The 230686-nt window shown below is 53.3% G+C and carries 208 protein-coding genes, 5 tRNA genes, 1 other RNA gene, 4 pseudogenes and 1 other annotated feature (1 of these 219 running past the window's edge); of the genes and pseudogenes, 171 read left to right on the top strand and 47 right to left on the bottom strand.

Annotation, left to right across the window (positions count from 1 at the left end):
- Positions 1-92 precede the first annotated feature (92 nt).
- The 4 genes from NYE69_RS24960 to NYE69_RS24945 all read right to left on the bottom strand — a co-directional run bounded on the left by NYE69_RS24960 (position 93) and on the right by NYE69_RS24945 (position 3867).
- A complete protein-coding gene (locus NYE69_RS24960; RefSeq protein WP_340928367.1) occupies positions 93-1442 on the bottom strand; it encodes a sodium-dependent transporter in 1350 nt (449 codons plus the stop codon).
- A 158-nt stretch (positions 1443-1600) separates the two neighbouring features.
- On the bottom strand, positions 1601-2608 hold the full coding sequence (locus NYE69_RS24955) for an ABC-2 transporter permease (RefSeq protein WP_340928365.1): 1008 nt from the start codon (positions 2606-2608) through the stop codon (positions 1601-1603).
- Positions 2598-3482: an ABC transporter ATP-binding protein gene (locus tag NYE69_RS24950; protein ID WP_340928363.1), complete on the bottom strand. Its 885-nt coding sequence runs from the start codon at positions 3480-3482 to the stop codon at positions 2598-2600. The genes NYE69_RS24955 and NYE69_RS24950 overlap by 11 nt, the downstream gene beginning before the upstream one ends.
- A complete protein-coding gene (locus NYE69_RS24945) occupies positions 3448-3867 on the bottom strand; it encodes a GntR family transcriptional regulator (RefSeq protein WP_340928361.1) in 420 nt (139 codons plus the stop codon). Before NYE69_RS24945 ends, NYE69_RS24950 begins: the two co-directional genes overlap by 35 nt.
- A gap of 400 nt (positions 3868-4267) precedes the next feature.
- Here NYE69_RS24945 and NYE69_RS24940 point away from each other — a divergent pair, with 400 nt between their 5' ends.
- Both NYE69_RS24940 and NYE69_RS24935 read left to right on the top strand, forming a co-directional pair.
- Positions 4268-5173 (top strand): macrolide family glycosyltransferase, encoded by a 906-nt coding sequence (locus NYE69_RS24940; RefSeq protein ID WP_340928360.1) that lies wholly within the window; start codon positions 4268-4270, stop codon positions 5171-5173.
- 5 nt (positions 5174-5178) lie between these two features.
- Positions 5179-5339: pseudogene (locus tag NYE69_RS24935) on the top strand (sugar phosphate nucleotidyltransferase); the annotation flags it as partial.
- Positions 5340-5622: 283 nt separating this feature from the next.
- Here the strand turns inward: NYE69_RS24935 and NYE69_RS24930 are convergent.
- Positions 5623-5696, bottom strand: a tRNA-Pro gene (locus NYE69_RS24930).
- A 376-nt stretch (positions 5697-6072) separates the two neighbouring features.
- On the opposite strand from NYE69_RS24930, the gene NYE69_RS24925 reads away from it, so the two are divergent.
- The 4 genes from NYE69_RS24925 (at position 6073) to leuS (ending at position 14525) form a co-directional block, all read left to right on the top strand.
- Positions 6073-7386, top strand: a complete 1314-nt coding sequence (locus NYE69_RS24925) for an ABC transporter substrate-binding protein (protein WP_340928359.1) — start codon at positions 6073-6075, stop codon at positions 7384-7386.
- Between the two features lie 111 nt (positions 7387-7497).
- Positions 7498-9183 carry a glycoside hydrolase family 13 protein gene (locus tag NYE69_RS24920; RefSeq protein WP_340928358.1) on the top strand — a complete coding sequence of 562 codons (1686 nt, stop codon included), beginning with the start codon at positions 7498-7500 and terminating at the stop codon, positions 9181-9183.
- On the top strand, positions 9183-11450 hold the full coding sequence (locus NYE69_RS24915; protein ID WP_340930518.1) for a glycoside hydrolase family 3 C-terminal domain-containing protein: 2268 nt from the start codon (positions 9183-9185) through the stop codon (positions 11448-11450). Before NYE69_RS24920 ends, NYE69_RS24915 begins: the two co-directional genes overlap by 1 nt.
- Positions 11451-11561: 111 nt before the next feature.
- Positions 11562-11820 (top strand) — a binding site (T-box leader).
- 263 nt (positions 11821-12083) lie between these two features.
- The gene (leuS, locus tag NYE69_RS24910; protein WP_340928356.1) at positions 12084-14525 is read left to right on the top strand and encodes a leucine--tRNA ligase; all 2442 of its coding nucleotides are present in this window, start codon (positions 12084-12086) and stop codon (positions 14523-14525) included.
- A 66-nt stretch (positions 14526-14591) separates the two neighbouring features.
- On the opposite strand, the gene comER is transcribed toward leuS, so the two are convergent.
- On the bottom strand, positions 14592-15539 hold the full coding sequence (gene comER, locus NYE69_RS24905) for a late competence protein ComER (protein WP_445744789.1): 948 nt from the start codon (positions 15537-15539) through the stop codon (positions 14592-14594).
- Between the two features lie 221 nt (positions 15540-15760).
- Between comER and NYE69_RS24900 the strand changes: the two genes are divergently transcribed.
- From NYE69_RS24900 to holA, 6 genes are all read left to right on the top strand, one after another.
- Positions 15761-16477: a ComEA family DNA-binding protein gene (locus tag NYE69_RS24900; protein WP_340928354.1), complete on the top strand. Its 717-nt coding sequence runs from the start codon at positions 15761-15763 to the stop codon at positions 16475-16477.
- 19 nt (positions 16478-16496) lie between these two features.
- On the top strand, positions 16497-17015 hold the full coding sequence (locus NYE69_RS24895; protein WP_036621217.1) for a deoxycytidylate deaminase: 519 nt from the start codon (positions 16497-16499) through the stop codon (positions 17013-17015).
- A 1150-nt stretch (positions 17016-18165) separates the two neighbouring features.
- Positions 18166-21327, top strand: a complete 3162-nt coding sequence (locus tag NYE69_RS24890) for a ComEC/Rec2 family competence protein (protein ID WP_340928353.1) — start codon at positions 18166-18168, stop codon at positions 21325-21327.
- 200 nt (positions 21328-21527) lie between these two features.
- A complete protein-coding gene (locus NYE69_RS24885; RefSeq protein WP_036621220.1) occupies positions 21528-22076 on the top strand; it encodes an RNA polymerase sigma factor in 549 nt (182 codons plus the stop codon).
- Positions 22073-23449, top strand: a complete 1377-nt coding sequence (locus NYE69_RS24880) for an anti-sigma factor family protein (protein ID WP_340928349.1) — start codon at positions 22073-22075, stop codon at positions 23447-23449. Before NYE69_RS24885 ends, NYE69_RS24880 begins: the two co-directional genes overlap by 4 nt.
- Positions 23450-23763: 314 nt before the next feature.
- Complete coding sequence (holA, locus tag NYE69_RS24875; RefSeq protein WP_340928347.1) at positions 23764-24783, top strand: DNA polymerase III subunit delta; 1020 nt, start codon at positions 23764-23766, stop codon at positions 24781-24783.
- Positions 24784-24908: 125 nt separating this feature from the next.
- On the opposite strand, the gene rpsT is transcribed toward holA, so the two are convergent.
- Complete coding sequence (gene rpsT / locus NYE69_RS24870) at positions 24909-25184, bottom strand: 30S ribosomal protein S20 (RefSeq protein WP_340928344.1); 276 nt, start codon at positions 25182-25184, stop codon at positions 24909-24911.
- Between the two features lie 207 nt (positions 25185-25391).
- On the opposite strand from rpsT, the gene gpr reads away from it, so the two are divergent.
- From gpr to NYE69_RS24850, 4 genes are all read left to right on the top strand, one after another.
- Positions 25392-26408 (top strand): GPR endopeptidase, encoded by a 1017-nt coding sequence (gene gpr, locus NYE69_RS24865; RefSeq protein ID WP_340928342.1) that lies wholly within the window; start codon positions 25392-25394, stop codon positions 26406-26408.
- Between the two features lie 181 nt (positions 26409-26589).
- Positions 26590-27912 (top strand): stage II sporulation protein P, encoded by a 1323-nt coding sequence (locus NYE69_RS24860; RefSeq protein WP_340928341.1) that lies wholly within the window; start codon positions 26590-26592, stop codon positions 27910-27912.
- A gap of 26 nt (positions 27913-27938) precedes the next feature.
- Complete coding sequence (locus tag NYE69_RS24855) at positions 27939-28484, top strand: hypothetical protein (RefSeq protein ID WP_340928339.1); 546 nt, start codon at positions 27939-27941, stop codon at positions 28482-28484.
- A gap of 121 nt (positions 28485-28605) precedes the next feature.
- Positions 28606-29688 (top strand): LacI family DNA-binding transcriptional regulator, encoded by a 1083-nt coding sequence (locus NYE69_RS24850; RefSeq protein WP_340928337.1) that lies wholly within the window; start codon positions 28606-28608, stop codon positions 29686-29688.
- Between the two features lie 70 nt (positions 29689-29758).
- On the opposite strand, the gene NYE69_RS24845 is transcribed toward NYE69_RS24850, so the two are convergent.
- From NYE69_RS24845 to NYE69_RS24830, 4 genes and pseudogenes are all read right to left on the bottom strand, one after another.
- Complete coding sequence (locus NYE69_RS24845) at positions 29759-30940, bottom strand: glycoside hydrolase family 130 protein (protein ID WP_340928336.1); 1182 nt, start codon at positions 30938-30940, stop codon at positions 29759-29761.
- 34 nt (positions 30941-30974) lie between these two features.
- On the bottom strand, positions 30975-32165 hold the full coding sequence (locus tag NYE69_RS24840) for an AGE family epimerase/isomerase (RefSeq protein ID WP_340928335.1): 1191 nt from the start codon (positions 32163-32165) through the stop codon (positions 30975-30977).
- Between the two features lie 22 nt (positions 32166-32187).
- Positions 32188-32406, bottom strand: coding sequence for a glycoside hydrolase family 113 (locus tag NYE69_RS24835; RefSeq protein ID WP_340928333.1), 219 nt, complete (start codon positions 32404-32406; stop codon positions 32188-32190).
- Between the two features lie 203 nt (positions 32407-32609).
- Positions 32610-33224 (bottom strand): annotated as a pseudogene (locus NYE69_RS24830) (substrate-binding domain-containing protein); the annotation flags it as partial.
- A 2-nt stretch (positions 33225-33226) separates the two neighbouring features.
- On the opposite strand from NYE69_RS24830, the pseudogene NYE69_RS24825 reads away from it, so the two are divergent.
- The 9 genes and pseudogenes from NYE69_RS24825 to dnaJ all read left to right on the top strand — a co-directional run.
- Positions 33227-33588, top strand: a pseudogene (locus tag NYE69_RS24825) (ABC transporter permease subunit); the annotation flags it as partial.
- A 37-nt stretch (positions 33589-33625) separates the two neighbouring features.
- Entirely contained in the window at positions 33626-34294 is a 669-nt protein-coding gene (locus tag NYE69_RS24820; protein WP_445744788.1) for a glycoside hydrolase family 130 protein, read from the top strand.
- A gap of 161 nt (positions 34295-34455) precedes the next feature.
- The gene (gene lepA / locus NYE69_RS24810; RefSeq protein ID WP_036621246.1) at positions 34456-36273 is read left to right on the top strand and encodes a translation elongation factor 4; all 1818 of its coding nucleotides are present in this window, start codon (positions 34456-34458) and stop codon (positions 36271-36273) included.
- A 589-nt stretch (positions 36274-36862) separates the two neighbouring features.
- Positions 36863-38077 carry a radical SAM family heme chaperone HemW gene (hemW, locus tag NYE69_RS24805; protein WP_328272176.1) on the top strand — a complete coding sequence of 405 codons (1215 nt, stop codon included), beginning with the start codon at positions 36863-36865 and terminating at the stop codon, positions 38075-38077.
- Between the two features lie 185 nt (positions 38078-38262).
- Positions 38263-38730, top strand: a complete 468-nt coding sequence (locus NYE69_RS24800) for an N-acetyltransferase (protein WP_036621250.1) — start codon at positions 38263-38265, stop codon at positions 38728-38730.
- Between the two features lie 100 nt (positions 38731-38830).
- The gene (hrcA, locus tag NYE69_RS24795) at positions 38831-39862 is read left to right on the top strand and encodes a heat-inducible transcriptional repressor HrcA (protein ID WP_036621253.1); all 1032 of its coding nucleotides are present in this window, start codon (positions 38831-38833) and stop codon (positions 39860-39862) included.
- A 106-nt stretch (positions 39863-39968) separates the two neighbouring features.
- A complete protein-coding gene (grpE, locus tag NYE69_RS24790) occupies positions 39969-40556 on the top strand; it encodes a nucleotide exchange factor GrpE (protein ID WP_328272175.1) in 588 nt (195 codons plus the stop codon).
- A gap of 56 nt (positions 40557-40612) precedes the next feature.
- Entirely contained in the window at positions 40613-42463 is a 1851-nt protein-coding gene (gene dnaK, locus NYE69_RS24785) for a molecular chaperone DnaK (RefSeq protein WP_036621256.1), read from the top strand.
- Positions 42464-42619: 156 nt separating this feature from the next.
- Positions 42620-43738, top strand: coding sequence for a molecular chaperone DnaJ (dnaJ, locus tag NYE69_RS24780; RefSeq protein WP_340928329.1), 1119 nt, complete (start codon positions 42620-42622; stop codon positions 43736-43738).
- An 88-nt stretch (positions 43739-43826) separates the two neighbouring features.
- Here the strand turns inward: dnaJ and NYE69_RS24775 are convergent, their stop codons facing one another.
- Positions 43827-44111 carry a YxcD family protein gene (locus tag NYE69_RS24775; protein WP_036621261.1) on the bottom strand — a complete coding sequence of 95 codons (285 nt, stop codon included), beginning with the start codon at positions 44109-44111 and terminating at the stop codon, positions 43827-43829.
- 2 nt (positions 44112-44113) lie between these two features.
- Positions 44114-44551, bottom strand: a complete 438-nt coding sequence (locus NYE69_RS24770) for a hypothetical protein (RefSeq protein ID WP_036621264.1) — start codon at positions 44549-44551, stop codon at positions 44114-44116.
- 216 nt (positions 44552-44767) lie between these two features.
- On the opposite strand from NYE69_RS24770, the gene NYE69_RS24765 reads away from it, so the two are divergent.
- The 7 genes from NYE69_RS24765 to NYE69_RS24735 all read left to right on the top strand — a co-directional run bounded on the left by NYE69_RS24765 (position 44768) and on the right by NYE69_RS24735 (position 50476).
- On the top strand, positions 44768-45136 hold the full coding sequence (locus tag NYE69_RS24765; RefSeq protein ID WP_036621267.1) for a hypothetical protein: 369 nt from the start codon (positions 44768-44770) through the stop codon (positions 45134-45136).
- 56 nt (positions 45137-45192) lie between these two features.
- A complete protein-coding gene (locus NYE69_RS24760) occupies positions 45193-45369 on the top strand; it encodes a YfhD family protein (RefSeq protein ID WP_328270543.1) in 177 nt (58 codons plus the stop codon).
- Positions 45370-45494: 125 nt separating this feature from the next.
- Positions 45495-46463 (top strand): 50S ribosomal protein L11 methyltransferase, encoded by a 969-nt coding sequence (prmA, locus tag NYE69_RS24755; protein ID WP_328270544.1) that lies wholly within the window; start codon positions 45495-45497, stop codon positions 46461-46463.
- Positions 46464-46468: 5 nt separating this feature from the next.
- The gene (locus tag NYE69_RS24750) at positions 46469-47152 is read left to right on the top strand and encodes a site-2 protease family protein (protein ID WP_328270545.1); all 684 of its coding nucleotides are present in this window, start codon (positions 46469-46471) and stop codon (positions 47150-47152) included.
- A 177-nt stretch (positions 47153-47329) separates the two neighbouring features.
- Positions 47330-48094 carry a 16S rRNA (uracil(1498)-N(3))-methyltransferase gene (locus tag NYE69_RS24745; RefSeq protein WP_328270546.1) on the top strand — a complete coding sequence of 255 codons (765 nt, stop codon included), beginning with the start codon at positions 47330-47332 and terminating at the stop codon, positions 48092-48094.
- Between the two features lie 3 nt (positions 48095-48097).
- Positions 48098-49441 (top strand): tRNA (N(6)-L-threonylcarbamoyladenosine(37)-C(2))-methylthiotransferase MtaB, encoded by a 1344-nt coding sequence (mtaB, locus tag NYE69_RS24740; protein WP_340928328.1) that lies wholly within the window; start codon positions 48098-48100, stop codon positions 49439-49441.
- A gap of 603 nt (positions 49442-50044) precedes the next feature.
- On the top strand, positions 50045-50476 hold the full coding sequence (locus NYE69_RS24735; protein ID WP_328270547.1) for an NUDIX hydrolase: 432 nt from the start codon (positions 50045-50047) through the stop codon (positions 50474-50476).
- 45 nt (positions 50477-50521) lie between these two features.
- Here NYE69_RS24735 and NYE69_RS24730 read toward each other — a convergent pair whose 3' ends face one another.
- A complete protein-coding gene (locus tag NYE69_RS24730) occupies positions 50522-51535 on the bottom strand; it encodes a Na/Pi cotransporter family protein (RefSeq protein WP_340928326.1) in 1014 nt (337 codons plus the stop codon).
- A 151-nt stretch (positions 51536-51686) separates the two neighbouring features.
- On the opposite strand from NYE69_RS24730, the gene NYE69_RS24725 reads away from it, so the two are divergent.
- The 31 genes from NYE69_RS24725 to rnpB all read left to right on the top strand — a co-directional run bounded on the left by NYE69_RS24725 (position 51687) and on the right by rnpB (position 87808).
- Positions 51687-53057 (top strand): class I SAM-dependent rRNA methyltransferase, encoded by a 1371-nt coding sequence (locus NYE69_RS24725; RefSeq protein ID WP_328273139.1) that lies wholly within the window; start codon positions 51687-51689, stop codon positions 53055-53057.
- A gap of 469 nt (positions 53058-53526) precedes the next feature.
- Positions 53527-57129 (top strand): helicase-exonuclease AddAB subunit AddB, encoded by a 3603-nt coding sequence (gene addB, locus NYE69_RS24720; RefSeq protein ID WP_340928323.1) that lies wholly within the window; start codon positions 53527-53529, stop codon positions 57127-57129.
- Positions 57126-61121, top strand: coding sequence for a helicase-exonuclease AddAB subunit AddA (gene addA, locus NYE69_RS24715; protein ID WP_340928321.1), 3996 nt, complete (start codon positions 57126-57128; stop codon positions 61119-61121). The genes addB and addA overlap by 4 nt, the downstream gene beginning before the upstream one ends.
- Positions 61122-61705: 584 nt before the next feature.
- Complete coding sequence (locus tag NYE69_RS24710; protein ID WP_340928319.1) at positions 61706-62293, top strand: RNA polymerase sigma factor; 588 nt, start codon at positions 61706-61708, stop codon at positions 62291-62293.
- Complete coding sequence (locus tag NYE69_RS24705; protein WP_340928318.1) at positions 62268-63329, top strand: hypothetical protein; 1062 nt, start codon at positions 62268-62270, stop codon at positions 63327-63329. Before NYE69_RS24710 ends, NYE69_RS24705 begins: the two co-directional genes overlap by 26 nt.
- Before the next feature lie 198 nt (positions 63330-63527).
- Positions 63528-64601 (top strand): hypothetical protein, encoded by a 1074-nt coding sequence (locus NYE69_RS24700; RefSeq protein ID WP_340928317.1) that lies wholly within the window; start codon positions 63528-63530, stop codon positions 64599-64601.
- A 46-nt stretch (positions 64602-64647) separates the two neighbouring features.
- On the top strand, positions 64648-65718 hold the full coding sequence (locus tag NYE69_RS24695; RefSeq protein ID WP_340928315.1) for a hypothetical protein: 1071 nt from the start codon (positions 64648-64650) through the stop codon (positions 65716-65718).
- 792 nt (positions 65719-66510) lie between these two features.
- Positions 66511-66660, top strand: coding sequence for a hypothetical protein (locus tag NYE69_RS24690; RefSeq protein WP_340928313.1), 150 nt, complete (start codon positions 66511-66513; stop codon positions 66658-66660).
- A complete protein-coding gene (locus tag NYE69_RS24685) occupies positions 66654-66908 on the top strand; it encodes a hypothetical protein (RefSeq protein WP_340928312.1) in 255 nt (84 codons plus the stop codon). Before NYE69_RS24690 ends, NYE69_RS24685 begins: the two co-directional genes overlap by 7 nt.
- Positions 66909-67184: 276 nt before the next feature.
- Positions 67185-67550, top strand: coding sequence for a histidine triad nucleotide-binding protein (locus NYE69_RS24680; protein ID WP_340928311.1), 366 nt, complete (start codon positions 67185-67187; stop codon positions 67548-67550).
- A gap of 103 nt (positions 67551-67653) precedes the next feature.
- A complete protein-coding gene (gene rpsU, locus NYE69_RS24675; RefSeq protein ID WP_005547957.1) occupies positions 67654-67827 on the top strand; it encodes a 30S ribosomal protein S21 in 174 nt (57 codons plus the stop codon).
- Positions 67828-67842: 15 nt separating this feature from the next.
- Entirely contained in the window at positions 67843-68286 is a 444-nt protein-coding gene (locus NYE69_RS24670; protein ID WP_340928309.1) for a GatB/YqeY domain-containing protein, read from the top strand.
- A 196-nt stretch (positions 68287-68482) separates the two neighbouring features.
- Entirely contained in the window at positions 68483-68770 is a 288-nt protein-coding gene (yqfC, locus tag NYE69_RS24665; protein WP_340928308.1) for a sporulation protein YqfC, read from the top strand.
- A 3-nt stretch (positions 68771-68773) separates the two neighbouring features.
- Positions 68774-69955 (top strand): sporulation protein YqfD, encoded by a 1182-nt coding sequence (gene yqfD / locus NYE69_RS24660; protein ID WP_340928307.1) that lies wholly within the window; start codon positions 68774-68776, stop codon positions 69953-69955.
- Positions 69956-69961: 6 nt separating this feature from the next.
- On the top strand, positions 69962-70933 hold the full coding sequence (locus NYE69_RS24655) for a PhoH family protein (protein ID WP_340928305.1): 972 nt from the start codon (positions 69962-69964) through the stop codon (positions 70931-70933).
- Positions 70934-70950: 17 nt separating this feature from the next.
- Positions 70951-73251 (top strand): HD family phosphohydrolase, encoded by a 2301-nt coding sequence (locus NYE69_RS24650; RefSeq protein WP_340928304.1) that lies wholly within the window; start codon positions 70951-70953, stop codon positions 73249-73251.
- Positions 73223-73720 carry an rRNA maturation RNase YbeY gene (gene ybeY, locus NYE69_RS24645; RefSeq protein ID WP_340928303.1) on the top strand — a complete coding sequence of 166 codons (498 nt, stop codon included), beginning with the start codon at positions 73223-73225 and terminating at the stop codon, positions 73718-73720. Before NYE69_RS24650 ends, ybeY begins: the two co-directional genes overlap by 29 nt.
- On the top strand, positions 73720-74100 hold the full coding sequence (locus NYE69_RS24640) for a diacylglycerol kinase family protein (RefSeq protein ID WP_340928301.1): 381 nt from the start codon (positions 73720-73722) through the stop codon (positions 74098-74100). The genes ybeY and NYE69_RS24640 overlap by 1 nt, the downstream gene beginning before the upstream one ends.
- Before the next feature lie 540 nt (positions 74101-74640).
- Positions 74641-75054, top strand: coding sequence for a cytidine deaminase (locus NYE69_RS24635; RefSeq protein WP_036621317.1), 414 nt, complete (start codon positions 74641-74643; stop codon positions 75052-75054).
- Between the two features lie 47 nt (positions 75055-75101).
- Positions 75102-76004, top strand: a complete 903-nt coding sequence (gene era / locus NYE69_RS24630; RefSeq protein ID WP_340928300.1) for a GTPase Era — start codon at positions 75102-75104, stop codon at positions 76002-76004.
- Positions 76005-76125: 121 nt separating this feature from the next.
- Positions 76126-76260 carry a YqzL family protein gene (locus tag NYE69_RS24625; RefSeq protein ID WP_128634493.1) on the top strand — a complete coding sequence of 45 codons (135 nt, stop codon included), beginning with the start codon at positions 76126-76128 and terminating at the stop codon, positions 76258-76260.
- 51 nt (positions 76261-76311) lie between these two features.
- Positions 76312-77061 carry a DNA repair protein RecO gene (recO, locus tag NYE69_RS24620; protein ID WP_340928298.1) on the top strand — a complete coding sequence of 250 codons (750 nt, stop codon included), beginning with the start codon at positions 76312-76314 and terminating at the stop codon, positions 77059-77061.
- A gap of 656 nt (positions 77062-77717) precedes the next feature.
- Positions 77718-78605, top strand: a complete 888-nt coding sequence (glyQ, locus tag NYE69_RS24615) for a glycine--tRNA ligase subunit alpha (RefSeq protein ID WP_036621322.1) — start codon at positions 77718-77720, stop codon at positions 78603-78605.
- A complete protein-coding gene (gene glyS / locus NYE69_RS24610; protein WP_316560773.1) occupies positions 78598-80673 on the top strand; it encodes a glycine--tRNA ligase subunit beta in 2076 nt (691 codons plus the stop codon). Before glyQ ends, glyS begins: the two co-directional genes overlap by 8 nt.
- 330 nt (positions 80674-81003) lie before the next feature.
- A complete protein-coding gene (locus NYE69_RS24605) occupies positions 81004-81453 on the top strand; it encodes a YaiI/YqxD family protein (protein ID WP_036627858.1) in 450 nt (149 codons plus the stop codon).
- Between the two features lie 98 nt (positions 81454-81551).
- On the top strand, positions 81552-83372 hold the full coding sequence (dnaG, locus tag NYE69_RS24600; protein ID WP_316560774.1) for a DNA primase: 1821 nt from the start codon (positions 81552-81554) through the stop codon (positions 83370-83372).
- 45 nt (positions 83373-83417) lie between these two features.
- On the top strand, positions 83418-84539 hold the full coding sequence (gene rpoD, locus NYE69_RS24595; protein ID WP_316560775.1) for an RNA polymerase sigma factor RpoD: 1122 nt from the start codon (positions 83418-83420) through the stop codon (positions 84537-84539).
- A gap of 79 nt (positions 84540-84618) precedes the next feature.
- Positions 84619-85443 (top strand): hypothetical protein, encoded by an 825-nt coding sequence (locus NYE69_RS24590; protein ID WP_278738250.1) that lies wholly within the window; start codon positions 84619-84621, stop codon positions 85441-85443.
- Positions 85440-86210 carry a tRNA (adenine(22)-N(1))-methyltransferase gene (locus NYE69_RS24585; RefSeq protein WP_316560776.1) on the top strand — a complete coding sequence of 257 codons (771 nt, stop codon included), beginning with the start codon at positions 85440-85442 and terminating at the stop codon, positions 86208-86210. Before NYE69_RS24590 ends, NYE69_RS24585 begins: the two co-directional genes overlap by 4 nt.
- Positions 86186-87301: a Nif3-like dinuclear metal center hexameric protein gene (locus tag NYE69_RS24580; RefSeq protein ID WP_213511078.1), complete on the top strand. Its 1116-nt coding sequence runs from the start codon at positions 86186-86188 to the stop codon at positions 87299-87301. The genes NYE69_RS24585 and NYE69_RS24580 overlap by 25 nt, the downstream gene beginning before the upstream one ends.
- Positions 87302-87402: 101 nt before the next feature.
- Positions 87403-87808, top strand: an RNA gene (gene rnpB, locus NYE69_RS24575) — RNase P RNA component class A.
- Between the two features lie 114 nt (positions 87809-87922).
- Here the strand turns inward: rnpB and NYE69_RS24570 are convergent.
- Positions 87923-89851: a S8 family peptidase gene (locus NYE69_RS24570; protein WP_340928295.1), complete on the bottom strand. Its 1929-nt coding sequence runs from the start codon at positions 89849-89851 to the stop codon at positions 87923-87925.
- A gap of 155 nt (positions 89852-90006) precedes the next feature.
- On the opposite strand from NYE69_RS24570, the gene NYE69_RS24565 reads away from it, so the two are divergent.
- The 6 genes from NYE69_RS24565 to thiI all read left to right on the top strand — a co-directional run bounded on the left by NYE69_RS24565 (position 90007) and on the right by thiI (position 94753).
- Entirely contained in the window at positions 90007-90513 is a 507-nt protein-coding gene (locus NYE69_RS24565; protein ID WP_213511075.1) for a YpuI family protein, read from the top strand.
- Between the two features lie 150 nt (positions 90514-90663).
- The gene (locus NYE69_RS24560; RefSeq protein ID WP_227872902.1) at positions 90664-90870 is read left to right on the top strand and encodes a DUF1540 domain-containing protein; all 207 of its coding nucleotides are present in this window, start codon (positions 90664-90666) and stop codon (positions 90868-90870) included.
- A 36-nt stretch (positions 90871-90906) separates the two neighbouring features.
- Positions 90907-91329, top strand: a complete 423-nt coding sequence (locus tag NYE69_RS24555) for a hypothetical protein (protein ID WP_328270865.1) — start codon at positions 90907-90909, stop codon at positions 91327-91329.
- 170 nt (positions 91330-91499) lie between these two features.
- The gene (locus NYE69_RS24550) at positions 91500-92234 is read left to right on the top strand and encodes a lytic transglycosylase domain-containing protein (protein WP_328270866.1); all 735 of its coding nucleotides are present in this window, start codon (positions 91500-91502) and stop codon (positions 92232-92234) included.
- A 126-nt stretch (positions 92235-92360) separates the two neighbouring features.
- Positions 92361-93500, top strand: coding sequence for a cysteine desulfurase family protein (locus tag NYE69_RS24545; protein WP_340928291.1), 1140 nt, complete (start codon positions 92361-92363; stop codon positions 93498-93500).
- A gap of 17 nt (positions 93501-93517) precedes the next feature.
- Entirely contained in the window at positions 93518-94753 is a 1236-nt protein-coding gene (gene thiI / locus NYE69_RS24540; protein WP_340930513.1) for a tRNA uracil 4-sulfurtransferase ThiI, read from the top strand.
- Positions 94754-94852: 99 nt separating this feature from the next.
- Here thiI and NYE69_RS24535 read toward each other — a convergent pair whose 3' ends face one another.
- Entirely contained in the window at positions 94853-95557 is a 705-nt protein-coding gene (locus tag NYE69_RS24535) for a TerC family protein (RefSeq protein WP_340928289.1), read from the bottom strand.
- A gap of 130 nt (positions 95558-95687) precedes the next feature.
- Between NYE69_RS24535 and NYE69_RS24530 the strand changes: the two genes are divergently transcribed.
- From NYE69_RS24530 to NYE69_RS24505, 6 genes are all read left to right on the top strand, one after another.
- Entirely contained in the window at positions 95688-96350 is a 663-nt protein-coding gene (locus NYE69_RS24530) for a TerC family protein (protein ID WP_316560779.1), read from the top strand.
- Positions 96351-96527: 177 nt separating this feature from the next.
- Positions 96528-97028, top strand: coding sequence for a hypothetical protein (locus tag NYE69_RS24525; protein WP_340928286.1), 501 nt, complete (start codon positions 96528-96530; stop codon positions 97026-97028).
- Positions 97029-97351: 323 nt separating this feature from the next.
- Positions 97352-99193 carry a translational GTPase TypA gene (typA, locus tag NYE69_RS24520; RefSeq protein ID WP_328270870.1) on the top strand — a complete coding sequence of 614 codons (1842 nt, stop codon included), beginning with the start codon at positions 97352-97354 and terminating at the stop codon, positions 99191-99193.
- Positions 99194-99241: 48 nt separating this feature from the next.
- The gene (locus tag NYE69_RS24515) at positions 99242-99550 is read left to right on the top strand and encodes a YlaH-like family protein (protein WP_036621358.1); all 309 of its coding nucleotides are present in this window, start codon (positions 99242-99244) and stop codon (positions 99548-99550) included.
- 89 nt (positions 99551-99639) lie between these two features.
- Positions 99640-100731: an LCP family protein gene (locus NYE69_RS24510; RefSeq protein WP_316560780.1), complete on the top strand. Its 1092-nt coding sequence runs from the start codon at positions 99640-99642 to the stop codon at positions 100729-100731.
- Positions 100732-100832: 101 nt separating this feature from the next.
- Positions 100833-101285: a pyridoxamine 5'-phosphate oxidase family protein gene (locus tag NYE69_RS24505; protein ID WP_124333053.1), complete on the top strand. Its 453-nt coding sequence runs from the start codon at positions 100833-100835 to the stop codon at positions 101283-101285.
- Positions 101286-101326: 41 nt separating this feature from the next.
- On the opposite strand, the gene NYE69_RS24500 is transcribed toward NYE69_RS24505, so the two are convergent.
- On the bottom strand, positions 101327-101914 hold the full coding sequence (locus tag NYE69_RS24500; RefSeq protein WP_340928282.1) for a YhcN/YlaJ family sporulation lipoprotein: 588 nt from the start codon (positions 101912-101914) through the stop codon (positions 101327-101329).
- Positions 101915-102041: 127 nt separating this feature from the next.
- Between NYE69_RS24500 and NYE69_RS24495 the strand changes: the two genes are divergently transcribed.
- A complete protein-coding gene (locus NYE69_RS24495; RefSeq protein WP_328270873.1) occupies positions 102042-103373 on the top strand; it encodes a PhoH family protein in 1332 nt (443 codons plus the stop codon).
- Between the two features lie 298 nt (positions 103374-103671).
- Complete coding sequence (locus NYE69_RS24490; RefSeq protein ID WP_328270874.1) at positions 103672-104943, top strand: sugar ABC transporter substrate-binding protein; 1272 nt, start codon at positions 103672-103674, stop codon at positions 104941-104943.
- A gap of 1 nt (position 104944) precedes the next feature.
- Here the strand turns inward: NYE69_RS24490 and NYE69_RS24485 are convergent, their stop codons facing one another.
- On the bottom strand, positions 104945-106021 hold the full coding sequence (locus NYE69_RS24485) for a coiled-coil domain-containing protein (RefSeq protein WP_328270875.1): 1077 nt from the start codon (positions 106019-106021) through the stop codon (positions 104945-104947).
- 128 nt (positions 106022-106149) lie between these two features.
- Entirely contained in the window at positions 106150-106386 is a 237-nt protein-coding gene (locus tag NYE69_RS24480) for a DUF2626 family protein (protein WP_124333028.1), read from the bottom strand.
- A gap of 346 nt (positions 106387-106732) precedes the next feature.
- Here NYE69_RS24480 and NYE69_RS24475 point away from each other — a divergent pair, with 346 nt between their 5' ends.
- The 42 genes from NYE69_RS24475 to NYE69_RS24270 all read left to right on the top strand — a co-directional run bounded on the left by NYE69_RS24475 (position 106733) and on the right by NYE69_RS24270 (position 155940).
- Complete coding sequence (locus NYE69_RS24475; RefSeq protein ID WP_124333027.1) at positions 106733-107383, top strand: RsfA family transcriptional regulator; 651 nt, start codon at positions 106733-106735, stop codon at positions 107381-107383.
- 508 nt (positions 107384-107891) lie between these two features.
- Positions 107892-108878: a ketopantoate reductase family protein gene (locus NYE69_RS24470; protein ID WP_340928278.1), complete on the top strand. Its 987-nt coding sequence runs from the start codon at positions 107892-107894 to the stop codon at positions 108876-108878.
- 52 nt (positions 108879-108930) lie between these two features.
- Positions 108931-109317, top strand: coding sequence for a DUF3397 domain-containing protein (locus NYE69_RS24465; RefSeq protein WP_412761692.1), 387 nt, complete (start codon positions 108931-108933; stop codon positions 109315-109317).
- Between the two features lie 232 nt (positions 109318-109549).
- Positions 109550-111250, top strand: a complete 1701-nt coding sequence (locus NYE69_RS24460; protein ID WP_340928276.1) for a peptide ABC transporter substrate-binding protein — start codon at positions 109550-109552, stop codon at positions 111248-111250.
- Between the two features lie 207 nt (positions 111251-111457).
- Entirely contained in the window at positions 111458-112390 is a 933-nt protein-coding gene (locus tag NYE69_RS24455) for an ABC transporter permease (protein WP_340928274.1), read from the top strand.
- A 3-nt stretch (positions 112391-112393) separates the two neighbouring features.
- Positions 112394-113356 (top strand): ABC transporter permease, encoded by a 963-nt coding sequence (locus tag NYE69_RS24450; protein WP_340928272.1) that lies wholly within the window; start codon positions 112394-112396, stop codon positions 113354-113356.
- An 11-nt stretch (positions 113357-113367) separates the two neighbouring features.
- Positions 113368-114363 carry an ABC transporter ATP-binding protein gene (locus NYE69_RS24445; protein ID WP_328270884.1) on the top strand — a complete coding sequence of 332 codons (996 nt, stop codon included), beginning with the start codon at positions 113368-113370 and terminating at the stop codon, positions 114361-114363.
- The gene (locus NYE69_RS24440; protein WP_340928270.1) at positions 114360-115304 is read left to right on the top strand and encodes an ABC transporter ATP-binding protein; all 945 of its coding nucleotides are present in this window, start codon (positions 114360-114362) and stop codon (positions 115302-115304) included. The genes NYE69_RS24445 and NYE69_RS24440 overlap by 4 nt, the downstream gene beginning before the upstream one ends.
- Positions 115305-115481: 177 nt before the next feature.
- Positions 115482-117119: a bacillithiol biosynthesis cysteine-adding enzyme BshC gene (bshC, locus tag NYE69_RS24435; RefSeq protein WP_340928268.1), complete on the top strand. Its 1638-nt coding sequence runs from the start codon at positions 115482-115484 to the stop codon at positions 117117-117119.
- Between the two features lie 14 nt (positions 117120-117133).
- Positions 117134-118402, top strand: coding sequence for an adenosylhomocysteinase (locus tag NYE69_RS24430; protein WP_340928266.1), 1269 nt, complete (start codon positions 117134-117136; stop codon positions 118400-118402).
- Between the two features lie 553 nt (positions 118403-118955).
- Complete coding sequence (mraZ, locus tag NYE69_RS24425) at positions 118956-119393, top strand: division/cell wall cluster transcriptional repressor MraZ (protein ID WP_036621384.1); 438 nt, start codon at positions 118956-118958, stop codon at positions 119391-119393.
- A 253-nt stretch (positions 119394-119646) separates the two neighbouring features.
- A complete protein-coding gene (gene rsmH, locus NYE69_RS24420; protein WP_124333019.1) occupies positions 119647-120621 on the top strand; it encodes a 16S rRNA (cytosine(1402)-N(4))-methyltransferase RsmH in 975 nt (324 codons plus the stop codon).
- A complete protein-coding gene (locus NYE69_RS24415; RefSeq protein ID WP_230877050.1) occupies positions 120622-121056 on the top strand; it encodes a hypothetical protein in 435 nt (144 codons plus the stop codon).
- A gap of 84 nt (positions 121057-121140) precedes the next feature.
- Entirely contained in the window at positions 121141-123441 is a 2301-nt protein-coding gene (locus NYE69_RS24410) for a penicillin-binding transpeptidase domain-containing protein (protein WP_340928262.1), read from the top strand.
- Positions 123350-125734 (top strand): penicillin-binding transpeptidase domain-containing protein, encoded by a 2385-nt coding sequence (locus NYE69_RS24405; protein WP_340928261.1) that lies wholly within the window; start codon positions 123350-123352, stop codon positions 125732-125734. Before NYE69_RS24410 ends, NYE69_RS24405 begins: the two co-directional genes overlap by 92 nt.
- Before the next feature lie 80 nt (positions 125735-125814).
- Entirely contained in the window at positions 125815-127767 is a 1953-nt protein-coding gene (locus NYE69_RS24400; protein WP_240751883.1) for a stage V sporulation protein D, read from the top strand.
- A gap of 79 nt (positions 127768-127846) precedes the next feature.
- Positions 127847-129337 (top strand): UDP-N-acetylmuramoyl-L-alanyl-D-glutamate--2,6-diaminopimelate ligase, encoded by a 1491-nt coding sequence (locus NYE69_RS24395; protein WP_340928259.1) that lies wholly within the window; start codon positions 127847-127849, stop codon positions 129335-129337.
- Positions 129337-130734 (top strand): UDP-N-acetylmuramoyl-tripeptide--D-alanyl-D-alanine ligase, encoded by a 1398-nt coding sequence (locus tag NYE69_RS24390; RefSeq protein WP_411831158.1) that lies wholly within the window; start codon positions 129337-129339, stop codon positions 130732-130734. The genes NYE69_RS24395 and NYE69_RS24390 overlap by 1 nt, the downstream gene beginning before the upstream one ends.
- A gap of 27 nt (positions 130735-130761) precedes the next feature.
- The gene (gene mraY / locus NYE69_RS24385) at positions 130762-131727 is read left to right on the top strand and encodes a phospho-N-acetylmuramoyl-pentapeptide-transferase (protein WP_213510292.1); all 966 of its coding nucleotides are present in this window, start codon (positions 130762-130764) and stop codon (positions 131725-131727) included.
- Positions 131728-131729: 2 nt separating this feature from the next.
- On the top strand, positions 131730-133154 hold the full coding sequence (gene murD, locus NYE69_RS24380; RefSeq protein WP_340928257.1) for a UDP-N-acetylmuramoyl-L-alanine--D-glutamate ligase: 1425 nt from the start codon (positions 131730-131732) through the stop codon (positions 133152-133154).
- A 49-nt stretch (positions 133155-133203) separates the two neighbouring features.
- Positions 133204-134301 (top strand): stage V sporulation protein E, encoded by a 1098-nt coding sequence (gene spoVE / locus NYE69_RS24375; protein WP_036621400.1) that lies wholly within the window; start codon positions 133204-133206, stop codon positions 134299-134301.
- 4 nt (positions 134302-134305) lie between these two features.
- Entirely contained in the window at positions 134306-135427 is a 1122-nt protein-coding gene (murG, locus tag NYE69_RS24370; RefSeq protein WP_340928254.1) for an undecaprenyldiphospho-muramoylpentapeptide beta-N-acetylglucosaminyltransferase, read from the top strand.
- 232 nt (positions 135428-135659) lie between these two features.
- The gene (murB, locus tag NYE69_RS24365; RefSeq protein WP_340928253.1) at positions 135660-136565 is read left to right on the top strand and encodes a UDP-N-acetylmuramate dehydrogenase; all 906 of its coding nucleotides are present in this window, start codon (positions 135660-135662) and stop codon (positions 136563-136565) included.
- A 16-nt stretch (positions 136566-136581) separates the two neighbouring features.
- The gene (gene murA, locus NYE69_RS24360; protein WP_036621405.1) at positions 136582-137862 is read left to right on the top strand and encodes a UDP-N-acetylglucosamine 1-carboxyvinyltransferase; all 1281 of its coding nucleotides are present in this window, start codon (positions 136582-136584) and stop codon (positions 137860-137862) included.
- Positions 137863-137953: 91 nt separating this feature from the next.
- Positions 137954-138724 carry a cell division protein FtsQ/DivIB gene (locus NYE69_RS24355; RefSeq protein ID WP_340928251.1) on the top strand — a complete coding sequence of 257 codons (771 nt, stop codon included), beginning with the start codon at positions 137954-137956 and terminating at the stop codon, positions 138722-138724.
- Positions 138725-138934: 210 nt separating this feature from the next.
- The gene (ftsA, locus tag NYE69_RS24350; protein WP_328273125.1) at positions 138935-140188 is read left to right on the top strand and encodes a cell division protein FtsA; all 1254 of its coding nucleotides are present in this window, start codon (positions 138935-138937) and stop codon (positions 140186-140188) included.
- A 57-nt stretch (positions 140189-140245) separates the two neighbouring features.
- Positions 140246-141364: a cell division protein FtsZ gene (ftsZ, locus tag NYE69_RS24345; RefSeq protein WP_340928247.1), complete on the top strand. Its 1119-nt coding sequence runs from the start codon at positions 140246-140248 to the stop codon at positions 141362-141364.
- A gap of 658 nt (positions 141365-142022) precedes the next feature.
- Positions 142023-143030: a sigma-E processing peptidase SpoIIGA gene (spoIIGA, locus tag NYE69_RS24340; protein WP_340928246.1), complete on the top strand. Its 1008-nt coding sequence runs from the start codon at positions 142023-142025 to the stop codon at positions 143028-143030.
- A gap of 30 nt (positions 143031-143060) precedes the next feature.
- On the top strand, positions 143061-143783 hold the full coding sequence (gene sigE, locus NYE69_RS24335; RefSeq protein ID WP_036621412.1) for an RNA polymerase sporulation sigma factor SigE: 723 nt from the start codon (positions 143061-143063) through the stop codon (positions 143781-143783).
- Between the two features lie 91 nt (positions 143784-143874).
- On the top strand, positions 143875-144657 hold the full coding sequence (gene sigG, locus NYE69_RS24330; RefSeq protein ID WP_036621413.1) for an RNA polymerase sporulation sigma factor SigG: 783 nt from the start codon (positions 143875-143877) through the stop codon (positions 144655-144657).
- Positions 144658-144827: 170 nt separating this feature from the next.
- Positions 144828-145019: a hypothetical protein gene (locus NYE69_RS24325; protein ID WP_340928243.1), complete on the top strand. Its 192-nt coding sequence runs from the start codon at positions 144828-144830 to the stop codon at positions 145017-145019.
- Between the two features lie 102 nt (positions 145020-145121).
- The gene (locus tag NYE69_RS24320) at positions 145122-147071 is read left to right on the top strand and encodes an FAD-dependent oxidoreductase (RefSeq protein ID WP_340928242.1); all 1950 of its coding nucleotides are present in this window, start codon (positions 145122-145124) and stop codon (positions 147069-147071) included.
- A gap of 153 nt (positions 147072-147224) precedes the next feature.
- A complete protein-coding gene (locus NYE69_RS24315; RefSeq protein ID WP_124333010.1) occupies positions 147225-147560 on the top strand; it encodes a YlmC/YmxH family sporulation protein in 336 nt (111 codons plus the stop codon).
- A gap of 87 nt (positions 147561-147647) precedes the next feature.
- Positions 147648-148499 (top strand): peptidoglycan editing factor PgeF, encoded by an 852-nt coding sequence (pgeF, locus tag NYE69_RS24310; RefSeq protein ID WP_340928241.1) that lies wholly within the window; start codon positions 147648-147650, stop codon positions 148497-148499.
- 8 nt (positions 148500-148507) lie between these two features.
- Entirely contained in the window at positions 148508-149206 is a 699-nt protein-coding gene (locus tag NYE69_RS24305) for a YggS family pyridoxal phosphate-dependent enzyme (protein ID WP_340928239.1), read from the top strand.
- Positions 149206-149652, top strand: coding sequence for a cell division protein SepF (locus NYE69_RS24300; RefSeq protein ID WP_036621418.1), 447 nt, complete (start codon positions 149206-149208; stop codon positions 149650-149652). Before NYE69_RS24305 ends, NYE69_RS24300 begins: the two co-directional genes overlap by 1 nt.
- Before the next feature lie 7 nt (positions 149653-149659).
- On the top strand, positions 149660-149929 hold the full coding sequence (locus NYE69_RS24295) for a YggT family protein (protein WP_036621420.1): 270 nt from the start codon (positions 149660-149662) through the stop codon (positions 149927-149929).
- 7 nt (positions 149930-149936) lie between these two features.
- Entirely contained in the window at positions 149937-150719 is a 783-nt protein-coding gene (locus NYE69_RS24290) for a YlmH family RNA-binding protein (RefSeq protein WP_340928237.1), read from the top strand.
- Between the two features lie 165 nt (positions 150720-150884).
- On the top strand, positions 150885-151391 hold the full coding sequence (locus NYE69_RS24285) for a DivIVA domain-containing protein (protein ID WP_036621423.1): 507 nt from the start codon (positions 150885-150887) through the stop codon (positions 151389-151391).
- A gap of 607 nt (positions 151392-151998) precedes the next feature.
- Positions 151999-152325: a hypothetical protein gene (locus tag NYE69_RS24280; protein WP_340928234.1), complete on the top strand. Its 327-nt coding sequence runs from the start codon at positions 151999-152001 to the stop codon at positions 152323-152325.
- A 17-nt stretch (positions 152326-152342) separates the two neighbouring features.
- Entirely contained in the window at positions 152343-155438 is a 3096-nt protein-coding gene (ileS, locus tag NYE69_RS24275) for an isoleucine--tRNA ligase (RefSeq protein WP_340928233.1), read from the top strand.
- Positions 155439-155589: 151 nt separating this feature from the next.
- Positions 155590-155940: a DUF5665 domain-containing protein gene (locus tag NYE69_RS24270; protein WP_213510294.1), complete on the top strand. Its 351-nt coding sequence runs from the start codon at positions 155590-155592 to the stop codon at positions 155938-155940.
- On the opposite strand, the gene NYE69_RS24265 is transcribed toward NYE69_RS24270, so the two are convergent.
- A complete protein-coding gene (locus tag NYE69_RS24265) occupies positions 155927-156664 on the bottom strand; it encodes a TraR/DksA C4-type zinc finger protein (RefSeq protein WP_328272702.1) in 738 nt (245 codons plus the stop codon). The two genes, NYE69_RS24270 and NYE69_RS24265, sit on opposite strands and share 14 nt — an antisense overlap.
- Before the next feature lie 234 nt (positions 156665-156898).
- Here NYE69_RS24265 and lspA point away from each other — a divergent pair, with 234 nt between their 5' ends.
- The 10 genes from lspA to pyrE all read left to right on the top strand — a co-directional run bounded on the left by lspA (position 156899) and on the right by pyrE (position 169640).
- Positions 156899-157396 (top strand): signal peptidase II, encoded by a 498-nt coding sequence (gene lspA, locus NYE69_RS24260; protein WP_340928229.1) that lies wholly within the window; start codon positions 156899-156901, stop codon positions 157394-157396.
- Positions 157393-158340 carry an RluA family pseudouridine synthase gene (locus NYE69_RS24255; RefSeq protein WP_340928227.1) on the top strand — a complete coding sequence of 316 codons (948 nt, stop codon included), beginning with the start codon at positions 157393-157395 and terminating at the stop codon, positions 158338-158340. Before lspA ends, NYE69_RS24255 begins: the two co-directional genes overlap by 4 nt.
- A 146-nt stretch (positions 158341-158486) precedes the next feature.
- Positions 158487-159740, top strand: a complete 1254-nt coding sequence (locus tag NYE69_RS24250; RefSeq protein ID WP_340928226.1) for an LL-diaminopimelate aminotransferase — start codon at positions 158487-158489, stop codon at positions 159738-159740.
- Positions 159741-160698: 958 nt separating this feature from the next.
- A complete protein-coding gene (pyrR, locus tag NYE69_RS24245) occupies positions 160699-161244 on the top strand; it encodes a bifunctional pyr operon transcriptional regulator/uracil phosphoribosyltransferase PyrR (RefSeq protein ID WP_036621436.1) in 546 nt (181 codons plus the stop codon).
- A gap of 1 nt (position 161245) precedes the next feature.
- Positions 161246-162157 carry an aspartate carbamoyltransferase catalytic subunit gene (locus NYE69_RS24240; protein WP_328272364.1) on the top strand — a complete coding sequence of 304 codons (912 nt, stop codon included), beginning with the start codon at positions 161246-161248 and terminating at the stop codon, positions 162155-162157.
- 78 nt (positions 162158-162235) lie between these two features.
- Positions 162236-163528, top strand: coding sequence for a dihydroorotase (locus NYE69_RS24235; RefSeq protein ID WP_328272365.1), 1293 nt, complete (start codon positions 162236-162238; stop codon positions 163526-163528).
- A 101-nt stretch (positions 163529-163629) separates the two neighbouring features.
- On the top strand, positions 163630-164766 hold the full coding sequence (gene carA, locus NYE69_RS24230) for a glutamine-hydrolyzing carbamoyl-phosphate synthase small subunit (RefSeq protein WP_036621443.1): 1137 nt from the start codon (positions 163630-163632) through the stop codon (positions 164764-164766).
- 3 nt (positions 164767-164769) lie between these two features.
- A complete protein-coding gene (carB, locus tag NYE69_RS24225) occupies positions 164770-167982 on the top strand; it encodes a carbamoyl-phosphate synthase large subunit (protein ID WP_340928223.1) in 3213 nt (1070 codons plus the stop codon).
- A gap of 285 nt (positions 167983-168267) precedes the next feature.
- On the top strand, positions 168268-168996 hold the full coding sequence (gene pyrF, locus NYE69_RS24220) for an orotidine-5'-phosphate decarboxylase (RefSeq protein ID WP_340928221.1): 729 nt from the start codon (positions 168268-168270) through the stop codon (positions 168994-168996).
- 2 nt (positions 168997-168998) lie between these two features.
- Positions 168999-169640, top strand: a complete 642-nt coding sequence (gene pyrE / locus NYE69_RS24215; protein ID WP_340928219.1) for an orotate phosphoribosyltransferase — start codon at positions 168999-169001, stop codon at positions 169638-169640.
- Between the two features lie 111 nt (positions 169641-169751).
- Here the strand turns inward: pyrE and NYE69_RS24210 are convergent, their stop codons facing one another.
- Positions 169752-171350, bottom strand: coding sequence for an S-layer homology domain-containing protein (locus NYE69_RS24210; RefSeq protein WP_340928217.1), 1599 nt, complete (start codon positions 171348-171350; stop codon positions 169752-169754).
- 241 nt (positions 171351-171591) lie between these two features.
- On the opposite strand from NYE69_RS24210, the gene NYE69_RS24205 reads away from it, so the two are divergent.
- The 9 genes from NYE69_RS24205 to NYE69_RS24165 all read left to right on the top strand — a co-directional run bounded on the left by NYE69_RS24205 (position 171592) and on the right by NYE69_RS24165 (position 180887).
- Positions 171592-172440, top strand: a complete 849-nt coding sequence (locus NYE69_RS24205; protein ID WP_340928213.1) for an ABC transporter ATP-binding protein — start codon at positions 171592-171594, stop codon at positions 172438-172440.
- Positions 172403-173491, top strand: coding sequence for an efflux RND transporter periplasmic adaptor subunit (locus NYE69_RS24200; protein WP_340928212.1), 1089 nt, complete (start codon positions 172403-172405; stop codon positions 173489-173491). The genes NYE69_RS24205 and NYE69_RS24200 overlap by 38 nt, the downstream gene beginning before the upstream one ends.
- A complete protein-coding gene (locus NYE69_RS24195; protein ID WP_340928210.1) occupies positions 173491-176388 on the top strand; it encodes an ABC transporter permease in 2898 nt (965 codons plus the stop codon). Before NYE69_RS24200 ends, NYE69_RS24195 begins: the two co-directional genes overlap by 1 nt.
- 3 nt (positions 176389-176391) lie before the next feature.
- The gene (locus tag NYE69_RS24190; RefSeq protein ID WP_340928208.1) at positions 176392-177282 is read left to right on the top strand and encodes an ABC transporter ATP-binding protein; all 891 of its coding nucleotides are present in this window, start codon (positions 176392-176394) and stop codon (positions 177280-177282) included.
- Positions 177279-178793: an ABC transporter substrate-binding protein gene (locus tag NYE69_RS24185; RefSeq protein WP_340928206.1), complete on the top strand. Its 1515-nt coding sequence runs from the start codon at positions 177279-177281 to the stop codon at positions 178791-178793. The genes NYE69_RS24190 and NYE69_RS24185 overlap by 4 nt, the downstream gene beginning before the upstream one ends.
- Positions 178794-178930: 137 nt before the next feature.
- Positions 178931-179095, top strand: coding sequence for a hypothetical protein (locus tag NYE69_RS24180; protein WP_170180026.1), 165 nt, complete (start codon positions 178931-178933; stop codon positions 179093-179095).
- Between the two features lie 96 nt (positions 179096-179191).
- Positions 179192-180628, top strand: a complete 1437-nt coding sequence (locus NYE69_RS24175; RefSeq protein WP_340928204.1) for an ABC transporter substrate-binding protein — start codon at positions 179192-179194, stop codon at positions 180626-180628.
- A gap of 99 nt (positions 180629-180727) precedes the next feature.
- Positions 180728-180801 (top strand) — tRNA-Met (locus NYE69_RS24170).
- A 12-nt stretch (positions 180802-180813) separates the two neighbouring features.
- Positions 180814-180887 (top strand) — tRNA-Ile (locus NYE69_RS24165).
- Between the two features lie 48 nt (positions 180888-180935).
- Here NYE69_RS24165 and NYE69_RS24160 read toward each other — a convergent pair.
- Positions 180936-181319: a DUF1259 domain-containing protein gene (locus NYE69_RS24160; protein ID WP_328270185.1), complete on the bottom strand. Its 384-nt coding sequence runs from the start codon at positions 181317-181319 to the stop codon at positions 180936-180938.
- A gap of 196 nt (positions 181320-181515) precedes the next feature.
- Here NYE69_RS24160 and NYE69_RS24155 point away from each other — a divergent pair, with 196 nt between their 5' ends.
- On the top strand, positions 181516-181971 hold the full coding sequence (locus NYE69_RS24155) for a GNAT family N-acetyltransferase (protein WP_270618716.1): 456 nt from the start codon (positions 181516-181518) through the stop codon (positions 181969-181971).
- A 120-nt stretch (positions 181972-182091) separates the two neighbouring features.
- Here NYE69_RS24155 and NYE69_RS24150 read toward each other — a convergent pair whose 3' ends face one another.
- On the bottom strand, positions 182092-182250 hold the full coding sequence (locus tag NYE69_RS24150; protein ID WP_036621459.1) for an aspartyl-phosphate phosphatase Spo0E family protein: 159 nt from the start codon (positions 182248-182250) through the stop codon (positions 182092-182094).
- 241 nt (positions 182251-182491) lie between these two features.
- A complete protein-coding gene (locus NYE69_RS24145; protein WP_036621460.1) occupies positions 182492-182686 on the bottom strand; it encodes a hypothetical protein in 195 nt (64 codons plus the stop codon).
- A gap of 178 nt (positions 182687-182864) precedes the next feature.
- On the opposite strand from NYE69_RS24145, the gene NYE69_RS24140 reads away from it, so the two are divergent.
- From NYE69_RS24140 to NYE69_RS24120, 5 genes are all read left to right on the top strand, one after another.
- Positions 182865-182950, top strand: a tRNA-Leu gene (locus tag NYE69_RS24140).
- A gap of 309 nt (positions 182951-183259) precedes the next feature.
- Positions 183260-185539, top strand: coding sequence for an Ig-like domain-containing protein (locus tag NYE69_RS24135; protein WP_340928203.1), 2280 nt, complete (start codon positions 183260-183262; stop codon positions 185537-185539).
- Between the two features lie 178 nt (positions 185540-185717).
- Complete coding sequence (locus NYE69_RS24130; RefSeq protein ID WP_340928202.1) at positions 185718-186677, top strand: ComEC/Rec2 family competence protein; 960 nt, start codon at positions 185718-185720, stop codon at positions 186675-186677.
- A 6-nt stretch (positions 186678-186683) separates the two neighbouring features.
- On the top strand, positions 186684-186896 hold the full coding sequence (locus tag NYE69_RS24125) for a DUF3006 domain-containing protein (RefSeq protein ID WP_036621462.1): 213 nt from the start codon (positions 186684-186686) through the stop codon (positions 186894-186896).
- 29 nt (positions 186897-186925) lie between these two features.
- Entirely contained in the window at positions 186926-187444 is a 519-nt protein-coding gene (locus NYE69_RS24120) for a DinB family protein (RefSeq protein ID WP_340928201.1), read from the top strand.
- Between the two features lie 76 nt (positions 187445-187520).
- On the opposite strand, the gene manA is transcribed toward NYE69_RS24120, so the two are convergent.
- Positions 187521-188465: a mannose-6-phosphate isomerase, class I gene (manA, locus tag NYE69_RS24115; protein ID WP_340928199.1), complete on the bottom strand. Its 945-nt coding sequence runs from the start codon at positions 188463-188465 to the stop codon at positions 187521-187523.
- Between the two features lie 115 nt (positions 188466-188580).
- On the opposite strand from manA, the gene NYE69_RS24110 reads away from it, so the two are divergent.
- Positions 188581-189615, top strand: coding sequence for a substrate-binding domain-containing protein (locus tag NYE69_RS24110; protein WP_316561262.1), 1035 nt, complete (start codon positions 188581-188583; stop codon positions 189613-189615).
- Positions 189616-189678: 63 nt separating this feature from the next.
- Here NYE69_RS24110 and NYE69_RS24105 read toward each other — a convergent pair whose 3' ends face one another.
- Positions 189679-190296, bottom strand: coding sequence for a superoxide dismutase (locus NYE69_RS24105; protein ID WP_036621469.1), 618 nt, complete (start codon positions 190294-190296; stop codon positions 189679-189681).
- A gap of 190 nt (positions 190297-190486) precedes the next feature.
- On the opposite strand from NYE69_RS24105, the gene NYE69_RS24100 reads away from it, so the two are divergent.
- On the top strand, positions 190487-190738 hold the full coding sequence (locus NYE69_RS24100) for a DUF1450 domain-containing protein (RefSeq protein ID WP_036621471.1): 252 nt from the start codon (positions 190487-190489) through the stop codon (positions 190736-190738).
- Positions 190728-190922: a hypothetical protein gene (locus NYE69_RS24095; RefSeq protein WP_340928196.1), complete on the top strand. Its 195-nt coding sequence runs from the start codon at positions 190728-190730 to the stop codon at positions 190920-190922. The genes NYE69_RS24100 and NYE69_RS24095 overlap by 11 nt, the downstream gene beginning before the upstream one ends.
- A gap of 2 nt (positions 190923-190924) precedes the next feature.
- Here the strand turns inward: NYE69_RS24095 and NYE69_RS24090 are convergent, their stop codons facing one another.
- The 10 genes from NYE69_RS24090 to NYE69_RS24045 form a co-directional block, all read right to left on the bottom strand.
- Positions 190925-191575 (bottom strand): helix-turn-helix transcriptional regulator, encoded by a 651-nt coding sequence (locus NYE69_RS24090; protein ID WP_316561263.1) that lies wholly within the window; start codon positions 191573-191575, stop codon positions 190925-190927.
- A 26-nt stretch (positions 191576-191601) separates the two neighbouring features.
- The gene (trhO, locus tag NYE69_RS24085; RefSeq protein WP_316561264.1) at positions 191602-192495 is read right to left on the bottom strand and encodes an oxygen-dependent tRNA uridine(34) hydroxylase TrhO; all 894 of its coding nucleotides are present in this window, start codon (positions 192493-192495) and stop codon (positions 191602-191604) included.
- Positions 192496-192749: 254 nt separating this feature from the next.
- Entirely contained in the window at positions 192750-192917 is a 168-nt protein-coding gene (locus NYE69_RS24080; protein ID WP_316561265.1) for a hypothetical protein, read from the bottom strand.
- A gap of 37 nt (positions 192918-192954) precedes the next feature.
- Positions 192955-193719, bottom strand: coding sequence for a polysaccharide deacetylase family protein (locus NYE69_RS24075; RefSeq protein ID WP_316561267.1), 765 nt, complete (start codon positions 193717-193719; stop codon positions 192955-192957).
- A gap of 307 nt (positions 193720-194026) precedes the next feature.
- Complete coding sequence (locus NYE69_RS24070) at positions 194027-194323, bottom strand: hypothetical protein (RefSeq protein ID WP_036621479.1); 297 nt, start codon at positions 194321-194323, stop codon at positions 194027-194029.
- 484 nt (positions 194324-194807) lie between these two features.
- Positions 194808-195839, bottom strand: a complete 1032-nt coding sequence (locus NYE69_RS24065) for a hypothetical protein (RefSeq protein ID WP_036621480.1) — start codon at positions 195837-195839, stop codon at positions 194808-194810.
- Entirely contained in the window at positions 195836-197695 is a 1860-nt protein-coding gene (locus NYE69_RS24060) for an AAA family ATPase (RefSeq protein WP_036621481.1), read from the bottom strand. The genes NYE69_RS24065 and NYE69_RS24060 overlap by 4 nt, the downstream gene beginning before the upstream one ends.
- A 39-nt stretch (positions 197696-197734) precedes the next feature.
- Complete coding sequence (locus tag NYE69_RS24055) at positions 197735-199723, bottom strand: DUF3732 domain-containing protein (RefSeq protein ID WP_036621483.1); 1989 nt, start codon at positions 199721-199723, stop codon at positions 197735-197737.
- Between the two features lie 2 nt (positions 199724-199725).
- Positions 199726-200208 (bottom strand): three component ABC system middle component, encoded by a 483-nt coding sequence (locus NYE69_RS24050; RefSeq protein ID WP_036621485.1) that lies wholly within the window; start codon positions 200206-200208, stop codon positions 199726-199728.
- A 2-nt stretch (positions 200209-200210) separates the two neighbouring features.
- A complete protein-coding gene (locus NYE69_RS24045) occupies positions 200211-201320 on the bottom strand; it encodes an ABC-three component system protein (protein ID WP_036621488.1) in 1110 nt (369 codons plus the stop codon).
- Between the two features lie 311 nt (positions 201321-201631).
- Between NYE69_RS24045 and radC the strand changes: the two genes are divergently transcribed.
- The 4 genes from radC to NYE69_RS24025 all read left to right on the top strand — a co-directional run bounded on the left by radC (position 201632) and on the right by NYE69_RS24025 (position 203967).
- Positions 201632-202240, top strand: a complete 609-nt coding sequence (radC, locus tag NYE69_RS24040) for a RadC family protein (protein WP_036621491.1) — start codon at positions 201632-201634, stop codon at positions 202238-202240.
- 160 nt (positions 202241-202400) lie between these two features.
- Positions 202401-202760, top strand: a complete 360-nt coding sequence (locus tag NYE69_RS24035; RefSeq protein ID WP_051985372.1) for a helix-turn-helix domain-containing protein — start codon at positions 202401-202403, stop codon at positions 202758-202760.
- A 208-nt stretch (positions 202761-202968) separates the two neighbouring features.
- Positions 202969-203106 (top strand): hypothetical protein, encoded by a 138-nt coding sequence (locus NYE69_RS24030; RefSeq protein WP_164815252.1) that lies wholly within the window; start codon positions 202969-202971, stop codon positions 203104-203106.
- Positions 203107-203145: 39 nt separating this feature from the next.
- A complete protein-coding gene (locus NYE69_RS24025) occupies positions 203146-203967 on the top strand; it encodes a copper amine oxidase N-terminal domain-containing protein (protein WP_051985373.1) in 822 nt (273 codons plus the stop codon).
- A 43-nt stretch (positions 203968-204010) separates the two neighbouring features.
- Here NYE69_RS24025 and NYE69_RS24020 read toward each other — a convergent pair whose 3' ends face one another.
- The 3 genes from NYE69_RS24020 to NYE69_RS24010 all read right to left on the bottom strand — a co-directional run bounded on the left by NYE69_RS24020 (position 204011) and on the right by NYE69_RS24010 (position 205708).
- On the bottom strand, positions 204011-204676 hold the full coding sequence (locus NYE69_RS24020) for a hypothetical protein (RefSeq protein ID WP_036621493.1): 666 nt from the start codon (positions 204674-204676) through the stop codon (positions 204011-204013).
- Between the two features lie 198 nt (positions 204677-204874).
- The gene (locus NYE69_RS24015; RefSeq protein WP_036621494.1) at positions 204875-205141 is read right to left on the bottom strand and encodes a hypothetical protein; all 267 of its coding nucleotides are present in this window, start codon (positions 205139-205141) and stop codon (positions 204875-204877) included.
- Between the two features lie 162 nt (positions 205142-205303).
- Positions 205304-205708: a hypothetical protein gene (locus NYE69_RS24010; RefSeq protein WP_127463441.1), complete on the bottom strand. Its 405-nt coding sequence runs from the start codon at positions 205706-205708 to the stop codon at positions 205304-205306.
- A 248-nt stretch (positions 205709-205956) separates the two neighbouring features.
- Here NYE69_RS24010 and NYE69_RS24005 point away from each other — a divergent pair.
- The 3 genes and pseudogenes from NYE69_RS24005 to NYE69_RS23990 all read left to right on the top strand — a co-directional run.
- Positions 205957-206037: pseudogene (locus NYE69_RS24005) on the top strand (Arm DNA-binding domain-containing protein); the annotation flags it as partial.
- 15 nt (positions 206038-206052) lie between these two features.
- Positions 206053-206205: a hypothetical protein gene (locus NYE69_RS24000; protein WP_240534118.1), complete on the top strand. Its 153-nt coding sequence runs from the start codon at positions 206053-206055 to the stop codon at positions 206203-206205.
- Positions 206206-206302: 97 nt separating this feature from the next.
- Positions 206303-207067 (top strand): tyrosine-type recombinase/integrase, encoded by a 765-nt coding sequence (locus NYE69_RS23990; protein WP_240534223.1) that lies wholly within the window; start codon positions 206303-206305, stop codon positions 207065-207067.
- Between the two features lie 147 nt (positions 207068-207214).
- Here the strand turns inward: NYE69_RS23990 and NYE69_RS23985 are convergent.
- Positions 207215-207287, bottom strand: a tRNA-Val gene (locus NYE69_RS23985).
- 143 nt (positions 207288-207430) lie between these two features.
- Here NYE69_RS23985 and NYE69_RS23980 point away from each other — a divergent pair.
- From NYE69_RS23980 to NYE69_RS23970, 3 genes are all read left to right on the top strand, one after another.
- Positions 207431-207664 (top strand): hypothetical protein, encoded by a 234-nt coding sequence (locus NYE69_RS23980; protein ID WP_328270182.1) that lies wholly within the window; start codon positions 207431-207433, stop codon positions 207662-207664.
- Between the two features lie 108 nt (positions 207665-207772).
- Positions 207773-208225 carry a GNAT family N-acetyltransferase gene (locus NYE69_RS23975; RefSeq protein ID WP_328270181.1) on the top strand — a complete coding sequence of 151 codons (453 nt, stop codon included), beginning with the start codon at positions 207773-207775 and terminating at the stop codon, positions 208223-208225.
- Positions 208226-208283: 58 nt separating this feature from the next.
- Positions 208284-208523 (top strand): DUF3892 domain-containing protein, encoded by a 240-nt coding sequence (locus NYE69_RS23970; RefSeq protein ID WP_340928183.1) that lies wholly within the window; start codon positions 208284-208286, stop codon positions 208521-208523.
- A 72-nt stretch (positions 208524-208595) separates the two neighbouring features.
- Here the strand turns inward: NYE69_RS23970 and NYE69_RS23965 are convergent, their stop codons facing one another.
- Positions 208596-209333 (bottom strand): MBL fold metallo-hydrolase, encoded by a 738-nt coding sequence (locus tag NYE69_RS23965; protein ID WP_326043712.1) that lies wholly within the window; start codon positions 209331-209333, stop codon positions 208596-208598.
- A gap of 208 nt (positions 209334-209541) precedes the next feature.
- Between NYE69_RS23965 and NYE69_RS23960 the strand changes: the two genes are divergently transcribed.
- On the top strand, positions 209542-210096 hold the full coding sequence (locus NYE69_RS23960) for a copper amine oxidase (RefSeq protein WP_326043820.1): 555 nt from the start codon (positions 209542-209544) through the stop codon (positions 210094-210096).
- A gap of 122 nt (positions 210097-210218) precedes the next feature.
- The gene (locus NYE69_RS23955) at positions 210219-210542 is read left to right on the top strand and encodes a DUF1292 domain-containing protein (RefSeq protein ID WP_340928182.1); all 324 of its coding nucleotides are present in this window, start codon (positions 210219-210221) and stop codon (positions 210540-210542) included.
- 72 nt (positions 210543-210614) lie between these two features.
- Here NYE69_RS23955 and NYE69_RS23950 read toward each other — a convergent pair whose 3' ends face one another.
- On the bottom strand, positions 210615-212090 hold the full coding sequence (locus NYE69_RS23950) for an aminotransferase class I/II-fold pyridoxal phosphate-dependent enzyme (RefSeq protein WP_340928180.1): 1476 nt from the start codon (positions 212088-212090) through the stop codon (positions 210615-210617).
- A gap of 187 nt (positions 212091-212277) precedes the next feature.
- Here NYE69_RS23950 and NYE69_RS23945 point away from each other — a divergent pair, with 187 nt between their 5' ends.
- Complete coding sequence (locus tag NYE69_RS23945; protein ID WP_340928179.1) at positions 212278-213540, top strand: MFS transporter; 1263 nt, start codon at positions 212278-212280, stop codon at positions 213538-213540.
- Between the two features lie 42 nt (positions 213541-213582).
- On the opposite strand, the gene NYE69_RS23940 is transcribed toward NYE69_RS23945, so the two are convergent.
- A complete protein-coding gene (locus NYE69_RS23940) occupies positions 213583-214206 on the bottom strand; it encodes a DUF1054 domain-containing protein (protein WP_328273202.1) in 624 nt (207 codons plus the stop codon).
- Between the two features lie 346 nt (positions 214207-214552).
- Between NYE69_RS23940 and NYE69_RS23935 the strand changes: the two genes are divergently transcribed.
- The 6 genes from NYE69_RS23935 (at position 214553) to ptsP (ending at position 221252) form a co-directional block, all read left to right on the top strand.
- A complete protein-coding gene (locus NYE69_RS23935) occupies positions 214553-215149 on the top strand; it encodes a hypothetical protein (RefSeq protein ID WP_036621512.1) in 597 nt (198 codons plus the stop codon).
- A gap of 155 nt (positions 215150-215304) precedes the next feature.
- Entirely contained in the window at positions 215305-216714 is a 1410-nt protein-coding gene (gene gndA, locus NYE69_RS23930; protein WP_340928178.1) for an NADP-dependent phosphogluconate dehydrogenase, read from the top strand.
- A 158-nt stretch (positions 216715-216872) separates the two neighbouring features.
- Positions 216873-217385 (top strand): shikimate kinase, encoded by a 513-nt coding sequence (locus NYE69_RS23925; RefSeq protein ID WP_340928177.1) that lies wholly within the window; start codon positions 216873-216875, stop codon positions 217383-217385.
- 28 nt (positions 217386-217413) lie between these two features.
- Positions 217414-218706 (top strand): 3-phosphoshikimate 1-carboxyvinyltransferase, encoded by a 1293-nt coding sequence (gene aroA / locus NYE69_RS23920; RefSeq protein WP_340928176.1) that lies wholly within the window; start codon positions 217414-217416, stop codon positions 218704-218706.
- A 199-nt stretch (positions 218707-218905) separates the two neighbouring features.
- Positions 218906-219334 carry a CoA-binding protein gene (locus NYE69_RS23915; RefSeq protein WP_340928175.1) on the top strand — a complete coding sequence of 143 codons (429 nt, stop codon included), beginning with the start codon at positions 218906-218908 and terminating at the stop codon, positions 219332-219334.
- 175 nt (positions 219335-219509) lie between these two features.
- Positions 219510-221252 (top strand): phosphoenolpyruvate--protein phosphotransferase, encoded by a 1743-nt coding sequence (ptsP, locus tag NYE69_RS23910; RefSeq protein WP_340928173.1) that lies wholly within the window; start codon positions 219510-219512, stop codon positions 221250-221252.
- 180 nt (positions 221253-221432) lie between these two features.
- Here the strand turns inward: ptsP and NYE69_RS23905 are convergent, their stop codons facing one another.
- Positions 221433-221975: a type 1 glutamine amidotransferase domain-containing protein gene (locus NYE69_RS23905; RefSeq protein ID WP_340930507.1), complete on the bottom strand. Its 543-nt coding sequence runs from the start codon at positions 221973-221975 to the stop codon at positions 221433-221435.
- A gap of 223 nt (positions 221976-222198) precedes the next feature.
- On the opposite strand from NYE69_RS23905, the gene NYE69_RS23900 reads away from it, so the two are divergent.
- From NYE69_RS23900 to NYE69_RS23885, 4 genes are all read left to right on the top strand, one after another.
- Positions 222199-222633, top strand: a complete 435-nt coding sequence (locus NYE69_RS23900; protein WP_328269852.1) for a hypothetical protein — start codon at positions 222199-222201, stop codon at positions 222631-222633.
- 116 nt (positions 222634-222749) lie between these two features.
- Complete coding sequence (gene ytxJ / locus NYE69_RS23895) at positions 222750-223094, top strand: bacillithiol system redox-active protein YtxJ (protein ID WP_328269853.1); 345 nt, start codon at positions 222750-222752, stop codon at positions 223092-223094.
- 107 nt (positions 223095-223201) lie between these two features.
- Positions 223202-224206, top strand: coding sequence for a catabolite control protein A (gene ccpA, locus NYE69_RS23890; RefSeq protein ID WP_036621529.1), 1005 nt, complete (start codon positions 223202-223204; stop codon positions 224204-224206).
- A 128-nt stretch (positions 224207-224334) separates the two neighbouring features.
- Positions 224335-225039 (top strand): 5'-methylthioadenosine/adenosylhomocysteine nucleosidase, encoded by a 705-nt coding sequence (locus tag NYE69_RS23885; protein WP_340928172.1) that lies wholly within the window; start codon positions 224335-224337, stop codon positions 225037-225039.
- Here NYE69_RS23885 and NYE69_RS23880 read toward each other — a convergent pair.
- Both NYE69_RS23880 and NYE69_RS23875 read right to left on the bottom strand, forming a co-directional pair.
- The gene (locus tag NYE69_RS23880) at positions 225034-226212 is read right to left on the bottom strand and encodes an acetoin utilization protein AcuC (RefSeq protein WP_340928171.1); all 1179 of its coding nucleotides are present in this window, start codon (positions 226210-226212) and stop codon (positions 225034-225036) included. The genes NYE69_RS23885 and NYE69_RS23880 overlap by 6 nt on opposite strands.
- A 30-nt stretch (positions 226213-226242) precedes the next feature.
- Positions 226243-226875: a GNAT family N-acetyltransferase gene (locus NYE69_RS23875; protein WP_340928170.1), complete on the bottom strand. Its 633-nt coding sequence runs from the start codon at positions 226873-226875 to the stop codon at positions 226243-226245.
- Positions 226876-227186: 311 nt separating this feature from the next.
- Between NYE69_RS23875 and acsA the strand changes: the two genes are divergently transcribed.
- Positions 227187-228911 carry an acetate--CoA ligase gene (acsA, locus tag NYE69_RS23870; protein WP_340928169.1) on the top strand — a complete coding sequence of 575 codons (1725 nt, stop codon included), beginning with the start codon at positions 227187-227189 and terminating at the stop codon, positions 228909-228911.
- Positions 228912-228998: 87 nt separating this feature from the next.
- Here acsA and NYE69_RS23865 read toward each other — a convergent pair whose 3' ends face one another.
- Positions 228999-230686, bottom strand: partial view of a penicillin-binding protein 1A gene (locus NYE69_RS23865; RefSeq protein ID WP_340928168.1) — the 3' portion only. The gene runs 1417 nt beyond the window's last position; 1688 of the gene's 3105 nt are visible here — the last part of the coding sequence; the start codon falls outside the window, past its right edge; it ends in the stop codon at positions 228999-229001.

The following is a 230686-nucleotide window of genomic DNA, read 5'->3' as shown; positions in this document are numbered from 1 at the left end:
AGGCAGGTGCTCTCGTTCTGCTAGAGTAAAAAACGCAAAAAGGCAATCTTCCAGGTCATTAAACAACGGCCTGAAGATTGCCTTTTTCAATGCTAAAATTTAATAATTCCGGTTGTATGCAGCAGGACCAGGAACACGAGAACCGGAGCGATATACCGGACCATGAACAGCCATACCCGGAACCAGCCTGTTTTGAGCCCGGCGGCTTCCGCAGCATTTTTCCAGAAATATCCTACAAAGACTGTAGTAATGAGGCCGCCGATCGGCAGCAGAATATTCGATGTGATGAAATCGAGCCAGTCAAAGAACGTTTTACCGCCCATATCCGTGAATGCCGGTATGATTCCAAAGGACAGGACCGAAGGAAGTCCGACCAGCAGCACCAAAATGCTGATGATTACTACCGACTTCACGCGTCCCCAGCCCCAACGGTCCATGACGTAGGATACGGGTACTTCAAGCAGTGAAACCGAGGAAGTTAATGCGGCTATCGCCAGCAGCACGAAGAACAGCCCGCCAAAAAATGCGCCCAGCGGCATCGCCGAGAAGGCGGCAGGAAGCGCGATGAAGACGAGGGACGGACCCGCATCGGGCTGAATGCCGAAAGAAGCTGTCGTCGGGAAAATAATGAGCCCCGCAATGAACGCATAGATCAAGTCTCCGGCTCCGATCGCGAGAGTGGCTGCACCGAGAGACTGACGCTTGTCCACATAAGCTCCATAAGTGAGCAGGATCCCCATCCCGAGCGACAGAGAGAAGAAGGCATGTCCCAGCGCTACCAATGCCGCTTCCGGGCTTAATTTCGAGAAATCGGGATGAAGAAAAAAGGATACGCCGGCTCCGGCTCCAGGCAAAGTTACGGCACGGATCATCAATACGATCAGGAGGATGATCAAGCCGGGAATCAGCACCTTGTTGAATTTTTCGATGCCGCCGGATATCCCTTTACCAACAACCAACCCGGTGATCAGGATAGCCACGATCTGCCAAACGATCGGCATGTAGCCTTGGGAAAACGAGCTGAATTGTCCACTGTAGTCGGAATTGCTGTATAGCGCTCCGCTGAAGGACTGCACGGCATAGTTGAGCGTCCAGCCGGCAACGATGACGTAAAATGTCAGAATAAGAAAAGGCGCGATCACCTGCAGCAAACCGAGCTGACCAAAGATTTTGGGCCCGCCGGCTTTCACGAAGGACGTAGACGCACTGCCTCTGCCCGCCCGTCCGATAGCCAGTTCGGCCAGAAGCAGAGGCAAGCCGATCAAGATCAAACAGACGATAAACAGCAGAAAGAATGCGGCTCCTCCGTTTTCGCCCGTAATATACGGAAATTTCCACATATTGCCCAGACCCACGGAACTTCCGATGGCGGCCAATATGAAACCAGTTGAGGAAAAACGATCGTTTCTTCCCTGCACTGGGTTATTTTTTGCTAGACTCAAAGTGGTTCCCCCCAATTTATTTGTACAAATATCTTTTTATTATATTTCAAGTTATATAGGAAAGGGATATGAAATTTTTCCTAATGCAGGGATACTTTTTTTGTCGTTCTGCAGGAATTGGAGTGTTCGAGAGGCTTATTGCCGCCTGATGTGATGGCTCAGCCCCTCCAATGCATCCTCTTCAGCCCTGAAGTGACCAACAGGCTTAATGCGCATCCTATCGCGAAGCCTACCGCATAGGTAAACCGATCATCGAAGATATAGATGGTTTCCCACGCGGCATTGCCTGCCACTAAGGAAACCAGCACCACGATAATCGCCTGGACAGCCCGCTCAAACCAGCGGAATATCAGAAATTTCCCGTTGTGTTCCGGCTTGTTGTACTGATAACATACCGCACCGATCAGAAAAAACAGGGCAGTCGGAAGTGCCATCGCCACGATGTTTCCCCATGTGATCCATTCGTAATCAATGAAGATATAAAACGGTATGAATCTTAACTTTACCAGTGTATTATAAGTGACTCCACCGTAAAGAAAATTATCGTTCCATAGATGTCGTATGCTGTCATCAAGTACGGTGTACACGGCGGCCGGCACCATCCACAGGAGAGCGGATATGGCCGCTTGGGACCAGACCGCGCCTGTCACCGTTCCTATCAGCACCACAAAAGAATAAACGGCGGCAATCAAAACAATGGAATACAGCCATTGCTCAAGGTGGTAACCCAGGTTAAACAATTCCGCCGTTGGAGAAGCCAGTATCACCATCGCATCAATCAAAGTATTCAGGGTGAATGTGCCCGCGATTAGTGCAATTCCGAACAGCCATTTGGCGGTAAAGATTTGCCGCCGCGAATACGGCAGGGAGAACAAAAACTCCTGCCCTCCGTTGCGGCGCTCCATCCCGAACTGCACGAGCGCTAGCACGATTACCGCCGCCAGCATCCATGCTCTGCCTTTCGACTCCAACGCGCCGTATTGATAGTACTGGACAACATCCCGTGAGTTCAGCAGTTCTACCCAACGCTCGGCGTGCAGGCCGTAATTTAAAATCCACTCGTTGAGCCGGCCAAAGCCGAGAAAAAAGAAGTGAACCGCCGGTACTAGCCATACAAACAGTTTGGTCTGCGTATATTCCCGGCTCCATAATGTTTTAAGCCCCATGCGGCAGTCCTCCCATCTTCCATTCAAACAAATCCTCCAGCTTGAGCGGCAACGGCTCCAACAGCAGCGGGTCCATCTTTTCCAGCTCACCGTACATCCCGGCTTCCGGGTCTCTGCTAATCAGCAGCGTGTACACCCGTCCTACCAAGCCAAGCACCTTAATGCCGGGGGAGGCCAACCATTCCTCCGGGGGATCGCCCCGGAACACAACCTGCACCTTCACAACCTCCGCGGCCGACTCATCGGCGCCGCCGTGAACCTCGATCATTCCCTCGTGCAGCAGCAGAATCACATCGCTGATCCGTTCCAGTTCGTCCAGCATATGGGAGGAAATGATCATGGAGGTTCCGTCGGCCGCCGCTTCCATAAGCAGGGTCAGCACTTGCTTTTTGGCGATTGGATCGATGCCGTTGGTCGGCTCGTCCAACAGGACGAACCCGGCGCGGGTAGCAAGTCCAAGTGCCGTACCCAGCAGCATTTTCATTCCTTTGGAGAAATTTCTCACGTTTTTGCCGAGCGGCAGGTTGAACCGTTTCATCGTCTCCATAAAAAATGTTTTGTCAAAGCGGGGATAAATCATTGCGTATAAATCGGCACAGCCGTATCCCGTATATCCGTAAAGCGCCTCCAGCGTATCCGGTATAAACACAACTTCCCGCTTCATCTCCGTATACTTGGCAAGCGGCTTCCCATCATAAAGGATTTCCCCTCCGTCCGGCGTTAAAATGCCTGCGACGGTTTTCAGCAGCGTCGTTTTCCCGCTGCCATTGCGGCCGATCAGCCCTGCGACCTGTCCCGGAGCAATGGCGAAATCGACTTGGCGCAGCACTGGTTTAAGGTCAATTGTCTTGTGCAGATTGCGCACCATCAGCATGTTTTTCCCTCCCGTATCGTTTCATTTCTTCATCGATCCAGCGCTTGAGCCGGTTCTCGTCAATACCCAGATGGTGGGCTTCAACCACCAGCAGGCGCAGCTGTTCCTGCAGCTGCGACAGCCGCTCAGCCATCATTCCGGGCGCGTCCGCCGCTTTTGCTACATAGGTCCCCTTGCCGCGGATCGACACGATCACCCCTTGGCGCTCCAGCTCTTGATAGGCTTTGGCGACCGTATTATGGTTGACGAGCAGCGTGGCCGACAGCTCCCTGACCGACGGGATTTTATCCCCTTCGGCCAGCGCGCCCTTGGCGATCAGTTCCTTCACCTGGCTTACGATTTGTTCGAATATAGGCATGGAACTCCGTTCATGAATTTGAATCATGCGGCATTCGTTGGCCTCCTTCCCTGGGCCGCTATCGAAGACGCATTCCGTCCCGCCATGCGCTTCGGCCTCCCGGCGGCTTAGCCCTTAGTGGTCAGCATATCCTGCTATGGTGTACTATATATACTAGTACACATTGTACGGATGGTATAGCTGGGAGTCAAGATGGAAATGATCGATTGATTCAAGAAGTGTATCCATTCCCGAAAGCGGATCTGAATGAAAAAGCGACAAAAAACCAGCGGCGAATACTGCCGCTGGTTTTTCGTGGTCGTAGGGATTTTCCATTAATCCAAACCATCATTTGTACTAAATTCAGTTCGATTTGAATCAAGCTGCCATAAAATATCAAGCATTGGTTCCGCTGCTCTAAAGTTAAACGCTTTTGAAATTGGATTACATGATCTATTCGACAGCTTTTCCGTTTGGTGAGGTGATCGCCGGGATTTTACGGATCCCGTCCGTTTCGACCTTTCCGGTATTTACCGGTTTGAAGGAAATACTTGATGACAGTCATGAGCCGGATGAGGAGCAAATCGCCCCGATTCAAGAAGTGCTGGATACCTATAAAGCGGTCTCTCGTGCCATAGAAGAAACCTACTCCGTCAAGATGCCGGATCGTATGATGCATCTCATGTTTAATCGAGGGGATTTGAATCTGGTCTATACCTCAAAATATTTCATATCGAAATCCGACCTTGAATTTTTCGACGATAGCTTTCAATTTTTCGGCCCTCCCGTATATGATCGAAAAGAAAATTTAGATTTCCCTTTTGATCGATTGGAAGGGAAGAAAGTGATCTATATATCACTAGGAACCGTATTCGGGAATTATAACCCCGCACTTTATGACCTGTTTTTCAAAAGTTTTGCCGGTTGGGATGCAGTTGTTGTCATGGCCGCGTACAAGGTGGATTTATCGCCATTTTCCATCCCTGATAACTTTATTGTCAGAAATTATGTCCCGCAGACTGAAATCTTAAAGTATGCGGATGCAGCCATTACCCATGCCGGCATGAACACCATCAGCGATTTGATGTATCACCAGGTACCGTTTGTAGCGATTCCCATGGGCGCGGATCAGCACGGCATGGCAAAACGGGCGGAGGAATTGGGTGCTGCGATTTCTCTTGATAGCCAAACTCTTAATCCCGAGGTGTTAACACATTCCATCGAAAAGGTTCTGGGGGATCCCGGCTACCTTGAAAATATGAGGAAAATCAGTCATTCGTTTAAAGAAGCCGGCGGGTATAAAAAAGCGGTTGATGAAATTTTCAAATTAAAAAAGAAAAATGGATTGGAATGATTTAGATGAAAGGTATTATACTTGCGGGCGGATCGGGAACTCGTCTATATCCATTAACCAAAGCGGTGTCAAAACAAATACTTCCGGTTTATGACAAACCTATGATTATTACCCTTTATCCACCCTCATGATGGCGGGGATCAGGGAGATGTTAATCATTTCCACAAGAATCATTAAGGGAAGCCGGCAATTTTATTGAAGCTATTCAAAAAAGGCAAGGATTGTATGTAGCCTGCATTGAAGAGATTGCCTTCCGCAATGGATATATATCCAAAGAAGAGCTGATGGAAATGGCCAAACCCTTAACCAAAATCGACTATGGCAAATATCTGCTTCAGATTGCAGAATGACCGTACAAAAGGCACCAATTCGGCACCATTTGGATAGTCATTTATGGCTACCCCAAAAGTCAAAAATAAAAGACCCTTGTTATACAAGGGTCTTTTCGATCGAGACGACAGGATTTGAACCTGCGACCTCTTGCTCCCGAAGCAAGCGCTCTACCAAGCTGAGCCACGTCTCGTTAGCGGAGTGATCACAATATGTAATTTTACTCGTCTTATTATGATTTGTAAAGAGAGTTTTAAAAAAATTTTTCAAGATCGGTTTGCGAGAAAAAAAGCACTCGGCGGAGTAATTTACCCAGGCGGTTCTATCCCCGACATACCGGCACTTTTTTCAATGTCTTAACGCCATATTTTTGCTATCCCCAATGCGCCGCAAATATGTTAACGTTACTATATTTTCTCGGGTTATTTGCCCAATCATTGTTCTCAAATCTGGATTTATCACAACTATTTTTATGTGAAAACGTTTGACATAAAAACGATTACATTTATAATAAAGATTGAGCTCACACATTTCATTTATTCCAAAAAACGAAGACTGGGGGAAACAAAATGAAGAAATGGATGTCGCTTTCCATCGCTTTGGTGCTCATTATGACAGCGCTGTCGGCATGCGGAGGCGGGGGCAAGAGCAGCAATGATGGCGCTAAGGAGAATGAGGCTTCAGGCAAGACGGTTGAAATTTCCGTTTTGGTCGGCAAGGAAGAAATCGCCAAGCCGTTTGAATCGATGGTAAGCGATTACAACAGTTCGCAGGACAAAGTGAAAGTATCGATTATTCCTCTGTCGGGGGCGAACGGTTATGAAAGAATGACCACGCTGTATGCGTCGAACAACGCTCCTACCGTGATGAGCATCGGTCAGGAGTTGGAGCTGATGCAAGGCAAGCTGCTTGATCTGTCCGATCAGGAGTGGGTCAAGAACGCTTCGCCGGGCACGCTGGATTACGCTACATACGACGGCAAGGTTTTGGGGATGCCCATGTCCGTAGAGGCTTTCGGTTTTATTTACAATAAAGCTGTTTTGGATAAAGTGGCTGGCGGCAGCTTCGATCCGTCGAGCGTGCGAACCATCAACGACTTGAAAGCGCTCTTTGAAAAAATCGAGGCCGCCGGCGTTACGCCGATCACCGTAACTCCGCTCGATTGGTCGCTGGGGGCTCATTTTTCCAACATTCTGTTTACCGACCAATCGCCGGACCGCGAAACACGCCACAAATTCCTTGCGGACATGAAGAGCGGGAACGTCGATCTTGCCAACAACGCGGTGTTCAACGGCTGGATGGATACTCTCGATTTGATGAAACAGTACAACAAGGCCAAGGACGCCCCGCTGTCCGCGCAATATGACGAAGCGCCTTTGCAGTTGGCCGACGGGGAAGCGGCGATGTGGTTCATGGGCAACTGGGCCTATCCGCAGCTTAAAGAAGCGGACCCGGATGGCGAATACGGCTTCCTGCCGGTCCCTGTAAGCAACAACGCCGATGATTACGGCAACAGCCAAATTTCGGCCAGCGTCTCGTTGTATTGGAGTATCGACAAAGAACAGTCCACTCCGGAAGAACAGGCTGCCGCCAAAGATTTCTTGAACTGGATGGTCAGCAGCGAGCAAGGCCAGGATTACTATGTCAATCAATTCAGCGCCATCCCTGCGTTCAACAACTTTAAGATCATGCCGGAAGACAGCTTGTCGCAGTCGCTATTGTTTTACATGGACAAGCAGCAAACGCTGGAATGGATGAACCTGTACTTCCCGCCGGACGGGTATCCGACCATGGGAGCGACGCTGCAGAAATATTTGACCGGCAATATCGATCGTGCGGGCGTTGCCAAGGAGTATGAGGAGTACTGGAAAAAGGCTAAATAAGGTAACGTTTTCATAATTTTTTCTGATTAGAAAAAGAATCCGAGGGATAAGCCGGTTGGCTTATCCCCCGCTTGTTATAAAGAGAGCCGGAAATAAAGTGGGAGGACTACCATGAACGATCGGAAAGAACAGAAACAACAGTGGTGGAAGGAGAGCATCGCCTACCAGATTTACCCGCGCAGCTTCCAAGACTCGAACGGCGACGGGATCGGAGATTTGCGGGGCATTATCGAACGTCTCGATTATTTGCACTATCTTGGCATCGATTTGCTGTGGCTTTCCCCGGTATACGATTCGCCAAACGACGATAACGGATACGATATCCGCGATTATCACGGCATTTTGGACGAATACGGAACGATGGAAGATATGGACGAGTTGATTGCGGAGGCCGGAAAGCGGGGCATTCGGCTGGTAATGGACCTGGTCGCCAACCATACGTCGGACGAGCATGCCTGGTTTATCGAATCGCGTTCCGCAAAGGACAGCCCTAAGCGGGATTGGTACATTTGGCGGCCGGGCAAGGACGGCAAGGAGCCGACCAACTGGGAATGCGGATTCGGCGGTTCAGCCTGGGAGTACGATGAGCAAAGCGGCGAGTATTTCCTGCACTGCTTCTCTCCCAAGCAGCCGGATTTGAATTGGGAGAACCCCGAAGTGAGACGGGAACTCTACGCGATGATCGACTGGTGGATGGATAAAGGGATTGCCGGATTCCGCGTCGACGCGATTACATACATTAAGAAAAACCCCCAATTTCCCCAGCTTGAAGCCGAACCCGGACGGGATTTTGCGCCCATTGAAAAAGTCAGCTTAAATCAGGAAGGCATCCTCGATTTTCTGCGCGAGATGAAGCGGGAAGCGCTGGAGCCGAGAGGGGCGATCACGGTCGCCGAAGCTCCGGGGGTGCCGCTCGAACAAATCGGCGACTTTGTGGATGAGACGGACGGCGTGTTTACGATGCTGTTCCAATTTAATCATGTGGATTTGGACATCAAGCCCGGCGGCAAAGCGGAGTTCGTCGAGTGGGACATGAAAAAATTCAAGGACGCCCTGTCGTTATGGCAGCAGGAATCCAACCGCCATGGCTGGATGGGGTTGTTCCTGGAGAACCATGACCATGTCCGCTCGGTATCCAAATTCGGCAATGACGGGCCCTATCGTGACTTATCCGCCAAAATGCTTGCGGCGTTTTATTTTTTGATGCGGGGAACGCCTTTCATTTATCAGGGGCAGGAGATCGGCATGACCAACTGTCCTTTTGACTCCATTCATGAATACCGCGACATCGGCAGCCTCAACCTGTTCCGGGATGAGACGGCCAGAGGGCGGCCGGCGGAGGAGATTTTGGGCTACCTTGGCAAACGGAGCCGCGATCACGGGCGAACCCCGATGCAGTGGAACGGTGAGCGGGAGGCCGGCTTTACCTCCGGAACGCCTTGGATCAAAGTGAACCCCAATTATAGAGAGATCAATGTCGCGGAGAATATGAAAAAAGAGGATTCGGTGCTGCAGTTTTACCGTCGTCTCATCGCGCTGCGGCGGGAGCACCGGAGTTTGGTTTACGGATACTATGACGACCTTTGCAAGGAATTGAGGGAGGTCGGGGCCTATCAGCGCACCTATAACGGCGAACGCTGGGTCGTATTGTGCAATTTTACCGGGCGGTCCGTCTCTCTGCAGCAGCTTACGGAAATCCCGTTGGACGGCGAACTAGTCCTGTCCAATTACGAGGGCCGGGATCAAAACACGTTAAGACCGTATGAGGCGCTGGTTTTCAGATGGCGGAGAAAATGATGGAGCAGTCGATAGAACGGGTTCTCACGCAATTGACGTTGGAGGAAAAAGCAAGTCTTTGCTCGGGCCGGGATTTTTGGCGCTTGAAGGAAATAAGCCGGTTGGGGATTCCCTCGATCCGCATGGCGGACGGGCCCCATGGCCTGCGCAAGGAAGCGGAAAATGCGGATTATTTGGCCGCTGGGCAGAGTTTGCCGGCCACCTGTTTTCCCTCCGCCGCCGGGCTGGCCTGCACCTGGAACCGGACCTTGATCCGGCAAATGGGGGAAGCGCTCGGCAAGGAATGCCAGGCCGAAGGCGTGTCGGTATTGCTCGGTCCGGGCGCAAACATCAAGCGCAGTCCGCTCTGCGGCAGAAACTTCGAGTATTTCTCGGAGGACCCTTATTTGTCCTCGGAAATGGCGGCCAGCCATATTGAAGGGGTACAAAGTCAGGGAGTCGGAACCTCGCTCAAGCATTTTGCACTGAATAACCAGGAGTACCGTAAGATGACGGTGGACGCCGTTGCCGATGAACGGACGCTGCGGGAGATTTATCTGGCCAGCTTTGAAGGTGCGGTGAAAAAAGGCCGCCCGTGGACGGTGATGACCGCTTACAACCGGGTAAACGGAGAATACTGCGCCGAGAACAAGCGGCTTTTGACCGATATTTTGCGGCAGGAATGGGGATATGAAGGCGCTGTGATCTCCGACTGGGGCGCGGTAAACGAGCGGGTGGACGGCCTGCTGGCCGGGCTCGATCTGGAAATGCCGTTTAATCTCGGAGAAGGCGACGCCAAAATCGTTCAAGCCGTGCGTAACGGGGAGCTTCCTGAAGAGCAACTGGACAGAGCGGTCAAAGTACTGCTGGAGCTGGCCTTTAAGGGCCATGCGGCAAGACGGGAGCAAGCCTCGTTTGATGCCGCCGGGCACCATGATCTGGCCAGAAAAGTAGCCGCCGAAAGCATGGTGCTGCTCAGAAACGAGCAGGGCATCCTGCCGCTCTCCAAGGAAGCGAGCATCGCCGTCATCGGCGGCTTCGCGCGGCGGCCGAGATTTCAGGGCGGCGGCAGTTCGCATATTGTGCCGACCAGACTGGATATCGCTTATGAGGAAATCGGACGTAAAGTCAAAGATCCGGCGCAGATCACCTATGCGCAAGGATACCGTCCGGACGATGATGAGGTTGATGCCGCTTTGCTGGCGGAAGCCGCGGAAGCCGCCGCCAAGGCGGAGGTCGCCGTTATTTTTGCCGGCTTGCCGGATCGCTACGAAACGGAAGGATATGACCGCAGCCATCTGCGTTTGCCGGGCAATCACCTTCGCCTGATCGAAGAGGTGGCCAAGGTCCAGAGCAATCTGGTCGTGGTGCTGAGCAACGGTTCGCCGGTGGAGATGCCCTGGATCGGCCAAACCCGGGCCGTGCTGGAGGCTTATTTGGGCGGACAGGCGGCCGGAGGGGCGGTGGCCGATCTGCTGTTCGGCGACGCCAATCCAAGCGGCAAGCTGGCCGAAACCTTTCCGGCGGCGCTCGAGCATAACCCGTCCCATCTGTTTTTTCCGGGCGGTCAGGACCGCGCCGAATATAAGGAAGGGGTGTTCGTCGGCTATCGCTACTATGACGCCAAAGCGCTTGAACCGCTGTTTCCGTTTGGACACGGCCTGAGCTACACCCGGTTCGAATACTCCGGTTTAACGCTCAGCAGCTCCAGAATCCGGGAGCATGAGACGTTGACGGTCAGCGTGCGGATCAAAAACGCCGGAGAGGTGGCGGGCAAGGAAATCGTGCAGCTGTACGTAAGCGACCGGGAGGCGTCCGTGGCCCGTCCGCCGAAGGAGCTTAAGGGCTTTGAAAAGCTCGAGCTTCAGCCCGGCGAAGAGAAAACGGTAATTTTTGAGCTGAATAAAAGAGCGTTTGCTTATTACGATGTGGAGCTGGGCGGCTGGCATGTGGAAAGCGGCTTTTTCGATATTTTGATCGGGCGTTCGTCCCGGGATATCGCCGCGGCCGAAGCGGTTTATGTAGAGAGCGCCGTCAAGCTGAGGCCCTCGTTTACGCGCAACTCGACGTTGGGCGATCTGTTGACCAAAGCCGCTCCCGACCCGCTGACGCTGGCGCTGATCGAGCAATTCAAGCTGAATAGCGGGATATTTCCGGAGGACAAACCGGCTGATATCGCCGCGGCCGATCTTCATTTTCTGCCGCTGCGCGCGCTTGTCTCGCTAAGCAAGGGAGGCCTTCGGGAAGAGGACATGGAAGTTCTGCTGACCCGGGTAAACAGGAGTTGATTCGGCGCCAAAAGCCTTCGTTCCTGGGCCCGGGTTTAGCCGAAGACTGCCGTTGACTTTGGGGAGCCGGATTGGATATAATAGTCTATAATCAATTTTAAAGCTGGATATTGCAAAGCAGTGATGAGGAATCAGTATTTTCGGACAGACCATGCAGAGAGCCGGCGGAAGGTGCAAGCCGGTTGGCCGCGGAATGAACTCGCCTCGGAGTGCGGTGCAATTGCGGTAGCGGCGGATACGCTGACGGCTTTATTGCCGGCCGCATGAACATCGCCGTCTCGCCCGCGTTAAGGGTGCAAAGTGAGCGAAGGACAAAGCATGTCCGACGCTAACTAGGGTGGTACCACGGGAATTTCCTCCCGTCCCTAGCGATGATACGCTACGGGGCGGGAGGTTTTTTAATTTTAAAAAGGTAGTTCAAAAAGTCATCTTTTGATCACGAAGTAGAACAATGGAGCTTAATCGGCATCGAATCTTGAATTCAGCCGGGCCTTCCGTTGCTCACGTAGGCTCACCTACGCTCCGCTACTCAGTCCCTAGCTTCATTCAACCTTCTCGGTGCTGAAAACCTGACTTTTTGAACCCTCACTAAAATGTTAATTCAAAATGGTTGTTCAAGGAGGATTTTCGATTATGGCGGACAATAATGCGCCTCATGCCGTTTACCGGGCTCAGAACATCGAACCGAAATGGCAGGCTTACTGGGATGAGCATCATACGTTCAAAACACGGGAAGAGGCGGGCAAACCGAAGTTTTACGCGCTCGACATGTTCCCTTATCCTTCGGGAGCGGGCCTTCATGTAGGCCACCCGGAAGGTTATACGGCGACGGATATCGTCTCCCGTTATAAACGGATGCGCGGCTACAATGTGCTGCATCCGATGGGGTGGGACGCTTTCGGCCTGCCGGCCGAGCAGCACGCGCTCGATACGGGCGAGCATCCCCGCGATATTACGGTCAAGAACATCAACAATTTCCGGCGCCAAATCAAATCTTTGGGCTTCTCCTACGATTGGGACCGCGAAATCAGCACGACCGATCCGGAATATTACAAATGGACCCAGTGGATTTTTATCCAGCTTTATAAGAAAGGTCTCGCTTATGTGGCCGAGGTGCCGGTAAACTGGTGCCCTGCGCTGGGAACGGTGCTGGCCAACGAAGAGGTGATCGACGGCAAAAGCGAACGCGGCGGCCATCCGGTCATTCGCAAGCCGATGCGCCAATGGGTGCTGAAAATCACCGAGTATGCGGAACGGCTGCTGGAAGATCTGGAAGAGCTCGACTGGTCGGAAAGCATCAAGGATATGCAGCGTAACTGGATCGGCAAATCCGAAGGGGCCGAAGTCGTTTTTGCGATCGACGGCCATGACGCGGCGCTGACCGTGTTTACGACGCGTCCGGACACCTTGTTCGGGGCCAGCTACGCGGTGCTTGCACCGGAGCATGAATTGGTCAAAACGATCACGACGGACGCCCAGCGCGAAGCCGTCGAGGCCTATCAAGATCAAGCCGCGCGCAAAAGCGACCTGGAGCGGACCGATCTGGCGAAGGAAAAAACCGGCGTATTTACCGGCGCTTACGCGATCAATCCGGTGAACGGCGCCAAGCTGCCGATCTGGATCGCCGATTACGTGCTCGCCGGCTACGGCACCGGGGCCATCATGGCCGTGCCGGGGCATGACGAGCGGGACTACGAGTTCGCCAAGCGTTTTGAGCTGCCGATCCTCGAAGTGGTCGAAGGCGGCGATCTGGCGAAGGAAGCGTACGCGGGCGACGGTCCGCACGTCAATTCCGGTTTCCTGAACGGGCTTAACAACGCGGAAGCGATCAAGAAAATGATCTCCTGGCTGGAGGAAAACGGCAAAGGGCGCGGCAAGGTGACGTACCGCCTGCGCGACTGGCTGTTCAGCCGCCAGCGTTATTGGGGCGAGCCGATCCCGATCCTCCATCTCGAAGACGGCACGATGAAGCCGGTGCCGGAGGATCAGCTGCCGCTGGTATTGCCGGACGTCGACGCCATCAAGCCGTCGGGCACCGGGGAATCGCCGCTCGCGAACGTTACGGAATGGGTCAATACGACCGATCCGGAGACCGGCCTGCCGGCGCGGCGCGAGACGAACACGATGCCGCAGTGGGCGGGCAGCTGCTGGTATTATCTGCGGTACATCGATCCGCATAACGACAAGGAGCTGTGCTCCAAAGAGAAGCAGCAGGAGTGGCTGCCGGTCGATCTGTATATCGGCGGCGCCGAGCACGCGGTGCTTCACCTGCTGTACGCCCGCTTCTGGCACAAGGTGCTTTACGATCTCGGCGTGGTGACCACGAAGGAGCCGTTCCATAAGCTTGTGAACCAAGGGATGATCCTGGGCACCAACAACGAGAAAATGAGCAAATCCCGCGGCAACGTCATCAATCCGGACGAAATCGTGGGTGAATACGGCGCGGATACGCTGCGCGTGTACGAAATGTTCATGGGTCCGCTGGAAGCGACCAAGCCGTGGAACATGAACGGCGTGGAAGGCATTCACCGCTTCCTGTCGCGGGTCTGGCGCCTCTTCGTCGCCGAGGACGGCAGCCTGAACCCGAAAATCACCGCGGACGGCGGCAGCGATGACTTCAAACGGACCTGGCACAAAACGATCAAAAAGGTAACCGAGGATTTGGAAAACCTGCGCTTTAATACGGCGATCAGCCAACTGATGATCTTCGTCAACGACGCTTATAAAACGGATGCCGTTCCGAAGGCTGCGGCTGAAAACTTCGTGCAGCTATTGTCCCCCTTGGCGCCGCATTTGGCCGAAGAACTGTGGGAGCGCCTCGGGCATGCCGAAACGATCACGTACGAGCCGTGGCCGGCCTATGACGAGGCTTGGACGGTCGAAGCGGAAGTGGAAATCGTCGTGCAGGTGAACGGCAAAATCGTGGACCGCACGAAAATTTCCAAAGAGCTGGATCAGGCGGCCATGCAGGAACACAGCTTAAGCCTGCCGAACGTGCAGCAGGCTGTAGCTGGCAAGACGATCCGCAAGGTGATCGCCGTTCCGGGCAAATTGGTCAACATTGTCGTCGGCTAAAAGCCTGCCGGCTGCTGCTGCTTTGGCGGCAGTCTATTGCGGCAGTCTATTTGCGGGTCACCGGCATTAAGGCAGGGTAGCGGCTCCCGAACCGTTCGGCGGTTCCGCCTTGGACAGGGCGCCGCCGTCCGCCTGATGGGAGGAAGGGGAGGAATCTCCTTCCTCTTCTGCCGCCGTTTCCCCGCCGGGTTCAGGAGGATTAAACAGCGCATGCAGTTTGCCGAGATCTTCATCGTACTTGCGGTGCGTCGCTTCGATCAACTGCACGAACAGGCCGCGAAGGCCGGCTTCCAGCACGGTCAATCCCTCGGCGGTAACGCCGCCGGGGACGGCGACGCGCTCGATAAGCTCCTCCGCGGTTAGTCCGCCTTCGGTCAACAGCTTGCCCGTTCCGAGCAGCATTTCGGAGCCGAGCGTGATCGCGTCGGCCTGCGTCAGTCCGGTTAGCTCTCCGGCGGCTTCCGCCCACAGCTTCAGCATGTAGGCGACGAATGCGGGGCCGCAGCTGGCGATGTCGGAAGCGATGCGGGTCTCAGTTTCTTTTAGCGTAAACGGCGTGCTGACCGAGGACATCAGCTGCTCCAACAGGAGCCGGTCCTCGGGCCGGATCCGCTTTCCGTACATGCAGAGCGAAGCTCCGCTGTGTACGGAGTGGGTAATGCTGGGAATAATTTTGGCGATTTTGGCCGGGAGGGCCTGCTCCAGAGTTTCGATTTGCACCGGGCTCGTAATTGATACGACGATCTGTTTTTCGTCGAGCACATCCCGGATTTCCGCGATAACCTCAGGGTAATCCAGGGGTTTGATGCACAGGAAGATAATTTTGCTGTCCCGTGCGGCTTCCGCGTTGCTTCCGTATATTTTTAGTCCGGGATAACGTTGGGCCAGCCGTTTCGTTTTGAGGGGAGAACGGTTGCTGGCACAGATGTGATGCGGGAGCAGCGCACCGGAACGCGAAAAAGCTTCAATCAGCAAGCTTCCCATGGATCCGGTTCCGATGAAGGCGACTTTCATCCGGGTTCCCCTTTCCGTGCGTGACGCACTTTTCGTTGCCATCATGGATCATAGCTTCACAGCGAACTCGATTTTCACGTTAGAAACGTGCGGCCCTTTGCCTGCGGTTATTTACCGGGCAGACCGAACGTTTCTACTTCACCTGTTTAAATATGTATGCATCTTGATTGGATCTTCATGACCTTACCGGGCAGATTCTTTTAAGATTGGAGTGGCAGGGTATGAGAAAAGAGTATGTGCTGACGTCGGTCGTTTCCGCAGTTATTGGCGCCGGCCTGATGCTGCTTGCGGTTGGCGGAAGCAAACCGGCCGGAATTGAAGGCTGGGTTCCGCTCAACGCCGAGGTGGCTTCGGCGCTGCAGGCGGAGCAAGCGCCTGCCGGAGGCGGAGGCGCTGCGGTCGGGGCGGGCGCAAGTGCCGCTGCCCATACCGGGGACGCCGGCAAGGGGGATCAGCGCCGAGCGGCGCAAGGCATGGACACTGCCGGCGGCCGTGCAGCGGCAGGCGGTGCGGCCGGGACGGCCGCGGGTGGAGCGGCGGCAGGCGGATCGGCGGGAGGCGGAGGCGGTGCTGCGGTGCCGGGTTCAGCAGCGGCCCCGCCAGCGGGCGCGGCCTTAGGCGAGCCGGCGGTTGGCAGCCCGGCTGCCGGTAACCCCGCGGCAGGCGAGCCGCCTGCCGGAAACGCCGCCGCTTCTGCGGCCGGCAGTCCGGCTTCGTCCGCTGCGCCGCCGCAGCAGGCGGACACCAGCCTGATCAGCATCAATCAGGCGGGGCTTACCGAGCTGCAGGACATTCCCGGCATCGGCGAGAAAAAAGCGCAGGCGATCATCGACTACCGAACCGCGCACGGCCCTTTCGTTTCCCTAAGCGATTTGACGAAGGTGAAAGGGATCGGAAACAAAATGCTGGAAAAAATGAAGCCATATATCAGACTGTAGGAACAGGAGAGCCAAAGGGATGAATCCGGATCAACGCAAAGACTGGGATACGTATTTCATGGATATCGCCTATATGGTGTCAACGCGGTCGCGCTGCAGCCGCCGGCATGTCGGAGCCGTTCTCGTCCAGGGCAAAAAGCTGCTTGGAACGGCCTACAACGGAGCTCCTTCGGGCGTTCCCGACTGCTCGGAAGCCGGCTGCATGATCGCGGAGGAATACGAGGTCGTCATCGAAAACGGAGAAGAAAAAATGGTGAAGAAGCAGCGCTGCGTGCGCACGATCCACGCCGAGCAAAACCTGCTGCTGTTCACCGACCGCATCGACCGGGAAGGCTCCAGCGTCTACGTTACGGACGAACCTTGCTGGACTTGCGCCAACATGCTGGCCAACAGCGGCATTACGGAAATCGTGTTTCATCGGCCTTACCCCAAAGATTCGGGCAAGGTGACGGCGATGATGAAGCAGAAAGGCATCCGGTTCCGCCGTTTGGAATCGTACCAGCCGCCGCCGGAAACGGTTGTCCGCGTTGAGGAATAACCGGCCATCGGCGGCAAACTTGATCGAACATACGATGATTTGTAACGGATGTATGCGGAGATTATGAGTTTATATGAGTTTATATGAGATTATATGAGATTAATATGAGATTTATATGAAATTAGATTTATTATGAGATTATATGGATCATGCTGCGATTTATATGGATTACGCAATGATCTTTAGGATGCAGGAAGCACCTCATCCGCCCAAAGGCGGGTGGGGTGCTTTTTTGAGTTTTATGGAGTTTTGTTCGGTCAGGTGCTGCGTGAAACATAGTTATGGCAACGCCAATCGCGTCTATTTTCGCAGTATTCTTGTCTTGCCCGCGCTGGACCCTTTAAAAGGATGACGGGGTTAAGGGCTCAAGTGTAAAAGTGCATTTGATGTACCATACATGACTGGAATTGACCGATTGAAATGCAAAAATGCATCTATTTTGGGGCTATCCGATAAAAAGGGTCTTTTGACCACTAGCGTTGCATTTACATCTGGCAAGATACATTTTCTGGGCACACCAATATTCTAACGGTTGCCACAAGCGCTATTTGTTCCAATACCGTTGATTTCAAATTGTAACGGTTGCCATGGAGCTTATTTCGCTGAAAACCGGTAATTTTTGCTTGGATTCAGGCAAATAACGACGTTCGCAACCGTTAGAATTTCGAAAAGGTCTTTTTTTGGCAAATAACCGCTGCTGCAACCGTTAGATTTCCGGCGGGCGGAAAGTATCGATTCGAAAGCCAACGCTTGTAAAGAAACCTTGAGCAAAAGTTAATGCAACGCTCAGTGTCTTTTGACTGGAAATGAACTGCAATTTTGCATCTGACGGGGCCGGAAACGGGGTTTTTGAGTCAAAACGAACTGCACTTATGCATCTCGCGGAATCGGTACCTACTGGAATCGCCACCTACTGGATTTGGTACTACTGGTTGGCTCCTACTGAAAACGGCATCTACGTAGATTCGGCATCGCCCTGGATTTGTGCAGCCTCGGATTGGCCTGGCTTCTCGGCCCGCTTTTTCCCTGTAATACGGGCGGACGTTGGCCTGCGCGCAGGCCGCGGGTTTCTTGTTGGAGGAAGCATTCTTAAACGGTGGCGGACGTGTGTCTGATATGGCAGCGATCCCGAAAGGAAGGAGGACTTGTAATGTTCCGTAGACCTTTGACCGCTATCGCCTGCTGCTGGATCGCCGGCAGCGGTTTAACTATTTTGCTCGGCGGCAGCCGGTTTTGGCTGATGTGGGCGGGAATTACGCTGGTTTGCCCGGCGTTATTGGCGATCGGGCGTTGGCCCTTGCGGAGGCTTGCGGTATTGTGGCTGGTATTTTCTCTTGGGGCCGTCTATTGGCAGTACAACGAAGCCAGAAATATCAGCCGGATTGAACATGCTTTATCTGGCGGGGGGGAGACGGTTGATGGTCTAACCGCTGAGCAGTCCAGCGAACGGGGCGCATCAGATGGTCTCACTGCTGAGCAGTCCAGCGAACGGGGCGCATCAGATGGTCTCACTGCTGAGCAGTCCAGCGAACGGGACGCATCAGCCGGCCTAACCGGTGAGCAGTCCAGCGGACGGGGCGCATCAGCCGGCCTAACCGCTGAGCAGTCCAGCGAACGGGGCGCATCAGCCGGCCTAACCGGTGAGCAGTCCAGCGGACGGGGCGCATCAGCCGGCCTAACCGCTGAGCAGTCCAGCGCACGGGGTGCATCAGTCGGCCTAACCGCTGCGCGGTTCCCCGTTCAGGACCATCTGGACGGGCTTGCCGTACGGATGGAGGGGACGATCGTGTCGCCGGTGGAGGTCGATGGCGACCGGGCCGGCTTTACGCTGCGATTGAGCCGGATCGGCCGTTCCGATGGCGCCTTGAAGGGGCCGCTGGAGGGAGGGGATATCCCCGGCGGCGAGAAGGTCGCGGTACAGCTGCGTTTGGCGGCGGAGGAGGAGCTAAGTACAGCCGCCTCCTGGCGGCGGGGGCAGCATGTCGCGTTGACGGGCAGCCTGAAACGGCCGGAGCCGGCCCGCAACTTTGAAGGCTTCGACTACCGCCGCTATTTGCATAACCAGCGCATTCATTGGCTGGTCAAGGCGACCGGGGCGTCCGCGTTGAACGTACTGCCCGGCAAATGGAGCGCCGCCGCATTGCTCGGGGAGGTCGATGCTTTACGCGCTTATTTGGGCGCGCAGATCGAGCGGCTGTTTCCGGGATGGCAGGCCGGCTACATGAAAGGCCTGCTGATCGGGCTTCAGGACGAGCTTGATCCGGAGAAATACGCGGAGTTTACCCAGCTTGGCCTGACGCATATTTTGGCGATTTCGGGCAGCCATGTGGCGATCAATGTGGCGATCGTTTTTTGGCTGCTGCGTTTATGCCGGGTCAGCCGGGAGACCGCGCTGATCGTCATGTTGTTTTTTGTCCCGGCATATGTGCTGATTACCGGTTTTTCGCCGTCCGTGATCCGCTCCGGGATCATGACGACGCTGGGCATCTATTTGCTGAGGCGGGGAAAGCTCAAGGACAGCATTAATGTGCTGTCAGCCGCGGCGCTTATGATGCTGCTTTGGAACCCCTATTTTTTGCTGAACGTCAGCTTCCAGCTTTCGTTTGCGGTCACGGCCGGGCTGATCGTTTTCGTCCCGCTGATCTCGCCTTATTTCGCCTGGCTTCCGCCCAAAATCCGGGGGACCGTAGCCATTACGCTGGCGGCCGAAATCGTCTCGTTTCCTTTAACAATCTTCTATTTTAACCAGTTTTCCCTGCTCTCGCTGGCGGCAAATTTGCTGATAGTCCCCGTCATCGGTGCGTTGGCGCTGCCTATGGGGATGGCGGCGCTTCTGCTCAGCTTTTTCGCGTACCGGCTTGGCGTCTGGGCGGCGGTTCCGGTAAGGCTGCTGAATACGGCTACGTTTTGGGCCACAGGCTGGCTTGGTGAACGAAGCGGCTTTATGACCTACTGGAAATCCCCCTCGTTACTGTGGATCGCCGGATATTACGGGGCCGTGTTTTTGCTGCTTTATTGGAGCTCGCGGCGGGAAAAGCGGCATTTAACGGCGGCCGGCGTCTTGGACGATGAGACGGTGCCGCTTTCGCCCGCTCCGGCTGAAATAGCGGCCTCGGATAGGACGGGGCGCTATTTGGCGGCATTTGCCGGAGTTCACCGGCAGTTGGGCGGACAATCGCCGCGGGAGTTCCCATTGTTCCGATCGTCCCGGGCACCCCAAACATCCCAAACGCCCCTGCCATTCCGGCAGTTCCTGGACTCCTTCATGTCCATTGCCTTAAGGATATGGCCGCGTGACGCCAACCGGCGCAGGGAAATTCTGCGTATTGCAATAGCGGCCGGCCTCGCGCTGCTGATCGTGTCCGGGTACCGGACGGCATATGCCAAAGGCGTCGGGCACATCGAATTTATCGATGTGGGACAGGGGGATTGTGCGCTCATTACGGCTCCGTCCGGCGCTCATATTCTCGTGGACGGCGGCGGCACCGTTTCGTTCCGTAAAGCATCCGATAGCTGGCGGGACAGGAAGGAGCCGTTTGAAGTCGGAGCGAAAACGGTTGTTCCGCTGCTAAAAAAACGGGGGATCCACCGCCTGGACGCCGTGATTTTAACCCATGGCGATCAGGACCACATCGGCGGCCTGCAAGCCGTGCTTGAGCAATTCCCGGTGGCGGCGCTGGTGATCAACGGAAGTCTGGCCGAATCCGCCACCATGAAGAAGCTGATGGAGACTGCACTAGATCGGAACATACCGGTCTATTCGGCGGCCCGCGGCATGACTTTGAAGCCGGATGCCGAGACGAAACTTGACGTTCTATATCCCCAAGCGGCAGCCGCCGGTACTGAAGCGGAAGCGATTCCGTTCGAAGAGAAGCAAAATCACCGTTCGATCGTGTTCCTGCTCCAAATGAGCGGGGCCCGGTTTTTGTTCACCGGGGATATGGATGAAGCGGCGGAGCGGGAAGTGCTGGAAATGGCCGCGGCAAAAAAGGAAACGGTCGGGTCGGAAAAGGAAATGTCCGGGGCAGACAAGCAGGTGGCCGGGGGAGAAAACGGACATCCCGTCGACGTCATGAAGGTGGCTCATCACGGCAGCAAAACGTCGACCTCGGCCGAGTGGCTGGCGTACTGGCGGCCGGAGGCCGTCCTGATCTCCGTCGGCGCGTCCAACACTTACGGGCATCCGCATCCGGTGGTCATGGAGCGGCTTGAAGCGCAGGGGGCCGGCATTTTCCGCACCGATCGGATGGGCGGAGTGCAGTTGAAGGTGCGGGGCGGCCGGATTCTTATCCGCTATAAGCTTGCGCAATAACCATTTTGTGGGATTCCGTCAGGACGCGTGAAAGCAGGATGACGGGTCCTGTTTTTTTTGGTATTCTTAGGTGAGGTTAATGGGATATTCGGGGTTCACGGACTTTTTTTCCAAATAAATATTTATCTAAAATAGTAACAACATTGCAACATTTTGTCGGACGCCAGCGTCTGGATAGTTGCAAGGAAGGGGGAGCCTTTGTGGTGGAGCAAGGTCTCATCAGAGCCGCACAAGAGGGCGATCGCGACGCTCTAATCACCCTATTGCGAGAGATTGAACAGCATGTGTACCGGACAGCCTATTATATATTAAATAACGAGCAGGATGCGCACGACGCCGCTCAGGAGGCGCTTATCCGGATTTATACCAAAATCGGTTCATATGAGGAGAAGGCTCAATTTAAAACTTGGGTGCAGCGAATCGTGACGAACATCTGCATTGACAAATTTCGAAGGAACAAACCGACGGTTTCGATCGAAGAGCACGAAATGGTGTTTCAGGGCAACGACAGCGTCGAGCGGGAGGTGATGTCCGGCTATATGGCCGAGGATATCCGCAGCGCGATCGAGCAGCTTCCGGAGCATCACAGGTCGGTGGTTGTGCTTAGATATTTGCAGGACTTTTCCTATAACGAAATTGCCGATAGTTTGAACCTGCCCCTGAACACCGTTAAATCCTATCTGTTTAGGGCCAGGCAGCAGCTGCAGCACTTGCTTCGAGATTATCAGAAAGGTGGTGTAACAGGATGAATTGCCAGGAGGCGGTGGAATGGATGAATCGTTATCTCGACCGGGATTTGAACGAAGAGGAATCCTCTCTTCTGTTTGAGCATATTCGCCATTGCCGGGATTGCGCCGAGCAGTTCGAATGGCTGAACAAGCTGTCCGCGCAGCTTGAGAACTTGCCGAAGGTCGTCCCGAATTACAGTCTGGTCGATGCGATCCTTCCGCAATTGGATGCGATCGATCAGGCCCGCCGGGAAGGCAGCGTATCCGAAGCGGACGCTCTGCCGGTCATGACCGAAAGCTCCCCGGCGCCAAGCCGAAGCGGCAAGCAGGAACGCGAGCAAGGCCCAGCCTCGCGCCGCGCCCGCATTTATCGGTACGGATCGCTGGGCGTGGCGGCGGCATTGATCTTAGGCGTGTTTATTTATCAGTATGAGCCGCAAACGGTTCCCAACGCCGAAATCGCCTTGAAGAGCGCAAGCGATGGATCGCCAAGCGCGGACGATGCGGGGGCGGCGGACGAACCGGAGGATATCGCCCGGCTGTTCGTAAGCAAGGAAGGGGCGGATGCGGGCTCGGCCGGCGGGGCAAGCGAGCCGGAGCAGGCGGCTCAGGCCGAAGAAGACTTAAAGTCCCCGGCAAATAGCGGTGAAACCGGGAGTCATCCCGGGAAAGGGGCGGCGGACGCTCTGGATAAAGCCGAACCTGCCAAGGGGAAGGAAACTCCGGCGGAAGAGGCGTCGTCCGCTTCGACCGGCGCCCCGGCAAACAATGGCGGAGACGGGACGGCTCCGAGCGAGGCGCAGGACATCGGGGCTTTAAACCATGGCGGTGCTCCGGCTGCCGGCGGAGCGCAGGCCGGCCAGCGGGGCGCCTCCGGCGATTCAAACGCTGGCGCCGGAACGACCCTGGAACCGGGAATTGTGCAGCAGGGAATCGTCCATGAAGCGGATCCGAATCAGTCGATGATGGGGATAGCCGCCGCGCCGAAAGCCCCGACTGCCTGGACTTCTCCGGACGGAGCCTATGAGGCCGAATTGAAGGAAGGACATCTGTATATATACAAAAAAGAGTCCGAACAGAAAAAAACGCTTGTTTCCGATCATGCGCTCAGCGGGGAATGGGTTCAGGGCGAATGGTCGGAAGACAGCACAACGTTTACCTATGAGACCGCAAAAGACGGAACCGTGACGACCCGTTCGGTCAAGGCGGCATCCGGGGCGGACGCTGCCGCGGACAGTACTCCCGCGAAAGGAGGTTCCGCGAACGGAGCTCCCGCGAACAGCACTCCCGCAAAAGGAGGTTCCGCGAACGGTGCTCCCGTGAACAGCATTCCTGCGAACGGAGCTTCCACAAACGGCACCGCCGGGAACGGTGCTGCCGCGGATCAGCCGTAAAATCCCTTAAGCCCAGCAGAGAAAGACTTGCTAAATTGGGCGGGGCAAGCGCTTTAAGGCAGTCACCTTTTTAGGAGATATGGAATAGGTTATAAATATAGAGACAAAGGATTGGAACCCTGATCGTCGTATGACCGCAGGCGGGAAAGTTTCTAGAGCTTTTCTGCCCGCGTTTATATAGATGTTCTGGGACAGAGGGACCTTTCGCCGCGAGGCAGAGGTCTCTCTGTTGCTTTTGGCGCCGGATTTGGACTAATGGCCGGTTTCGAAGTATCATAGGGGATAGGCAATGCGTTTGGGAAGGAGAGGCCGAATTGGACGCCAAAACAGCGGTAAAAGAGATCAAACAGGGGCGGATCTCCCCGTTATATTTATGCTACGGCACGGAGAAGTATCAAATTCAGGAGTTTGTCGGGCTGCTCCAGGACAAGCTGGTCGACCGGAATCAAAAGGACTTCGCCATGGCGGTGTTCGATCTGGCGGAGACGCCGATTGAAGCGGTGGTGGAGGAGGCCGAGACGCTGCCTTTTCTCGTCGAGCGCAAGCTGATCGTCGTCCGCGATGCCGGATTGTTTACGTCCGGTAAAGAGGGCGGCAAAATCGAGCATAAAGCGGAGGCGCTGCAGACGTATATCGGCAATCCGGCGGAGCACAGCGTCATCGTGTTTGTCGTTTACGCCGAGAAGCTGGACGAACGCAAAAAAATCGTGAAGGCGATGAAGGCTTCCGGGACGGCCTTGTCGTTTATGCCGCTCGGTGGGGGCGAGCTGGTGCAGTGGGTGGTGCACGAGGTGGAGAAGCGCGGCTGCCGGATCGGCAAGGAAGCCGCGGAGGCGCTGATCGCGGCCGGCGGCGTGCACATGGCCGCGCTGGCGGCGGAGGCGGACAAGCTGTGCCTGTACGCCGGAGCCGGGGGCACGATCGACACGGCCGCCGTCGAGCAGCTTGTGGCCCGCAGCACGGAGCAGAACGTGTTCGCGATGGTCGAGCATATCGCCGCGCTGCGGCTGGAGAAGGCGCTCGGCATTTTCTACGAGCTGCTCAAGCAGCGCGAGGAACCGATCAAGATCGCGGCGCTGATCGCCCGCCAGTTCCGGATTATGATGCAGGTGAAGGAGCTGGGCCGGCAAAGCTACTCGCAGCAGCAAATCGCCTCGCAGCTTGGCCTGCACCCCTATGTCGTGAAGCTGGCCGGCGAGCAGGCGCGGAAGTTCGAAGCCGGGCGGCTGCGGGATATTTTATCCGAGCTCGCCGAACTGGATTACCGGATGAAAAGCGGCGGCGTCGACAAGGTGCTCGGTTTGGAGCTGTTTTTGCTTAAATTGGGGGCTTGACCTGCACGTACGCGCTGTTTCCGGCCGCCCGGACCGGGGCTCCCGGAATCAACCAAAAAGACCTGAACGAAAATCGTTCAGGTCTTTTTGGGCTTAGTTGTTTGATGCTCTTATAATTAACGCGCTTACGCTTGTTGGGACGCAAGGGCGTTCAATTTTTTGGCCAAGCGGGATTTCTTGCGGGCTGCTGCGTTTTTGTGGATCAAGCCTTTCGTTACGGCTTTGTCCAATTTTTTGGTAGCAGCGGCGAAAGCAGCTTTGGCTGCTTCAACTTCGTTAGCCGCCAGAGCGCTGTCGGCGGCTTTAACGGCCGTACGCAGGGCGGATTTTTGCGAAGCGTTAAGAGCGCGGCGCTTTTCGCTAGTTTTTACACGTTTGATTGCGGATTTAATGTTAGGCATTGCATTCACCTCCTGTAAAGCATATATCATCCCAGATGATTCACAACTTAAAACATTTTATCACGCAGCACCGCAAAAAGCAATAAAATCATGCTTCTCCCCATGGACAGACGGGCAATAGTTGGGCGGGGAACGATGAACGGATGAATAATCACTTTGCCTCTCCCGCACAATAAAGGCAACTAGAGGAAATGGAGGTCTTATGGGATGAATCTGGATTTACGGAAATATTCCGTGCGAACCGATTTGGCCGTTGAAGCGAAGGAGATGGCGGAGACGGCTCACGGCGGGCCGGTGCAGGGCTTAAACGAGGAGGTAACCGAGCAGGACGGCATTAAAATCACCCGGCTCGACGTCACCGATGACGCCGCTTCGCGGCAAATCGGCAAGGTCAAGGGCCATTACATTACGATCGAGGTTCCGGGACTCCGCAATCAGGACACCGAACTGCAGGAGAAGGTTGCCGCCGCTTTTGCCAAAGAATTCACCGCATTTTTAAATAAAATCGGAGTCGGCAGCCATGCCAAAACGCTGGTCGTCGGTCTCGGGAACTGGAATGTGACGCCCGACGCCTTGGGCCCTTTGGTCGTGGAGAACGTGCTGGTGACCCGCCATTACTTTGAGCTTGCGCCGGATCAGGTGGCTCCGGGGTACCGCCAGGTCAGCGCCGTAGCCCCCGGGGTGCTGGGGGTTACCGGCATCGAATCGAGCGAAGTGGTACAGGGCATCGTGGACCGGACCCGGCCCGATCTGATCATCGCGATCGACGCGCTGGCCTCCCGTTCGCTCGAGCGGGTGAATACGACGATTCAAATCGCCGATATCGGCATTCACCCCGGTTCCGGCATCGGCAATAAAAGAAGGGGGCTGACGCAGGAGATCCTGGGCATCCCGTGCATCGCGATCGGCGTGCCGACGGTCTGTTACGCTTCGACGATCGTGAACAACGTATTTGATTTGATGAAGTCGCATTTCAATCAGGAAGCCGGCGAAGGCAAGCAGGCGCAAACGAAGCAGATCATGGGCTTGCTTACCGAGCTCAGCGAAAACGAAAGATTGGGGCTCGTCAAAGAGGTGCTGGACCCGCTCGGCCATGACTTGATCGTTACACCGAAGGAGATCGACGAATTTATCGAGGATGTCGCGAACGTGATCGCAAGCGGGCTGAACATCTCCCTGCATGAAGCCGTTACGCCGGAAAACGTCGCGTCCTATACCCATTAATTCCGGGCAGCCGGCCCGAAACGCAAATATTGAACACGGTTTTCGTCAACCGCTGAAAAAGATCCGCTAGCCAAATCTAGCGGATTTCTTTTTTTTGGGAGAATTTGAGGTTCTACCCTAGCAGCTAGGTTCATAGATTTGGGATATGAAGATTGAAAGCGGCTGGAGGAGGACATGCGAAATGAAATTCAGAGCTTTGAACATTGCGAAATTAAGACGGAACCTGCTGTACGTATTGGCGATGGGTAGGACCTTTTTGCTGCTGACGGTCATGTCGGTCGTATTTTTTATCCTGCTGGGCGTGTTCGGGATTGCCGAGAAACAGCTTAACACCTCGCCGGTTTCTTCGATGAAGGGGCTGGCGGCTTCCCTGTCCAGCGGTTTCTTTATGGAGATGGTCGGGATGGAGCTTCCGCATGCGGCTCCAACCAACGAAACGCCCGCGATTTCGGGAAAACACATGACGAATTTCGTGTTCCAACTGTTGACCGACGTCAACCCGTCCGATCCGAAAAGCCTGGTTGCCCGTGAGGTGCCGGGGCTTGGCGCGGACAGTCCGATTTTGCTGCGAACCGGCTCGGGCAACGGGCTGGCGCAGGCGCCCGAAGATTACCGGCCCGGAAACGGGGCCCACGGGAGCGCCCCGGATCATCCGGAGCCGGACGAGGATGGCCAGGATGGGACGAACCCGGGCGGGGAGGGCGAGGGCGGCACGCCGGAGAATGGCGGCGCCTCGGACGCTCAGAAACCGGAGCAGGGCGCGGACGCGGAGGAGCCATCGCTCAAACCCGGCAACAAAAACATCGTTATGATCTACCATTCTCATCCGCAAGAATCGTATAATCCGGTCCTGGGGACGAATGTCGACAACCCCAGCTCGGCGGAAAAGATGAAAAACGTCAGCCTGGTCGGCGACGCGCTGGCCAAGGAGCTCGAGAAGAAAGGCATTGCCACGCTGCATTCGTACGAAAATTATGCGGACAAAGTTAGCAATTACAACTACAACTATTCATATAAATATTCGCGGGAGACCGTAAAAACGGCAATGGCCGAAAACGGGCAGCTGAAGTACTTTATCGACATTCACCGCGACTCGCAGCGCCACGACAAAACGACGACAACGATCGGCGGACAGTCCTACGCGCAGGTGTATTTTATCATCGGGCACGGCAACGAGAATTGGCGTTTGAACGAAGCCTTCGCCAGCTCCATCCACGAGCGCATGGAGAAGTCGTATCCCGGCATCTCGCGCGGCATTTGGGGCAAAACGTCGTCGCAGGGCAACGGGGAATACAACCAATCCTTATCGCCGAACAGCGTGCTGATCGAAATCGGCGGGATCGACAACACTCAGGAGGAGCTGGATCGGACCGCCAAAGTGCTCGCCGGCATCCTTGCCGATTTGTACTGGGAAAGCCAGGAGGCGGAAAAAGCCGGATCCTTGACGAAAGGCGGCGGGAAGCAAGAGACGGGCGAAGCGGCGCAGACAAGCAAGAAATCGTAGACCGGATTCGGGAGGACGGGGAGATCATGGCCAAAACGACGCGAAAAATATTGCTGTACGGCATTCTGCTTGCGGCGGGCGTGACGCTGGGGATGCAGCTGGCGGATAGCGGGACCGCAACCGTTTATGGGCCGGGGTATTCCGGCGGCGAAGCCGGCGCAACCGGACAATTTCCGCAGGGTTACGGGAGCGCTGGGAGCGGATACGCTTCTTCGGCTTGGCCCGCGAATTCCGCCCAGGGCGGGTCCGGCTGGCAAGGGGGGAACTCCGCTCCCGGCCCGGGTTACGGCTACGGAGGGTATAACTACTATTACAACGGTGTAAACGGCGGGTATGAAACGGGAGGCAACAGCGGCGGTCCGCTCCCCTCGCAGGGCTTCTCTTCGGGGAACGGGGCCCAGACCGGTCCATCCGGGGGGAATTCCGCCGTGCAGACGCCCGCCGACCTGCTGCTGCCGCCCCAGCCCCCGCCGCCTGTGGACCGCTTCGCCGACAAAGCGGCGCATTTGCTGCAGCAGGCATCGCAAAAGAGCATCCATTGGGTCGCCTCTTTATTCGATCAAACGAAATGATGAGTCCCGCTCTCCGGGGAAACTTACGGATTTACGGTTTATAACAGGTGCCGGCTTTGTTATACTATTGTTAGATTGTTATTTGAACCGTTAGTAAGACTATTCGGAGGTAGGAACCCGCTTGAAAAAAGTTACGATGCAGCAAATCGCCGATCATTTGGGTGTCTCAAAGTTCGTCGTTTCCAAGGCGTTATCCGGTAAAGGCGGAGTCAGCGAGTCCACCAAGGAGCGGGTCATTCAGGCCGCTTCCCGGCTCGGCTATTTTAATCAAAAGAATGGATACGTTAAAAACATCGTTCCCGCCGGGGCGCCGCTCTCCCCATCCGCCGGCAAGCAGTCGGTGCTGGTGCTGATGCCCAATATCCGGTTTCAAAACAAGGAGTCGCTTTATTGGGGAAGATTGCTGGAGGGGATATCCCGCGAGCTTGAGCAGCAAGGACTCGGGATGATTATCGTTTCGGAGCCGCGGGGGGAGAACTTCATGAGCATCCTGAACCCGGAGGGCATTCTCGGCATGGTGGGCGTCGGCCAGATCGCGACCTCGCTGCTGCTTGAGGTACACCGGAGCGGACTGCCGATGGTGCTGGTCGATCATGAAGATCCGCTGATTCCGAGCGATACGGTTTTTGCCAACAACCTGGACGGCATGGCGAGGCTAACCAATCATTTGATCGGTTTGGGACATCGCCAGTTGCATTTTGTGGGGAGCTCCGCATTTTCGCGAAGCTTCCGCGATCGCTGGCTCGGCTTTCGCAGCGCTTTGGAGGAGAACGGTTTGACCCCGCAGGCGGCTGACGATCCGATGCTGAAGCTGGAAGGCGTGGAGACCGGGGCGTTCCATGGCGATGTGGCCGCCTGGCTTCAGCGCCGGAAAAAAACGCGTTCCCTGCCGACGGCGCTGGTGTGCGCGAACGACGCGATCGCCGTGAACGTGTGCTCGGCCCTGGACGAGCTGGGGTTATCGGTCCCCGGGGATATCGCCGTGACCGGGTTCGACAACATCGATGACGCGGCGCGCCATGCACCGTCGATTACGACGGTGAACGTCCCGAAGGAGGAACTGGGCCAGCGCGCGGTGAAGAAGCTGTTGGACAGGCTGGCCAATCCGGGCGGGCCGCAGGAGAAAATCATGATTTCGGTAGAGATGGTCTACCGGAATTCCACCTCCGAACCGACAGGAGAGGCCGGAACCGCGCGGAATTGACCGCCAACCGCAGAAAAAGCGCGAGCCGCAAAGGGATTGCCTTTGCAGTTCGCGCTTTTTATTTACCTATTTATTGTTCGGCCAAAAACCGTTCGTTGCGCTCGACCAGGCCCAGTCTTTGTTGAACGCAAGCGTAGGAGCGAAGCGGGTCCTCCGGCGTGTTCATCGCATAGTCGAGCAGCCGGTCAACGGTTGAGGCGGCGACATGGATACGCGTGTCGGAGGAAGCGTAGTAAATGAACACATCTCCGTTATCGCGGGCGATCACGCCGTTGCAGAACACGACGTTCGACACGTCGCCGACCCGCTCTTCGCCTTCCGGGGCGATCAGATGGCCGCCGGGACGATGCGTTACGCGCTGCGGCTCCTTAAGGTCCGACAGGAAGGCGTACAGCACGTACCGCAGTCCCGCCGCCGTCCCCCGCACGCCGTGGGCGATGTGCAGCCAGCCTTTGTCCGTTTTGATCGGGGCCGGACCCTGGCCGTTTTTGACCTCTTTAATCGTATGGTATTTCCGGTCGTCAACGATGATCTCCTCCTCGATCACCGCGTTTTCGATCGAATCCGACAGCCCCCAGCCGATGCCGCCGCCGGACCCAGCGTCGATAAAGCCGTCCTGCGGCCGGGTGTAGAACGCGTATTTGCCGTTCACGAATTCCGGGTGCAGCACGACGTTGCGCTGCTGCGGGGATTTCGTCTTCAGATCGGCCAGGCGCTCCCAGGCGACTAGATCCTTGGTGCGGGCGATGCCGCATTGGGCCACGGCGCTCGACAGGTCGCCGCGCGGAGCGTCCGAATCTTTCCGTTCCGTGCAGAACAGGCCGTAAATCCAGCCGTCTTCGTGGCGCACGAGCCGCATGTCGTACACGTTTACGTCCGGATCTTCGGTTTCCGGCATCACGATCGGGTGATCCCAAAAGCGGAAGCCGTCCACGCCGTTATCGCTTTCCGCCACAGCGAAGAACGATTTGCGGTCTACGCCTTCGACCCGGGCGACGAGATAAAATTTGCCGTTTAGCTCGATCGCCCCCGGGTTGAATACGCCGTTTACGCCAAGACGTTCCATGAAATACGGATTTGTCTCCGGATTGAAATCGTATTTCCAGATCAGCGGCGCGTGTTCCGCCGTCAAAACCGGATAACGGTAGCGGTCGTAGATTCCGTTGCCATAAGGGAGCTTTTCGTTGCGGCGGTTGATTAATTGCCCGTAACGCTCCATCAATTGCTGCTTTCTTTCCTCAAACAGATTCATTCTTTTTTCCTCCGTATCATTGAAATTAAAAGTTCTATCCCTGCAAACGTCCCAGCATTTCCAGACAAGCCCGGCTGTTATGGTACGGGCATTTCCACGGGCTGACCTTCGGCTCTCCCGGCAGGGGGGCGCCGCTCTGATCCACGCCCCAGAACCATTCGCCATGTTCCCGGTCGATCAGGTACGTTTGGATGAACTTCCAGGAATTTGCCGCGGCGGTCCGGTATCGCTCATCGCCGGTCAACTGATAGGCGTTATAGAAGCCGACCATCGCTTCCGCCTGGGGCCACCAATCCTTGTTCGTATCGGTCAGTCCGCTTGGGCCGGCCTCGTTCCAAAGGCCCCCGTCTTTGTCCACGCCTTCGTTGTAAACCGCTTCCGCCATCGCCGCAGCCGTTTCTTTTACACGCTGCAGCAGGGCGGGATCGCCGAGCGCCTCGGCGGCTTCGACGAGCAGCCAGCTGCCTTCGATGTCATGCCCGTAGGAGATATGGCGGCTCTTGACCTGCCATTCCTCATCAAAAAACAGCCAAAAATGAGCCTTTTGCGGGTCGATGATATGATCCAGCGTCACCTCGATCAGCTCGGACAGGCTGTGCCGCAGCTCGGGGGATTTCCATACCCGGTACAGGTTGGTGTACGCCTCCAGCACGTGCAGATGGGTGTTCATCGATTTCTTTTCGTTCAGGTCCTTGTTGCTGAGGCTGAAGTCGCCGGTTTGCTTCCAGTCGCGGGACAAAGCCTCGATATATCCTTTATGCACAGGGTCATAGCTGTGCTTCTCAAGCAGGCGGTAGATATCCGCCGCCAAATCCAGCGCCTCCCGGTTCGAAGTGGCGAGGGCATATTCGGCCAAGGCGTAAATGACGAACGCTTGACCGTAAACCTGCTTTTTATCCTGGGCCGGACGCCCCTCGCAATCGACCATCCAGTACAAGCCGCCATGCTCGCGGTCCAGGAAATGCTCCAGCAGATAATCGTAGGCGCGCTGCGCCGTCTCCAGATATTCTTCGGAAGGGAAGAGACGGTGGGCGGAAGCAAAGGTCCACAAAATCCGGGCATTCAGCACCAGTCCTTTGTCGGCTTGGCGCTCGGGTTTCAATTCTTGATCGATAAAGCCGATGAACCCGCCGCGCTCGGTATCGACCGTATGGTTGATCCAAAACGGCAAAATGTTGTCCTGCAGCTCTTGCCGCAGTTGTTGTAACCAATCGAGTTTGTCCATGGGGAATGTGCCTCCTTATCGCTTATGGTAAAAATAGTTTGGCGGCGTATGCTTCGGCGACGACAGCTTCGGCGCGTTTGCCGTAAATGCAGTAGCCGTCATCGGCAGCGGCTTGCTCGCGGCCGTAAAGCTGCGCCGGCCAATCCCGCAGCATGAAGCCGCGCACCCAGTCGCGTTCTCCGCATTTTTCATAAATCCCCAGGTCATTCCGGCCACATAAGGCGCTAACGAATTCATGCAAGAGCTCACCTCGCCAGTTTAAATTTCTGAATTCTGTTATCATTTGTTATATTAATTTTGATAACAAATTATGATTATGACATTACTATATATCTAAAGATCAGGAGAATTCAACACTTTAATTTTGTGGTTTGTTAGCCTGAACAAACTATCAAACGCAAAAAAACCGCCGATAGCGGCGGTTTTTGATGTTCGTCAGAAGAGCTATTTATTGATTGTTTTTACAGAATCCCGGTAAATGATTTTGCCGTGCACCAGCACGCGGCCGATATGCCGGCTAGGGTTGGCCACTTTATCCATGATCGTTTTGACGGCCGTGCGGGCCATTTGCTCGATGTCTACTTCGACCGTCGTCAACTGCGGGGTGGAGAGCGTAGCGTACAGATCGTTGTCGAAACCGACCACGGAGCAGTCGTCCGGCACGCGGTAACCCATGGCATTCAAGCGCTCGCATAGAATGTAAGCGACCTGGTCGCAGTTGCAGACGAAGGCTGTGGGCATTTTTTCCGGAAACACGATATCGATGTATCTGCCATGCTCGTCGCGGTCGTTCAGCAGCAGCCGGTCTTCAAAAACCATGCCGTGCTCGAGCAGCGATTTGTAATAACCGAGATAACGGTCCTGGATGCTGCTGGTGGAATAAATGTTGCCCACGTAAGCGATATCGCGGTGACCGCATTGAATCAAATAGTTGGTGATTTCATAGGCTCCGTAAAAATTGTCCGTGACGATCGAATCGATTGCGGCGTGTTCGTCGTAAAAATCGAGAAGCAGCTTGGGCAAATCCATGTTTTGCACCGTTTCGATATACTTCTTGCTCTATTTTCATGCAGTTTCTCGACTCGATTTCCGAATCGCTGGATGAATCGGCCATGCTGGACGGGGCGTCGTATTTCACGATTTTTGGAAAATCATTTTACCTTTGCTTGCACCGGCCATCGTTACGGTGATTATCGTTTAAGGCGTCAACATTTACAACGATTTTTATACGCCGTTCCTGTATATGCCCAGCGAGGATCTGCAGGTGATATCGACCGCGCTGTTCAAGTTCAAAGGACCTTACGGCTCGCAGTGGGAAGTCATCTGCGCGGGAATCATGATCACGATCGTGCCGATCCTGATCGCCTTTATCTCCCTGCAAAAATTCATCTACAACGGCTTTGCGCAAGGCTCGGTCAAATAAATTAACCTAAATCAAGTGGAATGAAAGGAGCAATCTTATGAGTACAGTAAAAATTATCGGAGAAACCTTGCCGAACATCCCGTGGCAGGAGAAACCGGCTGATGCGGCCGGGCCGGTGTGGAGACATAGCGGGAATCCGGTTATCGATAGAAATCCGGCCAAAGGCATCGCCCGTATTTTCAACAGCGCCGTAGTCCCGTACGAAGGCCGCTTCGTCGGCGTCTTCCGTGCCGAAACGATCAATGGCCGCCCGCATCTGCACCTGGGTTGGAGCGAGGACGGCTACGGCTGGAAGATCGACGAGGAGCGCATTCCTTTCACGGATGAGGACGGCAAGCCGTTTCAGCCGCGATATGCCTATGATCCGCGGCTGGTGAAGGTGGGAGATACCTATTATATCATCTGGTGTACGGATTTTTACGGCGCGTCGATCGGTGTGGCCAAAACGCGGGATTTCCAATCGTTCGTGCGCCTGGAAAATCCATTCCTGCCGTTTAACCGCAACGGCGAATTGGACCCGCTGCACGAGACACAGGAAGCGTTCTTCAACAAACTGGGATATATCGACATTCAGAATCTGGCCGACCGTATCTCGGCGAAGGTCATCTTCGTGACGGGCTTGGCCGATTCGATTTGTCCGCCTTACACGCAGTTTGCGGCCTATAACAAGATCGTTTCCGCGAATGGAGTTGGTCGTTTATCATGAATACGGCCATGAATATTTGCCTTATTTGGGCGACCGCGTCCTGCAGGAGATGCTGAAGCTGTAGATAATAACGAGAATGCGCGCCCGTACCGATTGATGCCAGCCCCTGCAACTGATATAATAAATTGATTGGACTTCAACGATTTGTGGTGGGGGTAAGGATGACTGATATCAGAGCAAGACAACAAAAAATTCGCAATTTCTGCATCATTGCACATATAGACCATGGCAAATCGACGCTGGCCGACCGGATTTTGGAATATACCGGGGCGCTGTCTTCCAGGGAAATGCAGGAGCAGGTGCTCGACCAGATGGATCTGGAGCGTGAACGCGGGATTACGATCAAGCTGCAGGCGGTGCGCTTGGCTTACCGTGCGGATGACGGCGAGGAATATTTGCTGAACCTGATCGACACGCCGGGACACGTCGACTTCACGTACGAGGTTTCCCGCAGCCTGGCGGCCTGCGAAGGGGCATTGCTCGTCGTGGACGCCGCCCAGGGGATCGAAGCCCAGACGCTGGCCAACGTTTATCTGGCGCTGGACAACAACCTGGAGATTTTGCCTGTCATCAATAAAATCGATCTGCCCAGCGCCGATCCGGACCGGGTGAAGCAGGAGGTCGAGGACGTCATCGGGCTCGACGCCAGCGAGGCCGTGCTGGCTTCGGCCAAAGCGGGGATCGGGATCAAGGAGATCCTGGAACAGGTCGTGCAGAAGGTGCCGGCGCCGTCGGGCGATCCGGACCGTCCGCTTAAAGCGCTCATTTTCGATTCGCATTACGATCCGTACAAAGGCGTTATCGTATATGTACGCGTCATTGACGGCCATATCAAAGCCGGCTCGAAAATCAAAATGATGGCCACGGACAAAACGTTCGAGGTCATCGAGGTCGGCGCGTTCAAGCCGCGGATGACGATCGTGGACGAGCTGAACGTCGGCGACGTCGGCTTTATTGTGGCCGGCATCAAGACGGTCGGCGACACCCGGGTCGGCGATACGGTGACGGACGCGAAGAATCCGACGCCCGAACCGCTGCCGGGTTACCGCAAAATCAACCCGATGGTCTTCTGCGGTCTGTATCCGATCGAAACGTCGGATTACAACGATCTGCGCGAAGCCCTGGAGAAGCTGCAGCTCAACGACGCTTCGCTCAGCTTCGAGCCGGAAACGTCCAGCGCGCTAGGCTTCGGATTCCGCTGCGGATTCCTCGGCCTGCTGCACATGGACGTCATCCAGGAGCGGATCGAGCGGGAGTTCAACATCCCGCTGATTACGACCGCGCCAAGCGTTATTTACAAAGTGACGCTGACGAACGGCGAGACGATTTCGATCGACAATCCGTCCAATTATCCGGAAGTCGGCAAAATCGACCACGTGGAGGAGCCTTTCGTCAAGGCGGCGATCATCGTGCCGAACGATTACGTCGGAACGGTGATGGAGCTGTGCCAAAACAAGCGCGGCGAATTCGTGAACATGGAGTATTTGGATACGACGCGCGTGACGATTACTTACCAGATCCCGCTGTCGGAGATCGTTTACGACTTCTTCGACCAGTTGAAATCGGGCACGAAAGGATACGCTTCGTTCGACTACGAGCTGTCGGGATACCGCCAGTCCAATTTGGTAAAGATGGACATTCTGCTGAACGGCGAGCAGGTGGACGCGTTGTCCTTCATCGTGCACCGCGACCGCGCTTACCATCGCGGCCGGATCATTTGCGAGAAGCTGCGCGAGCTGATTCCGCGGCAAATGTTCGAGGTGCCGATCCAGGCTTCGATCGGGACGAAGATCGTCGCACGCGAAACGGTCAAGGCGATGCGCAAAAATGTCCTCGCCAAATGCTACGGCGGCGATATTTCGCGGAAGCGCAAGCTGCTGGAAAAGCAAAAGGAAGGCAAAAAGCGGATGAAGCAGGTCGGCAGCGTCGAGGTGCCGCAGGAAGCGTTTATGGCGGTGCTGAAGATCGACGACAATTAAGCGGGAAGCGATTGAAAGTCGTGAAAGTTGTGAAAGTTGTGAATGCCCCGGAAACCGGCGGCAAGCGGATGAGCTTGCGAGCGTCGAGGCGGCGTAGCAAGTTAAAAGCGATGGATTATGGTGGGAGGAAAGCCGCGGGGCTTTCCTCTTTCAAATAAGCGCTGCGGGCGCAGGCGTGGGAATGGCCGCCCCGGGCGGGAAATTAGCGGTAAGTTATGGCTCGATCAAGAAAAATCGGTGCTTGACAAAACGGCTGCCGGAACGATCCCATAACGATCCGAAATAAAGACACTTTATGTCCTTATTTTTCGCCGCTAAAGTTGCTCAGGCAGCTCAGCCAGCCTGGTTTTACAGGTTTACTTTATTTTTATCAAACGAACGGATATCGCCGGCCGGAATTACGCGCATTTTTGCCCTTATTTCTTGAGGGCTGAAGTAACGGACAGCGGCGAATCGATTTCCGGTTTTAAATGTTTCTACTATTATATAATATGAAATAAATAAAAGTTTAGGAGGCATGACCATGGACCAACAGACGAAGCGGCAGGGACCGGGAATGCCGAACCTTGAGCAGACGGCGGGCGGCGTTATGTCAAGCGGCCAGCCGGCGGCGGAAAGCGCCGCGTCTAACAGCGAAAAAAAGCGGGCACCCCAGGCCGTTTATATACACATTCCGTTTTGCACCAATAAATGCTTTTATTGCGACTTTAACTCCTACGTGCTGAAGGATCAGCCGGTGATGGACTATCTGAAGGCGCTGGACCGCGAGATGGAGCTGACCGTAAGCCAAACGCCGCCCGGCGAGATCCGGACGATTTTTGTCGGGGGCGGGACGCCGACCGTGCTGAATCCGCAGGAGATGGAGTTTTTCCTGGCATCGGTGCGGAAGCATTTCCCGCGCTGGGCGAGCGGTATCGAGTTTACGATGGAGGCCAATCCCGGAACGACCGACCGTGAAAAACTGGCCGTGATGAAAGCGGGCGGGGTCAACCGGGTCAGCTTCGGCGTGCAGGCGTTCCAGAACGAGCTGCTGAGCGGGATCGGCCGGATTCACAACACCGACGACGTGTACCGGAGCTTGGAGAACGCCCGCGCCGCCGGTCTTGACAATCTGTCGATCGACCTGATGTTCGGTCTGCCGAACCAGACGGTGGAAATGCTGGACTACAGCGTCTCCCGCGCGCTTGAGCTAGGGCTGTCCCACTACTCGATCTACAGCCTTAAAGTGGAAGAGAACACGCTGTTCCATACCCTGTACCAGAGAAACCAGCTACCGCTGCCAAGCGAAGAAGATGAGCTAAAAATGTATCTGCTGCTGATGGAGCGGATGGCGCAGGCGGGGTACGAGCAGTACGAGATCAGCAACTTCGCCAAGCCGGGCTACGAAAGCCGCCACAACATCACTTATTGGCGCAACGAAGACTATTACGGTTTGGGCGCGGGCGCGCACGGATATGTAGCAAGACAGCGGCACGTCAACATTAAAGGCGTGAACCCGTATGTGGAAGCGGCCGGCCAAGGCCTGCCCCGGCTGGAACAGTTCGCTGTGTCCCGCGAGGAGGCGATGGAGGATTTCGTGATGGTCGGGCTGCGCATGCTGGACGGTATCCGCAAGGAGGACTTCCGGGCCCAGTTTGGCGCGGCTAGCGAAATGGATCGGATTTTTGCCCGGCCGCTGCAAAAAATGTTGTCGGCCGGACTCCTGGAGCAGCACGAGGATCAAGGCGGCTACCGCCTCAGCCGCCAAGGCGTGTTGTTCGGCAATGAAGTGTTTGCCGAGTTTATCGGCGTATTAACGGTATAACCGAATTTATTCAATCGCAGAATGAACAAAACAGGCAGCCGCCCGGCTTGATATCAAGCGAGGCGGCTGCCTGTTTTAGGCTGGTGCGCAACCTTTAGGATCGGCGAGAAATGGCTTGAAGTTTTATACCTAATCATGTATATTTATTCATATTACATGACTTGGGAGATCGAGGGGGATAAGCAATGCAAGCCGTTGCCGTATGCAGACAGGCGAAACTTGAGGACGTCGAACCTCTTTTTACGATGATTGATGAATATGCCAAGAGAGGGATCATGCTGCCGCGTTCCCGCGCAGTGCTCGAACGTCAGATCAACGATTTCGTCGTCGCGGAAGTGGATGGGCGGGTCGTGGGGTGCGGCTCGCTGTGTAAGCTCGGCGAGGAGCTTGTGGAAATCCGTTCTCTCGGCATCGCCGAAGGGTACAAAGGGCGAGGCCTCGGCTCCATGCTGGTGGAGAAGCTGGTGGAGCAAGCGCGGAAGCTGGCGATCCCGAAAGTGATGGCTTTGACCTATGAGGTTTCATTTTTTGTGAAAAACGGTTTTACGGTGGTAGATAAAGAAATTTTCCCGGAAAAAGTATGGACGGACTGTGTCAACTGCGCAAAGCAGCACTGCTGCGACGAAATAGCCGTGCTTAAGATACTGGACTGACTTGACAATCGTCAGGTCGGTTTGGTATTTTTGTATTAGCGATTAGCACTCTAAGCTAACGAGTGCTAACGGACGATAAATTGGATCAGGAGGGATTGCCATGTTAACGGAACGCCAAAGAATGATATTGACTGCGATTGTGGATGACTATATTCGATCGGCGGAGCCGGTGGGGTCCCGGAGTATTTCCAAACGTGGGGATGTCGGGTACAGCCCGGCGACGATCCGCAACGAGATGGCGGATTTGGAGGAGCTCGGTTTCTTGGAGCAGCCGCATACGTCGGCGGGACGAATACCTTCCATTAAAGGCTACCGTTACTACGTGGATCACCTGACTCCGCTTAATCTGATTACGCCGGAAGAGCTTAAAACCCTCAAGGCTTTTTTTGCCGAGAAGCTGAATGCGGCGGAACAGGTCATTCAGCATGCCGGCACGATTTTATCCCATATGACCAATTACACTTCCATCCTGCTGGGGCCGGAAGTTTTTCATACGTCTTTGCGCCATTTCGGGTTGCTGTCGCTGAACGAGAACACGGCGGTGGCGATCTTGGTCACGAATACGGGACAAGTGGAGAACAAAACCGTGTCCATTCCGGCCGGCGTATCGGTATCGGAGATGGAAAGAGTGGTCAACCTGCTTAACGTTAAGCTTGCGGGGCTGCCGATCTACAAACTGAAAACCGCCCTTTATAACGAAATCGGTCAGGAAATGCAGCGGCATATCGAGCATTTTGAAGAGCTGATGAAGGTGCTTGATCAAGTGCTGGACAGCGGTTCGGACGGGCAGCGCCTGTTCCTGAGCGGGGCTACCAACATGCTGACGCAGCCGGAATTCCGCGATGTGGACAAAGTCAAGAGCATCCTGGATCTGCTGGAGGAGACACCGACGTTGACGAAAATGATGTCTTCGGCATCCCTCGGCTCGGGCATTCAAGTGAGGATCGGCACGGAAAACGACCACGAAGCTTTCGCCAACTGCAGCCTGATCACCGCAACGTATCAAATTGAAGGGGAAACGGTCGGGACGATCGGTATTCTTGGGCCAACCCGGATGGAATACGGCCGGGTGATGCGAATTTTGGACATTTTATCGAAGGATTTGAGCAAATTTTTGTCCCGGCTGCATTAACATGCATGAACTTTGACCCTGACTGCATGTTAAGGAGGTGAACATCTTGAAGGAATCACAGCCAATTCAAGACAACATCAATCACAATGTAGAGGAAGAACAAGAGATGAACGATAACGTTAAAGATGAGCAAAACCTGGAAACGGAAGAGAACAGGCAGGACGAAGCGCTTCAGCAGGAGCCGCAGGAACAGGTGAACGAAGACGAAGCGGCGGGCTCCGCAGCGGAAGGCGGCGCCGCTTTGAGCGGCGAACTGGCAAAATTGCAGGCGGAGAACGAGGAATACCAGCAGCGGCTGCTTCGCGCCCAAGCCGATTTCGATAATTTCCGGCGCCGGACGTTGAAGGAAAAGGAAGAACTGGGAAAATACGCTTCCGCCAAGCTGATTACCGAGCTGCTGCCCGTGATCGATAACTTCGAAAGAGCGATCAGCTCCGCGGGCGAAAGCGCGGATACCAGTTCGTATGCGAAAGGCGTGGAAATGATTTTCCGCCAGCTCGAGGGCGTGCTGAAAGCGGAGGGACTCACTGCGATGGAAGCCGAGGGTACACCGTTTAATCCCGAATTCCATCAGGCGATCATGCAGGTGGAATCCGAGGAATACGAGGAAGGCACCGTCGTCGAGGTCGTGCAAAAGGGATATTTGTTGAAAGACAAAGTGCTGCGCCCGGCGATGGTCAAAGTCAGCGGCTGAACCACATGCTGATACACATAGAAAAACATGCACCTATTTAAGGAGGACATAAGCAAATGAGCAAAGTTATCGGTATTGACCTTGGAACGACCAACTCTTGCGTTGCGGTCATGGAAGGCGGTGAAGCCGTCGTCATTCCGAACCCGGAAGGCGGACGTACGACTCCTTCCGTCGTCGGTTTCAAGAAGGACGGCGAACGGATCGTCGGGGAAACGGCAAAACGCCAGGCGATTACAAACCCGGACCGCACGATCATCTCCATCAAAAGACATATGGGGACGAACCATAAAGAAGCCATCGACGGCAAAGAATTTACGCCGCAGGAGATTTCGGCGATCATTTTGCAGAAGCTGAAATCAGACGCCGAAGCTTATTTGGGCCAACCTGTAACCCAGGCGGTTATCACGGTTCCGGCTTATTTTAACGACAGCCAGCGTCAAGCGACGAAGGATGCCGGGAAAATCGCCGGCCTGGAAGTGCTGCGGATCGTCAACGAACCGACGGCGGCGGCGCTTGCCTACGGCCTGGAGAAAGCCGAGGATCAAACGATCCTGGTTTACGACTTGGGCGGCGGTACGTTCGACGTATCGATTCTGGAGCTGGGCGACGGCTTCTTCGAAGTTAAAGCCACCAGCGGGGACAACCACCTCGGCGGCGACGACTTCGACCAAAAGATCATCGATTATCTGGTGGAAGAGTTCAAAAAGGATCAAGGCATTGACCTCAGCAAGGACAAGGCGGCCGTTCAACGTCTGAAAGACGCCGCCGAAAAAGCGAAAAAAGAATTGTCCGGCGTATTGACGACAACGATTTCCCTGCCGTTCATTACGGTCGTTGACGGCGTGCCGCAGCACTTGGAAGTGAACCTGACCCGCGCCAAATTCGAAGAATTGACGGCGGACCTCGTAGAGCGTACGCTTGGACCGACCCGCCGCGCGCTCAGCGATGCCGGCCTGACTTCGGCCGATATCGATAAAATCGTTCTGGTCGGCGGCTCTACGCGGATTCCGGCCGTTCAGGAAGCGATCAAGAAGCTGACCGGCAAAGAGCCGCACAAAGGCGTCAACCCGGACGAAGTCGTTGCCCTGGGCGCAGCCGTGCAAGCGGGCGTGTTGACCGGCGACGTCAAGGACGTCGTATTGCTCGACGTAACTCCGCTTTCGCTAGGGATCGAAACGGCGGGCGGCGTGTTTACGAAAATGATCGAACGCAACACGACGATCCCGACGAGCAAATCGCAAGTTTTCTCCACTTACGCGGACAATCAGCCTAGCGTGGAAATCCACGTGCTGCAAGGGGAACGCGAGATGGCCGCAGGCAACAAAACGCTCGGCCGCTTTATCCTCGGCGATATTCCGCTCGCGCCTCGCGGCGTGCCGCAAATCGAAGTTACCTTCGATATCGACGCCAACGGGATCGTTAACGTATCGGCGACGGACAAAGGCACCGGCAAGAGCCAAAAAATCACGATCACATCTTCAAGCGGCCTCAGCGACGAAGAAATCGACCGCATGATGAAGGACGCCGAGCTTCACGCCGAAGAAGACAAAAAACGCAAGGAACTGGTCGAAGCGAAGAACAACGCCGATCAGCTCATTTACAGCGTCGACAAAACGCTGAAGGAACTGGGCGATAAAGTGGACGCCGCCGAAACGGAAAAAGCGAACGCGGCGAAAGATGAGCTCAAGAAAGCGGTCGAAAGCGACAATCTGGAGCAAATCAAATCCGCTTCGGAAAAACTGACCGAGATCGTGCAGCAGCTCTCCGTCAAGCTTTACGAGCAGGCTCAGCAAGCCGCCGGGGCAGCCGGCGCCGAAGGTGGGGCAGAAGGCGCTGCGGCCGGCGGTTCAACCCGCGACAATGTCGTGGATGCCGACTATGAAGTTGTTGACGATGACAAGAAGTAAAGCTTAAGGCATCACGGACCGGCAAAGCATTGAATACACTTTGGTAAACTGGGAAGGTCAAAGCGCGGGCGGCTTCCGCACTTTGACTTTCCTTTTGCCGGATTAAGGGAACGGTATAACGCGGCTGGTCCCAAGAGTCAAGACGGGGGTGGAAGGATGGCAGAAAAACGCGATTATTATGAAGTGCTGGGCGTCGGGAAAAACGCCGGCGATGAAGAGATCAAAAAAGCTTATCGCAAGCTGGCCCGCCAATATCACCCGGACGTAAACAAAGCGGCGGATGCGGAAGCGAAGTTTAAAGAAGTGAAGGAAGCCTACGACGTGCTCAGCGATCCGGGCAAACGCTCCCGCTACGATCAATACGGACATGTGGATCCGAATCAGGGCATGGGCGGCGGATTTTCCGGCGCGGATTTTGGCGGATTTGGCGATATTTTCGACATGTTCTTCGGCGGCGGCGGCAGACGCGACCCGAACGCTCCGCAGCGCGGGAACGATTTGCAATATACGATGACGATCGAGTTCGAGGAAGCGGCATTCGGGAAAGAGACCGATATTACGATTCCGCGTACCGAAAACTGCGATACGTGCTCCGGCACCGGCGCAAAACCGGGTACGAAACCGACGGTTTGCTCCGTCTGCCACGGAACCGGACAGCAGGAGGTCGTGCAGAACACGCCTTTCGGCCGCATGGTCAACCGGCGTACCTGTTCCGCCTGCGGCGGCCGGGGCCAGATCATCAAGGAGAAATGCCCGACCTGCTCCGGCAGCGGCAAGGTCAAGAAGCAGCGTAAAATCCACGTGCGGATTCCGGCGGGGGTTGACGACGGCGCTCAGCTGCGGATGACGGGCGAAGGGGAAGGGGGCTTGCGCGGCGGCCCTCCAGGCGACTTGTATATCGTCATCCGCGTGAAGGATCATGAGTATTTCGAGCGGGAAGGCGACGACGTTTATTTGGAAGTGCCGATTACGTTTATGCAGGCGGCGCTGGGCGACGAGATCGAAATCCCGACGCTGACGGAAAAGGTCAAGCTGAAGATTCCGGCCGGTACGCAGACAGGCACTTATTTCCGCCTCAAAGGCAAAGGCATTCCGCGCCTGCGCGGCGTCGGCCAGGGCGACCAGCACGTCAAAGTGGTCTTGGTGACGCCTCGGAAGCTAAGCGAAGAGCAGAAAGAACTGCTGCGTCAATTCGCTTCGCTGGAAGGCGAACATACGCATGAAAATGAGCAATCGTTTTTTGACCGCATGAAACGGGCGTTCCGCGGCGAATGATCGAAGCGGGGCCAAGGCATTACGGCAAGCAAACCAAAACAAGGCCGTCCCAAGAGAATCCGTTCTCTTTGGGGCGGCCTTGTCGCATTTAAGCGTCCTGCCGAATAATCGCGATGATTTCTTCGTGCAGTTCGAGCGTAATATCTTCCCGAAACGTACGCATGCCGTATTCCCGGTAGACGTATTGGATGATCGATTCCATGATATTGGATTCAACCAGGTAACGGCTGCGGCCGTTAACCCACACTTCCGCGGTATAGCCGGTGTCCTCGTCCCAGCTTAGTTCCACCTGCACGTCGGTGGGGCGGACTCCCGTCCTGTCCGCGGTATGGAGACAAATTGCGTTGATGATTTCATCCATGCCGAGAACCATGATTAGTATCTTCCTCCACGCCGGTAATCCTCTTGGCGCGGTTGGCGCTTGAAACGCCGGTATAAGGCGACGGCGGCGGCAACGATCACGTAAATAGCGAGCAGGTTGACGGCAAGTCCAAGCAGGTTGCCGAAGAAGCCCATATTGCCGAACAGCCCCCCGAACAACAGTCCTGCCAGTCCGCCGACCATCAGACCGCGCATAAAGCCGCCGCCGCCAGAAAAGCCTCGCCCCGTCGTGGAACCTACTGTTCCGCCGGTTTTGTTGGTGGCCGCTCCATCGGTCCGCTGGTAATCGCCGGTAGCCGGCTTATTGGGCGACGGGTTGTAAGTTCTTGGACCGGACTTGAAGCCGCCTCGCTTGGCATCGGCCAGATCGGGGGAAACGAAGGCAAATATCAACGTAAATGCCATCATGATCATCATCATTTTTTTCATCATACTAAGCGGACAACCTCCTATAGAGATAAGTATATTCTGTTCTTTAGCAAGTAATACGGACGAGAGCCGCTAGCGTTTCAAATTTAAAATATTAATTCAGCAGCGGCCTACTCCGGGCAATCTTGCATAAAGCCATCGGCAAATTTGCATCCTACTTAGCATGAACTGCAGCGGTGCAGCTTCATTCTCAAGCTGAAACGAAAGGCAGGGATTCGTATGGGTGAAAAAAATATTTTGGCGTATTTCAAAAGTCCGGAGCAGGCGGAAGGCGCAGCGCGCAAGCTGAGCGCTTTACGGGTCGTCGACATGTCGATCGACCGCTTCAGCCGCTACCCGGGAGAGGGTTATGATCCCGGAAATCCGGTGACCGGGAGCATTTCCAGCTTGGCGGCCATCACGCAGGACGCCGCGATCACAAACCGTTCCGCAGGGATATTGTCGGCGGCGGATCCGGCCGCCAGCGGGCTTAGCCACGGCGGCCAGGGCGGGCCGACCGGGCACGATATCGTGCTGACCGCCGTGGTCGACGAGTCGGTGCATCATCAGGCGCTCCGCATCGTGGAGGAAGCGGGCGGACTGATTTAACGTATTATCGCAAACGCTAGCAGTTTGAAATATTTACGGAAGGGAGATGTGAAGGGATGAGTCAAAGCGAGCAGGATCGCCGGACGAAACGGACGACGGCCAAATCGCGGATGGCGATCGGGCATAACGAGGACGTGGAGTTTTCCGAAGAGCTGGCCGATCAGGAAGATTGGGAGGCGCTGGAGCGCAGTGAACGGGCCGATGCGCGCCAGCAAGGTCAATACCGGCTGTAGACCCGAAGCGGTATGGAACAGGGCGGAGGAACCCGTAAAACGGTTCGCTCCGCCCTCTTTTGTCTCCATCTGCATTCTATAGTACAATAAACCTTATGCATATGAGTCAAGGAGGAAAACTTGCGATGATTTGGAAAGAAATAACTATACATACAACGGAAGAAGCCGTGGAAATGATTTCGAATTTCCTGCATGAAGCCGGCGCCGGCGGCGTAACCATCGAAGAGCACGCCGACAACGATAAGCCGCGCGATACCTCGCTGGGCCAGTGGTTTGAAATTCCGCCCAACGACATTCCCGAAGGCGAAGCCAAAATCAGCGGGTATTTTCCGGAGGGATTGGATATCGAGGCGATCATCTCCGAGGTGAAGGAACGGATCGAAGAGCTAAGGGGATATGATATCGACCCGGGCTTGGCCGAAATTTCGGTCAGGGATGTGAGCGAAGACGACTGGGCCAACAACTGGAAGCAGTATTTCAAGCCGCTTAAGGTATCCGATAGACTAACGATCAAGCCGACCTGGGAGGAGTACGCGCCCCAGTCGCCGGAGGAGAAGATCATCGAGCTTGACCCCGGCATGGCTTTTGGCACGGGAACGCATCCGACGACCTCTTTATGTTTGCGCACATTGGAGGGAGTCATCCGCGAAGGGGACGAAGTGATCGATGTCGGAACCGGTTCTGGCATTTTGGCGATCGGCGCTTGCCGGCTGGGCGCTGCTAGGGTGCTGGCGCTTGATCTCGATCCGGTGGCAGTGTCCAGCGCAAGCGAAAATACGAAACTGAACGGGCTGGAGGACAAGATCCAGGTCGTGGAAAGCGATTTGCTGTCGGTGCTGAAAGACGGCGGAAGCGGCAAACTGCAAGTGTCGCTGCCGGTCCGGGTCGTCGTGGCCAATATTTTGGCGGAAATCATTTTGCTTTTTATCGACGATGTGTTCCAGGCCCTGCAGCCGGGAGGCTATTATATCGCTTCGGGAATCTATAAAAATAAAGAACAAGCCGTAGAGGAAGCGCTGCATGTCGCGGGGTTTGAGATCGAGCAAACGGCCCGGGAAGAGGATTGGGTTGCTTTCGTGGCGAGAAAGAGGTAGCTTGCATGGATTTTTTGAACCAAATATTGCGCGTCCCTTTGGACCAACTTCCTTTTTATTTGATCACGCTGGTGATTGCCTTTACGATACATGAGTTTTCGCACGCTTATTTCGCTAATAAATTCGGTGATCCGACGGCTAAGCTGCTTGGCCGAGTAACGCTGAATCCGGCGGTGCATTTCGATTTATTCGGGATCATCCTGCTGTTGATCGCCGGTTTTGGCTGGGCCAGACCGGTTCCGGTCAACCGGGACAATTTCAGTAGGCCCCGCTTGATGGGCGTGGTCGTTTCGGCGGCCGGACCGCTCAGCAATTTGCTGCTCGGCGTGGTGGGGACCGTGGTGTATGTGATGCTGGGGCATTTTGGCGTTCTGGAATCGATTACGAACGAGCGGCTTTTGCAAGCGGTTTTGATTTTTTTCTATCTGTTCAACGTTACGAACTTTTTCTTATTTTTGTTCAACCTGATTCCGCTGCCGCCGCTGGACGGGTACCGCATTCTGGAAGATATCGTGCCGCGCCGCGTGCTTGGCAAATTGCAGCAGTTTGAGCAATGGTCGATCTTTATCTTTTTGATCATTCTGTTTATTCCCGCTTTGCGGCAGCACACGATCGACCCCCTTTATCAGGCGGCTTATTCGATGTATCTTCAGTTAGCCCATTTTTTCCTGCTGTTGTTTGGGGCTTGAGGCGGGAAGAAAGACTGGAACAAATATATTAAAAGTTGTATGATGTAATTTGGTGATTTTTAGTGGTAGTTCAAAAAGTCCAGCTTTTTAAGCTATAAGGAAGAATAGACGACCAAGCAATAGCTTCCTTAACCTCCATTTTTTGAACGTGTACTTTTTGTGTGAGGATGGATGAGTATGCAGCGTTATTTTGTGGAGCCGTCGCAGTTTGGCGAACGGGAAGTGGCGATTGCCGGGGAGGATGCCCGCCATATCGGCAGGGTGATGCGTTCCAAACCGGGCGACAAGCTGATCGTAAGCGATGGCGTATCCCGTGAAGTCCTCGCGGAAATAACGACGATTGAGCCGCAGCAGGTGACTGCGGCAATTATAGAGACGCTGGCGGCATCCGGAGAGCCGTGGCTGCAAGTGACGGTGGCCCAGAGCCTGCCGAAAGGCGACAAAATGGAAACCGTGATCCAGAAGTGCACGGAGATCGGGGCTTCCGCTTTTCTTCCTTTTTTGTCCGAGCGCACGGTCGTGCAGTACGATCAGAAGAAGGAAGAGAAGCGCCTCGGCCGCTGGCGGAAAATTGCCAAGGAAGCGGCCGAGCAGGCGCACCGCAGCAAAATTCCGGCGGTGGAGATGCCGGTGAAATGGGACGGGCTGTTGTCCGTTTTGTCTGCCTACGATCTGGTGTGCTTATGTTATGAAAGGGAGCACGGCCAGCAGCTGCGCGACGTATTGAAGCCTTTTGTCCAGGGCCTGACGCCCGGACAGACTTGCAAGATCGCCGTTGTGGTTGGACCCGAAGGCGGTTTTGCCGAAGAAGAAGTGCGGGAAGCCGAAGCCATGGGTGCGGCGGCCGTTGGATTGGGCCGCCGCATTTTGCGGACCGAGACGGCCGCTATGGCCGCCCTGACCTGCATCATGTATGAATCCGGAGAAATGGGGGGAAGTTGAACGATGCCATCTGTCGCATTTTACACTTTGGGCTGTAAAGTCAACTTTTACGATACGGAGGCCATTTGGCAGCTGTTTAAAAACGAGGGCTACGAACAGGTCGATTTCGAACAACAGGCCGCCGACGTTTATTTGATTAATACGTGTACCGTGACGAACACGGGGGATAAAAAGAGCCGGCAGATCATCCGGCGCGCCGTGCGCCGCAATCCCGACGCCATCGTGGCCGTGACGGGCTGTTACGCCCAAACGTCCCCGGCGGAAATTTTGGACATTCCCGGCGTCGATCTCGTCATCGGCACGCAGGACCGGGACAAAATCATCCCTTACGTGAAGCAAATCCAGGAGCAGCGCAAGCCGATCAACGCCGTGCGTAACATTATGAAAACTCGCGAATTCGAAGAGCTGGACGTTCCGAATTTTGCCGACCATACCCGCGCTTTCCTGAAGATCCAGGAGGGCTGCAACAATTTCTGCACCTTCTGCATCATCCCTTGGTCGCGCGGTCTGTCGCGCAGCCGCGATCCGCAAAGCGTGCTTCAGCAGGCGCGCCAGTTGGTCGCCGCGGGCTACAAAGAAATCGTACTGACCGGCATCCATACGGGCGGATATGGCGACGATCTCGAAAACTACCGCCTGTCGGACCTGCTGTGGGATTTGGATAAAGTGGAAGGTCTGGGGCGGATTCGCATCAGCTCGATCGAGGCGAGCCAAATCGACGAACGCATGCTGGAAGTTTTGAGGGGTTCTTCCAAAATGTGCCGTCATTTCCATATTCCGCTGCAAGCCGGCAGCAATGAAGTGCTTAAACGCATGAGAAGAAAGTATACAATTGAGGAATACGAGCATAAAATCAGAATGATCCGTGAATTTATGCCTGAGGTTGCTATCACGACGGACGTCATCGTTGGCTTCCCAGGCGAAACCGATGAGTTGTTCCGCGAAGGTTTTGAAGCGATCAAACGGATCGGCTTTTCGGAAATCCACGTGTTCCCGTATTCCAAACGGACCGGGACGCCGGCCGCGCGGATGGAGGACCAGGTGGATGAAGAGATCAAACATGCCCGCGTGCATGAGTTGATCGATTTGTCGGAACAGATGCAGCTTGCCTATGCCGAGAAATTCGTCGGCCAGGTGCTGGACGTCATTCCGGAAAGAGACGAGAAAGGAACGGCCGGAGACGGTTTCGCGACCGGCTTCAGCGACAACTATTTGCAGATCCGTTTCCCGGGCGCCCCGGACTTGACCGGCAAAATGTGCCGCGTCAAGCTCACCAAGGCCGACGTCAATACGAACGAAGGCCAGTTGGTTCGCGTCCTGGACGAATCCGCGCAAGCCTTGGCTTAAATAGGTTCTTGCCCGCCCGGGCGTTAAGCAAGGATTTCAACCCTCCAGGGTTGAAATCCTTGTTGTCGCATTAGGGCAAAAGCAAGGTAGCGAGCATTGCTTACCTAAGGTAACCCCGGAGCGCCACAAGTAAGACGCTCCCCCCAAAGGGGGGAGCGCTTCTAACGGTTGCCACAACCGCTATTTGTCCCAAAAACGTTGATTTCAAATTCTAACGGTTGCCATGGCGCTTATTTTACTTAAACCCGGCTAATTTTGCTTAGATTAAGGCAAATAACACCGCTCACAACCATTAGAAGTTAGAAAAGGTCTTTTTTCGTAAAATAGCACCTGCTACAACCGTTAGATTTCCGGTGGGCCCAATTTCGATTCGCAAATCTGAGCATTTACGGGAAATCTGAAAAGTATCAGGGTTATAGAACACTAGTGGTTCTACGCACGAAGTAGAGCGAATCCCGCAGGGAGAGCGAGCAGGAGCGTCTCAGCCAATCGCACGTTAGTCCAATTTGCGGGTATCCAAAGGGCAGCAGGCCCTTGGGGCCCTCCCTTACGGTAAGGGAGGGTTTGGGAGGGATGAGGCCCATAAAAGGAGGTACAGCCAGAATGGCATTCAAAGAAATCTCTGCAGGAGGGGTTGTCTATCGCAAGGATGGCGGCCGGATGCAAATTCAGTTAATTACAGATCGGTACGGCAAAATATCGTTCGCCAAAGGAAAAAGAGAGCCCGGCGAGACCGTCGAGCAAACGGCGCTTCGCGAAATTTTGGAGGAGACGGGCATCGTCGGCCGGATTATAAAGCTGATTGATATCATTGCTTATACTTATATGCATCCCAAGTATGGTAATGTGGATAAGGAAGTCCACTATTATCTGGTGGAATGCGAAGGCGGCAAGCTGCGCCCGCAGTTGGAGGAAATCCGCAGCGTGGCCTGGTACGATCCGCATGAAGCGTGGAAGCTTCAGCTGAAATCGGGATACGATAATAACGATTTTATTTTGGAAAAAGCGCTGAGAATGCTTGGTTTGCAGCCTTAGCTTCAAGCCAGCCCAACAAGGAATCCAACCGGCGCAGCGCTGGTTTTAAATCGGCCTTGCGGGCGGCGTGCCCGGCGCGGAGTCCGAACCGGAATGATCCAGCCGGGACCAAACCGGCAAATAGCAAAACGGCAGCGCAAGCAAGGAGCTAACCACGTTAAAAATCGTTTGCGTATGCGCGATTTGCGCGGAAAGATCCGAGGACAGCCAGTTTACGGCAGCTTCAAGCCACGGTGTCAGCGGAAGAAACAGCGCGGCGCCCAGCACATTGAGTATAACATGCGACCAGGCGACGAATTGCCCGGGACGCGTTCCCCCGATGGCGGCGATCAGCGCGGTGACACAGGTCCCGACATTGGAGCCGATGACCATGGCGGTCCCGAGCTCAACCGGAAGAGCGCCGCTTCCGACCAGCCCCATCGTCATGGCGACGACCGCCGCGCTGCTGTGAATGATCGCCGTCAGCACCGCCCCGGCGACAGCTCCCCATAGGAGGCTGCCGGTGGCGTGCGCCAGCAGCCAGTCGATGGCGCCGCGCGCTTCCAGCGCCGGGCCGATCGACTGCATCATGCGGATCGCGATCATCACCAGGCTGAACCCGGCTGCGGCCAAGGCGCCGAACTGCAAGGGGAGAAGCAAAGGGAACTTCCGTTTTACATAGGCGGGCAGCATTTCATCCCCGAGGACGGTCCCGGCCCACACCAGCAAAGAAACGAGCAGCATCGGTACGCCAAGCCTGGCGATATTTAAAGCGATCAACTCCGTGGTGATGCAGGTCCCAATGTTGCCGCCAAGGATAATGCCGAGCGTCCGGGCATAAGAGAGCAGACCGGCATTCACGAGACCGATCGTCATGACGGTAATCGCCGTACTGCTCTGCAAAATGGCGGTGATAAATGTGCTGGACAGCATTCCTGTCCAGGGCGTACGCGTCGTCGTGTGCAGAAACCGCATTAGCTTCGGGCCGGCCCAGGCGTGCAGAGCCGCTTCCATGACTTTCATGCCGAACAGGAACAGGGCCAGTCCAAATGTGACCGGAAAAATAATCTCTTGAAACATGCTGCCAAGGCCCCCTTTTTAAGCGAGAGTTCAAAAAGTCAGGTTTTCGGCACCGAGAAGGAAGCTAACTTTTTGAACAACCTCATTAAGTGTACAAGTTACATATATGACATGGGGACAACAGAACAGAACAACTTTAGGAGTGAAACAAGTGGCCAAAGTCATTTTAGAGCGAAGCCGCAAAAAACGGCTGGAAAAAGGGCATCCGTGGATTTACCGCAATGAAATTGCATCCGTCGAGGGCGATCCGGCTCCGGGAAGCCTGGTGGACATCGTCGATCATCGGCACAGATACTTGGCGACAGGATATTACAACCCGGCTTCGCAAATTACGGTCCGGGCGGTTTCATATCAGCCGCTGGCCGAAATGGACAAGGACTTCTTCGTCAAACGGATTACGGACTGCCTGCGCCATCGCGAGCGGTTCGTGAACGAACAATCGTACCGGCTTGTCTACGGCGAAGCCGATTTTTTGCCGGGCCTGATCGTGGACAAGTTCGGCGATGTCCTTGTCGTTCAGCTGCTGACCTTGGGGATGGACCGCTGCCGGGAAAATATCGTAGCGGCGCTGGCGGAAGTGCTCCGGCCGGTCGGCATATATGAGCGGAGCGACGTGTCCGTACGCGAGATGGAGGGCCTGGAGCAGGTAAAAGGGCCGGTTTACGGCAATCCGCCGCGCCATGTGATCGTAACGGAAAACGGGCTGAAGATCGAGGTCGATATCGAGCAGGGGCAAAAGACGGGATATTTTTTCGACCAGCGCGAAAACCGGGCCTCGATCAAGCCTTTGATGACGGGCTGGGGCGCACGCAGCGGGATTGCGCTGCAGGAGCTCCCGGCGGAGGAGGGCAGCGTCCGGCTTGCTCCCGTCAACCGCAACGGCAAAGAGGTCACCTTCCCTTATTGGGATGGTGCGTCGGTGCTGGAATGCTTTTCGCATACGGGCAGCTTCACGCTCCATGCCTGCAAATACGGCGCCAAAAAAGTAACCTGCCTCGATATTTCCGAGCACGCGATCGCAAGCGCGAAGCGGAACGTGGAGCTCAACGGGTTTGCAGACCGCGTGGAATTTGTCGTCGCCGACGCGTTTGACTATCTCCGCAGCCAAGTGAAGGGAGTGGAGGAGCGCGCCCGCAGGGCTGCGCCGGGCGGCAAGGTGGATACCTCCGTGCCTCTTCCTGCCGGAGGCGGCCGGACCTGGGACGTGGTCATTCTCGATCCGCCGGCGTTCGCCAAAACGAAAAGTGCGGTCAAAGGCGCATGCCGCGGCTACAAGGACATCAATCTGCACGGGATGAAGCTGGTTAACGAAGGCGGATATTTGGTGACCGCCAGCTGCTCCTACCATATGCGCCCCGACTTGTTCCTGGAGACGATTCTGGAAGCCGCGGAGGATGCGGGAAAAGTGCTGCGGCTGATCGAATGGCGGGCGGCCGGAAAAGACCATCCGCAGATCCTCGGCGTGGATGAGGGGCACTATTTAAAATTTGCGATCTTTGAGGTGCGCAGCAAAACGTTTTGATTCAGCATCGTGAAACCGGAAGTTTACACGCCATTTCTCCAAACTTGGGGGAATGGCGTTTTGCTTAAATATTATAGAATTTATAACTCAACTTTCGCAGAACCAAAATCGGCTTAACCGTTGATGCTGTACAGATAGCTAGTCTCGCTCCAGGCCACGGTCTGTTGCCAGCTTGTCTGCCAAGCCCTAATGATTAGGTTGAACCAAAATTCGAAAGTTTTATTTAAAAACTCAGTCCTAAGATCGTTTAAATCGATTTTTCTTTGCAAAGGCGAGAGTCACCACACAAAATTTTAAATTATGGAAAAGTCTAAAGACTTTCTCAACAGTCTGACATTTTGCAACTGTTTCATTCAATCATGGAAAATTCGTACAATCATTAGTTCAACTGATCTGGTGCGAAGGTTTGATCGCATCTATGCTATACTGTTGGTTGAACGAATCGTCCGTGGTAGTAGGAGGGGATCCCATGTCTTTACAGTTCATCATCGGCCGTTCCGGAAGCGGCAAAAGCAGCCTGATTCTTGAGCGGGTCATCGCCCGGCTGCGGGAAAATCCCGCGGGTCCGCCGCTGATTATTCTCGCTCCGGAGCAGGGAACGTTCCAGATCGAGCAGAGCATCGTAACCGCGCCGGGTCTCAAGGGAACCGTACGCACCCAAGTGCTCGGTTTCCGCCGTTTGGCGCTGCGCGTTATGCAGGAGACGGGCGGGGCGGCGCTGGTGCCGATCAACGACGAGGGCAAAAAAATGCTGCTGTACAAAATCCTGCGCCGGCGCCGCGACGAGCTGAAGCTGTTCGGCCGCGGCGGAGACCAGCTTGGACTGATCGACCGGATTGCCGCGCTTTATACGGAAATGAAAAAATTCAATGTGGATTTTTCCCATTTGCCGGAACACCATCAATTTTTGCAATCCGCCGCCGGAGAATCCCGGCTGCTGGTGGATAAAATGCATGACCTCGGCTTGTTGTTCGCCGAATTCGACGCCGAGCTGGCCAAGCTCTATATCGATAACGAAGATCATGTGGTCAAGCTGGCGGAAGGGGCGGCGGAATCGGCGTATTTGCGCGGGGCGGAAATCTGGATCGACGGATTTCATACGTTTACCCCTCAGGAATACACGGCGATCGGCGCCCTGCTTAAGGCCGCGTCGAACGTCACCGTGGCGCTGACGCTTGACCGGCCTTACGACGACGGCGTGCTGCCGCATGAATTAAACCTGTTTTATGGGCCGGCGGTCGCCTACACCAAGCTGCTCCGCATAGCCGAAGAAGCCGGCGTTAAAACGGGGCGGACGGAGATTGTGGACCAGCGGCCAATCCCGCGATTCCGCGAAAGCGAAACGCTGTCTTATCTGGAATCGGCATATGAGCGCCGCAGTCCGTGGCCCGGCACGACAGCGCCACAGGATCTCGGGCGGGCGCTGGCCCTTCGCCGGGCCGGCAACCGCCGCGCCGAAGTGGAGGGAGCGGCCCGCGAGATGGTGCGGCTGGCGCGCGAGGAAGGCGTCCGGTGGCGGGATATGGCTCTTTTGGTACGGAATTTGGATGATTACGATCATCTGATCGCGCCGATTATGGAGGAGTACGGCATCCCTTATTTTATGGACCGGAAAAAGAGCATGCTTCACCATCCCTTGATCGAATTTATCCGCGCGGCGCTGGATGTCGTGATCGGTTACTGGAAATATGAAGATGTGTTCCGCTGCGTCAAAAGCGGTTTTTTGCTGCCGCCGGGCGGCAGTTTGACGCGCGCGCACATGGACATGCTGGAAAATTACGTGCTCGCCAGCGGAATCCAGGGCTACCGGTGGTATGACGGGCGGCCTTGGAAAGCCGCGCCAAGTCTGTCGCTGGAACAAGGCGAAGATAAGGGGCGGACGTCGGCCCAAGGGGAAGCGTGGCTTCAGATGCTGGAGCAATGCCGGGCGGCCGTAGCGAAGCCGCTTGCGGCGTTTGAGAAGCGGATTAAAAAAGCGAAGACGGCGGCGGAGATGTGCGCGGCCGTCTACCAGCTGCTTGAGGACACGGAAGCGGCGCGGCATTTGGATCTGCTGGCGCACATGCTGCTGCAAGAAGGCCGGCCCCAGCGGGCCATGGAGCATCGGCAGCTTTGGGGGGCGGTATTGGATTTGCTGGATCAGATCGTTGAAATGATGGGCGGCGAAGCGCTGGAGATGGAGCTGTTCGCCGGGGTTTTGGAAACCGGGCTTAAGGATCTCAAGCTGTCGCTGGTGCCTCCTTCCCTGGATCAGGTGCTGGTCGGCAGCACGGACCGGACGCGTTCGGGGGCGGTTAAGCATTTATTCCTGATCGGCGTTAATGAAGGGATTATGCCGGCGGCATTGCAGGAAGAAGGCGTGTTCAGCGACCAGGAGCGCCTCAGGCTGGCGGAAATCGGTCTTGAACTCGCGCCCGGGGTGGCCCGTAAGCTGCTTGATGAGCGTTTTTTGATCTATGGCGCTTTGACTTTGCCCAGCCGGTCGCTGTGGATCAGTTATGCGGCGGCGGACGAAGATGGAGGGGCGTTGCTGCCCTCCGAAGTAATCCGCCATGTACGGCGGATTTTCCCGGATTTGCGGGAACAGTTCATTGGCCAGGCGCCGCCAGCCGTTGCCGAACCCGGGAGCGGGGCCGGCCAGGATGAAGCACAGCTGCAGTACGTGTCGCGGCCCGGGCCGGCGTTGTCCGCGCTGATCGGGCAGCTGCGCCTGTGGAAAGCGGGGGAAGCCGTATCGCCGGTGTGGTGGAGCGTACTGGAGTGGTACAGAGGCAAGCCGGAGTGGGAAGAAAGAACCGCCCGTTTGCTCGGCTCGCTCGATTACCGCAACCGGGTGCGTGGACTGACTCCGGCGACCAGCCGCAAGTTGTACGGCAAACGGCTGCGGACAAGCGTGTCGCGGATGGAGAAATTTTCGGCCTGTCCTTTCGCGCATTTCGCTTCCCACGGGCTAAAGCTGAAGGAACGCCAGCTGTACCGCCTGAAAGCGCCGGATATCGGCCAGTTGTTCCACGCCGCACTGAGCGCGATGGCTGTCACGTTCAAGGCGCAGAACCGGAGCTGGGGCTCCCTGACGCCGGAGGAGTGCCTGCGCGAAGCGGATGCGGCCGTGGATCAGCTGGCGCCGAAGCTGCAGGGCGAGATTTTGCTCAGCTCGAAGCGTTATGGCTACATATCCCGCAAGCTGAAAACGATCGTGGGCCGGGCGTCGCTGATCCTGGGCGAGCAGGCGCGGCGGGGCAGCTTTGAGCCGGTGGGGCTGGAGCTCGATTTCGGCCCGGGCCGGCCGCTGCCTCCGCTGACGTTTGAGCTGCCGAACGGCTGCGTCATGGAAATCGTCGGCCGCATCGACCGGGTCGATATGGCCGAGGGGGATGGAGGCCTGCTGCTGCGGGTCATCGACTACAAATCGAGCCAAACCGACCTAAGGCTGCACGAGGTGTATTACGGTTTGTCGCTGCAAATGCTGACGTACCTTGACGTGCTGTTGTCGTCGGCGGAGGCGTGGCTGGGGCGTCCGGCCATCCCGGCGGGCACCTTATACTTCCATGTGCATAATCCCCTGCTGCAGAGCAGCAACGGCATGAGCCCGGAACAGGCCCATCAGGAACTGCTCAAGCGCTTCAAGATGAAGGGGCTGCTGCTGGCGGATCGCGACGTCATCGCGAAAATGGACGGACAATTGGAAAAGGGGTACTCCGATATTTTGCCGGTGGCGGTAAAGGCGGACGGCGGATTTTACAGCAGCGCCTCGGTGGCTGCGCCGGAGCAGTGGCAAACGCTGCTGCGCTCGGTGCGGCAAACGATCACCGAGATCGGCACGCGCATCACCGACGGGGACGTGCGGATCGCCCCGTACCGGATCGGGATGGAGACGGCGTGCACGCATTGCGTGTACAAGCCGGTTTGCCGGTTTGAGGAGTCGTTGGAGGGCAGCTCTTATCAAATGTTGAGCAAACCCGGGAAGCAGGAGATATGGGCGCTTCTGGAACAGGGGCGGCGGATGGAGACAGGACGCGAAGGCGGGCAAAAAAGCGCCCGCGAAAGCGGAAAGGAGGCTACGCCATCATGATGAAGGTCCCGGCAAAACCGGAAGGAAGCATCTGGAGCGACGACCAATGGCGGGCGATCACCCTGACCGGCGGCGACATGCTGGTCGCGGCGGCGGCGGGCTCGGGCAAAACGGCGGTGCTTGTGGAGCGGATTATACGCAAGCTGACGGACCCGGAGCGGCCGCTTAGCGTCGACCGGCTGCTGGTCGCAACGTTCACCAAAGCGGCCGCCGCGGAAATGCGGCAGCGGATCACGGAGGCGCTGGAAAAAGAGCTGGCCAAAGATCCGGCGAACGCCGAAATCGGCAGACAGCTGGCCATGCTGGGCCGTGCTTCGATCACGACGCTGCACTCCTTCTGCATGGAGGTAATCCAGCGCTATTATACGCTGATTCCGCTCGATCCGGGCTTTCGGATCGCGTCGGAAAGCGAAACCGCCCTGCTGCGGCAGGAGGTGCTGGAGCAGCTGTTCGAGGAAAAATACGGCTCCGCCGAACCGGGCAGCCCTTTCCTCACGCTCGTCGATCTGTTTGGCGGAGAGCGGAGCGACGACGCGGTGTTCGCCCTGGTGCTGCGGCTGTACGAATTCTCCCGCAGCCATCCTTGGCCGGAGGGCTGGCTGCGCCAGGCTTCGGCCGCATTCTCGGCCCCCGATGCTGCGGCCCTTGAAAATACCCCATGGGTCGCCAGCATCCTGGCGGATACGGCGCTTACGCTGGGAGGCGCCAAAGGGCTCCTGTCCCAGGCCAAAGCGCTGGCGCTGGCCCCCGGCGGACCCGAGCCGTACGCGGCGACGCTGGAGGAGGAGCTCTCTCTTGTGGAACGTCTGCAGGAGGCTGTGGCCGCCGGAAAATGGGCTTCGCTTTATGAGGTTTTTCAGACGGTCCAATTCGGCAAGCTGAAGCCCTGCAAAAAGGATCAAACCGATCCGGACCTGCAGGAGCGGGTCAAAGCGCTGCGCGAGGAAGCGAAAAAAACGATCGCGGATCTGCGCACCCAGCTGTACGGCCGTACGGCCGAGGAGTTCCTGCGGGAGCTGCGCGAAATGGCGCCGCTGCTGGGCGCGTTATCCGACCTGGTCGGCGAATTCGGCGAACGTTACCGGAGGGAAAAGGTGGCCAAGGGGTGGCTTGATTTTTCCGACCTTGAGCATTATTGCCTGCAAATTTTGCGCCATCCGGACTCCGCGCCGGACGAAATGCGCCCCTCCGAGGCCGCGCTCGAATACAGGCAGCAGTTCGATGAGGTGCTGCTGGACGAATACCAGGACACCAATACCGTGCAGGAAGCGATCGTCCGGCTCATTTCGCGGGAGGCCCCCGGCAACCGGTTTATGGTCGGCGACGTCAAGCAGAGCATTTACCGCTTCCGTCTGGCGGAACCGGGGTTGTTCCTGGAGAAATACCGGAGCTACGGCGACGATTTTGCCGGAGCGGGCCTGCGCATCGATTTGGCCCGCAACTTCCGCAGCCGGCGGGAAGTGGTGGACGCGGTCAACCTGCTGTTCCGGCAAATCATGAACGAAAGCGTGGCCGAGATCGCCTACGATTTGCGCGCCGAGCTGGTGTACGGGGACGGCTTCCCGGACGGCGAGGGGGACGATTACCGTCCCGAGCTGCTGCTGATCGACCGGGACAACGGGGCGCCAGGCGAGGCCGCCGATGCCGGGGAATCGGGCGGCGGCGCCGAAGCTTCGGCGGCGGACGGCGCGGTCGACGGCGCCGAGGACGAAGCCGCCGTGCAGGAAACGGTGCGCCTTGAGGCGCGCGCGATCGCGGCGCGCATCCGCGGCATGCTGGATGGCGGCGGCGCGCCGCTGCGCATTTACGATAAGCAGCTGAAGGCCATGCGGCCGGTCCGCTACGGCGATATGGCGATTTTGCTGCGTTCGACATTATCCTGGGCGCCGGCGATGATCGAAGAGCTGCGGCTGGAAGGCATCCCGGCGTACGGGGAGCTGAGCCAGGGTTATTTTCAGGCCTCGGAAGTGGAAACGATGCTTTCCTTGCTGCAGGTAGTGGACAATCCGCTGCAGGATATCCCGCTTGCGGCCGTGCTGCGTTCGCCTTTGTTCGGATTGTCGGAGGAAGAGCTGGCGGAAATCCGGCTGGCTGCTCCGGGCGGAAGGTTTTACGAAGCCGTTCTGGCCCGCGCCGGTACAGGGGAATCCGGGGAAACGGAAGCCGCGGACGGCGGGGACGGGGGCGCGTCTCCGGATCAAGCGGACAAGGAGGAATTGACGGATAAGCTGAACGGCTTCTTGCGGCGGTTAAACGACTGGCGGAACATCGCCAGGGAAGGGGATCTCAGCAGCCTTATCCGCGTGATTTACCGCGAGACCGGATACTTGGACTGGGCCTACGGGCTGCCGGGAGGAGCGCAGCGGCAAAGCAATTTGCTGGCCCTGCTGGACCGGGCCCGGCAGTACGAGACATCTGCGCAGGCTCCGGGTTTGTTCCGCTTTTTGCGTTATGTCGAAAGGCTGCGCGAAAACGGCGGCGATCTCGGCGCGGCGGCGGCCTCCGGGGAGCAGGGCGACGCGGTGCGCATCATGACGATTCACAAAAGCAAAGGGCTGGAGTTTCCGGTCGTGTTTGTGGCCGGATTGTCCAAAATGTTCAACCGCCAGGATTTGAACGCGCCGTTTCTAATGCACAAGGAGATGGGCTTCGGTCCGAAATTCGTGGACGCGGAAACCCGCGTCAGCTACCCGACTTTGCCCAATCTGGCCATCCGCCGGCGCGCGCAGATGGAGCTGCTGGCGGAGGAGATGCGCGTGCTGTACGTCGCTTTAACCCGTCCGAAGGACAAGCTGGTGCTCGTCTCCGCAGTAAAAAATTTACGCAAAGCCGTTGAAGTATGGGGGGCGGCGCTGGAAGCGGCGGACGAACAATTGCCGGACTATATGCTGGCTCGGGGCCGCTGCTATCTCGACTGGATCGGGCCGGCGATCGTCCGCCACCGGAGCGCTGCGGAGCTGCGGCGGTTTGCCGGGTTGCCCGAGCAGGCGTCCGCTGCATTGCCGGACGGCGCTTCCGATTGGCATATCGCATTCGTCTCTTCGCGGGAGGTGGCCCAAACCGGCAGCGCCGAGGCGGCGGCGGCAATGGCGGCGGGGCCGGAAGGGACTTTGCCGGATACGGCGGCGCTGAAGGCGCTGCTGTCCGGCGGACCGGCGGCGGTACAGCCCGCCTCTCCCGCCGACGCCAAGCTGCGCCGGGAAGTCGCTGCCCGGCTGGATTGGGCGTACCCTTACGCCGCGGCCAGCCGGATTTCCGCCAAAACGTCGGTGACGGAAATGAAATCCCTGTTGACGCGGCCGGAGGAAACCGCGCGCGACCTCTTCGCCGAGGCGGCGCTGCGGCAAGAGCGGGAGACGCCGGAGAACGAGGTGGAGTTCCGGCTTCATTTGCGCCGCCCGCGTTTCATGGAACAGCGCAAGGCCACGCCGGCCGAGCGGGGGACGGCCTACCACATGCTGATGCAGCATTTGCCGTTTGCGGACGGCCCCGGAGAAGCGCTCGTCCGGTCCACATTGGAACGGCTCGTGGAGCGGAAGATTATGACGGCCGAACTGGCGGCGGAAATCGATCCGGCCAAAATCGCGGGGCTGCTCCACAGCCCGCTTGGCGAGCTGCTCAAGCGGGCCGATTGGGTGAAACGCGAGATGCCCTTCAGCTATGGCTTGCCCGCTGCCCGGGCGTCTTCTAAGCTTGGAGGGCTGGAAGCCGCAGGGACGGAGGCCGATACGCCGGCGGAGCTGCAGCTGGAAGGAGAAACCGTGCTGATCCAGGGGATCGTCGATTGCCTGTTTTCGGTAGACGGCAAGGTGATTTTGCTGGATTATAAAAGCGACCGGGTCCTCGATCACCGCGGCGGCGTCGAAGCATTGGCGGCATCGTACCGCTTTCAGCTGGAGCTGTACGCTGAGGCGGTGGAAGAGATTACGGGCCGGCCAGTGGATGAGAAGTGGCTGTTTTTCTTCGACAGCGGCGATGCCGTCAAACTGTAACATAAAGCGGGCGAAAAAGGAGCAAGGGCATTGAAAATTCGCATTTTGATCGCAGACGACAACTCTTTTATTGAATTTGGAGAGGGGTTATGTTTACTCATATCTTGGAAAAACGTTTTGGGGAAAAGCACCGTTCGGGTTGCTGCAGCAGCATTATTACTTACTTACTCAGCTATTCGGTGCAGCACGCTCGGTTTCTGCCGCAGGCAAAGATGTAAAAGTACACTTGTGCAGCTAAAGCTTCATAATTTAGAACGTATTCATATCTTATCGTAAGACAGGAAAACACATCTGTATGGGGATATAAGCACCCTTCTATACTTAAACCTCTCGTTATTTGAGTTATGAAAAGGTTTATCTGGAAGAGTGCTATTTCCTTTATAGGCTGTGTTTTTCTTCTTTTATCTTTGTGATTCAATGTAGGGAATCACATCGAGAAATAATAGTGTTTTATACCCGTAAATATTCTTTTTCTTTTTCATCATTTCAAGGTCGATGATGTTACCAAGTATTATTTTTGATGTTGCTGTCACAAAATGAGCTGCTTAGGTGTATTAAGAGTGTAGGCAGGAGGGGGATGAATTTTGGATAAAGACTACAGAGAGTATGAAGCAAACTCAGGAGAAATTGAGATGCTGGTTGAAAGGACTAAACTTGGTGATAAGGAAGCCTTCGCTTCAATTATAAGAAACTATGAAAAACCGATGTATATCTATTGTTACCATATGCTCAAAAACAAGGAAGAAGCCGAGGATGCTAGGCAAGAAATCTTTATTAGAGTGTATGAACAGATACATAAGTATCGTCCAAATATGAGTTTTTCGGCATGGCTGTACAAAATTGCTTACAATTACAGTCTGAATCAAATCCGGGGCAAAAAAAGGTGGTTTCGTTTTATAGATCGTTATAAATATGATCAGCCTGAGACCTCGACTCAGCAAATAGACAGTCAAACTACACTGAAGGATTTTCTAAATTTACTGACGATCGAAGAGAGACATATATTAGTTCTCCGGGCGATTCATCAATATCACTTTGACGAGATTAGTGAAATGTTGAATATGAAACCAGCAACTGTGCGCAAAAAGTATGAACGCCTTCGCAAAAAACTACAGACGAAGGAAGTTAATGAAGGAGGAAGAGTGAATGCGTCAATCACCAAATCCATCTAAAACTCTAAGTATTCAACAGGTGGAGCAAATGATTCGGGATACGGAGACGCCAGAGCACAGCGTGAGTCAAAAGATTGTAGAAAAACTTGAATCAAAAAGCGTGCCACCACAAAAGCCAGTCTTCACAAGAAGAGTGGGAGTCATCGCAGCGGCATTGGTTGTTTTTTGTGTGTTTCTAACTCCTGTCATGGCTCAAACTATAGAGCGGCTATCATTGCTTGAATATATCAATCCTTTTGTCAAAGAAATGAAAATAAATCCAAATGAGAAGGTAGGTACACTTTATGCGCGAGATTTGGATGGGAATAAGTATTTTCATACGGGGAGGATTCGCTTTGATGACATTGAGGACCAAGAGTTTAAAAGCCAGTTGCAAAGGGTTTGGAATGAGATTTTTCCCCAGGGAGAAGGAATTAATGATGTGATTATGTACGAATATAAGAAGGACACATTTCACATAGAGGCGCGAAATGAAAACAGATCCATCGAATTTGACCAAGGTCACTGGTATTATGCGCAACAAACGATTGAAGAGAAGCAGGTTCCAGATGCTGCAAAAGATGCAGCGGACCAAGCTTTTAATAAAGTTGGGGATTTTAAACAAAGTAAACGGTCAGTAAGTCAAATGATTTTAAGGCCCAATCAAAACCCGGTGTATAAGTTCGTGTACAACACAAACAAGGGTTCTGTCCTCATTGATGTACAAAAAAATACGAATCAGATCGCAAGGATTGTAGCTTTTCCGTTGTCGGATCAACTTAATAAATTGAATGATAAAAATAAATATCATGATTTAGTCGAGAAAACAAAAGCAATTGAGCTGGACAAGATCCGTGAGGAAACAGTGAAACAAGCTAAAGCATGGATGAATTTGGACTTGGCTGATTATAACGTATCCAAACTTGAATCACGGTTTGATACATTAACTTTCACAAAAGCGGGTTCTCCAGACGTGACTGCGCTATTCACCTCTAAAGGAACGATCTATTCAATTAAAATTGAGCTGAAGCAGCTATCTGAAAAAGGAACGGACTAACCAAGGAATGCAGAGATCAGGCTGAATTAAAATGGCTTAAGCTGTATTGCCTAGCAAGTTGAACGTGCTGCTGCTCGGTCTAAGGCAGAGAGAGGGGGTGATGACTACTGTTTTTCTATAGATTCATTTCAACGTGACTGAAGCATTCCATTAAAAAGCTGTGGGTAAGCAAAATAAAAAATAAAGGAGTTTATTAATATGAACAAAAAAATAATTTTTCCTATCGTCGGAGTAGCCTTATTATCAGGAAGTCTGCTTGGATATGATACACCGATTCAAGCTAATACGTATAACAACGTGGATGTGAACATTGAGCAAGATGCTAAATCTGAGCAAACGCTTATGCAAAAGGCTCAGGCTAAACTTAAAGAATTGACAGGAAATACGTATACGTTAATTCAAGGAACGGCTACGAAAGATTCTATCCATTTTAAAAGAGAGAACTTCAAGGACGATATTATTGCTTATAAAGCTGATGGAAAGCTCGAAACAATCAGTATTAAAATCAATTATGAAGATTTAAACGGTGGGAAATATCAAACCAAACTGAAGGAAACGTGGGCAGCTTTGTTCCCAGGGGAAGAACCGAAATATGTGAATATCTCAGAGTCAATCTATTATGAGGGTACAATCTCATCGAATGCTATGCAAAATAAGCAAATTTATATGCAAGAGAATGGCGAGGTTTATGGCGTAAATTATGCTACTGACAATGCCTCAGCAAGCGTGCAGAAGAAGGCTGCTCAGGTATTATCCAAGCTTACCGATGGAAAGGTCAAGCAGGGTGCCAAGTTGGATCGTATGTTTGTCCGTGATGGCAAACCAAATGTGTATCAATATAAGTATAAATCAGAAGCTATGGAAGTCAGCTTTGCAATTGAAGAACAAACGCTGGAACTGCTCCAAGCAGATGTATATCATACCGATGGTAAAGGTGTAGACAATTATGAAGCATTTCAGGAACGAGAAAAAGAAAAGAGTGCAAAGATTAAGAATTTGACATTGGACACTTTAATGAAGAACGCAATGAAAGACGCAAAAATGATGTTGAATCTGGATTTGAAAGGATATAAGGGAGCAAGAGGTACAAATGCATGGGACGAGAATCATATGACGTTCACCAAAGAAGGGGCTCCTTCAGTTACTGCTAGATTTGACAAAGACGGATCGTTTAACAGCTTTATTATTGATAAGTATAATCAGGAAATCGATTTTTACGGAATGACCATCGTAGGTCCCCCAAATGAAGAACTCAAATTGTTAATTGACTGATATTTCATTATAACCATGAGGTAGCAAAAGAAAGGAGTTCATTGATATGAACAAAAAGAAAATTTTCCCTATGGTCGGGGTAGCCTTATTATCAGGAAGTTTGCTGGGATGCCAAACACCTGTTCAGGCCGCACCTAACACGGCAAATATCAATGCTTCACAGGATGTTAAGCTTGATCAGAAGCTTATGCAGCAGGCTCAGGATAAACTTAAAGAGCTAACAGGGAATACGTATACGTTAATTCAGGGAACGGCCATGAAAGATATTGTGAGTTTTAAAAGAGAGAACTTCAAGGACGATATTATTACTTATAAAAAGAATGGAAAGCTCGAAAATATCGGTATTAACATCAATTATGAAGATCTAAACGGTGGGAAATATCAAACCAAACTGAAGGAAACGTGGGAAGCTTTGTTCCCGGGGGAAGAACCGAAATATGTGAGTATCTCAGAGTCAATCTACAGTGTGGGTACAATCTCATCGAATGCCAAGCAAAATAAACAAGTTTATGTGGAAGAGAATGGCGAGGTACATGGCGTAAATTATGCACCTGACGCTGCCCCGGCAAGCGTGCAGAAAAAGGCTGCTCAGGTATTATCCAAGCTTACCAATGGAAAGGTCAAGCAGGGGGCTAAGTTGGATCGTGTGTTTGTCCTTGATGGCAAACCAAATGTGTATCACTATAAGTATAAATCAAAAACAATGGATGTGAGCTTTGCAATTGAGGATCAAACGCTGGAACTGCTCCAAGCAGGCGTACATCAAAGTAATGGTAAAAGCATAGATAACTACGAAGACTTCCAGAAGAAAGAAAAAGCGAAAGATGCAAAGATCAAGAAGCTGACGTTGGATACATTAATGAAAAATGCAATGAGAGATGCAAAAACGATGCTAAATCTGGATTTGAAAGGATATAAGGGAGCAAGAGGGACAAATGCATGGGACAAGGACCAAATGACGTTCACCAAAAAAGGGGCTCCCACAGTCATTGCCACAGTGGATGCAGACGGATCGTTTAACGACTTTATAGTAGAGAAGTATGGTCAGCATCTCAGTTTCGGCGGAAACACGATCGTAGGGCCTGCAAATGAGGAACCCAAATTATTAATCAACTAATTCTAAAAATTTAGTTCAGACTGAAGCTAGTAGGGGCTCAAGATAGAGCCCGAGTAAAATAGTAATAAATAGAGATGATTAAGACACATCCACAGGAAGCCTCTCCGTAATCCGGAGGGGCTTTGGTTACTCATCAGCATACCACCAATCGACTCCATTTATGGTAGAAATGAAGAGTAGTTTACACTCTTCAAACAGAGGCGAAAACGAGCTGTTTTTATGTAAAATTTCAGCCGAAATTTTTACCAAAAAGGTTACGGTTTATTCGTTTACTGCCAACCCTTTCGATGGTATACCCTCAATAATCGTTATTGTGGACGATGGATCTGATGAAGCATACCAGTCGATTTTCGAGGAACTCCATGAGAACGGTTGTGTCCTACTACGCCATGCTGCAGAGGATGTATACCGTCTTGCTGTGGAGGCTAGACGCCATCCTGATGCACTGGTTCTTGGCGTAAGGAACTCCAGCGAGGGAGGAATCCCACCGAAGTCCTTGCTGGGCAACCGGATGACCTCCTTCATTTTTGCAATGTTATATCGAAGAAAATGGAGAATGGCGGCTCCGCCGCGAGGATGAGATGATCCAACCTTTAAACTGGGACTGGTTCAGACACCGCAAAGTTTCTATAACCCGGATCTGTTCCAGTTCAATCTGTATGCAGAGCAAGAAATCCCGAATGAACAGGACTTCTTCTCCCGCGAGGTGAATATTCTGCGCAATGCGTCCAATGCGATTGCGTATACGGGCAGTAACACCGTGATCTCCCGGCAAGGGATGGTGGATATGGAGTGGGAGATCCTGGTGCTCTTCTTGAAATCCAGCGTGGATATCGACCAGACCTGTTCTGGGCCTTGATTTTTCAAATTGCGGCGATTGCAGCCTCGATTGTGGCCTATGTGGTGCTTCAAGAAAAAGTGGAATCTTTGGAAAAGTGCTGATTGCACTGAATGTGGTGGTTGTACTGTGCTATGCCGGCATCCTGGCCCTGTATCTGTTCTCCATGCCGCTGGATGAAGCGATCCGACTGGCCGGTTTTAAGCGTTATGCCTCAAGTATCGTTGTGTTATTTGCTGGTGGATTGGTGCTTTGCGCCGCTGTTGACATGGAGCGCACGTTTCATTACCGGATTGGTGAGGTTCCTGACTATCAGGCTTTCAAGACGGTGCAGACGAATAGGAAGAAATAATGATACAAGACAGTTTGTGTAAGTAAAGGGAAATTCATTTTTTAGGTGATAAAGATCACAGATACAGTAACACCCCGCTGTTATACTACAGTTAAGCCGACATCACTTTGCAAGCACCCCGCCGGACGTATTGGTGAGGAGAGATTCCTGTTTTTCCGTCCAATACGTCCGTGCGACCAGCGACTCTTATAGGAGTAGCAGGGTGCTTCTTTTTTTTGCCTTTTTTCGGTATGATGGATCTATCGTGAAATGACAACCGAAATTAGGAGGATCAAAATGGACAACTGTTTGTTCTGTAAAATCGTAGAAGGATCGATTCCGTCCAGCAAAGTTTACGAAGATGAGCGGTTTCTCGTTTTCCGCGATATTCAGCCGGCCGCGCCCGTGCACGTGCTGATCATTCCGAAGAAGCATATCGGTTCGATGAACGAGGTCGCTCCGGAGGATTTTGTTCTGATCGGCGAAATGCACCGGATCGCCCAGGGCGTCGCCAAACAGCTTGGCGTCGCCGAAAGCGGCTACCGTTTGATCAACAATTGCGGCCCGGACAGCGGACAGGCGGTGCAGCATATCCATTACCATCTGCTTGGCGGTGCGAAGCTGGGGGCTTTGGCACAATCTTCCGACTCGCATGCGCTGTAAAGGGCATTTAGAAGGTTGACACTCTATTTCACTTTCCCCTATAATGAAGTTTGATGAACCGTGTTATGCTCTTGGACGGTCTGGTCGGAGGGAGGGAAAACTGGTGTCTGAAACTAAAGTTCGCAAAAACGAGACAATTGATGCTGCACTTCGTCGCTTTAAACGTTCCATCGCGAAAGATGGAGTATTGGCTGAGGTGAAGAAACGTAAGCATTATGAAAAGCCAAGCGTAAAGCGCAAGAAAAAGTCCGAGGCTGCTCGTAAGAGAAAGTTTTAGGAGGATTTAGCTGCTATGAATCTTAGCGAGCGATTGAACGAAGATATGAAGCAAGCGATGAAGAATCAAGACAAGTTCAAGCTCTCCACCATACGAATGGTTCGCGCTACGATGAAAAATCTTGAAATAGATTTGAAAAGAACTTTGAACGATAATGAAGTGCTTGATATCCTTAGTCGTGAAATCAAACAGCGCAAAGATGCCCTCCAAGAATTTGAAAAAGCGGGTCGCGACGATCTTGCCGCACAAGTGAAAGCGGAAGCGAAGATCCTTGCTGAGTACCTTCCCGAACAGCTAACCGAAGAAGAAATTAAAGTCATTGTACAGCAGACCATCCAGGAAACCGGTGCTTCTTCGAAAGCCGATATCGGGAAAGTGATGAGCGCGCTCATGCCGAAGGTCAAAGGCCGGGCAGAAGGCAAGCTCGTAAACCAGGCGGTTCAACAGCTTTTGCAATAACTCACAGACGAACACCTTCTACGTTATAGACGATGTAGAGGGTGTTTTTTCATTATGTTGGCCGGTGCTGAAAAAGCCGGGCTGTTTGAACACGCATTTAATCCCGTTCTCCTGGAGAGGGCGGGATTTTTTCCATTTTCATAAATCCGCGAACCCCCGCATAATTTGTACAGTAGGGGAAGGAGGATTGCCTCATATGAGCCAGTTTGTCCGCAAAATCCGCAAATGGACGGTCGATGCGCTCGACCTGCCCAGCGACCTTGTATACGATTTGCCGAGGCTCACCTTGATCGGAGGTCAGCAGCTGTACATAGAGAATCACCGGGGCGTCGTCCACTTTTCTCCCGAGGAGCTGCATTTGGCGCTAAGCCAAGGCACTCTGGAGGTAGAGGGCAAGGAGCTGGTCATCAAAGCGATCATGCCCGAGGAAGTGGTTATTGAGGGCCGAATATTCGGCATTAAATATCGAGGAATGGAGGAGTAAAACGTGAGATCACCGGCCATCACCAAGCTGCGCGGCGTCGTCACCATCCTGGTCCGCGGGGAGAAGATCGAACAGCTCGTCAACGAGCTGGCCGGACAAGGCATCGAGGTCTGGGACGTAATGCCTTTGCCGGGAGGACAAATGGAAATGAAAGTGGGGCTTTCCGATTTTTTTCGCTTGCGTCCCTTTTTAAAACGGACAGGCTGCCGGATGTCGGTCAAAGGACGGTCAGGGCTGCCTTTTATTTTGACGCGGGTCCGGAAAAGAAAAGCGTTTATCGCCGGCTTTGCCTTTTTTATCGCGTCGATCTTTTGTTTATCCTCGCTGGTATGGGACATCAACGTCCAGGGCAACGAAAAAATCGCCACCGAGGACGTGCTGGCCGCCGCCAAGCAGGAAGGGCTTTATCCGTTTCAGTGGATTTTTCGCCTGCCCAAACAGGACAAGCTGTCGGCGGAGTTGACGCGCAAGCTTCCGGGGACTTCCTGGGTCGGCGTCTCCCGGACAGGCACGCGGATCACGATTCAGGTGGTGGAGGCGACCAAGCCGAAGGAACAAACGCTGCTCAGCCCGCGCCATCTCGTCAGCAAAAGCGATGCGGTCGTTTCCCATATATACGCGGAAAAAGGCCAGCCGGAAGTGGGTAAAAACGACCGGGTCAAAAAAGGTCAGGTGCTCGTATCCGGTTTCCAAGGCGGGAAGGCCGTCGTCTCCAAAGGTGTGGTGCGCGGCATCGTATGGCATGAATACAAGATCGAGGTTCCGCTTTTGCATAAACAGAAAGTGTACACCGGGGAACGAAAGCAGCGGGGGTTCCTGTATTTCGGAAATACGGCGATCCAACTCACCGGTTACGGCAAAATTCCGTTCAAGCAGTCGGAGACATTAACCGAGCTTGATCCGCTCACCTGGAGGAAGTTCAAACTGCCGATCGGCTGGATGACCGAAAAGGTGCTGGAAACGACGGAAATGGAATGGAAACGGACTGCGGAGCAGGCCAAGCAGGAGGGAATCGAGCGGGCGAAACGGGATATTTTGGCCAAATACGGCGTGGACAGCGTCATTATGAATCAAAAAATTTTGCATGAGAACACAGACAATGGTAAAGTTTATATGAAAGTGCATTTTGAAGTAGAGCAAAACATTGCGGAAGAACTTCCGATAGTACAAGATCAAGGAGAATGAGGCTATTTGTCTGAACAACTGGTGAGCATCAAGTTACCGCTTCAGAGCGCGGGGGAAGGCCTTGCTTTATTTGGACCCCAGGACGCGTTCCTGAAATTAATCGAAGAGCATTTGCGCGCAGGCGTCGTTTTGCGCGAATCGGAAATTGCGATCCGCGGCGAACAGCATGAGGCGGAGAAAGTGGAGCAGTTGTTTGAGGTGTTGCTTGAACTGATTCGCAACGGGTACGTGTTGACCGAAAGGGACGTCCTCTATGCGATCGAACTCGCCAAGGATTTCCGGGCGGATCAACTGCTTGATCTATATAAAGGCGAAATTGCGGTCACCTACCGGGGCAAGCCGATCCGCGTCAAAACGATCGGACAGAAGCATTACGTCACGACGATCAAGAAGCGGGATATCGTGTTTGGGGTCGGTCCGGCCGGTACGGGGAAGACGTATCTTGCGGTTGTGCTGGCGATCGCGGCGCTGAAGGAAGGAACGGTCAAACGGATCATTTTAACCCGGCCCGCGGTGGAGGCCGGAGAGAGCCTCGGCTTTTTGCCGGGCGATCTGCAGGAGAAGGTGGACCCCTACCTGCGGCCGCTTTACGATGCGCTCTATGACGTAATGGGGCCGGAGCAAACGGCCAAAGCGCTGGAGCGGGGCTTGATCGAGATCGCGCCGCTGGCGTATATGCGCGGCCGGACATTGGACGATTCGTTTATCATTTTGGACGAGGCCCAAAATACGACGCCTGAGCAAATGAAGATGTTCCTGACCCGCCTTGGCTTCGGCTCCAAGATGGTCATTACCGGAGACGTTACGCAGATCGACTTGCCCAAAGGCAAGAAGTCGGGGCTGGTGGAAGCCAGAGCGGTTTTAAGCGGCATCGAGGAGATCGGTTTCGTTTATTTTGCCGAATCGGACGTTGTCCGCCATTCGCTGGTACAGAAAATCATTGTTGCATATGACCGTGCTGCTGAAAATCAAGGGTAAGCAGGAGGGCTGTCTTTATGACGAATAACGATCAGCAAAATAAAGGCGCGTTTCAATCCACCTTTGCGGGATGGAAACATAGCACAACGGTGCGTTATTTGTTGTACGCGGTGCTTGTTGTTATGCTGTATGCCGGCATGGCGCCCAAACTGCTGCCCGAAACCTATGACATCGCCGTGGGGCTGCCCAGCGACAAAGAAATTCTGGCGCCGATGGACATCCCGGACACCAAAGCGACGCTGAAGGCCCAGGAGGACGCGGCCGAGAAGGTCGGGCAAGTTTATACGATCCTGCCGCTTCGCAATGAAGCGCTGGTCGGCCAGCTGCTGGACCGGATTTTCCGGCTGAATCAGGACGATCAGGTGTCCGCAGACGACAAAATCCAAATTTACCGCGAAGAGCTGCCGCAGCGCGTTAAGGACTACGTTCAAACTTTTATTATGAACAACCGCAACAACAGCGCTTATTCGGCGACCTTGTTTGAGGAAGTCACCCAGCGGATCGATGAACAGCAATATCATATTTCCGAGGAAACATTCATCAAAATTCCGCGGTTGACCGCCGAAGACATTAACGAAATGAAACCGGTGGCGGCCGACATCGTGGCCCGGTTGACGGCTGATCCGATCGTGGACGCTCAGACGGCCCGGACCAAGGTGGCGGAAATGGTCAGCACGAGTTCCCTGAGCAAGCGGACCTCCCGGGAAGTTGTGCAGGAACTGGCGCGCCTGTCGATTACGGCCAACAAGTTTTACGATGAGGAAGCGACGAAGGCGGCCAAGGTCGAAGCGCGCGAAAATACGCCTACCGTATATATTAAGCAAGGGGATGTCCTCGTTAAAAAGGGTGAGAAAATCACCGAGGAAATGTACACCCTGCTGGAGAAAAACGGGCTGCTGAAGGACGAGGTCGACTATTCGCCGCAGTTCGGTTTGACTTTGCTGTCCCTGCTGATGGCGACGGGGCTGATTATGTATATCCGCCATTCGGAAGGAACCGGCCGGTTTAAATACAACAACGCCCAATTCGTCATGCTGCTGATGATTATTTTGATTACGATCGTTTCGATGCATGTCATCAACCTATTGCAAGACGAGCAGCATTCGTACATCGGCTATCTGGCGCCGATCGCCACGGGGGCGATGCTGATCACGCTGCTGCTGGAAGTGCCGCTGGCTTATATTTGCTCCATCCTGTTCAGCGTGTTGGCGAGCATCATTTTGAATGTGCATCAAGGGGAGATTTTTGACTTCAAGTTCGGGTTTTTCGCCCTGGTCATCTCCTTTGCTTCGATCTTCGCCATTCACCGGGCCAGCCAGCGGTCGACGCTGCTCAAAGCGGGAATTATGATTTGCCTGTTCGGTTCGTTTGCCGTCTTTTCGCTGACCCTGCTTGACAACAACGACTGGACGCAAACCAGCACGCTGTACGATTTGGGTTTTGCCGTGGCGGGGGGCCTGTTAACGACGATCCTGGTCATCGGCTTGATGCCGTTTTTCGAGGTGACGTTCGGCATTTTGTCCGCGCTGAAGCTGGTGGAGCTGTCCAACCCGAACCACCCGCTGCTGCGTAAGCTGCTGACGGAAACGCCGGGAACGTACCATCACAGCGTCATGGTCGGCAATTTGTCGGAGGCGGCCGCGGAGGCGATCGGAGCCAACGGGCTGCTCTGCCGGGTCGGGTCGTATTACCATGATATCGGCAAGACGAAGCGGCCGAGTTATTTTATCGAGAACCAGAACAATATGGAGAATCCGCATGATTTCATCGATCCGAAACTGAGCAAATCGATCATTATCGCCCATGCCCGGGACGGCGCGGAAATGCAGAAGGAATATAAAATCCCCAAGCCGATTCGCGATATCGCCGAGCAGCATCACGGAACGACCTTTTTGCATTATTTTTACCACAAGGCGTTGCGCCTGGCTGAAGAGCAAGGGGTAGAGCCCGACTTCACCGAAGAGGATTTCCGCTATCCGGGCCCCAAAGCCCAGTCCAAGGAGGCGGCCGTCGTCGGCATCGCCGACAGCGTGGAGGCGGCGGTGCGCTCGCTGCGCAAGCCGACGGTGGAACAGGTTGAATCGATGATCGAGAAAATCATCAAAAGCCGGCTGGACGATCACCAGTTCAACGAATGCGATTTGACGCTGCGCGAGCTGGATATCATCGCCCAGACGCTGAAGGAAACCGTCATGGGAATCTTCCACTCCCGGATCGAATATCCGGAGGAGATTAAGAAAAGCCAGGAAAACAAACAGAATGAAGAGAAGGACAGGGGGCAGGGCGTAAATGGGCCTACAACTGGCTTGGAGCAATGAGCAAGATAAAATGGAGATCAGCCAGGACCTGATCGATTTGCTGGATCGGGCGCTGCAGATCGCCGGGGAAGCCGAGGGCATTACCGAAGGGGAAGTCGCTTTGACGTTCGTGGACGATGCCGCCATTCACGAGTTGAACCGGGATTACCGCGGGATCGACCGCCCGACCGACGTCCTGTCGTTTGCGATGAACGAGTCGCTGGACGAGGAGCTTGAAATCGTTTATGAGCTTGAAGAAAACGAAGAACTGGACGATTTGGCCGATATGCTGGGCGACATCATTATTTCCGTCGAAAAGGCCAAGGCGCAAAGCGAAGAGTACGGGCATTCTATCGAACGCGAAATTGGCTTTTTGTTCGTCCACGGTTTTTTGCATTTGCTCGGCTACGATCATCAGGACGCAGCGAGCGAAGCGGAAATGATGGGCAAGCAGGAAGCGGCGTTGGCCAAGGTAGGGCTGATGCGCTGATGAAGCCCAGAGCCGGGTGGGGCGCTTCGTTCCGGTATGCGTTCGCCGGGATTGCGGCTTCGCTGAAGACGCAGCGGAACTTGCGGTTTCACTGTTTTGCCGCCGTTCTCGTGATCGCGGCTTCCTTGTATTTTCGGCTTCCGCCCCGCGATATCGCCGTCCTGCTGCTGACGATCGCTTTGGTGATATCGCTCGAGCTAATGAACACGGCCGTTGAGGCGGCGGTCGATCTCATCACCCCGGAGCGGCATCCTCTCGCCAAACTGGCCAAGGATGCCGCTGCCGGGGCAGTGTTGGCTGCGGCGGTTTTTGCCGTCGTGATCGGGGTATTGATCTTCTACCGGCCGGTTATAGCCTGGTTTCACGCTTGGTTCGGCTGAAACCTAGAAATCGGCGCATGACACCCGGCAACTAGAGCCAGAACCGGACGGCAACTGGAACGACGAACCCTCCGCCCTTCAAAATAGCGGAACTTTGTGTTCTTATTATCCGGAGTGGCAGCATATTAATCCCCATTAGCGACATTTTTTGTCCTTATTTACCTATAAATAGTCCCAAACGTGGGTATTTCCTTACGATTTGAGCAAATAGCGACTTGAATTTCCTCTATTTCTCTCAAATGGACGGATACCGCTGAAATAACGCCCTTTTTTGCCCTTAAGTTTTTCGCTGGAGTTTTTCGGGCAGCCTGGTTTTTGCCGGTTTTCTCGGTGAAATACCAAATAGCGCCGCCGACTTATCGGCGGACTCCTGCTTTAATATTCAGCGGCATCCCGCTTGCCTGGGGCCCTTCGGTCCAAGTACCATCGCACTGGAAGGATGAACAGGTTAGCCTGAAGATGTGCGCCTGATCGCTTGGTCAAACGCCGTTTTTGGTGTTGGGCCTTGTTATCTTGTTCATTTAAGGAGATGATATGGTTATGGATTACGAAAAACTGCTTCAAGAAGCTATAGAGGCCCGTAAAGCGGCTTATATCCCATATTCGGGATTTGGCGTGGGCGCAGCGCTGCTCGATGAGCGCGGACATGTGCATCGCGGCTGCAACATCGAAAACGCCGCCTACAACCCGACGAACTGCGCCGAGCGCACGGCCGTGTTTCGCGCCATTGCCGACGGACACCGTCCTGGCAGCTTTCAGGCGATCGCCGTCGTCGCGGACACGGACGACCCCGTCGCTCCCTGCGGCGTTTGCCGCCAGGTGATGCTTGAACTGTGCGGTCCGGACATGCCGGTCATTCTCGGCAACCTGCGGGGCGATGTCCGCCATACGACGGTTCGCGAACTGCTTCCGTACGCCTTTGCTCCTTCGCATTTGGAGGAGTCCGGGAAGTAACCCGCCAAGTCACTGCCAAGTCACTACACGAAAGGAACAACAGGCTTATGTCAAAAGCGAAATTCAAATCCGGCTTCGTAGCGATCGTCGGGCGGCCGAACGTCGGCAAATCGACGCTGATGAACCACATTATCGGCCAAAAAATCGCCATCATGTCCGACAAACCGCAAACGACACGGAACAAAATCCACGGGGTGTACACCTCGGAATCGATGCAGATCGTTTTTTTGGATACCCCCGGCATCCATAAACGCCAGTCGAAGCTTGGCGACTATATGAACACGACGGCGCTGAACACGCTGGGAGAGGTGGAAGCGGTGCTGTTGCTCGTCGACGTCGCGGAAGGTTTGGGCGGCGGGGACCGCTTTATCATCGAACGGTTGAAGGGTGTTGGAACGCCGGTCATTCTCGTGCTGAACAAAATCGACCGCGTCGAGCCGGAGCAGCTGCTGCCGATCATGGAGGAATACCGCAAGCTGTACGAGTTTGCGGAAATCGTGCCGATCTCGGCCAAGCTCGGCAACAACGTAAACACGCTGATCGAGCAAATCGGCAAATATTTGCCGGAGGGACCGCAATATTATCCGGAGGATCAGGTGACCGACCATCCGGAGCAGTTTGTGTGCGCCGAGTTGATCCGCGAGAAAATTTTGCATCTCACGCGCGAGGAAGTTCCGCATTCGATCGCGGTGACGATCGAAGACATGCGCGTGCAAGAGAACGGGGTCGTCTATATTTCGGCTGTCATTTTCGTCGAGCGCGATTCGCAAAAAGGGATCATCATCGGCAAGCGGGGAGCCTTGCTTAAGGAAGTCGGCAAGCTGGCCCGCCAGGATATCGAAAATTTGCTGGGCTCGAAGATTTTTCTGGAGCTGTGGGTGAAGGTCAAAAAAGACTGGCGCAATCAGGAGCGGATTCTGCGGGATCTCGGCTTCCACCAGGACCCTTAAGCCTGTGCTTAAGTCCGGCGTATTCTATACTGGGAGTTATTGCAACGCATAGTTCCGGTCCTTCGGCACATCCTATTCTTTGAAGATGCAGGCGTCATTTCCGAAGAAAGGATGAATACGAATGCGAGATTTTTCGTGGAAGTATTTTGCGATGACAGGAGATGTCGATGCTTACTTGCTGTATAAAGAAGCCTGCGGCAGTTCCGACGAGGAGGCCGCGGCCGAAGAGCTGGTCTTGGAAGAAGAGGCCGAGTGACCGGAGTGAAGAATCGGGGAGAAGCAGCCAGGACGGTTTGGGGGAAATATCATGCTTTACAGGGTGGAAGGAATCGTCATCCGCAGCATGGATTATGGTGAAGGCAATAAAATCATTACTTTATGCACGGAAAGCCACGGTAAAGTAGGGGTTCTGGCGCGCGGAGCCAAAAAGGTGAAAAGCCGGCATGCGGCGCTGACCCAGCCCTTTACGTACGGTGAATATGTGTTCTTTCGTCAAAACGGCGGGCTCGGAACGCTGAATTCAGGTGAGATCATCGAATCTCACTTTTCTTTGCGTGAGGACCTTTTTTTGGCGGCCTATGCTTCTTATGTCTGCGAGCTGCTGGACCGGACCTTGCAGGACGAGGAGGTCGGGAGCTTTTGGTTCACGCAATTAAAAGCTTGTCTCGACGCGCTTGCGTCCGGGAAGGACCCGCAAATCGTCGCCCATTTGTTCGAAATGAAAATGCTGCAGGCCGCAGGCTACGGTCCTTCTTTCGCCAGCTGCATTGCCTGCGGGAGAACCGATGAGTCGCTGTATGTCAGCCCCCGCTTGGGCGGAAAGCTGTGCAGCGGATGCCGGCACCAAGACCCGGCGGCGATGAAAGTGACGCCCGGTACTTACAAGCTATTGTCGCTGTTCGTAAAAATGGATTTGCGCAGGCTCGGCAACGCAAACGTTAAGGATGAAACGAAGCAGGAACTGAAAACGGTAATGCGGGCCTTTATGGACATGCAGCTTGGCCTTAAGCTGAAATCGCGCAATTTCCTCGATCAGCTGGATAAATACGAGATTTGACGAACGGCCTTAAATCATATATTATAAATAAGAATTTCTCCTTTTGGAGCCATGCGTTGAACGGGAAAAGTAGCGAGATGGGAATCTGCTTTGGTTTTGGCAAAAAATCAGCTTTTCAGCACCGAGAAGGTTGGATGAAGCTGGGACTGAGTAGCGGAGCGTACGTTTTGGGTACGTGAGCAACGGAAGGCCTTGCTGAATTCAAGATTCGATGCCGAGTAAGCCTCATGAATAACTTCGTGATCAAAAGTTGTTTTTTTGCCTACCTTGAAGCGAGCTGGGGATGGTGGGAGCCTGGCCGGATGGTCTCGCGAAACGGCGCCCCGGGAGCATGAAATGATCGTGAAAAGAGGATTTGCCTACCGGGTTCGTGCTTTGGCGCAAGTCGCACGTATGAACGATAAACGGTTGCAAATCAAGTAGGGTGGAACCGCGGGAACTTTCAGCTCTCGTCCCTACGTCTGTCAGCAGGCGTAGGAGGCGGGGGCTTTTTGGCTTGCTTCGTTACGATCGGCTGATACGGGAGCGGCTGAGCCTTGTTTTACGGGCGGCGCTTCTCCAAGTTCCAAAGCCCAGGACGACGAGCTTTTCGGCGCCGGCCGAGTCCGCTCCGCTCTGTTTTGGGCATCCTCTATAGTGCAAAGGAGATGTGGTAGATGAATTTTCAGCAAATGATTTTAACGCTGCAGCAGTTTTGGGCGGAACAAAATTGCATCGTCGTACAACCGTACGACGTGGAGAAGGGGGCCGGTACGCTCAACCCGATGACCTTTTTGCGGGCGATCGGTCCGGAGCCGTGGAACGTAGCTTATGTGGAGCCCTCCCGGCGTCCGGCCGACGGACGTTACGGGGAGAACCCGAACCGGCTGTATCAGCATCACCAGTTTCAGGTCATCCTTAAGCCGTCTCCGGACAACATCCAGGAAATTTACCTCGAAAGCTTGAAACGGCTCGGCATTAATCCGCTGGAGCATGACATCCGTTTTGTCGAGGACAACTGGGAACATCCGGGTCTCGGCGCGTGGGGCCTCGGTTGGGAAGTGTGGCTGGACGGGATGGAAATCACCCAGTTCACCTACTTCCAGCAGGTCGGCGGGATTGAAGCGAATCCGGTCGCGGTGGAAATCACCTACGGGATGGAACGGCTGGCCTCCTATATTCAGGACAAGGAAAACGTGTTCGAGCTGGAGTGGGTGGACGGTACGACTTACGGCGACGTTTTCCATCAAGCGGAATATGAGCATTCCAAATATACATTTGAAATTTCCGACGTCAAAATGCTGTTTACGCTGTTCAATATGTACGAGCAGGAAGCGGAGAAGGCGATGGAGCAGCATCTGGTGTTCCCGGCGTACGATTACGTGCTGAAATGCTCGCATACGTTTAACCTGCTCGACGCCAGAGGCGCGATCAGCGTAACGGAACGGACCGGTTATATCACCCGGGTGCGGAACTTGTCGCGGCAAGTCGCCGCAACGTATTTGGAGGAGCGCGAGAAGCTCGGCTTCCCGATGCTTCAGAAAGGGGGAGCTGCACGTGGCTAAAGATCTGCTGTTTGAAATCGGTTTAGAGGAAATGCCGGCCCGCTTTATCCGCGGAGCGATGGAGCAGTTGAAGGAACGGACGGAAAAATGGCTGGAGGAGTCGGTCATTGCCCACGGCGCCGTTGAAGCTTACGCCACGCCGCGCCGCTTGGCCGTACTGGTAAGAGATGTAGCCGAAAAGCAGGAGGATGTGCACGAGGAAGTCAAGGGGCCGTCGCGCAAAATCGCGCTGGATGAAAACGGCGGGTGGAGCAAAGCGGCGCTCGGATTCGCCCGCAGCCAAGGGGCCGATCCGGAGCAGTTCATGTTCCGCGAGGTTGCCGGCACGGAGTATGTCTATGTCAGCAAAAGCCGCACAGGCGTGGAGACAGCGGGGATTTTGGCCGAAGGTTTGCTGGGCATTTTGCAGGCGATGAATTTTCCGAAAAACATGCGCTGGGGCAGCTACGACTTTAAATTCGTACGCCCGATCCGCTGGATAGTGGCCTTGTTCGGCAAGGATGTGATCGACCTGGAAATCGTCGGCGTCAAATCGGGCAACGTTACGCGCGGCCATCGTTTTCTCGGTACCGAAGCCATCATCAATGAGCCGGCGGCGTATGTGGACACGCTGCGCGCCCAGTTCGTGATCGCCGACGTGAATGAACGTCAAAACATGATCCAAAGCCAAATCGACGCCTTGGCCAAGGAAAAAGGCTGGCATATCGCGGTGAAGGACGATCTGCTGGAAGAAGTGTTGTTCCTGGTCGAAACGCCGACTGTGCTGTTTGGCACGTTCGAGGAATCGTTCCTGAACATTCCGCAGGAAGTGCTCATCACGTCGATGCGCGAGCATCAGCGTTATTTCCCGGTATTGGATGGCCAGGGGCGCCTGCTGCCTTATTTCGTTACCGTCCGCAACGGGAACGACGCTTCCCTGGACGTCATCGCCCGCGGGAACGAAAAGGTGCTGCGGGCCCGGTTGTCCGACGCGAAGTTCTTTTACGAGGAAGACCAAAAGCTGGCGATTAAGGACGCGTTGTCCAAGCTGGAAAGCATTGTGTTCCATGACGAGCTCGGCACGATCGGCGACAAAGTCCGCCGCATTCGCCGCAATACGGAGAAGCTGTCCGCCCTGCTCGGCGCCGACAGCGGCACGGCCGAAGCGGCCGCGCGCACCGCGGAAATTTGCAAATTCGACCTCGTAACGCAAATGGTTTACGAGTTTCCCGAGCTGCAAGGCGTGATGGGCGAGGATTACGCCCGCAAAGCCGGGGAGCCGGAAGCGGTCGCCCGGGGAATTTTCGAGCACTATCAGCCCCGTTTCGCGGGTGATGCGGCGCCTGCGTCCACCGTTGGTTCCATCGTCAGCATCGCCGACAAAATCGACACGATTACCGGCTGCTTCTCGATCGGGATCATTCCGACGGGCTCCCAGGATCCATACGCATTGCGCCGTCAAGCGGCCGGCATCGTGCAGATCGTTTTGGAGCACAAGCTGCCGATTTTGCTGACGGATATTTTCAAAATCGCCTTGGAAACCCACCGGCAATTCCAGGGGCTGAAACGCGGGGAAGAGGAAATCCTGAAAGATCTGCTGGAGTTCTTCGGGCTTCGCGTCAAAAAAACGCTGTCCGACAACCTGCGTTACGATGTCGTGGATGCCGTTATCGCCGCAGGATATGATGATGTTGTATCCGTCGTTGCCCGGGGGAACGCGCTGATGGATGCCGTAACGACCCAAGCGGACTTTAAGCTGACGGTCGAATCGTTCGGGCGGGTCAGCAACCTGGCCGCCAAAGCGACCGGCGAGAAAGTCCGTTCCGATCTGCTCGCAGAACCGGCGGAACAAGCGCTGTACGAGGCATGGCGCGCGATCACGGACAATTACCGCGAGGCGCTTGCCCAGCGGAATGCCGCTGAGGCGCTTGACGTAATCAGTGGTTTGAAGGACGCTATCACCGTTTTCTTTGATGCCGTCATGGTCATGGCCGAAGACGAAGCGATCCGCACGAACCGTTTGGCGCTGCTCGCCGCCATCGACGAGGATCTCAAGGCATTCGCCGATTTCGGCAAATTGGTTTGGTAGAACGGAACTTAAAGTAGCGGCGAGAGCAACGGACAACTCCTAGTTTTCCGCATCAGCTCAGGTTTTCAAATCGTACGATCGCCCGCCGGAAATCTAACGGTTGCAGCAGGCGCTATTTTCCGCAAATAGACCTTTTCTGAATTCTAACGGTTGTGCCCCGGTTTGCCTGAATCCAAGCGAAATTAGCCGGGGTAAAGTGAAATAAGCGCAACGGCAACCGTTAGAATTCGAAATCAACGTTTTTGGAACAAACAACGCTTGCGGCAACCGTTAGAATAGTTTCGCGGGTAGCATTCAAGGTACATTCCCGGGAAGGCGAGGCGAGTGATTATGCGCGTTGTCGTGGACGGGGACTCCTGCCCGGTAAAGGCGGAGATCGCCGAAACGGCCGGCCGCTACGGCGTTCAGGTGGTGATGGTTTCTTCCTATGACCATACGCTGCAGCCGGCGGACGGAGTTGCCGTCATTCAGGTGGACCGGAGCAGTCAGAGCGCCGATTTGTATATCGCGAACCATGTCGTAAAGGGAGACATCGTCGTCACCCAGGATTACGGTCTTGCCGCGCTGGTACTGGCCAAATCCTGCTCCAGCTTGTCGCCGCGCGGCGAAATCTTTCATCCGGGGAACATCGACCGTTTGCTGGAGCGGCGGCATGCTCACGCCAAAGCAAGGCGCGGAGGGCAGCGCCACAAAGGGCCGAAGCCATTTACGAACGAGGATCGCAAACATTTTGCCGAAGTGCTGTCAAAACTTTTGGAACATATGCAGGAGAATGTATAGTTTTAGCGAATTACTATTTACGTGTCATAGAGAAGCTTCAAAATGTCCGAAATTTTGACGTGTTGAAATTCTCTTTGCGAAAGATGAAGGTGATTTGAATGAGCACCGGACGCGGCATTCCGGAAGAAGTCATCGAGGCCGTCTTGCGGCAACACGATATCGTCGACACGGTCAGCAAGCACGTTCATCTGACAAAACAGGGCAAGTACATGAAGGGGCTTTGTCCGTTTCATTCGGAGAAAACCCCGTCTTTTACGGTAACCCCCGAACGTCAAATCTTCCACTGTTACGGCTGCGGCAAGGGCGGAAACGCCATCAAGTTCAGGATGGAAATCGAAGGATTAACTTTTCCCGAAGCCGTCCGGATCATGGCGGAAGAGGCGCATATTCCTTTTGAAGACAAAGGAAGAAGCTTTGGGGATTCGCCGCAAAACCGGGAATTGGAACAGCTCTTGCAAGCCCATGAATGGACCTCCAAGTTCTATCACTATTTGCTGAAGAATACGGAATACGGCAAACCGGCCATGGAGTATTTGAAATCGCGCGGTTTTACCGATAAAGCGATCGATACGTTCCAAATCGGTTACGCCCCGGCCAGATGGGATACGCTGGTTCAGTTTTTGGACAAGCGTTCTTTCGATCTAGGCGCGATGGAAAAAGGCGGACTGTTGTCCTCGAAACAGGATGGGAGCGGGTTTGTCGACCGGTTTCGCGATCGGGTCATTTTTCCTTTGCACAACCGGAGCGGTAAAGTCATAGCCTTTGCCGGCAGGGTACTTGGCGAAGGGCAGCCGAAATATTTGAATTCCCCGGAAAGCAAGCTGTTCAGCAAAAGCCGGACGCTTTACAATTTGCATCAGGCGAAGAACGAAATCCGGAAATCGCGGCAAATTGTGTTGTTTGAAGGTTATGGCGACGTGATCAGCGCTTGGGAAGCGGGGGTTCATAACGGAGTGGCCACGATGGGAACCGCGTTGACGGAAAGCCACGCGTCGATCATGAGAAGTCTGGCGGACGAGGTCCTGGTGTGCTACGACGGGGATCAGGCCGGACAAGCCGCCGCGCTCAAGAGTATTCCGATTTTGGAGAACGCCGGTTTTCAGGTCAGAATCGCGCTGCTCAGCGAGGGGCTCGATCCCGACGAGTTTATCCGTAAATACGGGGCGGACCGCTTCAAACATCAAGTGTTGGACGGCGCCGTCTCATCCGTCAAATTTAGGCTTATATATCTGAAAAAAAACCATATACTGCTAGAAGAAGACGGAAAGGTCGCTTACATCAAAGAAGCGATGCCCATTATCGCGGGGCTGGCTTCGCCAAGCGAACGCGAGATATATTTGAAGGAATTGTCCGCCGATTTGCAGGTGTCCTTCGACAGTTTGAAGCAGGAATGCAACGAACTTAGAACAGCCATGCAAAAAAAGGCAAACGCCGGGGATAATAAGCCCGAAAGGTGGAATAATGGTAGGCATAAAAAAGGGCAGGCTTCCATGCCGGCTCTGCTGCCCGCTTATCAGGTGGCGGAACGGAGATTGCTTTCTTTTATGCTGCAGGACGAAGAAGTGGCCCGTTATGTGGGCGATCGTCTTGGCACCAATTTTAACATCGAAGATCATGTGGCGATTGCCGCTTATCTATACGCCTATTATGCGCAGGGAAAAACCCCGGATGCAAGCCGGTTTATCTCCTCGCTTCAGGATGAACGGCTTGAGCGGACGGTCATCTCGATCGCCATGACGGATACGCCGGAGGAATGGACGGCGCAAGAGCTGGACGATTGCATTCGGGAGATCCGCAAAGTACCGCTTCTCGCGCAAATCAAGCAGAAGAAGGAAGAAATGGTGTCCGCGGAACGAGCCGGGGATTTTATGCGTGCGGCGCAAATTGCAAGTGAGATTATTGCCCTAGAGAGACAGTAAGACGATGGACTTTCGGTGACGTTTCTAGGGAGGAGGGAGCCAGATATGACGAATGACCAGCATACTGAACTAGAAACTGAATTGACGCTGGACCAGGTAAAGGATCAGCTGATTGAGCAAGGCAAGAAAAGATCTTCATTATCATATAAAGAAATTATGGAGAAGCTCTCGCCCTTCGACCAGGATCCGGAACAAATGGACGAATTTTATGAACAATTGGCGGATTTGGGCATCGACGTCACGGGTGACGGCGATGAAGAGCATCGGCGCGGGGAAGAGGATGCCGCGCATGATGACGATTTTAACTTTGACGATGATTTGAGCCTGCCGCCGGGCATCAAAATCAATGACCCTGTCCGCATGTACCTGAAGGAAATCGGCCGGGTTCCCCTGCTTTCCGCAGATGATGAAATGGAATTGGCCAAACGGATCGAAAACGGGGATGAGGAAGCCAAACGCCGCCTGGCCGAAGCGAATCTCCGCCTCGTGGTGAGCATCGCCAAGCGCTATGTAGGGCGCGGAATGCTGTTCCTCGATCTCATTCAGGAAGGCAATATGGGCCTCATTAAAGCGGTCGAGAAATTCGACCACAAAAAAGGCTTTAAATTCAGCACGTACGCAACGTGGTGGATTCGCCAGGCGATTACGCGGGCGATAGCCGACCAGGCCAGAACGATCCGGATTCCGGTTCACATGGTGGAGACGATCAACAAGCTGATCCGCGTCTCCCGCCAGCTGCTGCAGGAGCTGGGACGCGAACCCGCGCCGGAAGAAATCGCCGCCGAGATGGATCTAAGCGTCGAGAAAGTTCGTGAAATCATGAAAATCGCCCAGGAACCGGTATCGCTGGAAACACCGATCGGGGAAGAGGACGATTCCCATCTGGGAGATTTTATCGAAGACCATGAAGCTTTGGCCCCGGCGGACGCCGCCGCTTACGAACTCCTGAAGGAACAATTGGAGGACGTCTTGGATACGCTCACGGAACGGGAGGAGAACGTGCTTCGGCTTCGCTTCGGACTGGACGACGGACGGACGAGAACGCTGGAGGAAGTCGGCAAGGTGTTCGGCGTAACGCGGGAGAGAATCCGGCAAATTGAAGCAAAGGCGCTCCGCAAGCTGCGCCATCCGAGCCGCAGCAAGCGGTTGAAGGATTTTCTCGAATAAGCGTCGCGGGTAGGCGTGTTAGCTCTGACCTTCTGCAGCCAAAGCAGCAAGGTCATTTTTGTTAAAAGAGGTGCTGCCTTTGAATCAGGACAAAAAAGCAATCATCCTGAACGAAATCGAGCACTGGAGAAGGAGCCGGCTGCTTCCCGAACAGTACTGCGATTTCCTGCAAAATTTGTACAGCGACGAGCCGGAAGGGGATTCCCGAAGCTTCTTCTCCTTGGGACAAATTCAGCAAGGAAGCTGGAAACTTTGGTCCCTTTCATTTGGCATAATTTCCTTCTTTTTCTTTATTGTTTTTTATTTTAGCGCTTTTCCTTGGGGTTTGCAAATCGCGGCTGCGCTGCTGCTTTGCTTCGGTTGTTATTCCCTGGCGGCGTACCAGCGGCGCAACCGGCCGTTGTTCGCATTGTGCGCGGCGGGCCTGGGCAGTTTGCTGTTGCTGGGTTTCGGGGGCTGGACGATCCGCCTTCAAGGCTGGGAAGCGGACAGCGGAGCCGCGCTGCTGATCGCCGTTTGCGGGATCGTGTGGATTGCCGCGGGTTACAGCCTGCGGTTGGGGATTTTGACATACTGCGGGTTCGTTTGCGGCATTTTGCTGTACGCTATCCTGTTCGAAAGGCTGCATCCCGAAACGTCCTGGGCGCTGCTGCAGCTGTTATGGCTGCCGGTTGCCGCCCTTCTGTTTTGGTTAAGCTGGTTGAGTCACCATCGGCTCAAGCAGTCGGCCCGCGTGTTTTTCGCCGTCTCCCTTACGCTGTGGTTTATGCCGGAGGCGGATGTATTTCTGCTACGGCATGCGGCCTATGAGGGGATGGCGGCGCTGGCGCTGCTGAAAATTGCCGCGGCGTTCCTAATCTTGTTCGTATTACGTAAAAAATGGGTGGTGTGGATCGCTTCATGAGATTGTCCGCAAGATTGCAGCTAATATCCGATCTGCTGCCAAAGGGCTGCCGTTTTGCCGATATCGGGTCGGATCACGCCTTGCTGCCGGTATCGGCGGTGCAGAGCGGGCGGGCCGCATTTGCCGTGGCCGGCGAGGTCAACGACGGGCCGCTGGAGGCGGCCAGACGCCATGTCGCCGAGGCCGGGGAGACGCAGCGGATTTCCGTCCGCAAAGGAGACGGGCTGGCCGTCATCGCTCCCGGCGAAGTGGACGCGATTACGATCGCGGGTATGGGCGGAGCCTTGATCGTTTCGATTTTGAGCGGCGGCAAACCCAAGCTTGCAGGGGTTAAGCGGCTGGTGCTGCAGCCGAATGTAGGCGAAGAGCTCGTGCGCCGCTGGCTTGCCGAAAATGATTGGTACCTGGCCGAAGAGGCTATTTTGGAGGAAGACGGCAAAATATACGAAGTGATGATGGCGGAGTCGGCTGCCGATGCTGCGGTGCGGAATGCCCAGCTGTACGCAGAGCGCGAATTGACCGATCATGAGGGGCGGGGAATCGCCCTTTCGAAGGATTTGCTTTATTTGATGGGACCGCGGCTGACGCTTAAACCGGACGATGTTTTTTTAAAGAAATGGGAATCGGAAATCCGCAAGCTGGAAAAGATCCGCCGTTCGGTGGCCTCATCCGCCTTGGAAGCGTCCCGGGAAAAGGAAGAGGAACTGGGGCGGCTTACGGAACAACTCCAGGAGGTGCTGGCATGTTTGCAAAAGGTCAAACGGTAATTCAATACATGGAGCAGCTTGCTCCGAAACATGTGGCGATGGAAGGCGATAAAATCGGGCTGCAGCTCGGCAGCCTGCAAAAGGAGATCAAAAACGTACTGATCGCTTTGGACGTCAACGAGGCGGTGGCGGATGAAGCCATCGCCGCAGGCGCCGATTTGATCGTCGCCCACCATGCGATTATATACCGCCCGCTCGCCAATCTGCAGAGCGATACGCCGATGGGCAAAGTGTACGAGAAGCTGATCAAAAACGATATCGCGGTGTACATCGCCCATACGAACCTGGATGTGACCGACGGCGGGATGAACGACTGGATGGCCGAAGCTTTGGGCATCGAAAGCGCCGCGCCGCTGGAGGACCTGCATACCGACAACCTGTATAAGCTGGTCGTGTTCGTCCCCAAGGACCATCACGAAAAGGTGCTGGACGCAATGCTGGGCGCCGGAGCGGGCGCTATCGGCAACTACAGCCACTGCAGCTTCAACATCGAGGGATACGGCACGTTCAAGCCCGGCGAAGGCACCGACCCCTATATCGGGGCGCAGGGCAAGCTGGAGAAGGTGGAGGAAATCCGCATCGAAACCGTCGTTCCGCAGAGCCTGCGCAGCAAAGTGATTCAGGCGATGCTGAAGCAGCATCCTTACGAGGAGGTCGCCTACGACCTGTATCCGATGGAGCTCAAAGGACGGACGCTGGGGCTTGGCCGCGTCGGCAAGCTGCGGGAACCGGTCACGCTGGAAGACTTCGTGCAGCGGGTTAAAGAGCGGCTGGACGTGCCGATGGTGCGCGTTGTCGGCGATCTGAAGCGGCCGGTCCGCAAAGCCGCCGTGCTGGGCGGATCGGGGGGCCGTTATTGGAAGCAGGCGCAGTTCCGCGGCGCCGATGTGCTCGTCACCGGTGACGTTGATTACCACACGGCCCAGGACGCCTTGATGGCCGGGATCGCCATCGTCGATCCGGGGCACAACGCCGAAAAAATCATGAAGCGGAAAGTGGCAAAGTGGCTGACGGAGAAGCTTAATGAAGGCAAATATGACACCAAGGTGCATGTTTCCGCCATCGATACGGAACCGTTCGTATTTATGTAGAACCATGAAGAATCATGAGGAACCATGAAACGCCAGTTTTTCCGCTGATTCACACTTGTCAGCGGCCGTCAATGTCTGTATACTATGTAATGTTGCCTATGAAAGTTTGACAGACAATCGCCGGCGGCTTTAAGGCCGCGGGAGGAAAGTCCGGGCTCCACAGGGCAGGGTGCTGGATAACGTCCAGTCAGCGCGAGCTGAAGGATAGTGCCACAGAAATGGACCGCCGATGGCCGCCGCAAGGCGTGCACAGGCAAGGATGGAACCGAGGTGTAAGAGACCCCGAGGAACGCTGGCGACTTCGTTCCTGGTAAACCCCACCTGGAGCAAGACCTAATGGGACGCGGCTTCTTAGGAAGCAGCCTTTGCCCGAGGCGCGTCCGGGTTGGTTGCTGGAGCCGTTCAGTAATGGACGGCCTAGATAGATGATTGTCGCTCAAGGGCGGGAGGGTAGTTCCCGTTAATACCGCAAAGAGTACAGAACCCGGCTTACGGCAAACTTTCAACACTGCAAGGCACAAGCATACTTATATCTATGGTCAAAGCCTCCGCAGCGCGTGAATGCACATACGCGCTGCGGAGGCTTTTGGTTTGGACGGGCCTTACTTAATTTATATAGCTTTACTTGTTCTGATCGATTACGCGGTCCATTTTGCGCTGGATCGATTGCGGCCAGAACTGCAGCGGAGCGTTGCCGCCTCCGGCGGCCTGCAGCGCGGCGTACACGTCGATCTGTCCGTATCCGTAATATTTGTCCCGCCCGGCATCGCCGAGATCGATCACGTTTTTACGGATAATGTCCATGACCTCCGTATTTTTCAGGTCGGGATTGATCGAGCGGATCAAAGCCGCCAGGGCCGCCACATGCGGGCTGGCCATCGAGGTGCCGGATAAAGCGGCGTATTGATTGTCCGGATAGGTGCTGGCAATGCTTTCGCCGGGGGCCATGACGTCAATATAGTCCCCGTAATTGGAGAAGGAAGCCTTCTTCAGGTTAAAGTCCGTGGCGGAAACGGACAATACCTCCGGATAAGCGGCCGGGTAGCCCGGACGTTCCGTATTGTCGTTGCCCGTGGCGGCGATCAGCACAACGTCATGATTATAAGCGTATTTGATCGCCTCATGCAGAAACTGGGCATCCGCGTAGTTGCCGAGGCTCATATTGATGACCTTGGCCCCATGGTCCGTCGCCCAAATGATCCCCTGGGCCACCGAATAGGTCGTCCCGGAGCCGGATTTGTCGAGCGCTTTGACCGGCAGGATTTTGCCGCCCCACATCATCCCGGCGATCCCTTCGCCGTTATTGACGTTGGCGGAAATGATGCCGGCGACATGGGTGCCGTGGCCGACATCGTCCGTCGGTGCCTTGTCGGGATTAATCACGTTGTAGCCCTTCAGCAGCCGTCCTTGCAGGTCGGGATGCTTCAGGTCCACGCCGGTGTCCACGATGCCCACGATCACGTCGTTGCTGCCTTTGGACAGCTTCCAGCCCCGGTTCGTCTCCGTGACCGGCAAGTTCCATTGGTATTCCGAGAACAGCAGGTCGTTCGGAATTACCGGCGTATCCTCCTGCATCCCGGTACTCGCATCATTGTTGAATAAACCGCCGTCCCAAAATCCGCCGCCGAACTCATTGGTAAGATACAAATAATGCGGCTCGATATATTTGGGCCTCCACTTTTTCTGGAAGTAGCGCTTCAACTGCTTCATGTCCATCGTTTCCGAGCGGAAAATATACGTATGGTTGAGCTTCCGCGTCATCGAGCCGCTGATGTCTTTTTCGATCCGCCGCATTTCCTGCGGTGCCGGCTTCTTGTCGAAGGTAACTACGATTTCGTTCTCATAATAATGGCTTGCCTTTTCGTTGTCATGGCCGGTTTTGACGGTGATGTCGCGAAGCGTGTCGGCGTGCACGGATTCGACTTTGAATTTACCTTCCTTCGGGTAGGGAATCAGCCGCAAATTTTTGTGCTGATGTTCTTCAACACGGCTCAAAATGCCGGCGTCCATGATCGCGATAACGCCCTTTTTTCCGGTTTTGGCCGGCTCCGCCGACACAAAGTATTTGGGCTGTTTTGCCGGAAACACGGGAGATTCGTAGGACTTCGCTTTGTTCAGCGCCTTGCGGGCGTAACTTACGTACGTATCGAGCTGTTCTTTCACCGCCGGGTCCGGCCGGAAATCCGCGCGGCGAAACTGCTTTTCCTGCCGGTTTTCCGCATCGTACCAAAAAATCGCCTGAAACTGCTTGTGATCTTTTTGCAGCTCCCGGGCCGAATTCGGCAGCTTGCCGGATGGAGCCTGGGCAAAATCGGAAGCTAGGGTGCGAAGATGCCCTTTGGCGTCCAGGCGGTAAAGGCGTTCCGTGGCGGTGACATCGCGCCGCAGCATGTTTTGCTTCAACTGCTGTTCCTCCGCCGGTTTCGGTACGGAGAGTTTGGCTATTTGATTTCTTGGCCTTGCGTCGTTGTCCGTTCTCGGAAACAGGGAAATCGCCGCAATGGCGGCGGCTCCCGTCAAGCCGATCGCGGCCCATCTGCGCCAGTTCATCGTTGTTCCTCCTTCACATTCGTAATGCCGATGGGTATATCGTGAGGTGAACTGCCCGTTTTTATTCTTGAGGGATACCTTAAATGGTCAAATTGTGTTACGATAAGGGCGTTAATGACTATACCGATCATTACAGGTGAAGGAGAATTGTTTGCATGCCACAAGCCAATAACATCAGGCAACTTTGTGAAACTGCAAGGGAACAGCTTAAGAGCGCGGCCGGCCGGATCGAAGCGTTTTTGAACCATTATTCGCTGCCGCAGCTTACGGAAGGCCAAAACGAAGAGCTAGGTTTATTTTACAAGGGGTTGCTGTCGGACCTGCGGCATTTGCTCGTTTATTGCGAAGATTGCTATGAGAAGCTGGGGATCGTGCTTCGCCGCGGCACCTTTGATGAGGAAGCGGCCGAAAAAGCGCTGTATCATGTATATCACGACTGCGTAAATAACTTCTTCTATCCCAAAAACGAAAGTTACTCCGAGGACGGAAGATATGCATATACCGGGCAAGACGCCATCCGTTTCCGCAAGAAGCCGTCCCGTCCGGCGCGCGACGTCGTGCTCGACATTACCCGGGCGTTCGAGGAACTGCGCGATGATCTGACCTATTATGAAAGCGATTATTTGATTCAGCTTCGCTTGAACCGCGCTCATTCCAAATAACCGAATTCACCGATTTGAACACGGGATGCCGATTTCGGCATCTTTTTTCTTTTTTTGCCCCGATTTGTCAGCCTCTGGTCTGTATAGCGATCCGCCGCTGCGGGGAAAATGTTAACCGAGGTGATCAATATGCCAAACGGGGACAAACCCATGGTCAAATGCAGCGTCTCCAACTGCACGTATTGGGGAGAAAAAAACGTGTGCAACGCCGATGTGATTATGATCGATATTGACCAGCACGCGGGTAGACATTACAAAGCGGAATTTGCCGGCGAAACGTTCGATACGGAACATCGGGATACGGCAGCGTCGTCCTCGGCCACCTGCTGCCATACGTTTAAACCGAAATCGTCTTAACCGCAAAAATCAACCTACTAGCGGAGGTGCTTATTGATGACTGATTCCATGAAAGAAGAAGACAAAACGGATCTGCCGTCAACCGAAAAGCAAAGCCGGATCGATTATCCGCGTAAAGACCACCGCGAGGAATATGCCGCCGAAGTAACGCCGGCGGGAACATTCAGCGGAAACGCGGTTCGCGAACGCCGGGAAGATACGGATGGAGAAGCCGGCGATGCGAACCGGGCTGAGCGCGCCGATACAGATGCGAACACGGCCGGACGAACGGTTGGCTACGTCGGTGTTGGTTTGGGGATCGCCTCGCTTTTCCTGTGGTCGATTATTTTGGGTCCGCTCGCTGCCGTGATGGGTTTTTACGCATACAGCCAAGGCAATAAAACATCCGGAGCATGGGCGATCGGGCTGGGGATCGTGTCGACGCTTAGTTATTTTGTCCTCATGCCGTTTACTCGATAATTTTCGCCGTTTTCCTCTTGTTTCTTGCCGATAACGGCTGGCTGACGTCGCATTTCCGGACGTTGGCCTTTTTCATTTTTCGCTTTTTTCGCAAAAAGTGGTGGTTATTGGCGGCGTTTGCGTGTAAAATAAAGGCATCGAACTTGTACACGGAAAGAGGAGTATCACGCATGCAAATTGACCCGCGCACTTTGGGACAGCTCATTCAACTGCAGACGATGAACGGCCTGGATCTGCAGGGAACTTCGGTGGAACGGACGGCCGCCCATACCGATGGTTCGTTGTTCGATATTCTGCTGCAGGAAATAATGTTGGCGGAGCAGGGGGAAACGGGCGCTTCAGATTCGTCTTTACCGGGATACCTCCCGGGAAGCGGTTTGGATCTATCGGAGGGGCTGGCCATGCTATCGCCGTCCATGGCGAATATGGATTATGCGGACGCGGTTTCCGCGGAACCCCCGGAAGCTTCGGCGCTGCCGGTCAAAGCCGGAGATAATATCGAAGCGCTGATCGCCCGGGCCAGCCAAACTTACGGCGTTCCGGAAAGCCTGATCAAGGCGGTAATCGATACGGAATCTTCTTTTAATCCGACGGCGGTTTCGTCCGCGGGGGCCAAGGGGCTGATGCAGCTGATGGACGGAACGGCCCGGGGGCTTGGAGTCAGCGACCCGTTTGATCCGGCGCAAAACATCGACGGCGGCACCCGGTATTTGTCCTATCAGCTAAGCCGCTTCGGCGGTGAGTTGAAGACGGCGCTGGCGGCCTATAATGCCGGCCCGGGGCGTTTGCAAAGGCTGGGTATCGGCAACGACGAGCAGTTGATGGAGAAGCTGCATTTGCTCCCGCAGGAAACGCAAAACTATATCCGCAAAATTTTGACGGCGCAAGCCAAATACGAAGTCTGATGCCAAGTTTACAAGGCTGATCAGTTGAACTTATTAAAATTTAGAGATCGCAAAGAAAAACGCTCCGAATCCTTTTTGAATTTCGGCGTTTTTTCTTTTGGTCTTTTTTGGAATGAAGGTGAAACGATGATTTATTTCGACCACGCGGCGACAACGCCTCCATACAAGGAAGTAACCGAAACGGTGGCCGAGGTCATGGCCCGCCATTACGGGAACCCGTCTTCCCTGCACCGGCTCGGCGAGGAAAGCGATAGGCTGCTGAACAAGGCCCGTGAGGTGTGCGCGGCGGCGCTGTCGGTAAACCCTAAGGAGATTGTCTTTACGGGCGGGGCCACGGAAAGCAACAATACGGCGATTAAAGGGGCGGCCCTGCAGTATACTAACCGGGGAAAACATCTGATCACGACGGAAACCGAGCATCCGTCGGTCTACGAATGCTGCAAGCAGCTTGAGTCCTGGGGCTGGGAGGTTACCTATCTGCCGGTCGATGCGGACGGTCTGGTCGCCCCGGAACAGGTGGAGGCGGCGCTTCGTCAAGACACCGTGCTCGTTTCGGTCATGCATGTCAATAATGAAACCGGGACGCTTCAGCCGGTGGCGGAAATCGGCGCGATGCTGAAGGATAAGGCGCCGCGGGTGTTGTTCCATGTGGACGGGGTGCAGGGATTCGGAAAGCTTCCGCTTGCGGTCAAAGGCTCCGGGATTGATTTATACAGCTTGTCCGCGCATAAACTAAGAGGGCCCAAAGGGGTCGGCCTGCTGTACGTCCGCGAAGGGCTGAAGCTGTCCCCGCTGCTGGCCGGCGGCGGCCAGGAAGGCGGTCTGCGCTCCGGTACGGAAAACATTCCTTATATCGTCGCTTTCGCCAAGGCGCTGCGTCTTGCGAGCGAAGGGCAGCCTGGCCGGGCCGCCAAACTCGGGGCGCTGAAGGATCGCCTGCTCCGGGGACTGATAGCGCAGCCCGAGCTTTTGATCAATACGCCGGGGGCTTCCGCGCCGCATATCGTTCATTTTTCGTACCCGGGAACGAAAGCGGAAGCGCTGCTCCATATGCTGGAGGAGGAAGGGTTTTTCGTATCGACCCGCTCGGCTTGTTCTTCCAGGCGAAGCGAACCGAGCCGTGTGCTGCTGGCCATGGGAAGAAGCCCGGAGGCGGCATCGTCCGGCATTCGCATCAGCCTGGGGGAAGAACACCACGAACAGGATATTGACGCTTTGCTCGCCGCGCTGAAAAAATCGGTTCAGCGTCTGCAAAGCTTACGATAGGAGAGAACACGTTTATGTTGTTGTACGATATGCTGCTGCTCCGTTTCGGAGAAATTACGGTCAAAGGGCGGAACCGTCCCCGCTTTGAACATGTGGCGCTCAAGCACGTAAAGGCGCTTCTTCGCAATTACCCGCGAACGGAAATCCGCAGGGAGTTCGGGCGGATTTACATCGTACTGAACGGCGAGCCCGCTCAGGCGATCATCGAGTCGCTGAAAAATGTGTTCGGCTTGACTTCGATCAGCCCGGTGAAGGTGGCCGCCTCGCGGCTGGAGGACATTGTGGCCGCGGCCGTATCTTTTGTGGAGGAGGCGTCCGTCAAAGAGGGAACGACGTTTAAAGTGCATGCCCGGCGCGTGTGGAAGGCGTTCCCCCATTCCTCCCAGGAGATGAACCACCTGGTCAGCAAGCCGATCCTGAATGCGTGTCCGCAATTGAAAGTGGACGTGCACAAGCCGGAGCTCGAACTGCGCGTGGAAATTCGCGAGCAGGGAACCTATTTGTACTCCGAGGTCATTCCCGGTCCCGGAGGGTTCCCGCGGGGCACGAACGGCAAAGCGATGCTGCTGCTGTCCGGCGGAATCGACAGTCCGGTAGCCGGCTGGTCCGCGATGCGGCGGGGGCTTGAAATCGAATGCGTGCATTTCCACAGCTACCCGTTCACGAGCAAAAAGGCGGAGCAAAAGGTGATCGATCTGGCTGCCGTGTTGTCCAAATATGCCGGGGAAATCAAACTGCATCTCGTACCGTTTACGGACATTCAGACGTCTTTGGCGCAAACGGGGCAGGACAATCTGATCATCACCCTGATGCGGAGGGCGATGCTGCGCATCGCTACCCAGCTAGCCGAACGCAGCGGCGCTTTGGCGCTGGTGACGGGGGACAGCCTAGGCCAGGTGGCGAGCCAAACGTTGTCCAGCATGAACGCGATTGGGCGGGCCACTGACCTGCCGCTGCTCCGTCCGCTGGTCATGAGCGACAAACTGGACATTATCGCCTTGGCGCAGCAGATCGGAACGTACGACTTGTCGATTTTGCCTTACGAAGACTGCTGCACCTTGTTTGTGCCCAAATCGCCTTCAACCAATCCGAATTTGCGGATATTGGAAAATATCGAGCGCTCGCTGACGGATTTGCCGCAGCAGATCGATCGGGCGGTCGAGGAGACGGAGACGATCCTGATCCGGCCGGGACGCGAAATCAAACGTAAATCGTCTGCAGAAGAGGAAGTCGTGCAGAGCAAGTGGTTTTGAACATAGGTACGGCCGCAATGCAAAAGCGCGAGCACAGAGGTGCGATCCCTCGATGTTCGCGCTTTTTTTGCGCCAATTTTCCTGACTTTTTCTCGGCCTTTAGCGGGTTGCCGGATGGGTGCTGGCGTTGTCCTTTTCTTTCTGTTGGCGTCTTTTCTTCAGGAATCCGGCCAGCAGCACGCCGCAGATTACGACGGCGATCAACCCGTACCGGAGGCCGGGATTGTCCTCAAAGAACGCAAGAAAACGCGGTTCCTCCGTAATCATTTTAGCTGCGGTATAAGCCAGCACGGCCGCCCCCAGGTAGGCGATCCACGGAAACTTCTCCAGCAGCTTGATAAACAACGTGCTTCCCCAGACCACGATCGGCACGCTGATCAAGAGGCCGATTGCGACGAGGACCATGTGGCGCTGGGAAGCGCCGGCGACCGCGATTACATTGTCGAGGCCCATGGCGGCGTCGGCGATGACGATCGTCCGCACGGCCGGCCATAGCTTATCCTTCGCTTCGATGCTGTCGTGGTCGCCTTCATCGGCCAGCACTTTGTAGGCGATAAAAATCAGCATCAGTCCGCCGGCAGCCAGCAGCCACGGAATGCCGAGCAGCCAAACGACGATCAAGGTCGCCGCAATCCGCAGAATGACGGCGCCGCCGGTTCCGTAAATAATCGCCTTCTTCTGCACGGTGCGGGGGAGCTTTCTCGCGGCCATCCCGATGACGATGGCGTTGTCTCCCGCCAAAATCAGATCAATAAATACGATATTGATCAGGGACAGGAAAAAAGCCGCACTAAATAATTCCATTTAAGGTCACTTCCTTATAAACGTAAATACGTATTAACGCTCCAAAAGGGTTCACTTGTCCGAAAGACGATGTTTCAGAATGGCATAGCTTGGCTCAATTCCTCATACAAGTTGTAAGGGAGGGATGAGCGTGGAGCAGTTGATTTTATTGTCGGAAATATTGATTATAAATCTGGTGCTGAGCGGCGATAACGCGGTGGTTATCGCGATGGCCAGCAAAAGCCTGCCGCTGCAGCAGCGCAAACAGGCGGTTTGGTGGGGCGCCCTGGGAGCGGTTCTGCTGCGCTGCGCGCTTACCTGGATCGCCGTGATTTTGTTGAAGATTCCTTTTATTCATGCCGCGGGAGGGCTTCTTCTTGCGGGGATCGCCTTCAAGCTGCTGCTTCCGGCGCATGAGGACGATACCCGCGTTTCCGGGGCGGCATCGATGTGGAAAGCGGTGCAGACGATTCTGGCCGCGGATTTCGTGATGAGCCTGGACAACGTCCTGGCCATTGCCGCGCTTGCGAAAGGCGACTTGTCCATCCTTGTGATCGGCATCGCCATCAGTATTCCGATCGTCGTCTGGGGCAGCAATCTGATCGCCGATTGGCTGCAGCGCCTGCCGATCCTGACCTACGCGGGGGCCGGCATCCTCGGTTATACGGCCGGCGACATGTTTCTGCAGGATCCGCAGCTGGGCCCGGCGCTGGCGGCAGCCATGCCGAACGTGGCCCAAATCGTCCCGGCCGCGGTTGCCGTGCTCGTTATTATGTTCGGCTGGATGAAAAAATATAAGGCCGGCCGCGGTTGAATCGCCTGGGAGCAAGGGAACGGCCGCCTTTCGGGCCTAGCGAAAATCATTTTTCGGAAGGCGCAGGGGGGAGGAGTGGTTTTTTGCCCGATTTTCAGCTAAACTGGAAGAGAACAGGGATGTCGTAATTTGCTGCGGCTTGTCCCTCATTGTCTTCTGGAAGGTGTGTGATGGATCGTGTCCGACAACAACAAGCTGATGACGGGGATTTTGATTCTGGCTGCCGGGATCGTCATCCTCCTGGGGAAATTGGGTTTTTTCAGTTTTCTCGGAAGAGCGTTTTGGCCGCTGCTTCTGCTGATTCCCGGAATTGTGCTGCACCTGTGGCATTTCTGGAGAAAGGGACCTTCCGAGCTGCTCCTGCCCGGGGCGATATTGGTCGTATACAGCATCGTTTTCTTCATCGCCATCATCGGCGGGTGGGGAACGCTGAAATACACCTGGCCGCTGTTTTTCCTGGGAATTGCCGTCGGTTTGTTCGAATACGACTATTTTTCGCCGCGCCGCCAGAGCGGAATGTTCATCGCGGCGCTGATCATCGGTGCGATTTCCGTCATTCTGCTGGGGTGGACGTTATTTTCGCTGTCGCTGATTTATGTTCTTGCCGTCCTGCTCATTATCGGGGGGATTTGGCTTATCGTGGCGAGAGGCCGCGGGAAAAACCGGAGCATCTGGTAACGACATGCAAGTTCTTGAATTCTGCGCGATTTCGCGTATAATATAAGGGATAAGTCAAGCGTCGGCATTTTGTCCGACGCTTTGTTTTGTGGCAGTTGAACTAAAGAAAAGGCGGGAGCTAGGCGGGGAGTGTGCAATGATTCTGAAGAAACGGCAGTGGTCGCCTTTGTGAGCGGATTTCTTCCTTGTTGGAATCTATGAAATCATAGAAATCCGCGAACAACAGCGATCGTAAGAACATTTCACACGGCTGCCCTATTCCCTACAATCATTCGTTCAACTTTTATAGAAATAAAGAGACGAAAGGATATGGAGATAAACCTATGCATGATAGAAATCAAATCCGCAACATTGCGATTATTGCTCACGTAGACCATGGCAAAACGACGCTAGTCGACAAGCTGCTGCAGCAATCCGGGATTTTCCGGGAAAACGAAGCCGTTCAGGAGCGGGCGATGGACTCCAACGACCTGGAACGCGAACGCGGCATCACGATTTTGGCCAAAAATACGGCCATCACGTACAAAGATTATCTGATCAACATCGTGGATACCCCGGGGCACGCCGATTTCGGCGGCGAGGTGGAACGGATCATGAAGATGGTCGATGGCGTACTGCTCGTCGTCGACGCTTATGAAGGCTGCATGCCGCAGACGAAATTCGTACTGCGCAAAGCGCTGGAGCATCACTTGACGCCGATCGTCGTCGTCAACAAAATCGACCGCCCGGCCGCGCGTCCGGCCGAAGTCATCGACGAGGTTCTGGACCTGTTCATTGAGCTGGAAGCTAGCGACGAGCAGCTGGATTTCCCGGTCGTTTACGCGTCCGCGCTGAACGGAACGTCCAGCCTCGATCCGGAAAAACAGGACGACAACATGCTGGCCCTGTACGAAACGATTATCGAGCATATTCCGGCGCCGACCGAAAACGTCGAAGAGCCGCTGCAATTCCTCGTTACGCTGATGGACTATAACGAATATTTGGGGCGGATCGCGATCGGACGCGTCAACCGCGGCGTCATCCGCCAGGGACAGCCTGTGGCCGTGATGACGCGCGACGGCGGCAAAAAAGCGGCCCGCATCGAGAAGCTGTTCGGGTTCCAAGGCCTTCGCCGCGTGGAAATCGAGGAAGCCGGCGCCGGCGACATTGTCGCCGTGGCGGGGATCAAGGACATCAACATCGGTGAAACGATCGCCGACCCGAACCAGCCCGAGGCGCTGCCTGTCCTGAAAATTGACGAGCCTACGCTGCAGATGACGTTCCTCGTCAACAACAGTCCGTTTGCCGGCCGCGAAGGGAAATGGGTCACCTCCCGCAAGCTGCGCGAACGTCTCTTCAAGGAACTCGAGACGGATGTATCGCTGCGGGTGGACGAGACCGACAGCCCGGATGCGTTTGTCGTGTCCGGACGCGGTGAGCTGCACCTCGGCATCCTGATTGAAAATATGCGCCGCGAAGGCTACGAGCTCCAGGTGTCCAAACCGGAGGTTATCGTCCGCGAGATCGATGGCGTGAAGATGGAGCCGATCGAACGGCTGCTGATCGACGTGCCTGAAGAAAGCATGGGCGCGGTGATGGAGAGCCTGGGCTCCCGCAAGGCAGAAATGGTGAACATGATCAACAACGGAAGCGGCCAGGTGCGGCTTGAGTTCCTGATCCCGGCCCGCGGACTCATCGGGTACCGGACGCATTTCCTGACCTTGACCCGCGGCTACGGCGTTATGAACCACGCTTTTGACAGCTATGGTCCTTATGCGGGCGGCCAGGTCGGCGGACGCCATGAAGGTGTGCTCGTTTCGAGCGAAAACGGCGTATCGACGCTGTACGGCATTTTGTCCATCGAGGATCGCGGGATTTTGTTCGTTGAACCGGGCACCGAAATTTACGAGGGCATGATCGTCGGCGAACATACGCGCGACAACGACATTGTCGTGAACATCTGCAAGGAAAAGCAGCTCACCAACGTCCGTTCGGCAACGAAGGACGAAACGGTCAAGATGAAAACGCCGCGGCTGTTTTCACTGGAGCAGGCGCTGGAGTATTTGAACGACGACGAGTACTGCGAGATTACGCCGAAATCGGTTCGCCTGCGCAAAAAGATTTTGAACAAAAGCGAACGCGAACGGGCCGAAAAACATCGCAAAATGTCGGAGGCCAATTTATAATATAAAGTAAAGCGTACTTGCACTATCCTTTTAAAGGAGGACGCCCCATTGCAAGCTTGGTTTGCGCAACATCCGGTCATTTCGTATCTGCTGATTTTGGTGCTGATCATTTTCGTGTACAACAAGGTATTTCGCGCGCAGCAGAAGCTTCCGCTATGGAAGGAAGCGATTCTGTATCTGCTTATGGCGATAGGTTCTTTCCTGCTGCTTATTTTTCAAATCGATAAGCTGCCGATCATCCAGTGCCTTCTGGTTGCCGTTGCGCTGATGCTGATGGTGCGTATCCGTTATTTTGTCGAAGGGCGGCAAAAGAAAAAAGATGGGGCGAACCCGACCTCGGGCGACAAGTCGGCATAATTTTCCGGGAAATAAACCGGTAACTTTTCAGCGATGCGGTTCGTCTTTTAGATGCGGCTTAATATCACAGAAATAAGGTGTTTAATTGCATGAGTTCCAATCGCAGCGGTTTGCCTCCCAGAAAGCAAACCCAAAGCCGGTCCACGAAAAAAACGCTAAAGAAGAGAAAAAAGCCTAGCGGTATCAGGACATTTTTCAAAATCCTGCTGACGGTCATGATCGTTGCGATCATCGGCGCGGGGCTATATGCGGGATATTTGATCTACACGACCGATCAGGTGATCGATGCAACGGGCACATCGGGAAAGGTGGCTCCGGAGAAATCGGCCAAGGTCAAGCCGCTTACGATGCTGCTGCTCGGAACGGATTATCGTCCGGAAACCGGGACGCACCTCAGCGACGTGATGATGGTGGTTGCGATGAATCCGAACACCAAATCCGCTACGATCGTGTCGCTGCCTCGCGATACCAAGCTTGAAATGGACGGCTATAAAACGAACAAAATCAACGCGTTTTATCCGAACTTCCTGGTGGCGGAGAAAAAAAGCGGCATTCCGGCGGAACAGGAAATGAAGACGATGATGAGCAAATTTTTCGATACTTCGATCGATTACGTGACGGTGATCAACTTCCAAGGTTTTCGCGATATCGTCGACGCTTTGGGCGGCGTGGATGTCAATGTCGACGCCGACATGTGTTACCGGGATCGAGCCGACGGTACGGATATCAACTTGAAGAAGGGGGCGCAGCACCTGAACGGGGAAGATGCGCTTGGGTATGTCCGGTACCGGAAGTCCAACTGCAGACCGAGAACGAAAGGCTCCGACGATTTTGACCGCAACCGGCGCCAGAATGAAGTGCTCCATGCTTTGATCGATCAGGCCAAATCGCTTAACGGGGTTTTGGGAGCGGGCAAAGTGATCCAATCCGTCGGCAAAAACCTGGAGACGGACCTGGAGTCGGAACAAATGAAAAACCTGATTTCCGCCTATTGGGATATTTCCAAGGAAAACGTGGATTTCATGCCGGTTACCGGGGATTGGAAAAGCCCTTTCGTATATTTGCATCAGGACGAGCTTGACGCGGCCAAACAAGCCTTGAAGGATGAGCTTGCCGGAACCAAGCAGCCGGCCCGGGAAGATAACGCCGCGGAGGCGGCGGACGGGTCATTGAACGATTGAAGGCAAGTTTTGCCTCGTGCTATAATACAATTAACTACAGGATGACTGAAGTTCCCTAAGTTTAATCCCTTGAAGGTTTAAGTGCAGGAGGGCTGGTAATGATGTCAGAAACCGTCACCCAATTGTCCGATTCGCTTTACGCCGCTCTCCAGTCCGAGACATTTGTGCTGCTGAATACGGTGGATCGGGAATCCGGGGGGCCGACGTCCAGCGCCATTTCATGGCTTTACGCCGTTGATCACGCCACGCTGCGGCTGGCTCTGGATCATCGTTCGAGGCTGGTCGGCAACATTAAGGCCAACCCCAGAGTTACGGTTTCGGTGTTCGGCAAAGAAACGATTTATGCCATTAATGGCCGGGCAACCGTTGTGCAGGACCCATTAGAAGGGGTTCCGTTCAAGATGTGCTGCTTCGATGTGCGCATCGATGCGGTTCGCAACGCCTTGTTTTACGGCGCGCAATTAGTTTCCGCTCCGGTTTATGCCAAAGTATACGACCAGCGTGCCGCGGACATGCTGGACAGCCAAGTGTTTGCCGCAATGAAAAAAGCCTAGCGACTTGTTCGCCAGGCTTTTTTTGCCTTATTGGGACAAACTTAGCGGGTTCTTGGCGGGATTTGCCTGCTTTGGTCGCCCGGGGCTATATTCATCCGCGTTGGGCTTTCGCCCGTCTGCGGCCGGGTGTCGTTTGGCATCTGCGGAACGATCCGTCCGATGATATCGGCGAGTTCGGTGGCCACGCCCGCTACAGGATGGCCTTGCTGGATTTTTTTACCGATTTCCGCGAGGCGCTGGTTCAAGTCCATATCGGCCGTAACGATGGCGCCGGCCCCCTGGGGATCTTTACGAAGGGCTTCAGCCACTGTATATTTAATGCTTCCCACGCGGGCGCGTTCCAGCCGGCTGTCGACGTCGATGCCGACGACAGCGGTGTTGCCCATTACGACGCAATGCGCGCCTTGGACGCCAGGCACTCTTTTTACCAGCTGTTCCAAATAAACTTGTCTATCCCGATCTGACATCTTCCTTGGGGTTGCCAAATTCGGATTAGCGTTCGGGCTTACGCTTTGCGTCCGGGGAACGGTGCCCGTTTGATTCTGTGGAGAGGGTGATGCCTTTTTATTAACAGTTCCGCAGCTTGTAAGCAGGGTAGCCGTCAATAACAAACACAGCCATATTCGCATGTTGGATCCGTCCTTTCGGAAATGATCTATTGATTCGACGATAATTCATCAGATATAGATTTCCCGGGGCGGAGAAAAATATGTATGAAGTCATAAGGCTGCAATGACCGCGGTGGAGGGGATAAGGATGAAAAAAATCTTTGTATTGGATACCAATGTGCTGCTGCATGATCCGCATGCGATTTTTGCCTTCGATGAACATGAAGTGGTCATACCGGCCGTCGTGCTGGAGGAGATCGACACGAAGAAGCGCAACGCCGACGAACTGGGCCGCAACGCCCGGGGCGTCTCCAGGCTGCTCGATGGATTGCGCGAAACGGGCCGTCTGCATGACGGAGTTCCGCTCGAAGGCGGCGGCAGGATCAAGGTGGAGTTAAACCATCGCAGCTTCATCAAAGTTCAGGAGATGTTCGGCGAGGTGACGAACGATAACCGGATTTTGGCCGTGGCGCTTAATTACCATTTGGAACAAAAGGAGCTGCCCGAGCCGCGGCCGGTCGTGCTGGTCAGCAAGGACGTGCTGGTCCGTATCAAAGCGGATGTGCTCGGGCTGACCGCCCAGGATTATTTATCGGACCGTACGGTCGGACCCAGCGATCTGTACGGAGGGTACTCCACCATAAAAGTCCATCCTTCGCTCATCGATGAGTTTTACACCTACCGTTCCTTGCCGGTCAAGCTGCTGGGACTTCATTATTCCCTTAATCCGCACGAGTTTGTTATTTTGAAAGATGAGATGGGCAGCGGAAAATCGGCCCTGCTGAAGCTGAACGAAGACGCCAGCCGGCTTGAGCCGCTGTTTTTAAGCAATGAGCCGGTATGGGGGATCAATGCCCGCAACGCGCAGCAGCGGATGGCGCTGGAGCTTCTGCTGAACGACGATATTCCGCTGGTGACGATCACCGGCAAGGCGGGAACCGGCAAAACGCTGCTGGCCCTGGCCGCCGGCCTGCTTAAAGTCGAGGACGAACACAAATACAAGAAGCTGCTGATCGCCCGCCCCGTCGTGCCGATGGGGAAGGACATCGGATTTTTGCCCGGGGAAAAGGAAGAAAAGCTGCGCCCCTGGATGCAGCCGATTTACGATAACCTGGAATTCCTGTTCGATACGAAAAAATCGGGGGATATCGAGAAAATATTGATGGGGCTCGGCAGCATCCAAGTGGAGGCGCTGACGTATATCCGCGGGCGCTCCATCCCCGGGCAGTTTATTATTGTGGATGAGGCTCAGAACCTGACGCGCCATGAGGTGAAAACGATCGTATCCCGGGTTGGAGAAGGCAGTAAAATCGTGCTTATGGGGGATCCCGAGCAAATCGACCATCCCTACCTCGATTTTTCCAGCAACGGCCTGACGGGTCTCGTGGAACGCTTTAGGGATCAGGGGATCAGCGGGCATATTACGCTGGAGAAAGGCGAACGATCCAAGCTGGCGCAAGTGGCGGCGGATTTGCTGTGAAAGAGGTAGTTCAAAAAGTCCGAAGATAAAGAATTATTAAGGCGCGAACTGATCCAGTCCGCGCCTTTCTAAACAGAATTAACCTGACTCTAACAGCGGGGGAACGCCATATCCATCCCTCCCCTTGCACTTAGCGCATGGGTTTACATGACAAAGAACCTCGTCAGCGGCGAGGGTTTTCTAATTTTTGGCGGGACAACCGGATTCGCGATTTGTTACAATAAATAGCGATAGCTTTATGACAGGGCCGTACAGGGGTTAGGGGTTGGTGCCCCTGGGGCGGAGAGGATGAACGGGTGTGAAGCGAAAAAACCATTGGGTGCTTTTTGCCCTCCTTCTGCTGGCGTTGATCAATTTGTCCCCCAGCGAGGAAACGGCGCTGGTCCGTTCCGAAGAACGCGGCGACGAACCGCCGGCCAGCGTTCCGCAAACCGAGGTTCCCCAGGAAACGGGGCATATCCGGGTCGCGGTGCAGATGAACGAGTCCGATTTTCGCCAGCTTGAGCAAATGACCCGGACGTTTATGGACAGCCATAAGGTCCAGGTCGAATTGACGAACGTTGCTTCGGAAGAAGCCTACGCGTCGTTCCAAAACTTGTTGAAGCTCGGTGAGTCGCCTGACGTTTTGCTGTTGGACAATGCCTGGGTGCGTCAATTTGCGGCGGACGGATATTTGCTGCCGACGGAAATTTATTATTCGGGGGTTTTGTCGGGAGAAGTGTTAAGCGTTTCCCTCGTTCCAAACGAGTGGAACGGTTACGTGTGGGGAGTTCCTGCGGATGTCGATCCTTATGTATATGTATTCACGGATAAGGCGATGAAAGAGCTGGGAATGGAGGCGCCCCCGGATTCGCCGGACGCGTGGAACGCTTTGCTAGCTTCCGGCTCCGAACCGAAACGGCTTCCGCAGCATTTGCTGGGCGTGGACGGAAGCGATCCTTATGCGGCCCTGACGCTGCTTTGGCAGCTTGGCGGCGGCGCTAAGGAAAATGGACAAGCTTCCCCATTTACGCTTACCGGTGAAATGCGAACCGCGCTAATGCGGCTGGAGCAGCTTCGGCCTTATTTGGTATCGGAGGGTTCGCCGCCGGCGGGGGACCAGGGCTTGTGGAACAAACTGCAGCGCGGCGAGCTTGCGATGCTGTTAACGACGGCTTCGGAGGCCGCAAACCATCCGCAGGCGGGTACAAAAGCCATGTTGCCCGAGAAGAAGCAGGGGCGGTATTCGGGCTGGATCGCCGGGCGGAGTTACGCGGTCTCTTCGCATTCCCAAAACCCCGATGCCGCGGGGGAATGGATTGAGGCAATGACCTCCTCAGAAAGCCAAAGCCAATGGTTTGAAGCAACGGGTCATCTCCCTGTGTTGCACGCGGTCTACGATGAGGCTGCGAAATACAAGCTTCCGGATTGGAGCGGGGCGTTCGCGGCATCGGGAGCGAAGTCCGCGATGCCGGCCGGGAGCGGTCTTCCGGCCGAGCTGGGGGAGTTTTCCAGACTTGTGGAAAATTATTTGAACGGAAAGGCGAGCGCCGCGTCTTTGGCGGACAAGTTCAGACGGAGCGGGCAATAATTCAGAACGACAACTTCAATTTGACGACTAAAGTTCCCCGGGAAATCATCACTTCGGTGGCTTCCATAAAGGGGACTATTTTTTTGGGATAAAAGCCCAGATCGAAGTCGCGTTCAAGCTCGGCCCGGGTCGTGTCCGGGAGCTCCAGGCCGTTAAACAGCAAACGGTCGACGTGAAAAGTAATGGAGTTTTCCGGCTCCCGCTCCACCGTGTAATGTCCATCCACCTTAAGTTCAAGCCCTTCCCGGCTGCCCTGCACCGTGATTTGATTTTCCAGGAAGGAGAAGCGGATGTCTTTTAATAGTTCATTTTTGCGATGCAGAAATTCGTTCAGCTCCTCCTGCCGAACCGTCAGGGTGTAACCGCCCTTTTCGGCAACCAGGCTGTCCTCGTATTCGTTCAAAAAGTCGGGAAACTCGGACATCACCGCGGACAGCGCGGCGAAATATTTTCTCAGCTCATTCAGTCCGACGTTTTCCCAATAAACCATCAAATCTTCGATCATCGCCTTCAACTTTTCCGGATCCGCGCTAAGGCCGAGGGACCGGTCCACCTGCTGCTGCAGGGCGGCGACGCGCTCCCGCTGAAGCTGAAGCTCCGCTTTCATCCGGGCAAGATCGTCCGACACGGTTTCCAGCTCATGTTTCGTATTCATCAGATCGGCATATTCGGATTTGTACTTCCCCAGCACGATGCGATCGCGCTCCAAAATCAATTGATAATAATCCAATACGGTAAAAAAATCTTTTAAGCTGCCCACCGACAGCAGAGCCGCGAACAGATTTTCCCGCTCCCCCATATAATATGACCGGATGCGCGCCCCGGCCTGTTCCCGGCTGACCCGGATCTGCTCGTTTTTCCCGGCCAGTTGTCCTGACAGCTTCCGGATCGCGGTTTCCGTCTCCTGCTGCCTTGCTTCAATGCGGGCGATTTCTCTATCGATCTCCTTGATGGACAAGCTTTGCTCCAATATTTGCTGCTCCTCTTCCGTAATCGTCTCGGCCCATGACGCCGCCGGAAGAAGGAAAGCGAAGATGCAGAGCACCAGCAGCACCAAGGATGGATAACGTTTGTTCAAAGAAGATCCTCTCCCGTGAGTAGTTGTACTATATATATGTTACCAAGCGAGGAAATAGCAGGGATCATGAAAAAAGGCGGCTCGACCCGAGGTCGAACCGCCTTTTGCAACGCTTTTTTTTATTCGGATTATAGTGGCAAACCCATTTTGAAGACCGTCCAATAGCTGAAACCTGTAAAGGCGACGATCATATATCCCCAGAACAGCAGGATATACGTTCTTTCCGTAAACTTCAGATAACCGAAAAGAACGAAAAAGGCGGTTTGCAGAAAAAACAGCAGCGCCATTTCGGTCATACCGCCGGCAAAGGCCATGAGTCCAATGGTAAGGGTAAAGAAACCAAGGACGCGGAACATGCGTGCCACGAATAAATCCCCCTTTCATATGTATCGACGAAGGTCCCATTTCTTTACTCATTATACCCGTTAGCCCGATAAGTGTAAACGAAAAGTCAGTAATTAACCTGGATTTGCCTGGTAAAATGTGATGAATATTATGGTAATTGCCCGGATTTCGTCAGCGTTTTCCATTGCGTTCATACATCAGGTATGGAGAACCCGGATTTTGGAAATACATTTTAGTATCAAATAGATTCTATGAACTCTATGAGAGGCATAGAAATGGAGTAAGAAGCTTTTTACTTATTCGTCCGCCGGTATGCCGGCGGGAAAACGGTTTAAGACTAGGATGTCGTTAGGAGGTTTTTATAGCATGACAGCAGTGAGACAAGACGCATGGAGCCCGGAAGATGATTTGATTTTGGCCGAGGTGACTCTTCGCCATATTCGGGAGGGCAGCACACAGCTTACCGCATTCGAGGAGGTTGGGGAACGGATCGGCAGAACGGCGGCCGCATGCGGGTTCCGCTGGAACAGCTGCGTCCGTAAAAAATATGAAGCGGCGATCAGCATAGCCAAAGCCCAGCGGCAAAAACGGAATTATATGAAAAAGCAATCGTCGCTCTCCGCAGGTTCCGGCATCGCTTCCCTCGCTTCGGTGGAGACGGAGGACGGTTACCGCAGCGAAGGCGTGACGGAAGAGACGATCTCCATCGACGCGGTCATCCGTTTTTTGCGCGGTTGGAAAAACACGGTGCAGGAAACGAACCGGCATGTCAAAGCGTTGGAAAAGGAATTGCGGGAAAAGGAAGAAGAAATCGCCGCGCTGAAGGAGGAGAACGAACGTCTCTCGGCGCAGGTTAATGAAGTGCAAACCGACTACAGAGCGGTTAACGACGACTACAAAGCTTTAATCCAAATCATGGACCGGGCTCGTCGCCTTGCCTTTCTGAACGAAGAGGACGAAGAAAGCAAATCGCGGTTTAAGATGGACGCGAACGGGAATTTGGAGCGTATCGAGTAGGAGCCGCAAAACGCAAAAATCCCGCCTGGGCGGGGACTAATGCATGGCAAATCTCTTCTTGTAAAATGAATCATGGTAAATGATATCGTTTGACTTAAGATCGCTGTTGCAGACGGATGAGCTGATTGAACTTTAGAGGCATGCAATTGCGGTAAACGTGTGAAATGTTCTTACGAACGCTGTTGTTCACGGATTTCTATTGATTTTATAGATTCCAACAAGGAAGAAATCCGCTCGCAAAGGCGACCACTGCCGTTTCTTCAGAATCATTTCACACCCCCCGCATGGAACATACCGGTTCTTTCGTTCAATTTTATCCGTTACATAGCTTAGAATTGAATCGATTTCTTTGCTAAGATTCACTCACGGAAAAGAGAACTGCCCAAGCTTAGTATCCATCCCGCCGTTATGGCGGGATTTTTGTGTTTTGGGGGAAAGGTTTGGTATAAAATGAAGAGGAACAATTATAGAGGATTTGCGATAAGACGGCGAAAGGAAGTTAGTTGAGGTGAAGATAGATATTATTGGGGCGGGGGCGCTCGGGCTGTTGTTTGGCGGAAAGCTTGCTGAGGCGGGAGAACGGGTGCGTTTTTGGACAAGAACGGCCGCGCAGGCAGAGCTGCTCCGAAGGGAAGGCGTCGAGCTGACGGAGCCTGACGGAACGATCCATATAATAGAAGGAAAGCGGTTTGCTGCGGACGCACTTGAACAGACGGCCGAAACGGATATGGCGGAGGCCCCCGATTGGCTGCTGCTGACGACGAAGCAGGGCCATATCACCGAAACTTTATTGACGGTTTGCGGCCGGCTAGCCGGAAAGCATACCCGCATCGTTTGTTTTCAAAATGGAGCGGGGCACTTGGAACGGATTCGGCAAATCATCCCGGGGCAAGCGTTATATGCGGCGATCACCACGGAAGGCGCAAAACGAGCGGACGGACGCAGCGTAACCCGGGCCGGGTTTGGTGAAACTCGTGCCGGGATCTATAAACCCGAGGATGGAGAATCTGGCGGCACGGGAGTTGATTCTCCCGAATTTTCGGGGGAAAGTTTGGTAAAATTGCTTCGAAAGGCAGGATTTAACGCCTTTTTGTCGAATGACATCGGAAGGGAAATGTTCAGGAAGCTGCTTATCAATGCGGTTATCAATCCGCTTACGGCGATTTGGCGGATTCCGAACGGCCAATTGCTGGAATCGGAGGCGCGAATAGCGGCGATGCGGCAGCTGTGCGACGAAGGAGAACGCATTTTTCGGGCAAACGGAATCGCATACGACGCGGATATCTATGCGCAAATCCTGGAGGTTTGCCGCTCTACGGCCGGCAACACCTCGTCGATGCTGAAGGATGTCCTTGCGGGAAATCCGACGGAAATCGATTTTATTAACGGCCGTCTGGCGGAAATGGCGCGTGCCAAGCAGGTTGACGCCCCTGGACATGAGTTGGTTTGGCTGCTGATTCGGGGGATGCAACCTGACATGCATATAAAAATATAGTTACTAACTTTTTGTGTAAGCTTTTCTTTTCCAACATAAAGGAGGTGGGTTTTTGAGTGTTTTGGCCACTTTTCTTATCGTGTTTTCCATGATTCCGGTCATTCCGTTTTTGCTCGTTTATTTCATATACTACTATGGGGCAAAACGCGAGAAAAAAGCCGCCATTATGCTGGCGATGGACGTCACGACGCTATTTTTGATCTTGGGGGCGGCCGCTTTGTTCAACAATGTGTTTCACTCCTCATTCGGCTTCTACCTGATTCTGCTTATATTGCTTATTGCCGGCGGATTGATCGGCGGAGCGCAAAACCGCCTGAAAGGCAAGGTGGACGTGCGGCGACTGCTGCGCGCGGTTTGGCGCTTGGCGTTTGCGGGGACAGGGGCAGCTTACATTCTTTTATTTTTGATCAGTTTCATTACATATATTTTGACCGCTTAAACTATAATATACAAACCAGGGACCGCCAAATAACGAATGAAACCATGACACCCAAGGTTAATTGTTAAGAAACAGCAATTGTCAATATGGGATAACGGACGATTTTGTTACATGAGCGGGCCCTTTTTGGCGAAAAACGCGGAATTACCGAAAATTTATGTTGGATTTTTTTGACCGCTGGTTGTATAATCTAAAAACATATACCACAATATTTTAAGGGGGATAACGCTAGATGAAGAAGAGTAAGAGTCTACTCCTGCTTCTGACGCTCGTTCTCGCCGTGGGCACGTTGCTTTCCGCGTGCGGTTCGAACGGCGGCAACGGCGCTGCAAACGGCGGCAACAATAAGGCTTCCGACAGCGGCAACAGCGGCGAAGAAAAATTGGCTGCGGATCAAACGCTGAAAATCAACCTGAGTGCGGAACCGCCTACATTCGATCCGGCTCAAGCGAAAGACAGCCAAGCTAACACAGTGCTTAAGACGATGTATGAAGGTCTTACGCGCCAAGATGAATCCGGTCAAGCCGTGCCTGGCGTAGCCGAAAGCTGGGAACCAAACGATGATGGTACTCAATACACGTTCCACCTTCGCAAAGACGCAAAATGGAGCAATGGCGATCCTGTAACCGCGAATGATTTCGTATTTGCTTGGGAGCGCGTTCTCAGCCCGGAAACTCAACCGGCGGCTCCTTATGCTTACCAATTGTATTATTTGAAAAACGCTCAAGAATATAATGAGGGGAAAATTACCGATTTCAGCCAAGTTGGCGTGAAAGCGGTGGATGATTATACACTGCAAGTTGATCTGGTAGCTCCTACGCCTTATTTTGTGGGCTTGACTTCTTTCTACACTTATTATCCGGTCCACCAATCCGTCAAGGATGACCCGAAATGGGCGGTTGACCAAAGCAAAATGATCGTAAACGGCGCGTTCACGCTGACCAACTGGGTGAAAGGCTCAACGATCGAAGTTACGAAAAACGAAAATTACTGGGATAAGGACAACATCAAGCTGAACAAGATCACCATGACTTTGGTGAACAGCAGCGCTACGGAATTGGCTAGTTACCAAAACGGCGAGTTGGATCGCGCCGGTCATCCTAACGGCGAAATCCCGACCGACCAAATTCCAATCCTGAGAGATCAACTGAAAGACGAACTTGAAATCAAAGGTATTGCTAGTACGTATTACTACGAATTTAACGTAACGGCCGAGCCGTTCGATAACGTAAATATCCGTAAAGCCTTTGCTATGGCTGTCGACCGTCAAGCGATCGTTGATAACGTAACCCTTGGCGGACAGCTTCCGGCGTTTGGTTACGTTCCTCCGGGCATCAAAGGCGTAAACGACGAATTCCGCAAGGAGCATAAAGACGACTACTTCACGGAAAACGTGGAAGAAGCCAAAAAGCTGCTTGAGCAAGGCATGAAGGAAAAAGGTTATACGAAACTTCCTGAAATCACGTTGATTTATAACTCCAGCGACGCGCACAAGAAAGTAGCGCTTGCTATTGCCGACATGTGGAAGAAAAATCTTGGCGTTGACGTGAAAACGCAAAACCAAGAATGGGCTGTGTTTGTCGAAAATCGCCAAAATCTGAATTACCAAGTGGCTCGCGCAGGCTGGACCGCCGACTACAACGATCCGATGACGTTTTTGGATATGTGGGTAACGGACGGTGGCAACAACGACACCGGTTTCTCCAACGAGGAATACGATAAGCTGATCGCCGAAGCGAAAGCTACCGGTGATATGGCTAAACGCGATGAAGCCTTCGCAAAAGCCGAAAAGATTTTCATCCAAGACAACATGGTCGTGATGCCGCTTTACTACTACACAAACGTTGCGGCCGAGAAGCCATACCTGAAGGGTGTAACTCTCGACTTTAGCGGTGCTGTCGACTACACCCGCGCGTACCTGCTCGAACATTAATTCCGAAAAGGGCAGGCTTATGCAAGAACGAAGCGAATAGCAACTTCGGGATATATATGTAGGTATTTCATATATATCCCGATTTTTTTGTGTGCGGGGTTCTTCCAAGCATTTCGTACTTATACAAATATATGGAATAGACAAACTAGTTCTTTTCACCTAAAATCGATATATGTCGAAATATAAAAGAAGGAGGTGTAAACGGGCATGATACGTTATGTAGCGAATAAGTTTTTTTACATGTTGGTTTCGCTATTCATTCTGATCTCAGCCACTTTCTTTCTCATGAAGGCTATTCCGGGCGATCCGCTCACTTCGGAGAAACAGGTGCCTCCCGCGATTAAAGAGCGTCTTTATGAACAGCTTGGACTCGATAAGCCCGTTTATCAGCAGTATTTAAAGTATTTGGGTGACGTTGCGCACGGAGATTTGGGCATATCCATGAAGATGATTAACCAGGATGTATCCCAAATTATCGGGCAAACGTTTTCGGCGTCTCTGAGGCTGGGGATCGTCGCGATTATCGTTGCCGTAATTGTCGGAGTGCTGCTTGGCATATTGGCAGCACTGTATCATCGCAAATTGATCGACAATGTCGCTATGGTGCTGGCGGTGTTAGGGATCGCGGTGCCGAGCTTTGTGGTCGCTTCTTTGCTGCAGTATGTGTTTGCCTCCAAGCTGCACTGGCTGCCGACGATGGGCTTTAAGGGCCCGCTGTATTACGTGCTGCCCGTAGCGGCGTTAACCGCGCAGCCGATCGCTTTTATCGCCCGGTTGACGCGTTCAAGCATGCTGGAGGTACTGCATGCCGATTATATCAAGACGGCCAAAGCGAAGGGCTTGGGCTGGATGGCGATTTTGTTCCGCCACGTCATCCGTAACGGCATTATGCCGGTCATCACTTATCTTGGACCGATGACGGCCGATATCGTTACCGGCTCGGTGGTCATCGAGCAAATTTTCGGGATTGGCGGGATCGGCAAGCAGTTTGTGCAAGCGATCAGCGTCCGTGACTATCCGCTGATTATGGGGATTACGATCTTTTACGGGGTATTGCTGATGGTGGCGCGGTTTATCACGGATGTCGCTTACGTATTCGTAGATCCGCGAATCAAGCTAAGCGGAAGGAAGGAGGGCTAAAGGATGGATGCGAATTCCGTAAAAGTGATGCCGGCTCCGGCGGATCTGACTCCCGAGGATTTCCGGAAAATCGGAACGGACGAAAAAGAAGCCGAAGTGATCCAGCGCGAGAGTATTTCCGCGTGGCGTGATGCCTGGTATCGTTTGTGCAGCAACAAGATGGCCATGACTGCGCTTGTCGTGCTTGTTGTCATCTCGCTTGCCGCTATCATCGCTCCATGGATCGCCGGCAAAATTACCGGTTTGAATTATTACTCCAACGATCTGCTGAACACCAACAAGGGACCGTCCGCCCAGCATTGGTTCGGAACCGACGACCTCGGGCGCGATATGTTCGTCCGTACTTGGATGGGCGCGCGCATTTCGTTGATCGTAGGTTTGGCAGCCGCATGTATCGACCTGTTTATCGGTGTTATTTACGGCGGAATCATGGGCTACTTTGGCGGCCGCGTTGATGAAATTATGAATAAGTTTTCCGAGATTTTGTACGCTATTCCGTACCTGCTGGTTACTATTTTGCTGCTTGTCGTACTCGAGCCTAGCTTGGGAACGATCATATTGGCTTTAACGATCACGGGCTGGATCAACATGTCGTGGATTGTCCGCGGCGAGATTATGCAGCTCAAGAACCGCGAGTTCGTGCTGGCTTCCCGCTCGATGGGCGCAGGCTCGGGACGTTTGCTGTTCCGCCATCTGCTGCCTAATGCGGTTGGACCGATCATCGTAACGGTGACGTTGTCCGTACCGAAAGCGATTTTCGCCGAAGCATTTTTAAGTTTCCTCGGTCTTGGCGTTCAGGCTCCAATTGCCTCGCTTGGTTCGATGATTAACGATGCTTTGACGGGATGGCTGTACTACCCGTGGCGCATGCTGTTCCCGGCCATATTGATCAGCTTGATCATGCTGGCGTTTAACATTTTCGGCGACGGCCTTCGCGACGCGCTGGATCCTAAACTGAAGAAATAGGAGGTGGAATGATGGAGCCGATTCTACAAGTCAAAGATTTGCATGTGTCCTTTCAAGTCAGAGGCGGAGAAGTCAAAGCCGTTCGCGGCATGAACTTCGAAGTGGGAAAAGGGGAAACGGTTGCGATAGTCGGTGAATCCGGCAGCGGCAAAAGCGTAACGGCCCAAACGATCATGCGTCTGATTCCGTCCCCTCCGTCAATCATTAAGCAAGGTGAAATTATTTTTCAAGGCGAAAACCTGTTGACCAAAAGCAATAAACAAATGGAAGCCATTCGCGGTAAAGATATCGGCATGATTTTTCAGGACCCGATGACCTCTTTGAATCCTACGATAAAGGTAGGCCGACAAATCACCGAAGTGTTAATCAAACATCAGAAAATGTCAGCGGGCGAAGCAAAAGAACGTGCCATTGAAATGCTGAAGCTTGTCGGCATTAAAAATGCGGAAGCCCGCTTTAACCAATACCCTCACGAATTTTCCGGGGGCATGCGGCAGCGTGCCATGATCGCCATTGCGCTTGCCTGCCGGCCGGCGCTGCTGATCGCGGACGAACCGACGACAGCGCTTGACGTTACGATTCAGGCACAAATCATGGACGTCATGAAAGAGATGCAGGAACATCTTGGTACTTCCATCATTTTGATTACCCACGATCTCGGCGTCGTTGCCGGCATGTGTGACCGCGTCATCGTCATGTATGCAGGAGAGGTGGTGGAAACCGGAACGAAGTGGGAAATCTTTAAAAACCCGCAGCATCCTTACACAAAAGGTTTGCTGCGCTCAATGCCGCGGTTGGATCAGAAGAAAGGGGAACCCCTTATTCCTATTATCGGCACTCCGCCCGATTTGATTAAACCGCCGGTTGGCTGTCCGTTTGCGGCCCGCTGTGAGCATGCGATGAAGATCTGCGAACGCATCGATCCGGGAGCGACCGTATTCAGCGATACGCATATGGCCCGCTGCTGGGATCTTCATCCGATGGCCAAGGAGGGACAGTCGTCATGAGTATTGGGAAGACGTTGATCGAAGTCGAAGGGCTCAAGAAGTATTTTAACGTTGGCGGCGGCAATGTGCTGAAAGCCGTCAACGACATCAGCTTCTCGATTGCCGAAGGCGAAACGCTAGGCCTCGTTGGCGAGTCGGGCTGCGGCAAATCGACCGCGGGACGCACGATCCTTCGCTTGTACGAGCCGACGGGCGGCAGCATTCGTTTTAACGGAACGGATATTACGAAACTGGCTCCGCGGAAAATGAAGGCGATGCGCCGCGATATGCAGATGATTTTCCAAGATCCGTACGCCTCGTTGAATCCGCGGTTTACGGTGACGGATATCATCGGCGAAGCGCTGGACATCCACGGCATGGCCGGATCGCGGGCGGAACGCAAAAAACGCGTGGAAGAGCTGCTTGATATGGTCGGCTTGAATCCCGATCATGCGACGCGTTATCCACACGAATTTTCCGGCGGACAACGGCAGCGGATCGGGATTGCCCGCGCGCTGGCGGTAAATCCGAAGTTCATTATCTGCGACGAACCGATTTCGGCGCTCGACGTGTCCATTCAGGCGCAGGTGGTCAACCTGCTTAAAGAACTGCAGGACCGCCTCGGTTTAACGTATTTGTTTATCGCCCACGACTTGTCGATGGTTAAGCATATCAGCGATCGCGTAGCCGTCATGTATTTGGGCCGGATCGTTGAGCTTGCGGAAAGCGAAGAGCTTTACGCCAACCCGCAGCACCCGTATACCAAAACGCTGCTGTCGGCGATTCCGATTCCGGACCCGGAGATCGAAGCGAACAAGAAGCGGATTCATTTGGAGGATACGGGGAACGGCCCGATTACTTCCAAGGACGGCAAAAGCGACGGCGGATTGTTCGATCTGGACAATTCGGAGCTGGTTGAAGTGTCCAAAGGCCATTTTGTGGCGATGCCGAAAAAAGGATAAGCTGCTAAGATGCAGACTCCTGCTGCACGGTTAAAACCGGCTGCGGGAGTTTTTTGCCGTTTTAGGCTTACGGAAAGTGAGAAATTTAACAAAAGTAAGGTTAGCTTTGACGGGTACGCGGAGTATCCGGTACAATCAAGTAAGGTTTGCATGGAAGAACAGGAGGCAGGTAACCTGATGAATATAGTACAAGATCTTTTGGCGCCGGCCGGTCCGCTTGCGGATGCGTATGCGCATCGTTTTGGAGCGGTTGCTCAGCTTTACGAATATGATCCGGCGTTGGATGAAAGTTGGTCCAGCCGGCTCGAATGGCTGGATGAAACGGAGGATCGCCGGATAAGCCGGACCGCCTTGGTTAGCCGGCTGCGCGAGTACAACCGCCTGCACAACCCGGATGCCGCGGTGGAACAGGCGCTGGGCAAGCTTGAGCAGCCGGGGACGGCGGTCATCGTCGGCGGGCAGCAAAGCGGCTTGTTTACCGGGCCGCTGCTGGTGATTTACAAGGCGATCACGATCATTAAAGCGGCCAAAACCGCCGCCGCTAAACTGAATCGGCCGGTCGTGCCTGTGTTTTGGATCGCCGGGGAGGACCATGATTGGGACGAAGTGAATCATTCCTACATTTTGTCTCCGGATTTGCAGGTCAAGCGCATCCGCATTAAACGCGACCCGGACAACCGCCTGCCGGTCAGCTTTAGCCAGGTTCAAAGCGAGGATTGGGAGCAGGCGGCGGATGAACTGGAGCAACTGCTTCCGGGCAGCGAGTTTAAGTCCGGCTTGATGGAGCTGTTCAGACGTTCCGCCGCGGAATCGGCGAGCCTGTCGGAATGCTTCGCCAAGCTGATGGGGGCTTGGTTCGGCAAATACGGCCTTGTGCTGCTGGATTCCGCCGATGGCGAACTCCGCAAGCTGGAAACCCCGGTGTTTGAGTCGATTATCCGGCAAAACGACGAGCTGGAAGCGGCTTATTTCGAAAGCGCCCGCGATTTGGCCGCGCTAGGATACGAACCGCAAGCCGAAGTGAGCGAAGGCGGAGCCAATCTGTTTTACATACATGAGCAGGAGCGGCTGCTGCTGTTCAAGCGGGAAGGCGGCTTCGCCGACCGGAAAGGCAAGGTTTCCTTCACCCGGGATGAACTGTTGGCCGAGCTTCGCGAGCATCCGGAGCGTTTCAGCAACAATGTGCTGACCCGGCCGCTGATGCAGGACAGCCTTCTGCCGGTACTCGGCGCAGTGTTGGGTCCGGGGGAAATCTCCTACTGGGCGTTAACACGTAAAGCGTTTGGCAAGCTGGGCTTGAAAATGCCGTTGCTGCTGGCTCGGGAATCTTTTACCGTGGTGGAGGGCACGCTGCAGAAGCATATGGAAAAATACGGCCTCCGTTGGGACGACGTCAAGGACCTAGAAGTGCTGCGGCAAAAGCGTGAAGCGTGGCTGGCGAACCAGGACGCGATCCGGATTGACGCCCGGTTTGACGAAATCAAATCGGCTTTTGGCGAAATGTACGATCCGCTGATCGAGCAGCTGGCCGGTATCCAAAACGGGCTGCTGAAATTAGGGACCGCCAATCGCGATAAAATCTACGATCAGATCGAATATTTGCGCGGCAAGGCGAAGGACGCTCTGGAGAAAAGCAATGAAGCGGGGCTGCGCCATTTCGAGCGGATCGAACTTTCGCTGTTTCCACTTCGGAAGCCGCAAGAGCGGGTTTATAACATATTTTATTATATGAACCGGTTTGGCGTGGAATGGATTGACGCTCTGATGGATATTCCTTATGACATCACGGGAACGCACCGAATTATATATTTATAGGAGGCAGATCGAAAATGAGTTCAGCAGCGATTCAAAACAGTATGATTACGGACTTGAAGCTAGCGCCGGAAGGGCACCTCAAAATCGATTGGGTGGAGGCCCATATGCCGGTGCTGAACCGGATCCGCAAGCAGTTTGAAGCGGAGCAGCCGTTTAAAGGGTTGAAGGTGACGATCTCGCTGCACCTTGAAGCGAAAACCGCTTATTTGGCGAAGGTGGTGCAAGCCGGAGGAGCCGAAGTGACGATCACCGGAAGCAATCCGCTGTCGACCCAGGATGATGTCTGCGCGGCGCTCGTGGAAGACGGGGTTACGGTATATGCCAAATACAACCCGGAACCGGCGGAGTACAAAGCGCTTTTGATCAAGGCGTTGGAAACGAAACCCGATCTAATCATCGACGACGGCGGCGACCTTGTCACGATTCTGCATTCCGAACGGCCGGACCTGCTGGAAAATGTCCGCGGCGGCGCCGAGGAAACGACGACCGGCATTTTGCGCCTGAAAGCGATGGATAAGGAAGGAAAGCTTAAATTCCCAATGGTCGCAGTAAACGATGCCTACTGCAAATATTTGTTCGACAACCGCTATGGCACCGGACAATCGGTATGGGACGGCATCAACCGCACGACGAATCTGGTCGTCGCCGGCAAAACCGTGGTCGTCGTCGGCTACGGCTGGTGCGGCAAAGGCGTGGCGATGCGGGCCAAAGGGCTTGGCGCCAACGTCATCGTCACCGAAGTTGATGCGATCAAAGCCGTCGAAGCCTACATGGACGGGTTCCGCGTAATGCCGATGCTGGACGCCGCCAAGCTCGGCGATTTCTTCGTGACGGTAACCGGCAACCGTGACGTCATTCGCGGCGAGCATTATGATGTGATGAAAGATGGCGCGATTTTGTCGAACGCCGGCCACTTCGACGTGGAAGTGAACAAACCGGAGCTTCAGGAACGTTCCGCCTCGGTGCGGACCGTACGCCGCAATATCGAGGAATATCAATTGAAGGACGGACGGAAAATGTACCTCCTTGCCGAAGGTCGTCTCGTCAACCTCGCCGCCGGCGACGGACATCCGGCCGAGATCATGGACATGACGTTTGCGCTTCAGGCGTTGTCGCTGAAATACGTTAACGACCGGTACAAGGAAATCGGCAGTACGGTCGTAAACGTGCCGTACGAGCTCGATGAGCAAGTGGCCCGCTTCAAGCTGGAAAGCCTCGGCGTAGGCATCGACACGCTTTCCGCCGAGCAGCGCGCCTACCTCGACAGCTGGCAGGAGCATTGATCGGTTGGCCGAACGTGGCTTAGGTTCCCTTGTAGACAGAAAGACCAGGAATTTTTAAAACAGCGCGAGCGGCTTGGAAGAGCGATAGTTCCGGCTGTTCGCGCTTTGGCATTGCGCCGGGACAATCTGCAAAAACAAGGTTGCCTGTCGTTCAAGTAGCCGGCTATTTCAACTATTAAGCGCGTCCCCAAAGAATCGGTACGGAACTGAGCAAGCGAAAAAGAATTTCAGGATAGCCCTTTTTCCTAAAAATAAGGAAAAGGGGCTTTTTGCTGCTTCTCTAATACGCCGTAACGGTGAATAGTTTGGAACTGCCTAAATTGGCTTATCCGATAGCAACAGCATTCGCAAGAGTTGAGGAGGCGTGTTCAATGTGGAGTGCTTGTCTCAACTTGTCTCAACTTTTTCGCAGTTATGCTAGCCTCCCGCCTTTCCCTCTTCTCAAAAAAATTCCGTTCACTAGCAGGATTTTTTCGTTAAATGCAGAATAGATACTTAACATGTGGGGCAAAGTGGTGTAAAGTGGGGGAAAGAGGTAGGGAGTGAGACACCAATGTTTATGGGGGAATTCCAACATAGCATTGACGACAAGGGCCGGATAATTATCCCGGCTAAGTTTCGCGATCTCCTCGGAAGCTCTTTTGTTGTTACCCGCGGCTTGGACCAGTGTCTTTTCGTGTATCCGATGCAGGAATGGGAAGTACTGGAACAGAAGCTGAAAGCTTTGCCGCTCATGAAGTCGGATGCGCGTGCGTTTACCCGCTTTTTTTTCTCGGGAGCTACGGAATGCGAGTGGGATAAACAGGGAAGGGTAAACCTGCCAGGCAATTTGAGGCAGTACGCGAAGCTGGAGAAAGATTGCGTCGTTCTGGGCGTATCGAATCGGGTTGAGATTTGGAGCAAGGACATTTGGGAGCAATACTTCCAGCAGTCGGAGGATACGTTTAACGAGATTGCCGAGAAGCTGGTCGACTTCAATTTCGACCTGTAGAGGTAGTTAAAAAGTCGGCTTTTGATCACGGAGAAAAGCTAATGAAGCGTATTCGGCTTCGAATCTTGAATTCAGCCGGGCTCTCCGTTGCTCACGTAGGCTTACCTACGCTGCGCTACTCGATCCCTAGCTTCATCCAACCTTCTCGGTGCTGAAAACCCGACTTTTTAACAATATCTTAAGGTAGTTAAAAAGCCGGCTTTTGATCACAAAGAATTTAAAAATCGAGTTCTAGTCTGGAGGGGCGTTAGTCGTGTTTCATCACATCACGGTGCTTAAAGCAGAAGCGACAGAAGGGCTGCGCATCAAGCCGGACGGCATTTACGTAGATTGTACGCTGGGGGGCGGCGGCCACAGCTCGGTCATCTTGTCCCAGCTTGGCGAAGGCGGCAGGCTGATCGCTTTTGATCAGGACGATTGGGCGCTGGACAACGCCAAAGAGCGTTTGGCCCCTTATGCGGACAAGTTAACTTTGGTGAAAAGCAATTTTCGCCATTTGGAACAAAAGCTGCTGGAGCTAAGCGGCATCCCGCAGCAGAATGGCGTCCCGCAAGTGGACGGCGTGCTGTTTGACCTGGGCGTTTCGTCTCCGCAGTTCGACGAGGGGGAACGCGGATTCAGCTACAACGCCGACGCCCCCCTCGATATGCGCATGGATCAATCGGCGCGGCTCACAGCGCGGGACATCGTCAACGAGTGGCCGGAGCGGGAAATTGCCCGCATTTTGTTCCAGTACGGGGAGGAGAAGTTTTCCAGACGCATCGCCAAAGTTATCGTGGCGAGGCGCGAACAGGAGCCGATAGAAACGACCGGTCAATTGGTCGAGCTGATCAAGGAAGGAATCCCGGCGGCGGCCCGGCGAACGGGCGGGCACCCGGCCAAACGAAGCTTTCAGGCGCTGCGGATCGCCGTAAACGACGAGCTTGGCGCGTTTGAAGAAGGACTCCATGCCGCGATTCGTTGTTTGGCGCCGGGCGGGAGAGTTTCGGTCATCACCTTTCATTCTTTGGAAGACCGCATCTGCAAGCAAATTTTTTCTAGTTATGTGGAAAAATGTACCTGTCCTCCCGACTTTCCGATGTGCGTATGCGGGGGAAAGGGATCGCTGAAGTTGATAAACCGGAAACCGGTGGTTCCGTCGGAGAGGGAACTGGCGGAGAATTCGCGGGCGCGGTCGGCAAAATTGCGCGTGGCGGAGAAATTGCAAACCTTAGTGGAGGAATCGTAAATGGCTTATACGCGGGGGAATTTGGCAGTTAAGCAGAAATCAGCGGAACGCAAAAATCCGTCAACGCAGCGCTATCGTGAAACGACGAAGGTCGTCACTCGCCGCTCAACGCTTCAGGTTCGCGAGAAACTGTTGTACATGGTAACGATTATTTTTTGCGTGGCGGTGATGGCTGGTCTTTTATGGCAAAATGTTACACTTTACAACATCAAGCGGCAAATGTTTAATTTGAATGCGGATATTCAAGCGATGAGCGCCGAGATCAAGGAGCTAACGGTCAAAAAAGAGAAGCTGGAGGAACAAATCCCTGAGGAAGCGGCCAAGCTTGGTTACGTTGAGCCCGAAGTAGAAGGATTCCATGTTCAGGTTCCGCCGGGTGCTTCAACGGCGGCAAATTCGGAGACGGACGCACCCTCGGACCAAGCCGGCAATTAGGGCCAACGAGGGTGCGGATCATACGGACAATGCGGACGGCCTGACGGCGATCCGAAATTAACTCTATTTTAATGAGGTTTTGCCATGATCAAGAGAATAAAGCTGCGAACATTGCTGATAGGGGGATGCGTTACCCTCTTTTTTACTGTATTGATAGGAAGAGTGTTTTGGCTGCAGGTCGTGCAGGAGGATTTTTGGCAGAAGCATGCTGAAGCGCTTTGGTCCACCAGGAAGGATTTGCCGGCCACACGGGGAACGATTACGGACCGCAAAGGCGACGTATTGGCCATGGACGCTCCCGCCTATACGGTAGCGATCAATCCGGAGATCATTCATGCCAAAGGGCTGGAAAATGAAGTGACTGAGGGGTTAAGCCGGATTCTCGGCAAAGATGAGCAGGAGATGCGAGAACTCGTCAATGCCAAGAAGTCGGACGGAAAGTATTCCACCCATCGGGAAGTGCGCAACGAAGGCTTAAAGATCGACCAGGAGCTTAAGGGTCAAGTCGAGGCATTCCGAAACAAGCTGCTGCAAGAGCATAAGGAAGTGGAAGACACCGGCATTTATTTGATGAAGGAACAAAAACGCTATTATCCCCAAAAGAGCCTGGCCGCTCATATTTTGGGCTATACCGACCGTGACGGAAACGCGGTGTCCGGCCTGGAGGCTTATTACGATGAGATGCTTAAGGGAGAAGACGGCTATATCGAATATAAACGCGACGGCAGAGGGATCGAAATCCCGAAAGCCAGCGAAATTTACCAGCCGGCGAAAAACGGGCAAAACCTGCAGTTAACGATAGATGATACGATCCAGCGTTATATCGAGCAAGCGATGAAGGAAGCGTATGCTGAGCTGCAGCCGATCAGTATGAGCGTCATCGCCGTCGATCCGAAAACGATGGAAATTCTCGGAATGGCGAACATGCCTACATACGACCCCAACGAGTATTGGGCCGACGTCGATCAGAAAAACTTTTACAACCATGCGATTAAATCGGTGTACGAGCCGGGTTCCACGTTTAAAATTGTGACCTTGGCCGGGGCTGTTCAAGAAGGTCTTTTTAACCCGAATGCCACTTATATGTCGGGGAGTATCCGTGTTCCTGGGCGAACGATCCACGATTTAAAGCGATCCGGCTGGGGGCCGATCACTTACTTGGAAGGCGTAAAACGCTCCAGTAACGTCGGTTTCGTCAAGCTGGGCTACGAAATGCTGGGACCCGAACGGCTGAAAAGCTATGTCGACAATTTCGGGTTTGGGCAAAAAACGGGCATCGAGCTGCCGGGCGAAGCCAAAGGGATCGTGGACCCGGTGCAGCAAGCCGACTTCGCGGCGATGTCCTACGGACACGGTAAACTGCTCGTTACGCCGCTGCAGCAGATTGTGGCCGTGGCAGCGGTGGCGAACGGGGGCAAATTGATGGAGCCGCATATCGTCAAATCCATCACCGATCCGCAGACCGGCGAAACGAAGCAAACCGAACCGAAAGTCATACGCCAGGTCATTACGCCGGAGACCGCCAAAGAAGTTGGAAGCTATTTGGAGCAAGTCGTTTCCGACCAAAAAATCGGGACCGGCCGTCACGCTTATATCGAGGGTTACCGGATTGCCGGGAAAACGGGAACGGCCGTAAAAGTCGTCAACGGCGAATACAACTATTCCAAACAGGTCGTTTCTTTTATCGGCTATGCGCCGGTGGACGATCCGAAAATCGCCGTCCTTGTTTTGATCGACGAACCGAGGGATTCCGAGCTGGGCGGCGGAACGGCGGCGGCCCCGGTGTTCAAAAAAATCGTCAATCAAACGCTTCAGTATATGGGTGTGCCTAAAACCACCGATCCCAACGCCGACAAAACCAAGCAGGCCGAGAGCAGCGGGCCGAAGGTTCCCAACCTTAAGGGAATGGGCGTGCAAAAAGCCAAAGACACCCTTGTTGCCGGCGGAATTTCCTATGCCACCTTGGGAAGCGGAACGGAGATCATTTCCCAATACCCCAAAGCGGGTAGCGTCTTGAAAACGGGCCAATTCGTTTATTTGCTTACCGAAGAAGGAGCAAATATGAAAATCCCGAATCTGCAAGGCGAATCGCTGCGGGATGCGATGGAGCTGCTATCGGTTCTTCAAGTGCCGGTCACGGCGAAAGGCGAAGGATACGTCGCCTCGCAAAAAGTGGTCGAAGAGAACGGAAAGCGACGGGTCGAATTAACGCTGGAACCGCCTGTCACGGAGGAAGAGACGAACGGGAAAGCGGCGGACGGCAGCGAGGCGGACGGCGATAAGGCGGCCGACGGTGAAGCTGGCGGCGAGTCCACGGCCGCCGCGGGCAATAGCGGCAATAGCGGCAATGGCGGACAAGCCGGCAGCGGCGGCCCGAGCGGTTAAGGTATCGCCGGGCAGGCTGCCGGCCGATAGCCGGTTTGGAAATAACGGCAATTGGAGAGGTTTTGCCATGTTGAAAAGAGTAAGACTGCGAACGCTGCTGATAGGGGGATGCGTCACCCTCTTTTTTGCTGTATTGATAGGAAGAGTGTTTTGGCTGCAGATCGTGCAGGGGGAATTTTGGCAGGCACATGCCGAAAAGCTCTGGTCGACCAAAAAGGTGTTGCCCGCCAACCGGGGAACGATCACGGACCGCAAAGGCGACGTATTGGCTGTGGACGCTCCCGCCTATACGGTGGCGGTTAGTCCGGAAATTATCCATGCCAACGGGCTGGAAAATGAAGTGGTTCAAGGGTTAAGCCGGATTCTCGGCAAGGATGAGCAGGAGATGCGCGAGCTTGTCAACGCCAAGAAAAACGGGAAGTATTCCACCCATCGGGAAGTGCGCAACGAAGGTTTGAAAATCGACCAGGAGCTAAAGAATCAAGTGGAGGCTTTTATCAACGAGCTGCTGAAACAAAATGAAAAAGTGGAAGACGCCGGTATTTACTTGATGAAGGAGCAGAAGCGCTATTATCCCAGAACGAGTCTGGCGGCGCATGTTTTGGGCTATACCGACCGCGACGGCAACGCCGTATCCGGCCTGGAGGCTTTTTATGACGAACAGCTTAAGGGGCAAGACGGCTTCCTTGAATACAAACGTGACGGCAGAGGGATCGAAATCCCGAAAGCCAGCGAAATTTACCAGCCGGCCCAAAACGGGCAGAACCTGCAGCTGACGATCGATAATACGATCCAGTATTACATCGAACAGGCGATGAAGGAAGCGTATAACGAGCTGCAGCCGATCAGCATGACCGTTATCGCGGCCGATCCGAACACGTTGGAAATTCTTGGGATGGCGAACATGCCCACCTACAATCCCAACGAGTATTGGGCTGGCGTCGATCAGAGAAATTTTTACAACCATGCCGTCCAATCGGTGTACGAACCGGGTTCAACGTTTAAAATCGTCACCTTGGCCGGGGCTGTTCAGGAAGGTTTGTTTAATCCGGAAGATAAATATATGTCCGGGAGTATCCATATCGCGGGCCGAACGGTCAGTGACATTAAAAAATCCGGCTGGGGGCCGATCACTTATTTGGAAGGCGTCAAACGTTCCAGCAACGTTGCGTTCGTCAAATTGGGTTACGAAAAGCTGGGCCCCGAACGTCTCAAAACCTATGCCGAAAACTTCGGGTTCGGGCAAAAAACCGGCATCGAGCTGCCGGGCGAATACAAAGGGCTCGTGAATCCGGAGCAGCAGGCCGACTTCGCGGCGCTGTCCTACGGGCACGGCAAGCTGCTCGTTACGCCGCTGCAGCAAATCGTTGCGATATCGGCCATCGCCAACGGCGGCAAGCTGATGGAGCCGCATATCGTCAAATCGCTGACCGACCCTCAGACCGGCAAAACGGAAAAAACCGAACCCAAAGTGGTGCGCCAGGTAATCACGCCGGAAACCGCCAAGGAAGTCGGAGGCTACTTGGAGCAGGTCGTTTCCGACCGGAAGCACGGGACCGGCCGCCACGCCTATATCGAGGGGTACCGGGTCGCCGGGAAAACGGGAACGGCGGTAAAGCCCGTTAACGGGGAATACACCAAATTGAAGCAGGTCGTTTCCTTTCTCGGTTACGCGCCGGTGGACGATCCGAAGGTTGCCCTGCTGGTCCTGATCGATGAACCGAAGGACCCCGATCTGGGCGGGGGGACGGCCGCGGGTCCGGTGTTCCAAAAAATCATGAATCAAATCCTGCAGTATATGGGTGTCCCCAAAATGAACGATGGCGGGACCGGGAAAACGAAACCGGCCGCGAGCGGGCCGAAGGTTCCCGAATTAAGCAAGCTGCCGGTTCAGGAGGCCAAAAACAAACTCGCCGGCCAGGGGATTTCCTACGTGACGCTGGGCAGCGGCGAGGACATCATCACCCAGCACCCGAAGGCGGGGAGCGTGCTGAAAGCGGGCCAGTTCGTGTATTTGCTGACCGAAAAGGGGACCGACGTGAAGATCCCCAACCTGAGGGGGAAATCGCTGCGCGATGCCATGGAGCTGTTATCCGTGCTGCAGGTGCCGGTTACGGCTGAAGGCGAAGGGTATGTCGACTCGCAAAAAGTGATCGAAGAGAACGGAACGCGAAGGGTGGAATTGACCTTGAAGCCCCCGGTTACGAATGAGGAAACGAAGGAGGAAGCGGCGGGGGACGGCGGTGCGGCGGCGAACGGCGAAGCCCCCGGCCAGTCCGCGAACTCGCCATAGCTTGTTCTAACCCCTGGTTGTCCTGAATATCCTTGATATGAAAACATTCAAGCGTCAGGATGGGATAGGGGGGGCAACCAGTGAAAGTTTCCAAGTTTACCGTCAGACGAAGACTGTTCTGGCTGTTGATGGTGTTGTGTTTGTTGTTTGCGGCCCTTGCCGTGCGTCTTGCCTATGTGCAGATCGGAAAGGGAGCGGAATTGTCGGCCAAAGCGGAGGACTCCTGGCGCCGGAACATCCCTTATTCGGCGAAACGCGGCGAAATCAGCGACCGGAACGGCAACGTGCTGGCATATAACATTACGACGCCGACGGTCATGGCCATCCCGGTGCAAATCAAACATCCGGAGCAAACGGCCAAAAGCTTGGCGCCTCTGCTCGGCATGAGCGAAGACGCGATTTTGAAGTCGATCACCAAGAAACAATCCATAGTCAGGCTGCAACCCGGCGGACGCAAAATTACGATGGAAAAAGCGCAGCAAATTCGTGATTTGGCTCTTCCGGGTATTGTTGTTGCCGAAGACAACAAAAGATATTATCCTTATGGAGGACTTGCCGCTCATATCTTGGGTTTTACCGGCAGCTACAATCAGGGGCTGACCGGAGTGGAAAGCAAATACGAGAGCCTGCTGAGCGGCATGAACGGCAGCGTGTCCTATTTGTCCGACGCCGGGGGCAGATTGATGCCCGGGTCCTCGGAGAAATATGTGGAGCCGAAAGACGGGCTGAACCTGACGCTGACGATCGACAAATCGATCCAAAGCATTATCGAGCGCGAGCTGGATCAGGCGATGGACCGGCTGCAGGCCGACTCGGCCCTGACGATCGCGATGGATCCGAAAACGGGACAAATTTTAGGCATGGCGGCGAGACCGGGATTTGAGCCTGGGCAGTATCAGGAATACGATCCGGCGGTGTATAACCGGAACCTTCCGATCTGGATGACGTACGAACCGGGTTCCACGTTCAAGATCATCACCTTGGCCGCCGCGCTCCAAGAGAAGAAGGTGGATCTGCTGGGCGAGCGCTTTTTTGATCCGGGGTATGTCAAAGTTGGCGGGGCCACGCTCCGCTGCTGGAAGAGGGGCGGGCACGGCAGCCAGACATTCCTCCAGGTGGTGGAGAATTCCTGCAACCCCGGGTTCGTAGCGCTCGGGCAGCGCCTGGGCAAAGAAACGCTGTTCCAATACATCAAAAATTTCGGCTTCGGCAGCAAAACCGGCATCGACCTGAACGGCGAGGAAAACGGCATCCTGTTCAAGCTGTCCCGAGTAGGCCCGGTGGAACTGGCGACGACCTCGTTCGGCCAAGGGGTGTCGGTGACGCCGATTCAGCAGATCACCGCGGTTTCGGCCGCGATCAACGGCGGCAAGCTGTATAAACCTTACGTCGCCAAGGCGTGGACCAATCCCGATACGGGCGAGGTCGTCTCGGAAACGGCGCCGCAACTGGTGCGCCAGGTCATTTCGGAAGAGACGTCCAAGCAGATTCGTTCCGCGCTGGAAAGCGTCGTGGCCAACGGCACGGGCGGCAACGCCTTTATCGACGGCTATCGCGTGGGCGGGAAGACCGGGACGGCGCAGAAGGTCATAAACGGGCGTTATTCCGCAAACGAGCATATCGTTTCTTTTATCGGCTTCGCTCCGGCGGACGATCCGCAAATCGTCGTTTATACGGCGGTCGACAATCCGCAAGGGATCCAATTCGGCGGCGTGGTAGCCGCTCCGATCGTACGGAATATCATGAAGGATGCGCTGGAATACATGCAAGTTCCGCCCCGCCAGCAGCAGGTTACCAAGAAATACAAATACGGCGAGACGCCGATCGTCACGGTTCCCGATCTGATCGGACATACGGCGCAGGAAATCTACGAGGACCTCAACATGAATTTTAATTTGGCGAAATCGGGGGCGGGGAACGTCGTGATCAATCAGGCGCCGAAAGCCGGAGCCCGGGTCGAAAAGGGGTCGACGATCCGAATTTATATGGGCAGCGAGGCGGATGCGGAACAACAACATAACCATAATCAATAATTCTCCTGAACTTTGCAGTTTTTGGTGATAATATAGAGTGAGTGTTTACGAACGTTGTTGAAATACGGAGGGGTTAGCTATGCAGCTTAAGGAATTGGCAACTTATTTGATAGCTTCGCAAATACGAGGCGACGGGGAGCTGGCCTGCGAAGGCATCGCCATCGATTCGCGGAAAGTTCAGCCCGGAGATTTGTTTATATGCCTTCCCGGTCATACGGTCGACGGGCACGACTTCGCTCCGCAAGCCGCGGACAAAGGAGCGGCGGCGCTCGTCGTGGAGCGTTGGCTTGACGATTGTCCGCTGCCGCAGCTTAAGGTGAAAGACAGCAGATTGGCGATGGCGGTTTTGGGCAACGTGTTTTTCGGCTTCCCCAGCCGGCGGCTGAAGGTCATCGGCGTTACCGGAACGAACGGCAAAACGACAACGACTTATTTGATCGAACGCATTCTTGAGGATCAAGGGCGCTCTACGGGACTTATCGGAACGATTCAGCGCAAATTCGCCGGCCGGACGTATCCGATGTCCGGGACGACGCCGGAATCGCTGGAGCTGCAGCGGTATTTGCACGAGATGGCCGAAGGCGGCGCGGCTTACTGCGTCATGGAGGTGTCCTCCCACGCGCTGGACCAGGGCCGTGTCAAAGGAACGCACTTCCGGACGGCCGTCTTTACGAATTTGACCCAGGACCATTTGGATTATCACAACACGATGGAAGAGTATCGCGGGGCCAAGGGGCTGTTCTTCTCCCGTTTGGGCAACAACTATCCGGCCAATCCGGACGAGCGCAGCTACGCGGTCCTTAACGCGGATGATCCCGCCAGCTCTTATTTTGCCAAGCAAACCGCCGCGGAGACGATCACGTACGGAGTGGAGAACGAGGCCGATGTCCGCGCCTCGGACATTTCCGTAACGGCGAAAGGCACCTCGTTCCATGTCGATACATTTCAAGGCAGCGCCGACATTTCGCTGCGGATGGTCGGCAAGTTCAACGTGTACAACGCGCTTGCCGCGATCGCGGCCGCTTTGCTCGAAGGGATTCCGCTCGAACGGATCAAGGCCAGCCTGGAAGCGGTCAAAGGCGTGGAGGGACGGGTTGAAGCGGTCGATGAAGGCCAATCCTTCGCCGTCATCGTCGATTACGCCCACACGCCCGACGGGCTCGAAAACGTGCTGCGGACCGTAAACGAATTTGCCAAAGGCCGCGTCATCTGCGTCTTCGGCTGCGGCGGCGACCGGGATCGTACGAAACGCCCGATCATGGGGCGGATCGCCGCGAAATACGCCGATCACGTCATCGTGACTTCCGACAACCCGCGCACCGAAGATCCCGATGCTATACTAAGCGACATCGAGCAGGGATTGATCGGCGACGGGGTGGACCGCAGCCGTTACGAGCTGATCGTCGACCGCCGCGAGGCCATCCAAAAGGCTATTGAAATGGCAAGCCGTGAAGATGTAGTATTGATTGCGGGGAAAGGTCATGAAACCTATCAGTTGATCGGAACCGCAGTGCTCGATTTTGATGATCGGATCGTAGCAAAAGAAGCGATAAGGGGTTTGGCGAAGTGATAATTAGAAATCTGGCGGATATAGCCGCGATGTGCGGCGGACAAGTGCGGGAGGCGGCCGATTCCGGCATTGCGGTGCGCGGAGCGGTCACCGATTCCCGGCAAATCACGCAGGACTGTTTGTTTATTCCGTTATCCGGAGAAAGGTTCGACGGCCACGATTTTGCAGCGGACTGTCTCGCGGCCGGAGCTGCCGCAACCCTGTGGGAGCGGTCCAAGGGAACGCCTCCCGGGCCGGCCGTACTGGTGGACGATTGCCTGGAGGCGCTGCAAACGCTGGCCAAGTCCTACTTGATCCAGGCGGGTGCCAAGGTGGTCGGCATTACGGGCAGCAACGGGAAAACGACGACCAAAGACCTCGTTTACTCGCTTTTGTCCACAACGTACAAAGTGCATAAAACCAAAGGGAATTTTAATAACCACATCGGGCTGCCGCTGACGGTGCTGGCGATGCCCGAGGATACGGAGATCGCCGTCCTGGAGATGGGCATGAGCGGCCGCCGCGAAATCGAGCTGCTGTCCAAACTGGCCGAACCCGAGACGGCGGTCATAACGAATATCGGCGAAGCGCATCTGCTGCAGCTCGGCTCGCGGGAGGAAATCGCGCGGGCGAAACTGGAGATCCTCGCGGGGATGAAGCCCGGGGGATTGTTCGTTTACAATGGGGACGAACCTTTGATTCCCCAGGTGCTGGCGGAGGCGGACACGGCGAAGCCGGACCGGCTGCGGACCGTCACGTTTGGATTGGGCCAAGGCAATGACGAATACCCGACCGGAATGATGTTCATGGAGGACCGCACCCTGTTCACTTCGCGCGGGACCGGCGGGGAGCCGCTGGAGCTGCCTCTGCTGGGCGAGCACAACGTGGTGAACGCTTTGGCCGCGCTTGCGGTCGCCCGCCGCTATGGGGTCGGCGAAGCCGCGATTCGGGACGGGCTTCGCCATGCCGAACTGACCGGCATGCGGATCGAGCGCATCATCGGCGCAAGCGGCGTGACGATCTTGAACGATGCGTACAACGCCAGCCCCACGTCCATGAAAGCGGCGATCGGCGTGCTGGAAAAAATGAAAGGGTTCCGCCAAAGAATCGCCGTGCTCGGAGATATGCTTGAGCTTGGAGCTTCCGAAGAAGAATACCACCGCGAGATCGGCGCTTCCCTGACACCGGACAAAGTGGATCAGCTTTTTACCTACGGAACGCTGGGCCTGAAAATCGCCGAAGGCGCAGCCGGGCATTTGAAACCTGCGCGCATTCATGCATATACTGATAAAACTGAGCTCATCCGCGATTTGACTTCGCTGATCCATCCGAAGGACGTTGTACTGGTCAAGGCCTCCCGGGGCATGAAGCTGGAGGAAGTCGTGGACGCGGTAAAACATAACAACTTAAAGCATTAATTACCGGCGAGAGGGGGGTGAAATCCCATGGATTTCGGACTAATTCTGTTAACGATCGGCGTATCTTTCATTTTGGCCGTCATTTCGGCTCCGCTGATCATTCCGCTGCTAAAACGGCTTAAATTCGGCCAGCAAATACGCGGGGAAGGACCGCAAAGCCACCAGAAAAAGGCGGGCACGCCTACGATGGGCGGCGTGATTATTTTGCTTGCCTTCACGTTGTCTTTCCTTAAATTTTCGGTCATCAACACCGATTTCTACGTGCTGCTGATCGCTACGCTCGGCTTCGGGCTGGTCGGTTTTCTCGACGACTACATCAAAATCGTGTTTAAACGGTCTTTGGGATTGACGCCCAGACAAAAATTGTTCGGACAGCTGCTGTTCGCCGGTATCATGTGCGCTTTGCTCATTTCGGAAGGGCACAGCACGGCGATCGGCATTCCGGGAACCGGATGGTCCTTTGACCTCGGAGGCTGGTTCTATTATCCTTTTATCATTGTCATGATGCTGGCGATCAGCAACGCGGTGAACTTCACCGACGGTGTGGACGGACTTTTGTCCGGCGTCAGCGCGATCGCCTTCGGCGCCTACGCGGTGATCGCGATGCAGGCGACTTCGCTCCCTTCCGCGGTCTGCGCGGCGGCGATGATCGGGGCGGTGCTGGGCTTCCTCGTGTTCAACGCGCATCCGGCCAAGGTGTTTATGGGCGATACCGGATCGTTGGGGATCGGCGGGGCGATCGGCGCGATCGCCGTTATCACGAAAAGCGAGCTGCTTTTCCTGGTGATCGGCGGCATCTTCGTAATCGAAATGCTGTCCGTCGTCATTCAGGTGACCTCTTTTAAAACGAGAGGAAAGCGGATTTTCAAAATGAGCCCGATTCATCACCATTTTGAGTTGTCAGGCTGGTCGGAATGGCGGGTTGTGGTGACGTTTTGGGCGGCCGGACTTATCCTGGCGGGCATTGGACTTTATTTAAACAAGGGGTTGTAATCATGAAGCATCCAGAAGAATACCGGGGACGCCAGGTGGTCGTGATCGGTTTAGCGAGAAGCGGCGTTCAGGTCGCGAAAACCCTGCATCGTTTTGGAGCCGTCGTGACGGTTAACGATAAAAAGGAGAGGGAACTGTGTCCCGAAGCATCCGAATTGGAAGCTTTGGGAATTTCTGTTGTATGCGGCGGACATCCGGACGGACTTGTCCATCCCGGCGTCGAATTGGTCGTGAAAAATCCCGGCATCCCTTATTCGGCCCCGCCTGTGGCCAAAGCGCTGGAGTTGGGCATCGACGTCGTGACCGAGGTGGAAATCGCCTACCGGCTCAGCCCGGCGCCGATCATCGGGATTACGGGCTCCAACGGAAAAACGACGACGACGACATGGGTCGGCAAAATGCTGGAAGCCGCCGGGCTTCGCCCGATCGTAGCCGGCAACATCGGCACGCCGCTGTGCGAAGCGGCGGAAACGGCGAGCGCCGGTAACTGGCTTGTAGCCGAACTTAGCAGCTTTCAGCTGAAAGGAACGCAGGCATTCCGCCCTAAGGTTGCTTGCCTGCTTAATGTGGCGGAGACCCACCTGGATTACCACGGTACGATGGATGACTATGTGGCTTCCAAAGCCAAGCTGTTCGCCAATCAGGAAGCGGCGGATACGGCTGTCGTCAATTGGGACGACCCTACATGCCGCAAGCTGGTGCCGTATATCACGGCGAAGCTGATCCCTTTTTCGATGACGGAGGAGCTGAAATCGGAAGGGGTGTACATCCGGCCGGCTTATGTCCCGGACGTAGAGGACGGGCTTGATCGCAGCGTTGTGTACCGGGGAGCGGACGGCGAGGTGCGGAAAATCGTCGATGTGCGCGATATCGCCTTGCCCGGACGGTTCAATGTGGAGAACGCATTGGCGGCGGTGGCCGTCGCCCTGGCCGCGGGTGCGGCGCCGGAGGCTCTCGTGGAGCCTTTGCGTACGTTCCGCGGTGTGGAGCACCGTTTGGAATACGTCGAGGAGAAGCGCGGCGTGGTTTATTACAACAACTCCAAAGCGACGAACGCGAAGGCGACGATTATGGCGCTGGGCGCTTTAACGGCTCCGATCGTGCTGATTGCCGGCGGGCTGGACCGGGGCTCGGATTATACGGAGCTGGTGCCCGTCTTTAAACAGAAAGTGAAGGCGCTTGTCGCCCTGGGGCAAACGAAGGAAAAAATCGCCGAAGCCGGAAAACTTGCGGGTCTATCCGCCATCGTGGTGGTCGATAATGGTGACAGCGCCGCGGAAACGCTGCGGACCGCGCTGAAGGAGGCGGCGGCTTTGGCCGCATCCGGAGATGCCGTGCTGCTCTCTCCGGCATGCGCCAGCTGGGATATGTTCTCCTCCTATGAAGAGCGTGGACGCATTTTTAAAGAGGCGGTGCATACGCTTTAAGTAGGGGGGTGGAAAAGCCCCTACTTTCTGTCAAGAGGTGGCATCCACGATGAGCAAGAGCCGTACGGCCCCGGATTTTTGGCTTATGGCCAGCATTCTCGGACTGCTGGCGATCGGAATTGTGATGGTGTACAGCGCGGGTTCGGTGCTCGCTTTTCATGATTACGGCGATTCTTTCTACTTTGTGAAGCGTCAGCTGTTGTTCGCCGTGCTCGGGCTGGTCGCGATGTTTTTGATGATGAATTTCGATTACCGGCTGCTGCGCAAATACGCGAAGGTGGGGCTGCTCATTTGCTTCGCCCTGCTCGTGATCGTGCTGATTCCCGGGATCGGGGTCGTGCGCGGGGGAGCGCGCAGCTGGCTGGGCATCAGCTCGTTTGGCATTCAGCCGTCCGAGTTCATGAAGCTGGGCATGATTTTGTTTCTCTCCTACTTCCTTAGCCAGGAAGATTACAAGATTACGAATTTCGCCAAGGGACTGTTGCCGCCGCTTGGCGTGATCGGGCTGGCTTTCGGTCTGATCATGCTGCAGCCCGATTTGGGGACAGGCACGGTCATGCTTGGCGCTTCGCTGCTGATCGTCTTTACGGCCGGAGCCCGAATCCTGCATCTGGCCGGGCTGGCGGGCCTTGGGGCGCTAGGATTCGTAGGCCTGATCCTGGCGGCGCCTTACCGCCTGAAGCGGATTACCGCTTTTCTCGATCCCTGGTCCGATCCGCTTGGCGCAGGGTATCAGATCATTCAATCATTGTACGCGATCGGTCCCGGCGGGCTTGCCGGGCTGGGGCTCGGGATGAGCCGGCAGAAATACAGCTATGTGCCCGAGCCGCAAACCGACTTTATTTTTTCCATTTTGGCCGAGGAGCTTGGCTTTATCGGCGGACTGCTTGTTCTGCTGCTGTTCCTCATCCTGGTATGGCGCGGCATGAGGGTTGCGATGACGATCGACGACACGTTCGGCAGCCTGCTGGCCGTCGGCATCGTCGGGATGGTCGCCGTTCAGGTGGTGATCAACATCGGCGTCGTGATCGGCCTGATGCCCGTCACCGGCATTACCCTGCCGCTTATCAGCTACGGCGGATCTTCGCTGACGCTGATGCTGACCGCGTTAGGCATTTTACTTAATTTATCCCGTTATGCGAGGTGAGAATATGCGCGTCGTACTGAGCGGCGGCGGAACCGGGGGCCACATCTACCCGGCGCTGGCCGTCGCAAGCCAATGCGCCGAGGAATTTCCCGATTCCGAATTTTTATACATCGGCGGCCGGCGGGGGCTGGAAAGCTCGCTGGTTCCGAAGCACAACATCCCGTTTGAAGCGATCGACATCACCGGCTTCCGCCGCAAGCTGTCGGTCGAAAATATAAAGACCGTTATGCGTTTTCTCAAAGGAGTGCGCACCTCCAAAAAACTGCTGCGGGAATTTAACCCCGACGTCGTCATCGGGACGGGCGGCTACGTATGCGGCCCGGTCGTATACGCGGCCGCCAAGCTGGGCATTCCGAGCATCATCCATGAGCAAAACGCCATTCCGGGGCTGACCAACCGCTTTTTAAGCAAATACGTGTCGACCGTGGCGGTGAGCTTTGAAGGCTCGGAGTCCGCGTTCCCGGGAGCCGGAAACGTCATATATAGCGGAAATCCGCGGGCCACGACCGTTCATGCCGCCGACAAGGCGAAGGGCTTCGCCTCGCTGGGGCTTGCCGCAAGCAGCTCGGTCGTGCTCATCGTCGGCGGCAGCCGGGGGGCCAAAGCGATCAACGAAGCGATGATCGGCATGGCGCCGCTGCTTGCGGAAGCGCCGCATTTGCAATTCGTTTACGTTACCGGCGAGGCTTATCACGCAGCGACGCTCGAAGCGATTCGCGGCAAACTGGGCGGGCTTCCGGACCATTTGCAGGTGCTTCCTTACGTGCACAACATGCCTGAGGTGCTGGCCGCGACTTCCTTGATCGTGGGACGAGCAGGAGCTTCCTCCTTAGCGGAAATCACCGCGCTGGGAATTCCGGCGATCCTTATTCCGTCGCCCAACGTAACGAATAATCATCAGGAGAAAAACGCCCGGACTTTGGAGCGGGCCGGAGCCGCCGAAGTCATTTTGGAGCCGGAATTGAGCGGGCAAAGCCTGTTCGGCTCGGTTCAGCGGATCATGAGCGACCTGTCCGTCCACGCCTCGATGTCGGCGGCTTCCCGCCGCCTCGGCAAACCGGACTCCGCCCATTTACTGGTGAAAGAAATGCGGCGTCTTGTCCAAAGCCGCGCAAATCGCCGCTAACCGCGGGGAACCGAAGGGCGGAACTGGACCTGGGCGATTGTCACACTCTCCGTGAGGAAGGCATAAGATACTCTATAAATCGTGACAATCCAAGCGGAGCGACAAGGACACGGTTAGCATGAATTGCTCCGACGGACCCGGGCCGCGGCTTCGTTTATGGCATGAACCTGCCTGTGCCTTCAGGCGACAAGCCGGGTGTTTTTCCGCCTACAAGTCAAGGAGGGATTTTACGATGCAGCAATGGATATCGAATTTGACCCGGCAGGGAGTCGGAACGGTATTGCCGAACGAGCCGATGTCAAAATATACAACATGGAAAATCGGCGGTCCCGCTGACGCGATGGTCGTACCCGAGAATCCCGGGCAGCTGTCCAAGCTCGTCCGGCTGCTTCATGAGGAGCGGATCCCTTGGATGGTGGTCGGCAAGGGCTCGAACATGCTGGTCTCCGACCGGGGAATTCGGGGGTGCGTGATCCGGCTTGGCTCCGGATTGGAGCAGATCGAATTTGACGGAAGCAAGGTCCAGGCCGGAGGGGGCGCTTCGTTCGTCAGACTCAGCATCATGGCGGGCAAACAGGGGCTGACCGGCCTGGAGTTTGCCGGAGGCATCCCCGGGACGGTGGGGGGAGCCGTATATATGAACGCCGGGGCTCACGGGTCCGATGTGTCACGTATATTTAAATCCGCTGACATTGTTCTGGAGACGGGTGAATTGGTCACTTACAACGCAGAGGATATGGAATTTGACTATCGGCATTCCGTCCTGCACGAACAGCGCGGCATTGTGGCCAAAGCCGAATTTACGCTGGCTGCCGGCGATCGGCTGGAAATCGCCGCCGCCATGGCGGCTTACAAGGACCGCCGCCGCAAAACGCAGCCGCTTCAGCAGCCGTGCGCCGGCAGCGTCTTCCGCAATCCGCCGGGAGACCATTCGGCCAGGCTGATCGAGGCGGCCGGACTTAAAGGCTTAAAGGTCGGAGGAGCCGAAGTATCCACGCTGCACGCCAATTTCATCGTCAATACCGGGCAAGCGACAGCAGAGGACGTTCTAGCGCTCATGGAGCAAATCAAGGCATCCGTCGAAGACAAATTCGGCGTAAACTTGGTGCCGGAGGTTTTTTTCGTGGGCGAACGGTAAACTCGGAGGTGATACATTGGACAAATTGGTGATCGAAGGCGGGAGACCCCTATCAGGAACCATTCGTATCCATGGAGCAAAAAATGCCGCACTGCCGATTCTGGCCGCTAGTTTGCTGTCCGAAGGCAAGGTGCAACTTCGAAATGTCCCCCGTCTGCTCGATATTGATGTCATGCTGGGCATACTCGGCCGCCTTGGCTGCAAAGCCGTCCATTTAGGGGATACGGTTACGGTCGACACGGGAAGCGCGGATTCAAGCCATGTGCCGGAAGATTTGATGAAGCAGATGCGGTCTTCCATTTTTTTGATGGGGCCGCTGCTCGCCAGGTTCGGGGAGGTTTGCATTTACCAGCCGGGCGGGTGCGCCATCGGCGAACGAAAAATCGATTTGCATTTGAAAGGGCTGGAAGCCCTGGGGGCGCAAATCGAGGAAAGCGAGCAGCAAATCCGGTGCCGGGCCAGCAGGCTGGTCGGTTGCGATATTCACCTTGATTTTCCCAGTGTCGGGGCGACGGAAAACATTATGATGGCGGCCGCGCTGGCCGAAGGGACGACGGTAATCACCAATGCCGCCCGGGAACCGGAAATTCAGGATCTGCAAAACTTCTTGAACGCCATGGGGGCGAGCATCATCGGCGCCGGAACGGACACGATTACGATTCGCGGCGTAGAGCGCCTGTATCCTTGCGATTACGAGGTTATCCCCGACCGTATCGTTGCCGGAACCGCGCTGATCGCCGTAGCCGCTACGCGCGGCAGCGTGACGCTGACCCACTGCAATCCGGCGCACCTGGTGTCGCTGCTTCATGTGCTGCGGCGGGCAGGTGTTCAAATCGGAGCTGCCGATGATATAATAACGATTAGCAGCGCAGGCCGTCCTAGAGCGGTGGAGCGGATCGTGACTTCGCCGTATCCTTCCTTTCCGACCGATCTGCAGTCGCAAATCATGGTATTGCTTGCGTTGGCGGACGGACTCAGCGTAATGAAGGAGACCGTGTTCGAGGGCAGATTCAAGCATGTGGACGAATTGGTCCGGATGGGCGCCGACATTTCGGTCGATTTGAATCTGGCTTTCATTCGCGGGGTGCCGAGATTGTACGGAGCCACCGTGGAGGCCACGGACCTGCGGGCCGGCGCCGCGCTGGTCATTGCGGGCCTGGCGGCGCAAGGCAAAACGATCGTGGAGCAGGTTCATCATATCGATCGCGGCTACGACCGGATCGAAACGATGTTCCAGCGTCTCGGGGGCGCGATCCATCGCGAAACCCCCGTGCTGAAGCAGCTTGATTTAGCCTGAGGCTTGGCCTTACATCCCCTCCGTCCGGAGGGGATCAAGGCTTTTGGACGTTCTTTTATATTATTTATTCAGAAAGTTGCGGAGAAATGACATGCCCAAAGCGAATGTACCTGTCCTGAAAGAGCCGGTAAAACCGAAAAGGAAAAGCGGCCGAAAAGTGAAAGTGATCCTCATCTTGCTGTTCGTTTCGTTACTTTGCGTGCTTTTTTTTCGCTCGTCCTTAAGCAAGGTTTCGGCGATTACGTTTCACGGCAATACGTATTCGACGGAGAGCGAGCTTTTAAAGGCCGCCGGACTGGAAGTCGGGGCGCCGTTTTTTGCCGTCAGTTCGGGGAACGTTGAGCGCAGATTGGAGAGCATTCCTTCCGTAGAGCATGCGGTCGTGGACAAAAAATTCCCGGGAAAGATCGAGATCCGGATCGAAGAGTTTCCGCTTGCGGCCTATGAGCTTACCGACGGCGGCAAGCTGAGCGGACTGCTGGCGAACGGCACCAAGATCCCGCTGCAAAACGGCTCCATGCCGGTGGACAAGCCTATTTTGACCGGGTGGAAAGAGAATGACCCCAATCTGGTAAAACTCTGCAAAACGTTGTCGGAGATCCCGGGCGAGCTGACCGCCGATATTTCCGAGATCGTTCCTTCGCCAACCTTGTCTTATCCGGACCGGATCAAAATGTATACGCGCTCGGAATTCGAAGTGATTTCCGCGATCTCGTTACTGCCGAAAAAGGCGGAGTATTTGAACGAGATTTTGCAAAATCAGGATCCCGGACAGCTGAAAATGCTGGATGCCGATTCCTATGTGCCGTATCCCCCGCCGGAAGGCGAAGAGAACGGCCAAAATGACACTACTCATGAGTGAAAAACAATGTTAAAATACATTTTATGGGCTAGTTTCCTATCTCCCTCTTTTTTCTTCTGATTTTTGCGGTCCTATCGTCAGATAGATGTAAAACTTGGAAGTCAAAAAATTTGTAGAAAAAAGAGGGAAAGGTTAAACGGCGTTGAATATGTAGAGAGTGCATCTAACACGGCAAGAATATTTAGAATGGGAAATAGGAGGTGCCAGGGCTTGAGCAACAATGACATCATTGTTAGTTTGGACATCGGTACATCCAAAGTTCGTGCTATTATTGGGGAAATTGGCAATGGAACCTTTAATATTATTGGAGTTGGATCTGCCGACTCGGAAGGAATTCGAAAAGGCGCGATTGTAGATATTGACCAAACGGTCCAATCGATCCGCAACGCCGTGGATCACGCGGAACGGATGGTAGGTATTCAAATATCGGAAGTATATGTCGGCATTTCGGGCAACCACATCGGACTCCAAACGAGCCACGGAGTAGTAGCCGTACAAAATGAAGATCGGGAAATCGGCGAGGACGATATCGACCGCGTGCTGAAGGCGGCCGAAGTCATCGCCCTGCCGCCGGAACGCGAAATTATCGATATTGTGGCCAAGCAATATGTGGTGGACGGGCTTGAAGGCATTCAGGATCCCCGCGGCATGATCGGAGTCCGCCTGGAAGTGGAAGCGACGATTATCACGGGAGCGAAGACGGCGATTCACAATTTGCTCCGCTGCGTGGAGAAATCCGGGCTGAAGGTCCGGGATTTGGTATTGTTATCGCTGGGCGCAGGGCAGCTCGCCTTATCCAAGGATGAAAAAACCATGGGTTCGGTACTGGTGGATATCGGTGCCGGATCCACTACGATCGCTGTGTTTGAAGGCGGCACGATCGTGTCCACATCCACGCTTCCGATTGGGGGAGAATTTATAACGAACGACATTGCTTACGGTCTCCGCACGTTGACCGATCATGCGGAGAAGGCGAAGCTGAAATACGGCTGCGCCTCGATCGAGGACGCCGCGCCGGACGTAACCTTTAAGGTAACGCGGATCGGCAGTAATGTGGACAAGGAATTTACGCAGGAAGACCTGGCGGCCATCGCGGAGCCTCGCGTTCAGGAGATCTTCCAGCTGATCCGCCAGGAAGTCAAGCGGCTCGGCTACAGCGAGCAGCCGGGAGGCTATATTTTGACGGGGGGAACCGTATCGATGCCGGGGCTGCTTAAGATCGCCCAGCAGGAGCTGGCGGCTTCCGTTAGAATCGCCGTTCCGGATTATATCGGGGTTCGCGACCCCGGGTTTACCGGCGGTGTAGGCATTTTGTACAAGGTAATCAAGAGTATTCGCGTTCGGAACTCCGGGGCGAAGAAGACGGCCGGCCGGAGCAAACCCGCTTCGCCGGCGCAGGAGCCGGCCCGCAAATCGGGCGGCCTGATGGAGCGTCTTAAAAATCTGTTCAGTGAATTTATATAGCAAATTCAAGGATGAAGAACGGGCCATCCATGCACATTGAGGGGGAGATGGAATAGTATGTTGGAATTTGATTTCGAAATGGAGAGCTTGGCTCAAATCAAGGTCATCGGGGTAGGCGGCGGCGGAAGCAACGCGGTTAACCGGATGATCGAAAACGGCGTGCAAGGCGTCGAATTCATTACGGTAAATACGGACGCCCAAGCGCTTCATTTGGCCAAGTCCGAACATAAATTGCAGATCGGGGATAAATTGACGCGCGGACTGGGCGCCGGCGCCAATCCGGAGGTCGGCAAGAAAGCGGCCGAAGAATCCCGCGAACTGATCGCAAATACGTTAAAAGGCGCGGATATGGTGTTCGTCACGGCCGGCATGGGCGGCGGCACCGGCACCGGAGCGGCTCCGGTCATCGCCGAAATCGCCAGAGAATGCGGCGCGCTGACGGTCGGCGTCGTTACCCGCCCATTTACGTTTGAAGGCCGCAAGCGTTCTTCCCAGGCGGAGCTTGGCATCGAAGGTTTGAAAGAAAAAGTGGACACGCTGATCGTCATTCCGAACGATCGTCTGTTGGAAATCGTCGACAAGAAGACGCCGATGTTGGAAGCGTTCCGCGAAGCGGACAACGTGCTTCGTCAGGCGGTGCAGGGCATCTCCGACTTGATCGCCGTACCGGGTCTGATCAACCTCGACTTCGCCGACGTGAAGACGATCATGACCGAACGCGGCTCCGCACTGATGGGCATCGGCCTCGCTACCGGCGAGAACCGGGCCGCCGAAGCCGCCCGCAAGGCGATCATGAGTCCGCTCTTGGAAACGTCCATCGAAGGTGCGCGCGGCGTTATCATGAACATTACGGGTGGAGCCAACCTGTCCCTGTATGAAGTCAACGAGGCCGCGGAAATCGTGATCGCCGCTTCCGATCCGGAAGTGAACATGATTTTCGGCGCGATCATTGACGAGAATATGAAGGAAGAAATCAAAGTGACGGTTATTGCGACCGGGTTCGAGAATAAGCCTGCGGTGCAGCCAGCCCGCAAACCGGCCGCTGCTCCGGGCGTATCCGAGCCGCAGGACACGCGTCCGGCTTCGAATCTGCGACCGTTCGGCAACCAGCCGAGCGGAGATCAGCTCGACATCCCGACATTTCTCCGTAACCGTTCGCGGAACAATAACGACTAAGCAAGGGTAGTACGTCTCCCCGAAGACCTTGTCCCGATTAGGGCCAGGGTCTTTTTTTGCCAGAATTTAGTCGAAAAGCGATCGTGGCAAGAACCACAGAAGGGCGCCCGAAAGCTTGAGGATAGGGAAGTGGGGGGGAGGGGGCGGCAGATCAATACTGGCTGTCCATAGACTTTGCACGATTATCCCGTTTAATCAGGTAGCAGAGAGAAAGACAAGCTCGGGAGAAAAATATTTGGTGGAGAAGCAGAGAGGTTCGAGATAATTTAGACGGGTTTGAAACCCTTGCTCAAGCCCCATCCCCTGCACCCTGAATGAAAGGGATAATCGTGCAAAGGTTACAGGCATGAACACCAAGACACGAAATCCGCCCCTCCACTTCCCGCTGCTTTACCTTGCTTCATCAAGGCTTGCCTGCCGATTTTTTGCTGCGAAAGTTGAATTATAAAATTTCATAGCGGGGTAGAAGACGGTGCGCTGGCAGGGAGGAGAGGAGGGAACTGGAGGCTAAAGGACTCCAACTCCATATATTATGCCCGTGCACGCGCAAGGCCCCTTGGGTCGACAAAATTAGTGGGATTCTGCTTTCAATTTTAGACAGACTTTATAAGCCAATCTCTTTATACTGATAAGCATCTCCCCAGGCAGGTGAACGCCGTTGGTAGTGTATATCGATCTCATATTTGCGATGAACCTATTGATCGACGCAAGTTTGCTGCTCGCTACGGCTTGGATGCGGAAGCAGAAGATCAAAGTATGGCGGATCGCCGCTTCGGCGTGCGTTGGAGCCATGTACGTCGTCATGATGTTTTTGCCGGAGCTTGGGTTTTTGTATACGTTTCTGGTCAAGTTCCTGTTCTCCGTCGCTATGTTATGGATCGCCTTCGGCTTTGGAAGTTTGCAAAACTATCTGCGGAACATGGGAGCTTTTTACATCGTTAATTTTGCGGCGGCGGGCGGCATCCTGGGCGTGCATTATTTGCTGCAGGACTATGGCGACCTATGGAACGGAATATGGTATTCCGCGACCGGAGGGATGGGGTTTTCGCTGAAAATAGGGGCCTTGTTTACGCTTGTCCTGTTTTTTGCCGTGTTGTGGTGGTTTAAACGGGTCATTGCGGCGCGTCATCGGCAGGAACGGATCTCCACTTTTGTCGGAGAGGTCCGGGTTCGGATTGAAGATTCCGAGGTTTGCTGCACGGGCCTGGTCGATACGGGCAATCAGTTGTCCGATCCGCTCAGCCGGTTGCCGGTAATGGTGATGGAGGCGTCGCTGTGGGAGGATTTGCTTCCCCCATCTTATCGCGGCAAGCTTGCCAAGGAGCGGGCGGACAACCTCATTATGGAGTGGACGGAAGCAGGAGCTTTTCCCTGGCCAGATCGTTTGCGTCTGGTGCCGTATCGCGGAATCAACAAAGGAACGCAATTTATGCTTGCGCTTAAGCCGGATGAAGTCAGCATTACCTTGGAGGGTCGGAACTTTCATTCTACCCGGGTGCTTATCGGATTGGATGGAGGACGTTTGTCAGCGGAAGGGGCCTATCGGGCCATCGTGCATCCTGCGTTAGTGGAAGGCAGGGAAGCGGAGCACCAGCCTTCGCCGGACATATCTTCCGGGCTGGCCCCGCTTGCCGACGCGGGCGGGAGGCCCGGACTTCACCGGTAAAACGGGAACTTGTATAGGAGGAAAGAAATCATGCGTGCAAAATGGAAGTTGTTGCTGCAGCTTCAGTACTATCGGTTGTTGTTTCTATTCGGACTAAAAAGCGAGGAAATCTATTATATAGGCGGAAGCGAAGCGCTGCCGCCCCCATTGACGCGCGAAGAGGAGGAGTATTTGCTCCAGCGGCTGCCGAGCGGCGACTCCGCGATCCGGGCGATGCTGATCGAACGCAATTTGCGGCTGGTCGTGTACATTGCCAGAAAGTTTGAAAACACCGGCATCAATATCGAGGACCTGGTTTCGATTGGAGCCATCGGCCTGATTAAGGCGGTCAACACTTTTGATCCGGAGAAAAAGATTAAACTGGCTACGTACGCTTCGCGCTGCATCGAAAACGAAATCCTGATGTATTTGCGCCGCAACAGCAAGATCCGCACCGAGGTTTCTTTCGATGAGCCGCTGAACATTGATTGGGACGGCAATGAGCTGCTGTTGTCCGATGTGCTGGGGACGGAGAACGATACGATTTACCGGAACATCGAAGAGCAGGTGGATCGGAAGCTGCTGCATAAAGCGCTCGACAAGCTGAGCGAACGGGAGCGGATGATCATGGAGCTGCGGTTCGGCCTGGTGGACGGCGACGAGAAAACGCAAAAGGATGTGGCCGATCTGCTGGGAATTTCTCAATCGTACATTTCCCGTCTCGAAAAAAGGATCATCAAGCGATTGCGCAAGGAATTCAATAAGATGGTGTAAAGGCCCGGCTTTACGGCGATTCATGCAAGGAATAAAAATGCAGCCCAAGGAGATAATGATCATTAGTTTACTCCTTGGGAGGTAAGACACGATGACCCGAAACAAAGTCGAAATTTGCGGTGTCGATACCGCAAAATTGCCCGTTCTAACCAATGCGGAAATGCGTGAATTGTTCCACTCGTTGCAGCAGGACCACGTAAGATCAGCCAGAGAAAAGTTAGTGAATGGCAATCTGAGACTCGTGCTGAGCGTCATCCAGCGGTTCAACAATCGGGGGGAGTATGTGGACGACCTGTTCCAGGTTGGCTGCATTGGACTCATGAAAGCCATCGATAATTTCGATTTATCGCAAAACGTCAAGTTTTCGACCTACGCGGTGCCGATGATCATCGGGGAAATCCGCCGGTACTTGCGCGACAACAATCCGATCCGCGTATCCCGCAGCCTCAGAGATATCGCCTACAAAGCACTGCAAATGCGGGACAACCTGACCAACCAAAATTCGCGGGAGCCCACGATTTTCGAAATTTCGGAAGCGCTTGGTTTGCCGAAGGAAGATGTCGTGTTTGCCCTGGATGCGATCCAGGACCCGGTATCGCTGTTTGAGCCGATTTACCATGACGGGGGAGACCCGATTTACGTCATGGATCAAATCAGCGACGATAAGAACAAGGATGTGTCATGGATTGAAGAAATCGCTTTGCGCGAGGCGATGCAGCGGCTCGGGCGCCGCGAGAAAATGATCCTTTCCATGCGTTTTTTTGAAGGCAAGACGCAAATGGAGGTGGCCGATGAGATCGGCATCTCCCAAGCCCAGGTATCCCGGCTTGAGAAATCCGCCATTTTACAAATGCAAAAGCATGTGAAGTCGTAAATGACAGGTCCCTTGGGGGCCTTTTTTTAATGGAAACAAGCGTGGTAGACTCGCTTACGATCATTGTGAACAACTCCATATCTTCCTAACGTTAAGCTTCTGTAAAATTATATTAAGTTGAACCTTACAATCATTCGTTCAACTTTAAATAGCATGAAGCATTAGCGCGGATGGAGACGGACGGAGGTGGGACGCATGAAATATTGCATCTTTTTACGAAAAGCGCGCTGCAATTTATGCTGGATCATGTGGACGAGCAGGGGTATTCAATTGGCGGAGACGTGATCGGGAAGCTGATGCTGACGGAAAACCGGGACGGGAAAAAACGTTCGTATCTGGAGGTCAATATCCCGGTGTCATGATTAGGGGCTCTCGAAAGGGGAGTTGACCTTGGTGCCGCACCAAGGTATGTGAAAATAATCACGTTTCTGCGGCTTCGAATTATGGGGTAGGGGAGGAACATCATGAGCAGCAAAAAACGCTTCAAATCATGGTTGGTATTTACCGTTTGTCTTGCGCTGGCGGTTTCCGTGCTAAGCGGATGCCAGTCAGCGGGGAATTCCCGGGAATCCGGCCCATCGTCCGCGCCGGAACAATCTTCGTTTAAAGCCGGAACGTATACGGGGGAAGCCGAGGGGAAAGACGGAACGGTCAAAGTGGAAGTCACGATGGAAGAGCCGGATCAAATCAAGGACATTCAAATCGTCAGCCAAACCGAAACGGAAGGGCTGGGCGATGCCGCGCTCGAAAAAATCAAAGAGCAGATTCTGCAAAATCAAACGTTGGCGGTGGACGCCGTCAGCGGCGCCAGCAAGTCGAGCGAAGCGATGCTGACCGCCGTGGAAAAGGCCGTGCAGCAGGCGGGCGGGGATCTAACGGCTCTGAAATCGGGAGGCGTGGCGAAAGCCGGCGAAGGCAAAACGGAAAAGCTCCAGGCTGACGTCGTCGTCGTCGGCGCGGGCGCATCCGGCGTGTCGGCCGCCGTTACGGCGGCGGATAAAGGAGCCAAAGTCATTATCGTGGAAAAAACCGGCATTATCGGCGGCGCCAGCAACTTATCGTGGGCGGGGAAATTTTACAACTCGTCCGCCGCGGTTGAAAACGGGATAAAGGTGAATGTCGAGCAAGAAATCGCCGACTGGATCGCCAACAACCACTGGCGTGTGGACGCCGCGGCGATCCGCCAGTACGTCACCAAATCCGGTGAAACCTACGACTGGCTGAAAAGCAAAGGTTATGTCACGACGTTCCTGAACTTTGCCGGGGAACAGCTTCACGTGCTTCCGGCTTACGATACGCGGGAGCAGACGCTGCGCAAGATGCTGGCCGCATCCGTGGAGAAAAACGGCGGCCAGGTTATTACCGAAACGACGGCCAAAGAGCTGAAGACCGATGCGAGCGGCGCGGTCGTCGGCGTAAAAGCCGCAAAGGCCGACGGCACGACCCTGGAAATTTCCGCGAAAAGCGTGGTCATGGCGACGGGCGGATACGCGGGCAACAAAGAAATGGTCAAGGAAGCGTTTGGCTTTGAAGGCGTAAATGGGGGCCTCGGCCAAAACATCGGGGAGGGGCTGAAGATGTCCTGGGCGGTCGGCGCCAAAGTCCCGGACAACTTCGGCGGCCAAATGCTGCATCAGACGCTGGCGAGAGCGACGAGCGGCCTGAAAAAGGAATATTCCTCGTTTGAAGCCAGCTACCCGCTGATGCTGAGCTATCTTCCGACGCTGATGAACGTGGGGCCTTCGGGGGCCAGATTTAGGGACGAAGCGGCCACCTTGACGTCGGTAGCCGCGGCGAATACGAGCGCTTTTAACGGCCCTTACCACCTGGTCATCGTTTCGAAATCGCAGCTTGACGCCCTGGAAGCGAAAGGGATGAACGGCGTCAAGGCTCCGGGTCTTCCGGGGATGCCGCCGGAATTTTACGCCGACTTCTCCGATAAGTTCAAGCTCGACACGCCGTGGACAAACGTGGAGCAAGTCTTTGAGTCCATGGTGAAAAACGGCGACGGATATAAAGGCGATACGATCGAGGAATTGGCCCAAAACGCGGGAATGGACGTCGAGGTGTTCAAGGAGGCTTTCGATAACTATACCGTGGCCACAAAAACCGGAGTAGACACGGATTTCGGCAAAGCGAAGCAGTACCTGGTTCCGATGGGCGAAGGGCCTTATTACGCAATCATCGCCGAAATCAACAACCTCGGTTCGGTCGGCGGCCTGCTCGTCAATCCCAAGTTTCAGGTTCTGGGCGAAGGCCGGGTGCCGATCAAAGGGCTTTATGCGGTTGGGCTCGAATCGGAAGGCGTGCTGTTTAACGATACTTATGTCGGCAACGGCGTAGGCATCGGCTACTCGTTCACTTCGGGGCGTCTCGGCGGCGAAAGCGCCGCGGCCGGCGCTCTCGGAAAATAAAAAAATAAGCCTTGCAATCCAAGGGACCTTTCCGTGCGGACCGCCGCGATCTTCGGAAAGGTCCCTTTTCCCGCTGTCGGAAGCGCATCAGCGGAAAAGCCGGATCATATAGTAAAGGGACGGAAAGTATTTGGCGGGACGGGGGCGTTAAACATGGACAATGTGGTGAGAGCGAGTATGAAAATATCCGATTTTCAGACCAAGGATGTCATTAATGTGGTGGACGGAAAACGGCTGGGGCATATCAGCGACCTGGAGCTGGATTTGCGGCAGGGCGTGATCGAGGCGATCGTCGTACCGGTCAATACGAAATTCATGGGATTGTTCGGAGGCGGCAGCGATCTGATCATTCCCTGGAAAAATATCGTAAAAATCGGCTCCGACGTCGTGCTCGTGAAGATGGAGGAGCTGCGGGAACCAAGGGTCCAATCCGCATACGAAACGACCGTGTACATCGACCGGGACGGCCGGGCGGAACGGCGCGGCTGATCCGGGAAAGGAAAAGGCAATTATGGTACACTTGAAATGCGTGTTTAAAAAGACAGGTTTTCAGCACCGAGAAAAGGGAGATGGATGATGGAACCATTTATGAGAAATGCTATAGATCAGCAGCCGGAGCGTTTTGAACTGGAGGCTTGGCGCGATCTGGCGCCGGGCCTAAGCGCTGGCTTTACCGGACGCGGCGGGGGCGTAAGCAAACCGCCCTACGGCAGTTTGAATTTGGCTTATCATGTCGGGGACGATCCCTCGGACGTGCTGGAAAACCGGGGGCGCCTGGCCCGGGCGCTTGGCTTTTCCCCGGAGGGCTGGACATGCGGCGAACAGGTGCACGGCGCGCAAATCGCCATCGTTCGGCAGGAGGACCGCGGCAAGGGGTATCTCGACCGGAGCAGCGCCTTTCAGGCGACGGACGGGCTGCTGACCAACGTGCCGGAAGTTTTGTTGGCCTCCTTTTACGCCGATTGCGTACCGCTATATTTTGCCGATCCGGTCACCAAAACCGTCGGATTGGCTCATGCCGGATGGAAGGGGACCGTTCAGCTCATCGCCGGGAAGATGATCGAAACGATGGAACGCGAATTCGGCAGCCGGCGCTCCGACATTCGGACGGCGATCGGCCCGAGCATCGGGGGATGCTGCTATGAAGTGGACGAAGCGGTGATGGGTAAAGTCAGGGAGGCGCTGCCCGGCGCGGAGCCGGATATGCAAGGGGAGCCGATTTCGACGCCATCCAAGAACGAAGGCAAAACGATGCTGAACTTGAAAGAAATGAATCGAATCATTATGATTAAAGCAGGAATATTGCCGACTCATATCGAATGTACAACATGGTGTACAAGCTGCCGTCCGGAAATGTTTTTCTCCTACCGCAAGCATAACGGGGTGACGGGGAGGATGGCGAGCTGGATTGGCATGAAAGAGAGGTGATCCTTTCTTTGTCGCTGAAAGAACGGATAGAAATGGTGGAAGAGCGCATTCAAGCGGCCTGCAAGCGGAGCGGAAGAAACCGCGATGACGTGAATATCGTTGCCGTCACCAAATACGTGTCGGCCGACATGACCCGTTCCGTGTTGGAGGAAGGGATACTTCATATCGGAGAAAACCGCCCTCAAGCGGCGGTGCCTAAATGGGAAGCGCTTGGCGGACAAGGGATATGGCATTTTATCGGCCATTTGCAAAGCAACAAAGTGAAAGACGTCGTCGGAAAATTTCAATACGTTCATTCGCTGGACCGGCTGTCGTTGGCCAAGGAGCTTGAGAAGCGGGCTGCGGCGTTGGATCTGACGGTTTCGGCTTTTTTGCAGGTCAACGTTTCCGGCGAAGCCTCCAAGCAGGGAGTAGCGCCGGAGGAAGCGGCCGCCTTGCTGCGGGAAACCGCTGGCCTGGCCCATGTTAAAATCATCGGCCTTATGACGATGGCGCCGATCGTGGACGATCCGGAATTGGCCAGACCGGTGTTCCGGAAGCTCCGGGAGCTGCGGGACGAGCTGAACGCCGGGGCGGGCGGCGCGCTTAAGGAACCGCTGACGGAACTGTCGATGGGGATGTCGGGAGATTTTGAAGTGGCGATCGAAGAAGGGGCGACATGGGTGCGCCTTGGTACTCTTTTAGTAGGGAAAGGGGAAAAGACGTAATGGGAGTCATGAACCGGTTCATGAATTTTCTGGGACTTCAGGAGGAAGAAGAAATCGTGGAGCGTGAAAAATTTCCCGCCCAGGAGGAAGAAATTGAAACCCCAAGCTTTGAACCCCGTAAAAATCAAAGAGGAAGCAACGTTGTCAGCATTCACTCCCAGAAAAACGTAAAAGTGATCCTTTACGAACCTCGTTCCTATGACGAGGCGCAGGAAATCGCCGACCATCTGCGCTCCCACCGGTCGGTGGTGGTTAATTTGCAGCGAGTCCGGAATGACCAAGCCTTGCGTATTATCGACTTTTTAAGCGGGACGATTTACGCGCTCAGCGGAAGCATCTCCAAAATCGGCAGCAATATTTTCCTGTGCACGCCGGATACGGTCGAGATTCAAGGATCCATTACGGAAATGCTGGCCGAGGATTCCGATTACAACAGAATGAGGTGATGACAGCTTGGTAGGAACTTTGTTGGACGTAGTTGACATAATATATAGAATTTATTATTGGATGATAATAATCTATATATTTATGTCGTGGGTTCCGAATGTGCGTGAAAGCTTTATTGGCGAGTTTCTCGGGAAAATGGTCGAGCCTTATTTGGCCCCGTTTCGCCGGATCGTACCGCCTCTCGGGATGATTGATTTTTCCCCGATTGTTGCCTTATTGGCACTTTGGCTAGCTTCTTTCGGATTAAAAAGTCTTTTGATTTTTGTCTTCGGGTAATTTAGATATGCAGGCGGACATATACGAACATTTCAGGCCGGAGGAGCGCCCTTTTGCGGACCGGGCCTCAGAATGGGTAACGAATGCCGGGGAATACCACGAGGTCAAGCGAAGCGACTTCCTGGATCCGCGGCAGTGTTATATTTTGGAAACCTTGGCGAACCGCCACCCTGATGTGCAAATCCGCTTTGACGGCGGGTACGAAGATGCGGAGCGCCGGCGGGCGCTCATTGCACCGGATTACCGGGATCTGGGCCAGGAGCCGATGGGACTGAAAGTGCTCAGCATTGCCTCGGGGGACCAAAAATTCATTTCGCTCCAGCATGGGGACTATTTAGGCGCTATCTTGGGACTTGGACTCAAGCGGGATAAAATCGGCGACATTCATGTGCGTGAAGACGGCTGCCATGTCGTTGTCGCCGAAGAGATCGCCCCATTCCTCAATTTAAATCTTCATCAGGTGCATCGGGTTGGCGTGATCACGGATATTTTGGAGCCAAGCGAGTTGAAAACGGCGGAAAAAGAGCTCGCACCGATGGATTTGACGGTGGCTTCGTTAAGGCTGGACGGAATTGTGAGCGATGTATTCCATTTAAGCCGCAGCAAAGTGCTGATTCCGATCAAGGCGGGCCGCTGCCGGGTCAACTGGCGGACGGAGGAGGACCCTTCCAAGCCGCTGAAGGCAGGCGACATTGTGGCGCTGCAGGGGTTCGGCCGTTTTAAAGTGCTTGAAACGGAAGGGCTTACGAAAAAAGGCCGGCATCGTGTCAAAATCGGCAAATTTGTGTGAAGCTTTTGCAGGAGATGGCGGATTCTTGTCGAATTAGTAGTCTCGTACTGTTCCGTAAAGTGTGAGTTCAAGAGGTCGGATTTTTTTGCACAACCTCTAAATATCGTGAATATCTAACGCCTTCCCGTCCGTCGGGAAGTTTTGAAATTTGAGGAGGTGGGGATCATGCCATTAACGCCGCTGGATATACATAACAAGGAGTTCTCCAGACGTATTCGCGGTTATGACGAGGATGAAGTCAACGAATTTCTTGACCAGGTGATCAAGGATTACGAAATCGTGATCCGGGAGAATAAGGAGCTTCACAACCAGTTGTTGGCTATGCAGGAGAAGTTGGATCACTTTGCCACGATTGAAGAAACGCTGAGCAAAACGATCATCGTCGCCCAGGAGGCGGCGGATGAAGTAAAGAACAACGCGAAAAAAGAAGCGCAGCTGATCGTGAAGGAAGCGGAGAAAAACGCCGACCGGATCGTCAACGAGTCGCTGGCCAAATCGCGTAAAATCGCCATGGAGGTCGAGGAGCTGAAAAAGCAGGCTTCCATCTACCGGGCCAGATTCCGTACGCTTGTGGAGGCGCAGCTTGATCTGCTGAGCAGCGACAGCTGGGATGCGCTGGAAACGCGCGAGCGCCCCGCGGATAAAGCGCAGGAAGTTCAGGAATTGTATTAATGCATGTCGCAACGTCTATAGAATATTGACATGCGGCTGGCGAATGCGTTATAACTATGACATATTGAATTTGCAAATGAATCGATTGGATTCGATGAAGGGAACCAGTACGCTGCGAGTTTGTTCCCCAGAGAGTTGGCGGCCTGCTGAAAGCCAACGTTCAAAGCGCAGTCGGAATATCCTCCCGGAGAAGCAAAGCTGAATTTCCAAATAAGGAAAGAGCTAAAGCCGATATTTTGACTTTTTTGTAAGATGGGTGTTCAAAATCGCGGCTTTTCAGGACCGAGAAGGTTGGATGAAGCTGAGGACCGAGGAGCGGAGCGTACGTTTTGGGTACGTGAGCACCGGAAGGCCCGGCTGAGTTCAAGATTCGACGTCGAATCGGCGTCTCGATCAGCTTCGTGATCAAAAGCCGATATTTTGACTTCCTTAGCAATGGAAAGAGTAAGTTTTGCCGGTTGTCGGCCGTTATACCGGCCCCATATGAAGCATATGGGATCAAGGTGTCATGCTTTTTTCGGGCGGCGTAACGTCCGGCGGAAAATGCATGAAACAAGGGTGGTAACGCGAGCCAGGTCTCGTCCCTTAGGGACGGGGCTTTTTTTGTTTGGCTTTAGGCAAAAATCGGCTTGACGAAAAGGTGCCGCAAGGTGAGTTGATCCGGCGGCAGTTTAATGGGTGCCATGGAGCTTATTTGGCTGAAAAGACGGGGCTCCGGTTTTTAACGGTTGTCAGCGCGCTTATTTGTGCGAAAGCGTCTATTTTCCCAAGAAAAAACGGGAATAAGCTCTCTGGCAACCGTTACAGCCGACGACTCTCCGTTTTTGCGGAAATAGCGGCCCTCGCAACCGTTAAAATTCCGCCCCTCCTTGCCGCCACCATTCAAGCTCCGGCTTTGGCTTTGAGCTTTGAGCCTGTTGGTTTCCATGAATGAATGAAAGGAAGAGAAGTATGAAAAAAGTGGATGTCAAGGAAAACGCCCGTGCGCGCGATCTGCGCATTCTGGACAAATGGAAACGGGAGAATACGTTCAAGCGCAGCATCGAAAACCGCGCGGGACGCCCCAACTATGTATTTTTTGAAGGACCGCCGACCGCCAACGGCATGCCCCATATCGGGCACGTACTCGGGCGCGTAATCAAGGATTTCGTCGGCCGCTACCAGACGATGAAAGGCTACCGCGTCGTCCGCAAGGCGGGCTGGGATACGCACGGCCTGCCGGTCGAACTCGGCGTGGAGAAGGAGCTGGGCATTTCCGGCAAACAGGAAATCGAAAAATACGGTATCGAAGCATTCATCAAAAAATGTAAGGACAGCGTATTCGGCTATGAAAAGCAGTGGCGCGAGTTTACCGAAGCGATCGCCTACTGGGTCGACCTCGACGATCCGTACGTCACCCTGAACAACAGCTACATCGAAAGCGTCTGGAACATCCTCGCGACGATCCACGACAAAGGGCTGCTGTACAAGGGGCACCGCGTCAGCCCGTATTGCCCTTGCTGCCAGACGTCGCTGAGTTCGCACGAAGTGGCCCAAGGCTACGAGGACGTCAAGGACCTGAGCGCCACGGCTAAATTCAAGCTGGACGACACCGGCGAATATGTGCTGGCCTGGACGACTACGCCTTGGACGCTGCCGGCCCACGTCGCCCTGTCGATGAACCCGGATATGGAATACGCCCGGGTGCAGCAGGAAGACGGCGTTTATATCGTGGCCAAAAACCTCGTGGAAAAAGTAATGAAAGGCGACTTCACCGTACTGTCGACGCACAAAGGCGCGGAATTCATCGGCAAAACGTACACGCCGCCGTTCAGCTACATCAAAGCCGATAAAATCAACGTGATCGTCGGCGCTTCGTTCGTAACCGATGCCAGCGGTACGGGGATCGTGCACATGGCTCCGGCGCACGGCGAAGACGACTACCGCACATGCCGCGAGAACGGCATCAGCTTCGTCAGCGTCGTTAACGGTCAAGGCCGCTACACGGACGCCGTCAGCGATTTTGCCGGCCGTTTCGTAAAGGATTGCGACCTTGATATCGTCAAAACGCTGTCGGAAAAAGGGCTCCTGTACAGCAAAGAAAAATACGAGCACAGCTATCCGTTCTGCTGGCGCTGCAAATCGCCGCTGCTCTATTACGCGATGGAGAGCTGGTTTATCGAAACGACGGCCGTGAAAGACCAGCTGATCGCCAACAACAATTCGGTCGAGTGGTTTCCGGGCCATGTACGCGAAGGCCGGTTCGGGAAATTTCTCGAGGACCTCGTCGATTGGAACATCAGCCGCAACCGGTATTGGGGCACTCCGCTTAACGTTTGGGTTTGCCCGGACTGCGGCGGGCAGTTTGCGCCGCACAGCCTGGCCGAGCTGCGCGAACATGCAGTGGGACACGTCAGCGAAGACCTGGAGCTGCACAAGCCGTACGTGGACGAAGTCAAGGTACGCTGCCCGCACTGCGAGGGCGGAGTCATGGAGCGGACGAGCGAAGTGATCGACGTCTGGTTCGACAGCGGCTCGATGCCGTTTGCCCAGCACCATTACCCGTTCGAAAACGAACAAACCTTTGCCGAGCAGTTCCCGGCGGACATGATTTGCGAAGGGATCGACCAGACGCGCGGCTGGTTTTACAGCCTGCTGGCCGTGTCTACGCTGTTTACGGGCAAAGCGCCGTATAAAGCGGTGATCGCCACCGGCCACGTGCTGGACGAAAACGGGCAAAAGATGTCCAAGTCGAAAGGCAATGTCATCGACCCGTGGGACATCATTAATGAATTCGGCACCGACGCGTTCCGCTGGGCGCTGCTGTCCGACAGCGCGCCTTGGAACAGCAAACGCTTCTCCAAAGGCATCGTCGCCGAAGCGAAATCGAAGGTGGTCGATACGCTCGTCAACACCCATGCCTTCCTGACGCTATACGCGGGCATCGACGGCTACAAGCCGGAGGAGCATCCGCTGCGGCCATCGACGAACAAGCTGGACCGCTGGATTTTATCGCGGCTGAACAGTCTGATCCTCGTCGTCGACAAAGCCCTTCCGGTGAACGATTTCGTGAACGCCGCGCAGGCGATTGAAGGGTTTATCGACGAGCTGAGCAACTGGTATATCCGCCGTTCGCGCGACCGTTTCTGGGGTAGCGGCCTCAGCGAAGACAAACTGTCGGCTTACCAAACGCTTACCGGTGTGCTCCTGACGTTGTCTAAGCTGATCGCGCCGTTTGCCCCGATGCTGGCCGAAGACATTTTCACGAACCTCGGGGGCGGGGACAGCGTTCATCTGGCCGACTTCCCAGAGGCGGATGAAAACCTGATCAACCTCGCGCTGGAGAAGGACATGGAAAGCGCGCGGCAAATCGTCGAACTGGCCCGCAACGTGCGCAACGAGACGGGCATCAAAACGCGCCAGCCGTTGTCCGGTCTGATTGTGTCCATGGACCGCGACTTTGCCGTGGCGGACTACGAAGAAATCATCAAGGACGAGATCAACGTCAAGGCGATCGAAATCGAAACGAGCGACAGCGGGTTCGTCGATTTCACGCTGAAGCTGAACCTGAAGGTAGCCGGCAAGAAGTACGGCAAAAACGTTGGCTTCCTCCAGGGCTGCCTGAAAGGATTGTCTGCGGACGAGACGCGGGCGATCGTGGACAGCGGCCGGTTTACCGTGACTTCGCCGGAGGGCGAGGAATTGACCGTTACCGCGGACGAACTGCTGATCGAAAAGCAGGCCAAGCCGGGTTTTGCGTCCGCTTCCGGTTACGGGATCACCGTGGCGCTGAATACGGACATCACGCCGGAGCTTGAGCAGGAAGGCTGGGTTCGCGAGGTGGTGCGCGCGGTTCAGGATACGCGCAAGAAGCTGGATCTTCCGATCGAAAAAAGAGTGCATCTTTCGCTTGACGTCGATGACGAACTGAAAGCGGCGATTACGGCGTTTGAGAACGTGCTGCGCGAAAACGTGCTGATCACGGACGTCGCCTTCGCCAAGCTGGACGAATCGGCGGAGAAGGCCGACCTCGGAACCAAGACGATTCTAATCTCCATTCAAGCGTAATCTACGAAAACGAAAACTGCATGGACCGCGCCAAGGACGGTCATAATAGAAGCAACCTAAAACAAACGAGCCCAGATAGTCTTTCCTTTTGCAGCGAAAGGGAGACGGGCTCGTTTGTAATTTAAATGCGAGTTCAAAGGATGGGGTAACGATGATGCGTCGCAAAACGGCAGCCGAGCCGCCGGCCGAAGAGTTTCCCAAGACCCCGGAAGAGCGGATAAATGCTGTATACCGCCTGACCCAGAACTGGACCAGAGAGCTGGAAAAATCGCGGATCACCGAATATACCCAGCTTTTAAACCGTCCCTGGCGCCTGATTTGGCTGAATCTGTTGTCCGGTACGGCGAGGGGCGTCGGCATTGCGATCGGTTTTACTTTCTTCGCCGCAACGATTATTTACGTGCTTCAAGTTCTGGGCAAGCTGAATCTGCCGATCATCGGCGATTATATCGCGGACATTGTGCGGATCGTGCAAAGGCAGCTTGAGCTTAATACGTATTAGGTCCGGTTCCCAGCGAATCTTCGCTTTCCAGATGTTTGGTGGCACTCATATGTTTACGGTATACGCCGTTGCGGTAAAAACAAACGTTTTTTCCGTAAATGTCGGTGGCGACAAAAGATTCGTAAGGCTCCACGAACCCGTCAAGCTCGTTCGAGGCTTCAATTTCCATGTCATTGTAATCGTCGACTTCCGATTCATCGGCGAACGCTGGGGTGTTGGAGGTGCCGAAGCTCTCCACGATCTGCCAGGCGTCTTCTCCGTCAAAACCGTTTTGATCGTCCCGTTCATCCAGACTGGTTCGTCCGAAAGGCGGAGACAAGAAAATCTCTTCAATCGGGCGCTTGGCCGAAACGAAGGTTTGCGGGCTATGCTCCTTGCAGTACGCCGTTTCCGGAATCGCGCTGAGACGATCGTAGCCGATCGGCTTCCCGCAGGTGGCGCAATAGCCGTAGCTTTCGTCTTCGATGCGCCGAAGCGCATCTTCGACCCGGGCGAGCTGCAGTTCATGGTGTTCGGCCAGGGCGAGGTCCTTGCCCCGTTCGAACACTTCAGAGCCCAGGTCTCCGGGATGGTTGTCGATCGGGCTAAGTTCATTGGTATTGTACCGCATTGATTCATTCATTCCGTAATGGTCGTTTTCTTGAAGCCTTTCGCTGAGCGAGGCTTGCGCTTCTTTCAGTTTGGCGGAAAGTTCGGACAGTTGGGTTTTCGTTAGATACGACATGGGCGTTGCTCCTTTCTTTCCTGATCCTGGAACCGTTTTTTGAACGGTCTCATTTAGTGCGAGAACAACCTCTTATAGCGGTATTTTGCGCAGAAGTAAGGCGAATTACCTAAGGAAAATCCTTTCGCGCATGGACGGGCCAATTCCGGCTGTGCTACAATATACAAGGCTTACATGTGGATAATCCTGCCGGTGTAGAACCGCTGGAAATGAAAAAACGAGGTGACTTACCGCGTGGTATACTTTCTGATTGCATTGATTGTTTTTCTGATTGACCAGGGCACCAAATATTTGATTGCAACCGGTCTAACGATAGGAGAGCAAATCCCCGTCATCGGCAACTTTTTTCTGATTACCTCACACCGCAACCGCGGCGCGGCTTTTAGCATATTGCAGGATCAGCGCTGGTTTTTTGTCACGGTGACGGCCGTCGTCGTGGTCGGGATCATTTGGTATTTATTGAAAATAAAAAAACAGCGGAACAAGCTGTTGCCCACGGCGCTGTCTCTGGTGCTTGGCGGAGCGGTCGGGAACTTTCTGGACCGGGTTGTCAGCGGCGAGGTCGTCGACTTTTTGCAGTTTAATTTCGGCTCCTACACGTTTCCGATCTTTAATGTTGCGGATTCCTGTATCGTGATCGGCGTTGCGCTGATCATTTTGGATTCGCTGCTGGAGATGCGCCGGGAAAAACAGACGTCCAGGGCCAACCATGAGCAAGAGGAGAAGGTATGAGTTTAGACAAGCTTTATGAAGAATCCGAGGACGGCACGCTCGAGTGGACGATCGATTCCGCGGCCGCCAAGGAACGGATTGACAAATACGTTAAAGGACAGCTCGACGAGGAGGTTTCGCGAAGTCAAATTCAGCTGTGGATCGAAGCGGGGAATCTGGTCGTCAACGGAACCCCGGTCAAAACGAACCATAAGCTGGCGGAGGGCGACCGCGTCGTGCTGACGATCCCCGAGCCGGAAGCGGTGGAAATCGCTCCCGAGGACATTCCGCTCGATATTTACTACGAAGACAGCGATGTGATCGTCGTCAACAAAGCGCGCGGCATGGTCGTGCATCCGGCGCCGGGTCATGCTTCCGGGACGCTCGTCAATGCGCTGCTTTTTCACTGCAAGGATTTGTCCGGCATCAACGGGGAACTGCGTCCCGGGATCGTGCACCGCATTGACAAAGACACATCGGGGCTCATGATGGCGGCAAAAAACGATAAAGCCCACGCCTCTTTGGCGGCGCAGCTCAAAGCCCACTCGGTCACCCGTAAGTATTACGCCCTCGTACACGGCAATGTCAGCCATGACCAGGGGACGGTGGACGCGCCGATCGGCCGCGACCCGCACGACCGCAAAATGTATACGGTGATCGACCGGAACAGCAAATCGGCAGTCACGCATTTTCAGGTGGTGGAGCGTTTTGGCGATTACACTCTGCTGGAACTTAAGCTGGAAACCGGACGCACCCATCAAATCCGCGTGCACATGAAGTTCATCGGGCATCCGCTAGTGGGAGACCCGCTGTACGGACGCAGCAAAGGCGTCAAAATGAACGGACAAGCGCTGCATGCAGCCGTTTTGGGCTTTGACCACCCGGCCGACGGCCGGTATTTGGAGTTCAGCGCGCCGATTCCGGCCGACATGGAGGATGTGCTTTTGTCGCTGCGAAACCGTTGATTAATTCCCGGGAAATGTTCGTCTCCAGGAGACAGCTTGATCAAAAAGTACAAACGATCGGGTAATTAATCCATTCTCTATTCCGCCGTCTTCCCTCATATTTAAAAGGTAGATTTTTTAACGAATATGAAGGGGATGGACGGTAAATGAGTACGGCGAATGGACAAGAAACCTACATTCAGCAGATATTTGCGGACCGGATCGGCGGAGCGAATTACGGTAAAGATACCGCTATTTATAAATTCGAGAAAATTAAACGCGCCAAAGCGGCGGCCAAAAAAGATTTTCCCGACATTGAGCTAATCGACATGGGCGTCGGCGAACCCGACGATATGGCCGATCCCGGCATCGTGGCCAAGCTTGCGGAAGAAGCGGCCAAACGGGAAAACCGCGGCTATGCGGACAACGGGATTGCGGAATTCAAGGAAGCTGCGGCGAAATATTTAGGCGATGTGTTCGGCGTGGAAAGCATCGATCCAGTTACGGAGGTTGTGCATTCGATCGGCTCCAAGCCGGCGATCGCGATGCTGCCTTCCTGCTTTATCAACCCGGGGGATATTACGATTATGACGGTCCCGGGCTATCCGATCATCGGTACGCATACCAAATATTTGGGCGGCGAAGTGTATACGGTGCCTTTGACCGAAGAAAACCACTTCCTGCCGGACCTGGATGCGATTCCGGAAGGGGTCGCCCGCAAGGCGAAGCTGTTGTATTTGAACTACCCGAACAACCCGACCGGAGCGAGCGCAACGCCGGAATTTTTCGCCAAAGTGGTGGAATGGGCGAAGAAATATCATGTGGTCGTCGTGCATGACGCTCCGTACGCAGCCTTGACTTATGACGGACTTAAGCCGCTCAGCTTCCTGTCCGTGCCTGGCGCTAAGGACGTAGGTGTGGAACTGCACTCCTTGTCCAAGTCGTACAACATGACGGGTTGGAGAATCGGGTTTGTCGCCGGCAATCCGCTGGTCGTCAAAGCGTTCAGCGACGTGAAGGACAACAACGATTCCGGGCAGTTTATCGCCATTCAAAAAGCGGCAGCCTACGGTTTGGCGCATCCGGAAATCACCGAGAAAATCGCCGCGAAGTATTCGCGCCGCCACGAGCTGTTGGTGAACGCGCTGAATGAGCTGGGCTTCAATGCGAAGAAGCCGCAGGGATCCTTTTTCCTATACGTACAGGCGCCGAAGGGTGTGGAAGGCGGTCCGACGTTTGCGACGGCGGAAGACTTCTCGCAATTTTTGATCCGCGAGAAATTGATTTCGACCGTGCCTTGGGACGACGCCGGTCACTACATCCGTTTCTCCGTGACGTTTATTGCCGACGGCGAGGAGGAAGAGCGGCGTGTGATTTCGGAAATCAAACGCCGCTTGGGCGATTTGAAGTTTATTTTTTAATTGCATGTGTTGCATGGGCTGGCCAAGAAATGTTCTTGGCCGGCCTTTTTTAATATACTAGAATTTGTAAAATTTCAAACGTTTATTTGCCATTTCATGCTGGGAAAGTTGAGTTATAACTCAACTTTCGCGGGAACAGTCAAGTCGATAACCGATCGTCGGCAAGAAACACGGAAGGGTGCCCGAAAGCTTGAGGATAGGGAAGTGGGGGAAGGGGAGGCAGATCAACACTTACTGTCCGGAGGCTTTGCACGATTATCCCGCTTGATCAGGTAGCAAAGAGAAAGAGAAGCTCGGGAGAAAAAAATATTTGGTGGAGCAGCAGATAGGTTTGAGATAATTTAGACGGGCTTAGGAGAAGAAATCAGGTTTAGAGGGGGTGAAACAGATCGGACAAGAGATCAAGACAGGAGATCAAGGACCCATTAAGTTAATCTGCATCAAACTCCCCCCATCTTTTCAAGCGCCACGATCAGGCCGCGGCCGCAATCTGCCGATATTTTGCTGCGAAAGTTGAGTTATAAGGTCTCAGCAATGCCCCAGCGATATTCCGCTCCAAAAATCCGGTTGAATAAATATAAATGTAAATGTATAATTATTAACAACGATATGCAGCCGCGCTTCCGCAAAACGGAGGATTCGGGTGGTTCCGTCGTGAGCAAGGTGTGAACGGTTTTATGGGCAGAGCGTCTTGACAGGCTGACCTCGTTCTGTCATAATTCATGTAAACCAATAGCACCTTTAATTCAGTCCCGTGAGGCTGGCAAGGTAACGTGAATGGGGAAGCAGGGCAGAACTGCGCTTATTTTCATGCGCTCTGGCATGCCCAAACCCCCGTGACAGTCATAGTTTAACTGTGGCTGGAGACTCCTTGCCTGGATCAGGCAAGGAGTTTTTTTATGCGCCGATCACGGAACGAACACGGGTGACCATCAATTGTCCCAAGGAGGTCAAGGCTGTGAGCATCGAAAGTCATATCATTATGGATGAGCAGGCGATTCGGAGGGCGCTTACCAGAATTGCGCATGAGATTTTGGAGCGAAACAAAGGGATCGAAGGTTTGGTGCTGGCCGGCATCAAAACGCGCGGAGTGTATCTCGCCAAACGGCTGGCCGAGCGGCTGGAAAGCATCGAAGGATCGGCGATTCCGTGGGGAGAGCTTGACGTAACGTCCTACCGGGACGACAACACCGAAACGGTGCGGGGAGCCAAGCAAGCCACGTTCCCGGTATCGATTCAAGGCAAAAAAGTCATTTTGTTCGACGATGTTCTGTATACGGGCCGCACGATCCGGGCCGCGATGGACGCGATCATGGACTGCGGGCGGCCGGAATCGATCCAACTGGCGGTTCTCGCCGATCGGGGCCATCGGGAGCTGCCGATCCGGGCCGATTATATCGGGAAAAACGTGCCGACCTCGCGCACGGAAGAAATCGAAGTGCTGCTTCAAGAACATGACGGAAGCGATCTTGTCCGCATCCTCCACAACCGGGAGGGGAACTGACATGGCGCTGACGATGGCGGCAGTGAAAGAACGCAGCTTGCTGGGACTCAAAAACCTGAGCGCGTCGGAGATTTCCTCCATTTTGGATCGGGCGGCCCACTGGGACGCCAAAGCAGAGAAAGTGATCCCGGTCTTGCAGGACCGTTTCGTAGCCAATATGTTTTTTGAAAACAGCACGCGGACCCGATTTTCCTTCGAAATGGCGGAGAAAAGGCTGGGCGCGCAGGTGCTTAACTTCGCGGCGGCGGTCTCGAGCGTAGAAAAAGGCGAGTCGATTTACGACACCGTCCGCACGCTGGAATCGATGGGCATCGACGCCGGCGTCATCCGGCTTAAGCCGATCGGCATGCTTGAAGGAATTGCGGAAAAAATCGGCGTTCCGCTCGTCAATGCCGGCGACGGCAACAACGAGCACCCGACGCAAGCGCTGCTCGATCTTTATACGATGAAGGCCCATTTCGGGGAATTGAAGGGGCTCAAGGTGGCGATCATCGGCGACATCAAACATAGCCGGGTTGCCCGCTCCAACCTGTGGGCCCTGCAAAAATTCGGCGCGAAAGTGAAGCTGTGCGCGCCGGAAAACATGCAGGCCCAGGAGCTTGAAGCATACGCTTCTTACGTATCGATGGAAGAAGCGCTTGGCGCCGACGTCGTGATGATGCTCCGGGTTCAACTGGAGCGCCATACGGACGGCATCTTGAAATCGGCGGCCGAGTATCGTCTCCATTATGGTTTAACGGAAGAGAGAGCGGCCAAACTGCCGCCGCACGCGCTGATCATGCACCCGGCTCCGGTAAACCGGGGCGTGGAAATCGACGACGCGCTTGTGGAGCACCCGCAGTCGCGCATCTTTAAGCAGATGCAAAACGGCGTGCCGATCCGCATGGCCGTCCTGGAACGGGCCCTACGGTAGGGCCGTGCAGGGAAATATAGCGCCGTAACCCGCCGTCTTATTCCAAAATCGTACGAAAGAGCGGAGGATGAACATTCCATGCGACTTATTATCATAAATGCCAATATCCTTAATAGCGACGGGGAACTGCAATTATCCCGAATCACCGTCCATAACGGAATCATCGAAAGTATTTCGGTTAACGGGGCCGGGGAGGCCGCAGCGGCCGAGCCGGATACGCGGATAATCGACGCCGGCGGCAAGCTGGTAACCCCGGGTTTTATCGACATGCACGTGCATTTGCGCGAACCGGGCTTTGAGCATAAAGAAACGATCGAAACGGGCTCCCGCTCGGCGGCCAAAGGCGGCTTCACCACGATCGCCTGCATGCCGAACACGAGACCGGTAACCGATAATCCCGACACGGTAAAATACGTAAAACAAAAAGCGGACGAAGCGGGGCTCGTCAATGTGCTGCCGTACGCGGCGATCACGAAAGGCGAGCTTGGCCGCGAGTTGACCGACTTTGCCGCGCTGAAGGAAGCCGGCGCAATCGGCTTCACCGACGACGGCGTAGGCGTGCAGAGCGCGCAGATGATGAAGGACGCGATGAAACTGGCGGCGTCGCTGGCTATGCCGGTCATCGCCCACTGCGAGGACAACTCGCTGGTGGAAGGAGCGCCGGTCGCCGAGGGGGATTTCGCCAGACGGCACGGCTTGAAAGGCATCCCGAACGAGTCGGAGGCGATCCATGTCGGGCGCGATATTTTGCTTGCGGAAGCGACGGGCGTTCACTACCACGTCTGCCACGTCAGCACGGAGCAGTCGATCCGCTTGATCCGGCAGGCCAAAGAGATCGGCATCAACGTGACCGCCGAGGTATGCCCGCATCATCTGATCCTGGCGGAAGAAGATATCCCCGGGCTGGACGCCAACTGGAAAATGAATCCGCCGCTGCGCTCCCGCCGGGACGTGGAGGCTTGTATCGCGGCATTGGAGGACGGAACGATCGACATCATCGTCACCGATCACGCGCCGCACAGCGAGGAAGAAAAGGCCAAGGGCCTGCAGCTTGCGCCGTTTGGCATCGTCGGTTTCGAAACGGCGTTCCCGCTGCTGTACACCAAATTTGTGGCCGAAGGCCGCTGGACTTTGGGGATGCTGGTGCAGCGCATGACTGCAGGTCCGGCGCAAGTGTTCGGGCTAAAGGCCGGACGCCTCACTCCCGGCGCTCCCGCCGATCTGACGATCGTCGATTTGGAGGAGGAGCGGACCGTCGATCCGGCGGCCTTCGCCTCGAAAGGGCGCAACACGCCGTTTGCCGGGTGGAAGCTGAAGGGCTGGCCGGTGGCGACGATCGTGGGCGGAAACCTGGTTTGGTCTGAGGCATAGGCTTGAGGCATAAGGCCAAGGCAGGTCCGAGGTATAGGTCTGAGGCATAAGCCCAATCATGGGCTTTGATGAATATAGAACTTCTAAAGGAGTGCTGCAGGATGCAAGCAAGATTGTTGTTGGAAGACGGCACGTTGTTTACCGGAACCTCATTCGGGGCAGAAGGCGAAAAAACGGGCGAGGTCGTTTTTAATACGGGAATAACGGGATATCAGGAGGTTTTGTCCGACCCGTCCTACTGCGGACAAATCGTCACCATGACCTATCCGCTGATCGGAAACTACGGCATCTCGCGGGATGATTTCGAATCGATCGTCCCATCGATCCACGGGTTCGTGGTGCGCCGGTACGAGCCAACGCCCAGCAACTGGCGGGCGCAGTACAACCTGGGCGATTTGCTTAAGGAATACGGGATTCCCGGCATTGCCGATATCGATACCCGCATGCTGACGCGCATCATCCGCCATCAGGGGACGATGCGGGGGATCCTGACCACCTCCTCGAAATCGGTTGAAGAACTGAAGGAAATGATGCTCGCCACCAGCATCGAGGAACTGCGCAATCAGGTGGCCCAAACCTCGACGAAGCACGTCTACAGCAGCCCGGGCTCGAAAGAGCGCATCGTGCTTGTGGACTTCGGCGCCAAAAGCGGTATTTTACGCGAACTCAACAGACGGGATTGCGATGTGGTCATCGTGCCGCATAACACGACCGCGGAGGAAATCCGCCGCCTGCATCCCGACGGGATTCAGCTGTCCAACGGCCCCGGGGACCCGAAAGACGTGCCTTACGCGGCGGAAATGATCTCCGAACTGCTCGGCGAATATCCGATTTTCGGCATCTGCCTGGGCCACCAACTGTTCGCTTTGGCATGCGGAGCCGATACGGAGAAACTGAAATTCGGCCACCGCGGCGGCAACCATCCGGTCAAAGAGCTGGAATCGGGGCGCTGCTACATCACGTCCCAGAACCACGGGTACACGGTAACGGAATCGTCCCTGAACGGAACGGACCTGGAAGTAACGCATATCAACAATAACGACAAAACGATCGAAGGCTTGAAGCATAAAAAATATCCGGCTTTTTCGGTGCAGTACCATCCGGAGGCGGCTCCCGGACCTTACGACAACAGCTACCTGTTCGACCGCTTCATCGAAATGATCCGGGAGCATAAGCGCCTGCATCCGCAAAAGCCCCGTCAGGCCGAACTCATGGCCGCTGCGAAAGGAGAACTGTAATCCATGCCGATCAACAAAGACCTCAAGAAGATACTCGTCATCGGTTCCGGCCCGATCGTCATCGGCCAGGCTGCGGAGTTTGACTATGCCGGAACGCAGGCCTGCCAGGCGCTGAAGGAAGAAGGCGTCGAGGTGGTGCTGATCAACAGCAACCCGGCGACGATCATGACGGACACCAACATGGCCGACAAAGTATACATCGAACCGATCACGCTTGAGTTCGTGACGCAAATCATCCGCCAGGAGCGCCCGGACGGCCTGCTGCCGACGCTGGGCGGCCAAACCGGCCTGAACATGGCCGTCGAATTGGCCCGCGCCGGCGTGCTGGAGCGCGAAAACGTCAAGCTGCTCGGCACGCAGCTGACCTCGATCGAAAAGGCGGAGGACCGCGACCTGTTCCGCGAGCTGATGCGCGAGCTGGAGCAGCCGGTGCCGGAAAGCACGATCATCACCTCGGTCGATGAGGCGCTGTCCTTTGCCGCGGAGATCGGCTATCCGGTCATCGTGCGTCCGGCCTATACGCTGGGCGGCACCGGCGGCGGCATCTGCGCCACGGAGGAGGAGCTTAAGGAAACGGTCGCTTCGGGGATCCGCTACAGCCCGATCGGCCAATGCCTGATCGAAAAATCGATCGCCGGCATGAAGGAAATCGAATACGAAGTCATGCGGGACGCAAATGACAACTGCATCGTCGTCTGCAACATGGAGAACTTTGACCCGGTGGGCGTACATACCGGGGACAGCATCGTCGTAGCTCCGAGCCAGACGCTTTCCGACCGCGAGTATCAAATGCTGCGTTCGGCGTCGCTGAAAATCATCCGCGCGTTGAACATCGAAGGCGGCTGCAACGTCCAGTTCGCGCTCGATCCGCAAAGCTTCCAGTACTACGTTATCGAAGTAAACCCGCGGGTGAGCCGTTCTTCGGCGCTCGCCTCCAAAGCGACGGGCTACCCGATCGCCAAAATGGCGGCGAAAATCGCCCTCGGCTATACGCTCGACGAAATCGTCAACCCGGTTACGGGCCAGACGTACGCTTGTTTTGAACCGACGCTCGACTACATCGTCAGCAAAATCCCGCGCTGGCCGTTCGACAAATTCGTCAGCGCCAACCGCAAGCTGGGCACGCAGATGAAAGCGACCGGCGAAGTGATGGCGATCGGACGGACGTTTGAAGAGTCGATTCACAAAGCGGTCCGCTCGCTGGAGATCGGCACACACCGCCTGTACTTGAAAGGGGCGGAAAAGATCGACAACGGGACATTGGACGCCCGCTTGATCAAAGCCGACGACGAGCGCCTGTTCCTGATCGCCGAAGCGTTCCGCCGCGGCTACAAGCTCCAGCAGATCCACGACCTGACGGGCATCGACTGGTGGTTCCTGGACAAAATCGAACGTTTGGTCGAGTTCGAGAAGCGGATCGCCGGCGAAGAAATTTTGTCCTATGAAACCTTGTACGAAGCCAAGCGGCTCGGCTTTACCGACCGGGCGATCGCCGAGCTGCGCGCGGCGGGGCAGCCGCTGGGCACGCATTTGACCGAAGCCGAGGTCAGAAGCTTCCGCAAGGAGCGTGGCCTGCGGCCGGTATATAAAATGGTCGATACGTGCGCGGCGGAGTTTGAAGCTTCCACGCCATACTATTACTCGACCTATGAAACGGAAAATGAAGTCGTCCAATCCGGGAAGGAAAAAATCGTCGTGCTCGGCTCCGGCCCGATCCGGATCGGTCAGGGCATCGAGTTCGACTACTCCACGGTGCACGCGGTTTGGGCGATTCAAAGGGCCGGTTATGAAGCGGTCATCATCAACAACAATCCGGAGACGGTGTCCACCGATTTCAACACCTCGGACCGGCTTTATTTCGAGCCCCTGTTCTTCGAGGACGTGATGAACGTCATCGAGCAGGAAAATCCGGTTGGCGTCATCGTCCAGTTCGGCGGCCAAACGGCGATCAACCTGGCGGCGCCGCTGGAGGCGGCCGGCGTGCGCATCCTCGGCACCTCCCTGGCATCGATCGACGGGGCGGAGGATCGCAAAAAGTTCGAAGCGCTGCTCTCCAGGCTGCATATCGCCCAACCTAAAGGCAGCACGGTCACCTCGGTCGAGGAGGCGGTGGGAACCGCGCAAGCGCTCGGTTATCCGGTGCTGGTGCGTCCGTCGTACGTCCTGGGCGGCCGGGCGATGGAAATCGTCTACTCCGATAGCGAGCTGCTGAGATACATGGAGGAAGCGGTCAACATCAACCCGCAGCATCCGGTGCTGATCGACCGCTACATGCTGGGCAAAGAGGTGGAGGTCGACGCGATCTGCGACGGGGAAACCGTGCTGATTCCGGGGATCATGGAGCATATCGAACGCGCCGGCGTGCACTCCGGAGACTCGATTGCGGTGTACCCGCCGCAGCATTTGTCCGCCGAACTGAAGGAGAAAATCGTCGAAATCACGATCAAAATCGCCAGAGAGCTGAAAACCATCGGTCTCGTCAACATCCAATTCGTTATCTACAAGGATGAAGTGTACGTCATCGAGGTTAACCCGCGCTCTTCGCGGACGGTGCCGTTCCTGAGCAAGGTGACGAACATCCCGATGGCGGGCGTGGCGACGCAGTGCATTCTCGGCACGAAGCTGAGCGATCTTGGCTATAAGGACGGCCTGTGGCCGGAAAGCGAGCAGGTTGCCGTCAAAGTGCCGGTGTTCTCCTTTGCCAAGCTGCGCCGGGTCGAGCCGACGCTCGGTCCGGAAATGAAATCGACCGGAGAAGTCATGGGCCGCGATCCGCAGTATGCCAAGGCGCTGTATAAAGGCCTTATCGGGGCCGGAATGAAAATTCCTGCGACCGGCGCGATCATCGCGACCGTGGCGGATAAAGATAAGCAGGAAGCGGTCGAGCTGCTGCGCGGCTTCTATCGCCTGGGCTACAAAATCATCGCCACGGACGGGACGGCTTCCGCGTTGATCGACGCGGGCATCCATGTGACAACCGTCTACAAGCTGTCGGAAGGCGTGCCGAACATCCTGGATTTGATCCGGAACGGGGAAGCGCACTTCGTCATCAACACGCTGACAAAAGGCAAGGAACCGGAACGCGACGGGTTCCGCATCCGCCGGGAAGCGGTGGAGAACGGCGTCGTCTGCATGACCTCGCTCGATACGGTGCGCGCGCTGCTCGAGATGCTGGAGGCGATCAACTTCTCCTCCCAAGCGATGCCTTCTTTATAAGAGGTAAGTTCAAAAAGTCCGCTTTTGATCACGAAGTGAATCAAGAAGTAACCAAGGCATCGAATCTTGAATTCAGCCGGGCCTTCCGTTGCTCACGTACCCAAAACGTACGCTCCGCCACTCAGTCCCTGGCTTCATCCAACCTTCTCGGTGCTGAAAACCGACCTTTTTGAACACTAACTATTAAGAGGGGTCATTTGGACGGATAATTCGATTACAAAAAAATGCTGCGGCTCGGAAGCAACTTGCTTCGGAGCCGCAGGCATGACAGGAGGGTAAGCGGTAATGCGTTCATTTGAACAGGCGGCGGGCCGGCTGATTGTCGCCCTCGATTTTCCCGATGCGGAGCGGGCGAGAAAGCTGCTGAAGACGTTGGAAGGCATTCCTTGCTACATGAAGGTAGGGCTGCAGCTTTTTTATGCGGCCGGTCCGGATTTTATCCGGGAATTGAAGCAAGCGGGCTATTTGGTGTTTCTGGATGTAAAAATGCACGATATCCCGAACACCGTTAAAGGCGGTGCAAACAGCGTCACCAAGCTCGGTGTGGATATGTTTAACGTTCATGCCGCTGGCGGCGTAAATATGATGAAAGCGGCCAAGGAAGGAGCGCTTGCCGCTTTGGAAAGCGGCATAACTCTGTCCATGCCGCAAATCATTGCGGTGACGCAGCTGACGAGCACAAACCGGAATATGCTCAACCGTGAAATCGGCATTCCCGGAAGTGTGGAAGCGTCCGTGGTGAATTATGCGGCGCTGGCCCGGGAAGCCGGCCTGGACGGCGTCGTCGCTTCGCCGCTGGAAGTGCCGGCGGTGAAAGAGCGGTGCGGACAAGCGTTTCTGACCGTAACGCCGGGCATCCGGCCGGCCGGCAGCCAGGCGGACGATCAATCCCGCACCCTAACGCCGGGCGAAGCGATGTCCCAAGGGACGGATTACATCGTCGTCGGGCGTCCGATCAGCGCGGCAGCCAGTCCCCGCGAAGCGGCGGAGAAAATTATCGAGGAGATGATGTAATCATGGCAAACTCAACTGACACAGCGGCCCAAATCGCCGAAAATTTGCTGGAAATCGGAGCGGTGGCGCTTCGGCCGCACCAGCCGTTTACGTGGACCTCGGGCATCAAATCGCCGATATACTGCGACAACCGCTTGACGATGTCTTATCCGGCGATCCGCGACCTGATCGCGGAGTCGTTTGCGGCTTTGATCCGCGAAGCTTATCCCGAAGCCGAGGTCATTGCCGGAACGGCGACGGCGGGCATTCCCCACGCCGCGTTTGCGGCGCAGAAGCTGGGCCTGCCGATGGCCTATATCCGCGACAAAGCCAAGGGCCACGGCAAAGAAAATCAAATCGAAGGTTTGATCAAACCCGGTCAAAAGGTCGTCGTCATCGAAGATTTGATTTCTACCGGGGGCAGTTCGCTTAAGGCAGCCTTGGCCGTCCGGGAGGCGGGGGCCGAACCGCTCGCCGTGCTGGCGATTTTCAGCTACCAGCTGGACAAAGCGGTCAGCGCGTTTGCCGAGGCGGGCATCCCGCTTCAGACGTTATCCAACTATTCGGCGCTGATCGACGTTGCCGTGAAGCGCGGCGACATCAAAGCCGAAGACTTGGAGCTGCTGCAGTCGTGGCGTAAGGATCCGGCTTCCTTCGGGGCTTAGAAGGATGCAAAAAGCGAAACTTTTGCATTTTGGCAAAAGTTTCGCTTTTTTAAAGGCTCAAACCAGATACTCGTATTAAAGCCTATTATTGAAGGGAATAGGCCGAACGGCTTATTCGAACCTATACCCTTCGTACTTCTCCGTATTTTTCAAGCTCGTCCAAACTTCCGGAGATTCGCCGCCGATATGCCAGTAGGCGAAGCCGGCGATCCCCGTACTTAAGCCCATCCGGAATTTTTCCGCCAGCGAGCGGGAATCTTCCAGCCAGATTCGGTGCAGCAGACCGGATTTCCGGTATTCGGCCGTATACTGGCCGGCCGTTGCATTCCATTGGATTTTTGCCCCGTATTGCTTAATCCGGCTGTTTTGCTCAGGAATGCTCAAATCCTCCGACGATACGGTTGCCCCGTTGCCATTGACGGTCCAATCCCGGGTATAGAGCGGCATCCCCAAAATTATTTGGTCTGCCGGCACTTTGGCCAGCAGTTCGCCGACCCGTTTTTGCACCCAATTCAAAGAAGCGACCGAACCGGCCGTATAGCCGCTCCAATGTTCGTCATAAGCCATCAGCACAATGTAATCCGCGCTTTTGGCGAGCTTTGCGTAATCGTAAGCGTCCGACCAATCGTTGCCCAAATCGGGCGGCAAATCCACGGACAAAACGGCGGAGACGCTGTCCAGCTCCTTGGCCAGTTTGGCGACGAACTCGGTAAAAAGCGCCTTATCGGCCGCCTGCACGTTTTCAAAGTCAAGATTGATGCCTTGCAGCCCGTATTTGCTTACATACGATTTCAAGTCCTGGATCGCGGCAGAAGACAAGGAAGATGAGGAGAGCAGCTTATGCGTCGTTTCCTGATCAAAACGGTTGCCCACCATGGCCCAAACCTGTTTTCCGCTTTTTTTGGCCCATGTCACAAGGGCAGGGTCCGTGGAATCGGATATTTTTCCGGTGTTCTCCAAAAAGTACCATCTCGGCGCAAGCACGTTGACGCTGGACTGTTGTACGGACCTCCGGTAGTCTTCGGTTGATTGGCCGAATTGCCAGCCGATTTGTATCGCCTGCTCTCCGGTTGCGGCTATCGCTTTTGGAAACATGTCGCCCTGCAGCAATCGATCAAGAATGACGGCGGTTTCCTGGCGGGTCATCGCCCGGTTCGGATAAAACTTCCCGTCGCTGCCTTCCATCAGACCAAGTAGAGAAACGGAGCTTATGTAAGGGCGGGCCCAAAGTGCGATGCTAGCGCCATCCTTATAGCCGGAAACCGGCGCCGCCCCCGTCTTTTGCTTCAGCGCTCTGACGAGCCAGGCCGCGGCTTCCTGCCGGGTAATTGGTTGGTTTGGCTTGAAGATGCCGCCCCCCAGCCCTTCCGTAAGCCCGAGTTCGGTCGCGGCCTGAATCGTTCCGTAGTACCATGCAGAAGCAGCAACGTCGGTATAAGCCGGGAGGGCCGAGGACACGGGTTCCAGATGCAGGATGCGGGTCAGCGTGGTCATAAATTCGGCGCGGGTAATCGCCCGTGCAGGAGAAAATTCGGTTGGGGATGTACCTTTCATGGTATTATTTTCATATAATCGCACGATCGCCTCTTTGGCGTAGCTGCCGTTTATATCGTCATAGGGCAGTTTCTCGGCGGACACCGGCAGCTGATCGACGCCGGGAGCGGTCAACATCAGGGATGCCAACAGGAGCATGGATAATACTTTTTTCATGAAGTAGGACTCCTTGCCTAAATTAGTAGAAATCCCCTTTATTTTAACAGACTAATAGAATATGATCAGTGTAAAAAATATGGAAATCAAAGCCTCTAAAAAATATCAAATCGTAAAAAAAGTTGTAACTTTTTGGCATAATATTTCGTTTATAATGCTAGACGTAAAGCATTCTTAGACAAAGATATTTCGCGAGTCAGAGGGGGAGCAGCAAATTGAAAAAACGGGAGAACGATACAAGATGAAGCTTTGGCTTCGCAAGAGAGGAAAAATAGGAGTTAAGCCGGAAGCGGAGACGCCTATTCCGGAGGTTAACTGGGACTTGCCGGAGCTTCCCGAGGGGACGTCCGAACCGGAGAAGCTTGAGGCTGCGGCCGTTTCAGGGATAAACGATGCACCTACGCAAGAAATGGAGAAGGGGCCGCTGCTGATGGTTAAAGACGTCCGCAGGTCTTTTCCGGTCGGCGGTGGAGAAATTCAGGTATTGAAAGGGATCAACATGGAGGTCCATCCCGGCCAGCTTGTCATGCTCAAAGGGAGGTCCGGCTCGGGGAAAACGACGCTGCTCAACATGTTGGGCGGGCTTGATCAGCCGACGTCGGGGGAGATTTTTTTCCGCGATCAGCCTCTACACCGGTTAAGTGACGACAAACGTACGGTGCTGCGGCGAGATCAAATCGGCTTTATCTTTCAGGCTTATGCGCTGCTGCCGCTGCTTTCCGCGTGGGAGAACGTGGAGCTGTCTTTGCGCATGGCCGGGGTGCCGACGCAGGAATGGAAACCGCGCGTTACACACTGCCTGGAACTGGTCGGACTCGGCAAACGGATGTTTCACCGGCCGTTCGAAATGTCGGGCGGGGAGCAGCAGCGGGTGGCCATCGCCAAAGCGATCGCCCATAGGCCCAAGTTGCTGCTGGCGGACGAGCCGACGGCGAATTTGGATTCGCAAATGGGCGCGCAAGTCATGACCGTTTTCAAAAACATCATACATACGGAACGAGTGACGATTTGCATGACGACACACGATCCTACAATCTTGGAGGTAGCCGACCATGTTTACGAAATGGTGGATGGAAGATTTATCAACTAAAGGAAGAAAGCTTTCGCGGACGCTGGGCTTGCTGGCGATTTGCGCATCGCTCGTTGCCGCATCCGGCTGCGCCTTGCTTCCGAACGAAGACGAGGAAGAGGATATTCCCGTCATTACGCCGCCGACCATTTCGAAAAAACCGGAGTACGAAGTGAGGAAGGGACCGATCGTGATTGACGTGAGCGCGGTCGGGAAAATCATGAGCCAGCGAGAAGAGCCGCTGTTCTTTACGAAGGGCGATCTGCATATCAAAAATGTGCTGGTCAAAGCCGGGGATAAGGTGAAGCAGGGAGATCCGCTGATCGAGCTGGACGTGGAGGAACTGCAGAAGGACCTGCGCAAGAAGAAACTGGAATTCCGCAAGCAGGAAATACAAATGAAGGAACTTCTCCGCACGAAAGACGAGAAGGATCCGGTTGAATTCGAGGAGGCTTCGATTGTTTTTGAAGAAGCGCGGCAGGACCTTGCGGATTTGGAGAAGACGATCGCGGACGGGACGCTCCGAGCGCCGTTTTCCGGCACGATCGTGTCCGTCTCGGCCGAAAAAGGCAAGACCATTGAAGCTTACAAAACATTGGCGGTGATTTCGGATACTTCATCACTGGTCGTGGCCGCTTCTTTTGCCAAGGAGGATCTGGAAAAAATCGCGGTCGGTATGGACGCCAAAGTCGATATTAACGCTGCCGGTGTATACAACGGCAAGGTCAAGGTGATGCCGGTCAACGCCAATTCTTCGGATAGCGATAACAACAATGGCAACCAGCCGGAAAAAGACTCGATCGACAAATACGTGATCGTACAGCTGGACAAATGGCCTAAAGGCATCGAGCGGGGCAGACCGCTCAGCGTTTCCATCGTCACCGAGCGCAAGGAAAACGCCGTGCTTATTCCGATTTCCGCCCTGCGCACGATTGGTTCGCGTACCTATGTGCAGGTCGTCGAAAAGGACGGCAGCAAACGCGAAGCCGACGTTGAAGTTGGCCTGCAGACTTCGACCGATATTGAAATCGTTAAAGGTCTTACGCCGGGGCAGAAAGTAGTGGGTCGTTAATGGGTGTACCTTTATTGCGCTTACTGTTCCGCAAAATGTGGAACACGAAATGGCTGACGTTCAGTACGCTGCTTGGTCTTATCGTTGCTGTTTCGTTTACCGTCAGCATACCGATGTATTCGGACGGTTCGCTGAAGCGGGTCGTTTCGAGTACGTTAAAAAGCGAAAGCGAAGGACTTCCCGCAGGTTCCCTGATCATGGGCTACCAGGCGCCGGGGGGAACGAAGACGGACATCGGCGGCTTAAAGGCCGTGGATGAATATATTGTCAACGAGGTGCCGAAGGAAATCGGTTTTCCTCATGAAACCTATGTCAATACACGTTCGATCCGGAGCACGGAGGTATACCCGGTCGACCCGACCAAGGTCGATGCGAGCCGGACGCGAACGATGACGCTCTCCTCGATGAGCGGACTCCAGGATCATATCGAGCTGTCCGGAGGCAAAATGTTTTCAGAAAAGGCCAGCGGAGATACGATCGAGGCGCTGATGCTGGAGGAGGCGATGTACCGCCAGGACCTGCACGTCGGCGACGTGATGGAGTATCCTGTAAGCGGCGGTTCGGGCATTACGCTTAAAGTAAAAATCGTCGGCGCGTTTCAGCCCAAAAACGAGAGCGATCCGTATTGGTACCAGGGTTTTGAGGGGATGATGAACAGCTTCTACCTCCCTGACAAAGTGTTTAATGAAGATCTGCTTCAGCGCATGTCGATACCGCTTCACAATTCGAGCTGGTATTATGCCTTTGATCTTCGGGAGATTAAAACGAGCCAGCTATCGCCGCTGGCAGGTACGCTGGATCGTTTGAACATCGAACTGTACCAGAAGCTAAAGGATGCAAAAGTCGATGTCTCTTTTGGAAGCCTGCTGAACGATTTCCGCAAGCAGAGCCTGCAGATGCAGACGCTGCTGTTTACGCTGGCGGCGCCGATGATCGCCATGGTGTTCTACTATATCGTGATGAATGCCCGCCAAGCTCTCGACAAGCAGCAAAGCGACATCGCCGTTCTGCGCAGCCGGGGAGCGTCGACTAACCAAATCGTTTTCATTTATTTGCTGGAGAGCTTGATTCTAGGTGTCGTGGCGCTGATCCTGGGACCGCTGCTCGGCTGGTTCATGTCCAAATCGATAGGAGCGGCCGACGGGTTTTTGACGTTCGTCAACCGCAAATCGATTCCGGTCGGCTTTAATTTTGATGCGCTTGTGTTGGGGGCTTTGGCGGTTGTCATCGCGATTCTGGCGACCCTGCTGCCAGCGGTATCCTATGCCCGCGCCTCGATCGTCAAAGCGAAGCAAAAGCAGGCGCGCTCCGACCGGGCGCCCTTCTGGCAGCGTTGGTTCCTGGACATCGTGCTGATGGGGATTTCCGCCTACGGCTACTATATGTTCCAGGAACGCCAAATGCTGACGTTCCAAACCGGGTTGACCACGGATGAGCTGCAGGTTCAGCCGTTCCTGTTTTTCGTCCCGGCGCTGGCCATCTTTTCGATCGGTTTGTTCTTCTTGCGCGTGTTTCCGTGGCTGCTCAAGCTGATCGGCTGGCTCGGCAAAAAATGGCTGCCCGTGCCTTATTATTTAAGTTTGACCCAACTGTCGCGGTCATCATTGTCCTATTATCCGCTGATGATTTTGCTGGTATTGACGCTCGGGCTCGGCGTTTACAATGCATCCGCCGCCCGGACGATCGATTTGAACTCGACGGAGCGGACGCTCTACAAATACGGGGCGGATGTAATCATGAAGACGGTATGGGATGGAACGCCGGAAATTAAGCGTCCATCGCAGGGATCGGGCCAAGGCGGCCAAGGGCAGGGCGGCGGTTCCGGCCAACCGGGGAATCCGGGAGCGCCGGGCGGAGGCGGCCCGGGCGGCGGACAAAACCAGAGACCGACCAAGGTGATCTATGCGTCGGAGCCGCCGTTTGAAATTTTCCGCCAGCTGGATGGCGTGGAAAATGCGGCGCGTGTCCTGCAAACGAAAGGCAATATTATCATTTCCGGCCGCTCGGCCGGGCAGGGCAACGTGATGGGGATCGACAATGTCGATTTTGCCAAGGTTGCCTGGTTCCGGGACGATTTGTTCCCGACGCATCCGTACAATTATTTGAATTTTCTGGGCATGAACGAAAGCGCGGCTTTGGTTCCGTCCAATCTGGCCGAGAAATACAAGCTGAAGCTGGGGGATGTATTCACGGTTTCGCTTAATGATCAGCCGGTGGAATTCGCCGTGTACGGCATCATTCCGTATTGGCCCAGCCAATATCCGGACCAGACACCATTTGTTATCGCCAACCTCGATTATATCTATGATCAGGTTCCGCTTATTCCTTACGAGGTTTGGCTGAAGATGAAGCCGGGCGCCAAGGTGGCGCCGCTCATTCCAAAGCTGGCCGAAAAGAACATCGAATTGTATGAGGTGAGCGATGTGCGCAGCGAATTGGCGGCGCAGAGCAAGCACCCGACCCGCGGCGGGGTGTTCGGCATTTTGAGCCTTGGTTTCCTCGTTTCGGTCATCGTGTCGCTGATCGGATACGTGCTTTACTGGTTCTTTAATTTATCCGGGCGGGTCGTTCAGTTCGGGATTTTGCGGGCGATGGGCTTGTCGCGCAAGCAGCTGACCTTTATGCTGCTGACCGAGCAAATATTGACGGCGGGCTTATCGATCGTGCTCGGCATCGTCATCGGCAAAATCGCCGGCAGGCTGTACCTGCCGTTCCTGCAAACCGCCGATAACGTGACCACGCAGGTTCCGCCGTTTCGGATCGTGTTCGACTCGCAGGATACGCTGCAGCTCTACGTGGTCGTGTTGGTGATGCTGCTGCTCGGAGCCGGCCTGCTGCTGTGGCAAATCCGGCGGCTGCGCGTGCATCAAGCCGTGAAAATGGGAGAGGAGCGGTAGCCGATGATACACTGCGAAGGATTGGTCAAAATTTTCAAGTCCGAGGACATCGAAGTCGTAGCGCTTCAGGGTCTTAATCTAACCGTGGAGCAAGGCGAAATGATGGCCATAATCGGGAACAGCGGCAGCGGCAAATCAACCCTGCTGAACATTCTGGGCGGCCTTGACCGGCCTTCGGCCGGTCAGGTGTCCGTCGGCGGCTGGGATCTGCTGAAGATTCGCGACGATCAACTGGTGGAATATAAGCGCAGCACGGTAGGTTTCGTATGGCAAAACAACGCGCGCAACCTATTGCCTTATTTAACGGCGCTGGAGAACGTCGAGATGCCGATGCTGCTGACCGGCAAGCTGGACAGCAATTATGCCAAGGAACTGCTGGAGCGGGTTGGACTCAAGCACCGGATGCACAACAAGCTCCACCAGCTATCCGGCGGGGAGCAGCAGCGGGTGGCGATCGCCATCTCGCTTTCGAACCGTCCGAAACTGCTGCTTGCCGACGAACCGACCGGATCGGTCGATACGGCGACATCCGATCAAATCATGCAGATTTTTCGCCAGGTCAACCGGGATATCGGCATCACGGTCGTCATCGTTACGCATGATTTGACGCTGGCGGGCAAAGTGGACCGCGTCGTGGCGATCCGCGACGGTTTAACGAGCACCGAGTTTGTGAAGCGGAATCCTAACCTTGATCTGGCCGCAGCGGAGGGCTTGGGCGGAGGACTGCAGGAGGTGCACGAAGCGTTTGTGGTGGTCGACCGCGTCGGTCGTCTTCAGGTGCCGAAAGAATATCTGGAAGCCGTCGGTATCGGCGGACGGGCCAGCATGGAGTTTGACGGAGAAAAAATCATTATTACGGCGCCAAAAGCCTTAGAGGGGGATGGGGTAAAATGAGCATGAGGAGAGGGAGTTTTCGTAAAATTACGACGGCGCTGCTGACCGCAACGCTTGCGCTGGGATTGCTTGCGGGCTGCAGCGGAGGCAAAGCCGTCGACAAAGAGCAGGAGAAGGTACTGCGGATCGGTGTGCTGTACGGGGGGTACGATGATTCGTATTTCCGCCAGCAATATACCGATGTCTATGAATTTACGCATCAGAAAGTCCGGATCGAGATCGTTCCGGCCGTCGATCAAAGCCAATACCGCTATTCCGACGGCACGGAAGAGTATCAACCGCCGGATTACCTGGACAGCATAAAAAAGATTATGACCGGCGGCAATCCGGTCGACATCGTTGTTACGGATACGAGCGTGCTGAACCAATTGATCCAGGAGAACATGGTCAAGCAACTGGACCCGATGATTCAGGAAGATAAATTCGACACTGCGGATTACGTGCCTGCGGTGATTGAAGGCATCAAGGATTTAGGGGACGGGAAACTGTACGCTTTAACTCCATCCTTCACTTCATCGGCGCTTTTTTATAACAAAAAGATATTTGCCGACGCCGGCGTCGAACCTCCGACGGACAAGATGACGTGGGATGACGTTTTTAATTTGGCTCGCCGCGTTGCCAAAGGGGAAGGAAAAGACCGGGTCTACGGATTTGCTTTCAGCCGCTACCAAGGCAGCGATCCGTTTTTCGATATGCAGAGCAACTACCTAAACGCCCTGCAGCTCAAAACGTATGACGATAAAGCGGAAATGATGACGGTTAATTCGCCCCAATGGATCAAAGTCTGGGAAACGATGTCGAAACTGGTCAAGGATAAAATCATTCCGGACTCATCGGCGGGCATGTCGGATGGAGCCATGGACCAATGGACGCCGATCAGCGGCGATTTGTTCCTGTCCGGCAAAGTCGCGATGACGATCGGGGATAACTATTATATCAGCGAGATTGCCGATGCGAACAACAATGCCGGCAAAATCAAAAACTTCAAAGCGGTCGATTGGGATATCGTCACGGTGCCGGTGCATTCCGAAAAACCGGATGTCGGGGGAAATATTTGGCTAGGCAGCACGTTTGCCATCAACAGTGCGGCGCCGAATCCGGAGACCGCCTGGGATTTTATCAAATTCATCAACAGTCCGGATTGGGCGAAACTAAAATCCCGCAGCAATTCTTACGAGATGGTGGCGCGCAAGTCGTTTATTGAGCCGAAACAAGGATTGGATTACAATATTCAGGCGTTTTATTTGCTCAAGCCTACGCCGCCGACGGACCCGAAAGACGACAAAATGTCCGCCGAAAAACCGGGCCTGTACAGCGTAACCAACATCGGGCGCAATTACTATCAGGAAGTGCTGGAGAACAAAAAAACGCCGGAGGAAGCGCTCAAGGAATGGGAAGAAAAGGGCAACAAGATGTTGCTGGAAATCAAAAACAACCCGAAAACCCAATTCCAGGAAGACGGGACTCCGTTCGTCCCGAACGAAAGCGGAACTTCCGGAGTCAAATATTAAGCAGGCGTGTAAACAAAATTTACTAAACCCAAAAGCAGCTGCCGGGAACGATCCCGGCGGCTTTTTTTGGCCGCTCCTGGGCAATCTAAAGGCAGGGAGAAGTTTTATGAAATAACGAAAGGATGAACTGACAAGCCATGCGTTGGGTATACTTCAATAAGTTGTACAGAACGAAGTTTCAAGCCGGTTGCCTGGCCCGCAGGCTCGAGCAGGACGGCTGGATTTACGGCTTCGACGACATGCGCGAAATTGAAATTTTCCGCTCTCGGAAAGGAAAATACGGCGTCCGTTTTATCCCCTGATTACACCTGTCACAAAAGTGGCCCTAGCGCGCGTTATAGTGAATAGGAGCGGATTTTTGCCAGACAAAGCTGATGATAAGGGAGAGGAATTTGCAATTGAATAGCAGTTTTTGGGGAAAAAGGTTATGGGCTGTTATAGCCATGTTAAGTCTGATCGCATCTCTTTCCGTGGGCTGCACTTCGGCCAGGCCCGCCTACGATGAAGAGAGGGTGTTGCGAATCGGGATGGTGTACGGAAGCGGGAATGAAGCAAATTTCCGGCAAGCATATGTGGATGCCTTTGAGGTGACCCATCCCAGCCTTACCATAGAACTTGTTCCGGCCATTTATGGAGGTTCCTATGGAAGAAATGCGAAGCAGGAAGAAGACCAAGATATTATGAAAAATCTGAAAAAAATCATGACCGGCGACAACCCGGTCGATGTGGTCATCGTAAGCGACGAGGTTCTGACGAGATTGGTGCGGGAAAACCTGGTTAAACCGCTGGATCCGCTCATTCAAAAGGATAAATTCGATACCTCCGGCATCGTTCCCGCTGTGTTGGAAGGAGCCAAGGCTATTGGAGACCAGCACATTTACGGATTAAGTCCGACGTTTACGGCTTCGGCGCTGTTTTATAATAAGAAAATTTTTCAGGAAGCCGGGGTGGAACCGCCGACCGACAATATGACTTGGGATGAGGTGTTTAACCTTGCCCGCCGCGCGGCTAGAGGTGAGGGGCAGGATCGGATTTACGGCTTATCCTTTACGCAATGGCGCGACGGCCTAGGGCCGTTTAATTATATGGTTTCGGATTACGTCGCCCCGCTTCAACTCAAGCTCGTTGATGAGCAGACAGGGAAGATGGCCGTTAATTCGCCGCAATGGGAAAAGGTCTTGACCACCATCAGTGGGCTGGTGGCCGATAAGGTGTTATTTGGAGGTTACAAAGGTCAGTATATTGAACAGACGCCTACATATGATACAGACCTCTTTATCTCGGGCGATACGGCCATGCTGGTGGCCGATTACAGTTATGTGGGCCAATTGAACGACGCGATTGAATATGCCAAGAAGAATAACGGTTCTTCTATAGACTGGGACGTAGCGGCCTTTCCAATGCATCCGGAGGCGCCGGAAACCGGCGGCATCAAGTTAAACAATCTTACGGCGATTAACAACGCCGCTCCAAATGTAGAGGACGCCTGGGAATTTGTCAAATTTCTAAACGGCGATGATTACGCCAAGATCAGATCGCATAGCGGCTCCGAACTCGTCGCCCGGAAGAAATATATCCGTCCCCAAGGCGGACTGGACTATCATATTGAGGCCTTTTCCGCTCGGAAGCCGGTTCCCCCGTCCGTTTCGGATGAGCCCCTGCTGTCTAGCCTCGAGCTTTCGAAGCTGTTTTGGGAAGTGGAGATGTCGGGCGAGACTTTTTTCGAGAAAGTCGCGGACAGCCAAACGACGCCAAAAGAAGCGCTGGCGGAATGGGAACAGGCGGGAAATGAAATACTGGCCAAATTTAAGAAAGAGCCCCAGGGCGGAGATTGAATGTGGAAATAAGGGGATGATGGGCGGTTTTTTCCTCCCATCCCCCCTTGACATTCGCATGACTTATATTGTATATTAATTAAGTCGCTATTTTAATGACGCGGGGTGGAGCAGCCCGGTAGCTCGTCGGGCTCATAACCCGAAGGCCGCAGGTTCAAATCCTGCCCCCGCAATTGATGTGGTTCGGGCCCTTAGCTCAGTTGGTTAGAGCGGTCGGCTCATAACCGATTGGTCACAGGTTCGAGTCCTGTAGGGCCCATAAATGTGAAACCCCTTGCCAGGCAAGGGGTTTTTGCTTTTTTTAGCCTTATTTTTTCAGAACGTTCAGGGCGGATCTTAATTTTTTGGCGAAAACGATAGGATTTTCGATGGTTTCAAGGTGAAGATAGATCAATCTTGGCTTTTCAAACAACCAGTGGTTGTGTATGGCGGTGACTTTAAAATTGCGTTTACGGGCCGCATTGACGAATCGTTGGACTTCGGACTGCAAAAGGGTGATTTCCCCCGTGTTCAAAGTCGTTCCATTTTTAAGCGATTGAATGGTGATTTCATGTTCGGTTTCGTAGTTTCTTCCGAGGATTTTGGCATGAAGGTTTCTTTGGACCATAATGGAGCAGCTTTTACCGTCGGACATCCCGGTTCCGCCCAGGATTTTCGCGAGACGATCGCACAATGCTTTGGAAATTTTCAAATGATACCATCCCCTTTCGTGATACCTTAAAAATATGAATCTTCGCGAAGGGGAGAAACAGGTAGCCATCCAATTTTGAAAAGGCGAGAAAAGAGCACAGGTCTAAAACTCGGCAATTGACTTGAATGGGCGCTCTAATGCTAGTATATATCCTATAAAACTAATCTATCGTAAATGGGTGGGAGAGATGAAATCATTGGAGATTCAATTGGACGATTTAAACGGTCCGGAAATTAGGGCGTTGATCGGGGAGCACCTGGTGAACATGGCGGAAACCTCGCCTCCGGAAAGCATTCACGCTCTTGATCTGGAGGGCCTGAAAAAGCCGGAAATTACGTTCTGGAGCGCATGGGAGCAAGGGATATTAGCGGGCTGTGGCGCGTTGAAGGAGCTTGACCGGGAGCATGGCGAAATAAAATCGATGCGGACGGCCTCATCCCATCGGCGCAAAGGCGTGGCCAGGGCCTTGCTGGCCCATATCGTGGAAGAGGCCAGACGGAGAGGGTACCGGCGGTTAAGCCTGGAGACGGGCTCGATGGACGCTTTTAAGCCGGCCAGAAACTTGTATGAAAGCTTCGGGTTTGAATACTGCAGTCCGTTTGCGGATTACAAAGAGGATCCGAACAGCGTTTTTATGACCAAAGAACTGTAATGTACCATTGATACGAGACTAACAACATCGCTTCGGCCGTCTGTAGGCTAGGCGGTGTTTTTTTGCGTTTTTATGAAAAAAAGAAAAATAAAGGGAGCCGCCAAAGCGACTCCCCCTGAATCATTTGCTTTGCTGTTCTAAGATCAAACGATGATATTCGTTCAACAGCTCGTCCAGTCGTTGACTTACCAAAACGAGCTCCCGGTCGGCCAGACGTTTGCACGCAGCAAGCTTGTTTAATTCCAACCGGAGTTCTTCAATTTTTAGAATCAGCTCCAAAGCGAACAACTCCTAGTATTTAAATATCTATGTAATACGTCCGCTGTGCACTGGCGACCGTCATGCGGAATCCCACTTTATATCTGTTCCGCACCAGGCTAAAGTGGTAGTAATACATTCTATGTCTGAATTTGTAAATCCTCCCTTGAAGAAGAGAAACATTTGCAAAAAAATGTCGAAAGCCAATAAAATATTAGTTAAAAAATATATTGCAGGGTGGGCTGGAGTTGACGAAACGAGATTATCTTTCAAACGGAATAATCCGGGTAACGTGCGAAATTTCGTTCAGCTTGACCCAGACGGCCCCTTCGATGGTGCGGAGTTGAACCCTGTCGGGAGCCGATCCCCATTTCGGCAAACCGGTCATTATTTGTCCGCTTTCTAGTTTTACGACGACCTGGTGACCCAGCGTGACGGCGATTTTCAGTTCATGCATACATACACCTTCCTCTTGTGATGATGGCTGGAAATCTATCAAATTTAACTTGCCATAAATCTTCTTATAATTGTTTTATCGGCCGAAAGGCGCAACATGTTGAATTTATTCCGAAATCTGTTTATAATTTGATATGCGGGTTTTTCAGGATGACGTGAGCTGACACGTCGACATATTCGCCGGGGTGGCGGAATAGGCAGACGCACAGGACTTAAAATCCTGGGGGTGGTGACACCCGTACGGGTTCGATTCCCGTCCTCGGCATGGTTGCATAAAGAAACGCAGGACTTTCGCAGGCAGTGCGGATACCGTGCGTTTTTTTGTTGGCTTGGCGCGTAAAAAGCAGTTCATTTTTCGTGGAGGAGGGGCTGTTTTTTCATATGAGAAGGCCGTTCTTATTCGTATGATCGTCGAATTTTGTCGTATTGGGTAAAACACTCATTTTTTTAATAGGTCAAAGGGCTTATTTTTGCTGAAAAACGTTACGAAATATCTACCAAATGTCGATATAAATACATAGGCCTGGAAAATGGTTCCTTTATCCGCAGAACAAGACTAAAAGGAGAGAAATGCATGGTTGTTAAAAGGAAGATGACGAAGTGGTTCCTCGTTTTGGCGCTGCTCCTTGCCGTGGTGTTTCCGACCGGAGTTTTTGCAGCCACCGGCGATGTCAGCGCAATCTCCATTGACGGGGAGAATACGACGATCGAGCTCAAAGTTGGAAGTTCCAAGCAGCTGAAGGTATGGGCTTCGATCGAGGGCTCGACGACCAAAAAAGATGTAACCGGAGTGGTCACCTGGACATCTTCGGAAAATATCCTGAGCTTGAACAATGGGATGGTAACTCCGTTCAAGAGCGGGACATCGATCATTCAAGCCAGCTATCAGGGCTCCGTTTCGATGATTACGATTAAAGCGGTAGATACATATTCGAAATTATCGCTGGAATATAAACAGGGTGGGAAATACAGCCTGGACAGCGACGGGGACGATCTCAAGGTTAAAGCGCTGGCGCTTAACGGCAACAGTGCCGTCGATCCGAAGGATGTGACCGAAGATGCGGATTGGAGTTCCTCCAATTCGAGCGTGCTAACCATCGAGAAAGGCGTTATTAAGATCGTTGGCGAAGGGAAAGCGACGATCAAGGCGCAGTATTCCGGCATGACCGCTTCCTTCGAAGCGACGGTAAGTTCCCCTTATGCCGGCCTGAAGCTGTATCGGGCTGCGGGTGGAACCGAAATCGGGGAAAACGAAGATCTGGAATTGATTCTTGCCGACAGCAAAATCGAGTTGTTGGCGAAAACGGTGCCGGCCAGCGATAAGTCTGCTACTGATGTATCGAAGAAAGCGACCTGGACCTCCTCGGACACGAGCGTGGCCACCGTTGACGATGGCACCGTCGAGATCATTTCTATGGGCAAAACGACAATTACGGCAAGCTACATGGGAAAAACGGTCAGCGTAGACATTTATGTGCGGGCGCCGTATGAAGCGATCTTGCTCACCCCTTCGTCCGATCCGCTGCTGTTTGTCGGCGAAACGCTGCAGATAAGCGCTGGAGTAAGGGTAGCGGCCAACGAAACGACGGACGTCGGCAGTTCAGCTGAGTGGAGATCATCCAATAAATTGATCGCCACCGTGGACGACAATGGTCGGGTTACGGCCAAGTCGGCCGGTACGGCCACGATTAAAGCAAAATATCAAGGCATCAGCAAAAGCTTGACGGTAACGGTTCATCCGACCATCACCAAGTTGGAAGCCGAGAAGACCGAAATGGAGCTGCTGCGGGGAGAATCCGCGAGCTTGCCAGACGTGAAGGCGACGAAGGTCGATGGTGACAAAGTGAATTTCAACAATAAAATCGTCTGGTCTTCCGACAATGAAGAAGTCGTAACCATTGAAGACGGTAAGATCGTCGCCAAAGACAGCAATGATTTGAAGCTGTCCACAACGGCTACGATTACGGGCAAACTCGAGGATATCGGATCGGGCTTAACTCCGAACGCGGCATTCCCAATCCGGGGAACGCAGGATAGCGTAGTCGCCGTCAAGGTTACAGTGAAGGAAAAAGTGCTCACGCTGATTTCGGAAGAAGAGAAGATGAGCATTGTGATGGGCGAGGAATCAAGCCTGCCGAAGATAACGGCCGTTTTTGAGAACGGGGAAGAAGTGGTCGATCCGTCCGAAATCGACTGGAGCGTGACGGGGACAAACGCGGTGCTCAAAACGGCGGGCAGCGGAAAGAAAATCAAAGGCTTGACGAAAGGAACGGCTACGTTAAAAGGAACTTATTCCAACAAAACGATCAGTATTCCGGTAACGATCGAGAAGAAGATTTCCAAAATCGTGGTTGAGCCGCAATCGATCGAATTGAACTTGAAAAAATCGAAATCGATTAAAGTAACGGGCTATTATACGGACGGCAAGAAGATCAACCTGACGAGCAAAATGGACTGGAAATCTTCGGACGAAAAAGTGGCCACGATCCCCAGCAGTTCGGTAAAAGCGGCCGCTGTCGGTACGGCAACGTTGACCGCCTCTTACCAAGGTAATGATGTCAGCGTTAAAGTTAACGTCGTACCGAAGCTGAAGAAGCTTTACGTGGACGAGAAGCGGCTGGCATTGTCCCCGGGAGCGGTGAAATCGGTTGTTGTCACCGCGGAATACGATACGGGTGAAACGGTTGTAGTCACCTCAAGCGCAACCTGGACCAGCTCCAAGCCTTCCGTCGCCAAAGTGACGGCCGGGAAGATCGAAGCCGTGGCCAAAGGCAGCTCTTCGATCAAAGCAAAGTATGGCGGCAAAACGGCAACGGTTTCCGTATCCGTTAAAGTCGAGAAAGCCAAGAAATAATTTGGATTAGTGCAATAGCGAGAGACCGCCTTGCATGGCTGATGCAGGGCGGTCTCTTTTTTATTAAAATTATTCATTTTTAGATTGATTTCGGGTTGCGCAATAACGTATAATTGGAACAAATGTTCTGATGAACTTTACATACTGCTTCTAGGCTGAAGAGAAAAGGACGACATCGATGATCAGACTTAAAAGATTATTAACGCAACGTAAGAAAAGCTTCTTTGGCGGCGAAATGGTCAGGGCATTTAGCGCTTTGATATGCCTCGGCGTGATTTGCGCTTTGCTTTCCGGCTGTGCGTTAAACGGATTTGAGCTGGCCGGAACGGCGGGACAGCCGAACAAGAAGGCGCTTCATTCTACCGCTGACGGTGATTCCGGCCATTCGCTGCGGGTTATTTTTCTGGATGTGGGGCAAGGGGCTTCGCAGCTGCTGATTAGCCCGTCCGGCGAAACGATGTTGATCGATGCCGGAAATAACAGCGAGGAGCAGCACATGCTCGATTATTTGCGGGAATACGGCGTCACCCGGCTGGATATCGTCATCGGCACCCATCCGGACGCGGATCATATCGGCGGTTTGGACCGCGTTATCGAGAATGTTGACGTCGGCCAGATCTATATGCCGAAAATTTCCTCCAACACGAAAACCTTTGAATCTTTGCTGCGGGCGATCCGCGGGAAAGGGCTTAAAGTGAAAACCGCCAAGGCCGGGCTTTCGCTGGATTGGGATGAACAAGTCAGCGTAGACATGATCGCACCCGTTGCGACGACGGATGACAAAAACAATATGAGCGCGGTTGTAAAGGTGACCTACGGCGATACTTCTTTTTTGCTGACGGGAGATGCGGAGCGGGAAAGCGAGGAAGCGATGATCGAGTCGGGGGCCGACCTTCGCGCCGATGTTTTGCTGGTGGGGCACCATGGCTCCAAATCGTCCACCTCGCCGCGTTTTCTCGATCAGGTTCGGCCGGAATACGCGGTGATTCAGGTGGGAGACAATTCATACGGGCACCCGACCAAAACGGTGCTTGACCGGCTGGCCAAACAGCGGATTCAAGTGTACCGCAACGATCTTCAGGGGACCGTGGAGATCGATTCCGACGGGCGGGAGCTACAAATCCTCACGGAAAGGTGAGCAAGCATGCTGCATGTTGTGGACCGTTTTGAAGGAGAATTTTGTATTATTGAAAGTGACGGAGTGACCCGGGACGTTCCGCGCAAGCTTGTCGATCCCGGCGTCAAACCGGGGGATGTCGTGGAATGGAGCGGCGGGAAATGGGTGGCGAACCGGGAGCAAACCGCCTCCCGCAGCAAAGAAATCAAGTCGCTGATGGATGAGCTGTGGGAAGATTAAATGAAACGAAAAAGCGAGGAGGAATGATGATGTTAACGAGACCGCAAGCGGGGGAATACGCGGAGCATTTTGCCGTATATATCGGTAAGGTGCCGGAAGGCGATCTGCTGGAGCTGCTTCAGACGCAGCCCGCGCTCGCTAAGGAAGAATGGGGTTCCTTAACCGAAGAACAGGGGAATTACCGTTACGCGGAAGGCAAATGGAGCCTGAAGGAAGTGCTGGGCCATATCAGCGATACGGAACGGGTGATGAGCTACCGGCTGCTTAGGATATCGCGCGGTGATACGACGCCGCTTCCGGGATTTGACGAGGAACTGTTCGTTAGCCATTCGACTTTTGGCCGGCAGACCGTTTCCGCGTTGCTGCATGATTTTTCCGTCGTACGCGAATCCACGCTGTCGCTAATCCGCCAACTGGATGACGAAGCTTGGCTGCGCCAAGGCAACGCCAGCGGGGTAACGATATCGGCGAGGGCGCTGGCGTACGTGATTGCCGGCCATGCCCAACATCATCTAAACATGATCCGGGAACGTTATTTGCAAAAGTAACGGTTTCAGCGAAAATCAAAAAGGGACGGAGCCTTCCTATCTGGAATAAGCACTGTCCCTTTTGTGTATGTGCGGATTATTCGTGTGACATGATGAGTTGCAGTTCTCCGCCTAAACGGTACGGACCAAATCCGGCCGGAAGGATAAAATGCTCTCCTTTCGCCAAGCGATAGGTTTGATCGCCTGCCGTGAGCGAGCCGCTGCCTTCAAGCACGCTGAAGATCGTATATTTCTCGTTCCCTGAGAGGGAAGCGTCGCCGGCCACCTCCCATTTTTGCACCGTGAAAAACGCGTTGGAAACGAAGGAGGTTACCGTAAGTCCTTCCTGTTTAGTGGTGTCGTATGTGGTCGGCTGATAAGCTTGGGGCACGGTCGTCACGTCGACGGCTTTTTCCAGGTGAAGTTCCCGGGTGTTGCCGTTTTTGTCCTTGCGATCGTAATCGTATACGCGATAAGTCGTGTCCGAGCTTTGCTGCGTCTCCAGCACGACGATGCCTTTGCCCAGGGCGTGGATCGTACCGCTTGGCACGTAAAAGAAGTCGCCCGCTTTGACCGGCACCTTCGTCAGCAGCCTGTCCCAATCGCCGCTGTCGATCATCTCCGCAAGCTGTTCCTTCGTTTTGGCTTCATGGCCGTAAATAATCGCCGCGCCCGGCTCGGCGTCGACAATGTACCAGCACTCCGTTTTGCCGAGCTCGCCGTTTTCGTGTTTGCCGGCATATTCGTCATCCGGATGAACCTGCACCGACAGGTCGTCGGAGGCGTCGAGAATCTTCGTCAGCAGCGGGAACACGGCGGATTCCGAGCGGAACAGCTCGGGATGGGCCGACCATAAATCCCCCAGCTTCATTCCCTGATAAGGACCGTTTTTGACCGTGCTTTGTCCGTTCGGATGCGCCGAAACCGCCCAGCATTCACCGGTGAGATCGTTCGGAATCTCATAGCCGAACAATTCCCGGAGCTTCGTTCCGCCCCAAATGCGTTCTTGAAAAATCGGCTGCAAAAAGATCGGTTCACTCATCTTATCTTTCTCCTTTTGTGTAATTCACTTATTAGGCTTGACAAACTTGACAAAATTATATTTTGTAAAGTAATATGCGAGTCAAGTGTATCATGTTTCGAAAGGAATGAAAAGAATGGGCCGCAAAAAGAAAGTGTCGATGCAGGATATCGCCGACAAGCTGGGAATCTCGAAAAATGCGGTATCGCTCGCCCTAATGAACAAAAAGGGCGTCAGTGAGGATATGCGGAGCCGGGTGCTGCAGGCGGCCAGGGAGATGGCATACGGCCCATTTGCAGCGAAGGAAGCGGGAAACGCCAACATTTTGGTCGTTGTTCCGGAGCGGATCATGAGTTATCAGGATAACGACCATTTTCAATTTTTTCACGATATGATTTGGGGCCTGGAGAAAAGCGCGCGCAAAAAAGGCCTTAATGCCATCATAACCCCCATAGACGGGGAGATGGAATCGCGGCGGGCGCTGCCGGGGCAATTTGCGGACATTCCGCACTGCGGCGTCATTTTGTTCGGGATCATCGGCCGGGAATACGCCCGGTTGATTTGGGAGATGGACATTCCTCTGGTGCTGATGGATTCGTATTACCGCGATTTACCGTGTCCCGCCGTGACGTCGGCGAATGTGGAAGGGGCGTACGCGGCGGTTTCCCATTTGATCGCCTCCGGCCATCGGGAGATCGGGCTGATCGCGCCGATGAACCTCTCTTCCAGCCATGAGGAACGGGGATACGGTTATTGGAAGGCGATGCAGGATCACGGTTTGACCGTTCGCCCCGAGCATACGTTAACCGGATCTGCGGGTTATGACTCCACGGACCGGGAGATCTCCGCGTTTTTGGACGATATGGCATCATGGCCGTCGGCTTTTTTTTGCGGCAACGACCGGATTGCCTATCTTCTTGCCGGGGAACTTCAGAAGCGGCGGATCAAGCTGCCGGATCAGGTGTCCATCGCCGGCTTTGACGACTTGAATTACGCCGGCCCGGTTAGTTTAAGGATGACGACGATGCGGGTGGAGAAGGAAAAAATGTGCGATGCGGCGGTTTCGCTGCTGCTCTCGGAGTTCGGAACAAGCAGGGAGGCGGTTCGCTGGCAGGTGAAGCCGGCGCTGGTCGTCCGCGATTCGGTTAAAGCAAGAAGGGGTGTCCCGTAAGCCAAAGGCTCTTAGGACACCCCTTCCGATTTGCCGCAGAGATTTCAATACCCCGCGCGGTTCTTATTTGCCGACAGCAGCTTCGTAACGTTTCTCAACGGCAGACCAGTTGATGACGTTAAAGAAAGCGGCGATGTAGTCAGGACGTTTGTTTTGATATTTCAGGTAGTAAGCATGCTCCCATACGTCAAGGCCGAGGATCGGCGTTTTGCCTTCCATCAGCGGGGAGTCTTGGTTCGGCAGGCTGTAAACGGACAATTTGCCGCTGCCGTCTACCGCGAGGAATGCCCAGCCGCTGCCGAAACGCGTCGTAGCCGCTTTGGTGAAATCCTCTTTGAATTTGTCGAACCCGCCAAGCTCGTTGTTGATCGCTTCAGCCAGTTTGCCGGACGGTTGGCCGCCGCCGTTCGGGCCGATCGTTTCCCAGAATAAAGAGTGGTTGGCATGACCGCCGCCGTTGTTGCGAACTGCGGTGCGGATGCTTTCGGGAACGCTGTCCAAAGCGGAAATCAGCTCTTCCACGGATTTGGATTGCAGTTCCGGAGCGGACTCCAGAGCGGCGTTCAGGTTCGTAACGTACGTATTATGGTGACGATCGTGGTGAATCATCATCGTTGTTTCATCGATATGAGGTTCCAGTGCGTTGTTGGGGTAAGGCAAAGCAGGTAATTGATGTGCCATGCTAAATCCTTCCTTTCTCCTTATAATATGTAGTTTCATTCCGACAAACCTTATTATAAATCTCTATTTCGACTTAGTCAACATAAATGTATGTTAAGTATGTTAAATCTATTGCTGACATTGACAAACCCAGCCGCTTTGATCATAATGAATGATCGGGCAATATTTGCAAAGTTTGGGGTGATCCTGTATGGGACTTGGCATCGTCATCGTCGAAGTTTGCGACAGCAACCTAATGAGCGCGCTCGATCTGGAAAATCTGGAGCAGGAGTATCCCGAGATTGCCGTTATGCGGGCGGAATGTCTCAGCTTGTGCGGATTATGCCGGCTCAGACCTTATGCCCTGGTCAACGGAAAAAGGGTGATCGGCAAAACGACGGAAGAGTGCGTCCAATCGGTCAAGCAGGCGATCGAAGATGAATTAAAAGCTTATGATATATAGAAAAGGCAGCCGGACGGCTGCCTTTTTCTTCACGCGCGGGTTTACCCGCCCTGAAAAAGATTGGGGGATTTTGAATATGATTGAACAACAGTTTAATCAGGTTTACGCCATCATGACAGCCTCATTCCCCGAGAGTGAACGGAGGACTTATGCCGGGCAGAAGGAGCTGCTGAGCAATCCGTAAGGTTATTCCCCGGATGTACCCTTCTTCCGCTCACGAATGACATAAACGCATTTTTTGCCGTTTTGGGCCAGGCATTCCGTACGCTTGACTTCGGCGTCCAGCAGCGATTCAAACAGATTCAGTTCGCAATCGCAGGCATGGTTGTACCGGGAAGCGATTTGCGTAATCGGGCAATTATGCTCCATCAGCACGAATTCGCCGCTTTCGTTGCGTTCGAGCTCCGTCATGTAGCCGTTGTCGTTTTGAATTTCCGACAGCTTTTGCACCTTTTCCGGAAGCGTTTTACCGTCCATCTCGGCCAGGTACTTCCGGTTTAATTTGTCCCGGCGGCGCTCGAACAGCCGGTCTACCATGCGCCCGCCGCTTTCCTCCTCAAGTTCTTCCAGCAAGTCGAGCGTGAGCGTATGATATTTTTTCGGGAAAAGCCCCTCGGCCATTTCGGTCAAGCCGTAAACCGCCGTCGGGCGGCCCAGCGTTTGCCGGATCATTTTGGATTCGATCAATCCGTCCCGCTCCATCGTCCCGAGATGGCGGCGTACCGCCATTTCGGTTATTTTCAGCTCGCTTGTGATTTCTTTGGCGCTGAGCGGTCCGGACGTTTTCATCATGTGGAGAATCCGTTCGCGGGTGGTAAGCTCCTTGATCTGGTTCACAAAGACACTCCCTTTCGGGTAAATGGTCAGCCGTGTTTCACGGTCACGGACGATTCCTTGCAGGCGTCGGAACAGAAGCCGTGGTGCTCCGCCTCGCATTCCTCGCAGCAAATGTGCTGCAGGTTGCAGACCGGGCAATTGATGTAACGGTCGTGCGAGGTTCCGCAATGATAGCAATGGCCGATGACGACTTCCTCCTCGGTCCGGTTGATCGGTACGGAGATCCGCTCGTCGAACACGTAACATTTGCCGTCGAACAGGCGGCCTTGCACCTGAGGATCTTTTCCGTAGGTGACGATGCCGCCTTCGAGCTGGGCCACGTCGCTGAAGCCCTCGCTCAGCAGGAAGCCGGTCAGCTTCTCGCAGCGGATGCCTCCCGTGCAGTACGTCAGTACCTTTTTGTCCTTATAGCCGCTCAGGTTGTTCCGAATCCATTCCGGAAATTCGCGGAAAGATTCGACCTCCGGGCGGATCGCTCCGCGGAAATGGCCGATGTCGTATTCATAGTCGTTGCGTCCGTCGAGGACGATGACATCCTCGTTTTGCAGCTGCTCGTAAAATTCGGCGGGCGAGAGCCGTTTGCCGCTTATCCGGTTCGGATCCAGTTCCTTCCCGTAACGGAACGTGACCAGTTCTTTTTTGTGGCGGACGAACATTTTTTTGAACGTATGGCCGTCCGCTTCATCGATTTTGAACACGATATCCGAAAATAACGGATTGGCCCGCAAATCCCGCATGTAGCGTTCGGTTTGTTCTATCGTCCCGGACAAGGTACCGTTAATGCCTTCCGAGGCGATCAGGATACGCCCTTTAACTCCGAGATCCTTGCAATACTGCAAATGCTCGGCGGTAAATTGCTCGGGATTATCGATACGCACGAATTTATAAAACAATAAAACACGGTAAACGTGTTGTTCCATAAGTAATCACCTATCTATGTTGGATTCTACTGCATTGTAGTTGAATTTTATAAGCTTAGTCAATATTAAAGTATAGTAAGTATATTAATACAGGTCCAGTGGATATTGTATCCTTGTCCGTTAATTCGTGTATTCTGGCCTTGCCTGTTGTTCTCGAAATCGCATCGCTGCGGCGTAAACAAGCAAAAAAGGAGGTTCTCCCCGAAGAGAACCTCCTTTTTTGGTAATCTTTTGCCGTATGTCCTTGCGTTAACCTATTTGCGCTTTTCTTTTTGCCGGCCGTCTTCCCCGGCTGATGCTTCCGTCCCTTCGTTCATAATCGCGCCGACGAGGTCCTCGAGTTTCTCGGTTGCGGCGGCGGGGTGGCGGTTCGGCACCGGTATCGGATCGACGCCGGGGCCTTGTCCCGTTTTAGTATCCATGGTCGAACTCCTTTCCTTGAGGGATTCTTTTGAACCCTCAGTGGTTGGCCTTAATGTGGTGATCGGGGGTCACTTTATGGCTAAGCAGTTCGGAAACCGTCACAAAAGAATAGCCCCGGCTTTTAAGCTCGGGCAAAATGATTTTGAGCGCTTGGGCCGTTTGCTTGCTGTTGTGAACATAATCATGCATCAGAATGATATCTCCATTGCGGGCATTGTTAACGACTTTGCGTACGATTTTGTAAACGCCTGGCGAGGTCCAGTCCAACGTATCTTGGTGCCATGACCAGAGAATCATTTGCAGCCCGTTATTTTTCGTAGCTTCTACGATTTTTTCATTATAATGCCCTCCCGGAGGACGAAACAGCACAGGTCTTTGTCCGGTTGCTTCAAAAACCGCCTGCTGGGTCTGGCTTAGTTCGGACATAATGGAGCTTGTCGTTATGTTGTGAAAGGATGGGTGATGAAAAGAATGGTTCCCGATTTCATGTCCTTTCGCCAGCTCCAATTGCACGATTTCAGGAAAACGTTTCACCCTTTCCCCTACCACGAAAAAGGTTGCCTTTGCCTGATTTTGATCCAAAATATCCAAAATTTCCAGAGTTTGCCGATCGTCCGGTCCGTCGTCAAAAGTAAAGGCGATAAATTTTTCGTGTGTCGGAACCTCCCAAACGATATCCCCGCGCTCTTCATAATAGCTTCTTCCTTTGACTAGAGCATGGGGGGAAGCCTCTGTATAGGGGCATAAAAGAGAGGTCGTTAAGGCTAAAGCCAAGACAGCGCCCAGTTTGTTTTTTAGCATCAGCACTTTGTTCCTCCATTGTTGTCACTTGTTATGCACGGCGAGTTACACTGTTGCATCGGTGCGTTATTCGCTTAGTTTGGCTAAAAACAGCCGTTTTATCCTTTAAATGCTCCATTTCGCAATTTGCCCCGGCACTTGGCGGAATTATGCGCAACAAGGAGGATCAGACGTCTGGTTAAACCCGGCATGAGGCCGCCTTCCGGGCAACAGTTGTCCATTTTATGGAGGGGAAATTTTGGGGACTTGCTCGATTACGGATATCTGCAAAAAAAATCCGAATGCATGGGGGCACCGGATTTATATTCTACTTGATTCTTTTCAGTTCGGCTTCTTGCTGGATGGAGCGGGCGGAAAGCAACTCGATGATTTTGTGCTGATTCTCGAGAATGGTTTCCACATTTTTCAGACGATCATTGGTTTCAAGTACAGCGCGTTTGATAAGTTCTTGATCTTGTTTCATAATTTTTTGCTCTTGTCTTATGAGTTCTTGCTCTTGTTTCATTTGTTGCTGTTCGGATGTTAATTCGACAAGCTGCCTATTAATCGGCTCTAATTCCTCTTTGATAACGGACCGCAACAGTTCAGAAAATTGATTATCCAATCGATTCCGCTCCTTCAAACTAACTTTATGATGATATTTTATCAAAAGCTATTTATTTATGCCATCGAGATTTTGTGAATGTTTAGGGAAAGAAAATATAGGGCGTGGAAGACAATATAATTGCTCGAAAGTAGCGGGAACATTTGTAAAATTATAGAAAGGGCTTTTTTCACCATTGCTAAAAACGTTTTTGGCCCCCATTCAACCCCCAGGAGCAATTTTAATACAACTTTCATCCGTAACCAAAAACAAAAGAAGCCTTGTATATCAAGGCTTCCCGGAGATGATCTGCAGTGGGCTCGAACCACTGACCCCCACCCTGTCAAGATGAAAAGGTAGTTTAAAACATAAAGTAAATATATAAGGGAGTCAAGCAGGGTAAAGATATTTGACCCAAAATCGTGCTTCTGCGGTGAAAATCAAGCAATAGAAAAGTGAGATAAATTGACCAAAATATTGACCAAACCTTAACGCTTTTTAGTAACTATATAGGAATCCACATATTATTATGTACCACTACAGCAGCTAGTTCGGGGCCATTGCTTGTTTTCCAATAATGTAAATGGTATTCATAATCGATATCTCTTCTCCAGGCTTTATCTCTATTTCTCATAAGTTGAGGGCTATTTCCACTTTCGTCAATTCTTAATGTATGAGTGGACGATAGATTTTGATCCAGTATAGTATCTGCACAGGCTTTTAGTAATGCCTTTATTTTTCCCTCTTCATGAGTGAACCCTAAACTTCTACAGGTTTCAAAAAAGCTATGACCATATTTCCAAGTAGGGATATCAGTATCAAGAGGATTTTCTCCAATTATTGAAAGTCTTTGAAGTAAGTAAAGATTTATTAGGTTAAAATAGTCTTCATCAGTTTCAGCAATTTTCCAACTACTAACAACATTGAAATTGGTTATTAATTGTAACCAATTAGTTTGAGAATGGACTTTTCCGTTTATAAGGATGGGATATTTAAAATTATCAGAGTCCTTCTTTATAAAATCGCAAGCATATACTTCTCCCTTTATTTCAATCTCACTTACTGAATCTCTTGTTATAAAATATCTTTCTTCGCCTTCTCGAATAAGATCGTGGATCAAATAAAATAATGCCACCTTTTTGTATTCGTCAATATACATAGTTGGACGTCTCTCTAGGTGTTCGTCAGGATAAACTATTACATCGTCGAAAAGTATATCTACTAATCCTAATGATTCTTCTATGGTTGGCTGTTGTAAAAAACCATCAATTACCTCAATAATATCTTTTGGTTGATAAAATCCTATTAATCCTTTTTTTAATAATGCTTCCCTTAAACTGTCCCAATACGGGTAGTTGTTTTGCTCCATTAATATGCGACTAGTTTGTTTACTTACCATAACTTCTGTTAAAGGAATATCTTTCAGTTGTCTCCAAAGCAGTATATTCTCTAAATAATTTTCAAATTCATATGGCTCAAGCTCTTCATGATTATTTGGATAAGCTAGTGTATATGGGTCAAGATAAATTGAGTTCATTCTTTAGCTTGCATCTCCTTTTTCCTTTTTGCAAGTGCAGCCTTTAATATTGAAGCTGAGCTTTCTTCATTTTCGTCAAAAAATCCCTTTGGCCAGTCTTCAATAACTCCAAATTTGTTTATTCTAATCGGTTTATATTGTGAACTAACTTCTTCTTTTTCGACAAAATAGAGAATGATAGAATTAGAAAAATTCTCATCGCTAGATACAACAGTTCGGTACCTTAAACGGTTAATAAGATATTCACTATGCGTTTCAACTATACATTGCTTATTTAAGAATGACATAGATACGAAAAAATCAGCCAATCTTGTTTGTACCTTAGGATGAAGATGTAATTCAGGCTGTTCAAAAATTAGAGTTGCTCCTTTATTGGCAAGTAAGGAGAGAACTAATATTGGTAAAACTTGACTAACTCCAACTCCAACATGTGTTAAATCGTGCCATTTGTCCTTCTCACTAACACCGACCTTAAGCTCATGGCCTAATTTCCCTCTATCGTGAGTCTCTACTTTATTTACAACTCCCATATATTGTAACCAATCAAGTACTGCGGTGAGTAAATAATCGTTACTAATTTTTTTATTATTTGATTCTATATCTTCTGGCTTGATGTAGTCTATTTTTGTTAGTTTATGAATTTCTAATACTGCTGCAGTATACTCACCTTTATACCCCACATCATGTGAGTCGGTTGCCCCTGAATGAGGATAAATAGCCTTTGGCTCATCTCTTAACGGACCTAGATATTTTACATTATTAGTAAAGTAATTTATGATGGATTCTGACGAATAACCAATAAGTTCATTAAGTTCAGTATTAGTTAATGCATATTCAGCTTCTCCATTCAAGTTTAAAGATTCTTTTAATTTTGTATTCATATCTAAAATTGCATTGCTGTATTGTCTTTGATCATCAACTAATAGTGTTTCAAAGCATCTTTTTAGTTTATCGAATGAGAATGGAGATTCTACAAATTTTTTGAGAGCTTTTTGATGAGTAGTAGCTCGTTTTTCTGCATAATTCGTTTTGCTTTTTTCATAAATTTCTTTAAAACATTGAATAATGAGTTTATGAAATTTACTAGATACATATTGAGTAAAATCAATTGGTCGATAAAAACTATAACTATCTGGATAAGTGCACATTTTCAACAAATTTGTTATATCTTCTTCAATTATATTGTAGACAAGAGTGATTTTATTTGGCATGAAATGTTCTAATGTAGCACCAATCGGTTTTCCGTTAGTTGGTTGATTTTTATAAAACCTTCTACTTCCAGTACTTTGTGTTTGCTTTACAACTTCATAGTTTAAGGCTTCGTCAAATGATTCTAAATATTCACTTGAAAGAGCATATTCTTCCAACACACTGTAATCATTTCTATGCTTTATTAATAGTTCTTCGTTTTGATTTCCCTCTTTGACTCTTATATCACATTGCTTTAATAGGGGGTATAGATTAGTTATTTCAATATCACCTTCACAAGTAAAAGAATAGTTGAAATTTATTACTGTATCTTTATGCCGTCTTCTGGGTCTACCTCCCCAAAAAACAATTCGTGATGCTCTGTCAGTCGGCTCATCAAGGTGTAGCTCGAATCCAATTGTTATATCTTTAGTAGCAGTGGCTGAGACTATATCTTCAAACGATCCTAGACGTACTATATGCCCATTCAGGATTATCGGTTTATTTTTAACAGGATTCTGTAGCGTTTGAGCGGTTAATAAAATACTTTGAATAATGGTGCTTTTACCAGAATTATTAGCCCCAGAAAATACTGTAAGAGGAGCTAGTTCCAAAGTAGTTTTATCAGAAACAGATTTAAAATGCTGAAGTGTCCAATTTTTTAACATACGAATAATCCTCTCATAAAAAAATTTAAATCTTAAGTTCTATAACCAATCTTTTGGAATCAATGCGTCGTTTTTACCTCTCCATCTTTCAACTACATGAACGTCTTGTTCAGTACCACTCCAAGTAATTTCATCAGCATGTTCGATAATAATTAGTTGTACAGAATGTTTTGTAATTCTCAAATTGTTTGAGAGGGCTGTGAAAATTTTTTGAACTCTAACGATATCTTCTTGCTTATAGTTAGGTGTTAAATCAGCTTCTTGTTCGCTTTGGTTTTGAATAATTTTTTCTGGGAAGTATACTTGGCTAGGCTGGTCGATTATTAGAAATTGCGGCACAGGGTTCCACTTCAAATCTACAAAATATTCATGCAAAGCCAGAAGAGTTGCAATATGATAGCCCATCCAGTTTGCTCCGCTACCAATTTCCCACAGGTAATCTTCTCTTTTTTCGGATATTTTTTTTAAGGTTAAATTTGTAATATCAAGTTCGATTGGCTGATCGGCATCCTCAACGCCCAAGAAATTTGCATATCTATTAATCGTTTTAGAAATTGTCTTTAAAGCTTGTTTTAATTTAGCTTCAATACTTTTTGGATCAATTTTACGTCTTAAGCTCAGAATTTGACCTTCTAACTCTTTTACTTTATTTTCTAAGTCACGATTCTCGTGTGTTAATTTATAGTCGTCTAGGGACTTTTCCAATCTCCCTATGAATCGAAATATTTCTTGCTCCGTCTGCCTAGATTTTCTCAATTCCTCTGATTCGATCTCTAATTCTAGTTTTTGTTTTCTTACATAATTTAGTGAACTTTCTAGTTCTTTGAGGCGGCTTCTAAGCTTAGTGATTTCTCTGTCTAACATTGCTGAGGACTTTTCAATGTTATTCGAAATTGAACTAATTTTTGATTGATGATTATAAAGTTGATGAATTTCATCATAAGCTTTACTATTTTCAGAACCACAAAATGGGCAAATTGTCTTAGGTTCTATCAAATTTATCAACCAATTAGAAGCCTGTAATCTTGCATGCTGATATTCAAGAGATTCTTGGTACAGCTTTTCAGATTCAAAAAGCCTTGTCATTTTATATAATCTTTGTCTTACTGTACCTATCTCACGAGATAAATTTAATTCTTGATTGAGTAAATTATTCAATTCTGCAATAGCAGCAGAAGTATCAATCTCACCATAAGAAAAATTCTTCAATTTTGTTAGATCTGGAATCTTTGCTAAGTGATCTATATAGGTTTGTGTTGACCAACCTAATTCTTCTGAATTTGAGTTCGTTATCAAACCGTATTCTTTAGCTTGGGTATAATAGCTTTTTACATTATAAAACCAATGTTGCGTAATTCTACGTAATTCATTTAGTTCATTACTATATTTATTATATTCTTTCTCTAGCTCTTTTAATTGCTGCCTTAAATACAGTATTTCTCTATCAATTGCTCCAACTACAAGGGGGAAGATGTTTTTTAATCTTTCTCTATTTTGATATGTATCAGCTTTATAGAAAAGAGTATATGGATTTGCAACGATATGTTGAGGCTGAAATTGAAAAGCTGAAAAGTCTCTAAAGCTAGCTCTTTTATTAGAAGAATCGCTGTCGTTATCATCAGAAAGTGTTAAATAGGGAAGAGAAGCTATTTCATTTAGCATATTTTTCAGAAATTCAACATTCCTCTCCGGTACTGGTAGAGGAATGTTCTTTATATCCGCATTTTCTTGAATGAAAATCTCACCACTTTGGATATTTACCCCGGGTTCCTTACGAGCGATTAATATCTTTTTCGAGTCAACAGCTACAACAATACCAAACCACTCTGTCTTTTCTCTTATAATTCCAACTGGAATGGCACATTTCGAACTGCCCAAACAGTAGTCAATAATAGGTATGATAGAAGACTTTCCTTTTTGACTATCACCGGTAATTACATTTATTTTTTCCAAATTGAATGTCAAGACTCTTTCCTTTTTACTTTTATCTTTAGGCCACAAAACAATGTGATTGATTTTAAAGTTCACATTTAAAACCTCACTTTTAGGAGTGTGCAGATTTCTTGAAAATCGATTGTTGCAAACCAGTAACCTAATCGTTCAGAAGCAGCGAAGATTTTTTTTATATCTTCACTTTCGTTAAATTTTGGGATTATAGTTCTTATTGGAACAAAGGAATAAGTTTCTGTATCGTACATAAGTAACTTACTTGAAATGCATGCATTAATTGATCTAAGAGTAAGTTTTGACATGTTTTCCATCCGTTCTTGTAATCCAATATAGGTGCTTTTATTATCATTCAGGACGGCAAAAAAACCTTTTTTGAAATTTCTTCTATAGGCAGAATTTACAAAAGATTCGTTAAATAGCAGAGGTAGTATAAGCATTAGAACTTGTAAGTCTATTCCTCTTTTCTCCTCATTAGTGGTGTAGTACTTTGCTGAAAATGACCAGATTACTAAAGAAGCTAATGCGACATTTTGAATTATGTCATATTCATCTAAATGATCCAATTTCATTCTCCTTGCATTAACAGAGTTTTATATTCAGGATGCCAGCCTAAAATCAACTTTTTACTGTTAGCAAGTCGATGGTAACTACCACGTGTCAAATAATATTGCTCAGTAGGCTGATTAGCTAAAGGCTCCCTGTGATTAAGCGTTTCTGAAAGGATATCAAATCCTATATCCTCGCCTAATTCTGTAATGTCACTACATGTTTTTAAAGATCTTTTGTATTTACGCTCAAATTGAGAAAAAATAATTTTCCATCTGTCAATTAAATTCTGGTCAAATCTCTCCAATTCTTCTTTGGTGATATCTCCCTCGATGCTAAATCGAGTTCTTTCATAACTGCAACGCAAGTAATCTTCTATCGAGGATATAAGGATGTCGTCATTTTTTTCTAAAGCCAATAAATAGAGTTGTCTGACGAATAGTTCATTGTACTGTGCTTCTTTATCCACCAAGGAGAGAGGTATAAGTGATTGGTCTGTTTCGTCAAAACGCTTAAGACTATATCTACTAAGTAATTTTTGATAATAATCTGTAAATTTGTCTCTTGATAACCATGCAGGCATACTATTTCGCCAACAATTCATAGCGGTGTTATGAACCCAACCTAATAAAGAATTATAAATTTCTTCAAAAGGTAAAATATCCGAGACATGTAACAAAGATTTGATTTCTTCCTTTAATTTGTTTCCATAACTATTATTGTTTGCGTCAGATAAAACAACCCTTTTTACAAATTTTTTAAGAGTTTCATTATCATATTGGCAAACTTCTTCAGCATATTTTCTAACTCCCTGAGGAACATTTTTTGCGAGAGCCTTTAATGCATTTACACAACTTTCACAATCTTTATCTGATTTTGCCTCAGCAATTGATATTACAATGCCATCCATTATTACTTTATTTGTAACTAAATGAAATTCTACATTATCTAAATCAAATTCAGGTTTGGCCGCCGCTCTTAGCCAAATACATAGAGTGTTCCATAAGTCTTTGCTATGATCACCGAAGGGGATATTATCAGAGATTGAATGTTTATCTTGTTCATAAACATTTGCCTCTCCTTCTTTAGCTATTCTGGCTACATCATCATCTGTTTCGATTCCAATCAATGCTCCAATTCTACTCTTCGCAAGCCAGTATAAAGCTCTTTCAGGTTGAAACAGATATCCAGATATGCTACCAGGAACTACATGTTTGTTAACGTGACTAGAAATAGCAAATCTCCCCTGTTCAAATAAAAATATTTAACGTTATGAGTAACACAAACATGAAAGGACTTTAAGAGACTAAATCAAATTACATAATTCGCCAAAAAGTTACCACTCCCTTCCAAACGTGTGTTCTATTTACGTGTAAATTCAAAGAAATGAAATCTATATTATATAATTGTCAAATAATTAAAATTGGAGGGGAAAGTCGAATGGAAATTGATAAAGTACAAGATTTGAAAAAAGTAGTGTCAGAATCATTAAGGGAAACAACTGATAGCTACTTGATTCAAGAGCTATTTCATCGGTTTCCTACAACTACAGAGTTAATGAATGCTTCAGAAGAAGAATTAATTTCGATAAAGGGGATTGGAAAAGGAAAAGCGGGGCAAATACTGGCTATGCTAAAACTTTCAAAAGTCTTAGCATATCCTGAACAGAAGCAGATTGTTATTCGCAGTCCTCAAAATGTATTTGCCCTCCTTGAGCCAGAACTCCGTTTCGAGCAAAAAGAACTCTTCATATGTCTCTTCCTTAACAGCAAAAATCACCTTATTTTTAAAGAAATCATCTCCATTGGCTCACTGAACGCATCTATTGTCCATCCAAGAGAAGTATTCCATGCAGCAATCAGACGTTGCAGTGCTTCGCTTATATGTGCTCATAACCATCCTAGCGGCGACCCGGAACCATCCCATGAAGATATTGCTGTAACAAAGAGGCTGAAGGCAGCGGGAGAGATCATCGGTATTGATGTTCTGGATCACGTCTTCATTGGTAACAATCAGTTCTACAGTCTAAAGGAACACGGCCATTTCTAAATAGCCTCTCGTACTTCAGCCTTCAAATTCCACCATACTTTTATCCACACTTTAACCACGCTCTGTATCAATTCCTTACTATATCCATGTAAATCAATACTATATCCTGTTGAGCCTCTTTCCTAAAAATTCTATCGTTTTGAATAGGGGTGAGGGGACAATGAGCAACATTGAATCTATTGGGGAAAATATCAGACTCGTACGAATTAAAAGGGGTCTAAGTCAGGAACAATTGGCTTTAAATGCTGGGGTAAATACATCATATATAGGACAAATCGAGAGGGGAGAAAAGAACCCGACGATTAAGACACTAGAAAAAATTGCTTCGGCATTAAGCATCGAAATAATCGACTTATTGTATCCTTCTTATCCTCCAAAACAGGGCGTGGAACCATTCTGTAAATACATTATGACTGAACTGACCCTCGAAAAGATTAAGCAATGCTTTTTGGAAGTATTAGTTGATACAAAAATAATATCGGAGCAATCCAATTTATTGAAGTTTGAAGATGGGAGGTGACAACATGTCTCAAAAGCTGATGGAGTCCACTTGCAGGGCTTCAATAGCTGGAAGTGGAGCGCTCACAGGAGCAGCACTTGGCGCTGGTTTAGGGACGATAGCTTGCCCGGGTATTGGGACGAGTATAGGTTATTTGATAGGAGTTGGGGTGGGGGGGGCTTGGAAGTATAAAGCTCACCCAAAAATGGTTTAGAAAGGGGAGATGCTCATGAATGAAAAATGGGAGCAAGTATTATCGTCAGCTAAAGAAGCAGTAAAACTTACTTTAGAAAATGGTTTTGATGTTTTTAAAACAGCCAAGGAATTAAATGATTCCTATGAGAAATCGGATTCAAAGAACAAGTAATTTTTCTAATAAATTGATAAAGGAGAGCGAAAATATTACATGTTGAAGAAACTTATTATCCTTAGTGCATCTATACTTATATCATCCAGCTTGATCGGGCAGAATTTTATATCTGCTGCTGAAGCTCCAAATAAAAGAATCATTCTTAAAGTTAACGATACCGGTATGTTTATCGATGATGCTCAATTTACGACATTTATTGATCCGGTAACTTATGCTGCGCCAATAGTTGTTAACAACAGAGTTTTGTTACCTATAAGTAACATCATTAAAGAGTTTGGTGGAACATCGGATTGGGAACCTACTCAAAAAAAGATAACCATTAATCTAAACATGAATAAAGTTATTCTTACTCTCGACAGCAGGAAGGCGTATGTCAATGGAAAACAAATTGATCTAGATGTTGCCCCAACCACAATATCCGGCAGAACAATGGTCCCATTAAGATTCGTTAGCGACCACTTAGGTTTGCAGCTTGTCTGGGATCAAAAAAATCAAATTATTGCACTTTATCAAGGTGATTTTGACAATATACTTACAGACTATAGCGGTTATTTCCTTCCGATCGCCTCAGAGGATACAAGTAGTGACTCTTCTCATGATAACAGCAACCAAAATACCACCAGCGATAAACCTATTTCAAAAGAAGGCGTAGCCATCAAGGTGGGAGATCGCGTCCAATTTAGCTTCTTTTATGGCGAAGTAACTAAGATTAACGGTGGTAGAGTTCTTGTCTATTGGGACAGTAAGGATAACCTTTGGCTCAAAGATGAAGATGCCGATTACATGGCTATGTTAGCAGGTATCAAGTACAAATCAAGCAGTTGGATTGATGCAAGTGATTTGACAGTTCAACAATAATTTAAGACTAGTCCTAGCCCCCATTTATTGCGGGGGCTAGGAACTAAATAACATCGGCTTCATGTGAACCTTTAGTGATGGATTGTCGTAAACTAATGTCTATTTCATGTATAAGGTTGGGGAGTCGATCAATCTTCCACCATGCCGGAATTGTGACAGGGTTTATGCCCATTTTTTTTATTTGTTTAACTGCTTCATTAAATTTCTTGATTTCTCCATCGTATTCTTCCCTTGCTTTCCAAATTGATCTCTTCTGATTGATCAGTTCTATTACCTCAATCATATTCTCACGATATTTTCGCTTATAGTCAGAGTTACTTATCAATTCTCTAGCTTCTTTTAAGGTAAAGTAATCCTCGTATCCAACCGTTTTCCTGTAATACGACAATAATACCTTCTCGGATAAATCTTGGTCCGAAAAATCTTCCAAAGTCTTTCCAGAAATCTGATAGTATTGTTTTAGGTTGTTCATTTTCCTCTTTTTACATTGCACTTCTAATCGAATGATATCTTTAGCATCCTGTCCTTTTGGAAATTCATCACCGAATACCTTGTTCATCTGAAACTGCTTGTTATAAAAATGAACAACTACCGATTTACTTTGTATACGGAATGCATTCTTATAAGGCTCTTTGCGTTTTGTACGCAGGTTTGCCTCAAGACACACTTCAAATTTTTTTGGCTTGTCGGCACGGCGAATTAGCTCCATATATACGGCGTCCGAATATTAATGCAGTAGTCGATACGATCAACTTTATACTTTGAAATATCATTAAATATAAATGAACTATAGTAGCTAATTAACTGCTGTTTATATGCAAGTCGAACTGGCTCAAATAGTTTACGAAATGCGGCTGAAATCAAATTGTAATCACTGTGTTTGCTGACCTCCAAATATTGATCATTGTCAATCAGTTCTAGGATTCAACCTAATTTCAAGTGCTTTGTAAATATATTTTTGATTATTGCTTTGGTATTGCCTATCTATCAAGTAGATTAAAAGTCCATTATCTTTGAAAAGCTCGAAAGTTGTCCATGATATATGGTTCCATTTTTGTGGGTAATACTTGGCCTTCAATCTTTCTGAACATTGCTGTAGAGCCTTAAATAAAGCTTCTTCAGTATAGAAATTAATCGGAATTGACAACATTACAGTATGATACCCTATTTTCACGCAAACACATCCTTTTCTGAATGTGTTTGCGCACTTTTAATTTGTTACAAATAGAGTCAACACTACAAAATTACTGACGATAGACGTAACAGACATATATAAAATCTTTGAGATAATATATATATAAATATATATATATATATATAACGGTTAAGCTTTATTTCACTTTTGGGCTAAAAACTCATCAAACCTTGCTTTGTTTATCATAAATACCCGCTTTCTTAATGGTGGTGTCCTTCGATCAGCTCGCATTAAGCGAGATTTTGGTCTTTTTTCATTGCTTTCAAAGATCCCTGCTTCAACCATGTAATGATCCAAATCTTTTTCTGCGGTTAACAACTTAATCCCATTACGAATAAAATAAGCACGAATCCACTTCCACGTATTAGAGTAAGGAAGATAGTAGTAACTATCATCTTCCCAACCGAAATTGTCAGTTTCGTCTGAAGGACTTTCTGTTAATGGAAACAGCTTTATCTCAGAAATGTACAGCTTTTGAGCTTTTAAAAATTCCTGAGCATCGAAGTCCTTCTGGACATTAGGTTCTTGTTCAGTCACCTTGTTCAAGAGGGAGTTCATTTCTCGACTATTTTTAGTACTAGATATATACTCTAATGCATCTTCATCTTCAAGCCACTCATCATTGAAAAAAAACTTCTTAGCTTTTGTTCTTATAATGCGCGATGATAACTTTATTGCAATTCTAAGATATCTATATTGATCCTACTTATACACTAAAAAATCACGATCAATAAATGTTGTGGTCAGCCAGTTTCCTTTTTCTATTGATTCGTCACTTAGATTCAATGTAATACATTTGTACTTTTCATACCTTTGGTACCAATGACAACGGTAAACCGAAGCAATATAAAAAGCGGGGCTTCAAAACCAAACAGGAAGCTCTAAAAGCAATGAATGAACTCGAACATGCTCTGTCTGCCGGAACCTATATAAAGCCCCACAAAATGACCTATCGGCAATACATGCTTGAACAGTGGCTTGAGGATAAACAAACTAGGGTAAAGCAGCAAACCATCGGAACATATCGTTGGTTGGTTGGTTGAGCTACATATTTTACCAACACTAGGGCATGTAGAACTTACCCAGCTTACTCCAATGATGATTCAGCAACTTTACAACCGCCTTACCAAGGAGAAGTCGTTGTCCGATGAAAACATTCAAAAAGTCCATACGCTAATAAATGATTCGCTTAAAAAAGCTGAACGTTGGGGACTGATCCAGAAGAATCCCGCTTCGCTGGTTGATCGGCCTAAGGCGGTAAAAAAAGAAATAAAAGTTTGGAATCTGGAGCAAGTTAAGCTGTTCCTTAAGAACGCTGATTTAAATGCTCGGTATTTTATAGCCCCGCTTCTGGGATTAACCACTGGAATGCGAGTAGGTGAGATATTAGGTTTGCGTTGGAAAGATGTAGACCTTGAACGGGGATTTATTCGTGTAACTCAAACCTTGAGCAGTGATGGAAAAGAACTTATGCCTTACACCAAAACTGCCTCAGGAATGAGAACAATCGACTTGCCCCCTGAGACGATCTCATATTTGGAAATGCATAAGAAGCGAATTGATAAGGAACGTAAGTCACCGTTGTATCATGATTTGGATTTGGTCGTTTGTACGGAATTCGGCACTCCGACAAACAAAAGCAATATCAGGAGATTTTTCAATGCTCAGATCAACAAGCTGGGACTCCCCAAAATCCGATTCCATGACACGAGACATACTCACGCTACACTACTTCTAATTCAAGGCGTAAATCCGAAGATTGTAAGTGAACGTTTGGGCCATGCAGACGTCAGAATAAGCCTCGATACTTATTCCCACCTACTTCCGAGTATGCAGAAAGAAACCGCGATTATGTTAGGAAAAATGCTATTTGAGGAAGAAAAGGAGGAGGTTATTTTGAACTAGTCAGAGGCTTGAAAATCACGATGAAATGACCAAAACAACACCTTCTTGACCAAAACTTGACCATTTGAATCAAAATGGTTTATTTGTCATGCATAAAAAAGTAGCTAGAAAGCAAAGAACCCTTACTCTGTAAGGGTCCTTTCTCAATGATCTGCAGTGGGCTCGAACCACTGACCCCCACCCTGTCAAGATGGTGCTCTCCCAGCTGAGCTAGCAGATCAGAATATTGTGAAGACAAAATTTATAATAACAGGCGGAGACGACTCTGTCAAATACTTTTTTTTGCGTATATCCGGAGCGGGATGAGACAACAATGGAATATGCCAGTTATGGCAAGGTTAATACCAGGAAGGGATGTTTCATATGCAGCGTAACTTCAATGCGTCCCCGGCGGGACAGGGGCGGAACAAATACGCCGGCTGGGCCGCCGTTTTGGCTGCGGCCGTTCTGCTTGCGCTGGTCAGCGCCTGCAGCCTGGCACCGGACCGGGCGACGATGAAAAAGCAGGCGGATGGATGGCCGTGGCCATTTGGCGTATCTGTTTCGAACGATGTGTACTCACCAACGATCGCGGAAGATGTGTACTCCAAGGAGTAGGTTTCGGGGAGTATCCGTAGGTTCAACTATACATGGAAACTATTTTTTTGTATAATAATGCAGTTTAAAATTATAGATATACGAGCAAACCTTGGGAGGGGAAGCCTGGTGTCAGCCGCTACGATTATACACGCCAAAACAGAGGAACAATTGCAGAAATGCCTGGATATCCGCAAGGAAGTATTTGTGGAGGAGCAAAAGGTGCCGATCGATTTGGAAATAGACGAATACGACAAAATCGGCCCGGATGTCCATCATGTGCTGATCGAGTTGAACGGCGAATACGCCGCCACAGGACGGCTTACTTATTATAAAGACAATTCGGCGAAAATGCAGCGGATTGCCGTGCGCAAGCCTTTTCGCTCGCAAGGCGTCGGAAAAATACTGCTGATCGCTCTGGAAGAGCTGGCACGCGAGCTTGGCCTGGAGAAATCGGTGCTCGATGCGCAGTGTCAGGCCGAGGGCTTCTACGCGAAGCTGGGTTATGAGACGATTTCGGCCGAGCCGTTCGACGACGCGGGCATCCCGCATGTGCGTATGGTCAAACCGTTAAAGTCATAGTTTTCGGGTTATGGGGCAATCTATAATCATACTCTTGATAAGGAGATGTGATCGTAAGATGGCCCTGGATACCAGAGAAACGTTTATCGCAGTCCGCAAAAACGGCGACGGCGACTTGCGGGAGTTTAAAACGTCGAGCGGGCGGGTGCTCAATTACGAGCAGGCGCTTGAGGAAGTTAAAGCCGGCGCCATCGCCGGCGTCAACGTCTTTAAAGGCCGGGACGGCGAAATGTATATTCGCGGCGACGCCGACGGAGATCCATCGAACAACCTGGACAACCTGCCGAGCTTCGAATAGGAAACCCGCGTCGTCCTTGTCCTTTATGCGAAACAACCTCCGGCTTTACGGCCGAAGGTTGTTTTTTGCCTTCTATAGCGTATAAATTTCGTGCTGGCGCAGAAACTCCATCTCCCCGGTTTTCCCGATAAAAGACTCCATCTCGTCCCCGTAATGCATCAGCAAAATTTTGCTTTGAATCTCCGGGGGCAAGGAGAGCAGTTCCTGAAGCGTGGTATGTACTTCGCCAGGGCCGGTAAGCTGGACTTCGTGTAAAATTTTTCGGCAGTTTCTTTCCGTTACGAGCCGGGTCAACAGCTCCGGCTGGAATGTTTTATCCGCACTGTAAAAAACCTCGCCGTTAAAATAAAGCGAATAACTTGCTTTACCCGGAATATGCGGCGTTTGGATAATTTCAACGGAAATCCCCTGCGACAACCGTTCGGTTTTTCCTTCCGCGAGTAGCCGGACGTCAAAGATATCCTCAAGCGAGCCAATCACCCCATCCTGACTCATTCCGCCCTTTAACGTATTTTCCCATAACGGTTGGGCCAACTTGTCGGCAATGTAGAGAACCGGCTTCTTCCCGGAGCCGTATTTCATACGAAAGGCGAATTCTTCGAGGCCTCCGACATGGTCGCCGTGGATATGCGTGATCAGAATAGCGTCGATTTGATCCAACGGTTTGCCAAGCGCATGCAGCGCAAGCGGCGCGGTAATGCCGCAATCGATCAACAGCGTAAAGTCCTCCGCATACAAGAGGCCGTTATTGTTAAAGTACTTTTTGGCGAATGCCCCGCCTGTGCCAAGCATTTGCAGACGAAGTGTCATAAATATCCTCCTTGTGAAAGTTGCATTCTTTCCTTTAATGTACTCCAATTCCCATTCAAACGAAAGCCCCCGGCTCCGGAGCGAAGCAAAGCAAGCGGACAAGACGGAAAAAATATCCGGCTTTTACCGGTAATACCGCAACTTGCCCGTACAGGCGGAGTATAAATTTATATCAACATGAATCAAATGGAGGTTCATACCAATGAATTTGAAATGGAGAAGAATTGCTTTCCTTGTCATAGCTTTCTCTTTAATGGGGGGTTCCATGTTATTTGCCGATGCGGCCACCCAAAAGGTGAAACTGCTGCTGAACGGCCGTGAAATGGAAGACGGCGGATATGTTATCGACGGGAAAACCTATGTCCCTTTACGGAGTCTCGATGGATTGGTGGATTATAATGAAGAAACGAAAACGGTCAATTACTATAAACCGAACGTTCATATGTCTTTGTCTAGGGAGGACGGAGTGTTCGGGGATATCAAAAAGACGGGCAAGCTTAAATTTTTCGTATTTTCGCAAATCGATAATTTGAAGACTAACATTTCAGCGGTTCGCGTCTCGATTACGGCGCCCGACGGAACCTCGAAGGAAATCCAGACCGATGAAATCAAGGATCAGAAGGATAATTTCTGGTTCCGCACCAAAGACTACACGTACGATTTCAAAGCAACCGGGCGGTATACGGTCGGATTTTATATGAAACCGTCCGGCGGAACGGATTTTGTGCTGGTATCGGAGAAAGGTATCAATGTCCTGGAATAGGTGCAAAATAATCTACACAGCGGGGCTGGGAAAATTGACCTGTCCATCCGAAAATGTTACGATACGGGGGGATAAGGCAACACTATTTAAAACCATTAAAACCATTAAAGCGAGGTAATTTAATGAGCGACCACAATCACGAACACGGCGAAGCGTGCGGATGCGGGCATGACCATGACCACGATCATGAGCACGAAGAGTTTGTGTTGACGCTGACGGACGAACAAGGCAACGACGTAGAAATGGTGCTCGTCGAAACGTTCGACGTAGGCGAAAAAGTGTACGCACTTCTGTTGGAGCGAAGCAATCCGGAAGCGGACGGCATCATTCTCCGCATGGAAGAAGAAAACGAAGAGATGGTGCTTTACAATATCGAAGACGAAGCAGAATGGAAGCAAGTGGAGGAAGCATACAACGAACTTGTCTCCCAGCTTGATGAAGTTTAATAACGCCTCGGCGGCAATAATCAAAAGCTCCCCGATTTTTCGGGGAGCTTTTGATTTGCATAAGTTTAGGCTTTAGAAGATCGGGTCTGCCTCTACGATGACCTTTACATTTTCGATCTTCCGGTCTTCCGGCCCTTTCACCGGCAAACCGACCTCCACATGGTCGACGATATAGTCGATATTATCCTGGGAAATGACTTCGCCGGGGAGCAAAATCGGAATCCCTGGCGGATATACGTAAATAAACTCGGCAATGATCCGGCCCGCCGACTCCTTGAACGGAATCACTTCGGTATCGGCGTAAAAGGCGTCCCGCGGAATCAAGGAGAGCTGCGGGATTTCCGGTACTTTGACGATCAACTCGTTGGCATTGCCTTCTTTGTAGTAAATGCCGGACAGTTCGCGCAGCGCCTTCAGCAATATGTCGGCGGTTTCCCGCGTATCCCCCGGCGTAATCAGACAGAGGATATTGTACATATCGCTGAGCTCAACCTCGATATTGTAATGCTCACGCAGCCAATTTTCCGTTTCGTAGCCGGTGATGCCCAAATGGCGGACATGGATCGTAAGCTTGGTCGGATCATGGTCATAGGCCGCTTCGCTGCCCAAAATTTCCCGTCCAAAGCAGTACAGCCCCTCGATTTTGTTGATTTCTTCCCGGACGTACTGCGCCAGCTCCATCGATTGTTCGGCCAACTCTCGGCCGTGCAGCGCGAGATTTCTGCGGGCGGTATCGAGGGAAGCCAGCAGCAAATAGGAAGTCGACGTCGTCGTCAGCATACTGATGATCGTTTGCACGCGCTGCGGATTTACATAACCGTTTTTCGTGTTGACGTTTAGAATCGAACTCTGCGTCATGGAACCCCCAAGCTTGTGAACGCTCGTCGCCGCCATATCCGCGCCGGCCTGCATGGCCGACATCGGCAGCTGCTCGTGAAAATGGATGTGCACGCCGTGCGCTTCGTCCACAAGCACGGGAACATGAAAGCTGTGGGCAAGGTCAACGATTTCCTTCAGGTTGGCGCATACCCCGAAATACGTCGGATTAATGACCACAACCGCTTTGGCGTCGGGATGGCGCTGCAAAGCGCGGCGCACCGAGGACGTCGTAATGCCGTGATCGATGCCGAGATTAAAGTCCTGGGCCGGCGACACGAAAACCGGCTTGGCTCCGGCGAAAATAATCGCCGACATGACCGATTTGTGAATGTTTCTTGGAACGATAATTTTATCGCCCGGCGAACAAACGGATAATATCATGGTCATGATGGCCCCGCTTGTGCCTTGAACGGAAAAAAACGTATGGTCCGCGCCAAACGCGTCGGCGGCGAGCTTTTGCGCTTCCTCGATCACGCCGGTCGGCTGATGGAGATCGTCCAGCGGGGCGATGTTGATCAAATCGATGGACAAGGCGTTATCGCCGATGAATTCGCGGAATTCTTTATCGGTGCCGAGCCCCTTTTTGTGCCCGGGAATGTGAAATTGAACGGGATTGCCGGCCGCGTGTTTTTTGAGTGCGGTAAAAAGCGGCGTGCTTTGATGATCCATATGGGCCATCCCTGCCTTTCATCGTTAAAATATAAACAAGCTTGAGTATAACAAAAACGGTTCGGAATGCAAGCGAACATTGGCGAGGGAAAGAAAAATGCGTTTGCAGCGGGTAAGAACGCTCCCCAAAGGGACAAACTAAAACGGAAAAATCATATTTGGAGTGATAGCGGAGGGGAGATTGGCCATGGAATTAACTTCAAGAATCGCGCGCAAAAAACTGCTTAATCCTACGTTCGCTTGCCTTTGGGTCATTATGTTTTTGGTCGAATTCGTAAAGGGAGCGCTCATCGTTGCGGTACTGCCCGTTTATATGGGGGACGTGCTAAAGCTGAGCGCCTTTGCAATCGGTTTGTCTTTTTCGCTCCAATATATCGGAGATAATTTGTTCCGCAGCCCGTCAGGCTGGCTGATCGAGAGGATCGGCTTTCGCCTGACGATGACGCTGGGGCTTTGTATTACGCTCGGAGCGGTGGCGATGATCGCCTTTCTGAAGACGATGGGATTTCTCGTGCTTGGCTGCGCCTTGCTGGGAATCGGTACGGCGCCGCTGTGGCCGTGCGTCCTAATGGGAATTACGGCGGTGGCGGAAGAAAACAAAAATTTCGCCACGGCGATGGGGGTCATGCAAATTTCCAGCCTCGGCGGAACCGGATTGGGACCGGTGCTGATCAATTTTCTCGTAGACGGCACTTACCGTCCCGTGTTTTGGCTCCTATTGGCCTGCGTTGGGCTGGTGGTGATCGTATCGCTGTTTCTTCCCGGCAAAACCGGCGGCAGGCCCGGGGCCAAGCGGGGGGAAGCCGATCCCGAAACCTTGGGCAAGGCGCTGCGGCAGGGGGGAATATGGCGCCATATCCGCGCCACGCTCCGCGAGATCAGAGAAAATTTGCACGTCAGTCCGCTGCTCTATCCGGCGCTGTTTCTGCAGTCTTTTGCCGTGGGGCTGCTGACGCCCGTCATTACGCTTTATGTCCGGTCCGAGCTCGGTTTGCCGCCGGAAACGTTCAGCTTCATGCTGGTGATCGGCGGAGGCATCACGGTGGCGGGGCTCATCCCGATCGGGAAGCTGGTGGACCGCTTCGGGACACACTGGTTTTTGCACGTCGGGTTCGCGCTAGCGGCCGTATCGATCGGCATTTTCGCGGTAACGAGCTCCGTATCCCTGGTATGGCTGCTCGTCATGTTGATTGGGGTGAGCTACGCCTTCATTCTTCCGACCTGGGATACAATGCTCTCGCATTTGCTGCCGGAAGGGGAGAAAGGCACGGTGTGGGGGCTGTTTCTGACGATACAGGGCACGGGAATGGTGGTAGGGCCTATCGTATCGGGCAAAATGTGGGATGTTTTGGGGCCTTCCGCTCCGTTTCTGGCCAGTTCGGCGGTGATGGCCTTGCTGTTTTTTCTGCATCTCGGAATTGCGGGAAAGACCAAAAGCCTTCGGGGTTAATCCCGAAGGCTGGCCGCGCCACGGCCTCTCGCCCGTAACACTTTAAAATGCGCTTTTGTAGAGGGGGAGCAGGGTCTGGAACGTCTCCTCGATCGTTTGCATCAGCTTGCTCCCATCCCCAAGCAGAGGGTTGTCCTGTTCCAGGCGCAGTCCGCACATGATCTCGGCTTTTTTCACCTTTTTCAGCTGTTCGGCCCATTGCTTCAGCAGCTTGCTGTCCGCCTCCTGATGCGGCGTGCCGCCGGGATCCATATGATCGAGCGACCAATAGAAGCCGCCCGGAACTGTTTTTTTCACCTTTGCCGCATGCTTGTCCAAATAATTAGCGAATACCAGCTTGTTCGGACTTTCGTAGATGACGGCAAAAATGATGAACAAGTGAGTGGGGAACAGGCCTACTTGAAAATGGGGCAGCGCTTTATAGCCGCGTTTGCTCGCGGCCCAGGCCACCCATGTATCGTTTGGCGGATTGACCGTGCGCCGGGCGTGTTTGGCGACATGCGGGTACATCTCTTCTCCGCAAAGCGCGGACAAGTATGGCGCCAGCTCGGTCCCGAGCGTCTCCAGCTTCGGTCTGATCCGGCTAATAATCGCTTCCATCCGGCCCTCGAGTCCCGGAACGGTCAACGCTTCAAAATCCTCCTGCGCAAAACCGGGAAATGTCATATGCTTAATACCTCCAGCCTCATCAATCGGAAATGCATTATGGTGTTATTTGCCTGCCATCAGTATAACATACCGCCCCCAAGGATGCGTCAACCGTGGCCCGAAACGGGTAAAAATAATCAATAAACCAAGTTCCTTAACATAAGATGGAGTATAAGATAAGGTAAGCCGCTGCGAGTCTGTTCGAAACGCAAAAAACTAAGTCAATGCTTCCGTAGCGAGTTTTTGTTCGAAGTGCAGCTAAGATGCAACGCTCACAAAAACTTAGCTTATGCTTTCGAAGTAGTTTTTGTACGAAGCGCAACCAAAGATGTAACGCTCACAAAAACTTTTAGGAGGGAGTGCCGTGAATAAAAGCTATGAGGTTGAGTATTGTAATCTGGAACTCCGATTTGACCGCCGGCACATTCAACAATTGATCCGCGATTTGATCCAAGACGGGTATTCTTTATATTGGAGCGAAAACGAATCCGTATTCATTATTTCCGTCCGCACCGGACGCAAGCTGACGAAGCTGAAGTTTCAACGTCTCGCCAAAGGATACAAGCTGGCCGGCGATTACGTAATCCGCGACGCCAAGCTGGCCGAATGGCTGGAGAAACTGATCGGGGAGCTGCGCGGTCACGCGGTGGTCAAACGGTTCAAGGACAGGCAAATTGTGATCGAAAATATTTTGTTCGGCGAAGTCATCCGTCTGGTCGAAATATCCGGGATGGAGCACAAGGTCATTTTTCAGAAAGGCCCGACGCTAAACACGGAGCAGCTTGCCGAAATGTTCGCTTCGGACAAAGCGGAACGGCAGCTTGCCGACTTGGAGCGGGAGCTGGACGACGAGCTCGGCAGGCTGTTTGAAGCGCTGCAAAGCGGCGACGAAGCGGCCTCGGAAGCCTGCAAGGAAAAACTCCGCAAGCTTCGCCTGGAACTGATCCGCCTGGAATGGTAACGATCCGCTTGGCGCAAAATAGACTATATTTTTCCGGTTCCCCCAAGCGATTGTCGGGGGATGTTTTTTGAAGGCAGAGCAGGGTTCACTTCTGTACACAAAACTGTTAAAATGATATTATTGAACAAAAATATAGTGTGCAAAGGATGGAGACCATGTCAAAACAACAAATCGGCGTTATCGGCCTTGCCGTCATGGGCAAAAACTTGGCCCTGAATATTGAGAGCCGGGGCTTCAGCGTCTCGGTGTTCAACCGTTCCCCGGAAAAAACGCATGACCTTCTGGCAAACGAAGGCAAAGGCAAAAACCTTGTCGGCACGTTTTCCGTCGAGGAGTTCGTCAACTCGCTGGAAACTCCGCGCAAAATTTTGATTATGGTACAAGCCGGCCCGGCTACGGACGCGACGATTGAACAACTGCTTCCTTACCTGGATCAAGGCGATATCATCATCGACGGGGGCAACGCCCACTTCCCGGACACGCAGCGCCGCAGCAAAGAGCTTGAGGCCAAAGGCTTCCGCTTTATCGGCACCGGGGTATCCGGCGGCGAAGAAGGCGCGCTGAAAGGCCCTTCCATCATGCCGGGCGGGCAAGAAGACGCCTACAAGCTGGTTGAACCGATTTTAACGGCCATTTCCGCCAAAGTGAATGGTGATCCTTGCTGTACATATATCGGTCCGGACGGCGCGGGGCACTATGTCAAAATGGTGCACAACGGCATTGAGTACGGCGACATGCAGCTGATCGGCGAAGCTTATCATTTGCTGAAGGATGTACTCGGCGTTGACGCCAAGGAATTGCACGAAATTTTCAGCGAATGGAACAAAGGAGAGCTCGACAGCTACTTGATCGAAATTACCGCCGACATCTTCTCCCAATATGACGAAGAAACCGGCAAACCGATGGTGGACGTCATTCTCGACGCCGCCGGGCAAAAAGGAACCGGCAAATGGACAAGCCAAAGCGCGCTGGATCTCGGCGTGCCGCTGTCGATGATTACGGAATCCGTATTCTCCCGCTTCCTGTCGGCGATGAAGGAAGAGCGCGTGGCGGCCAGCAAAATTTTGAACGGCCCGGCCAAAAAGCCGTTTGCCGGCGACAAACAAGAATTCATCGAAAACGTCCGCAAAGCGCTGTTCGCCAGCAAAATCGTCTCTTACGCTCAAGGTTTTGCCCAAATGCGCGCCGCTTCCGACGAATACGGCTGGAATTTGAAATACGGCAACATCGCGATGATTTTCCGCGGCGGCTGCATTATCCGTTCCCAGTTCCTGCACAACATCAAAGAAGCTTACGACCGCGATCCCGCGCTCAAAAATCTGCTGCTTGACCCGTACTTCAAAAACGTGGTCGAAAGCTATCAGGACGCATGGCGCAAAGTCATTGCCGCTGCCGTAGAGAACGGAATTCCGGTTCCGGGCTTCGCCAGCGCCTTGTCCTACTACGACAGCTACCGCACGGAGCGTCTGCCGGCGAACCTGCTGCAGGCGCAGCGCGATTACTTTGGCGCGCATACGTTCAAACGGGTCGACAAGGAAGGCGTCTTCCACCATCAATGGTTCTAAGAAGGACGTAAAGTGGATAGAATGATACGCCCGGCCGCCGGAGAGACGCCTGTCTCTTCGGCGGCTTTTTTGCACCCGGAGGAAATGCTGCGGAGCAAGTATTGAAAATATGCCGGCCTGTGTTATGATATGGGAAAGTTGCAAGTAGGTGAAAAAACATGCGTACTGCCAAAAATAATATCGTGCTGATCGGCATGATGGGCACGGGCAAATCGACCGTCGGGGCATTGCTGGCGGCCGAAGCCGGCCTCCGTCTTGTCGATCTCGATCAGATGATCGTTATGGAAACCGGGCGGTCGATCCCGGAAATTTTTGCCGAGAAAGGCGAAACGTTCTTTAGAGACACGGAATCGCGGCTTCTCGGTCGAGTTCTTGCGGACGACGGCATCGTCCTGGCGACCGGCGGCGGCGTCGTGCTGCGGCAGGGCAACTGCCGGGCGATGCTGGAGAACGGGCTGGTTATCGCTTTGAAAGCTTCGGCGGACGACATCATCGCCCGCGTCGGCGAGGACGAAAACCGCCCCTTGCTGGCCGGCGGCGCCAAAGAACGGATAATCGCGCTGCTGGAGGAACGGAAAAACGCCTACGATTTCGCGCATCATACCGTGGATACAACGGGGAAAAACGCAGAGCAGGTGGCGCTTGAGATTTTAACGCGTTGCCGCGGTTAACGATCAACAACGAAAAGGGGAATGAAACATGGACGTAATCGTAAGGCCTACGCCTGAGCTGACTGGAGAAATTGGAGCCCTGTCTTCCAAAAACTATACGACCCGGTATTTGCTCGTCGCCGCTTTGGCGGAGGGCACAAGTACCGTATATTATCCCGCACACAGCGAAGACAGCGATGCGATGCGCCGCTGCATCGCCGATTTGGGCGCGGTGCTGGACGAGGACGAGGAAAAAATCGTCATCACCGGCTTCGGCCGCCGGCCGAAGGACGTCAAAGAGCTGAACGTCGGCAACGCCGGAGCGGTGCTCCGCTTCCTGATGGCGATCGCCTCGCTGTGTCCGGATGTGACGTTCGTTAATACGTACCCCGATTCGCTGGGCAAACGCCCGCACGACGACCTGATCAAAGCGCTTGGCCAGCTTGGGGTAGAGGTCGAACACAACGAGGGCCGGCTGCCGATCCGCATCCGCGGCGGAGCGCCCAAAGGCGGGAAAATCCGCGTGTCCGGCGCGGTCAGCTCGCAATATTTGAGCGCCCTGCTGTTTTTGACCCCGCTGCTGGACGAGGACAGCGAAATCGAAGTGCTGGACGATCTCAAATCGAAGGTAGTTGTCGGGCAAACGCTGGAGGTGCTGGAGCAGGCGGGCATCGTCATCCATGCGAGCGGCGATTACATGCATTTCCGTGTCCCGGGACGGCAAAGCTACCAGGCGAAAACCTACACGGTGCAAGGCGATTACCCCGGATCGGCGGCGATTTTGGCGGCGGCCGCGATCACGAAATCGGACGTGAAGGTGCACCGGCTGGCCGAGCGCAGCAAGCAGGGGGAAAGAGCCATCGTCGACGTGCTGCAGATGATGGACGTGCCGCTCACCCATAGCGACGGCACCGTGCACGTGCGCGGCAACGGCCGGCTGCGCCCGGTCGAATTCGACGGCGACGCCGCCACCGACGCGGTGCTGGCCATGGTCGCGGCCGCGGTATTCGCCGACGGCACCTCGCGTTTTTATAATGTGGAAAATCTGCGTTACAAAGAGTGCGACCGCATTACGGACTTTTTGCAAGAGCTGAAAAAAGCGGGGGCCAACGTGGAGGAACGCCAGGCGGAAATCATCGTGCACGGCCGTCCTGCCGGGCTTGAAGGCGGCGTGGAGATCAACGCGCATTACGATCACCGGGTGATTATGGCGCTCACGGTCGTAGGTCTGCGCTGCCGGCAGCCGCTTGTCATTAAGGATGCGCATCATGTGGCCAAATCGTATCCGCAGTTTTTCGACCATATTGGCTCGCTTGGCGCATCCGTGGAACGGGTAGAATAAACTTATAGAGTCAGCTTTTGATCACGAAGCAGGTCAAGAAGCGGAATCGACGTCGAATCTTGAATTCAGCCGGGCCTTCCGGTGCTCACGTACCCAAAACGTACGCTCCGCTCCTCAGTCCCTAGCTTCATCCAACCTTCTCGGTGCTGAAAACCTGACTTTTTGATCACGAACAAATTTGAAAGGGAGGAAGCTAAAAATGCCATTTGGAAACCCAAGCCGTGAAGAGATCAAGCAAATATTGCTGAACGCCGGCAACATCGCCGTTGTCGGCCTGTCGGATAAGCCCGACCGGACCTCCTACATGGTCGCGCAGGCCCTGCAAAGCAACGGCTACCGCATCATCCCGGTAAATCCAACCGTAAGCGGAGAAATCCTCGGCGAAAAGGTGTACGCTTCCCTGGCGGACATTCCCGAACCGGTCGATATCGTCAACGTCTTCCGCCGCAGCGAACTGACGCCTCCGGTCGCGGAGGAAGCGGTGAAGATCGGGGCGCGCGTACTGTGGCTGCAGCTCGGAATTTTCAATGAGGAAGCGTACGAAATCGCCGCAAAAGGCGGACTTACGGTCATTATGGACCGCTGCATCAAGGTGGAGGACAGCATTTTGATCGGAAAACGAAGCTGAACAGTTTTTTTGCCGGAGGCCCGTCTGCAAAGAGGGGCCCTTTTGGACTGTGGCTTTTTCCTTTGACAAATTTATCGGGCTGGGCTTACCATAATGGAATAGAGAGAGGGTATCCTATAAAGGAACCGCGGTTTCGAAAACCGGAACTTCAAAGCAGGACATAGGGGGTCACTACATGATACAGGGGATCGGAGCAGCAGCGGGAGTCGCTATCGGCAAAGCTTTTGTGCTGCCCGCCTGGGAATGGGATGTGCCGGATCGGCGGATGGATAAGGTGGATCTCGCCATGGAATTCGAGCGTTTGTACGAAGGCATACGGACGTCCAAAACCGAAATCGAGGGTCTGAAGAACGAAATTAAGGAAACGGTCGGCGCGGAGGAATCGGGGATTTTCGATGCCCATCTGGCCATTCTGGAAGATCCTGTTTTTATGAGCGAAATCCGGGGGATTATCGAAAGGCAATACAAGGCGGCGGAGGTGGCCGTCAAGGAAGCGATCGATCATTTCGTCACGATGTTTGATCTGCTGGACGATGAGTATATGAAAGAAAGAGCACTCGACATCAAGGACGTCGGCAACCGGCTGCTTAAGCATCTGCTCGGAACGCCGGACATTACGCTGCCCGCGGATACGCAGCCGTATATTCTGGTGGCCAAGGAGCTGTCCCCGTCCCAGCTGGTGCACCTCAACCCGGACAATGTGCTGGGGATGGTGACGATGGCCGGCGGCAAAACGTCCCATTCCGCCATTATGGCCCGGGCTCTGGGCATCCCGCTTGTATCCGGACTTGAGCATAAACTGGCGGAACCGGTGCAGACGGGCGATCTGCTGGTCATTGACGGCGACGAGGGGCGGGTATATCTTAATCCCGGTCCGGACATCGTCAAGCGCTACACCGAGATCGCCGAGAAGCAGCGCCGCCGGAAGGAACAGCTGCAGCTGCTGGCGGCGGTGGAAGCGGTAACGAAGGACGGTGTCCGCCTGCGTCTGGCGGGGAATATCAGCTCGGTCAAAGATTTGGAGCTGGCGGTGAAATACGGGGCCGAAGGCGTAGGTTTGTTCCGTACGGAGTTTTTGTACATGGACCGGGCCTCGTTCCCGGGGGAAGACGAGCAATTTGAAGTATACCGGCAGGTGGCGGAGAAAGCCGGCGCGCATTCCGTGGTAATCCGGACGCTGGATATCGGCGGCGACAAACAGCTCGAATATTTCGAACTGCCGGAAGAAGACAATCCGGTGCTCGGGTATCGGGCGATCCGCATCAGCCTTGACAGCAAGGAGCTGTTCCAAACCCAACTGACCGCGATTTTGCGCGCCAGCGCTTACGGCAACGTGAAAATCCTGTACCCGATGATCTCCTCCCTGGAGGAAATTCGGGCCGCCAACCGGATTTTGGAGGAGGCCAAACAGGATTTGCGCACCCGCGGCCTTAGATTTGATCCCGGCGTTCAGGTCGGTATCATGATCGAGGTTCCGGCGGCGGCGGCCATCGCCGATCTGCTGGCCCAGGAAGCGGACTTTTTCAGCATCGGCACCAATGATCTGGTCCAATACGTCCTGGCCGTGGACCGGATGAACGAGAAAATCGCGCACATGTATCACCCGTATCACCCTGCCGTTCTCCGCATGCTGAAGCAAACCGTTCAAGCCGCGAAGGAGGCGGGGATTCCGGTAAGCGTCTGCGGCGAAATGGCCGGGGACGAGAAGGCGGTCCCGCTGTGGCTCCATCTGGGGGTCAGCGATTTGAGCATGTCGCCGCAGTCGCTGCTCCGGGTAAAACACCGCATTTTGAATAGTTATGCAGGGGAAAGCCGGGAGGCTGGCGCTGCCTGCTACCGCTTGCCGACCAGCGACCAGATCGAAGCGGAACTCGTCCGTTTCGGTTGCCAGCTGGAGCAGGAACGGCTTGGCAAATAAGCTTTTAAGCGCAAAAAGACCAGTAAAGCGCCCCCGCGCTTTACTGGTCTTTCTTTAGTAAGTCGGTTTTTCATTGGATATATCCAATAGAATTGGAAAAATACAGCGGTTGAGAGTTCAGATTAACGTGCGATTTTCATCAATCTATTGGATTTTTCGGAATCTAAAGTGTTCATCACTTCAGTTTCCGGCTGTGGCCGCCGCGGCCAGCGCATCAACGTAAGCTTTCCCGTATTCCGGCAAATCCGGCGGACGGCGGGCGGAAATAATATGTCCGTCGACGACGACCGGTTCATCTTTCCAGACGGCTCCGGCGTTCTCCATATCGTCGCGGATCCCCGGGGTGGAGGTCACGGTCACGCCCTTTAAAATTCCGGCGGAGACAAGCACCCAGCCGGCGTGGCAGATCTGGCCGATCGGCTTTTTCGCGTCATTCATCTCGCGGACGATCTGCAGCACTTTCCCGTACCGGCGCAGCTTGTCCGGAGCCCAACCTCCGGGAACGAGAATGCCGTCGTACCGGCTGGAATCGATTTCCTCATAGGAAAGTTCGGCTTCGGCGGGGACGCCGTACTTCCCTATGTATTTTTTGCCTTTCTCCGCACCGGCAAGATGGACTTCCGCACCTTCCTCGCGAACGCGATAGACCGGGTACCAGAGCTCCAGATCCTCAAATTCTTCGTCTACCAAAGCAATAATCTTTTTACCAGTAAGTCTCAAAATCATCTCCTCCTATCATTTGGCGCCCTTGACGAAATTCCCATTCAATATTTTAATTGTATCAAAAATGATAAGTATTTTCATGCCCAGAGGCTCCAAAACACTTTCCATGGATGGTAAATATAAGTATGTTCTGCTAATGGAAGGAGATACCTCGGGAAGGTCGAATATATATATTATTCATCGCGGCAACTAAAATGTAGTAGATTAAGATGAGGTGGGTACCGTGCGAAAGCACTGTCATTGCGGGCAAATGATGAATCTAGGTTTCAGACTGGTTATTTTTGAAGGAATCTATGAAATCAACCGGGTTCCGATTTATGAATGCGAAGATTGCAGTTATTACGAAGTGCTGCCGGAAGTGAAAACGGATTTAACCGACATGCTGGCCAAGCTTAAGCGGGAGCGGGCGGAAGAGCGGATCGATTTTACCGAGCGGAATGAACTGGCCGATCTGATTTTCGGAATATACCGCCAGTGGAACCGGATGGAGACATCTTCATTTGAAGCCCTGCTCGAGCGGCAATGCGAGGAGAGGATCAACCTTCTGCTGGATTTATTCGGCTGTGCAAAAAATCTGGGCGATACGGCGTGGATGGACGATATTTCCCAACGTTTGGCGCAATTGTCCAAATTTATAAAAAATCGTCAGCTTTCTTAAGCAAAGTTTTGACATTTTCACGTTTTTTTCATTTCAGGTTGTATTTTTATTTCCCTTTTTGATAATATATCAAAAGAACCTGTGCTGAGTGTTATTGAAAAGGGGTTGGAACGATCATGTCCAAGTGGATCAGAATAACTTCGCCCGAGCAGCTCCATGAGGCGCTTGAGGCTTCGGCAAGCGGGCCGCTTCTTCTCTTCAAACATAGTACACGCTGTCCCATCAGCGCCGGCGCGCTCCGGGAAGCGGAAGCCTATTTGAACGGCAATCCGCGCGAAGATGTTACATACGGGCTGATATATGTCATTGAAGATCGGGCTGTGTCGAATGAGGCCGCCGAGCGGCTGGGCGTCAAACACGAATCCCCACAGGCTATATTGGTAAAGGACGGACAAGCCGTCTGGCACACTTCCCATTCAAGCATTACACAGGCGGCGCTGCAGGGAATTCTGAAAGTCTGAAGCGTTGTCATTGCATAAAGTAGTATTTTGTCGTATCATAAATTTAATTGAACTCTGGAACTTTACCGGAAGAACGAGTGAAAATCTATGGCAATGGAGAGAAGATTGTGACGGTTACCATTTACGATGTGGCACGTGAAGCAGGCGTCTCGATGGCCACGGTTTCCCGGGTTGTCAACAACAACCCCAATGTGAAACCGCAGACCCGGAAAAAGGTATACGAAGCGATCGAACGGTTGGGCTACCGTCCAAACGCGGTCGCGCGGGGTCTCGCCAGCAAGAAGACCACCACGGTAGGCGTGGTGATCCCCGATATCTCGAATTCGATTTTTGCGGAAATCGCCCGGGGTATTGAAGATATTGCGAACATGTATCACTATAACATTATTTTATGTAACGCCGACAAGCGCAAGGAGAAGGAGATCCGCGTCATCAACACGCTGCTTGAGAAGCAAGTGGACGGGCTCCTGTTCATGGGCGGCACCGTGACGGACGAGCATATTCAGGCGTTTCAAACGTCGTCGGTTCCGATCGTGCTTTGCGCGACAAGCGATGAGAAAGGGCAATATCCTTCGGTGGATATCGACCATGAAGCGGCTGCGTTTGATGCGGTCAGCACGCTGATCCGCCATGGCCACCGGGATATCGCGATGATCAGCGGAACCCTGCAGGATCCGGCGAACGGTTATGCCCGCTTCCAGGGCTACAAGCGCGCGTTGGAAACGGCGGGAATTCAATACCAGGAAGACCTGGTGCGGATCGGCAACTACCGTTACGAATCCGGCGTGGAAGCGATGAAGTATTTCCTGGGGCTTAAGAAACGGCCTACGGCCATCTTTGCGGCAACGGACGAAATGGCTATCGGCGCGATTCACAGCATTCAGGATGAGGGGCTGAAGGTTCCCGACGATTTTTCGATCATCAGCGTCGACAACATTCGCATGGCTTCGATGGTGCGTCCGCAGCTCACAACCGTCGCCCAGCCAATGTATGATTTGGGTGCGGTGGCGATGCGTTTGCTGACCAAGCTGATGAAGAAAGAGAACGTGGAGAATCCTCGCGTGATTTTGCCGCATGAGACGATTTTGCGATTGTCGGTCAGCCACGTGTAATGTGTTTTCTTTGTAGAGAGAGATAAGACACAGAAAAAATATATATGAAAAAGGTTATACGACGGAAAAGCTCCTTTTTAGGAGCTTTTTTGAGTATTGGGGGATACTTGGTGTAAGGAGTGATAAGCATGGCTAAAACGATTGGTCTGATGGGCGCCATGGATGAAGAGATCGCCCTGCTGCTGGAGCGGGTCGAAAATCAGGAAACGGCCGTTATCGCGGGCATCCGCTTTGTGAAAGGAAGTCTGCACGGCAAGGACGTCGTCGTCTGCAAATCCGGGGTCGGGAAAGTCAATGCGGCGTTAGCGGCGCAATTGCTGATCGACCGCTTTGAGGCCGGCGCCATATGGTTTACGGGCGTGGCCGGAGCGGTTCACCCGGATCTGGACGTTGGCGACATCGTCATCTCATCTTCCTGCCAGCAGCATGATATGGACGCAAGTCCGCTCGGGTACCCGCGCGGAAGCGTGCCTTATCAGGAAGTATCCGACTTTCCCGCGGACCCGGCGTTTATCGCCTTGGCCGAAGAGGCCTGCGCCCGGCTGTGCCGGGACCATAAATACATCGTCGGCCGGGTGCTGTCCGGCGATCAATTTATCGCCGACCCCGGCTTCGTCAGCTCGGTGCTGTACGGGGAGATGGAAGGCGCCTGCGTGGAAATGGAAGGCGCCGCGCTTGCGCAAGTGTGCGGCATGAACCGGGTGCCGTTCGTCGTGCTGCGCTCCATCTCCGATAAAGCGGACGGTTCGGCGGACGTGAATTTCGCCGAGTTTACAAAGCTGGCCGCGCAGCGTTCGTTTGAAATCTTAAACGATATGGTGCAGCATCTATAAATAGTCCTGCAGGGCAACCGCGAGCGTCTCGCGGTTTTTGGCCGTGATTTCCGCCCGGCGGGGGATGCCGTCCCAATGCGACAGGTCGTCCAGCCAGGCGTCCGGGAGCGAAAAGGACGTTTGGCTTTGCCAACGCTTTATCCAGGCTTCCGGGAGTCTGGCGTCCGGCTGCCGCGTTAAGGTTTCCTTTAGCGGGTGGCCGCTCATCTCAAGCCAGAGCAGGCTCCAGGCGCGCGGAACGACCCGCCAGAAATCGTAGCCGCCTCCGCCGACCGCGACCCAGCGCCCTTCGCAGTACGTATGGGCCAGCTCGTGCAGGATTTCGGGCATGCGCCGGTAAATCGCCATGCTGCAGTGCATATGGGACAATGGGTCCAGCGCATGGGCGTCGCAGCCGTGCAGGCTGACGATCAGATCCGGGCGAAAATGACCGGCCAGGCGCCGAACGGACTGTTCAAAGCACTCCATCCACGAATCGTCTTCGGTATACGGCTGCAGGGGCAGGTTCATGCACGCGCCATAGCCCTGGTGCTCTCCGCGCTCCGGCAAAAATCCGGTCCCCGGAAACAGGTATTTGCCCGTTTCGTGGATCGAATACGTGCATACCTCCGGGTCCGAATAAAAGCTCCACTGCACCCCGTCCCCGTGGTGGACGTCCGTGTCCACGTAAAGCACGCGCGCGCCGTAACGGCGGCGGGCGTAGGAAATCGCCACGGCGGCGTCGTTGTAAACGCAGAAGCCCGCGGCTTTAGCCGAAAGGGCGTGATGCAGCCCGCCGCCCAAATGCAGGGCATGCGTGCTCGCCCCCGACAGCACCGCTTCAACCGCCGCTACGGTACCGCCTGCGATGCAGGCCGCCGCCTCGTGCATCCCGGCAAAGTACGGGGTGTCTTCATCCAGCAGGCCGTATTGCTCGGCGCGGCTGACCCAGGCCGGATCGGGCGGAGTCAGGCTTAAGTTTTTTACGGCTTCCACGTATGCGGGCTGATGAACCCACAGCAGTTCCTCCTCTGTTGCCGGACGCTGCCGAAGCAGATGATCCGGCTTCAAGGCGCCAACCTCTTTTAACAAATCCATGGTTATTTCCAAGCGGATCGGATGGAACGGGTGCCGGTCATGAAACCGGTATTTCCGCTCTTGCTCATGGTGAATAAATAAAGCGCTTCCAGGCATGGAATCACACGCCTTCCTTATTGATGCTTGCTAATACATGAAACGCTGCTGAAAACGGATGCGGTCGAACTGTTCCTCGGAGGATAAAGGGACCTCCTTGCCGATCCGGACCATCAGGCAATTGGCCGGATGGGAGCAAATTTCCGGATCATCGGTCGCGTACCAGACCATATCGACCGTCTTCATAAGCCGTTCCATCATTTTGCGGTAATCCCAAACGCTGAGGCCGCTGTTCTTTAAATCCCAATGCCAGTAATATTCGGTCGTAAACACGATATACCGCTCCATTTGCCCATCCTCGAAAGCGGTGCGGATCATTTTCGAACCGAGTCCCGCGCTGCGGTATTCATCGGCCACCTCGACGGCCCCCAGTTCGATCAGGTCGGGCATGCGCCCCTGGGACCAGCGCTCCAGCTCGTCGGGATAATGGAAAGTAACGTACCCGATAATCGTCGCTTCGCTCCGGGCCAAAATGATCCGGCCTTCCGGGAGTGAGGCGATTTCGACCAGAGCGGCGTGCTGATCCTCGGGCTTCCTAAAAGCGTCCAGATCCGGATGCATCCGCAGCGTTTGGAGATGGGACGGAGTAACGGGACCTTCCACGATCATTTCGCGTTCATGGTAGGGCAGGGTATGGCGGATATAGGTTTTGCGGTGTTCCATTTTGCCGCCTCCTTTGCTCGTTCACCTCACTTATAACAGAAAAATGAAAAAATGAAAAGTGTAGCCTGTGCCGAAAAACCTGTGATATAATGTTCTCCGACATAAAATTTTCACAATTCAAGGCTGTTAATATGGCGGTTGATCTTGACAAACGGTTCGGAAGTTTTATTCCCCGTTTCTTTCGATTAGAACGGATGCCTGCCCGTCAACAAAAGCTGAAGCAAAAGATTTACCTTACGCTCCTGTGTATCCGTTTTCATGAACTTTGATCTACTGTTTTCTTATTTACAAAGATTAAGGAGGATGAAACGATGAGTCAACTGCAAGGGGAAATCATTGCGGCGGGTGTACCGTCGTCCAACATGAACAGCTACGAAGAAGCCTGCGCCAATTTTAATTGGAACGATGTGGAAAAGCAGTTTTCCTGGCATGTTACAGGCCGGGTAAACTTGGCTTACGAGGCGATCGACCGCCATGTCGATGCCGGGAAGGGGGATAAGCCGGCGCTCTTGTTCAGCGATCCGGTCCGCGAAGAATCCTACACGTTTGAGCAGATGCGGGAGCAGACGAACCGCTGCGCCAATGTGCTGCGCAAATACGGGATCGCTAAGGGGGACCGGGTATTCGTGTTTATGCCGCGGTCGCCCGAGCTTTACATCAGCGTGCTTGGGATTATCAAGGTGGGAGCCGTGGTGGGTCCGCTTTTCGAAGCTTTTATGGAGACGGCGGTCAAAGACCGGCTGGAGGACAGCGGAGCGGTGGCGCTGGTTACGACGCCGGAGCTGCTGCCCCGCGTCAAACGGGAGGAGCTGCCGGCGCTGAAAACGATCTTCGTCGTCGGCGACAACGTAGCCGCGGAACCCGGAATCGTTGATTGGAAATCCGAGCTGGCGGCGGCTTCCCCCGAGGCCGAAATCGAATGGGTGAACCGCGAGGACGGCCTCATTTTACATTATACTTCCGGTTCTACCGGCAAGCCGAAAGGCGTTTACCATGTGCACAATGCGATGATTCAGCACTATCATACCGGCCATGTCGTACTCGATTTGAAAGAAGGGGATATCTATTGGTGCACGGCCGACCCCGGATGGGTGACCGGCACGTCCTACGGCATTTTCGCTCCTTGGCTGCACGGGGCGACCAATGTTGTCCGCGGCGGACGCTTCAGCCCGGCCGACTGGTATAGGACGATTCAGAAATATCAAGTGAGTGTCTGGTACAGCGCGCCGACCGCTTTTCGCATGCTGATGGGTGCCGGACAGGACATCATCACGCAATACGATCTGTCTTCGCTGCGCCACGTGTTGTCCGTCGGCGAGCCGCTCAACCCCGAGGTTGTCCGCTGGGGGATGAAGGTATACAACCGCCGGATTCACGATACGTGGTGGATGACCGAGACGGGCGGGCAACTGATCTGCAATTACCCGTCGATGCCAATCAAACCCGGTTCAATGGGAAAACCGGTTCCCGGCATCCATGCCGCGATCATTGACGATAACGGCAAGGAATTGCCGCCGTACCGGATGGGCAATTTGGCGATCCGCACGCCATGGCCGTCGATGATGCGGCTGATCTGGAACAACGCGCCGAAATACGAAGAGTACTTCCGGATTCCCGGGTGGTACATTTCCGGGGATACGGCGTATATGGACGAGGACGGGTATTTCTGGTTCCAGGGGCGGATTGACGACGTTATCAACTCCTCAGGGGAGCGCATTGGGCCGTTTGAGGTCGAGAGCAAACTGGTCGAGCATCCGGCCGTGGCCGAAGCCGGCGTGATCGGCAAGCCCGATCCCGTGCGCGGAGAGATCATCAAGGCGTTTATATCGTTGCGCGAAGGGTTCGCGCCTTCCGAGGAACTGAAGGCGGAAATCGCCAAATTCGTCAAAGAAGGGCTGTCCGCCCACGCCGCGCCGCGGGAAATCGAATTTAAAGACAAATTGCCCAAAACCCGCTCCGGCAAAATCATGCGCCGCGTGTTAAAAGCTTGGGAACTTAACCTCCCGGCCGGGGATTTATCGACGATTGAGGATTAAAGCGGGTTTTCCCGCTAGATGCAATAAGCCCCTCCGAAGAGCGCTCGGAGGGGCTTTCCCTTGCTTATCTGGTTTTGGCGCCAGAGCTTATTTACTGTACTGCACCGGAGACGATGCCGGGGATTCGCCCAGCACGTTCACCGCCGTAACCTTGACCCAGACGGTGCCGGAGTCGGTTTTGAAAGAATACTGCGTATCGGCGGTCGAGCCGGCTTTGGAATACGTGCCGTCCGCGGCATCGGACACGTACACGTTATAGCTGGTGACGAGGTCCAGAGCCGGGTTGGCTTCCCAGCTTGCCGTAAACCCTCTTTCGTCCTTCTTAATGCTCACCTGAGCGGGAGAAGCGGGGAGCGAACCGTCCGTGCCGTTCTCCCCGGCCGTTCCCCCATCTTCCGGCGTTTCGCCGCTGCTGTCCGGAGGCGTAACGCCGTCCGGGTTTATGCCTCCCAATAAACCGACAACCGCGCTAGGTTCCGACTCCTTGCCGGCTACGTCCACGGCTGTAACGTAATAAGAAGTGGCCGGGCCGGCGGCGTTGGCGTCGGTGATCGACAAATCGTCGCCGATGAGCGCCGCTTTGCCGGTATATTGGAACTTCACCCCGTCATCCGAGCGGTACAGTCGGTAGCCGACAACGTCTTTTTCGCTGTTCGCGCCAAACGTTACCGTAGCCGTGCTTCCGTTTATCTTGAGCGCGACGCCCCCCGGGGACGCCGGCGCATTACCGTCGTCGGTGCGCGGGTCAGGCTTATACGGCGCGTCCTCGCCGGCGTCCCTCGGCATGTAGTAACTCAGCGATCTGTGGCTGCCCTTCATGACGGAAAACGCGTTCTGCAGCTCTTTCACCAGCTCGGCGATCGGCTTCTCGCGGCGAACGACCACTTTTTCGCGCTGCATATCGGACGGCGTCGTTTCCAGGGGAACGTAGTTCACCCCATCGTAGGTGACATATTTCGCCCGTACCAGAACGTCCTCGGATTTGGTCGGGACGTATTTGGCGTTGAAGATATCCGTCACCAGCTTGCCGGCCTGCTGCGTCAATTGGGTCGGCAGTTTGCCGCTATAGCCGGAGACCGTTTTGGTGACGATTCCGTCCGGCTTTTTGAATTCCTTCGTGGCAAACAGGTCCGGTTCGTTTGCGGTGACCTCGTTCATGACGAGCGACCATATTTTCCGGGCCCGCGATTTACCGGCATCGGAGAGCGTGTTTACGGAATCGCGATAGCCGATCCATACGCCGAGCGTAACGTCCGGCGAGTAGCCCATAAACCAGACGTCCGCGTAATTTTGCGTGGTGCCGGTTTTGCCGACGACGGGAATTTTTCCGTAGTTTTTAAAGTCTCTTTTGATCGAACTGCCCGTCCCGTCCCGAATGACGGTGCGCAGCATATCGGTCATCAAATAGGCGGTTTGCTCGGAAAACACCTGCTTCGGTTCGTTCTTGTGCTTGTAGACGACCTTTCCTTTGGCATCGACGATTTTTTCGATCATGTAGGCGTCGACGAACTTTCCGCCGTTCGGGATCGCGCTGTAGGCGTTCGTCAGTTCCTCTACGGTAACGCCGTATTTCAGACCGCCGAGCACGCCGGTTTGCGCATTGTAATCCTCGTCTTCGAGGGTGGTGATCCCGAGTTTTTTCGCGAAATCCCAAGCTTTGTCGATCCCGACGATGTTGTTGAACACCTTGAGCGCCGGGATGTTGCGGGATTCGTTAAGCGCCGTTCTCGCCGTAACCAGGCCTTTGTAGCCGCCGCTGGAATTTACGGGGATGT

Origin of the sequence: Paenibacillus sp. FSL R5-0527, from assembly GCF_038008055.1 — a bacterium.
Classification (GTDB): domain Bacteria; phylum Bacillota; class Bacilli; order Paenibacillales; family Paenibacillaceae; genus Fontibacillus; species Fontibacillus macerans.
Note: the sequence above shows the minus strand (reverse complement) of the source record. Positions and strands in the feature narration are given on the sequence as shown.

Excerpts from the sequence above, each read along its gene's own strand:
- NYE69_RS24300 (WP_036621418.1), top strand. The coding sequence starts at position 149,206 with ATGGGAGTCATGAACCGGTTCATGAATTTTCTGGGACTTCAGGAGGAA.
- NYE69_RS24860 (WP_340928341.1), top strand. The coding sequence starts at position 26,590 with ATGAAATTCAGAGCTTTGAACATTGCGAAATTAAGACGGAACCTGCTG.
- NYE69_RS23965 (WP_326043712.1), bottom strand. The coding sequence starts at position 209,333 with ATGACACTTCGTCTGCAAATGCTTGGCACAGGCGGGGCATTCGCCAAA.
- NYE69_RS24125 (WP_036621462.1), top strand. The coding sequence starts at position 186,684 with ATGCTGCATGTTGTGGACCGTTTTGAAGGAGAATTTTGTATTATTGAA.
- yqfC (WP_340928308.1), top strand. The coding sequence starts at position 68,483 with ATGAGCCAGTTTGTCCGCAAAATCCGCAAATGGACGGTCGATGCGCTC.
- NYE69_RS24855 (WP_340928339.1), top strand. The coding sequence starts at position 27,939 with ATGGCCAAAACGACGCGAAAAATATTGCTGTACGGCATTCTGCTTGCG.
- NYE69_RS24205 (WP_340928213.1), top strand. The coding sequence starts at position 171,592 with ATGAAGCTTTGGCTTCGCAAGAGAGGAAAAATAGGAGTTAAGCCGGAA.
- NYE69_RS24560 (WP_227872902.1), top strand. The coding sequence starts at position 90,664 with ATGGTCAAATGCAGCGTCTCCAACTGCACGTATTGGGGAGAAAAAAAC.
- NYE69_RS24765 (WP_036621267.1), top strand. The coding sequence starts at position 44,768 with ATGGGTGAAAAAAATATTTTGGCGTATTTCAAAAGTCCGGAGCAGGCG.
- NYE69_RS24680 (WP_340928311.1), top strand. The coding sequence starts at position 67,185 with ATGGACAACTGTTTGTTCTGTAAAATCGTAGAAGGATCGATTCCGTCC.
- NYE69_RS24075 (WP_316561267.1), bottom strand. The coding sequence starts at position 193,719 with ATGCTAAAAAACAAACTGGGCGCTGTCTTGGCTTTAGCCTTAACGACC.
- NYE69_RS24955 (WP_340928365.1), bottom strand. The coding sequence starts at position 2,608 with ATGGGGCTTAAAACATTATGGAGCCGGGAATATACGCAGACCAAACTG.
- NYE69_RS24080 (WP_316561265.1), bottom strand. The coding sequence starts at position 192,917 with ATGGATACTAAAACGGGACAAGGCCCCGGCGTCGATCCGATACCGGTG.
- NYE69_RS24845 (WP_340928336.1), bottom strand. The coding sequence starts at position 30,940 with ATGAATCTGTTTGAGGAAAGAAAGCAGCAATTGATGGAGCGTTACGGG.
- addA (WP_340928321.1), top strand. The coding sequence starts at position 57,126 with ATGATGAAGGTCCCGGCAAAACCGGAAGGAAGCATCTGGAGCGACGAC.
- carB (WP_340928223.1), top strand. The coding sequence starts at position 164,770 with ATGCCGATCAACAAAGACCTCAAGAAGATACTCGTCATCGGTTCCGGC.
- NYE69_RS24135 (WP_340928203.1), top strand. The coding sequence starts at position 183,260 with ATGGTTGTTAAAAGGAAGATGACGAAGTGGTTCCTCGTTTTGGCGCTG.
- NYE69_RS24255 (WP_340928227.1), top strand. The coding sequence starts at position 157,393 with ATGAGTTTAGACAAGCTTTATGAAGAATCCGAGGACGGCACGCTCGAG.
- ileS (WP_340928233.1), top strand. The coding sequence starts at position 152,343 with ATGAAAAAAGTGGATGTCAAGGAAAACGCCCGTGCGCGCGATCTGCGC.
- NYE69_RS24565 (WP_213511075.1), top strand. The coding sequence starts at position 90,007 with ATGCCACAAGCCAATAACATCAGGCAACTTTGTGAAACTGCAAGGGAA.
- NYE69_RS23945 (WP_340928179.1), top strand. The coding sequence starts at position 212,278 with ATGGAATTAACTTCAAGAATCGCGCGCAAAAAACTGCTTAATCCTACG.
- NYE69_RS23880 (WP_340928171.1), bottom strand. The coding sequence starts at position 226,212 with ATGCCTGGAAGCGCTTTATTTATTCACCATGAGCAAGAGCGGAAATAC.
- NYE69_RS24695 (WP_340928315.1), top strand. The coding sequence starts at position 64,648 with ATGAACAAAAAGAAAATTTTCCCTATGGTCGGGGTAGCCTTATTATCA.
- NYE69_RS24290 (WP_340928237.1), top strand. The coding sequence starts at position 149,937 with ATGCAGGCGGACATATACGAACATTTCAGGCCGGAGGAGCGCCCTTTT.
- NYE69_RS24455 (WP_340928274.1), top strand. The coding sequence starts at position 111,458 with ATGATACGTTATGTAGCGAATAAGTTTTTTTACATGTTGGTTTCGCTA.
- trhO (WP_316561264.1), bottom strand. The coding sequence starts at position 192,495 with ATGGAACAACACGTTTACCGTGTTTTATTGTTTTATAAATTCGTGCGT.
- gpr (WP_340928342.1), top strand. The coding sequence starts at position 25,392 with ATGAATCTGGATTTACGGAAATATTCCGTGCGAACCGATTTGGCCGTT.
- era (WP_340928300.1), top strand. The coding sequence starts at position 75,102 with ATGTCAAAAGCGAAATTCAAATCCGGCTTCGTAGCGATCGTCGGGCGG.
- NYE69_RS24000 (WP_240534118.1), top strand. The coding sequence starts at position 206,053 with ATGAATGAACTCGAACATGCTCTGTCTGCCGGAACCTATATAAAGCCC.
- NYE69_RS24900 (WP_340928354.1), top strand. The coding sequence starts at position 15,761 with ATGAGAAAAGAGTATGTGCTGACGTCGGTCGTTTCCGCAGTTATTGGC.
- NYE69_RS24110 (WP_316561262.1), top strand. The coding sequence starts at position 188,581 with ATGGGCCGCAAAAAGAAAGTGTCGATGCAGGATATCGCCGACAAGCTG.
- NYE69_RS24745 (WP_328270546.1), top strand. The coding sequence starts at position 47,330 with ATGCAGCGTTATTTTGTGGAGCCGTCGCAGTTTGGCGAACGGGAAGTG.
- NYE69_RS24545 (WP_340928291.1), top strand. The coding sequence starts at position 92,361 with ATGATTTATTTCGACCACGCGGCGACAACGCCTCCATACAAGGAAGTA.
- NYE69_RS24760 (WP_328270543.1), top strand. The coding sequence starts at position 45,193 with ATGAGTCAAAGCGAGCAGGATCGCCGGACGAAACGGACGACGGCCAAA.
- typA (WP_328270870.1), top strand. The coding sequence starts at position 97,352 with ATGCATGATAGAAATCAAATCCGCAACATTGCGATTATTGCTCACGTA.
- grpE (WP_328272175.1), top strand. The coding sequence starts at position 39,969 with ATGAACGATAACGTTAAAGATGAGCAAAACCTGGAAACGGAAGAGAAC.
- NYE69_RS24410 (WP_340928262.1), top strand. The coding sequence starts at position 121,141 with ATGATCAAGAGAATAAAGCTGCGAACATTGCTGATAGGGGGATGCGTT.
- NYE69_RS24325 (WP_340928243.1), top strand. The coding sequence starts at position 144,828 with ATGGAGACGGACGGAGGTGGGACGCATGAAATATTGCATCTTTTTACG.
- bshC (WP_340928268.1), top strand. The coding sequence starts at position 115,482 with ATGAATATAGTACAAGATCTTTTGGCGCCGGCCGGTCCGCTTGCGGAT.
- NYE69_RS24025 (WP_051985373.1), top strand. The coding sequence starts at position 203,146 with ATGTTGAAGAAACTTATTATCCTTAGTGCATCTATACTTATATCATCC.
- addB (WP_340928323.1), top strand. The coding sequence starts at position 53,527 with ATGTCTTTACAGTTCATCATCGGCCGTTCCGGAAGCGGCAAAAGCAGC.
- pyrF (WP_340928221.1), top strand. The coding sequence starts at position 168,268 with ATGCGTTCATTTGAACAGGCGGCGGGCCGGCTGATTGTCGCCCTCGAT.
- NYE69_RS24580 (WP_213511078.1), top strand. The coding sequence starts at position 86,186 with ATGTTTGCAAAAGGTCAAACGGTAATTCAATACATGGAGCAGCTTGCT.
- ptsP (WP_340928173.1), top strand. The coding sequence starts at position 219,510 with ATGATACAGGGGATCGGAGCAGCAGCGGGAGTCGCTATCGGCAAAGCT.
- NYE69_RS24800 (WP_036621250.1), top strand. The coding sequence starts at position 38,263 with ATGCAAGCCGTTGCCGTATGCAGACAGGCGAAACTTGAGGACGTCGAA.
- ybeY (WP_340928303.1), top strand. The coding sequence starts at position 73,223 with ATGGGCCTACAACTGGCTTGGAGCAATGAGCAAGATAAAATGGAGATC.
- NYE69_RS24395 (WP_340928259.1), top strand. The coding sequence starts at position 127,847 with ATGCAGCTTAAGGAATTGGCAACTTATTTGATAGCTTCGCAAATACGA.
- NYE69_RS24180 (WP_170180026.1), top strand. The coding sequence starts at position 178,931 with ATGCGTTGGGTATACTTCAATAAGTTGTACAGAACGAAGTTTCAAGCC.
- sigG (WP_036621413.1), top strand. The coding sequence starts at position 143,875 with ATGACCCGAAACAAAGTCGAAATTTGCGGTGTCGATACCGCAAAATTG.
- NYE69_RS24235 (WP_328272365.1), top strand. The coding sequence starts at position 162,236 with ATGCGACTTATTATCATAAATGCCAATATCCTTAATAGCGACGGGGAA.
- NYE69_RS24195 (WP_340928210.1), top strand. The coding sequence starts at position 173,491 with ATGGGTGTACCTTTATTGCGCTTACTGTTCCGCAAAATGTGGAACACG.
- NYE69_RS24890 (WP_340928353.1), top strand. The coding sequence starts at position 18,166 with ATGTTCCGTAGACCTTTGACCGCTATCGCCTGCTGCTGGATCGCCGGC.
- NYE69_RS24605 (WP_036627858.1), top strand. The coding sequence starts at position 81,004 with ATGCGCGTTGTCGTGGACGGGGACTCCTGCCCGGTAAAGGCGGAGATC.
- NYE69_RS24750 (WP_328270545.1), top strand. The coding sequence starts at position 46,469 with ATGGATTTTTTGAACCAAATATTGCGCGTCCCTTTGGACCAACTTCCT.
- radC (WP_036621491.1), top strand. The coding sequence starts at position 201,632 with ATGGAAATTGATAAAGTACAAGATTTGAAAAAAGTAGTGTCAGAATCA.
- NYE69_RS24500 (WP_340928282.1), bottom strand. The coding sequence starts at position 101,914 with ATGCGAATATGGCTGTGTTTGTTATTGACGGCTACCCTGCTTACAAGC.
- NYE69_RS24415 (WP_230877050.1), top strand. The coding sequence starts at position 120,622 with ATGGCTTATACGCGGGGGAATTTGGCAGTTAAGCAGAAATCAGCGGAA.
- carA (WP_036621443.1), top strand. The coding sequence starts at position 163,630 with ATGCAAGCAAGATTGTTGTTGGAAGACGGCACGTTGTTTACCGGAACC.
- NYE69_RS24950 (WP_340928363.1), bottom strand. The coding sequence starts at position 3,482 with ATGCTGATGGTGCGCAATCTGCACAAGACAATTGACCTTAAACCAGTG.
- dnaJ (WP_340928329.1), top strand. The coding sequence starts at position 42,620 with ATGGCAGAAAAACGCGATTATTATGAAGTGCTGGGCGTCGGGAAAAAC.
- NYE69_RS24030 (WP_164815252.1), top strand. The coding sequence starts at position 202,969 with ATGAATGAAAAATGGGAGCAAGTATTATCGTCAGCTAAAGAAGCAGTA.
- NYE69_RS24440 (WP_340928270.1), top strand. The coding sequence starts at position 114,360 with ATGAGTATTGGGAAGACGTTGATCGAAGTCGAAGGGCTCAAGAAGTAT.
- NYE69_RS24510 (WP_316560780.1), top strand. The coding sequence starts at position 99,640 with ATGAGTTCCAATCGCAGCGGTTTGCCTCCCAGAAAGCAAACCCAAAGC.
- NYE69_RS24105 (WP_036621469.1), bottom strand. The coding sequence starts at position 190,296 with ATGGCACATCAATTACCTGCTTTGCCTTACCCCAACAACGCACTGGAA.
- NYE69_RS24095 (WP_340928196.1), top strand. The coding sequence starts at position 190,728 with ATGATATATAGAAAAGGCAGCCGGACGGCTGCCTTTTTCTTCACGCGC.
- NYE69_RS24460 (WP_340928276.1), top strand. The coding sequence starts at position 109,550 with ATGAAGAAGAGTAAGAGTCTACTCCTGCTTCTGACGCTCGTTCTCGCC.
- NYE69_RS24065 (WP_036621480.1), bottom strand. The coding sequence starts at position 195,839 with ATGAACTCAATTTATCTTGACCCATATACACTAGCTTATCCAAATAAT.
- NYE69_RS24020 (WP_036621493.1), bottom strand. The coding sequence starts at position 204,676 with ATGGAGCTAATTCGCCGTGCCGACAAGCCAAAAAAATTTGAAGTGTGT.
- NYE69_RS24120 (WP_340928201.1), top strand. The coding sequence starts at position 186,926 with ATGTTAACGAGACCGCAAGCGGGGGAATACGCGGAGCATTTTGCCGTA.
- recO (WP_340928298.1), top strand. The coding sequence starts at position 76,312 with ATGCTTTACAGGGTGGAAGGAATCGTCATCCGCAGCATGGATTATGGT.
- comER (WP_445744789.1), bottom strand. The coding sequence starts at position 15,539 with ATGAAAGTCGCCTTCATCGGAACCGGATCCATGGGAAGCTTGCTGATT.
- NYE69_RS24200 (WP_340928212.1), top strand. The coding sequence starts at position 172,403 with ATGTTTACGAAATGGTGGATGGAAGATTTATCAACTAAAGGAAGAAAG.
- NYE69_RS24640 (WP_340928301.1), top strand. The coding sequence starts at position 73,720 with ATGAAGCCCAGAGCCGGGTGGGGCGCTTCGTTCCGGTATGCGTTCGCC.
- pyrE (WP_340928219.1), top strand. The coding sequence starts at position 168,999 with ATGGCAAACTCAACTGACACAGCGGCCCAAATCGCCGAAAATTTGCTG.
- NYE69_RS24925 (WP_340928359.1), top strand. The coding sequence starts at position 6,073 with ATGAAGAAATGGATGTCGCTTTCCATCGCTTTGGTGCTCATTATGACA.
- lepA (WP_036621246.1), top strand. The coding sequence starts at position 34,456 with ATGACTGATATCAGAGCAAGACAACAAAAAATTCGCAATTTCTGCATC.
- leuS (WP_340928356.1), top strand. The coding sequence starts at position 12,084 with ATGGCGGACAATAATGCGCCTCATGCCGTTTACCGGGCTCAGAACATC.
- NYE69_RS24240 (WP_328272364.1), top strand. The coding sequence starts at position 161,246 with ATGGCGCTGACGATGGCGGCAGTGAAAGAACGCAGCTTGCTGGGACTC.
- NYE69_RS24880 (WP_340928349.1), top strand. The coding sequence starts at position 22,073 with ATGAATTGCCAGGAGGCGGTGGAATGGATGAATCGTTATCTCGACCGG.
- NYE69_RS24775 (WP_036621261.1), bottom strand. The coding sequence starts at position 44,111 with ATGGTTCTCGGCATGGATGAAATCATCAACGCAATTTGTCTCCATACC.
- NYE69_RS24210 (WP_340928217.1), bottom strand. The coding sequence starts at position 171,350 with ATGAAAAAAGTATTATCCATGCTCCTGTTGGCATCCCTGATGTTGACC.
- NYE69_RS24585 (WP_316560776.1), top strand. The coding sequence starts at position 85,440 with ATGAGATTGTCCGCAAGATTGCAGCTAATATCCGATCTGCTGCCAAAG.
- gndA (WP_340928178.1), top strand. The coding sequence starts at position 215,305 with ATGTCAAAACAACAAATCGGCGTTATCGGCCTTGCCGTCATGGGCAAA.
- manA (WP_340928199.1), bottom strand. The coding sequence starts at position 188,465 with ATGAGTGAACCGATCTTTTTGCAGCCGATTTTTCAAGAACGCATTTGG.
- NYE69_RS24735 (WP_328270547.1), top strand. The coding sequence starts at position 50,045 with ATGGCATTCAAAGAAATCTCTGCAGGAGGGGTTGTCTATCGCAAGGAT.
- NYE69_RS24840 (WP_340928335.1), bottom strand. The coding sequence starts at position 32,165 with ATGGACAAACTCGATTGGTTACAACAACTGCGGCAAGAGCTGCAGGAC.
- NYE69_RS23980 (WP_328270182.1), top strand. The coding sequence starts at position 207,431 with ATGCAGCGTAACTTCAATGCGTCCCCGGCGGGACAGGGGCGGAACAAA.
- NYE69_RS23955 (WP_340928182.1), top strand. The coding sequence starts at position 210,219 with ATGAGCGACCACAATCACGAACACGGCGAAGCGTGCGGATGCGGGCAT.
- NYE69_RS24190 (WP_340928208.1), top strand. The coding sequence starts at position 176,392 with ATGATACACTGCGAAGGATTGGTCAAAATTTTCAAGTCCGAGGACATC.
- NYE69_RS24625 (WP_128634493.1), top strand. The coding sequence starts at position 76,126 with ATGCGAGATTTTTCGTGGAAGTATTTTGCGATGACAGGAGATGTCGAT.
- NYE69_RS24270 (WP_213510294.1), top strand. The coding sequence starts at position 155,590 with ATGATGCGTCGCAAAACGGCAGCCGAGCCGCCGGCCGAAGAGTTTCCC.
- NYE69_RS24145 (WP_036621460.1), bottom strand. The coding sequence starts at position 182,686 with ATGCATGAACTGAAAATCGCCGTCACGCTGGGTCACCAGGTCGTCGTA.
- NYE69_RS24130 (WP_340928202.1), top strand. The coding sequence starts at position 185,718 with ATGATCAGACTTAAAAGATTATTAACGCAACGTAAGAAAAGCTTCTTT.
- murG (WP_340928254.1), top strand. The coding sequence starts at position 134,306 with ATGCGCGTCGTACTGAGCGGCGGCGGAACCGGGGGCCACATCTACCCG.
- NYE69_RS24940 (WP_340928360.1), top strand. The coding sequence starts at position 4,268 with ATGATCTATTCGACAGCTTTTCCGTTTGGTGAGGTGATCGCCGGGATT.
- hemW (WP_328272176.1), top strand. The coding sequence starts at position 36,863 with ATGTCAAGCGGCCAGCCGGCGGCGGAAAGCGCCGCGTCTAACAGCGAA.
- NYE69_RS24445 (WP_328270884.1), top strand. The coding sequence starts at position 113,368 with ATGGAGCCGATTCTACAAGTCAAAGATTTGCATGTGTCCTTTCAAGTC.
- NYE69_RS24915 (WP_340930518.1), top strand. The coding sequence starts at position 9,183 with ATGGAGCAGTCGATAGAACGGGTTCTCACGCAATTGACGTTGGAGGAA.
- NYE69_RS24945 (WP_340928361.1), bottom strand. The coding sequence starts at position 3,867 with ATGATTCAAATTCATGAACGGAGTTCCATGCCTATATTCGAACAAATC.
- NYE69_RS23875 (WP_340928170.1), bottom strand. The coding sequence starts at position 226,875 with ATGGAACACCGCAAAACCTATATCCGCCATACCCTGCCCTACCATGAA.
- NYE69_RS24355 (WP_340928251.1), top strand. The coding sequence starts at position 137,954 with ATGCCCAAAGCGAATGTACCTGTCCTGAAAGAGCCGGTAAAACCGAAA.
- prmA (WP_328270544.1), top strand. The coding sequence starts at position 45,495 with ATGATTTGGAAAGAAATAACTATACATACAACGGAAGAAGCCGTGGAA.
- NYE69_RS24670 (WP_340928309.1), top strand. The coding sequence starts at position 67,843 with ATGAATCTTAGCGAGCGATTGAACGAAGATATGAAGCAAGCGATGAAG.
- spoVE (WP_036621400.1), top strand. The coding sequence starts at position 133,204 with ATGAGCAAGAGCCGTACGGCCCCGGATTTTTGGCTTATGGCCAGCATT.
- mraY (WP_213510292.1), top strand. The coding sequence starts at position 130,762 with ATGGATTTCGGACTAATTCTGTTAACGATCGGCGTATCTTTCATTTTG.
- NYE69_RS24475 (WP_124333027.1), top strand. The coding sequence starts at position 106,733 with ATGACAGCAGTGAGACAAGACGCATGGAGCCCGGAAGATGATTTGATT.
- pgeF (WP_340928241.1), top strand. The coding sequence starts at position 147,648 with ATGGAACCATTTATGAGAAATGCTATAGATCAGCAGCCGGAGCGTTTT.
- NYE69_RS24555 (WP_328270865.1), top strand. The coding sequence starts at position 90,907 with ATGACTGATTCCATGAAAGAAGAAGACAAAACGGATCTGCCGTCAACC.
- NYE69_RS24430 (WP_340928266.1), top strand. The coding sequence starts at position 117,134 with ATGAGTTCAGCAGCGATTCAAAACAGTATGATTACGGACTTGAAGCTA.
- NYE69_RS23970 (WP_340928183.1), top strand. The coding sequence starts at position 208,284 with ATGGCCCTGGATACCAGAGAAACGTTTATCGCAGTCCGCAAAAACGGC.
- rpoD (WP_316560775.1), top strand. The coding sequence starts at position 83,418 with ATGACGAATGACCAGCATACTGAACTAGAAACTGAATTGACGCTGGAC.
- NYE69_RS23925 (WP_340928177.1), top strand. The coding sequence starts at position 216,873 with ATGCGTACTGCCAAAAATAATATCGTGCTGATCGGCATGATGGGCACG.
- NYE69_RS24705 (WP_340928318.1), top strand. The coding sequence starts at position 62,268 with ATGCGTCAATCACCAAATCCATCTAAAACTCTAAGTATTCAACAGGTG.
- ftsZ (WP_340928247.1), top strand. The coding sequence starts at position 140,246 with ATGTTGGAATTTGATTTCGAAATGGAGAGCTTGGCTCAAATCAAGGTC.
- murD (WP_340928257.1), top strand. The coding sequence starts at position 131,730 with ATGAAGCATCCAGAAGAATACCGGGGACGCCAGGTGGTCGTGATCGGT.
- murB (WP_340928253.1), top strand. The coding sequence starts at position 135,660 with ATGCAGCAATGGATATCGAATTTGACCCGGCAGGGAGTCGGAACGGTA.
- NYE69_RS24035 (WP_051985372.1), top strand. The coding sequence starts at position 202,401 with ATGAGCAACATTGAATCTATTGGGGAAAATATCAGACTCGTACGAATT.
- NYE69_RS24635 (WP_036621317.1), top strand. The coding sequence starts at position 74,641 with ATGGATTACGAAAAACTGCTTCAAGAAGCTATAGAGGCCCGTAAAGCG.
- NYE69_RS23885 (WP_340928172.1), top strand. The coding sequence starts at position 224,335 with ATGGCTAAAACGATTGGTCTGATGGGCGCCATGGATGAAGAGATCGCC.
- NYE69_RS24100 (WP_036621471.1), top strand. The coding sequence starts at position 190,487 with ATGGGACTTGGCATCGTCATCGTCGAAGTTTGCGACAGCAACCTAATG.
- NYE69_RS24265 (WP_328272702.1), bottom strand. The coding sequence starts at position 156,664 with ATGTCGTATCTAACGAAAACCCAACTGTCCGAACTTTCCGCCAAACTG.
- rpsT (WP_340928344.1), bottom strand. The coding sequence starts at position 25,184 with ATGCCTAACATTAAATCCGCAATCAAACGTGTAAAAACTAGCGAAAAG.
- NYE69_RS24250 (WP_340928226.1), top strand. The coding sequence starts at position 158,487 with ATGAGTACGGCGAATGGACAAGAAACCTACATTCAGCAGATATTTGCG.
- NYE69_RS24285 (WP_036621423.1), top strand. The coding sequence starts at position 150,885 with ATGCCATTAACGCCGCTGGATATACATAACAAGGAGTTCTCCAGACGT.
- dnaK (WP_036621256.1), top strand. The coding sequence starts at position 40,613 with ATGAGCAAAGTTATCGGTATTGACCTTGGAACGACCAACTCTTGCGTT.
- NYE69_RS24185 (WP_340928206.1), top strand. The coding sequence starts at position 177,279 with ATGAGCATGAGGAGAGGGAGTTTTCGTAAAATTACGACGGCGCTGCTG.
- NYE69_RS23915 (WP_340928175.1), top strand. The coding sequence starts at position 218,906 with ATGCCATTTGGAAACCCAAGCCGTGAAGAGATCAAGCAAATATTGCTG.
- hrcA (WP_036621253.1), top strand. The coding sequence starts at position 38,831 with ATGTTAACGGAACGCCAAAGAATGATATTGACTGCGATTGTGGATGAC.
- mtaB (WP_340928328.1), top strand. The coding sequence starts at position 48,098 with ATGCCATCTGTCGCATTTTACACTTTGGGCTGTAAAGTCAACTTTTAC.
- glyQ (WP_036621322.1), top strand. The coding sequence starts at position 77,718 with ATGAATTTTCAGCAAATGATTTTAACGCTGCAGCAGTTTTGGGCGGAA.
- NYE69_RS24535 (WP_340928289.1), bottom strand. The coding sequence starts at position 95,557 with ATGGAATTATTTAGTGCGGCTTTTTTCCTGTCCCTGATCAATATCGTA.
- NYE69_RS24315 (WP_124333010.1), top strand. The coding sequence starts at position 147,225 with ATGGACAATGTGGTGAGAGCGAGTATGAAAATATCCGATTTTCAGACC.
- NYE69_RS24550 (WP_328270866.1), top strand. The coding sequence starts at position 91,500 with ATGCAAATTGACCCGCGCACTTTGGGACAGCTCATTCAACTGCAGACG.
- NYE69_RS24730 (WP_340928326.1), bottom strand. The coding sequence starts at position 51,535 with ATGTTTCAAGAGATTATTTTTCCGGTCACATTTGGACTGGCCCTGTTC.
- NYE69_RS24320 (WP_340928242.1), top strand. The coding sequence starts at position 145,122 with ATGAGCAGCAAAAAACGCTTCAAATCATGGTTGGTATTTACCGTTTGT.
- NYE69_RS24495 (WP_328270873.1), top strand. The coding sequence starts at position 102,042 with ATGAAAAAAATCTTTGTATTGGATACCAATGTGCTGCTGCATGATCCG.
- ytxJ (WP_328269853.1), top strand. The coding sequence starts at position 222,750 with ATGTCCAAGTGGATCAGAATAACTTCGCCCGAGCAGCTCCATGAGGCG.
- NYE69_RS24450 (WP_340928272.1), top strand. The coding sequence starts at position 112,394 with ATGGATGCGAATTCCGTAAAAGTGATGCCGGCTCCGGCGGATCTGACT.
- dnaG (WP_316560774.1), top strand. The coding sequence starts at position 81,552 with ATGAGCACCGGACGCGGCATTCCGGAAGAAGTCATCGAGGCCGTCTTG.
- NYE69_RS24920 (WP_340928358.1), top strand. The coding sequence starts at position 7,498 with ATGAACGATCGGAAAGAACAGAAACAACAGTGGTGGAAGGAGAGCATC.
- NYE69_RS24570 (WP_340928295.1), bottom strand. The coding sequence starts at position 89,851 with ATGAACTGGCGCAGATGGGCCGCGATCGGCTTGACGGGAGCCGCCGCC.
- mraZ (WP_036621384.1), top strand. The coding sequence starts at position 118,956 with ATGTTTATGGGGGAATTCCAACATAGCATTGACGACAAGGGCCGGATA.
- NYE69_RS24820 (WP_445744788.1), top strand. The coding sequence starts at position 33,626 with ATGAGTACAGTAAAAATTATCGGAGAAACCTTGCCGAACATCCCGTGG.
- NYE69_RS24895 (WP_036621217.1), top strand. The coding sequence starts at position 16,497 with ATGAATCCGGATCAACGCAAAGACTGGGATACGTATTTCATGGATATC.
- NYE69_RS24700 (WP_340928317.1), top strand. The coding sequence starts at position 63,528 with ATGAACAAAAAAATAATTTTTCCTATCGTCGGAGTAGCCTTATTATCA.
- NYE69_RS24505 (WP_124333053.1), top strand. The coding sequence starts at position 100,833 with ATGTCAGAAACCGTCACCCAATTGTCCGATTCGCTTTACGCCGCTCTC.
- sigE (WP_036621412.1), top strand. The coding sequence starts at position 143,061 with ATGCGTGCAAAATGGAAGTTGTTGCTGCAGCTTCAGTACTATCGGTTG.
- NYE69_RS23950 (WP_340928180.1), bottom strand. The coding sequence starts at position 212,090 with ATGGATCATCAAAGCACGCCGCTTTTTACCGCACTCAAAAAACACGCG.
- NYE69_RS24060 (WP_036621481.1), bottom strand. The coding sequence starts at position 197,695 with ATGTTAAAAAATTGGACACTTCAGCATTTTAAATCTGTTTCTGATAAA.
- NYE69_RS24650 (WP_340928304.1), top strand. The coding sequence starts at position 70,951 with ATGACGAATAACGATCAGCAAAATAAAGGCGCGTTTCAATCCACCTTT.
- NYE69_RS23940 (WP_328273202.1), bottom strand. The coding sequence starts at position 214,206 with ATGACATTTCCCGGTTTTGCGCAGGAGGATTTTGAAGCGTTGACCGTT.
- aroA (WP_340928176.1), top strand. The coding sequence starts at position 217,414 with ATGGACGTAATCGTAAGGCCTACGCCTGAGCTGACTGGAGAAATTGGA.
- NYE69_RS24770 (WP_036621264.1), bottom strand. The coding sequence starts at position 44,551 with ATGATGAAAAAAATGATGATGATCATGATGGCATTTACGTTGATATTT.
- acsA (WP_340928169.1), top strand. The coding sequence starts at position 227,187 with ATGAGTCAACTGCAAGGGGAAATCATTGCGGCGGGTGTACCGTCGTCC.